Raw genomic sequence first — 230,686 nt, forward strand, 5'->3', positions numbered from 1 at the left:
CACAAGACTTGATGGGCCTCTACGGGCTCTTAAACCCAGCACTTCAATCCAGCTTACTGATTTACGCAGTTTGCCTCGATTGTATTTTGATGGTCAATTGTTGTATGAAACAATTGATTTTAAAGCGGTTTTCTTAATCGAGCGACGAAGGAGAGGGCAATGGGCAGCGATCCGATCTGTACGGAAGATGAAATCAAGGCATTGGTGCATGCTTTCTATGCCGACATCCGCCAGGACGAGCGCTTGGGACCGATATTCAACGGGCATATCAACGACTGGGATGCGCACCTGGCGAAGCTGGGGGATTTCTGGTGTGCGATTTTGCTGGGAAGCCGGCGTTTTTCCGGGACGCCCATGTCCAAGCATATTGCCTTGCCGGACTTGAGCGCTGAGCTGTTCGAGCATTGGCTGGCCTTGTTCCGCCAAACGCTTGCCGCTCAACCCAACCGGGCCATGCAGGCGCAGGCCGAGCTCATGGCAGGCAAGATCGCCAACAGTTTGTGGATGGGCTACCAGATGCACCGCCAACCGGGAGATTTGCCGGCCGGCCTGGCAACGGACTGACTCAAAGCCCGCTAAAAGTGTCGCGGGCGTACAGTGCGCCCATTTCCAGCGCTTCCTGAAACCGCAACCTTGCGCCTGCGATGCCGAACTGCACGATGACGACATCCCGCTCCCTGTGGCTGCGGTTGGGCGTGCCGCCGTGCAGTAGGCGCGGGTGTATGGCCAGCACATCGCCTGCCTCGACATCCGGGTGGGCAATAGCGTCTTTATCCAGTGTGTTCTTGTCCATGCTGTCGTCCAGATGGCTGCCAGGAACGACTGCCGTTCCGCCGTTTTCCTGCGACATGCCTTGCAAGGGAATCAGCAGGCGCAAAAAGTTGTCATCCTCCGGACAGAAAAAGGTGTTTTCATTGTCGCGGTGCCAACTGATGACCGGGCCTGTTCCTGCAGGTTTGCGCGTCAGGTTGGCGTAGTGGAATACGACCTTGTCGACTTTTGTGTTCAGCAGGTTCGCCGCGATCGACCAAAGCGGCTCTTCCGACAGCAATGAAACAAAACGCCTGTCCAGCGCGAGCATATCGCCGATGATGAAGGGCTCATTGATCAGCTTGTTGCCGTCAATGCCGGGATTGCGTTCGGGTTTCGCCAGGGCGAATTCTCCCAGGCTGACACCGTTCTGTTGCGCCAAAGGCTCATTGGCGCGGTATTGCCTGATGATGGATGAGGCGGCGTCGCGTGCGCGTTGCAGCCAGGATGGCGAAAGCGCATGCCTGAAAACTTGGAACCCATGCGCGGGGTAACGGGCAGTGTTGCCAGGGTGCATGATGAAGGGGGAAATGCAGCCGCGGGCTGGCCACGGCTGCGTAAGTCGTTACAGTGCGGCTAGTGCGGCGTCGTAATTGGGTTCGTTGGCAATTTCGGATACCAGCTCGCTGTGCAGCACCTTGTTGTTTTCATCGAGCACCACCACTGCGCGCGCAGTCAGGCCCGCCAGGCTGCTGTCGGCGATTTGCACGCCGTAATCCTTGGAGAACTTGGCGGTATCGCGGAAGGTGGAGAGCGTGACGACATTTTCCAGGCCTTCGGCGCCGCAGAAGCGGCTTTGGGCAAACGGCAGGTCTGCCGAAATGCATAGCACCACGGTATTCTCGAGCCCGCTTGCCTGCTTGTTGAAGGTGCGGACCGAGGTGGCGCAGGTGGGGGTGTCGATGCTTGGGAAGATGTTCAATACCTTGCGCTTGCCGGAAAATTCGGCGAGGCCGACCAGGTTGCGTTTCGCATCAGCCAATTGGAAATCAGGAGCGGTTTCGCCTTTTTGCGGCAGGTTGCCGCCGATCTGTACCGGGTTGCCTTTGAGGGTGACGGTTGCCATAAATCAAGTCCTTTTCTATCTGGTTGAGTGGTGTCGGTTATTGACCAGCCATCGGTGCTGCTATTGTTGAAGCTTCGTTATTTAGAGCTCGGCTATCATAACGCTTCGCTCAAGTAGCCTATGGTCATGGTCTGGTTGTGCAATACATTGTCCGTGGTGTTGGGCCGCGGACAGAATTCCCCGTAAGAGTAGAAGCCGGTCAGCACGGTCTGGCTGCCCAGCGTTTGCTGCACCGCCTGGATTTCATCCGCGATCTGGTCGGCCATGACCAGTTTGCGCCCGACGCAGCTGACGCACAAGGCCAGGCCGGGCTGGCTGGTATCCAGGTTGCCTGTCACCAGCCTCGCAGCGCCGCCTGCACCTTCCACCAGCCGGTCGTGCGTGGTTTGGCAAAGGCGCACCGTTTCGCCTTCTTCCACATTGCCTGCGAAGGTAAGGCTGTTTTTTGCGGGGTCGATGGCAAGCAGGGTACGGACTTTTTCCACTTCGCGCTTGCCTTCCTCGATCACTGCGAAGGGGAAGCGCATGCCTGAGCCGGGCAAGGTCTTGGCATTCTGCTCGCCGATGTACATGCGGTAGAGCGGCAGTGCGGGTTTGCCGTCCATTTCGTACACCACATTTTTTTCCGAGCGAGTGATCTTGCGTGGCGGGCCGTAAGGCTTCCAACCGCCGAGCGCCCCGCTGGCGGTGATCAGCTTGTCGCCGTAGAGGCCGATGGCGATGACCATGCCTTCTTCAACGCTGTCGTTGAGCAGTTGCAGCGTCTTGGAAAACTCGGCATTGTCGCCCGCCATGCCTCCTATGATCGGGACGTCGCCCAGCACGCCCTGAAAACCCTGCAGCAATTCCGAGCCGTTGATGTGCAGGCCGTCGGAGAAAACCAGGACGGTGCGCAGGCTGTCCGATTTGAGTTGCTTGGCGAGGTTGATGGCCGTCTCGGCCGATGTCTGCATGTTGTTGGCGCGCGCGTAGGTGACGCGCTGCATGGTCTTGTCCCAGGCGATGGCCGTGATCTGCAGGCTGTCGTCGCTGACGCCATGCGGGCCGATTTCACCTGATGTGGTGCAGCCGACGATCTGGGCGGCAGGGTAGCGCTCCTTGAGCTGGGCCGGCAGCTTGCCATCGCTGAAACGCCTGACCGAGCCGAATACCAATACCAGATTGGCATTGGGTAATGGTGAAGACGATGGCAAATCCTTGATGCTCATCTTCGTCGTGAGGGCTTCCTGTCTGACTAGCATGATCTCCGTTCCCTATACGGCCGCTTATGGTTGGCGCGGCGCTTCTGGTTATTGTTGTTTTGTGCGACTATGCAGATGACGTTCCAAGTCATCGTGCCTGATAGGCAGGTTATTTAACCTTTTTGTTCGCGGATTGACAACCTGCTTTTTATGGCACCGGTATTGCACGGCGTCGAAGTCTGTAGATAGAATGGTGCGAAAACCGGGCGCTTTCTCATGAGCGCCGATTAAGGGCGGCTAACAAAATTCAATGCAGCGATCCTGGCTAGGCGTCTTGCCGAAAGCGTTACAAGACAGGGCGGACCCAGGGGAGTTTTGCTAGCCGCTCTAAGCCTGCTGCTCAATGCAGCCTGTCAATACAGGGGATAAAGGGTGGGGGAAACTGATCTATCTGGTGTGAAGGTGATGGTCATTGATGACAGTCATACCATACGCAGGAGCGCCGAAATTTTCCTGCGGCAATCGGGGTGCGAAGTGTTTCTGGCCGAGGACGGCTTCGATGCTTTGTCCAAGATCGCCAACCACTTGCCGGACGTGATTTTCGTCGACATCATGATGCCGCGCCTCGACGGCTATCAGACCTGCTCCCTGATCAAGCGCAACGCGCGCTTCAAGTCCATTCCCGTTATCATGCTGTCCAGCAAGGACGGCCTGTTCGACCGCGCACGCGGCCGCATGGCCGGTTCCGATCAATACCTGACCAAGCCTTTTACCCAGAATGCCCTGCTGGATGCCGTGCGCCAATACAGGCACAGTCCGGGCGAGCTGACCATGGAACAAGAGTGAATGCGACGGGACAAAAATAAATGACGATCAAGAAAATCCTCGTAGTGGACGACTCGGCGACCGACCGCCTGTATTTGAGCGAGCTTCTGCAAAAAGCCGGCTTTGAGGTGAGTACGGCAGAAGACGGCCAGGATTGCCTGGACAAGGTGAGCGCGGCCATGCCCGACCTGGTGCTGATGGACGTGGTCATGCCGCGCCTCAACGGTTTCCAGGCGACGCGGTCTTTATCCAAGAATCCCGCCACCGCGCATATCCCCGTCATCGTCTGCACCGGCAAGGAGCAGGCCACCGACCGCATGTGGGCCTTGCGGCAGGGCGCCAAGGACTGTGTCATCAAGCCTGTGGACGCGGACGAGCTTCTATCGAAGATCATGGAGATCGATTGAGGTGGCTAAATCCAGGCTCAATCTGCAGGCTTATCAGCAAAGCATCTTGGAGCGCCTCCAACATGTGACCGCCGACACAGGAAAGGACAGTTCCAGGCTGGGCATCCATGCCGGAGGGCAGCGCTACCTTGTTGCCTTGCGGGATATCAGCGAGGTGTTGCCGGTGCCGGAAATCCAGCCCGTGCCACTGGTGCAGCCTTGGTTTCTCGGCATGTCCAATATTCGCGGCAACCTCTATGCCGTCACCGATCTGGCAAGGTTTCTCGGGGTCAGCCATCAGCCATCAGTCATCACGGCCGAGAGCAGATTGCTGCTGGTACATGATGATTTCGACATCAATGCCGGCTTTCTCATCGACAGCCTGGCCGGGCTGCGCAACCTGGAGGATTTCAAGCCGCTGAACATGGTGGCGGATGTGCCATTCCATGTGGCGGCCCGGTACGAAGACGATCAGCATCATCAATGGGAGGTGCTGGATATAGCCCTCATTCTCGAAAAAAAAGAATTTCTGCAGGTAGCCGCCTGACGGAAAAGGGGAGATATTTATGGCAGCGAGTTTTGCAATATTCAAGAACCTATTCGGCAGGAAGAGGGCCGAGGACCCAGCCCTGCCGCAGGTAGGCAAGACCAGCAAGGCAATGCTGGGCGCCTTGCTATTGGCGCTGGTGCTTGCCTTGCTCGGTTTGCTGTTCAACCAGTTGCAGGTGGCCCGCAACAACCACTTCGCCGACATCGCCACCAGCCTGAAGGTGGCGGCGCAGCAAGTGGCGCGGGATGCCGCCTTGAGCGCGGGAGGGGATGCTACCGCCGGCGACCGTCTGCGCACCACGCTGGACCAGGCTTTTGCCCGCTTGGCGGATTTGCGCGAATTGCAGGAGGCTGCCTTGTTGCAAATCAGTGACGTGGCCGAGAACTTCACGCGGCTGGAGCAGGTTTGGAACGACCTGCGCGAGCAGGCTTTGTCCCCAGGGGAATTGGCCCAGCTGGCCTCGCAGAGCGACCTGGCCGTGCAGGCCACACACCAAACCTGGCAAGCCTACCTTGATCAAGGCAAGGCAGGATGGTGGCTGGCCTTGTCAGTTGTCGCTGGCCTGCTGGCACTGGCCTTGCTCGTGCGCATCGGTTATCAGCAGGTTGTGGGCGCGCGCGGCCGGTTTGAGGAAATCGAACAGACCAACCTCAATAACCAGGAAGCGATCCTCAACTTGCTGGATGAGATGGGCGACCTGGCGGATGGCGACCTGACGGTGAAGGCCGAAGTGGCGGAAAACATCACAGGCGCGATTGCCGACTCCATCAACTACACCATAGACAGCCTGCGCGACCTAGTGACCGAGATCAACCGCGCGACCGAGCAAGTGAACCAGGCGACCGCCCAGGCGCAGGAAACCTCGGCCGCGCTCCTCAACGCGGCCGAGCTGCAGTCGCAGCAGATCACGGAAACAGGCGAGGCGGTCAACCACATGACCCAGTCCATCATGCAGGTTTCAAGCAATGCGGAGGAGGCTTCGGACGTGGCCCGGCGTTCGCTCGACGCGACCAACCAGGGGACGAGGGCCGTGCAGAACACGATCGCCGGCATGAACGAAATCCGTACCCAGATCCAGGAGACTTCCAAACGTATCAAGCGCCTGGGCGAGAGTTCGCAGGAAATTAGCGAAATCGTCGACCTCATTTCCGACATTACCGAGCAAACCAATATCCTGGCCCTGAATGCCGCCATACAGGCGGCCTCCGCTGGCGAGGCAGGCCGCGGTTTCACCGTGGTGGCGGAAGAAGTGCAGCGCCTTGCCGAGCGCTCTTCCGAGGCGACCAAGCAGATCAGCGCGATCGTGAAGACGATCCAGACCGATACCAACGGCGCAGTGGCGGCGATGGAGAAAAGCACGGAGGGCGTGGTGGAAGGCGCCCGTCTGTCCGATGCTGCGGGCAAGGCCCTGGGCGAGATCGAGAATGTGACCAATAATCTCGCGCGCCTGATTGAGGAAATCTCCAACGCAACCGAGGCGCAAACCAAGGCGGCTGCTACCGTGAGCTTGAATATGCAGCAGATTCAAAGCATTACGTCCCAAACTTCGGAAGGCACGAGGAAAACGGCCAATTCCATCGGCCAGCTCACCAGCCTGGCGGAGGAGTTACGGGCCTCGGTGGCTGGCTTCAAGCTCAACTAGGACATAATTGGTGGAAGATTTCGATATCGGCCCGCTGAGCTGGGTCAAGGGTGAAATAGACCAGGCCCTGGAACAGGTGTTGGCGCAACTGGCCGCGCTCGGGGCCAACCCCGCCGATCTGTCGCCATTGCGTTTTGCCAAGACGCATCTTTATCAGGTCAATGGCGCTTTCGACATGGTGGGCCTGGAAGGATGCAAGCGCTATTGCAACGAAATCGAAACCATCGTTTCCAAGCTGGACAAGTCGGAGCTCAGCCTGGAGCCTGAGTATCTGGACACGCTGCGCTACGCCATCCTGCATTTGCAGCAATACCTGCAGGAGCTCATGAATGGAGAGCCGGACCAGCCCTTGCGTTTGACGCCGCTCTTGCAAAAACTGGCGGCTCTGCATGGCGAAGCCCTTGAGGATTCGGAGCTGTTCTTCCCGGATACCAGCCTGCGCCTTCCCAAGGACATCCCCACCCAAGCGCTTGATCCGCAAGACTTGCTGGCTGCCCTCAAGGAACAACGCGCCCAATTCCAGAAATCCTTGCTTTCCTGGCTGAAAGGCGATGCAGAGGCGCTACAGGACATGACCGCCGCGCTGGAGCGCGTGCAGCTTGTGCAGTCCCAGACAGTACAGAAAACCTTGTGGTGGGTGGCGACTGCATTCACCGAGACCCTGGCCGAGGAAACCCATCGCCAGGATGCCGGCGTCAAGCGGCTGTGCCGCCGTCTTGACCAGGAGTTGCGCTCTGCCGGCGAGGGCGTGAACCGCCCGGCCAGCCTCTTGTTGCGGGACCTTTTATATTTCCTCGCCATCAGCAAGCTCGCTACCGAACGTATTGTCCAAGTGAAAGCGTTGTTCGAGCTGGACGGGTTGATCCCCGCCGAGGCGACTTTCGTGCCCGACCTCGAAGAGCAGCAATATATCAGGCAATGCCAGGTGGCCCTGGATGCGCTCAAGGAATTGTGGGCGCGCGCGCATGAAGGCGAAGCCGTCTTCAATGAGTTCATGACCCGCTTTGCGGGCATCCTCAATACCTATCCGGCGTTATCGAATGAACCGGTGAAGCAGTTGTTCGCTGCAGTACATGACCAGGTGTTGGCCTTGCAGCAAGGCCATCATCCCCAGCAGGATATTGCCCTGGTCGAAGTCGCCTCTGCCTTGACCTTGTTGTCGGATGCTCTGCAGCATTACGGCCGGCAAGGCGAGCAGGCTGAGCTTGAAATGAAAAAGCAACTGCAGCGCTTGCAAACCCTATTGCATGGCGAACTGCCTGCCTTGGCGCCTGCGCCTGTGGTGCAGCAGGCGGCGCAGCATGCATTGGCGCGCGAGACGGCGGCGGCATTGCAAGAGGTGGAGCAACTGCTGGATGCCTATTTCCGCCAGCCGGGCGATGCCGCCCCGTTGTCTCAGGCAAGCACGCCTTTGCAGCAAGTCTCCAACGCCCTGGACATACTGGAAATGCCCGAAGTGAAGGCTCTGGCACAGGTCGCCCAGGAGGTGATCGCCGGGTTGCAGCAGGGGAGAATAGCTACAGGGCAGGAGGTGTTTGAATCGCTGGCGGACAGCCTGAGCCTGGTCGGGATGACGGTCGAGCAATATCCTCATGCCGTGGGCGGGGCGTTTGCGCTCGAGGATGCGCTGGCAAGGTTGAAGGCAGTGCAGAATGCAGAACCGGGGACGCAGCCTGCCGAGGCGGCGGAAATCCCAGAGACTCATACCGCAACGCCTGAATTGCCTGGCGACGAGCTGCTGGATGTCTACCTGACCGAGGCCGAGGATGTGCTGGCGAATGTCGCGCAGCATTTGCAGGCATTGCGCGTCAATGCAACCAATCACCAAGCCTTGGTCGAGGTGCGCAGGGGCTTCCATACCCTGAAGGGCAGCGGCCGGACAGTCGGCTTGGCCGATCTCGGCAATGTGGCTGCCATCGTCGAGACCTTGCTCAACCGCGTGATCGAACGCAAGCTCACGCCAACCAGCGCAATGATTGCCTTTATTGAGGATGCGACGGCTGCTTTCGCCGGCTGGGTCGCGTCATTGCGCGACAAGGCGCATCAGGCGGTCGAGGCTGCGCTTTGGCAAGCGCGTGCGGACGAGCTGGAATCCAGTCTGTCTGGATTGGCGGCCAAGGAGCAAGCGGAGGAAGTGCTGATCGGCGGCACGCGCAAGATCAGCCGCGCCTTGTTCGAAGTGTTCCTGCAAGAGGCAGGACAGCACCTGGAACAATTGCAGGACTGGCTGCAGGTCGTGTTGCATCGCAGCGAGCCCGTGCTCACGCCGGACAAGGAAACCTGCAGGGCCGCCCATACCCTGGCCAGCAACGCCGGTTCCACCGGGTTCAACGCATTGTCAGACCTGGCGCGTGCGCTGGAGCATTGGCTGGACGCGCACCAGGGCAACTGGACGGAGCAAACCGCGGCTTTGTTGCAGAATGCGGTCTCTACCTTGGAGAAAATGCTGGGCAAGGCCCGCGAGCGCAAACAGTCGCGCGCTGCCACGGCCTTGTTGCGCGCACTCAAGAAAGCGGCGGCGGAGGCGGCGATACCGGTGATTGATGCCTCTACCGGCAGCAATGTCGTGCCATTGGCCCCGCGCCTGGCCAAGACCGAGGATGCCGTGGCCAGCCTGCTGGAAGCCGAGGCCAAGGTGAGCGGCCTGATGGAGCAGTCCCAGACGCAGGAGCCCTCTACGGAAACCGAAGAGGCCGCACCTGCTGAATCCGTTCGCGACCAAGATACCTCCGAAGCTCCGACTGCCGACCTTCCTGCCTCACAACAGGCGGTGGACCAAGAGCTGTTTGCCTTGTTCGTCGAGGAGGCCAGCGACCTCATGCCCATGATCGGCAGCGAACTGCGCGCCTGGCATGCGGCCCCGTATGAGGCTGAGCATCCGGACATGCTGCAACGTGCCTTGCATACCCTCAAGGGCAGCGCGCGCATGGCAGGGCAAGGCAGCCTGGGCGACGCGGTGCATGGCATGGAAGACCTTGTCATGCGCGCCTTGAAGCAGGTGCCGCAGGCCGAGGATTTCGCCGAGATGTTTGCAGGGCTGGACCATATCGGCGCCTTGCTGGAAGAGGTACTGGGCGGGCAGACCACGCTGGCCACGGGCCGCCAGTCGGCGATCCAGCGCGCTGGGCGGGAACGCCGCGTTCAATACCTGCGGCTGCGCGCCGAGGCGCTGGACCGGCTGATCAACGAGGCGGGAGAAGTCAGCATCGCGCGCTCGCGCCTGGAGCGCGAAATGCAGGCGTTCAAGCAGTCCTCGCTCGACCTGACCGAAAGCGTGCAGCGTCTTCGCAGCTACTTGCGCGAACTGGAAATCGAGGCGGAAAGCCAGTTGCAGTCGCGCATGACATTGCTGCAGGAGTCGAACGAAACATTCGATCCGCTGGAATTCGACCGCTTTACGCGCTTGCAGGAGCTGACGCGCATGATGGCGGAAAGCGTCAACGACGTTTCCACCATCCAGCAGGGCCTGTTGCGCAACCTCGATGAGACCGAGGCTGCGTTGCAGCAGCAGGGGCGCATGAGCCGCGACCTGCAATATGGCCTCATGAACGTGCGCCGGGTGCCGTTCTCGCTGGTGACGGAGCGGCTGCACCGCATCGTGCGCCAGACGGCGCGCGAGCTCGATAAGCGGGTCGAGCTCGCGCTCGACGGCGCTGACACCGAGATCGACCGCAGCGTGCTGGACCGCATGGGCGCGGCGGTGGAGCATATCCTGCGCAATGCGGTGGCGCACGGCATAGAGTCGCCCGACGTGCGGCGCAAGCATGGCAAGCCCGCGGCGGGCATTATCACGCTCAAGGTGCGCCAGGAAAACGATGAAATCATGCTCACGGTCAGCGATGACGGCGCAGGCGTCGACCTGGGGCGGGTGCGGGAACGGGCATTGGCGCAGCACCTGCTGCAACGCGACCAGGAGGTGAGCGACCAGGCTTTGCTGGCATTGATTTTCGAGCCGGGCTTCACCACGGCGCGCACCGTGTCGCAGATATCGGGCCGGGGAGTGGGGTTGGACGCCGTGCGCAGCGACATCACGGCGTTGGGCGGTCGTATCGACGTCAACAGCACCCAGGGCACGGGAACCATATTCAGCATCTTCCTGCCCGTGACCCTTTCCGTGTCGCAGGCGGTCTTGGTCAGGTACGGCAATCGCCAGTTCGCATTGCCGGCGGTGATGGTGGAGCAGGTGGTGAAGCTGAAGCCGGACGTACTGACGGCGACGTACGCGGATGGCAAGTTGAGCTGGGCCGGCCATGATTACCCGATCTACTTCCTCGGCAGGTTGTGCGGCGATGCCCAGGCAACGGCGGAAAGCCAGCGCTATACGCCGGTCATGCTGCTGCGTAGCGGCCAGTACCGTGTGGCACTGCATGTGGACGATATTGTCGGCAACCAGGAAGTGGTGATGAAGCAGATCGGCCCGCAACTTGCCCGCGTGCCCGGCTTGATTGGGGCCACCGTGCTGGGCGATGGCGGTATCGTGCTGATCGTCAACCCATTGCAGCTTGCCAACCGCGAGGCCTTGTCGGCAGGCAGCCTCAACATCGCCGTGACAGTGGACACCCCGTTGGCGTCAAGCAAGCCGGTGGCATTGCTGGTGGACGACTCCCTCACCATGCGCAAGGTGCTGGGGCGCTTCCTCGAGCGCGAGGGGTACGAGGTCGTCACGGCCAAGGACGGCATGGAAGCCATCCAGGCCATGCAGCAGTCCTTGCCGGCCGTGATCCTTACCGACATCGAGATGCCGCGCATGGATGGTTTCGAGCTTGCCCGCAATGTGCGCGACGACGAACGCACGCGCCATATCCCGCTGGTGATCGTGAGCTCGCGCATGGCGGAAAAGCACCGGGCCCTGGCAAAAAGCCTGGGCGTGGATGCTTTCTTCGGCAAGCCGGTACAGGAAGACGAGCTGGCTGCCGCGTTGCGCCAGTTGCTGGCCTGATATTGGTCCGGCCGGGAGGCCCAGATGCAATCTCCTGATAGCAAGGCCGCCTGAATCAGGTAAAATCAGGGCAGTATGTCGAATCCCTCATTCATCCATCTGCGTTGCCATAGCGAGTATTCCGTGGTCGATGGCACCGTGCGCATTGGCGATTACGTCAAGCAGGCGGTGGCTGACCAGATGCCCGCATTGGCCTTGACCGACCTCAGCAGCCTGTTCGGTGCGGTCAAATTCTATAAATCCGCCCGCGGCAAAGGCGTCAAGCCGCTGATCGGCGCCGATATCTGGCTGGAGAATGATTCCAAGCGCGATCAGCCCCACCGAGCGCTGTTGCTGTGCCAGACGCATGCAGGCTACCTGCGCCTGTGCGAACTGCTAAGCCGAGCCTTTCTGCAAAACCAGTATCGCGGCCGCGCCGAGGTCAAGCGCGAATGGCTGCACGAAAACGGCACCGAGGGCCTGATCCTGTTGTCCGGCGCCATGGGCGGCGACATAGGGCAGGCACTGCTGCAGGGCAACTACGCCCAGGCCCAGGCGCTTGCCGGGCAATGGGCGGCGCTGTTCCCGCAGCGGTTCTATATCGAGCTGCAGCGGGCAGGCCATGCCCAGCAGGAAACCTATATCGCCAGTGCGCTCGCGATCGCCAGCGAATTGGAGTTGCCGGTGGTGGCGACCCATCCCGTACAATTCATGACGCCGGACGACTTCAAGGCGCACGAAGCGCGCGTCTGCATTGCCGAAGGCTATGTGCTTGCGGATAACCGCCGCCCCAAGCTGTTTACCCCTGAGCAGTATTTCAAGTCCCAGGCGCAGATGGCGGAATTGTTCTCCGACATCCCCGAGGCGCTTGCCAACAGCGTCGAGATCGCCAAGCGTTGCAACCTGACCCTGACGCTGGGCAAGAATTACCTGCCTCAATTCCCGACACCCAATGGCGAGAGCCTGGATGAGTACCTGGTCGCCCAGGCCAAGGCCGGCCTGGAGGAGCGGCTCAAGGTGCTGTATCCCGATGAGGCTAGGCGTGAAGCAAAGCGCCCGGAATATGAGGCGCGCCTCGAATTCGAGACCAACATCATCATCCAGATGGGTTTCCCGGGTTATTTCCTCATCGTGGCGGACTTCATCAACTGGGCCAAGAACAACGGCGTTCCGGTCGGGCCGGGCCGGGGTTCCGGCGCCGGATCGCTGGTCGCCTATAGCCTGGGGATTACCGATCTCGACCCGATGCGCTACGCATTGCTGTTCGAGCGCTTCCTCAACCCCGAACGGGTTTCCATGCCCGACTTCGACATCGACTTCTGCCAGGAAGGCCGCGACCGCGTCATCGATTACGTCAAGCGCAAGTACGGCCTGGACTCGGTCTCCCAAATCGCCACCTTCGGGACCATGGCCGCCAAGGCCGTGATCCGGGACGTAGGCCGGGTGCTGGATCTGCCGTTCAACTTCGTCGATAGCGTGGCCAAGCTGATCCCGAACGAGCTGGGCATCAGCCTCAGCGACGCGTTAGAGAAGGAACCGCAGCTCAAGGAGCGCCGAGAGCAGGAGGAAGAGGTTGCCGAGCTGCTCGAACTTGCGCTGAGGCTGGAGGGCCTGACCCGCAATATCGGCATGCACGCGGGCGGCGTATTGATTTCCCCGGGCAAGATTTCCGATTTTTCTCCGATCTATTGCCAGGCAGGCGGCGAGAGCGTAGTCAGCCAGTACGACAAGGACGATGTCGAGGCCGTGGGCCTGGTCAAGTTCGACTTCCTGGGCCTGCGTACGCTCACCATTCTGGACATGGCGCTGGAAAGCGCCAACCAGCAGCGTGCGGAAAAGGGCCTGGAGCCGTTGCATTTCGAGACGCTGCCCATAGACGACAAGGCCAGCTACCAGCTGCTCAAGGCTGCCAATACCACGGCCGTGTTCCAGCTGGAATCGCGCGGCATGAAGGATATGCTGAAGCAGGCCAAGCCGGACGTATTCGAGGACATCATCGCGCTGGTGGCGCTGTACCGTCCCGGTCCGATGGACCTGATCCCTGATTTCTGCCGCCGCAAGCATGGCTTGCAGCGCGTGGAATACCCGCACCCGGCGACCGAATCTATCCTGAAAGAAACCTACGGCATCATGGTGTATCAGGAGCAGGTGATGCAGATCGCCCAGGTGGTGGCGGGCTACAGCCTGGGCGGCGCCGACCTGCTGCGCCGCGCCATGGGCAAGAAAAAGCCCGAGGAAATGGCGCAGCAGCGCAGCATCTTCATCGAAGGGGCGGTCAAGAACGGCACGCCCGAGAAGCAGGCCGGCGAACTGTTCGACCTGATGGAGAAGTTCGCGAGCTACGGCTTCAACAAGTCGCACGCCGCAGCCTATGCACTGGTGGCCTACCATACGGCCTATCTCAAGGCGCATTATCCCGCGGCTTTCCTGGCTGCGACCATGTCGGCGGACATGAACAATACGGACAACGTCCACCTCTTCTATGACGATTGCATCGTCAATGGGCTGGAGGTGCTGCCTCCGGACATCAATGCCAGCGAATACCGCTTCAAGCCGATCAATGCCAAGCAGATCATTTACGGCCTGGGTGCGATCAAGGGCACCGGCTGGGCCGCGATCGAGCTGATCCTCGCCGCCCGCAAGGAAGGTGGCGACTTCAAGGACCTGTTCGATTTCTGCAGTCGCCTGGACTTGCGCAAGGTCAACCGCCGCGTGATCGAGTCGCTGATCCGCGCCGGGGCGTTCGACAAGCTCGAACCCAACCGGGCGGCATTGCTGGCTGGCGTCAGCCTGGCGATCAGCGCCGCGGAGCAGAGCGGGGCGGCCAGCGGACAGGACAGCCTGTTCGGCTCGGTGATCGATAGCGCCGTGCATGTACTGCCCGAAACGCCGCCATGGTCGGAAAAGCAACGCCTGCAGGAAGAAAAGGCCGCGCTGGGTTTTTATTTCAGCGGCCACCCTTATGCGGATTACCAGAAGGAAGTCGCGACCTTCGTGCGCAACAACCTCGCCAGCCTCAAGCCCAGCGACCAGCCGCAGCTGCTGGCCGGCATCGTGATGGGCGTGCGCGTGCGCATGACAGGCCGCGGCAAGATGGCGATCGTCACGCTGGACGACATGGCGGGACGCGTGGACATTGTCGTGAGCGGGGAGCTGCTCAACGAGAATGCGGCCTTGCTCAAGGAAGACCAACTGCTGGTGGTGGAAGGGCGGGTCAGCCATGACGACTTCTCAGGCGGCTTGCGCGTCAATGCGCGCCGCCTGACAGATATTGCTGGCGCGCGCAATGCCTATGCCAACCTGCTCAAGCTGAGCTGCAATGGCCAGTCCGACGCAGACAAGCTCAAGACATTGCTCGCCCCTTATTGCAAGGCCGGCGCTCCTGAAGCCGGGCGTGGCTGCGCCGTGAAGGTGGCCTACCATAACAAGGATGCGCAAGTGGAGCTCATGCTTGGCGATAACTGGCGTGTGGAACTGCAGGATGAATTATTGTATGGGCTGAAGGGTTGGCTCAGCGATGAAAACGTGAAAATACTTTATAATTGACGCCCTATGAACGCCAAAACCAACAACGTGAAAACCAGCTTCCTCGAGTTCGAGCAGCCGATTGCCGAACTGGAAGCCAAGATCGAAGAGCTGCGCTATGTGCAGGATGATTCCGCATTGGATATCTCGGAAGAGATCGAGCGCCTGCAACAAAAGAACAAGACCCTGACAAAGGATATCTACGCCAAGCTCACCGCCTGGCAGATTTCCCAAGTGGCGCGCCATCCGCAGCGGCCTTACACCCTAGATTACATCCGCGGCATCTTTACCGATTTTGAAGAGCTGCATGGCGACCGCGCTTTTGCGGATGATCCCGCCATCGTGGGCGGCATCGCCCGTTTCGAGGGGCAGCCGGTGATGGTGATCGGCCACCAGAAGGGCCGCGACGTGAAGGAGCGCCAGTACCGCAATTTCGGCATGCCGCGTCCTGAAGGCTATCGCAAGGCTTTGCGCCTTTACCGCCTGGCCGAGAAGTTCAGGCTGCCGATTATCACCCTGATCGATACGCCAGGCGCTTATCCCGGCATCGGTGCCGAGGAGCGTGGCCAGTCCGAGGCGATCGCGCGCAACCTTTATGTGATGGCGGAGCTCACTGTGCCGATTATCGGGGTGATCATCGGCGAAGGCGGCTCGGGAGGCGCATTGGCGCTGGGCGTGGTCGACCACCTGATGATGCTGCAATACTCCACTTATTCCGTCATTTCGCCCGAAGGCTGCGCCTCCATTCTATGGAAAAGCGCCGACAAGGCATCGGAAGCCGCAGAGACGCTAGGCATTACCGCAGCGCGCCTCAAGACGCTGGGCCTGGTTGACCGTATCGTGCCCGAACCCATGGGTGGCGCGCACCGTGCGCCGGAAGACATGATGCAGAACCTGCGCCGCGCCCTGGCTGACGAACTGGCCCATTTGCAGGTCAAGTCGGTAGACAACTTGCTGGAGGCGCGCCATGAGCGCCTCATGAGCTATGGCAAGTTCAAGGAAGTCCCTGTCAAGTAAGCCCTTATCCGGGAATGAGGGAAAACCTCCCCGTTCCCGCGATCCTGCCACCTCATCCACTTGCGTATCCGAGCTGATGCGCCGGATGGGTAGTTTTATTTCATCCCATACCAGGCCAGGACAGCATTTGCTGCTCGCATTCAGCGGCGGGCTGGATTCGCGCGTGTTGCTGCAGTTGCTTGTGCAAGCCAGGGCAAATCATGATTTCGTACTGGAAGCCATGCACGTGCATCATGGCCTGAGCCCGAATGCGGACCAGTGGGCCGAGTTCTGTGCGGCAGAGTGCCTCAGGCTGGAAGTGCCATTCCATTGTGCGCATGTGCATGTCGAACAGCAGTCTGGCATGGGCATAGAGGCGAGCGCCAGGCGGGCACGGTATGCTGCCTTGCTGGCCCACCACGCTGATTATGTGTTGTTGGCGCACCATCAGGATGACCAGGCCGAGACCTTGCTGCTGCAGTTGCTGCGCGGGGCCGGCGCCAAGGGGCTGGCAGGCATGGCGATGCACGACCCGTCCCGCAGGCTGCTGCGCCCCTTGATCGATGTTTCCCGTACCGAGCTCGAAGCGTATGCCAGGCAAGCCGGCTTGCAATGGGTGGAAGACGAAAGCAACCTGGATATGCGTTATGACAGGAATTTCTTGCGCCATGCAGTTTTTCCAGTTTTAGAACAGCGTTATCCTGCTGCGAAAAGCACGTTAGCCCGCTCAGCCATGCATATGGCTGAGGCGATGGCTTTACTGGATGAGCTTGCAGCGCTGGATGCTGCGACCGTGATCGCGGATGGCAAGGTCAATGTCGAGAGTCTGGGCATGTTGTCCGGCCAGCGCGCGCGCAACCTGCTGCGTTGGTGGCTGGCCTCATATGGCTTGCCGATGCCGGGATTGCCACGGTTGCAGGAGATGTTGCAGCAGCTGCAACATGCCGGTGACGAGGCTATCATCAAAGTCCGGGTGCATGAAGCGAATTACCTGCGGCGTTACCGCGGCTGGGCCAGCCTGAGCGTGGAGCCGCCTATTCCAGATCGGGCCGGTTTGCAGTGGCAGGGTGAAAATAGCCTGCTTTTGCCCGCGAACGGTCAATTGCTGGCCCGGTATGATGTTGCGAACGGCTTGGCCATGTCACGATTGCAGGGACGCAAGCTCGGCATACGCTACCGCAATGGTGGAGAGCGTTTCAAGCCTGATGCCAAGCGCCCGACCCGTACGCTCAAGCAACTCTACCAGGAAGCCAATATCGCGCCATGGCTGCGCGAACGCCTGCCGTTGGTTTACCTTGATGACGAGTTGGTGTTGGTGCCGGGGATCGGGGTTACAGAAGGTTGGCAGGCAAGGCCTGGCGAGCAGGGCATGATGCTGGATTGGCAGCCCCTGCAGCCGGGTTCGCCATACTGACGCATAAGGAGAAGCAGCGCGGCTGTGCTAGGCCGGCTTGCCGGACTTGAGCAGCGGCTCCAGCTGCTTCCAGACGTTTTCCAGGATGGCTTCCTGGGCATTGGCTTTGGGGTGCAGCCCATCCTGCTGTGTGAACTCGACCTTGCCGGCGACGCCCTCCAGCAGGAACTCGACCAAGGGCAGCTTGAATTCTTTTGCCAGCGCTGCATAGCTGGCAGTGAACTCTCGCGTGTATTTAGGGCCATAGTTCGGTGGAATCATCATGCCTACCAGCAGCACTTGCGCCTTGGCTTCCTGGCCGGACTTGATCATGCCGGCAAGGTTGTTGCGCATCTGGGCGACAGGCAGGCCGCGCAGGCCGTCATTGGCGCCTAGCTCCAGGATAACGATACCTGGCTTGTGCTGAGCGAGTGTTGCCGCAATACGACTAACCCCGCCGCTGGTGGTTTCCCCGCTGATGCTGGCGTTGACGACCTTGTAGCCGGGGTATTGCTGCTTGAGGCGATTTTCCAGCAGGGCTACCCAGCCTTGCTCGCGCGGAATGCCGTAAGCTGCGGAAAGGCTGTCGCCATAGACCAGGATGGTGGCGGCATGCGCGGTGTTGGCCACCATGGCGCAGGCAAGACTGAATAACAATATGAAACGGAACATCATTGATGCAAACACCTTTGGCAGTTGAAGCGGTTAATCTCGACAAATATATAGAAAACGGGGCGGGCAGGCTCGATATTTTGCAGTCGCTCTCGTTCCAGGTGGCAGCCGGGGAGAAAGTCGCCATTATCGGCAGCTCGGGCTCGGGCAAGTCTACATTGCTGAGCCTGCTTGCAGGCTTGGACAGTCCCAGCGGCGGAAAAGTGCTGGTCAACGGCACCGAGATCAGCCACCTGGACGAAGACGGGCGGGCTGCCATACGCGGCAAGAGCATGGGGTTCGTATTCCAGTCGTTCCAGTTGCTGCCATCGCTCACGGCTTTGGAAAACGTCATGCTGCCCTTGCAGCTGGCCGGCCGCAAGGATGCCAGGGAAAAGTCCAGCGCCGCGCTCGAGCGAGTCGGGCTTGGACACCGTCTCTCGCACTACCCGCGCCAGATGTCCGGCGGCGAGCAACAGCGTGTTGCGATAGCACGGGCTTTTGCGCCGCAACCCGCCATCCTGTTTGCAGACGAGCCGACGGGTAACCTGGACGAGCATACCGGCGAGCGCATTATTGAATTGCTGTTCGGCCTGAATGCCGAATCCGGCACGACCTTGATCCTCGTGACGCATGATATGCAGCTGGCATCGCGCTGCCAGCGCAGGCTGCGCCTGCATGATGGCCAATTGCACGAAGAGAGTGACGCATGATGGCCTTCCTGATTGCCTGGCGCCAGTTGCGCAGCCAGTGGGCGGCTGGCGAGGTGCGCGTGCTGGTCTTCGCCCTCGTACTGGCCGTGGCTGCCACGACCTCGGTCGGCTTCTTTACCGACCGTATCGAGTCCGCCCTGGTGCGGCAGGGCGGCATGCTGCTGGGCGGCGACATATTGGTCGCCGCGGACCATGCCATCCCGGATCGCTATATCGATGAAGCCAGGCAGCGCGGCTTGCAATCGACGCATGCCACCGAATTTCCCAGCATGGTGCTGCATGGTGATGATAGTCAGCTAGCCGAGATCAAGGCGGTGGGGGAGGGCTTCCCCTTGCGCGGCGAATTGACGGTATTGCAGCGTCGGGTTGAGCCGGCCTTGATGCTGACGGGCGGACAAGCCGCAACTGGGATACCGGCGCCGGGTACGGTCTGGATAGAGCCGCGCCTGGCTTCCAGGCTGGGCGTGAACGTGGGCGACAGCCTGGAAGTGGGCGAGCGCAATATGCAGGTTTCCGCCATCCTGCAACGCGAGCCGTCGCGTGGCGGGGACATGTTCAGCATTGCTCCCCGCGTGATGCTCAATGCGGCAGACCTGGCCTCGACCGGGTTGATCCAGTTCGGCAGCCGGGTCAAGTACCAATTGTTGCTGGCCGGGGAGGCTGCCGAGATCGATGATTTCGCTGCCTGGCTCAAACCTGAACTGGAGCGCGGAGAGCAATTGCAGAAGGTCACCGATGCCCGGCCAGAGATGCGCAACGCCCTGGAAAAGGCACAGCAGTTCCTCGGTCTGTCTGCCATGGTGAGCGTGATCCTGGCCATGGTGGCGATGTTCCTTGCCAGCCAGCCCTATGTGCAGAAAAGCCTGGATAGCTACGCCCTCATGCGTTGCTTCGGCGCTTCGCGGCGTTTCATTTTCCGTATCCTCATGAGCCAGACCCTGCTGATCGCCGCTTTCGGCAGCGGCTTTGGGGTATTGCTCGGCTTTGCCGCGCAGGCCGGCCTGGCGGTGCTGGCGGACAGGTTGCTGCTGGAAACGCTGCCGGCGCCTGGCATCATGCCTGCCGTGTCTGGCCTGGCGGCGGGTTTTGCCGCCATGCTGGCCGTGGTCTGGCCGCATCTTGCGCGCTTGCGCGACGTGCCTGCCTTGCGCATCCTTCGGCGCGACCTGGGCGAGCAATATCAGGCGCATTGGCTGCATTTCGTCCCGGCCCTGCTGGTATTGGCTGGGTTGATCTTGTGGCAGGCGGGCGACGCAAAGCTGGGGGCCATCGTGCTGCTGGCATTGGCAGGCCTGTTATTGGCAGTCGCCTTGCTGGCCTGGCTCGGCGTGCGTCTGCTCGCACGCTTGCCGCAGAACGCGACCGGTTCCTGGCTGCTGGGCCTGGCAGCCTTGAAGCGCAGGCCGGGCCTGGCGGTAGCCCAGGTGCTGGGGTTCAGCCTTGGGCTGACGGCGCTGATTCTGCTGGCCATCGTCCGGAGCGACCTGCTGTCGAGCTGGCAGCAGACGTTGCCGGAGGATGCGCCGAACCGGTTCATCATCAATATCCAGCCAGAGCAGATTAGGCCGATCAAGCAGTTCTTCGACCGCAGCGGCCTTCATCATGTCGAGATATTCCCCATGGTGCGCGGACGCTTACTGGAGATCAACGGCAAGCCGCTGAACGTGGAGGATTACCAGGATGACAGGGCGCGGCGGCTGGCGGAACGCGAATTCAACCTTTCCTGGGCAGCTGACATGCAGCAGGATAACCAGCTGCTTGAGGGACATTGGTGGCAACCGTCGGAGCACGGCAAGCCCATGCTGTCGCTGGAGCAGGGGATCGCAAACGACCTGCACCTCAAGCTGGGCGATCGTTTGACCTATGATGTCGCCGGGACGCGGCTGGAACTGGAAATCACTAGCCTGCGCAAGGTGGAGTGGGATACCATGCGTGCCAATTTCTTTGCCGTGACGCCGCCAGGCGTGCTGGATAATTATCCTTCCAGCTATATCACCAGTTTCCACCTGCCAGGCGGCCAAGAACAGTTGCTCAATCAGCTGGTACGCGAGTTTCCCAATCTGACGGTGATTGATGTCGCAGCCTTGCTTGACCAGGTGCGCGAGATCATGAACAAGATGAGCCACGCGCTTGAATATGTGTTTGCCTTCAGTTTGTTGACCGGGCTGGCGGTGCTTTATGCTGCCCTGGTGGCCACTCGCGAAGAGCGCGTCAAGGAGGCAACGCTGTTACGCGTGCTGGGCGCTTCCAGGCGCCAGGTATTGCAGGCGCTCTGGACCGAGTTTGCCGTCATCGGCATCCTTGCGGCGCTGGTTGCCACGCTGGCGGCTGCCATCATGGCGTATTACCTCAGCAGCCAGGTGTTCAATATTCCTTACCAGTTCAACTTGCGGGGTGCCTTGGGCGTCATGGTGCTGGCTGCTTTGCTGGTGCCTGCCGCCGCATGGTTGGGCATGCGGCGCTTCCTCAACCAATCTCCGCGCGCTATATTGCAAAGTATATGAATGGGGTGGTTGTATACAGCCAATTTGGCTATATGCAACCACCATAATTGGTTGTTTATAACCGATTCAAACGAAGTTCTGATATTCTCTTTCACAGAAATCCATGAATACAATCACTTACCGCCTGCCTGAAATCCGGCATGAAACTTGATAGATGGAGATGCCGGATCATAAATATAAACCGGCGATCACAACAACTATGGAAGGATTGTATGTTAAAGAGAGAGAATCTGAGGTTGAGCACGGTTGCAGTGCTGGTTGCCAATGCCTGTATCAGCTTCCAGGCATATGCAGCAGATGCAACGCCTATCACTACGGATAAGGTCAACGTGGTGGGCACGACGCCGCTGCCTTCGCTCGGTCTGCCATTGGCGCAAGTGCCTGCAGGCATCCAGCTCATCACCGGCCCTCAAATGCAAAAGCAGCGCAGCGTCACGATTGCAGACTACCTGCAAAACAATGTGCCTGCGGTCAATGTCAACGATACGCAGAATAATCCTTTCCAGCCGGATATCAGTTTCCGCGGCTATTCCGCATCCCCATTGCTGGGTACGCCGCAGGGCTTGTCCGTATACGTGGACGGCGTGCGCGTCAACGAACCGTTTGGCGATGTCGTGAGCTGGGACCTGATCCCGGTCAATGCGCTTGCCAATATGTCCTTGATCCCTGGGTCCAATCCGCTGTTCGGCTTGAATACCCTGGGCGGGGCCTTGTCCTTGCAAACCAAGAGCGGCCGCGACAACCAGGGTGCTGCCCTGGAGGCCAGCGTTGGCTCATGGGGCCGCAAGACTGGATCTGTCGAGTATGGCGGTGTTTCCGAGGACGGCTCGGTTGATTTCTTCATCACGGCCAATTCATTCCGTGAGGACGGCTGGCGCGACCATTCCCCGACTGATGTGCGGCAATTGTTCGCCAAGGTGGGCTGGCAGAATGAAACCACCAAACTGGACCTAAGCTATACCGGCGCCGACAACGACATGATCGGCAACGGACTGGTGCCGTCGGAAATGATGCGCGCGCTGGGTCGCGACACCATCCTCACCCGTCCGGACCAGACACGCAACACCCTGTCTTTCCTCAATCTGACCGGTTCGCATTGGTTCAATGATGAAGTGATGCTGAGCGGCAACGTCTATTATCGCCAGTCCAGGACCCGTACCTTGAACGGGGATGGCAACGATGACGTGGATGATAATGATTATATGGCGGACTGTAGTAGTTTGACTAACCCCGAAGATGCCGAGGAGTCATGTGCAGGCGCCCTTAATCGTAGCCGTGCACGTAAGGACAGTTATGGCTTTACTACTCAGTTGAGTTTCAACCAGGATTGGTTGCAAAAGAAAAACCAATTCATCGTTGGGTTCGGTTTTGATCAGAGCAAGACACGGTTCAGCCAATCGACAGAGTTTGGAAACTTGACGTCAAGCCGCGGCGTAAACGGCATTGGTTTGTTTGGCGATGAAGGCGAGGTTGAACTGACAGGGCGCACGCGTACCTGGAGCCTGTTTGCAACTGATACCCTGTCGCTCAACGACTTCTGGCACTTGACGATGTCCGCTCGCTATAACCATACCAAGGTGGAGAATCGAGATCATCTTATTCCTGATACAAGTAACGATGAGTCATTGTCTGGCGATCACAGTTTCAACCGCATCAATCCGGCAATCGGCCTGAATTTCACGCCAACCAAGGATTGGACGTTCTATGGTTCCTACAACGAAGGCAGCCGCGCGCCGACCGCTATCGAATTAGGGTGCGCCAATCCTGAAGAGTCTTGCAAGCTGCCTAATGCGATGGCGGGTGATCCACCTCTGAAACAGGTGGTGGCGAAAACCTACGAAGCAGGAGTACGTGGCAATTTGACCGAGGACTTGCGCTGGACGGCCAGTGTGTATCGTGCGCAGAACTACGACGATATCCAGTTCATCTATGTACCTGGAACTAACGGCAGGGGCTACTTCGACAATGTGGGTAAAACCCGACGCATGGGCTTGGACACCAGCCTGATGGGCAATCACGGCGGTTTCAACTGGATGCTGGGCTATAGCTACATCAAGGCGACCTATGAGAGCGATCTTGAGTTGGTCAACGAGGTGAATACCACCGCCTCTGGTGGCAGCATCAACGTCAACAAGGGTGATCGCCTGGCTGCCATTCCTGCCCACCGCCTGAAGTTCCGTGGTGAATATGCCATTACGCCGAAGTGGAGCATAGGAACCAATGTCCTGATGTTCTCCGATCAATATGCCCATGGCAACGAAAACAACAAGGACCAGGGAGAAGGTGCGAAGCTGGGCGGCTACACCATCGTTAATCTGGATACCCGCTATAACTTCGGCAACGGCTGGCAATTGTTTGCCAAGGCCATCAATATTTTCGATCGCGAATACAGCAGTGGCGGCATGATCGGGGAATCCTATTTCCTGGCTGACGGCACTTATGATGGCGGCGAAGATCACCGGGCGAGCTTGCGGGCTCCTGGTGCTCCACGCGCAGGCTGGGTAGGCGTGCGCTGGGAGTTTGGTGGTCCCAAGAATTTAGTATCTTCCAACTAAGCTAAGTTGTATTAAGGAGTGACCTCGCGATGCAGGAACAGGTAGCTGGGCAGGATCAGAAGTTTCAGGTCGGACGATCTGGGCCCAAGGTACGTGTCCTGCTCGTCGAGGATGAAGTGATTTTTGCGCGTGCTGTGGCCAAGCGGCTACAGCAGGCGGGATATGACTGCGAGCATGCCGCCACGCTTGAAGAGGGGCGTGAGCTTGTGCGGCAGATGGCGCCTGATCTGGTATTGCTGGATATGCGCCTGCCCGACGGCAACGGCCTGGATTTATTGCCAGAGCTGGTCGCCAAAGGCATTTCCGTGATTTCCATGACGGCCTACGGCGAAGTGGCGGATGCAGTGTATGCAATGAAGCTGGGGGCAACCGATTACCTCAAGAAGCCGGTGGATCTTGATGAGCTGCTCCTGACGATAGAAAAGGCGCAAGCTGCCACCCAATTAAAACATCATCTCGATTATTCGCGGCAGCGCAACATGCATGCTACCGAAGGCGTCGAGCTTCTGGGCGACAGCCCCGCCATGAGCAGCGTGAAGGCGCAAATAGAGCGCTTTGCGCAGCTGGTGGCTTTTTCCGATGCCATTCCGCCAACCGTATTGATCCAGGGGGAAACCGGCACGGGCAAGGACGTGGCCGCACGGTTGCTGCACTTGTCATGTGCGAACAGCGACCGGCCTTTCGTGCATGTGGATTGCGCTTCCTTGCCTGCCGAGTTGATCGAGAGCGAGTTGTTTGGCCACGAAAAAGGCGCTTTCACGAGTGCGCAAGGCTCCCGTTGCGGCCTGATCGAGGCCGCCGAGGATGGCACCCTGTTCCTAGACGAGATCGGCGAGTTGCCGTTGGCCCTGCAGGCAAAACTGCTTAACGTGCTGGAAAGGCGCATGGTGCGCCGGCTTGGCTCGACCAAGGAACATCCCGTGCTGGCGCGGTTCGTGGCCGCAACCAACCGCGACCTGCACCAAATGGTGCTGGAGGGCCGTTTCCGCTCCGACTTGTTCTACCGCCTCAACGTATTGACCATGAACATGCCGCCGTTGCGCGAACGCGGGGATGACATCCTGCTGTTGGCCAAGCATTTTGCCGCTCAAACCGAACGTCGCTACGGGTTGCAGCCGCGGCCGTTCTCCGTGGACGCCAGCCAGATGATCCGCGATTACCACTGGCCCGGGAACGTGCGCGAGCTCAAGCACCAGGTGAGCCGTGCCGTGTTGCTCAGCCGCGAAAGCCAGATCATGCCGCATGACCTGGCCTTGCCGGGGAGCATACAGGCCGAGCAGGCCATGGCGATCCCGGAGCGTGGCGTCACCCTGGAATCCGCAGAAAAAGTGCTGATCGAGAACGCGCTGCGCCAATCCAACAACAATGTGTCGGAAGCCGCCCGCCAATTGGGCATCACCCGCATGGCGATGCGTTACCGCATGGAGCGTCACGGCATCAAGATTTGAGCGTGCAGGGTATCGTCTGGCGCTTGCCTGAACGGCGTCAATGCGCTGCTCGTGGTATCATTCCGGGCATTTCCATGCTATTCAATTCCGGAGTGTTCATGAAGATCGGTACCCCTCTCAGTCCTGTTGCCACGCGTGTCATGCTGCTTGGCAGCGGGGAATTGGGCAAGGAGGTGATCATCGCCTTGCAGAGGCTGGGGGTCGAGGTGGTTGCAGTTGATCGTTACCAGAACGCACCCGGCCACCAGGTCGCGCATCGCGCTTATGCCATCGACATGACGGACCCCGTTGCCTTGCGCGAGTTGATCGACAAGGAAAATCCCCACCTGATCGTGCCCGAGATCGAGGCGCTGAACACCCGGTTATTGGCCGAGGTCGAGTTGGCCGGGCAGACCCGCGTGGTTCCCACCGTCAAGGCCGTGCAGCTCACCATGAATCGTGAAGGCATACGCCGCCTTGCTGCGGAGGAGCTCAGGCTGCCGACTTCGCCTTATGCGTTTGCCGATAGCGAGCAGTCGTTGCGGGCAGCGATTGAAAGCGGCATCGGTTATCCCTGTTTCATCAAACCCACCATGTCGTCGTCCGGCAAGGGTCAATCCCGCATCACTTCCCCCGAGCAGATTGCCGCCGCCTGGGAATATGCCGCCACGGCCGGACGGGTGAACCAGGGTAAGGTGATTGTCGAAGGGCAGATCGATTTCGACTATGAAATCACCCTGCTGTCCGTACGCGCCTTGAATGCAGGGGGCGAAGTTGAGACGAGCTTCTGCGAACCTATCGGCCATTTGCAGGAAAAGGGCGACTATATCGAGAGCTGGCAGCCGCAGCCCATGACGGCATTGGCATTGAAGCGTGCGCAGGAGATTGCACGGGCGGTGACCGAAAGTCTGGGAGGGCTGGGCTTGTTTGGGGTCGAGCTGTTCATCAAGGGCGACCAGGTATGGTTCTCCGAAGTCAGTCCGCGCCCGCACGATACCGGCATGGTGACGATGGGCAGCCAGCGTTTCAGCGAGTTCGACCTGCATGCGCGCGCTATTCTGGGCTTGCCGGTCAATGTCAGCTTGAGCCGGCCCGGGGCCAGTGCCGTGATTTATGGCGGGCGGGACAGCGGGCAACTCGTGTTCGAGGGCGTCGAGCAGGCGTTGGCCGTTCCGGAGGCCGATGTAAGACTGTTCGGCAAGCCGGAGTCATTCGAGCGCCGCCGCATGGGCGTGGCGTTGGCGACGGCCGACAATGTGGAAGAAGCACGTGAACGCGCACGCAAGGCGGCAAGGCTGGTCAGAACGCACGATGGAATTTGAGATATGCTGGACAAGATAGGCGAGCCGGGGAGCAGCAAGGCTACCCTGTTCGAATCGCTGGGCGGGACGGAGCAGATTCGCGCCATCGTGGAGCGCTTTTACGACATCATGGATACCGACCCGCGCGCTGCGGGAATTCGCGCCATGCATACGCCAGACCTTGCCTCTGCGCGCGAGAAGCTGTTCATGTTCCTGACCGGGTGGACCGGCGGGCCACAGCTTTACATGGAGCGTTACGGGCATCCCCGGCTGCGCATGCGGCATATGCCATTCCCGATTGATGAGTCCGCCCGCGACCAATGGATGTATTGCATGGTCAAGGCCATGCACGATACCGGCGTGGACGAGGCCATCATCGAGAAAATGGGGGCTGCGCTTTATGGCGTGGCGGACTTCATGCGCAACCGCGAAGGTTAGCCCAGGATGATTTGCAGGATTGTCTGAAGGTAATAAAAAAGGCGCTGGATGCGCCTTATTTTATTACTTGCGATTCAACCCGCCGAGCAGGGCGGGAATCTCCTTCTTCGACTTTTCCCGGGAATGCATGGGCTTGGGCGTCGGTGCATCTGTGGAAGGCTCATATGGCTTGAAGAACCATTCATCTTCTTTATTGCGGGCTGTTTGGCGCTGGCGCGGCGCAACGCTGCCTGACTTCTGCCGCTGGGTTTCCTGGCCACGGCGTGAAGGCTGGAGAACAGTGGCCTGTTCCTTCGGCAATTCGCGCTTGATGAGCTTCTCGATTTCCTTGAGGAATTTCTCCTCCTCGCTGGCCACCAGGGAAATTGCGATGCCGGATGCGCCTGCGCGGCCGGTGCGGCCGATGCGGTGTACGTAATCCTCGGCGGCGCTGGGCAGTTCGTAGTTGATCACCATGGGGAGCTGGTCGATATCGAGGCCGCGTGCGGCCACGTCGGTCGCCACCAGTGCCGTGATCTTGCCTTGCTTGAAGGCGTCCAGCGCCTGGATACGCTCAAGCTGGCTCTTGTCGCCATGAATCGCACCCGCGGCAATGCCCTCACGCTCCAGATGGCGTGCCAGGCGGCTCGCGGAGAGCTTGGTCTTGGTGAAGACGATGACCTGCATCGCCTCCTTGCGCAGCAAGTCGGCCAGCACGTGCTGCTTGTGCTCGCTTTCCACCAGCAGGATTTTTTGCGTGACGTTTTCGGAGGTCGCGTTGCTGCGGGCGACTTCGATCAGCGTCGGCTTGGTCAGGAACTCTTCGGAAAGCTTCTTGATTTCAGGCGAGAATGTCGCTGAGAACATGAGGTTCTGCCGTTTTTTCGGCAGCAGCGCGAGGATGCGCTTGAGGTCGGGCATGAAGCCCATGTCCAGCATGCGGTCGGCTTCGTCCAGCACCAGCATCTGCACCTGGCCCAGTTGCACCGTGCGTTGTTCGACATGGTCAAGCAGGCGGCCCGGGGTGGCCACCAGGATTTCCACCCCTTTCATGAGATAGGGCGTCTGGGTCTTGATATCCACTCCGCCGAAGACAACCAGCGAACGCAGCGGCGTATGCTTGGCATACGTCTTGACACTTTCCTCGACCTGGATCGCAAGTTCCCGCGTAGGGGCAAGGATCAGCGCGCGTACCGGGTGCCGCGCAGGTGAGGCGCTGCTACTGGCGAGCGGCAGCAGTTTCTGCAACAAGGGCAGGGTAAAAGCCGCCGTTTTGCCAGTGCCGGTTTGCGCGCCGGCCATCAGGTCGCTGCCTTCCAGCACGACGGGAATAGCCTGAGCCTGAATCGGAGTCGGCGTGGTGTAACCCGACTCATCCAGTGCTTTCAGTAACTCGGGCGCCAGGTTGAGTGATGCAAAGCTGGTAGTGTCTGTATTCACGTTGTCTTCAGGTTGAGTGTTCACAAGTTAACTATACAAAGCGATTAGGCAAAGCTGCGCGGGCGGCGTGCCGGACGGTCGCCATCGTGACGCTTGGCTGGTCCGCGGTTGGCGTCAGGGCGGCCACTGGCTGCCCGGTCGCCGAAGGTGCGGCCTTCCGAACGGTTGCCGTCGCGGTTGCCAAAACCTTGGCCGCGCGACTTGTAGCCGCCGCCATTGCCGCCTGGACGCTGGCCGGGGCGGCCGCTGCGGGGCTTGTCGTTGCGGTCCATGCGCGGGGCAGGCCGCTTGGGCTCCAGGCCTTCGATCACGGAAATTTCCAGGCGTTGGCCGGTATATTGCTCGATTTTGCGCAATTGGTGCCTATCCATATGCGAGGCGAAGGAGAGCGCCACGCCGGTATTGCCTGCACGTCCGGTGCGGCCGATGCGGTGCACGTAGTCCTCGGCAAACTTGGGCAGGTCGTAATTGATGACGTGGGTGATGCCATGCACGTCGATGCCGCGGGCTGCGACGTCGGTAGCCACCAATACGCGCACGTCGCCGTGACGCAGCTTGGTCAGGGTGCGGTTGCGCGCGCCCTGGGTCATGTCGCCGTGCAGGGCTGCGGATTTGTGACCGGCGGCGTACAGGTCTTCTGCCAGCAGGTCGGCATGGCGCTTGGTGGAGGTGAAGACGATGGCCTGGTTCACTTCAGGCGCGATCAGCAAATGCTCGAGCAGCTTGTTCTTGTGCGCCATGTCGTCCACGAACAGCAACTTCTGCTCGATATTGGCATGTTTTTCCTTTTGTGCCGCGATCTGGATCACCTTGGGCTCCTTGAGCAGAGTCTTGGCGATATTGGCGATCTGGCCTTCGAAAGTGGCGGAGAACATCAATGTCTGGCGTTCGCCCGGCAAGGCGGAGGAAATGCGCTCGATATCCGGCATGAAGCCCATGTCCAGCATGCGGTCGGCTTCGTCCAGGATCAGCATCTGCAGGCGGGACATGTCGATGCGGCCGCGCTCCATATGGTCGAGCAGGCGGCCTGGCGTGGCTACCAGGATATCGATCGGCTGAGACAGCAACTTGTTCTGCAATGGATAAGGCATGCCGCCGACGATGCTGACGGTGCGGGCACGCAGGAACTTGCCGTACTTGCGGGCCGCCTCGTTTACCTGTGCAGCCAGTTCGCGTGTCGGGGTCAATACCAGGATGCGCGGGCCGCGGCTCTTGGCAGGATGCGGCGTGGCGAGCAGGTTGAGCGCCGGCAGGGTGAAGGCGGCGGTCTTGCCGGTGCCGGTCTGGGCGGAGGCCATGAGATCGTGGCCCTCCAGGACTTCAGGAATGGCCTGGGCCTGGATAGGTGTCGGGGTGTTGTAGCCAGCCTCGGTCAAGGCACGCAGGATGGCAGGATGTAGGTTCAAACTTTCAAAAGACACAAAATTCCCTTTCAAGGAAAACTGACGAGGCCTCGGAAAGGCCTCAAAAGGGCGCAAGCAGCCATAGTGAACTTGCCTTGTTGGCAGTATCAGTATCAGGCGCAATGACTAAATTTTTTTAGCATTCTTACCGGCGCACGGGCATAGCCACTAACCGGTAACAAAAGCAAGAGAGCCGTAAAATTGCACAGGCTTCGAGAGGCTAGGGCGATGAATCATCAACTCATAGAGAATTGAATCAGTCCGGCAGTATATAGCTTGTCCTCAATTTGTCAAAGGTTTTAACGCGGATTTAATCAAGTCTGTGTTAGAATCGCGCACTTTTTCGCAAATAGAGTAATCACACATGTCGCGCGCCCTCCGTAATATCGCCATCATCGCCCACGTTGACCATGGCAAGACCACCATGGTGGACAAGCTCCTGCAACAGGCGGGCACATTTGCCGCCCACCAGCAGGTTTCAGAACGTGTCATGGATTCCGGTGATATCGAAAAGGAACGTGGCATCACGATCCTTGCCAAGAACACTGCCGTCAATTACGAGGGCACCCACATCAATATCGTCGATACGCCGGGACACGCCGACTTCGGCGGCGAGGTGGAGCGCGTATTGGGCATGGTGGATGGCGTGGTATTGCTGGTGGATGCCGTTGAAGGCCCGATGCCGCAGACCCGCTTCGTGACCAAGAAGGCGCTTGCACTCGGCCTGCGCCCCATCGTGGTGATCAACAAGGTGGATCGCCCCGGCGCGCGCACCGACTGGGTGATCAACCAGACCTTCGACCTGTTCGCCAACCTGGGCGCTACCGACGAGCAGTTGGACTTCCCGGTCGTGTATGCTTCTGCGCTGAATGGATTTGCCACGCTGGACATAAGCAAGCCTTCCGACAATATGCGCCCCTTGTTCGAGACTATCCTGAGCCATGTGCAGCCTCCTGCGGGCGATAGCGACGCCGGGCTGCAGCTGCAAATTTCCGCGCTGGACTACTCTACCTATACTGGCCGCCTGGGCGTAGGCCGCATCCGCAATGGCCGCATCAAGCCCGGCCAGGTCGTTTCCGTCATGAAGGGCGATGAGCAAGTCGCCCAGGGCCGCATCAACCAGGTGCTGGGCTTCCGCGGCCTGGAGCGCGTACAGGTGGAAGAAGCCGAGGCCGGCGATATCGTCATCATTTCCGGTATCGAGGAAATCGGCATCGGCGTCACCGTGGCCGACCGCGACAATCCTGCCGGCCTGCCCATCCTTGCCGTGGACGAGCCTACCCTGACCATGGACTTCATGGTGAATACCTCGCCGCTGGCAGGCACCGAAGGCAAGTTCGTCACCAGCCGCCAGATCCGCGACCGCCTGAACAAGGAGCTGCTGACCAACGTGGCGTTGCGTGTTGAAGATACGGCCGATGCGGATGTATTCCGCGTTTCCGGCCGCGGCGAACTGCACTTGACCATCTTGCTGGAAAACATGCGCCGCGAGGGATATGAAATTGCCGTGGGCAAGCCTCGCGTGGTGTATAGGGAAATCGACGGCCAGAAGTGCGAGCCATATGAAATCCTCACGGTGGACCTGGAAGACGATTGCCAGGGCGCCGTGATGGAAGAGCTGGGCCGCCGCCGCGGCGAGCTGCAGAACATGGAGTCCGACGGCAACGGCCGCACCCGCCTGGAATACAAGATTCCGGCACGCGGCCTGATCGGCTTCCAGAGCGAATTCCTCACCATGACGCGCGGTACCGGCCTCATGGCGCATATTTTTGACGAATACGCCCCGGTGAAGGCGGATATGCCTGGCCGCCGCAATGGGGTGCTGATTTCTTCCGAACAGGGCGAAGCCGTGGCTTATGCCTTGTGGAAGCTGCAGGATCGCGGCCGCATGTTCTCTTCCCCTGGCGATAAGCTATACGAAGGCATGATCATTGGTATCCATAGCCGCGACAACGACCTGGTGGTCAACCCGATCAAGGGCAAGCAGCTGACCAACGTCCGCGCTTCCGGCACCGATGAAGCTGTGCGCCTGGTCCCGCCCGTGCAGCTCACCCTGGAATCCGCGGTCGAGTTTATCGATGACGACGAGCTGGTGGAAATCACCCCCAAGAACATTCGTATCCGCAAGCGCTACCTGCTGGAGCACGAGCGCAAGCGTGCCGCTAAGGACTAATCGTTCTTTATATCGGAATAAACCAAACCCCGGCTTGCCGGGGTTTTTTCTTTTCAAGGCCTGGCAATGGCGTCGTGTTTAAAATTGTTTCAAATTTGTAACAGAAACTATTGCCAGGGTGATGCCCCTTCATGCAGAATGCCTATAAATATACAAAATTGTATATATCCCGCACCGTGGGGAACGGTACGGTTTTGCATCAGCGGCCGATAGAGCCGCAATGCATATAATGAACTATGGAGATGTGGTATGAAGCAAGGTGTGCAGGCGGCCAGGCAGCCTGGCCAGGGCGAGGTTCATGCGCTTTTCAACCTATACAATACTGGCCAGTTGAATGCGGCGGAGGCGAGGGCGCGCGCATTGCTCAAGCAATATCCCGGGGCGCTGGTCGTCTACAACGTGCTCGGGGTCGCGCTTGAGGGGCAGGGCAAGCTCCAGGACGCGGTGCAGTGCTACCGCAAGGCGCTGGCCATCAACCCTTCGATTTCCGAGATGCACTTCAATCTTGGATCGGTGTTGTCCCAGCTCGGGCATGACGATGAAGCGGTCACCTCGTATCGGCGGGCTATCCAGATCAGCCCGGCTCTCGCGGTAGCGCATTTCAATCTCGGCGCCTTGTTGCAGAAAAAACACTCGCTTGACGAGGCGATCAAGCACTACCGCCAAGCCGTCGTGATCGAGCCGGGTTTTTTCGAGGCTTATGGCGCCATGGGCACCGCCTTGCAGCAGCAGGGCCATCTCGACGATGCGATTGCATGCTACCGCCAGTCGCTGGCGATTTCCGATCATGCGCAAGGACATTTCAACCTGGCGACCGCCTTGCGCGACCGCGGCGGATTGGAGCAGGCCATTTCGCATTACCGCCAGGCGATTGCCCTGCAGCCGAACTATGCCGATGCGCACAATAACCTCGGCGAGGTGTTCCGCGACCAGGGCAATATGGAAAACGCCGTGACCTGCTACCTACAGGCCTTGCGCATGAAGCCAGGCCACCGGGCGGCCTCCTTCAATATGGCGCAGTTCCTTTACGATGCCGGGCGCTTCATCGAAGCGATCCCCTATTTCGAGGATTCGCAGCAGGAAGACTGGCAAGAGAGAATCCTCTATTGCCTCTACAAGTCGGAGCAGTACGAGATATTCCGCCGCCGCTTGCTGCCCATGCTGGCAGCCAGGGAGCATGTCTCGCCTTTCCTCGCGACCTTGTCCACGCATTATGCGACCAACTTCCATACCGAGGATGCCTACCGCTTCTGCAAGCAACCCATGGATTTCATCTTTCACCGCAGCATCAAACCCTTGGCAGAGCCGGGCAGCGCTTTGCTGTCGCAATTGCTCGACGACATCCAGCTCACGGAAATCGCCGAGCGCAAGCAAGGCCGCCTGCATCATGGCATGCAGTCTGCCGGCAACCTGTTCAAGCGCAAGGAGGATTCATTCTGCGAGCTCGCAGACTTGATCCGCGCCGAAGTGTCGGCCTATGCGCAGGCATTCCAGGGCCGGGACTGCGACCTCATGCGGCACTTTCCCGAACAGGTCGAGTTCGCCAGCTCCTGGTACGTGCGCATGCGCCAGGGCGGGCACCTGACTTCCCATATCCACGAGATCGGCTGGCTGAGCGGCTGCGTCTACCTGGCGCTGCCGCGGCAGGTGGAGGGAGGCGACGACGGTTGTATCGAGTTCAGCACCCATGGCGACGACTATCCCAAGCTGCATGACGATTTCCCTGTGAAGACCATCAGGCCTTCGGTAGGCGATATCGTGCTGTTTCCATCCTCGCTCTTCCACCGCACCGTACCGTTTCACTCGGACGAGGAGCGCATCTGCATTGCGTTCGACATCAAGCCGTCGGCGCGGTTTTCCCAAGGCATGCTGAGCTTCAACAGCATGAAGGTCATGGCATTGGCAGCATTCAACCTGATTGTGGCCGAGATTGCGGAATTATCGGCCTGGTCATTGAGAGTATTCGTCTAGATCGTTTTCTGGCCGCCCCGGGCTTCTCCTTGCTTTCCCTGATCTGGTCCGGGAGGCCTTTTTTTGCTGGTTTTTTCTTCCTGCTGGGAAGCGCAATCCGGCCGCCAACTAAGAGCGGCTAACAAGACTCCGCGAAGCGATCCTGGCTAGGCGCTCTGCCGCAGACACTACAAGCAGTACGACAAGGCAGCGCAACAACGTCGGGAGAGTTTTGTTAGCTGCCTTAAAAGGTCAGCAGACGCCGGCGAGGGATGCGTTATAATTTCATCCCTATGATAGATATATTACCCCTCCTTGCCGCATTCGCCTCCCTGTTGCTCCTGCTCTGGCTCGCCTATCGCCAAACACGGGGCGGTGACGCCAACCGGCTGCTGCAGCAATTGGAGGAAAAGCATCGCGAGATGCTGCGCGATCTCAATGACGGTCTGAATAAACTGAGGGACCGCCTCAATCAATCTTCAAGTGAACAGGCAGAGCGCCTGCGTGCCGCGGTTGCACAAGAGCTGCAACAGACGCGCGATGCCATGAAGGCCTTGGAATTGAGCCAGATAGAAAACCTGGCGCAAACCCGCGAAACCATGCTGGAGCGCTTGCATGTCACGCTGGCCGAGCAGGGCAAGGCCGAGCAGGCATTGATCCAGGACACCATGCTCAAGGCCACGACGCAGCTCACAGGCAGTATCGAAGCCTTGACCAAGACGGTGGACGGCAGGTTGGAGCAGATTGGCGGCAAGGTGTCCGAACGCCTCGACGAGGGGTTCAAGAAGACCAACGATACCTTTGTGCGCGTCATGGAACGCCTGGCCACCATCGACGAAGCGCAGAAAAAGATCGACGGCTTGACCACCAACGTGGTGAGCCTGCAGGAACTGCTTGGCGACAAGCGCTCCCGCGGCGCTTTCGGCGAAGTGCAGCTTGAGGGCCTGGTGCGCAATGTATTGCCGGTGACCTCCTATGCCATGCAGCATGTGCTGAGCAACGGCACCCGCGTCGATTGCGCCTTGTTCCTGCCCGAGCCTACCGGCACCGTGGCGGTGGATTCCAAGTTCCCGCTGGAAAACTATCATCGCATGCTGGATCGCGACATTGCCGATGCGGAACGCATTACCGCGCAACGCCAGTTCAAAACCGATGTCAAAAAACATGTCGATGACATCGCCGGCAAGTACATCATCCCCAACGTCACTTCGGACGGCGCGGTGATGTTCGTCCCGGCAGAGGCGGTGTTTGCGGAGATCCACGCCTATCATCCCGACCTTGTCGATTACGCGATGAGCCGCAGGGTATGGGTCGTGTCTCCCACCACCTTGATGGCGGTGCTCAATACCGCGCGTGCCGTGCTCAAGGATGTGGAGACGCGCAAGCAGGTGCATATCATCAAGGACGAATTGGGCAAGCTTTCCAAGGAGTTCTCGCGCTTCGACGTGCGCATGAAGAAGCTTGCCGACCATATCCGCCAGGCGCACGAAGACGTGCAGGACGTGCACACCACCAGCCAGAAGATTTCGCGCCGCTTCGCGCAGATCGAGCGCGTGGAGCTGGAAGGCGAGCCGCAGGCCGGCCTGGCATTGCCCGACAACGATTTAGAGGAGTAAACAATATGAGCGATGAACAAGGCCTGATCATGCTGATCCAGCAATATGCCAGCAAGTTCGGCATCACCTTCAGTTCGAGCCTGATGGACAATGAAGAGCACAAGCAAAAATTATTGGTGCTGATGATGGATGCCATCAATGGCAAGCGCGGCCCGGTGACCGACCAGGACGTGACCGGCGCATGATCCAATTGCTGTATTTCGCCAGGTTGCGCGAAACGCTGGGTAGCGATGGCGAACGCCTGGACTGGCCCGAGCCTGATACTGTCTCCGCATTGAAGCACAAGCTGGCCGGGCGCGGCGGTGCCTGGCAGGAACAGTTTGCCGGCAACGCCAGCCTGCGTGCGGCCGTCAATCAGGAGCTGGTGCCGGATTCGGCGCTGGTGCAGCCGGGCGACGAGGTAGCATTCTTCCCGCCCGTCACGGGAGGCTGAATGACGGCACGCGTGCAGGAGCAGGATTTCGACGTAGGCGAGGAAATCACCCGCTTGCGTCTGCAGTACCCCCAGGCGGGCGCGGTAGTGTCGTTCACCGGTCAGGTGCGCGACCTGAATGACGGCAAATCGGTTGCCAGCCTGACGCTGGAGCATTATCCGGGCATGACCGAGAAATCGCTGGCCGCCATTATCGAGCAGGCAAGACAGCGCTGGCCGATTTTCGATGCGGTCGTGATCCATCGCATCGGGACGCTGCAGCCGCAGGCGCAGATCGTGCTGGTCGTCGTTGCAAGCGCACACCGGGGCGATGCCTTTGCCGCCTGCGAGTTCATCATGGACTATCTCAAGACCGAAGCGCCTTTCTGGAAAAAGGAAGCGACCCCGGAAGGTGAAAAATGGCTGGATTCCCGCGAAAGCGACCAGTCTGCGCGCGCGCGCTGGCAATAGCATTCCTGCAACCTCAACCCTGACAACATGCCCATCTGATGCTAAGCAAGCTGACACCGCAACAACTCAATATATCCATTCATCCGCACACCCTGGGATTCGATACCACCGCAGAATTGCTGCCGGATGACCGGCATGCGACACAATGGATAGGCCAGGAGCGTGCATTTGCAGCGGCTAGCTTAGGCTTGCGCATGCAGCATCCCGGCTACCATATGCTGGTGATCGGCGAGCCCGGTTCCGGCCGGATCTCGTTGATGAAGAGCCTGATGGAACGGGCGCTGGCGCAGCAGCCGGTGCCGCCGGACCTGGTATACCTGCTGAACTTCCAGCTGCCGGAAAAGCCAATCCTGTTGCGCCTGCAAGCAGGCAAGGGGAGCGAGCTGCGGCATTTGCTCGACCAATTTGCACGCAGGCAATTGCGGACCATTCCCGCCCTGCTGCAGTCAAGAATTCCGGGCGAGTCCCGGCATGGCAGCCCTGCAGCCGTTAGCCCCGAGGGCAATCTCAAGTCGTCTCTGGAGCAAGAGCTGGCGAAGATTCGCCAGCAAATAATGCCGGGCCTGCTCGAACCTGAACTGTTCGACCGCTGGTCAGCGCAGCTGGTGCAGGAAGTGCTCGATAATACCGAACTGTTCGCCTTGGCGGCCAATAACGAAACCGATGAAATGCAGGAAGCTTTTCTCGGGCGGTTTCGCGCCAATCTCCTGCTCAGCAACCACGGCCTTGCCGGAAGCCCAGTCATCTATGACGACGATCCCAGCCATACCTCGCTGTTTGGAGGCGTGGAGGCATCGGCTGACCATCATTTGGCGGATTTCATGCGCCTCAAGGCAGGCAATTTGTTGCGCGCCAACGGCGGCGTGCTGATCCTGCACCTGGAGGATATCCTTGGCGACCAGCAGGCAGGGGCGAACCCATTGCTGGAAAAGCTGGGGCGCGTATTGCGCAACCGCAAGCTGCAGATCGAGGATGCGGGCAGCGCCTCAGGCAATGCCGCATTGAATGCGCTGACGCCCGATGCCTTGCCGCTCGATTTCAAGCTGATCCTGGTGGCGAGCCGCGACGATTATTACCACTTGCACGAGCAGCATGTGCCTTTCCTGGAATATTTCCGCATCAAGGTCGAGTTCGCGGACAGCGCAAAAGCCACGCCCGATGTGTATCGCCAGGTAGCCGGCTATATCGCGCGTTGTTCGGCTGAAAACGGCTTGCCGCATTTCACTGCCGCCGCGGTAGCGCGTTTGCTCCAGGTATTGCACGAGTGGGAAGAGGACCAGTCCCGGGTCAGCCTGGCGCTTGGGCGCTTGCTGCCTTTGCTGCATGAGGCGGCGGCCTTGGCGTCACAGGGCGGCGCAGTCGATGCGGCAGAGGTCGAGCAGGCGTTGTCGGCAACGCGGCAGCGCCACGATTATGCCGAGGAGCAGATCAGGGATTCCATCCTCGACGGCGAGCTGAAGATAGCGGTGACGGGGCGCCAGGTAGGGCGCATCAACGGCCTGACCCATATCGACATGGGGGATGCCGCGTTCGGGTCGCCGGTGCAGATTTCCGCACGCTGCCATCCCGGCCGGCACGGCATCATCAATATCGACCGCGAGGTCAAGCTGACGGGGCCGCAACATGACAAGGGCATGTTCATCCTGCAGCACTGGCTGGCCGCCACGTTCGTGCAGCAGGCGCCTTTGTCGCTCAACGCTTCACTGGTGTTCGAGCAGGAGTATCACGGTGTGGAGGGCGATTCCGCTTCGTGCGCCGAGCTGTATGCCTTGCTTTCCAGCCTTTCTGGCCTGCCATTGGCGCAAGGCATCGCAGTGACGGGCGCATTGAACCAGCACGGCGACGTGCTGCCGATAGGCGGGATCAACGAAAAAATAGAAGGGCATTTCCGCCTGTGCGAAAAGCTGGGGCTAGACGGCCAGCAAGGCGTATTGCTGCCAGCAAGCAACCTGCGCCACGTGCTGCTGCATCAGGATGTCATCCGTGCAATGGCGGAGGACAGGTTCCATCTCTATGCCATGGAGCACGTGCTGGACGGGATAGAGTTGTTGACCGGGTTGGCTGCAGGCAGTGCGGATGCAGCCGGTGTTTATCCGGCCGATACTGTGCTTGGCCATGTGCAGCGCAGCTTGCAGGCATACCAGGACATCTACCAGCGTAATCACCACCCTACAGGCCGATAGCATGAGCGAACAGGACAACAAGTGCCGCCTGGACAAATGGCTCTGGGCCGCAAGATTTTTCAAGACCCGCAGCCTGGCGACGGATGCCATCGATACCGGCAAGATACATGTGGACGGAGACCGCGTTAAGCCGGCTAAAGAAGTCCGTCTGGGGCAAGTGATTCACATCCGCCGCAAGGAACTGGAAATGGAAGTCATCGTGCGCGGGCTCAGCACGCAGCGCCGCGGCGCACCGGAAGCGGCGCTATTGTATGAAGAGACGCCTGAGAGCATCGCGAAACGCGAGAACCTTGCCGTAACCCGCGAGCAAGAACATGCACAGCGCGAACGCGGCATGGGGCGCCCCACCAAGCGCCAGCGCCGCGATATCAAGAAGTTTACCGGTATTGATTGGTGACTAAGTACTGCAGGCTTGTTCGTTGCAATACCTGATGATATTAATTAAAAAGCCCTCTGAAGAGGGCTTTTTAAATTTAGATGAATGCTATTTGTCTAACTCAAGAACAGCTTCACAATAGCAATGGCAGCACCAAAAATACCGGCCACTGCAATGAATGGATACCATTTTGCCTCGGCATTGATCTTGCTGGTTTCAGCGATCAGTTTGGCAATCTCTGCGTCGATTTTCCTTAAATCGTGTTCTTGTGTGCTCATGTGCTAGACTCCTTTCGCTCGTATCTTACGCTTTTTATCTTGAGTGTCAAAATTCCACCTTTCATATTGGAGTATGATCTCGGCTTGTTGCTTCTTTTTGGAAGCGCGATATATTGCTTGTTCTAATCGAACAATCCAAATTGTTCAGGTTTTCCCGGTGGCCGGAACAGCCCGGTATTCATCTCCAGGTTGCGCTGGTTGAGTCCTAGTTTCCTGGTTGCCAGCTTGAAGCGCTGGCGGATCATGTCGGCGAATATGCCCTTGCCCCTCATGCGCTCATGGAACTCGGACTGGTTGTTTTGTCCGCCCCGGCTTTGGCGGATGATGCTCATCACATGGCCGGCCTTGAGCGGATAGTGGTGTTGCAGCCATTCCTCGAATAGCGGCGCAACCTCCAGGGGCAGCCGCAACAGCACATAACCCGCGCTGGCGGCCCCGGCATCGTGGGCGGCAGCCAGGATATCCTCGAGCTCCGGGTCAGTCAGCACCGGGATAATCGGCGCTGTCATCACGCCTACCGGGATCCCGGCCGCATGCAGGCGCCTGATCGTCTCCAGGCGGCGCTGTGGCGCTGCAGCACGTGGTTCCAGCGCGCGGCTGATCCGGTTGCTCAAGGTGGTGACTGAAATGAAGACCTGGGCCAGCCCTTCGTTTGCCATCTCGGACAGGATGTCGATATCGCGCTCCACCATCGCGGCTTTGGTGACAATGCTGACGGGATGCTTGAACTCCGCCAATACCTGCAGGATCTGCCGTGTGAGCTGTTGCTGCCTTTCCAGCGGCTGGTAGGGGTCGGTGTTGGTTCCCATCGCCATGGGCGCGCAGCGGTAATTCTTATTGCTCAACTCCTTGCGCAGCAGGCGTGCCGCATCCGGCTTGACCAGGATGCGGCTTTCGAAATCCAACCCGGCCGAAAGGCCCAGGTAGGTATGGGTAGGGCGCGCAAAGCAATAAATGCATCCATGCTCGCACCCGCGGTAGGGATTGATGGAGCGGTCGAAAGGGATGTCCGGTGATTTGACCCAGTTAATGATGCTGCGCGTACTGTCGATCAGCACTTCGGTGGCAAGCGGCGCCAGGTCTTGTTCCAGGTTGCTCCAGCCGTCATCGATATCCGCATGTTGCAGATGATCGAAGCGGCCGCTGTGGTTGCTGATCGCGCCGCGCCCCTTGAACACCAACGGGCGCAGCACGGCATGGGCGTGCAATGGATTACCAGGGAATTTCTTGTCCGTCATATGCATAAAACTTGCCTGCATCCGCGAGCGTGGCATGGTCTATCACCTGGCGCAGGCCGCTGATGCTCTGCTCGGTGTTGATCAACGCGTTAGGGCCGCCCATATCGGTCAGCACCCAGCCGGGATGCAGCACCAGGGTCGTAATGCCTTCTTTTGCCAGTTCGATCGCCAAGCTTTTGGTGATCATATTGAGCGCGGTCTTGCTGGAGCGGTATATGTAGCTGCCGCCGCTGGTGTTGTCCGCAATACTGCCCATCTTGCTGGTCATGTTGACTAGCTTCTTGACCTGCCCTTGTTTCAAGTGCGGCGTGAAGGCCTGGGCCATCTTGAACGGCGCCAGGCTGTTGATGCGGAATGCCTCGATCCATGCTTCATAATCCGCATCTGCAAAGAACTGGGTTGGGCTATCAGGGTAAATCCCGGCATTGTTGATCAATACGTCAATCGGCTGGCCTGACAACGAGGCGGCCAATTCGTCCACCTGGTGGAAATTGCCCACGTCCAGCTTATGCACGCTGACCAAGTCCTTGAAACGGGATGCAAGCTGCAACAGCTCCTCGGCCGATTCCGGCTGGCGACAGCAGGCCAATACATGCCAGCCGGCTTCGGCATATTGCCGTGTGAATTCAAGGCCCAGGCCCCGATTGGCGCCGGTAATGAGGACAGTTGCCATGCTTCAATGCTCCGTAGTGACTAGGGCTAACTAGGATAACATCCGGGGGTAAATTTTTCAGGGTTGTGAGGATTGAAAAGTTTTTGTAAACTGCGTTCATCATTTGAACGCAGTGTGATCCAATATATTCATGCTCACCGACGAATACCGGTACAAGATCCTCAAGCTGGTGCAGGAAAAGCCGGAGATCAGCCAGCGTGAGCTGGCGAAGGCTTTGGGTATCAGCCTGGGAAAGACGAATTTCTGCCTCAAGGCCTTGGCTGAAGTCGGCTTGCTCAAGGTTTCCAACTTCCGCAACAGCAAGAATAAGCTGGCCTATATGTATGTGCTGACGCCTAAAGGGATAGAGGAGAAAGCCGGTATCACCATGCGGTTCCTTAAATACAAAATGCAAGAATATGAAAACCTGCAGGCGGAAATCGAAGAGCTGCGCCGGGCAGCAGGTGAACTCGTAGATGAGGAGGCCAAATGAGCGAGCGCTATGCCGTGATGCTTTGCGGCGGTTCTGGGACACGGCTATGGCCGTTGTCACGCACATTGCGGCCCAAGCAACTGCTTGCCTTGAACGGCAAGGAAACCTTGCTTCAGCAAACTGCGCTGCGTCTTTCCCGTCATGTACAGTCCAGTAACCTGATTACCGTCACTCACGAGGATCACAAGTTCGAGGTCAAGGGCCAGCTTGCCGACATCCTGCCGGAGGCAATCAACGGCGTCATGGCAGAACCGTGCGCCCGCAATACACTGCCTGCCATTGCATGGGCTGTCAGCCGCATCCATCTTCAATCCCCGGACGCGATCGTCGGCGTCTTTCCTTCTGATCATTCGATTGATAATGAAGAAGCTTTCCATCAGGCTTGGACTGCTGCGGAAGAGGGAGCGGCCCAGGGATACCTCACCCTGCTTGGCATATCGCCGACCGAGCCGGCAACCGGTTACGGATATATCCAGCCTGCCGATACGACTGTCGGAGGCAATTCCGGGCATGCCATATACGAAGTCGCCCGTTTCGTGGAGAAGCCCGACCGGGCCAATGCTGAAGCGTTCCTGGCGCAAGGCTATTTGTGGAATAGCGGCATGTTCGTTTTCCGTGCCGATATCTTTATGCAATTGCTGGCCGAACATCAGCCTGAAATCAGTGCATTGATAAGCAAGCTCGATAGCGGAAACCTGGCCGAAGAATATGCAAAACTGCCCAATGTTTCCATTGACTACGGATTGGCTGAAAAAGTGAGCAGCGCCGCTGTCGTATCGGTCGATATGGCCTGGAGCGACCTAGGCAATTGGGATTCGATCTATCAGCGCAATGGCAAGAATGCCGATGACAATGTCTGCGAGGGCGACGTCATCGCTTTGGATACCAACAACAGCCTGTTATGGAACACGCATGGCTTATTGGCAACATTGGGTGTCAGCAACCTCGCCATCATCCAGACCGCTGATGCCACCTTGATCTGTGATCGCGGACGGACCGAGGACATCAAGCAGTTGGTGGCGTTGGTGCAGAAGCAAAAACCTGAGCTTACCGAGCTGCATCGGACAGTTCAGCGTCCCTGGGGAGCATATACCGTGTTGGAGGAAGGCATCAATTTCAAGATCAAGCGCATCTCGGTCAACCCCGGCGCCAGCCTTTCAATGCAAATGCATCACCACCGGTCTGAACACTGGGTGGTAGTGTCCGGCGTTGCCCGCATTACCAATGGCGATCGGGAAGTCACATTAACAGAAAACGAATCCACATATATTCCCAAAACCCACCGTCACCGATTATCGAATCCGGGAGATGTGCCGTTGCATATCATCGAAGTGCAATGCGGCGAATATGTTGGAGAGGACGATATTGTCCGCTTTGAAGATACTTATGGAAGGTGTGAGAAACAATGAGCAAGGTTGCTTTGATTACGGGTGTTACCGGGCAGGATGGCGCCTATCTATCTGAATTTCTATTGAATAAAGGCTATATAGTCCACGGCATCAAGCGCCGTGCATCGTTGTTCAATACCGATCGTATCGACCATCTGTACCAGGACCCGCATGTCGACAATCAGAACTTCATCCTGCATTACGGCGACCTGACCGACTCTACCAACCTCATCCGCATCATCCAGCAAGTCCAGCCGGACGAAATCTACAATCTGGCTGCCATGAGCCACGTGGCCGTCAGCTTCGAAACTCCCGAATACACCGCCAATGCCGACGGTATTGGCACCCTGCGCATTCTCGAAGCCATCCGCATCCTCGGTCTCGAGAAGAAGACCCGCTTCTACCAGGCCTCTACCTCAGAACTCTATGGCTTGGTGCAAGAAGTCCCGCAGAAGGAAACCACTCCATTCTACCCACGCAGCCCATATGCCGTGGCCAAGCTTTACGGCTATTGGATAACCGTCAACTACCGTGAAGCCTATGGCATCTATGCATGCAACGGCATCCTGTTCAACCACGAAAGTCCGCTGCGCGGCGAAACCTTCGTCACCCGCAAGATCACCCGCGCTCTGGCGCGTATCAAACTGGGGCTGCAAGACAGCCTCTACCTCGGCAACCTCGATGCCTTGCGCGACTGGGGCCACGCCAAGGATTACGTTGAAATGCAATGGCTCATGCTGCAGCAAGAGCACCCCGAGGACTTTGTGATTGCCACCGGCGTTCAATACAGCGTCCGCGACTTCGTCAACGCCGCCGCCAAGGAGCTCGGCATCGCCATTATTTGGCAAGGCCAGGGCGTCGACGAAAAAGGCTATGACAGCAACGGCAAAGCCATCGTCCAAGTCGATCCGCGCTATTTCCGTCCTACCGAAGTCGAAACCCTGTTGGGCGACCCGGCCAAGGCCAAGCAAAAACTCGGCTGGACTCCCAAGATCAGCTTCCAGGAGCTTGTCTCCGAAATGGTGCGAGAAGACCTCAAGAGCGCCGAGCGTGACGAACTCGTCAAGAAGCACGGTTTCGCTGCTTATGACTACAACGAATAGCAGGGTAGGGCGCATTAATGAATAAGCATGCACGCATCTATGTGGCGGGCCACCGAGGCCTGGTTGGTTCCGCTATCGTCAGGAACCTCGAAGCCAAGGGGTATACCAACATCCTCAAGCGCACCCACGCCGAACTCGACCTGACCGACGAAAAAGCCACGGACCAATTCTTTGCCGAATACAAGCCGGAATACGTTTTCCTGGCCGCAGCCAAGGTCGGCGGCATCGTCGCCAACAACACCTACCCGGCAGAATTCATCCGTGACAACCTTGCCATCCAGACCAATGTCATCCACAGCGCCTGGAAGCACGGCGTTACCCGGCTCCTGTTTCTGGGCTCTAGTTGCATCTACCCCAAGCATGCCCCGCAGCCCATGAAAGAAGAACACCTGCTCACCGGTCCATTGGAACCGACCAACCGCCCGTATGCGTTGGCCAAGATTGCCGGTATCGAAATGTGCTGGAGCTACAACCGCCAATACGGCACTCAATACCTCGCCGCCATGCCAACTAATCTTTACGGCCCTGGCGATAATTACCACCCTGAGAATAGCCATGTTATCCCAGCCCTGCTACGTAAATTCAACGAAGCCAAGCGGAACCACCAACCCACCGTCACCGTCTGGGGCACTGGTACTCCCAGAAGAGAGTTCCTCTACAGCGACGACATGGCTGATGCCTGCGTTTATCTCATGAATCTGCCGCAAGACCAATATCGAGCATTGCTGGGTAGCGACGAAAGCCAGAGCGGCAGATTCGAACCACCGCTTATCAACGTTGGCGTAGGCGAAGATATCACCATCAAAGCACTAGCGGAGCTCGTCAAACAAATCGTGGACTATCAAGGCAACATCGAATTCGACGCCACCAAGCCGGATGGAACACCGAGGAAGCTCATGGATGTGACAAGACTTACGAAGGCTGGATGGAGAGCTAATACAGCTTTAAAGCAAGGCCTAGTCATAGCCTATCAAGATTTTTTGGTTTATCAATAGCATATGAATCAATTGTGGATTAAGTATTTGCCAAGATTCATCCAGAGTCGATTGGATGGGCGTGTTAATTTGCAAGCTGCACTAGGAAATAGTGGGTGGTTGATTGCTGATAAAGTGTTGAGAATGGGTGTAGGCCTTGTAGTTGGAGTGTGGATTGCTCGTTACTTAGGGCCGGAACAATTTGGATTGTGGAATTACGCAATTGCATTTACTGCATTATTTTCAGCATTTGCGACATTAGGTCTGGATAGCATTATTGTTAGAGATATTGTGAAGTATCCAGATCAAACAAATAAGCTACTTGGCACTGCATTTATTCTAAAGCTGTTTTCTGGATTGATAGCATTGATTATTACAATGCTGGCAATTTATTTTGTTAAACATGGTGAGCCCGATGTGATGTGGTTGGTTGGCATCACTGCAGCAGGTTTCATTTTTCAGTCACTCAATGTCATAGATTTTTATTTTCAGGCAAAAGTAAAATCTAAATATAGTGTTATTCCTGCAGTTTTATCCTTTACGCTGCTTAGTCTTGTAAAAATTCTCTTATTGTTAAATTCCGCTCCTTTAGTAGCATTTGCTTGGGCTGGTCTGTGTGAAATTGTATTAACCGGATTATTTTTGCTGGCAGCATATTATTATAACCATCTAAATATTAGATGGTGGAAGTTTGATAAGTGCGTGGCTTTAGAGTTATTAAAAGATAGCTGGCCACTTATTCTCTCAGGTATGGCAATCATGATTTATATGCGTATTGATCAAATTATGATTGGCGAAATGATGGATAGTGAAGCTGTTGGATTGTTTTCTGCGGCAGTCAGATTAAGTGAACTATGGTATTTTATTCCTATTGCAATAGTAAATTCTGTATTTCCTGCAATGATAGAAAGTAAAAAAGAGAGTGAGGAGATTTATTATTTAAGGCTTGAGAAATTGTTCAGGTTGTTGTTTTATTTTGCAGTTGTAGTGGCGATTTTTGTTACTTTCTTAGGTGATTTTATTATTTTATTTTTATATGGTGAACCTTACTCTCTTTCAACTTCGGTATTGGTGATTCATGTTTGGGCTGGAATTTTTGTGGTTTTGGGAGTGGCGAGTGGTAGCTGGTTTACAATAGAAAATCTGCAAAAGTACCGTTTTTATAGAGCTGTTTCAGGGTGTTGTGTTAATGTCGGTTTGAATTTGATTTTTATTCCAAAGTTTGGAATTAATGGAGCGGCTTTATCTACTGTTGCTTCTCAATTTTTTGCAGCATTCTTTTTTGATTTGTTTAGTAGAAAATCTCGACCTATATTTTGGGTAAAATTGAAGGCACTTCTTCCTGAGTTTTAGAGTAAATTTTTTCGAGATGTCTAAATTTTTTAATTGTAAAGTTAGGGTGTTATTTTTTTATATATGGAATATGCTCCAATAGTCTTATTTGTATACAATAGGCCTAATCATGTTGCTAGAGTTATTGATGCACTTAAGCTGAATAAGCTGGCGTGTGAAAGTGACTTGATAATTTATTCTGATGCAGCAAAAAAAGATAGTGATCTTGATGCGGTTGCAGAGGTGAGAACTTATATTCATAAGGTTGATGGCTTTAAGTCTGTAACTGTAATTGAGCGAGGTGAAAATATGGGACTTGCTCGCTCGATTATAGATGGAGTTACTACGGTTTGTGAAAAGTATGGAAAAGTAATTGTCATGGAGGATGATATAGTGACAAGTCCTGACTTTCTTACTTTTATGAATCGGGCATTGCATCATTATGTCGATGAGAAGAGAGTGTGGCATATCAGTGGATGGAACTATCCTATAGATTCGACTGATATTGGCGATGCGTTTCTTTGGAGAGTCATGAATTGTTGGGGGTGGGCAACGTGGCATGACAGATGGAAATATTTTGAAAAAGATTCACAAAAATTAATTTTATCTTGGGATCAGAATAAAATTAATAGATTCAATCTTGATTGTGTAAAAGATTCTTGGAGTCAAGTGAGAAGTAATGCTACTGGGGATATAAGTACCTGGGCAGTTTTCTGGTATGCAACAATATTTGAGTATGGTGGCTTATGTCTTAATCCAACTAAAACATTTGTACACAACATTGGACATGATGGTACGGGAGAGCATTGCGGTAATACTTCGATTTATGAGGGTAAAGAGTTTTCTAGTTTATTTCATGAGTTCCCGTATATTTATGTGGAAAACTCTCTAGCAACTAGTAGAATAAAGCAATTTTATTCTAAGCATAATCCTTCGTTCTATAGAATTTTTTTGTCTAAAGTAAAAAGGCGTTTACTGAGTAAGTGGACATCCTAGTGGTGCTTGTCGAATAAATTAAAGATGTATTCTGGTCAATTTTTAATTATTTAAATATTAAAAGGATGAGCGCAATGAGTATAAGTTTTTGCATTTCTACAATATTGGATTCTGTAGATTAGCTATAATGATAATTACTACAATAAAAGTCTTGATCGTTTTTCTGATAATAAGAGCGTATAGATTCTTTGTTACTGTTTTTTTTATCCCTAATGTAGGAGTGCAAAAAAAAGCTCTTATAGTAAGGTTGGATAATATTGGAGATTTTGTTCTCTGGAAGAACTCAGCAGAAGTCTTACTTAGTGATTTACATAAAAAAGGTTATTGTGTTTCTTTAATAGCTAACTCATCTTGGGCATCATATGCGGATAAGATACTACCTTTTGATGAGGTGATTGCATATGATTTTGGATCGATAATAAAAACAAAATTTTTTGGTTTTGCTTTGGTAAAAAAACTTGTATTAGATGATTTTGATCTTGTAATTAATCCAGTTTTTTCTAGAAATATTTATATTAGTGATCCTGTAGTTTTGGCAACGAATGCGCGCGAAAAGATTGGGTGTTTGGGCGATTGTTCTAATTTGAGTAAAATTGAAAATTTTTTTTCTAAATTTATTTATACAAAATTAATAAATGTTGGTGATAATTTTCTACATGAGCTGCAAAATAATGAAAATTTTTTAAGAAATATTGGAGTTCTAGGTGATTTGGCTGTTAGGCCACAGCTTCCTAAAATTGCTATGAAAAATGTTACTTTTCCAGAAAATTTTTTTATATTGGCTATTGGTTCTAGTTGGGCTGGTAAATCATGGCCTTTAATAAGATTTAAAGCATTATCAAAATGGTTGATAAGTGAGTACAAGTTTACTCCAGTAATTATTGGAGGTGAATATGACAGGGAGAATGGAGATTTTATTGTTGATGGTGACGGGTTAAATCTTTGTGGTAAAACATCGTTGGAGGTTTTGGCGAATATATTTTCCAAGTCTAGGTTCGTGATTTCCAACGATAGTGCTGCCATACATTTTGCATATTCTGCTGGTACTCCTGCAATATGTATTCTTGGAGGTGGTCATTTTGGTAGATTTTTACCGTATCCTAAGATTAAAGATGGATTCCCAGTGCCTAGAGCTGTGCATGCAAATATGAACTGTTTTGGATGCAATTGGAAGTGCTGTTACAAGCGGAGGCCTGATGAGCCGGTTAAATGTATTGATAATGTCACATTGGATATGGTCAAAAAGGAAGTAGTTTTACTATTATGATGATAAATTCCAGAGTCTTAATAACCCTCTGGATCTGATATATGGTACCGCTAATTGATAGTAAAGTGAAAATTAGTATTATCACTGCAACATATAATGCTGCAGAGGTGTTGCCAATTTTGGTGGCTTCACTACATAAACAGACGGACCAGGATTTCGAATGGGTAGTGGCTGATGGTGGCTCAAACGATCATACCTTGCCTTATTTAAAAGGACTGTCTGGTATAAATTTAGTGCTATCTGAGCAACGTGATTTTGGTATTTATGATGCTTTGAATCGGGCAATTATGCTCAGCACTGGAGATTACTACGTTGTATTGGGGGCTGATGATAGGTTGTATCCAGATGCTATCTGCGAGTTCAAGCGTGCGGCGTGTCATGGTCCTGATATCGTGACTGCACGAGTTGATTCTGATCATGGAGTTAGACTTATTAGGAGTGGAAAACCTTTTTTGCGCGGGCAGCTGGCTTATATATCACAGCATTCTGTTGGGACTCTGATTAAGAAAAGCCTGCATCAGCGTTTTGGCTATTATTCACGCCGTTTTCCTATTGGTGCCGATCAGTATTTTATTAAGCGTGTTTGTGATGCTGAGGATACCTTGATTCATCAAGCTGATTTTGTTGCTGGCTATTATCCGACTACAGGTGTTTCTGGTGCCGATATTCCTGGGACGATGACTGAGTTTTTCCGCGTACAGCTGGAGACTGAGCGCTATCCAGTATTACAAATATTACTATTCATTGCGCGCTTGATTCGCCATATGCCCAAGCTTATCCGGTATGCAAAGAATAAACAGATGGACAAACTCTAGCCATCAGTATGGATAATAACAACGTATTGTTTATCACTGCTTTTCATCCGGGAGGGAGAGGCTTTATTGGTGCTGGTGAGGCCATTAGTGAGCAGCATCTTGAGTTGCTTTTTGCGCAAGGTAAACAGGTGCATGTCTTAGCACTGGCTCCTGCGTATCAAGAAGCTAATCCCGAGGTGGTGGCATTATGTGCCTCCTATAAATCTGTAGTGCATTCGCGGTGGATGACTTTTTCTGCTTTATTCAGTCAGCTCCGCAAGAGAAGTTGGATTGCCCCTTGGTTCTTCACCCGCATGTCGCCTAAAGCGTTACATATCATTCGCCAGTTACTAGATCAGTATTCGATTTCAAATATTTATTTAGACTTTCCTTCTTGCCTAGGTTTTTCTTCAGTATTCAATCATCTGCCACTTCATTACATTGTGCATGATATAGTGACCCAAAAAGTAGAGCGGCGACCTTTGTTGAGAGTGATATCCCAAGCTATTTCTTGGGTAGAGAGCTCACTGTTGGAGCAAGTTTCTCAGTGTTTTGTGTTGTCTAAAAAAGATGCATTGAAGTGTCAAAGTATGGGGTATTGCGGCAGGATTGATGTTGTCATGCCACGTAATCTGAAAATTGGCGTTGTTAGTGATGCAACACCTATCAGTGATATTGTAAAGCGCTTTGCGGAGCGGAAAAATCTGGTGTTTTTCGGTAATATGCAGCGCGCCGAAAACCACTATTCAATCCTTAGATTTCTCATCTTATGCTATCCCAAAATCTGGATTAAACATCGTGATGTGCAATTCTGGATATTGGGACTTTCTCCAAGGAAATCACTGCGTGCCTTGGGATTGTTACTACCTGGAGTTAAGATAGTTGGTGCTGTTGATGACCCGACGTTGGCATTCAAAGAGTCAACTTTTTGTATAGCCCCTGTTTATTATGGTGCAGGTGTGAAGATTAAAGTGTTGCAGATGTTAGATGCAGGTGCCACTGTAGTCTCTACACCGGTTGGCGCTGAAGGAATTACTCAAATTGAAGAACTGGTGACAGTGGATAATGATCTCCTGACATCAACCATTATTAACTTGCTGGGCAATGAGGCATGACACGGCCAAGTCGTTTCAAGGTTGCAGTGCTGGTGGCGAGTTTTAATGGTAGACAATGGATAGCTGAGCAGTTTGATAGCATTTTGAATCAATTAGATGTGGATGTTCAGGTGTTTGTTTCGGATGATTGTTCCATTGATGATACTTGGGCATGGTTGAGCCAGATGAGTCTGTCATATTCTAATATCAGCTTATTGTCTCGTAATGATCGTTTTGGATCTGCGGGTAGTAACTTTTATCGGCTGATTACTGAAGTGGATACCAGGGGCTTTGATTTTGTGGCTTTTTCCGATCAGGATGATCTTTGGGATATAGATAAACTGAGCCGACATATTAAATTATTACAAGTACATAATGCGGATAGTATTTCTTCAAATGTCATAGCATTTTGGCCTGATGGGGCGCAACAGTTGATCGTCAAATCGCAACCGCAACGTAAATTTGACTATTTATTTGAATCAGCAGGCCCTGGATGTACTTTTTTGATGACACCTAGGCTGGTTGCCAAGGTTAGGGATGTGTTGAGAGATGTTCCAGCCGCAAAGGCAGTGAGTCTGCATGACTGGCTGACCTATGCGGTAGCCCGGGCTTCTGGGTTGAAATGGATAATTGATTCCCGACCTTCCATTTTATATCGACAACATGCGCATAATGTGGTCGGAGCCAACACCAGCTTGCAGGCAAAATGGATTCGCATCAAGAAGATGCGAGAAGGTTGGTATCGACAACAAGTGGCCGCTGTTTCGCAAGTCGCTTATGCTATCAATCATAAGCCTGAGATCGGTACATTGTTGTCGATTTTGCCATCCACTTCGTGGGGCAGTCGTTTGAGATTGTTGCGATATGCTTGGCATGGGCGGCGTTCAGTTTTTGACCGTTGGGCATTGATGGTTTCGATATTGCTGGGATTTTTTTAATGTGCCAGGCAAAGAATATCTTAGTTACAGGCGCTACTGGTTTTGTCGGCAAAGCCCTGTGTGAGAGTTTGCGGAGGCAGGGTTGTGTCGTAACAACAGTCGGACGTGCTAATAATGTTCAGGGTAGAGCTCCTGATTATCAGGTAACTTCGATTGATCGCCAAACGGATTGGTCGGGTATCTTGGATGGTGTGAATGTTGTCATGCATCTTGCAGCCCGAGTGCATGTCATGCGTGAACCACTTGTCAATCCTTTGGATGCATATCGCGAAACGAATGTCGACGGAACATTGAACCTGGCTCGCCAAGCTGCCCAGGCTGGTGTGAAACGCTTTATCTTTATCAGTTCCATCAAGGTAAATGGTGATCAGACTCTGCCTGGAAAGCCTTTTACTGCGTACGATGTGCCAGCTCCCGAAGATGCGTACGGTATTTCAAAGTTCGAGGCGGAGCAGGGTTTATTGGCCTTGGCGAGGGAAACTGGGATGGAGGTTGTGATCATTCGTCCTCCGTTGGTGTATGGATCTGGGGTGAAAGGTAACTTTGCCAGTATGATGAAACTGGTTACAAGCGGTGTGCCTTTGCCTTTGGGGGCTATCCACAACCAGCGCTCTTTGGTGGCGATTGATAATTTGGTGAGCCTGATCATGACATGCATTGATCATCCAGCAGCTGCTAACCAGGTTTTTCTGGTAAGCGATGGCGAGGATTTGTCCACTTCTGATTTGTTGCGGCGTTTAGCCAAGGCTGCAGGAGTTTCTTCCCGGTTAATTCCGATTCCAGCCGGTGTGTTAAACACGGGTTTGACCATGCTGGGTAAAAGGATGGTTGCCCAGCGGCTTTTAGGTTCTTTGCAAGTCGATATTTCCAAAACTCAGGAAATGTTGGGATGGACGCCGCATGTGACTGTAGATGAAGGTCTGCGACGTTGCTTTGTTGCAGAAGGCTGATCGTGATTCGATTTTTTGATGTTGTGTTCTCACTATTAGGCTTGGTTCTCGGTTTGCCATTGCTGCTGATTATCTATTTATTAGGATTGTGGGATACAGGGTCGCCTTTATTTCGCCAGGTGCGTGTCGGACGCTACCAGCAACCTTTTACATTGGTGAAGTTTCGCACCATGCAGGTGGATACGGCTTCGGTCGCCAGTCATTTGGCTTCAGCTTCATCGATTACAAGGTTAGGAAGTTTTTTGCGCAAGACCAAGTTGGATGAGTTGCCGCAGTTATGGAATGTACTGAAAGGGGAGATGAGCCTTGTCGGACCGCGGCCTAATTTGTTCAATCAAGAGGAATTGATTGCCGAGCGGGCCGTGCGCGGTGTTTATGATGTTCGCCCTGGCATTACGGGGATTGCGCAGGTGAACGGTATCGATATGTCCGTTCCTCAGCTTTTGGCTGAAATGGATGCACGCATGTTGCGCGATATGCGGGTATCGCTTTATTTTAAATTGTTGTTCCAGACGCTGCTGGGTAAAGGGCGTGGTGATCGTGTTGTGCGTTGATTTAGCAAGGACAAGTGTTAATTGTTGTGAATGATGGGTTATTAGGAAACGGTTTTGAGTAAAATGTATTTATTTCATTTTGGGTTTGATGCGTGCTGAACATCCATCCAACATTCAAGTGGTCTAATTATATTAGTTTGAACAATCCACGGTCTTTAAGCGCCTGGCTTCATGATATTGCTGTGGCGGCGTTGGCATGGTGGGTGGCTTTTCTTTTCCGCTTTAATTTCGACATTCCGAGCAGTTTCACGCAAAGCATGCTGGAAAGTGCTGCTTGGGTGATCCCCTTGCAGGCGCTCGTATTCTTGTTTGCGGGTCTTTATCGCGGGGTTTGGCGTTTTGCCAGCCTTCCGGATTTGCAGCGGCTGATTCGCGCGATTGCCATTAGTGCTGCTGCTGTCGTTGCCATCTTGTTCATGTTCAAACCGGATGGCGTTGTCCCAAGATCGGTATTGCTCATGGATCCGATGTTGTTATTGCTATTCATGGGAGGCAGCCGTTTTGCCTACCGCGCCTGGAAAGAGCATCGTTTGTACGGTTCGGCGCAGCTGGCTGGAAAACCCGTACTGGTGCTCGGGGCAGGAGAGGCGGCCATTGCCTTGTTGAAAGACCTTTCCAAAAGCCGTGAATGGTATGTGGTCGGATTGCTGGATGACAAGAAAACCATGCTTGGGCGGGAGCTGCTGGGTGTTAATGTATTGGGCGAGATTGAGCAATTACCGCAGATTGCCGATGATTTGTCCGTCAGCCATGTGATTGTCGCCATGCCGTCCGCGCGCCATCAACGGCGCAGGCAGGTGGTTGAACTAGCAAATAAGAATGGTCTCACTGCGCTGACTGTGCCCTCTTTTGACGACCTGATGAGCGGACGCCTGAGCATGGCTCAGCTCAGGCCGGTGGAGGTGGAGGATTTGCTTGGGCGGGAGCCGGTCAGTCTTGACGGGGAAGGCCTGCAGCATTTGATTGAAGGGCAGGCGGTGCTGATCAGCGGCGCGGGCGGTTCCATCGGTTCTGAGTTATGCCGCCAGGTGCTGAAGTATCGCCCGGCATGCCTGGTTTGCCTGGATCAGTCGGAATATGCGCTGTATCGATTGGAGCAGGAGTTCAACAGGGTTGAGACCGCTACCAGCATCGAGTATGTGGTGGGCGATGTGAGAAATGCCCGTCGGGTAAGGCAAGTGCTTGGGCGCTACATGCCACAGGTGGTGTTTCATGCGGCAGCGTACAAGCATGTGCCCATGATGGAGAACCGAAATGTGGCCGAGTCATTGTCAAATAATGTCAACGGTACTTACACGCTGGCCCAGGCGTGTAAAACTGCAGGGGTTGCCAAGTTTGTGCTGGTCTCGACCGATAAGGCGGTGAACCCGACGAACGTCATGGGGGCCAGCAAGCGCTTGGCGGAGATGGTATGCCAAGGCTTGCAGGAGGAGTCGGGAACACGCTTCGTCGTGGTGCGTTTTGGCAATGTGCTGGGCAGCAGCGGCAGTGTCATCCCTAAGTTCCGGGAGCAGATTGCGGCAGGCGGGCCGATTACGGTCACGCATCCCGAGATTACCCGTTATTTCATGTCGATTCCCGAGGCGTGCCAGTTGGTCATGCAGGCCGGCATGATGGGAAGCGGAGGGGAGATATTCGTGTTGGACATGGGAGACCCTGTCAAGATTGTGGACTTGGCGCGTGATATGATACGGCTATCCGGTCTTAATGAAGATGACATTGAGATCGTATATTCTGGGTTGCGTCCCGGCGAAAAGCTTTATGAGGAACTTTTGGCTGACGACGAACTCACTTTACCGACGCCGCACGATAAGTTGCGTATTGCTGTGGCGCGGAACGTAGATGAGGCTTGGGTGCAAGCGCTGCTGAAGTGGATAGACAGGGCATCGCTCATAGATGAATCTGTCATCAAGCAAGAGCTGGGCATGTGGGTGGAGGAGTATGCGGGGGACATCCATGCTAACCCGGCGCTAGTGTTGCCATCCGAGTCTTCAACCATACATTAAATCAAGAAAGACATTGAAGAGATGACCAAAAAAATTACCAAGGCAGTATTCCCTGTAGCTGGTTTGGGTACACGTTTCTTGCCGGCAACCAAGGCAAGCCCTAAAGAGATGTTGCCCATCGTAGATAAGCCATTGATCCAGTATGCGGCAGAGGAAGCCGTGGCGGCCGGTGCGACAGAGCTGATTTTTATCATTGGGCGCAACAAGCGCTCGATTCCAGACCATTTCGATAAGTCTTTCGAGCTTGAGGCAACACTTGAGATTAGCAAGAAGCTGGATGTGCTGCACCAGATCCAGAACATTCTGCCGAAAAATGTTTCCTGCATCTATATTCGCCAGGCTGAGGCGCTTGGCCTGGGACATGCAGTACTGCTTGCCAAATCTGTCGTCGGCAATGAGCCTTTCTCGGTGATTCTGGCGGACGACTTGATCGATGCCGACAAGCCCGCAATGCAACAAATGACAGAGTTGTTTGAAAAGGAAGGTGTCAGCATCCTGGGCGTTGAAGATGTCGAGCTTAGTGAGACTGCCAGCTATGGCATCGTGGATGCGGCAGAGATGAGCGGACCCAATGTCCTGCAGTTGAATGGCATTGTGGAGAAGCCTCAGCCAGAAGAGGCGCCATCCAACCTAGCCGTTGTCGGCCGTTATATCCTTACGCCTGAGATTTTTGCATGTCTGGAGAACGTCAAGCCTGGCAAAGGCGGTGAAATCCAATTGACCGATGGCATAGCCGCCTTGATGGAGCAACAAAAAATACTGGCCTACCGCTTTGACGGAAAACGCTACGATTGCGGCAGCAAGCTGGGTTACGTCAAGGCCAATGTCGAATACTCCTTGAAGCATGAGGAATTCGGCACAGAGTTTGCACAGTATTTGCGTGACCTGACCAAGTAGTCGTTGTGTCTGTGTTACAGGGCAATCCCGGGCTCATCTTGCAGCAGTCCATTCTGATTCATGATGAGCAACATGTAGCGCAAGCAGTGGCGAGGGTTGCGCAGGAGGTGATTGCCCTGCTGAAGGAAGAAAAGCCCCTCGTCCTATGTGTCATGGGAGGAGGGGTCGTATTCACCGGGCAGCTATTGCCTCAGCTGACATTTCCCTTGGAATTCGGCTATGTCCAGGCGAGCCGTTATCACAACCGTACGCATGGTGATGCGCAACTGGTTTGGAAGGTAAAGCCTGGGGAGGAGGTTCGCGGCAGGACCGTTTTGGTGCTGGACGATATCCTGGATGAGGGCGTGACGCTGGCGGAAATCAAGGCGCAATGCCTGGCGCTTGGCGCCAAACGTGTTGTAGTGGCGGTGCTGGTCGAAAAGGCGCTGGGGCGGGATAAGCCGATCAAGGCGGATTTCGTCGGCCTGGAAGTTCCGGACCAGTATGTTTTTGGCTGCGGCATGGATGCATATGGTTGGTGGCGTAACCTGCCTGCCATCTATGCCCTGCAGGATTGACCTGACTTAGTAGTGTTTGGCCGCGGCATTGCTGTTTGCGAGTAGGGACTTGACGATTTCCGCCAGCCTGATCGGGCTGAAGGGTTTGACCAGGTAGTCGTCGCAACCTGAGCGATAGCCGTCTAGCATGTCTTGCTCTTGGGCGCGGGCAGTCAGGAACACAATTCTAGTGTTCTTGAAGTCTTTCTTTCCCTTCAATGTGTCGCATATCTGGTAGCCGTTCATGATGCCCGGCATCATGATGTCCATCAGGATCAGGTCCGGTTTCAATTGCTCTGCCAGGGCTAGGCCGCTATCCCCGTTGGTCGCTTCGTAAATGGCATACTGATCGTCTCCCAGGCTGATGTGGATGAGTTTGCGCACGTCTTCTTGATCTTCAATGATGAGTATCTTATGCAATTCGCGCTCCCCTTTTTTTGTTGGTTTTATTGGCATGACACCATAATGCTATTTATGAGTGGTGTTCTTATCATTTTTATCATATTGATTAAATATGTCAACGCACATGATAGGGGAGTGAATCTATCTGATTGATTTTTATTTATAACTCAGGATAATGTCTATATTACATTCCAATAATAGCGTCATGGTTAATCAAGATACCGGGAAGGAAGAGTTCATATCCACGAGGGATGCCTCCAGGGTGCTGGAGGTTTCCTTGCGCACAGTACAATTGTGGGTCGAATCCGGGGTGCTGAAGGCGTGGAAGACGGCAGGGGGGCATCGCCGGATCGCGCGCTCTTCGATTGACCATATCCTCAGCCAGCGCAAGCAAGCCATTGCACATGCGAGCGGTGCGGCGGTAGCGCCAAAAGCATTCCATATTCTTCTGGTCGAGGATGACAGCGCATTGCGCAATCTCTTTACTTATTTCTTTTCCAGTTGGAAGCACCCTGTACGCATCGATGTGGCCACAGACGGGTTCGAGGGGCTGATCAGCCTTGGGCGTGAAGTCCCGAACCTTTTGATCACCGACCTGAACATGCCCGGCATGAGCGGCTTCGAGATGTTGCGTCACCTGAAAAGCTCCAATCGGTTCAGCAAGCTGAATATCATTGCACTGACGGCATTGAACGATGACTATATCCAAGACAAGGGCGGGTTGCCTGAAGGCGTATTGTTGTTCCGCAAACCAGTCGCCCTGAGTCAACTCGAACCCATCATTGAGTCGATGATCGCCAATGCATCGGACAAGGCCAGATGAAAGCTCATGCGTCAATTTAGGCCAGCGCTACAATTACCCCGTTCAATACCAGATTTCCTGGCTGCTTTTCCCTTCCATATCATTGTCGATGAACAACTGGTTATCCAGGAGTCGGGCGATGGGCTGCAGGTTTTGGATTGCGGGCGGCTGAATGGCCGCAAGCTGCCTGACTGCTTCGAGAGCATTTCCCCGGTTGAGGAGTTTTGCCTGGCGTCGTTGCTGAACATGCGCGGGCAGGCCTGCCTTTTGCGGCATAAGGTAAGCGGATTGCTGTTAGGCGGCAAGGTGGCATTGCATCAAGAGGACTGTGTTGCCTTCCTGCTGGTGCCCTGGATCGAGGATACAGCGGATGTGAGCAAACTTCGCATCGGCCCTAGGATTTCGAGACGTGCGGGATCCCGCATCTCCAATTCATCTGTAGTCAATATGCGCAAGCTGACTGTGCAGAAAAAACAGTTGTTCCAGGCGCATGCCTTGCTGTCAATGCGGGAAACCGAATCCAGGACGCTCACCCATATCGTCTCCATGACCGACAACTCCGTGGTCATTGCCAATGCGCTGGGCTATGTGGAATGGGTGAACGATGCCTATGTGCGTCGTTCGGGATACTTGCCCGAAGAGGTGATCGGCCGGTATCTCGGGGACCTGATGGACGGAGATGAGGAAACGGTTGCGCAGATCAAGCGGCAGCTAGACGCCAAGCAAAGCTTCCAAGCCGAGCTGCTGCGGACTGCAAAAGATGGCTCAGGCTATTGGGTTGACCTTGATATCGAACCTTTGTTCGATTCCAATGGGCAGGTCTTCAACTATATTGCCGTTGCGCGCGACATTACCGAAAAGAAAGCAGCCCAGGAAACCTCCAGCCGCCTGCATGGCATCATGCAAAGCACGTTTGAACTTAGCCCGGATGGTTTCGTGACCTTCAACAAGAAAGGCATCCTGAGTTCCTTCAATCCTGCCTTCCTGAATATGACCGGCTTGAAGCCGGAGCAATTGCATGCGATTTCCCAGGATGAGTTCGTCCGGTTATTGAAATCGCTCTGCCAGGATGAGCAGAGGGCGGCATCCCAGCACTTGCCGGATGCCGTGGTGATGCGGATGACGAAACCCAAGTTGACGGTCATCAAGCATTCCGTCCGCGAAGCGCATGACCCCGATGGTTATTTTGTCGGCAGCATCCATTATTTTCGCGACATTACCCAAGAGTCGGAACTGCATCGCATGAAGGGGGAGTTCCTTTCCATGGCGGCGCATGAACTGAGAACGCCGATGTCGAGCATCCATGGCTTCACGGAACTGCTCCTGAAGCGCGAGTTCACCGCCGAGCAGCAAAAAGACATGTTGGCCACCGTGCACCGGCAATCCGTGAGGTTGACCAAGCTGATCAACGACCTGCTCGACCTTGCCAAGATCGAGGCAAGGAAGGGGATGAGTTTCGATATCAAGCCTTATCGGCTGACGGACATTGTCGATACTGCGCTCAAAGAGTTTCTCGTCAGCGGCGATGGGCGGGCGATCAGCTTCCACTTCAACAATCATGCGCTCAAAGTGTCTGCGGATTTTGACAAACTGATCCAAGCCCTGGTGAACGTGCTTTCCAATGCGCATAAATATTCCGATCCGGGCACCGAGATCCGCCTGCATATCCAGGAACAGCAGCGATATCAGCATACCTATGTCGGGATTGCGATCGAGGATCATGGGATCGGCATGAGCAAGGAGCACATGGATCATTTGTTCGAGCGTTTTTACCGCGCCGATACCTCAGGCAGCATTCCCGGCACAGGCCTGGGGCTCTGCTTGGTCAAGGAAATCATGGAGATTCATGGCGGATGGGTTGACGTTTCCTCTGTTTATGGAGAGGGCAGTGTGGTCACCTTATGGCTGAAGAAGCTCAAGGACTAAATTAGGAGCCATCAATTGTCTCTGAAGCCGATCGGCTGATTTTTCCTCTAGTTTCGATATACAAGCCATTTCCCGAGTGATTAGGGAAATGGCTTTTTTATTTCCATCACATGAATACAGGAAAATAATTGACACTTTTGATAAAAGTGATAAAAATGATAAATATGTGGCTTGGATATGAAATAAACAGCCACTCGATCGACAACAAGCTACCCAACAAGTCGCTTTACGTTATCTGGGCCGCTTGGCGTTATGTATGGAAACGGAACCAAGTACTAATTGGCTCCATCAATATTGAAGGGGAATGCAATGTCCACCAAATCAAAAGTGCCGCTGAACAATGCGATCAGCATGGCCGTCATCTGCTCTTCCATCGCGTTGGTCGGCTGCGATGGCGACGGCAAAAGCAACGTTAGACCAACATCATCCAGCAATACTCCAGTTGTAACGACCACCTCCAATACGCTCAATGACACGATTGACAGCGTCAACAGCCTGACCAATGACGTCATCGAACCAGTCACCACCGCTTTGCAGCCAGTGACCGATCCGCTAGGAACGGCGCTGGATCCTGTGCTGGCGCCAGTGGTTTCAGCCTTGCAGCCTGTGCTGACTCCAGTCATACATACTGTCAATCCGTTAACCAGCGCGCTTGCTCCCGTCACCGATAGTTTATTGCCCGTGACCGGCGCCTTGGGAGATATTGTCGCCCCCGTTGCTACGGCGCTCGGGCCTACGTCCGAATCACTTTCCGGTGTTGTCGCACCGTTGGCAACCGCCTTGGGCCCTGTGGCGGACGGGGTGAACGGAGCACTGCTGCCGCTGACGTCGGCAACCGGCAATGCGATCACCCCGGTGCTTGGCGGCCTTGGCGCAGTGATCGAGCCGATTGCCGGCCCGTTGGCGCCAGTGATCAATACGGCTGGCGGCGTCTTGCAGCCGGTGGTTGAGCCTGTGGCAGGCGTGCTTGCTCCGGTGGTGCAGACATTGTCGCCTGTCACGGACACGCTTGCTCCTGTGGTCAATACGGTAGCGGGGGTTGCCAATCCGTTGCTGGATACTGTCGCGGGCGTCACTGCCCCTGTAGCGTCAACACTGGCCCCTACCTTGCAAACCGTGGGTAATACAGTAGGCACGCTGGCTGGCGCAACTACCGCTGTCGGTGGCACTGTGGACGGCATCGTGACGCCCTTGACCACGACAGTCGGCGGCGTGGTGGGACAGCTTGGCTCCAGCCTCGGCAGCGCTATTCCTGGCGTTGAGGGCGGCTTGTCCCCAGTAACTGATCTGCTCGGCGGCGGCAATGGCTTGCCAGGCCTGGACGGTCTGGGCAACGGCCTGATCGCGCAAGTGGCGGATACCAGCAAATATGCGGTCGATGGCGTGGCCGGCCTGGCCAAGAGTGTCGTTGGTTCTGTCGCGGGCAATGGCGCCTTGGCTCCGGTCACTAATGTACTGGCTGGGGCGGGCGGTGTCCTTGATCCCCTGGTCGGCACCAATGGCGTCCTGCCTTTGACCACCGCAGGCGGCGACCAGACATTGCTCGACCCGTTGGTGGGCAAGAATGGCGTTTTGCCATTGACTAGCGGCCAAGCCGGAAATGGCCAGCCGACACTGCTTGATCCCCTGGTGGGCCAAGGCGGCGTGTTGCCGTTGGCGAGTGCGGAGGGTAATAAGACAGCGTTGGATCCATTGATCGGCCCATCTGGCGTCTTGCCGCTCACCAGCAGTGCCGCCGGGAATGGCAATGGCGGTGTGCTGGCGCCCGTTCTGAACCTCTCGTCGGGCAACCTGGGCGGATTAGGCAACGTGCTTGCCCCGGTCACCAATGTGCTGGCCGCTGGCACTGGCAATGTGAACGGTTTGAATGGGTTGCTGGCACCTCTAACCGGCCTGCTGGGAGGAGCATTACCCAACGGCAACTTGTTGGCCCCAGTGACAAACCTGGCGGGTAACGGCACATCTCTCAATGGCGGCTTATTGACGCCTCTCACCAACGTCTTGGCATTGGGCTCTGCAGAGGGGGGCGCTCCTGCAGGTAATCTTCTGACACCAGTCACGGCATTGTTGTCAGGCAATAATGGTGGTGGTCTGCTTGTACCTGTTACCAATATTCTGAGTGGCATCACCCAGAATGGGGGGGTGGCTGCTGCAAGCTCACCTGCGGCCAATGGCGGCAATTCTGCAGGGAATGGCTTGTCCGGCCTGTTGGGCGCTCTTTTGGGGCAGTAATGCCTTGAAAGCCATAAGGTCCCGGTAGTAGTTCCTACTGCCGGGATTTTTATTGAGTTGCATGGATGGACTGCATAGGGGAGAAGATGCAGAAGGGAAAAAAATGCCTGGCAAGGGCAGGAGTAGGCGTGCTGGTGGCCAGCATGCTGGCGGGCCCGCCTTATTCATACGCAGTGGAAAACCCGGTGGATACCTTGCCCAAGGCCGAGGCCCCAAGAACCAGGCCGCAAGCCGAAGTGCAGGTGGAGCAAAAAAGCGGGATATCCCCGGAGGTGCAGAAGATACTGGCGACGGAGGTGCAGCCTGCCAGTTTCGGGATTTATGGCGTGAAAGCGGTGCCGTTCGAGGAGGTCAGCGCTTTTTTCGCCCCTTATGCCAATAAAAAGATCACTATTGCCAAGATCATAGAATTATCCAACCAGGTCACCGAGTTTTACCAGAAGCGCGGCCTGCCGTTATCGTTCTGCTATATTCCCGCACAAAACTTCAATGAGCCGATCATCAAGGTCGTCGTCATCGAAGGGCATATCGGTTCCGTCAAGATCGAGGGCAATCCGGGAGCCACCGAAGGCAAGATCCGCGAGATCATCGCCCCGCTGCTGGCGGAAAAGCCATTGACCCGCCCCACCATGGAGCGTTATACGACCATGCTGGGCTTGTTGCCGGGCTTGAAGATACAAGCCTCCCTCCCATTGCCCCAACAGATGGATGGCGCGTCCGAGTTGTCCCTCAAGGTAGAGCGCAAGGCCATGGAGGCCTTGGGCCGGCTGGAGACTGTGCAGCCGTTCACGCGCGGCATCTTTACTGTCAAGGCAAGCGGCAATACCCGGCTGGCGGAGGAGATCACGGCATCCACCCTGATTTCCGCGGAGAACGAGCAATACTATGCGTTGAGCTATGCGCAGCCCATCGGCAAGGAAGGGCTGGTGGCGAGGGTGGAGGCCTCCGATTATGACGGCAAGCCAACTGCGGAGCTGGCATCAGGTTTAGGCCGCCAGGTGAAGTCGCAGCGGCTGAGCGTCGGCCTGAGCTATCCCTTGGTGCTGCGCCAGGATAGAAGCCTGCTGGCGAACGTGTCATTGACCGCCAATAATTTCGAGGATGAGATCCACAGCAAGCAAAACGGCGCCGCCATTACCACGACCTCCGACGTGCGCACGCTCTCGGTAGGAGGCAGCTATAGCGATAGCACCGCGCGGCGCGGGCGACGGTTGCAGTTGACGATGAGCCGCGGCTTGGACGCCATGGGCGCTTCGAAGGAGATTGCCACCAATTTCCCTGCACCGCCCATTAACAGCGACATCGACTTGAATTTTTCCAAGTACGTCGTGAGCTTCGTGCAGCGCAACTACCTTGATGGGGCCTGGGGCACGTCGGTATCAGGCACTGTGCAGTATTCGCCGGATAACTTGCCCATCACCGAGAAAGTGCAGTTCGGCGGCTACCAGCATGGCCGCGCTTACCGTCCCGGCCGCTTGGTAGGCGATTCGGGGTGGGGGATCACCCTAGAGCTGAACCGTACCGTGCCATTCAATTACAAATTGCCGTTTTACCAGATGGTCGGCTTGCAACCCTATGTGTTGCTTGAGTCGGCGCGCATCTACGAGCATACCAAGACGCAGGACTTCGACCATATGAGTTCGGTCTCTCTTGGCGTGCGCTTGATCAGCGACCAGCCTGACCGTACCAACCTGGATTTTTCCCTTTCCAAGGCGATTACGTCGGGCGGGCGCGGCAATGCATTGAAGGACCTCGCATTCGGCTTCAATTTCGGCATACCGTTTTAAAGCGGCATGAGTGAGCAGGCATAAAAAAAGAGCACCCCATGAGGTGCTCTTTTTGTGAAGGGGACAGGAGCCTAGATCACGCCTTGCGCCAGCATGGCGTCGGCCACCTTGACGAAGCCGGCAATGTTCGCGCCGTCGACATAGTTCACGCTGCCGTCTTCACGGGCGCCGTATTGCACGCAGGCATCGTGGATGCCCTTCATGATGTCGAACAAGCGCGCATCGACTTCCTCCCGCGTCCAAGACAGGCGCATGGCGTTCTGCGTCATCTCGAGGCCTGATGTCGCCACGCCGCCGGCATTGGTCGCCTTGCCCGGCGCGTACAGGACGCGGTGTTCGTCGAACAGCTTCATGGCTTCAGCGGTACATGGCATGTTGGCGCCTTCGGCTACGCACAGCACACCATTCGCAACCAGGGTGGCCGCGTCATCCTTGGTCAGTTCGTTCTGTGTAGCGCATGGCAATGCGACATCGGCTTTGACGCTCCATGGGGAGGCGCCGGGGACGAAACGTGCGCCGACACGCTCGGCATAGTCCTTGATGCGGCCATACTCGACATTCTTGACCTGCATGAGGACTTGCAGCTTTTCGGTGGTGAAACCGGCTTCGTCAATCACCGTGCCGCTGGAGTCGGAGGCTGTAATCACCTTGGCGCCCAGCGCCAGGGCCTTTTCAATCGCGTATTGGGCCACGTTGCCGGAGCCGGAAACGGCGACGCGCAGGCCCGCAATGGTGCGGCCGCTATGGCGCAGCATCTCTTCGGCGAAATAGACGGTGCCGTAGCCAGTGGCTTCGGGACGGATCAGCGATCCGCCGTAGCTCAGGCCCTTGCCGGTCAGCACGCAGTCGGCACGGTTGGTGAGTTTCTTGATCATGCCGGCCATGAAGCCGATCTCGCGCGCTCCCACGCCGATATCGCCGGCAGGGACGTCGGTGTCGGAACCTACATGCCGGAACAACTCGCTGGCAAACGCCTGGCAGAAGCGCATGATCTCGCCATTGCTCTTGCCTTTGGGATCGAAATCGGAGCCGCCCTTGCCGCCGCCCATGGGCAATGTGGTCAATGCATTCTTGAAGGTCTGCTCGAAAGCGAGGAATTTCAGGATGGACAAGTTCACGGAAGGGTGGAAACGCAAGCCGCCCTTGTATGGGCCGATGGCGCCATTGTGCTGGATGCGGTAACCGCGGTTGACCTGGACCTCGCCCTTGTCATCCACCCAGGAGACGCGGAACAGAATGGCACGCTCCGGCTCTACCAGCCGGTCCAGGACGCCGTGTTCAGCGTAACGCGGATTGGCGCTGATGAATGGCCACAGGCTTTCCACTACTTCAGTGACTGCCTGCAGGTATTCCGGCTGACCGGGATTTTTTTGTGCGACAACGGCTAGGAAATCATGTGCCGATTGATACTTCATTCCCTCTTATCTCCATGAGCATGATCAAAAGTAGTGCATTTTCTCTTATTGAAGGTAAAAATGCACCAAAATAATTCATATGCTGATGATTTATTGCCCCAAATTCGTGCATTCGCGTTGTAGGTAGGGTATGGCGGCAAGTGGATGCTTGATTCAGCGATAGCGTGATAAGCTATCCCGCGCGATAAACCAGGCGCTGAATATGCAATCACGCCGGTTTCTCGAATCTCACCTTAATCCTATAAAGCTTTTCCGATGACAATGACGCCGTTTTCCACGCTAACTCCAGACTTGATCCTCGATGCGATGAGCAGCGTCGATATCCTCGGGGACGGGCGTTTGCTGGCATTGAACAGCTATGAGAACCGCGTGTATCAGATCGGGGTGGAAGACCAGGCGCCCGTAGTGGCCAAGTTCTACCGCCCCGGACGCTGGAGCGAAGCGCAGATACTGGAGGAACATGCGTTTTCATTGGAGCTCGCAGAGGAAGAAATACCGGTAGTAGCGCCGCTTGCGTTGGCAGGCAGAACATTGCAGCATTACCAAGGCTTCCATTTCGCGGTCTTTCCCCGGCGCGGCGGGCGCATCCCAGAACTGGACCAGCCAGGGCGCCTGGAATGGATAGGGCGTTTCCTCGGCCGTATCCATGCGATAGGGGCGCAGACAACATTCCAGCACCGGCCCGCCATCGATATCAGGAGTTTTGGCGAAGAGCCTGCCGCTTGGTTGATGGCCAACAATTTCATTCCCGCGGACATACTTCCCGCATACCGCAGCGTGGTGGAACAGGCGCTGGAGGGAGCGAGGTCCTGTTATCAGCGGGCAGGAAACGTGGCATCGCTGCGCTTGCATGGCGATTGCCATTTGAGCAATATGTTGTGGACGGATGACGGGCCGCATTTCGTGGATTTTGACGACAGCAGGACAGGGCCGGCCGTTCAGGACTTATGGATGCTGCTTTCCGGATCGCATGCCGAAATGAGCCTGCAGCTTGGCGAACTGCTCGAGGGCTATGAATGCTTCTATGATTTCAACCCGGCAGAGTTGCACTTGGTCGAGGCGCTACGTACCTTACGCCTGATCCATTATTCCGCATGGCTGGCAAAGCGCTGGGACGATCCGGCATTCCCGATGACGTTTACCTGGTTCAATACCCAACAGTATTGGCAGGACCGTATCCTGGAACTGCGGGAGCAGGTGGCATTGATGCAGGAACCGCCGCTCTCGGTAGCAGGCGGCAATCGTTAGTGTGATTTTTAAGGAGGCAATGATGAGTAGTAGTGCGATCAAGGTAGAGCATAATCCTAGCGCTGAACGGCTGAACGAGCTTGGCGTCTCCCGCTGGCCGACCTGGTCCAAGGAGGTCTCGGTATTTCCTTGGAGTTTCGGCGAACAGGAAATCGCCTATATCCTGGAGGGCGAGGTCACAATCACCCCTGACGGCGGCGGCGAGCCGATCAATTTCGGCAAGGGCGATCTGGTCACTTTCCCTGCCGGCCTCTCCTGCACCTGGAACGTCAAGCAGGCTCTGCGTAAGCATTATCAGCTAGGGTAGTGCAAGCTAAAACTGCAACATTGTTGCAGTTTTGGCGGGAAGCGAGGATAATCCGGCAGGTTCTGAATGAGGAGCTTGTTATGAAAATCCTGTCGTCACTCAAATCCGCCAAGACGCGCCACCGCGACTGCAAGGTCGTGCGCCGCCATGGCAAGATATTCGTGATCTGCAAAAGCAATCCGCGCTTCAAGGCGCGTCAGCGCTGACGAGTCAAATTTGATGACTTAAAATTAAAGGGAAGCCATGCTTCCCTTTAATTTTTCCAGTTGTTACCGGTTTATTCCAGCACAAAACGGTTCGCGCCTGCCTTCCTGCCATGGTACAGGCCTGCGAGCGTGACGGCAGTGATGAGCCAACCCGCTTTATCCCAATTGCCGCTTGCCTCATGAATGATCCCCAGCAACAAGGGACCCAGAGAGGCCAGGATATAGCCCAGCCCTTGCGACATGGCGGAAAGCTGCGCAGCCTGTACCGGATTGCGGGTGCGCAACACAATCATGGTCAGTGCCATGGCAAAACCTCCGCCTTGGCCCAGCCCCAGCAATACCATCCACCACCACATATAGCCAACAGGCGCATATATCGCACCCATCAAGCCGATATAGATCAAGGCGAACATGATGCCGTTGACGAGTTTCTGGTCCCGCATGCGCGAAGATAACCACGGAACCAACAAGGCCGAGATGACCTGCACCATCACGGAACCGGAAAGAAACAAGCCGGACTGTACGGCAGGGACGCCGCGGGCCTGCAATATGGAAGGCAGCCAGCCGAACACGCAATAGGCCAACGCGCTTTGCGTAGCCATGAACAATGTTACTTGCCAGGCAAGGGGATCACGCAATAAATGCGGGTTGCGGCGCCGATCCGCGTCGACGGAAGGCCTGCCTGCCAAGCGACGGAGCGGCCACCACGACAAGGCGGCCAGCACAGCGGGCAGGGACCAGAAGGCGAGCGCCAATGGCAGGCTGCCCAAAGCTTCGAGTAAAGGCACGGAGAATCCCGCTGCCAGCGCCGTGCCCAGGCACAAGGCCATGGTATAGGCCCCGGTCATGAGGTCGGGGTGGCGCGGAAACTCACGCTTGATCACGCTGGGCAGCAATATGCCCAGCAAACCGATGCTCATGCCTGCGAGACCGGTGCCGAGGAAGAGGCTGGCGGTATTCCATACGCCGCGCAAGGCAAGGCCGGCCGCCAATGCCAGCAGCAGCGGTATGACCAGCCTTTCTGTCCCATAGCGTTTTGCCAGCCAGGCAGCGCAAGGGGCGAACAGCCCGAGAAAAGCCACAGGCAGCGTCGTCAGCATGCCGGCGGCACTGCCGCTCAGGCCCAGGCTCAAGCTGATGTGAGCCAGCAACGGGGAAACGCTGGAGAATGCCGGCCGCAGGTTGATGCCGACCAGGATGACGGCGACCACGAGCAATACGGTTTGCGGGCGATGATGCGGACTGTCAGGGCTAGTGTTGATCATAAGCAAGCGTCAGCCCTGTCTGACGGGCATTTCGGAATAGGCTGATAGGGTAGGGAGTCGTTCATCTTTATGCTAAGGGTATCCGGCATCAAGTAAAGCACACAATCCATGGAGAATACCATGCGCCAATTTACCGCAATAGCCCTGGGCAGCCTGTTTGCAATGCTGGCTTGCCATGCTTACAGCGTCGAGCTGGACTTGGATGACCCGCTTACCCCGGGCAAACGGGATTCTGAAGTCCAGCCCCCGCCGACCCATAATTCGGACCCTACCAGGGATAAGTTGCAGCGTCCTGTCCGCCCCGATGCCGAGCAAAAAACTCCTGCGCCAAAGTCGCTGCCTAATAAGCGTAAGCCAAGCGATGCGCCCGCGATCGACCCCGATGCCGAACAAATCAACCGCGGAGCCGTGAGCCCGCGTTAAAGGCTTTCATTATTTGCAATTCACCTAGAAAAGGAAGAACAATGGCGGATTATCTGGATAGCGTGACCGGCATTTACCCGACCGTGGATGATGCCCAGAAGGCAGCCCAAGCGTTAATCGACCAAGGCTTTAGCCAGGAGCAGGTGCAAATCGCAATCGGACGCACCGACCATATAGAGCAGGATGAGGACGACAAGGAAACGCTGAAGAATGTCGTCGTGGATAGCGCAATCGGTACCGCGGTGGGTGCCGGGGTAGGCGCCCTCGGGCAATTAGCCATCGTGGCAGCCAATGTCAGCCTGTTTGTAGCCAGTCCGCTGGTGGGCCCTCTATTCATGGTGGGATGGGGGGCTGCCGTTGGCGGCTTCATCGGGGCAGGTAAAGGGATTTCCAACCAGGATCGACGTTACGCTGAGTTGCTAGCGAATGCAGTAGAAAAGGGCCATGCCGTCCTGGTGGCATATGCCAAGACAGAAGCCGAGGCCGAGACTGCGCGCGTAGTGGTGGGGACCTCCATGGAGCAATATGCATAAACTGAGAAACAGGCAAATAAAAAGCCGTCGCATGCGACGGCTTTTTATTTGATCAAATAGACCTTGATCCCTGTCTAATCCTAATCCACCTTGACCTGATGCTCGGCAGCCGACGGCGTGCGGGCTGCGACCCAGACGCCATCCTTGCGCGGCTCCTTGAAGTCGATCGACATCATGACGCTCAAGGCCGTGATGGTCACGATCGAGAACATGAACAGTTTTTTTGCCCAGATCTGGTCGTTGTTCGTCTTGTAGCCGGCCAGCGCCAGGCCCAACCAATAAATGCTGATGACGCCGGCCACCACTAGGTACTGGTTCCCGGTATAGCCGCTGAAGGTCAGCATGATGGTTGCGATCACGAAGGCCACGATATAAATCACGATGTGCTTCTTGGTCGCGAGGATGCCTTTTTTCACGGGCAGGACCGGGATGGCGGCTGCCGTATAATCCTTGAGCCGGAAGATGGCGATAGCGTATGAGTGCGGCATCTGCCAGAGGCTGAAGATCACGAGCAGGATCACCGCGCCCATGTCGAACTCGTTGCTGACGGCACAGTAGCCGATCACCGGGGGCGCGGCACCGGACAGGCTGCCGATCAACGTGCCGTAGACCGAGTTGCGCTTCAGGTAGAGGCTATAGGCTCCGACATAGATTGCAAAGCCGAACAGGGACAGCCAGACGGTCAGCATATTGGTGGTGGCGTAGAGCAGGGTAATCCCCGCCACCCCAAGCAGGCAGCCGTAGACCACGGCATTCCTGGCGGGGATCAGGCCGCGCACCAGCACGCGGTTGCGCGTGCGTTCCATCTTGCTGTCGATGTCGCGGTCGATGTAATTGTTGAGGACGCAGCCAGAGGCAATCACCAAAGAGATACCGATGGCGGTTGCCAGGAACAGGGCGAAATCGATTTCGCCCCTGGACGCCAGGAAGAAGCCCCCGGCAACCGAGATCAGGTTGCCGAAGATAATGCCTGGCTTAGTGATGAGTAGGTATTGCTTCATCAATCTGGCTTTTAATGCCTCAACATGTTGTGGTTCAGGTGGAACATGACCCACAGCGAGCCTACCACGACGATCGCGAGAATGATCACGGTGAAGATGAAGGCCGTCACGTTCCAGCTCTGTTCCGACGAGGTGTTCATGTGCAGGAAGTACACGAGGTGCACCACGATCTGTACCACGGCGAACACCAGGATGGTGGCCAGCACGGTGGACGAGGACAACTCGTTAGGGAACATCAACAGCCCGAACGGAATGACCGTCAGGATTACGGAAAGAACAAAGCCAATCAGGTAAGACTTGACGCTGCCGTGGCCTGCGCCAGCGCGCTCAACGTGCCCGTGTGACATTTACAGCACTCCCATCAGATAAACAACAGTAAATACGCAGATCCAGACAATGTCCAGGAAGTGCCAGAACAGGCTCAGGCACATCAGGCGGGTATTGTTGGTGTCGGTCAGGCCCTTGCTCCAGACTTGCGCCATCAGCACTGCCATCCAGATCAGGCCGCAAGTCACGTGCAGGCCGTGGGTGCCGACCAGCGTGAAGAACGCGGACAGGAAGGCGCTGCGGTCGGGACCGAAACCTTCATGGATCAGGTGATGGAACTCGTTGACTTCCATCACGATGAAGCCCAGGCCGAACAGGAAAGTGACGGCGAGCCAGTTCAGCACGGCCTGCTTGTTGCCCTTGTGCTGGGCAATCATGGCAAAGCCGTAGGTGATGCTGCTGAACAGCAGAAGGAAGGTTTCGCCCAGCACGTAGTCGAGCTCGAAGATATCCTTGCCGGTGGGACCTCCGGCAAAGCTGTGGCTCAGGACCGCATAGGTCGCGAAAAGGGTCGCGAACAATATCAAGTCCGTCATCAGGTAAATCCAGAACCCGAATATCTTCGTGGCGCCGGCGTCGTGGTGGTGCGCATGCTCATCGGCATGCGCGTGTTGTGTATGCAAAGTTTGACTAGACATGGTTACGCCTGACTCGCTTGTTTAACTTGAAGGTGCTTGTTTTCAACTGCCGTGACTTCCTCGACCGGCACGTAGTAGTCGATATCCTCGTTGTAGCTACGCGCGATCACGGTCACCAGCATGGCGATGGTGCTGAGGATCACCAGCCACCAGATGTGCCAGATGAAGGCAAAGCCGAACACCAGGCTGAACGCGCTGATGATCACGCCTTCGGAAGCATTCTTGGGCATGTGGATCTTCTCGTACTTGGCAGGTGCCTTGTTGGCGCTGCCGTCCTGCTTCATATCCCACCACGCATCCAGGTCCTTGACCACAGGTACATGGGCGAAGTTATAGAAAGGAGGAGGAGAGGAAGTGGACCATTCCAGCGTGCGGCCGCCCCATGGATCGCCAGTCAGGTCGAGGTTCTGCTTGCGGTCGCGGATGCTGACATACAGCTGGAGCAGTTGCACCAGGATAGCCGCGCCGATAACGAACGCGCCTACCAGGGCAACGTACAGCAACGGCGTCCATGCCGGATTGTCATAGTTGTTGAGGCGGCGTGTCATGCCCATGAAGCCCAGCATGTACAGCGGGATGAAAGCCAGGAAGAAGCCACTGATCCACAGGTAGGCAGCGATACGGCCCAGCTTTTCATTCAGCTTGAAGCCGAATGCCTTGGGGAACCAGTAGACGAAACCAGCCAGGTAGCCGAACACCACGCCGCCGATAATGACGTTATGGAAGTGGGCGATCAGAAACAGGCTGTTGTGCAGCACGAAGTCGGCACCAGGCACTGCCAGCAATACGCCGGTCATGCCGCCGATGGTGAAGGTGATCAGGAAGCCGATGGTCCAGATGATCGGGGTGGAGAACTCGATACGGCCGCGGTACATCGTGAACAGCCAGTTGAAGATCTTCACGCCGGTCGGGATCGAGATGATCATCGTCGCAATGCCGAAGAACGCGTTGACGTTGGCGCCTGCGCCCATCGTGAAGAAGTGGTGCAGCCAGACGATAAACGACAGGATGGTGATCACCGCGGTCGCCCATACCAGGGAGGTGTAGCCGAACAGCTTCTTCTTGGTGAAGGTCGCAACGACTTCGGAGAAGATGCCGAAGGCTGGCAGGATCAGGATGTACACTTCAGGATGGCCCCAGATCCAGATGAGGTTGACGTACATCATCTGGTTGCCGCCGAGCTCGTTGGTGAAGAAGTGGGTGCCCAGGTAGCGGTCCAGGGTCAGCAATGCAATGGTCGCCGTCAGGACAGGGAAAGCCGCCAGGATCAGGATGTTAGTGCAGAGCGCTGTCCAGGTGAACACGGGCATCTTCATCAGCGTCATGCCGGGCGCGCGCATCTTTATAATGGTCACGAAGAAGTTGACCCCGGTAAGCAAGGTCCCCAGCCCGGAAATCTGCAAGCTCCAGATCCAGTAGTCGACGCCTACGCCTGGGCTGTATTCAATGCCGGAAAGCGGAGGATATGCCAGCCAGCCGGTCTGCGCGAACTCGCCGACGCCGAGCGAAATGTTGATCAGCGCGACACCGACCACGAACAGCCAGAAGCTCAGCGAGTTGAGGAAAGGGTAGGCGACGTCGCGCGCACCGATTTGCAACGGCACGACGATATTCATGAGGCCGACCATGAACGGCATGGCCATGAAGAAAATCATGATCACGCCGTGGGCGGTGAAAATCTGGTCGTAGTGGTGCGGAGGCAGGAAGCCTTCAGCGCCGGCCGAGGCGACTGCCAGCTGGCCGCGCATCATGATGGCGTCGGCAAAGCCGCGCAGCAGCATGATGAGGGCGACGGCGATGTACATGACGCCGATCTTCTTGTGGTCGACAGACGTCAGCCATTCGGACCAGAGCCATTTCCATTTCTTGAAGTGGGTGAGGGCGGCGGCAATGCCTATGCCCAGCACGCCGACGACTGCCAGCGTGATCATGATAATCGGTTCGTGGTAGGGAACCGCTTCCAGGGTTAATTTGCCAAACATTTTTACTCCTTGCCCTCCGAGAGTGAGTGCGCATTCGAACCAGAAGAATGTGTGTACTTCGCGACAATTCCGTCATAGAGATCAGGCGTTACGGTGGAGAAACGCTCAATCGGATTGTTGAAGGAAGCTTTTTCAAGAGCGGTGTACTTGTCAGCATCGAGCGCGGCGCTGGATTGCTTGACTTGCTGTACCCATTCATCGAATTTTTCCTGAGAGGTCACGTTGGCATTGAATTTCATGCCCGAGAAGCCGTGGCCGCTGTAGTTTGCGGATAAGCCGTGGTAGACGCCTTCTTCGTTGGCGATCAGGTGCAAGGTGTTCTTCATGCCGGCCATGGCGTAGATCTGGCTGCCCAGCTGCGGGATGAAGAAGGAGTTCATGACGGACCCGGAAGTCACTTCAAAGCGCACCGGCACATTGGCAGGGAAAGCCAGTTCGTTCACGGTGGCGATGCCTTGTTCCGGATAGATGAACAGCCATTTCCAGTCCAGCGATACGACTTGGACCGTCAGGTGGGGATGCTCGGAATCGATGGGCTGGCGCGGGTCCAGGGAGTGGGTGGTTTTCCAGGTGATGGTGCCGAGAACCAGGATGATGAGGACGGGGATAGTCCAGACAACCGCTTCGATCTTATTGGAGTGCGCCCAGTCTGGGGCGTAGGTGGCTTTGGTGTTGGAAGCGCGATAGCGCCAGGCAAATACGATCGTCATGATGATGACCGGGACCACGACAATCAGCATGAGCAATATCGCGGTAATGATAAGGGATTTTTCTTCAACTCCTATCTGGCCTTTGGGATCGAACAGCACAAAGTCGCAACCGCTTAGCAACAACGTGACACCTAGAGAAGACAATAGACTGAAAAGTCTGGGATATCGCTTTTTTATCATTTCAGCATCTCAACATGTAAAAGACGTATAAAACCACTGCCATACATCCATGGACGGTGTTGTTGCTTACCGCCTAAGGATACCTATCATCGGCTGGTAAGCCGCCGATATCTTGAAGTGTTGCTTGTAAGCGACACTCCAGGCTGGTCATTCAATTGCCACCATCAAACCGTGATTAAGTGAGCAATCCTGGAAGGGGAGGAGTTGCTGCCCCTGACGATCAGTCCCCGACTCCTGGGTTGATCCCCTTACCAACCTTATATTTTATACGATTAAACGAATTAGGCCCACATCAAATAAGGACAATTTCCACTTCGATGGGCAGGGTTTGGATGGCGGCTGAAATAATTTGTTACAACTGTCGCCTGGCGGTAACAGAATGTTACAGATCAGCCTGGCTTAGGCGTCGGGAGTAACTATGGAAAGTGGGTCATTCCGGTGCGACAGTCTTGAATTCCTGCGAGGGCTGCCAGGTGCGGTACCTCAATTCAAAACCTGCCGGGATATATACCACGACAGGCAGCTTGCTGTTGTAGCGCACGACAAAGCCGTTGCCGTTGGCTGCGACGAACTTCGAGATCTCCGTGCCGGGCGGGCAGGCCATCCGGGTGGAAACCGGGCCGTTGATGCTATCCACTTCGTAATAGGGGTAACCCCATCCCTGCACGGTATGCTCGACGAGAGTTGCGCCAAAGCTATGGCGGTTGCAGTCCACCTGCATGGTTTTGCCGACTTGCAGTTCCAATTTGACATCGTGCTCTTCGGCCAATGCCGGCAACTGGATGACATGGCGTTGATAGCCCGCTTCAGCCTTGGGATAGGGGACTTTCTCGTCGACCTTGCCTGCATGGACGCAGCCGTTGAGCATCAGCAGCGCCAGGGCGGCGAGGGCGGTTTGATGGGACTGTAACGGCATGGCCGGGCTCCTCGGGAATGAAGGTAGCGTTACTTTACCCCGGGAGCGCGGTTTTGGTAAGCCGCGTGGGCAGGTCAGGCATGCCCTGACAGCTCGACGATTTCCACGACCCAGTAGACCAAGATATAGATGAGAACGGCGGCAATCGCGAAAATGAGGACTTTATGCATGGCTGGTCGTTACTGAATGATGAGGTTGACAGTATGCAGGGCATAGCATGAAGCAGGGTTCCGTTGTTATCTGAAACGCCTGTCGGAAAAACTAACGCATCTCAAATGAAAATGGCGCCAGGAGTGGCGCCATTGTGATTAAGCAAACGCGTACGGTTACACGCGCTCGGGGCGGAACGGTTCGAGCACGCAGCGGATTTCCAGCACCTTGGATTCGTTTTCCACGCCTTCTTCCTTGGTGAAGCTCACCTTGGTGTTGCGCGGCGCGGTGTACACCACATTCCCGGCTTTCTTGATCTGTTCCGCGGTGTTTTGCAGGCGGGCGGAACAGGACTCGATATCGTCATGGACGGAAGTCTTCAACAGGTAGTGGTTCTCCAGGTGATCGAAAATCGCGATCACCGTGCTCCACTGCCCGGGTTGGGGATCAAGCTTGGACACGTCTTCAGCGGCATAGGCCTGTGCAGAAAAAGCACCGATCATGGTCAGCGCGGCAAGAGTACGTTTCATCATGTTAGCCTTCCTCATATGGTTATTCATTTATTGGGTGTTGCCAGTCCATCTAGACCGTCACCGGGCCAAAAAGTGCCCGAATCGTTCAATGGCGCTGTTTCATGCACATATTCTGTGGATAAAATTGTGGGTGCTATCAGGATTGCGGCGCTAAGTGCTTGTGGGGGCAGCGCAAGCCCAGGCTGATCATATTTTCAGCAAGGCTGGAAGCGGTTCCCGGAGGGGTTGGGAACTCCCGGGGAAAACTGTTGTAAAAGGCAGTGTCGAATACAACGATGGCAAATTGATGACATAATGCATCATGGTTTTTGTTCCTGATCTACTCTCTCAAGCCAGCGAGCAAGGGATGCTCGATGTCGAGTCCTGGCTCGCGTCGCTGGACAAGCAATTTATTCCCGAAGAAGTCGCGCTCATCCGCAAAAGCGCGGATTTTGCCGCGCCACGCTATGCCGGCCACCATGAACTCACGGCCGTGCCGGTCCTGCACCACGTGCTGGGGGTGGCTTCCATCCTGGCCGGCATGGGCATGGATGCCGAAACCATTGCCGCGACCATTCTCCATGCCTGCCCGGAGCACCTGCCCGAGTGGAAGGCGAAGCTGCAGGAAGCGTTCTCCCCGCAGATCGTGGCGCTGGTCGAGGGTATTGCGCGCATGGAGCAGATCCAGGGCTTCAGCCGGCCTGACATCGGCCATGCCAAGGACCGCAAGAAGGACGGTGAGGCGCAGCAGGCCCAGGTCGAAAGCCTGCGCAAGATGCTGCTCGCCATGGTCGAGGATATCCGCGTCGTCCTGATCAAGCTCGCCGACCGGGTGGAAACCCTGCGCAGCCTCGCAGGCGCGCCTGAAGAAGAGCAGCAGCGCATCGCCCACGAGGCGGAGACGGTTTTCGCGCCGTTAGCCAACCGCCTGGGCATCTGGCATATCAAATGGGAGCTGGAAGACCTGTCCCTGCGCTTCCTCGAGCCCAAGCTATATAAGGAAGTCGCCAAGCTGTTGGCGGAGAAGCGCGTCGGGCGCGAGCAATATATCAAGGAGGTATTGGATATATTGCAGCAGCAATTGCAGTCCGCGGGCATCCAGGCGGAAATGATGGGGCGTCCCAAGCATATCTACAGCATCGTCAACAAGATGCGGCGCAAGCAGCTTTCCTTCAACGAGCTTTATGACGTACGCGCGGTGCGCATCCTGGTCGACGACATCAAGGATTGCTACGCCGCGCTCGGCTTGATCCACAACCTCTGGCAGCCGATCCCCAAGGAGTTCGACGACTACATCGCACGCCCCAAGAGCAACAACTACCGCTCGCTGCACACCGTGGTGATCGGGCCACGCAACCTGCCGCTGGAAATCCAGATCCGCACCCATGAAATGCATCACCACTCCGAGCTGGGCGTGGCGGCGCACTGGCGCTACAAGGAAGGGGGAAAGGCCGACAGCAAGTTTGACGACAAGATCGTCTGGTTGCGGCAGATCCTCGAGTGGAAACAGGACGTGTCCGACGACGGCGGCGCCATCGGCCAGTTCAAGAACGAGCTGTTCCAGGACAAGGTCTACGTGCTGACCCCGCAGGGCAGGGTCGTCGACCTGCCGCGCGGCGCGACGCCGGTGGATTTCGCCTATATCCTGCATACCGACCTCGGGCACCGCACGCGCGGCGCCAAGGTGGACGGCAGCATCGTGCCGCTCAACTACAAGCTGCAGAACGGCCAGCGCGTCGAGATTCTCGCGGCAAAGCAGGGTGCGCCGAGCCGGGACTGGCTGAACCCTAATTTAGGCTACCTGCAAAGCTCGCGCGCCCGCGCCAAGGTGCGGCACTGGTTCCGCTACCAGAACTTCGAGGAGGATGCCGCCCAGGGCCGTCTACGGCTGGACAAGGAGCTGCACCGCCTGGGCGCGGTCGATATCAACCTGGAAAAAATTTCCCAGAAGCTGCATTTTCCCAAGCTGGAAGAGCTGCTGGCGGCGATCGGGCGCGGGGAAGTCGGCGAGCACCAGATCACCCAGGCCGTACAAAGCGAGCTACCGGCCAAGTCTGAGCAGGACGTGCCGTTCCTGCTCAAGTCGGAAAGCGATACCGATTCTTCAGGTGTTTTGGTAGAAGGCGTCGGCAACCTGATGACTTATATGGCAAAGTGCTGCAAACCCGCACCGCCGGATGCGATTATCGGCTATGTGACGCGGGGACGGGGCGTGACCATCCATCGCCAAGCCTGCCCGTTCATCAAGCGCTTGCCTGAGGAAAAACACGGCCGGCTGCTGGCAACGCAATGGGGCAACCGCCAGGAAAAGCTTGCCGGCGTGGATATCGATATCGAGGCCTATGACCGCCAGGGCCTGTTGCGCGACATCAGCGACCTGTTTGCGCGCGAGCGGGTGAATGTGACGCAGGTCAAGACGCAAAGCCGCAATAACCAGGCCAGGATGAGTTTTTCCATCGAGATTGCAGACCTAGACCAGTTGACGAGATTGCTGGCTTTGTTGCGCCAAGTGCCTAGCGTGAATTTAGCGAAGCGGCACTTATAGCCCTGCTGTAAAACTTATCCAGCTTATAGCGCAGGATAGTCCCTGGGCACGCGCCACAGATACCAGGCGGCGCTGCTGCGGTGCGGGCTCCACGCCATCCCGATGTCCCGCAGGCTGCGCGGGGTGGGAGCAGTGCCCAACCCCTTCATGCGGCGGAATCCCTCGCGTACGCCGAGGTCGTCGACAGGCAGGATGTCGGCGCGCCTCAAGGTGTGCATGAGCATCATTTCCACCGTCCAGCGCCCGATTCCCGGCAATGCGGTGAGTTGGGCGATCAACGCCTCGTCCTCCATTGCCAGCGCGGTTGCATGGTCCGGGATGCTTCCCGCGAGCGATGCCTCAGCCAAGCCGGTGATGTACGCGATCTTGCGCCCGGAAAACCCGCAGGCGCGCAATTGCGCGACATCGGTGGCCAGCAATGCGGCAGGCGAGGGGAATTGTCCGCCATGCAACTCCAGCAGCCTGCCGAGAATCGCGGCGGCAGCCTTGCCATGCAGTTGCTGGTAGGCTACCGCCCTGACCAGCGCCTCATAAGGCTCCTGCGTGTCGGGGGCCATGTCGGGCCTGGGGCCTATCGTTTCCACCAGCCTAGCCCAGTCGGGATCGATCGATGCCAGGAACAGGCTGGCTTCTGAAGGGGATTGCATGGATATCAAGCGCTCTCAAGTTGCCGGGGAGGATGGCAGCATAACGCGCTTCGCCAGACAGATGGCGATAAATTCAATCGCAAGAAACACCAAGCCCGCACCTGCCGAGTTTTGCTAGACTGGCTATATGACATGAAAAGACAAAGCTGCTCAGGATGGAGCCAATAACCCCAATGAATTCGGAAGACAAGCCAACGGGCGATAGGCATAAACGCTATGCACGGTGACCTGTTCAGCGAGGCATCGACCCCGGCAGCATTTTTCCCCGGCGCCTATATCCTGCGCGGTTTTGCCGGCAAGCAGGACCGTCAGCTTCTGCATGACCTGCAAACCGTATTAGCCCAAGCGCCCTGGCGGCATATGCAGACGCCGGGCGGCCTGGCCATGTCGGTTGCAATGAGCAACTGCGGCCCGCTGGGCTGGGTGTCCGACCGCGCCGGGTACCGTTATGCAGCCCATGATCCCTTGTCCGGCAAGCCATGGCCGGCGATGCCGCCATCCTTTACCGCGCTGGCCCAATCCGCCGCCGCTACTGTCGGGTTCGACCAGTTCGTGCCGGATGCCTGCCTGATCAACCGCTATGAGGCGGGCGCCAAGCTTAGCCTGCACCAGGACAAGGACGAGCAGGATTTCTCGCAGCCTATCGTATCGGTGTCTCTCGGGCTGGCGGCCACCTTCCTGTTCGGCGGCCTGCGGCGGAACGACCCGGTGTTGCGCACCGAGCTCCATCATGGCGATGTCGTGGTCTGGGGCGGCCCGGCCAGGTTGCGCTACCATGGCATCCTGCCGCTCAAGCCGGGCCAGCACCCGTTGACCGGCGATGTACGCATCAATCTGACTTTTCGCGCGGCAGGCTAGCGGCTGAGCTATCTTCTAAACCTATCGTCCAAGTTGCGTTTGTTGTTAAATGAAGCCTGTTTCATTCTTGACCACAATAACAAGGAATATGTCATGAAAACCGCTATCGCCCTGCGCCATATCGCGTTCGAGGACCTCGACGGAATTGCGCCTTTGCTCAGCCGCGCAGGTTACGAAGTGCATTACGTCGATACGCCCAATGCCACGGGCACGGAGCTCAAACAGGCGCGCGATGCCGATTTGCTGGTGATATTGGGCGGGCCCATCGGCGTCTACCAGACGACGGACTTTCCCTTCCTGCAAACGGTGACCGACGTGGCCGAGACTCGCTTGCAACACGGGCAGCCGACATTGGGCATATGCCTTGGCGCGCAGATTATGGCGCGGGCGTTGGGCGCCAAGGTATATGCCGGGGAAGCGGGCAAGGAGATCGGCTGGAGCCCGTTGAGCCTGACTGCGGAAGGCCGGCAATCGCCCTTGTCCGCATTGGGGGAGGAGCCGGTGCTGCATTGGCATGGCGATACCTTCGACCTGCCGCAAGGTGCGGTCCGGCTGGCGTCATCAGCGCTGTACGCCAACCAGGCGTTTGCCTATGGCAAGCATGGCTTGGCCTTGCAATTCCATATCGAGGTGACGGCGGCAGGGCTGGAGCGCTGGTATGTCGGGCACGTCGGCGAGCTGGGCGGGTCGTCGATACCGGAGTTGCGCAAGCAGGGACAGGTGTTGGCGCCGCAGCTTGTACCCAAGCTCGAGCAAGTGATCGCGCAATGGCTGGACCAGTTGTTCTGACGCCATGAACTATCACAACAACGAATACGGACAGCCGGTCGGGGAACCCGTGCCGGGCTGGACGCCGCGCCCGTTTCCCACCCGTGTTACCTTGCAAGGCCGCTATTGCCGGCTGGAGCCCATAGACGATCGCCACGCGGCAAGCCTGTTTGCCGCATATCAATTGGCAGCCGATAGCCGGGACTGGACTTATATCCCCTTGGAGCGGCCGGAGAACCTGGACGATTTTCGCGCATATGTCGCGTCATTGCAGGCGTCGGCAGACCCGCAGCATTATGCGATCGTCGATCCTGCCACCGGCCATGCGCTTGGTACGCTCGCCCTGATGCGGGTCGCTCCTGCGGCAGGCTCGGTCGAGGTCGGCTTTGTCGTGTATTCGCCAGCATTGCAGAAGACCACGGCGGCGACCGAGGCCCAGTTCCTGCTGATGCAGTATGTGTTCGACACCCTTGGCTACCGGCGCTATGAATGGAAGTGCGACAGCCTGAACGCGCCTTCCCGGACTGCCGCGTTGCGGCTGGGCTTCCAGTTCGAGGGCATCTTCCGCCAGGCGGTGGTGTACAAGGGGCGCAACCGGGATACGGCCTGGTTTTCGATCATCGACAGCGAGTGGGCTATGCTGTCGCGGGCATACCGGCAATGGTTGTCGCCGGATAATATCGATGCGGCAGGCAAGCAGCGTCAGCGCCTGCAGGCCTTCATGCCAGAGCGCAGTCTTGCAGCTGGTTGAGGCGCTGGCCGGGCTGCTGCGCCAGCAACTGCCTCTTGATGCGGGTGAGGGAGTCCAGGTCCTGGTCGGTCAGGCCCAATAGCGGGTTGCACTTGACCAGACGGTTGAAGCGTTCGGGAAATACGCCGTCGTCCAGCACCAGCCATTCTTGCTGGGTGCCGCAATACTGCAGCCAATCGAAAATCTCGCTCAGGCGCCAGTAGCGGTCATGCGCCTGGTCGCGCGGTCCCGGCGTGACGCCGAGCACCCTGTGCCGTACGTCCTCATTGAATAACTGGCGCAATTCCGCAATGTCCATGCTGTTGCGCCACTTGCTGCTGATCACGATGTTGACTTCGGGATGCTGCCTTAGCCATTGCTCGAGCATCGCGAGCCTGTCGAATTTCTGCCGGCGCTTTCCCGTGGCGTGCAATACGCCGTCGAAGCTGAGGAAAAGAATCATCAGGTTGAGCCTGTATTTGAGTGCACGGGAGTGTGCGCCTTCAATATGAAACCCATATGACAAGCGCAGGTATCGTCAGATTATTGTCAGCCAAGGCTAAGGTTGATGTATGGACCGCCTGCCTACAATCCGGCCATCATGCAGAAAAGATGGAGCCGTTTGCTGTGCATGGCCGTGCTGGCATCGTCGGGATGGGGTGTCACCCCGTTACAGGCGGAAGAAGCTGAGCCGTTGACCCTGCGCCAGCTGGCGCAGGAGCTGCGCGCGCGCAATCCGCAGTTTGTGCAGGCGGAGCAGGAGCGCGTGCAGATCGAGGCGCGCATCCCGCAGGCGCTGGCATGGGACAGGCCCATGATCGGCATGGAGCAGGCGCCGGTGCCGCGCAGCCCGCTCAATATCGACCGCTCCCAGGGCATGAGCTACCGCTTGACGCAAACCATGTCGTTCCCGGGCAAGAAGCGCCTGGCCGCCGATATCCTGGAAGCCGAGGCAGGCAGCGCTGGCGCGCAGATCGACGGCTTGTATGTGGGCCTGCTGGCAGAATTGAAGCGCCAGTATTACCAGTTGCTCGCCCTGCAGCAACAGGCCGACATCAACCGCAACACGATCGAACGCCTCAACCAGATCAAGCAGGTGGCCAAGGTGCGCTATGCCAACAATGCCGCGGCATTCGTGGAGTACATGAATGCCCAGGTGGCGCATGGCAGTGCGGAAAACGACATCTACCAGACCCAGCGCCAGATCGAGCAGACTCAGCAGGGGCTGAACACTTTGATCGGGCGCGACCCAGCTCAGCCTCTTGCTGTCAGAACCGAAACATGGTCGGAATTGGAACTGCCGCCGTTGGCTGAATTGACCAGCCGGGCACAGGGGCTGCACCCCAATTTGCGCGATTCGGCCTACCGATTGCAAGCGGCGCGCAAAAGCCTGGATCTGGCGAAAAAAGCCTACTATCCGGACCTGCAGCTCATCCTCACCAAGCACAGCAACAATCCTCCCTACGGTCTGGCCGGCAATGAATACGGCGTGGAGGTGGACTTGATCCTGCCGACCTGGTTCTTCGAACGCGAGAAAGCAGGCGTCAGCGAGGCCAATGCAGGCGTGATTTCCGCTCTGGCCGGGGCGGAGCTGGCTTGGCGCCAGGTGCAACTGGGGATCGCCAATGCCTACAGCCAGGTGCAGCAGGTCATCAAGGAAAAGGAGCTGTTGCAGCAGCGCCGCTTGCCGGAAGCGCAAGCCGCTTACCGCCTCGCCTTGAACGGCTATGCAAACAACGCCGGGGATTTCAACGGGCTATTGCTGGCGCAGCAGAACCTGCGCGACACCGAGCTGTCAGCCGCCTGGGTCGATAGCGCGCTGCAGCAAGCCAAGGCCGCGCTGGATGCGGCAATAGGGCAGGGGATGGAATCGCCATGAAGCGCCTCTTGTTGCCGCTGGCATTTATGTCGGGCGTAGGGCTGGGAGGCTGGCTGATTCCGTGGACATCAACCACGTCGCTCGAGCCGGAAGCCGTGAGCCAACCAGCGCAGAAAGAAGAAGCGCTGAGCGCGGACAAGGTCGCTGCGGATTTTTTTGCCAGCGCCTTGCCCGAGCAGCGCGAAATCGATGAGGTGGTGCCCGTGATGGGGCGGCTGGCGTTCAATGCCGAGAAGATACACCTGGTATCGGCGCGCATCGCCGGCAGGCTGGACCGCATCCTGGTGTTCGAGGGCGCGCAGGTCCGGCAGGGCCAGCCGTTGGCGGCGCTCTACAGCCCCGAATACGTTTCGGCGCAGAACGAACTGCTGCTGGCGCGCAATACCTGGCGCACCTTGCAAGCCAGCAAGGCGACGCAGGAACTGGCGCAGGATGCCGAGTCCACGCTGCAATCCGCGCGCGAGCGCATGCGGGTGATGGGCGCTTCCGAGCAGGATATTGCCGTCCTGGAGCAAAGCGGGCGGGTCAATGAGCACCTGTTGCTGCGCGCGCCGATCAGCGGCGTGGTCACGCAGCGCAACCTCGACCCGGGCGCTTTCATCAACCTGGGCGACAGCTTCATGTCGCTCGCCGACACTTCCACGCTTTGGTTTTTCGGCAACGTCTATGAACAGGATTACCAGCGCATCCGCCAGGGGCAGCCATTGCAGCTTGAGGTGCAGGCGCTGCCCGGCAAGCGCTATAGCGCGCGCGTCGATATCCTGTCTCCCACCTTGGACGTGGAAACCAATACGTTGCGCGTGCGTTGCCTGGTGGCGAATGACGGCGCATTGCGCCCGGACTTGTTCGCCACGGCCAGCCTCAATGTCGGCAAGCGTCCGGCATTGCTGGTGCCGGTCGATGCCGTGGTGCGCTCGCAGCAGGTGGATTACCTGATCGTGGAAACGCCTGACGGCAATTACCGCAGGCGGCAGGTAAGCGTCAGGCCGTACCGGGAAGGCCTGGTTGCGGTCACGGAAGGCTTGTCCGCCAACGAGAAGGTGGTGGTGCGCGGCGCAACCCTGCTCAACCAGAAGCTCTCGGGAGCCATGTAGTGCAGGCAACCGGCGCCTTCATCGCGGGCGTATTGCGCCGGCGCCTGCTCATTCTCGGGCTGTCGATCGGCTTGCTGGTGCTCGGCTACATCAGCTTCACCAAGCTGCCGATCGAGCCTTATCCGAATATCTCGCCGCTCAACGTGCAGGTGATCACCCAATGGCAGGGACGCGGCACCAACGAGGTGGAGCGGCAGATCACCGTGCCGGTGGAAACCGCGCTCGCCAACCTGCCCAGGCTCAAGACCTTCCGTTCGGTATCGCTGTTCGGCCTGTCGGTGGTGACGCTGCAATTCGAGGACGGCACGGATTCCTTCACCGCGCGGCAGAACGTGCAGCTGCACCTGGATAGCGCCTCATTGCCGGACGGCGTGCAGAGCGAGCTGAGCCCGGATGCGGACGCCCTGGGAGAGGTGTTGCGCTATCGCGTGGCCTCGGAGAGCGGCGACGATGTCATGGTGCTCAAGTCCTTCCAGGACTGGGAAATCTACCGCCAGCTCAAAACCGTGCCCGGCATTGCCGACATCAACGGCTTTGGCGGCCCGACCAAGCAATACCAGGTGCTGCCCGACATCCGCAAGCTGCAATCCTACAATATCTCGCTCAACGAGCTGGTCGAGGCGCTGAGCAACGCCAACGCCAATGCGGGCGGCGGCAACCTGCGGGCAGGGGAGCAGCAGTACGTGGTGCGCGGCATCGGCCTGATCAAGACCCTGCAGGATGTGCGCAATATCGTGATCGTCTCGCGTAACGGCCTGCCGGTCCGCGTGGGCGACGTGGCGCGCGTGGAGTTCGGTTTCGCGCCGCGGCTGGGCGTGGTGCAATACAACCAGGACCCTGACGCGGTGGAAGGTATTGTACTGATGCGGCGCGGCGGCAATGCCTCGGAAATGCTGGAGCGCGTCCACCACAAGGTCGACGAGATCAACCGCGGCGGCATCCTGCCGCAAGGCATCAAGCTGGAGCCTTTCTACGATAGGCAGGAGCTGCTGGATTTGACCATGGGCACGGTGCACCACACCTTGCTGTTCGGCATGGCGCTGGTATTGATCGTGCTGTTCGTCTTTCTCGGCAGCCTGCGCGCGGCATTGGCCGTGGCCTTGGTGATCCCGCTCGCGCTCAGCGTTTCTTTCGCCGGCATGGTATTGGCTATTCCCGCCAACCTGATCTCGCTGGGCGCGATCGATTTCGGCCTGATCGTCGATGCGGCGGTGATCGTGATCGAGAACATCATGCGCCGCATGGAAAACGGCACCAGCAACCTGCGCCAGACCATCGTCGCGGCAGCGGCGGAAGTGCAGCGCCCGATGATCTTCTCCACCATGATCATCATCATGGCCTATGCGCCGCTGTTCATCATGGGCGGCGTGGAAGGCAAGATCTTTCATCCCATGGCCTATACTATGGGGCTCGCCTTGCTCGCCTCCATGGTGCTGAGCCTGACCTTCATTCCCTCGGCGGCTTCCTTCCTGTTCAAGCCGGACAAGCTCGAGCATCGCCCGGGCATGATCAACGTCCTGGTCAAGCTCTACCGCCCCGTATTGGCAAGATTGCTGCGCAACCCCGGCCTGGTGGCGCTGGCAGCCTTGCTGGCTTTTTCCGTCGCCTTGTTCGGCGCCAGTCGGCTGGGCACCAGCTTCCTGCCGACATTGGAGGAAAACAACCTCTGGCTGCGCATCAGCCTGCCCAATACGGTGGACCTGCAATATTCCTCAGGCTTCGCCACCCAGGTGCGCGGCTACCTGCGCGAACAGCCGGAAGTGAAGACCGTCGTGGCCCAGATCGGCCGCCCGGACGACGGCACCGACGCCACCGGGGTGTTCAACGTCGAGTTCGGGGTGTACCTGAAAAAGCCCGAACTGTGGCCGCAGGGTGTCACGCGCAGCGACCTGGTACGCCGGGTGGAGGCCTACCTGCAACAGGTTCCCGGCATCGAGTACAACTTCTCGCAATACATCCAGGACAATGTGGCGGAAGCCTTGTCGGGCGTGAAAGGGGAGAACTCGGTCAAGATTTTTGGCGACGACCTGGAGGTGCTGCATGAAAAAGCGCTGGAAGTGCAGGCTATCCTGCAAGGCATCAAGGGCATGAGCGATGTCGGCATCTTCCGCGAACTGGGGCAGCCGACCATGAATATCCGCGTCGACCGCGCAGCCAGCGCGCGTTTCGGCCTCAATGTGGCCGATGTGCAGGCGCTGGTGGTGAACGCCATCGGCGGCAACCCGATTAGCAAAGTGCTGGAAGGCGAGCGTACCTTCGACCTTGCCTTGCGATTCCCCGAAGGCCAGCGCAACCGCCTGGACCTGATCCAGCGCCTGTTCGTCGGTACGCCGGACGGGCAGCGCATCCCGCTCTCCATGGTGGCCCAGGTGGAGCTCAGCGACGGCCCGTTCTTCATCTACCGCGAATCCGGGCGGCGCTTCATCGCCATCCGCTTCGGCGTGCGTGACCGCGACCTAGGCAGCGCCGCAGCCGAGGCGCAGAAGCTGGTGGCGGAGCAGGTCGAGTTGCCGCGCGGCTACCGCACGCAGTGGGACGGGCAGTTCAACCAGATGAAAGAGGCGCACAAGAAGCTGGCCGTCATCGTGCCGCTGACCCTGTTGGCGATCTCCATCATGCTGTATTCAGCGTTCGGTTCCGCCAAGGATGCCAGCCTGGTGCTGCTCAACGTGCCGTTCGCCACTATCGGCGGCATTGCCGCGCTCTATCTTGCAGGAGAGGAGCTTTCCATCTCCGCCGGCATCGGTTTCCTGTCGCTGTTCGGCATCGCCATCCAGGACGGCGTGATCCTGATCTCGTATATCAAGAGTTTGTATAATCAGGGGGAGCACGCGCTGGACGAGGCTATTCTCGAAGGCGCCGCCATGCGCCTGCGCCCGGTGTTGATGACGGCGATGCTGGCCGGCCTGGGCCTGCTGCCCGCCGCCTTGTCCCATGCGATCGGCTCGCAGGCGCAACGCCCGCTGGCGCTGGTGATCGTGGGCGGCATGGTCACGACTACCTTGTTGACCCTGCTGGTGCTGCCTGTGGCGTTCGGCTGGATTTACCGCCATTATCCCAGGAGCGCCAGCACCCAGAGTGCTTATTAAGCCTGTTAACCTAAGGAAAACCATGCGCATATTGGTTGTTGAAGACGATGCCATCCTCGCCGAGGGCACTTGCGAGTCGCTCTCCAAGGCGGGCTATGCCGTAGACCTGGCGGAAACCGGCACTAAGGCCAACGCCATGATAGAGGCCGGGCATTACGACATGCTGCTGCTCGACATCGGCCTGCCGGGCATGGACGGCTTCGAGGTGCTGCGCCGCTTGCGCAAGCACAACAGCAGCATTCCCGTCCTCATTATCTCTGCGCGCGACGATGTCGATTTCCGCATTTACGGCCTGGACCTCGGCGCCGACGACTTCATGCTCAAGCCCTTCGTGCTTGCCGAGCTGCATGCGCGCACCCGGGCCTTGCTGCGCCGTCATACGTTGAGCGAGCGCAACACCCTGGCCTGCGGCAAGCTGGTGGTGGACCTCGGCGCCCAGCGTGCCAGCGTCGCTGGCGAGCCGATCGAACTCTCGATCCGCGAGTGGGACGTGCTGGTCTACCTGTTGCGCAACCTCGGCAAAGTGGTGCGTAAGGAGGCCATCATCGAAACTTTGTGCGACTGGAAGACGGACATCAGCCTCAACGCGGTGGAAGTCTATATCTCGCGCCTGCGCAGCAAGCTGGACGCCCATGGCATCCAGATCCGCACCGTGCGCGGCTTCGGCTATCTGCTGGAAGAACCGGCGCCATGAAAGCGGCCAACAGCCTACGGCGCAAGCTGCTGCGCTGGCTGCTGGTGGCGCTGAGCGCGCTGGTGGCCGTCGGCATCCTCACCGACTACTTCATGGCGCTTGAGCCCGCGCGCGAAGTGTACGACCAGCACCTGCTCAAGCTGGCGTACAACCTGGAGCGTTCGCTGCCGAACGACCCTAGCAAGTGGCATGAGGCCTATCCGCAAATCGAGCGCAATCTCTTGCGTAGCGAGCAGGATAGCTACGATGCGGCCAAGGCCGCCATTTTCGACCTCCAAGGCCAGTTCATTGCAGGCGTGGCTGACCTGCCCATTCAGCTTCCTTCCGCCGACAACAAGCCGTACTTCTACGAAGTCGAATACCAGGGCGACCCAATCCGCGTCGTCGCCATCAAGAGCCCATCACTGGATGCCGTGCTCTACCTGGCGGAAACTACCTACAAGCGCAACCGTCTGGTGCAGAAGACGCTGATCCATATGATCGTGCCCGAACTCATTTTCGCGATTTTCTCTATCGTCGTGCTCTGGATCGGGGTAGGGCGGGGCCTGCAGCCGTTGGCGCAAATCCGCGCCCAGATCAACGCGCGCTCCGAAACCGACCTCAGTCCCATGGACGAAGGCAAGGCCCCGGTGGAAGTCCGCGAGATCATCGTCGCGCTCAACTCATTGCTGGCACGGCTCGACCATTCCCTCAAGCTGCAAAACCAGTTCCTGGCCAATGCCGCACACCAGTTGCGTACCCCGCTGGCAGGCTTGCAGATGCAGCTTGAACTGGCCTCCGAACAAAGCCCGGAAGAAAGAATGCAGTCTCATGAACGTATGGTGGTGAGCACCCGGCGCATCGTGCGTCTTGCCAACCAGCTATTGGCGTTGGCGCGTGCGGAAGGAGAGGGCGAAGTCAACAAGTTCGCCGAGCTGGACATCAGCAACGCGATCGAGGCGATGGCGACGGAATGGCTGGCGCGCGCCGATGCGAAAAGCATAGACTTGGGTTTTGACCTGCATCCTGCCAAGGTCAGCGGCAGCCTGTGGCAAATCCAGGAAATGCTCGCCAACCTGGTCGACAACGCCCTACGCTACACCCCCATGCAAGGCAATATCACCATCCGCTGCAGGCAGCAGGAGCAAGAGGTCGTGATCGAAGTGGAAGACAACGGCCCCGGCATCCCGCCGGATCAGCGCGAGCACGTATTCAACCGTTTCTATCGCCTGGACGAAGGCCCAGAGGGCTGCGGTCTTGGCCTATCCATCGTCCGCGAAATCGTGCGGCGTCATGACGGAAAAGTTGTTCTGAGTACACCGCTGAGTAAGCGAGGCACCTTGGTCCAGATCACTTTGCCGGCCGTAGAAACGTTTAAAAGCATTGTTTAAGCGCGGTTGAAGCGTAGCTGGCATCAGGTGGTGGGTAACAGCTTCTTACATGGAGTTTCTCCGCTTTCCTAATGTCGTTACCCGCGCCGGCTCGTAACATTGGACTTTCTCTTCTATTTTATGGAAAGGGGTTCATCATGGATACCACCTGGATTCTCGTTGCTGATAGCAGCCGCGCTCGCATTTTTGAGATGCAAGCTCATCATGCGCCTACCGAGATCATGGATTTAAGGAACGGGGCTGGCCAACTTCAAAATAGAGAGCTAAGAACGGATGGCAAGGGTCGCTTTTTTGGTAGCGCTGGCACGCAAGGCAATACGTATGAGCCTGTTGTGACGCCTAAAGTACATGAAGCATCCTTGTTCGCCGAAGAGGTCAATCAATATCTCACTGAACACTATAATCATCACCATTTTTCAAGATTACAGGTGATTGCCCAACCAAAATTCCTGGGGTTGTTACGCGATAAGCTGAATGACCAAGTGCGCAAACTGGTGGTGGAAGAAGTTTCCAAAGACTTGTCCAAAGCCAGCGTGGAAGATATCCAGCAGCAAGTCAGCAATCTGCATTGATACAAAACGGCGGTTTAGGTTGCCCGCTTAAGCCTTTTATAAGAGTAGACCGTCGGTCAGCCCTGCCTGAGCGATCTTTTTTTACCTGAACTGCCCCAAACTACTATTGCGGACAAGAGGTCGAATCGGCATTTCTTTTCCTGAAGGACCGTGTTTGCCAAGAAGGGAATCACTTCTGGAATAAGCGTGGGCTTGAGATTTATCATTTCGCGCTACTCAACCATGACCGTCAAGTGATAGAATACGCGCTGCTCCATTCGGGGCTTCTCAAGCATCTCCTGCCCGGGTGGTGAAATTGGTAGACACAAGAGACTTAAAATCTCTCGCCCTTTGGGCGTGCCGGTTCGATTCCGGCCCCGGGCACCAAATCAATTGCTTAGATTGTTTTCCCGCATCCTGAAGCTTTCCATTTTCTAACGGTGCCAACTTCGTATCAGCTTGAGCATCTTTAGTTTTTCATGGCAGGTTTGGTGCAGCATGTGTGATAACTGACATTGCGGCGGATTGATATTGATAACATCGTACCGCTAGCTATAACAACCATTTAAAGTTGATTTGGCATAGAAAGAAGCCTACCGCAAACCACCGATAGGCTTCTTTAATTTTATTAAAGCAGATTAAGCCTTTTTACGTCGCGCTGCAAATCCCAAAAGACCAACACCAGCGAGCAACATGGCATAGGTGCTTGGTTCCGGCACTGGTGCGGTGACGAATTTCACTTCGCTCAAACCTACCCAAGGCCATTGGGAGTCAAAGTTTGTCAGAATATCGAATTGCACATAGCGGGCTGTTGCGGTGAAGTCCACTACTTGCGCAGGAATATCGCCGCCTGTGGAAACGGCCAGTGTGCGCAGATCGCCAACGGTTTCGAAGGTGATGCCATCGTTGGATACTTTGATGTAGAAGTCCTTAACGCCGCGGTTGTAATCGATATCGGAATTGTATTGCCAGATCAAGGCGCTTCCGAGGTTGAAAGTCTGGCCGAGGTCAAAGGTCAACTGGGCCGTGGTGTCGAACGGATAAGTGCCTTGATCCACATATCCGACCAATTGCCGCCATGCAATTCACCGTTCAGGCCGGAGTTGTCGATCAAGCTGTTAGCAGAGACCGTGAAATGGGTGCTTGAGGCTATAGCGCTTACCGGAGTGACTACATTGTCAGGCCATGCGGCATGAGCTTGCATCGAAATAAAGACTGTTGTTGCGATTAACGCTTGATGGATGATGTTCATTTTTTCCTCTAATGCTTAGGTTGAATAGATCCTGGCCGCAAAGAGGCCGGAAGGGTCTCCAGGCGCTTCTGTGCCTGGACGCCACTAAGTTACTTGGCGGAGATGTAAATTTGACTCAGGCTTCTAGTCTGTTTAGCTCATGAGATGAGCCTAGCGTGCGAAGAATGCTTTGCAGATATCAACGATGGGAAATTTAAAGGCCAAGTCTACATATATAGTAACCTGATTCGATAGGATTAATCGATGAGCATATGCATGACGGGTGGATTTTTAATCTCATGCCACTTGCAGGTTGAAGGTAAAATCTCCCTGACTAACACTCATATCCGACAATGAAAATATGACAATGCGGTTTTATCAGAAAGCATCTTCGTTTAAGTGGTTGCTTGTACTTAGCGCAATTGCCGCGGGGGGTGGTTATTTGATGATCAACGATTTACTTAATGGCTCTGAAAATAGGGCGCTGGACGATAGGATCAAGCAAGTTTCTCATAAGGTGCTGGAGGTGCGCGAGGCTCCCGAGCGTTTGGAAGTGGTCTACCTGAATGACAGGACTCAATCCAGCTCGGCTTGGATTGAGGGATTTTTTGAAGATGCCTTGAATATAGCTGTGCTTGCAAAGGACAAGGCATATCCTGAGTTGGTGTTTCTGGTGCAAATTCCGGCTGAAGATGCTGGCGACGGGTCAAGAGCAACGTTAGGCATGAGCGTGGTTTATGACGGCTCCGCTCTGGATTCGCTAGCGCTTAGGGATGCCACCGTGCATCAGTTTGCTGATATGCCCAAGCAGGTTCACTATCAGCGGCTTGGAAGAATCAAAGCCCAGGAATACTGCAATGATGCCGGCGGCTATAAATATACCCCTCGTCTATGTGGTTTCCTAGTCGAGGGGTATATCAAAGGTAGAAGGCTCAATTGAACCTTGCCCTGGATTACTTCTTTCTGGGATCATCCTTGGGGTTGGTATAGGTAATATCCCAAGGGCCGGTGGCAATCAATTCCACGATGGTTTCATCACCCTCCGTCCATACGTAATGCGCATGGCCTGCAGGCAATACAAAGCTTTCTCCCACTTTCAGCATTTCACCTTTTTTCTTGTCCAGAACGTCGCCCATCCCATTGCCTAACTTGCCCTTCAGCACGGTGATGACTTCGGTGAATGGATGGGTATGGGCGGGAATCGGGTAATTGGCAGGAAACTTGAGCCAGGCAATGAAGACGCCCGGTTTGGAAGGGTCGCCGAGGATAAGTGCGCTTTTGGCGCCCTTGGGCAGAATCGGCTCATCCTTCCAGTCGATTTGAGCCGGCCTGAATGACTGCATTTTTTCTGCCGTCATTCTTTCAATCTGATCTGCGGCTTGTGCGCCCGTTGCGGCGAATGCGAGGCAGAGGGCGGATATGATAGTTCTCATCTTTTCTTCTCCAATAGGTTTGCTTGATTATTTTTTGCTTAAATGCCTGAGCTGCTTAACATGCTTTTACAATGAAGCGGCACACATCATCGCTGATTGCGGGGCAAAGCCTATGCGACAGATGACTTAGTTTGAGGTACTGATCGTCATGATTTTGGGCTAGAGAAAATGATGAGAAGCATCCGGGCTTGGCTTGAGCTCCAATCCTAAAATCGCTTGTTCACTGAACCTAACCCCGGATTGGCAGTCTTTTGGAAATACCCATCTGTCAGGTCATCATGAGAAAAATAATATTGTCGGCGCTTTTACTTTCATTGAGCGCATGTGCCGGGGTTGCGCTACAGAATGCATCAAGTACGCCGGTGCCGCCTGACCGGGTATATGCGTCCTATCCCAAATTCTTTACCGGCGCGTATGTCACGGTGCGCCGCGACCCTGCGCCGAAGGAAATCGGGATCGGTTGCGAGAACGAGCTTTATATCGACAACATCCGTTCCTACACCATCATGCCGGGGGAATATGTGACGTTCTTCCTCACCGACGGCAAGCACGTGCTCAAGGTGGATACCGGACGCGGTTCTTGCCAGGGCAGGCCAAGTTCCGAGGAGATCAATGTTTCAAACGGCATTTCCCAGGAATACAAGATTTTCAGCCCGCCTGGCGATACGCTGCGGTTGTTCCGTATCATGTGATGCCGAGGCATGCGGTTTTTCCTTGGCGGAATGCCCTTGAAATGAAAAAAATGATAATCTTGCGTTTCGCGACTGGGACTGTCGTGGTTGACCATATTGATTAAGACAGGAGATTCAAATGTTAAAGAAAACGCTCGCCATCTGTATGCTGGCCATGCTGGGCAGCGCGCATGCCGCCACGCCTTCCGATGAGCTGATTTTCAAGTTCATGGAGGTGTCTAACGTCAAGGGCGCCCTGGAGACCATGCGCGCCAATGCCGATACGGCGTTGCGGAACAACCTCCTGCAATCGCTGCAATACCAGCAGTTGAATGACAAGCAGAAGAGGATCGCGGAGGAGGCCGGCGACAAGGCGGTGAAGGTGCAGCAGGAGAATTTGTCTTACGACGCCATCGTCAAGCTGGTGTTGCCGTTATACCGCCGTACGTTCACGCAGGAAGAGCTGCAGGCCGCGATCAATTTCTATAGTTCGCCCGCCGGCAAGTCCATCAACCAGAAAATGCCGCAACTGGCGGCGGAGTCGATGAAGCTGACCAGCGAGCTCAACCAGAAGGTGATTCCGCAATATCAGAAGATCGCCCAGGAAGCGGTGGAGCGTATCAAGCAGGCAAAGTAAGGCGGGGGCGGATGATTAATCCGCTTTTTTCTTTTCTGGCGGGCTGTTTTCTGCCGGAGGCGTGGGGATGATCTGCTCGACGCTTTGCGGCTCCGTCCGCAGCATCATGATGGAGTCCAGCGCCTTCTGCTCGTCAAGGGGAGGCTCGTCGTGTTGCAGCAGCGAGTGCCAGTGTGATTGCACGATGTTCTTGACCTGGTGGGCCTCCTGCTCAAGGTCCAGCAATACCGGCAGGCGTACGACGCCGGTATTGGAAATCGCGAATAGCCCGATCGCCATCGTCAGCAAGACGATCACCCATTGAATGCGCGCGCTGTCGCGATGCCTGCGGTTTTCCTCCTGGAAGTCGCTCAGGCTTTTCCATGCCAGGCCGGTGACCTTGTAATGGCCCTTGGCCGTCATTTCCAAGTCATGCGTTTCCACCAGCGAGGCCAGTTGGTACTTCATTTTCTGCATGTACCAGATGCGGTCTTCCTGCGTGAAGCAAAGGTAGCCGACCATTTCCCCCATGAGTTCGTTGAGCGTGAACGGTGTTTCGGAGACGGCCTTGTGCGCGACGATGTATTTGAGCAGGTCGTAGCGTTCGCGGGTTTCCGTCGGCCTGCGGTTGAGGAACACGCTGCCGAGGAAGTGCTTGATGTTGGCAGTCCAGCGGTAGATGGGGGTGAGGATGAGCGGAAGCGCGAGCATCAGGCTGCCTAGCGAGGTGTAGCGGCGGAAGCGGTTGTTGCCTGCTACCGAGTAGCGGTATTCGACCACGATGTTCTGGTAGGGAAAGCGCTCGACCGGGCTGGCGATCACGTTGCGCGAAAGCGCGCCCTCGGGATTGAGGGATTGCCCGTATACGTTGCTGCCGTCCACGGCCAGGATTTTCTGCACGCCGTATTGCGAGGTGGTGGCGACGATGTTGAAGGTGCGTTCGCGCTTGCCAAGCAACATGATCATGAGCAGCCAGAGGTTGAGCTTCATTGATGGACGGCAATATTGTTGGTTTGAATTGGGGTCATTTTACCGCGTAATCGCCGCAACCAGCCTAAGTCTTTGTAAAGCTGTGCAGTTTCCCGAGCTTGATCGCGATTTTCATCAAGTGCCCTATGTCTTCCTTTGTCAGCTGCACGGAGTTCGCCGGGCTCGGTGAATTGTCCTGCACCATGGCGATCACGGCATTGTAGCAATCCGCGGCATAACTGATCTGCGCTTGCTCCGGAGCGGAGCTGAAATCCGAACCGTAGAAGTGCTTGCAGGCTTCAATGCAGCCATGCAGCAGAGATTTGTTGATGCAGGGGTTGCAGGCCGTTGCCTGTTGCGGTGCGGTATTGGGTGGCGAAAGGGAAGGGGGATGGTCGCTGTCGGAAACCCACCATTCCTTGGCAATGCCGGTTGCGTTGATCAATAGCTGGAAATTGGCTCCCCGCGGCATGCGGTCATGCTTAAGCCATTCATGAACAGTTTGCACTGGAAGGCCGTTTTGTTCGGCCCAGGATTTTGCAGATTGCCCGCCAATGACCTTGAGTAACTTCTTTGATATTCCACTCATCCGAATTCTTCTAAAAATCGGAAATTATTCCGGATGGGGTAAATGGCCCATAAACGCTTTTATATTCATGGTTCATCGTTATTATTTCTCCGTTATTACAAATAATTTTCCGACTATTTACTATTGACATCCGAATTAGGATGTCTTTTAATAACTCATCTTCATTGATCATCAATCTGGATGTTTGGCAACAAGTCGCTATGAATGATGAAAAAAAATTGATAACTGGAGATTGGCATCGGGCAGACATCATTGCCGCCGTGCGCAAGACCAAAACCAACTTGCAGGCGCTATCCAGGCGGTACGGCTTGTCACGCACAACGTTGAGCAATGCTCTTTACAGCCCATGTCCTCGCTATGAGCGTCTGATCGCCGAGCATATAGGCGTCACTCCACAAACAATCTGGCCCAGCCGATATCACCTCGACGGCACGCCCAAGAGCGGAAAGGGCGAGCGCAAGTCGGATGGACGCCAGCAGCATATGGTGAATGGTAGCATTGCCAGTGATTCGCGCAATCAATATCCGGTGCAAGCAGATCAATTATTTGCTGCTGTGACTTCGAGGCTGGAGGGTGCGCACAATCCCTTGCAGGACCATGCCTACGATGCCGTGACCGGCCTGCCTGGCAAATCGCTGTTCCTGGAACATCTCGAGCAGTTTGTCGACCATGCGCGGCGGCATCCTTTACGCAAGGTGGCCGTGCTGGTGGTGAGGGTGGCGCGGTTCGAGCAGGTGACGGAGGTGCTGGGGGAACAGGCCGCTGCCATCCTGCTCAATGGCATTGCGCAGCGCTTGAACGACCGGATGCCGGTCGCGCACCTCAAGCGGGAGGAGTTCGCCGTCCTGCATACTAGCCATGATTCTGCCGATGCGGGCATCTTCAAGGCGGTGGAAGAGGTCAAGTCCCTATTCTCCAAGCCTTTCCAGACCGATGGCGGCGAAGTCATCCTCTCTTGCAATATCGGGGTTGCGGTATATCCATGGCATGCGGAACAAAGCCCAGAACTGTTGTCGCACGCCTCTTCCGCATTGCTGCCGTGCCGCGAGTCCGATGCGCGGGACGTCTATATCTATTCCGAACAGGTGATCGGCTGCGAAAGGGAGCGCTTTTTCCTCGAGGCCGCCTTGCACCGCGCCTTGGAGCGCAATGAACTGAGCCTGTATTTCCAGCCGCAGATCGACGTGCAGGCCGGCAGGATCATTGGGGCGGAAACATTGCTGCGCTGGCACCAGCCGGAGAGGGGCGTGGTGCTGCCCGATCGCTTTATCCCGATCGCGGAGGAGAGCGGCCTCATCCTGCCGATTGGAAAGTGGACCTTGCGGCAAGTGTGCAAGCGGCTGAAGGTGTGGGGCGCGCAGGGGCTGAAGCTGGAGCGGATCGCGGTCAATATTTCCGCCAAGCAATTCAGGGAGGCGTCTTTTCCTGACGTGGTGGAAAGCATATTGCGCGAGTTCGAGGTCGACCCGGGTTGCCTGGAGCTGGAGATCACGGAAAGCCTGCTGCTGGAAGACCTGGAGGTGGTGGTGCCCGTCATGACGAAGCTGCGCAAGCTGGGCGTGCATATTTCCCTGGACGACTTCGGGGTTGGCTATTCCAACCTCTGCTACATCAACCGCCTGCCGGTCGACAGCATCAAGATCGACAAGTCCTTCGTCAAGAACATCGCCTCGGATTCCAACAGCATGGCGATTGCCGACGGCATTCTCTCGATTGCCAACCGCCTGGGCTTGCGCGTCATCGCGGAGGGCGTCGAGACCCGGGAGCAGCTCGACATACTCAGCAACAGCGGCTGCTATCTGATGCAGGGCTATTACTTTCACAAGCCCATGCCTGACTATGCTTTCGCCCAAATCATCGGCACTCCGTCGATCACTCATCTTCATATCACTGCGAATGCAGGCTAGGGCAGGCTGATCAACCAAGGTTGATCGACCGCGCCATTCTATTTTTTCAATCCAAGGGGAGGGCAGGGATGAACCGAGCTTATAAAACGATATGGAGCGCTGCGCGCCGGATGCACCTGGTGGTGCCTGAAACGGCCAAGAGCAAAGGCTGCGGCGGGGCCGGCGTCAGTGCAGTCTTGGCCGTGCTGGCATGTTGCGCAGCATATTCGCCAATGGCGTCGGCAGAGCCCGCGGTCTATACGCCCTATGCGGTCGACATGGACCCATCGGCCTGGAAAAAGGACAGGGGCGGCTCCCCTTCGCTGGAACGTGTGGAGTGGCAAGGGCGGGATGCCTTGAAGCTGGCAGTCAACCCGCCTGCGGCAAGCGACTCCTTCAATAACTGGCAAGGCTATTCGCAACAGACCACAGTGCCTGCGGGCGCTTCCTTCCTCCGGGGCGATATGTGGGTCGACGGGGATTGGCAGAGCGGAACGGCGACCGACTATGTCAATACCGGCATGTGGGGCAGCGCCATGCCTGAATCGGTGGTGGCGGAGGGGGCGTATGTCGATAGCGAGGCCGCATTTCCCATCATCCATTTCAACAACCAGGATGGCGTTGGTCGCTTGCAGGTATGGGACAGTGGCGATTGGGTGACGCTCGCCGAGACGGCGAGCCTGATCAAGTACGACGGTTGGAATACGCTGGATTTGCGCCTGCTGCCCGAGCAGAACCTGGTCGAATATTATTTCAACGGCGAATTGATCTACGCCTGGAACCCTCCCGCAACCGCCAGCGGCGAACCGTCCCAGTTCTGGGCCATGTACCTCAAGGCCAGGAACAACGGCGAAACCGTATTTGACACTTACTGGTCTAGGTTGCTGGCCGGGAAAGTCTATGCCGACGGGGAAGTGATCGGCAATACGGATGGCGATATCGTCGTCGACGCGGGCGCGCATGCGCAAGTGGCACCCAACGCCACCATCGCGGGGAGCCTGCTTGCCGAGGGCAACGGGGAGGAACAGGCCTCGGCGGATTTCGCTGGCAGCGCCGTCATTAGCGGCAGCCTGATCGGCAGCCAGGCCGGCTTCACTTTCAGCGGCGGTAGCGCAGATGTCGTCAGCATAGGCGGCAATGTCGAACTGGAAAACGGCGCATCGGCCACTGGAGCTAGCAACGGGCCATCTATCCAGGTCGGGGGCAACATCAGGCTGGACGATGCGACGCTGGGCGGGCGCTGGAACGTGGCGGACGGCTACCTCAGTGCGGTGAACAATGCCTCGGCCTTGTTGGCCGACAGCCATTTCAACGGCACCGTGAATGGCGCCGCCAACGCCGTGGTGAAATCCGATGCCAGCGGAATTGCGATGACCGGCGGCGCTGTGGGCAATGCCGGCAGTGGCAGTGCCGTGCTGGCCGTTGCGGGGGGAACGTACGAAGGGTCCGGTGTGACAGTGACGGCTTCGGGCAGCGGTCATGGCGCAGTGGCCAATACGGGCGGGCAGGTCAGCCTACAAGGCAGTAGCATATCGACCCTGGGACAGGGCGCGCATGGCCTGGTCGCCGACGGGAACGGCAGTGTGGCGGAGGCCAGCGATACCATCATCAACGTATCAGGCAGCCGCGCTTACGGCGCCTCTGCGACCAACGGCGGCCAGGTGCGGCTGGATGGCGTGACGGTCAGCCAGACGAACAGCGGCGCCTACGGGCGCGGGGTCAGCGCGACAGGGGCGGGCTCCAGCATTGTCGCGAACAATACCGAGCTGATCGTCGGCGGCTCAGGCACCAACGGCAGCGATGCTCCCGTCGGTGCTGCCGCATCGCAGGGCGCCAGCGTTGTCCTTAAAGGCGGCGCTGTGCGCATGACCGGCAGCGACCGCAGCTATGCTGTCCGCGCGGATACCGGCGGAAGCGCAGGGCTTGACGGAGTGGCGCTTTCCACCAAAGGAGAAAACTCCCATGCCGTGCTGGCGTGGGCGGCAACGAGCGGCGCGTTTGCCGGGCAGGAAACCGTGGTGAACATCGATAGCAGCAGCATCTCTACCGAAGGGCACAATTCCTATGGCCTGTTTGCGCAGAATGAAGGGGGCAGGATAGCGGCCGGCAATGTGGCGATCACGACGACGGGGTCCGTCGGCCGGGGGTTGTACGCATACAACGGCGGGCGTATCGACGTGGAAGCAGGCTCGATTAGTACGTCCGGAGACGATGCCGTGGGAATCCAGGCCAGCGGCGCGCAATCCCTGATCAACGCCAACGGCGTCACGATAGAAACCAGCGGCGCAAGGGCCATGGGCGTATCGGCTGGGTGGTTTGATGGCACCGGCGGCACGGTGGTCTTCGAGTCGGGCAGCATTACCACCGGCGGGGAGGATGCGTATGGCGTGTCGGCGATATTGGACGGCTTGGTGCGGTTGCAGGATACATCCGTGCTGACCAGCGGCAGCAACGTGGCGGCAGCATTCGCCACGGCGGGCGGCAGGCTCGAGCTCAGCGGCTCCAGCCTGGTTTCCCAGCAGGGTGCCGGCATTCATCTTGTGAACAATGCCAGTGCAAGCCTGGGCAATACCAGCATCAATGCCGCGGGCGCTTCCATACTATCCGAGCTGAACGAGGCCGGACAGATGCAGGATATCTTGGTCGGGGCGGGTTCCAACCTCACCCGGAACAATGGCGTTCTGCTGCAGGTTAACCGCAACGAGCAGGGCATGGATGGCATCATCAATCTCACCCTCGCCAACGGGTCCGTTTCCAGCGGCGATATCGTGGATATCGACGGCCTGGAAGAGGGCCGCAGCGGGCTGACTAACCTCATCGTCGGTTCCGGCGCGCAATGGGTGGGCATCGTCAGGGGTATCCATGACGTGACGGCCGGGGATGGCGCTACCGTCGTCAATACCGATGGCAGCCCGATCGACGGCAATGTCAGCGGCGGCGAGGGCACGACCATCGCCTTTACCAACGGCGCTGACATCGGGGGAGGCGTAGTGGCGGGCACGGGCTCCAGCGTGAGTTTCGACGGCCTTACCAATATCGCGCAGACGGTGGCTAGCAATGGCGCCAGCTTCACGTTCAACGGCGATACCAACATCGGCAGCAACGTCAGCGGAATCGACCATGCCCAGCTGCAATTCAACGGCGACGCGACGACCGTGGCGGGCGGCGTTGGCGGCAGCGGCAATACGACGTTGGTGTTCAACAGCCGCAATACCGCGATCAATGGCGAGCTCAATCTCGGCGGCGGCTCCACTGCCGTGTTCAACGGCGATGCGACCATCGACGGCACCGTGCATGCGAGCCAGGGCGTGGTGTCCTTTGCCGGTGCGACGACCTTGAACAGCGGCCTCAATGCCGAGGATGCCGTCATCCTGTTCAGCCGCACCGCCGCCACCAACATCGTGGGCGACGTGAACCTGGGACAGGGAGCGGCCACCCATGGCGGAACCGCGGCATCGCCTATCCTGGTGGTCGGCAATGCGGTCGTGGATAGCAGCGCCACCTTGGGCGGCAACTTCATTTTCAGCGGCGCCTTGAGCGGCAGCGGCACCATCGGCCCGGGCAATTCCATCGGTACGCAGACCTACGGCTCTGTCGCCGGCTTCAGCGGTACCTATGTCGCCGAAATCAATGCGGCAGGCCAGGCGGACCTCGTGCATATCACCGATACCGGCGTGTCCGACCTGGCGGGCATCAGCCTGGAGGTCACCCAGGAAAACGGCAACGGCGGCTACCTGCTCAACCACCGCTATACGGTGTTGACCACCGACGGCTCCCTAGGTACGCCGTTTTCTTCCAGCACCTGGACCGGTGGCGGGCTGGTCAGCCTCAATACCTTCTACAATACTGACAGCGTGGAAGTCAGCTTGGCTATCGACCAGGGCGCTGTCGACAACGTGCAGTCCAGCCTGAGCCGTAACCAGCGGTCCGTCCTGGGCGGCGTATTGCTTGCCGCCGGGAGCAACCAGTTTATCGATGCGGCATTGCAGCAGCAGGACACCGCGGCGGCAATGGACCAATTGTCGGGCGAAATCCATGCCTCGGCGCGCAATACCCTGATCGAGGACAGCCGCTTCGTACGCAACGCGGCGATTGACCGCACCCGCCAGGCATTTGGCGCTGTGGCGGCGGCCCGCAATGGCGATGCCGTGGAAAGGGAAGGCTATACCGCCTGGACGCAGGCGCTGGGCAGCTGGGGGCATGACAGCGGCACCCAGGATGCCGCCAGGTTGAGCCGGCGCATAGGCGGCATCCTCTTCGGCGCCGATACCCAGCTGGGCGAACGCTGGCGCGCCGGTGCGCTGGCAGGTTACTCCGACAGCAGCCAGGATGCCAGCGGCAGGCATTCTTCCGCCAACGTGCGCAGTTATCACCTGGGGCTCTATGGTGGTGCAGAGTGGGACGGCCTCGGCCTCAGGCTGGGGGCCAGCCACAGCTGGCATGACGTCAATACGCGCCGCAGCGTGGATTTCCCCGGGCTTGCGGCGGAAAGCAAGGCGGATTACAAGGGCCGCACCTTGCAGGGTTTCGCCGACCTGGGCTACCGCCTGGAGGCTGGGCGGCTCGCCCTCGAGCCTTTCGTGACGTTGGCGCATGTCAACCTGCATACCGATGGTTTCGATGAGAAGCAAGGCGCCGCCCTGAGAGGCCGCAGCCAAGGTACGGACACCACCTTCGCCACCCTGGGCCTGCGCGCGGCACGCCAGCTCGAAAGCGGGGAGCGCACCCATGCGGTATTGCGCGGCTCGCTGGGATGGCGGCATGCGAGCGGTGATACCAGCGAGCGGTCGCAACTGGCTTTCAGCGGGGGAGAAGCCTTCGGCATCGCCGGGACGCCGGTGCGTCGTGAAGCGCTGGTGGTGGATGCCGGGCTCGACATAGCGGCGGGCGATGCCTTGAGTCTGAGCCTATCCTATTTCGGGCAGTTTGCGCGGCAAGCCGAGGACCACGGCTTGCGCGCCAGTCTGAACTGGCGGTTCTGATCGCGGATGCCAATAAAAAAGCCTGCTTCGTGCAGGCTTTTTTATTGCTCAAGTGAGCGTGTCGGCTAGGCCAATGCGCGCTCGATACGCTCCAGCGCGTTCTTGAGGTTGTTCATGGAAGTGGCGAACGAGATGCGGAAGTAGCCCTCGGCTCCGAAAGCGGAGCCGGGCACCACGGCGACGCCTTCCTGCTCGAGCAGGTATTCCGACAGTGCCATGTCGGTGGCCTGCTTGATCTTGCCTGCGGCAAACAGGTTGTTGATGGCTTCGCGCGCATCGGGGAACGCATAGAATGCGCCGCCCGCCTTGATACACTTCAGGCCCTTGATTTCGTTGAAGCGCTTGACGACGAACTCGTGGCGTTCGCGGAAAGCGTCCAGCATCGGCGTGATGCACTCCTGCGGACCTTCCAATGCAGCCTGGGCCGCCACCTGCGAAATCGAGGTCGGGTTGGAGGTGGATTGCGACTGCAGGATTTCCATCGCCTTGATGATCTTGGCCGGGCCCGCGGCGTAGCCGATGCGCCAGCCGGTCATGGAATAGGCCTTGGAAACGCCGTTGAGCACGATGCAGCGCTCCTTGAGCTCGGGCGCGGCGTTGAGGATGTTGTAGAACTTGTCCCCGGTGAGGTTGACGTGCTCGTACATGTCGTCGGTGGCGACCAGCACATGGGGATGTTTCTTCAACACCTCGCCCAGCGCCTTGAGTTCTTCAAGACTGTATACCGCGCCGGTCGGGTTCGATGGCGAGTTGATCATGAACAGCTTGGTTTGCGGCGTGATGGCGGCCTCGAGCTGCGCGGCGGTGAGCTTGAAGCCCTGTTCGATGCCGCATTCGATGATGATGGGCTTGGCGCCCGCAACCAGGGCGATATCGGCGTAGGAGACCCAGTAAGGCGCGGGCACGATGACTTCGTCGCCCGGGTTCAGTACGGCGAGCGCGAGGTTGAAGATACATTGCTTGCCGCCCACGCCGACGATGACTTCCTTCTCGGTGTAGTCGAAGCCGTTTTCGTTCTTGAACTTGGCGACGATGGCTTTCTTCAGGCCGGGAATGCCAGCAACAGGGGTGTATTTGGTGAAACCTTGGTCAATCGCTTTTTTAGCGGCGTCCTTGATGTGTTGTGGAGTGTCGAAATCCGGTTCGCCTGCGCCCAGGCCGATGATGTCGCGGCCTTCTGCCTTAAGCTTGGCGGCACGTGCGGTGACAGCCAGGGTGGGTGATTCTTTGATGGATTGAACGCGCTGCGAGAGTTCCAAGATCTGAAATCCTATAGAGAAATAATGAAGACGACGGCAAAACGTTAATTTTACTCATATTATTCCCAATGCGGAATATGGCGGCATGCGATATTTGGCTGGTGTTGCGCGATAGTTGAGGCAATAGGCGTAATTTACTGGGTAGAAGAAGCCGGCTTGGCGGCCATGTCGTTGCAGTCGTCGGGGCATGCGGCCGCCTTGCGGAATTCCATTGCCAGCTTCTCGCTGATCTTGCCCAGCGATTGCTCTATGGCATAGGCCTCGTCCTTCTTGCCTTGATGCGCCGCCATCAGGCCAAGGCGGAACATGGCGTCCGTGTTCGCCGGATCGAGGCTGAGCGCCTGTTTGTAGCTGGCTTCCGCGGCCTGTGGCTGCTGCAGGTGTTCCTGCGCGTAGCCGAGCTCGTACCACGCCTCGCTGTTGTCGGGCTCCGCCATGGTCCATTGCGTGGCGATCCTGCCCAGGGCTTGCCAGTCCTTTTGTATTTCCGGGATGGCAATCATCAGGAAATAGAGGCGCGATTGCTCTGTCGCCTCCCACAAGGCTTGGCCGATCAAGGGAAAGCGGGTTTGCGGCTGGCGTTCCTCCAGCTGTTTCAGCCATTCCACCGGCAGGGCATAGTAGTAAGCCTGGCGGCCCAGCGTCTTGAAGGTGTTGATGCCCACAAGCTCGCCGGCCTCGTTGTACAAGCCGCTGCCGCTGGCCCCGAGCGCGAACCTTGCGGTGCTGCGGATGATGCTGCCGTGGTCCAGGGAGTAGAGCGACTTGATATTGCCTGCCGAGATCAGCGGGGAGGCAACGCCGTTGGAGTGGCCGATGGCGATGACTTGCTCGCCTTTCTTCAGCGCGGCGCTTTCCCCTAGCGTCACGGGCTTGAACGGCAGAGGGTCCGTGTGCAGCAGGCAGAGGTCGTGCCAGAGGTCGGCCTGCACCGATTCGACCTGGTAGACATCCTCGCCGCGTGAAATCCAAGGCTTGCCGGATTCGCGCAGCACATGGCAGTTGGTCAATACCCTGTCGCTGGCGACGACGATGCCGGAGCCGTAACCCAAGCCGCCATCCGCCCGGTAGGCCCTCACCATGACGGTGGAGAAGAAGGGCTCGATCATTTTCTCGCGGTCGATGGCATGGGCGGGTAGCGCTGGCGTCAGCAGCCATGATGCGGCAATCCACAGCAGATAACGCATAACTACCTCCAGGCTCGGGCAGGAAAAGAGGCAACCGGGTTTGAAAGAAGGTTTGTCAACAGGCGCGCAGACTCCGCTGGCCTGTTAGAATCTCAGTTCCTTCTCATTGGTGATTGATGTGATTGTCACTTTCCCAAACAGCAAATACAAGCTTTTTCAGCCGTTCCCGCCCGCAGGCGACCAGCCGGCGGCAATCGAGGCACTCACGGCCGGCGTGAACGAGGGGCTGAAGTTCCAGACCTTGCTCGGCGTGACGGGTTCCGGCAAGACGTACACCATGGCGAACGTCATTGCCCGTACCGGCCGCCCTGCGATCGTGATGGCGCCGAACAAGACATTGGCCGCCCAGCTGTATTCCGAATTCAAGGAGTTCTTTCCGCAGAACGCCGTGGAGTACTTCGTCTCATATTACGACTATTACCAGCCAGAGGCCTACGTGCCGTCGCGCGACTTGTTCATCGAGAAGGATTCCAGCATCAACGACCATATCGAGCAGATGCGGCTGTCCGCTACCAAGGCGTTGCTCGAACGGGAAGACAGCATTATCGTCGCCACGGTGTCGGCGATTTACGGCATCGGCGATCCGGGCGAATATCACGGCATGGTGCTGCATATCCACCTGGGGATGAAAATCAGCCAGCGCGATATCGTCAACAAGCTAATCGCGATGCAGTATGAGCGCAACGACTTCGATTTCTCGCGCGGCGCTTTTCGCGTGCGTGGCGACGTGCTCGACGTGTTTCCTTCGGAAAACAGCGAAACCGCGGTGCGCATCAGCCTGTTCGACGACGAGATCGAGAGCATCACCGTGTTCGACCCGTTGACAGGGCAGATTTTCAACAAGATCCACAATTTCCGCATCTTTCCCTCCAGTCATTACGTAACGGCGCGCGAGGCGACGATACGCGCGATGGAGACCATCAAGCAGGAGTTGCGCGACCGGGTGGATTTCTACATCAAGACCGGCAAGCTGGTTGAAGCGCAACGCATCGAGCAACGCACTCGCTTCGACCTAGAGATGCTCAACGAGATCGGTTTCTGCAAGGGCATCGAGAACTACAGCCGCCACCTGACCGGCCGGCAGCCCGGCGATGCGCCGCCGACATTGATCGATTACCTGCCGAAGAATGCGCTCATGATCATCGACGAGAGCCATGTCACCGTGCCGCAGATCGGCGGCATGTACAAAGGCGACCGCGCACGCAAGGAAAACCTGGTCGATTACGGCTTCCGCCTGCCGTCGGCCATGGACAACCGGCCGCTCAGGTTCGAGGAGTTCGAGCGCATCATTCCACAATGCATTTTCGTGAGCGCGACGCCGGCGGAATACGAAGCCACGCATCAGCAGCGCATCGCGGAGCAAGTGGTGCGGCCCACTGGTCTGGTCGACCCCGAGATCATCGTCAAGCCGGCCGATACGCAGGTGGATGACTTATTGTCGGAAATCAAGCTCAGGGTAGAGGTGGGCGAGCGGGTGCTGGCCACCACATTGACCAAGCGCATGGCGGAAGACCTCACTGATTACCTTTCCGAGCATGGCGTGCGGGTTCGCTATTTGCACTCCGACATCGATACGGTGGAGCGCGTGGAAATCATCCGCGACTTGCGCCTGGGCGAGTTTGATGTGCTGGTGGGGATCAACCTGCTGCGCGAGGGCCTGGATATTCCCGAGGTTTCACTGGTCGCCGTGCTGGATGCGGACAAGGAGGGCTTCCTGCGCTCGGAACGGTCGCTGATCCAGACCGCGGGGCGCGCGGCGCGCAACCTCAACGGCAAGGTGATCTTCTATGCCAACAAGGTAACGCGCTCCATGAAGCTGGCGATGGATGAAACCCAGCGCCGCCGCGCCAAGCAGATGACGTTCAACGCCGAGCATGGCATCACGCCGAAGGGCGTCAGCAAGCGCATCAAGGACATCATCGAGGGCGTCTACAGCAAGGAGGATCACCAGCGTGACCGCAAGGCGGCTGAAGAGCAGGCCAGCTACGGGAAGATGACCGAGAAGCAGCTGGTCAAGGAAATGAAGCGCCTGGAGAAAGCCATGCACGAGAGCGCAAAGAACCTGGAATTCGAGAAGGCCGCCGACTATCGCGACCAATTGAAAAAACTCAAGAACAGTTTTTATGGCGCGGACGTGCCGGACGAACTGCTGGATTGAATTATCGATCATTCGATTGGATCAATCCGGCTTTTGAAGCGTGCCGGAAGCGGTGGGATTCGAACTCGCAAATAAAAAAAGCCCTGACACAAGCCAGGGCTTTTTTGTTGCTGCTTGATATTACTTCTGGGTTTCCACCATCACCAGCTCGTCGTTGTCGGCTTCGTCCTTGGCCGCCTTTTGCTGCCAGGCCGCAGGCTTGCGCGGCGTGCGTTTTGCAGGTGCTTCCTCCACAGGGGCGGTTGCTTTAACTGCATCGGCCTTGGTTTCTACCAGTTGCAAGCCGGAATCCGCCAAGTCGGCCGGCTTTTCTGCCTCGGCCTTGCGGCGGCGGGGCGCGCGCGGCTTCTTCTCAGGCTTGGCAGCTTCAATCGGGGCTTCTTCAGCCACGGTTTCGGCAGCTTTCGCCGGCTCGGCGGCAGCAGGTGCGCTGTCCCCGGCAGATTCGCTCTCAGGCGCTTTTGCCGCTTTGGTTGGTGCTGCCTTGGCTGTCGTTTCCACAATGGCCGGCTGGGTTTCCTCAACCGCGGCGGCTTCTGTCTTGGCGACTGGCAGAGGTGCTTCTTCGCGAGGCGCTGCTTTTGTTTCAGCCTGGGCTGCCTCAGCCTTTTCCTTCACTTGGGGAGCAGGAGCTGCTTGCGGAGCGGCTGCTGCCTTGGTTTCCACCGGTAGTTCGGCTGCTACTGTCGCAGCAACAGGAACTTCTGCAACTGAACGCACGTCTTCTGCCGCTTGCTGGCGGTTTTCGCGGTTTGCATTTTCGTTGCGGGGCTGGCGCTCGCGGCGGCCATTGCGCCCACGGCGGTTGCCGCGTTGCTCGCTGCCAGCTTCTGCAGGCGTTTCTGCCTGCAGGGCAGGCGTAGCCTGCTGCTGAGCCTTGGGCGGGCGCTCGCTGCGCTCTGGACGCTCGGCCTTTTCCTGGCGTCCTTGGGCGGCGCGTTGTTCAGCCTGTTGCGGACGGCGGTCCTGGCCCCGTGGCTCCTTGCGCTGTTCCTGACGCTGCTCGTTTTGCGCCTGGCGGTCATTGCCGGTACGTTCAGTACGTTCATTGCCGTTGCGCTCGTTGCGCCGGGTGTTATTGCGGCGCTGGTTGCGGCCATTGTCGCGGCGTTGGCTTTCTTCCTGCGGTTTGGCTTCGGGCTTGGGCGCGGTGACGCTGGCGAGCCAGGACTTGAAGCGGTTGAGCAGGGAGGTGCTGTTGGGATTTTCCTTGGCCGTTGGAGCAGGCGCAGGCGATGCGGGCGTAATGCCCTTCACGGCAGCTTCGGGTTTTGCGGGTCTAGGCTCCTGGGCAATCGCGGTCTCGATAGTCTCGGACGGCAACTCGACCATTTCATAGCTGGCGCGGCCTGTTTCTTCCACGTCGTCATGGCGGATGCGCAGGATGTTGTAGTTGGGGGTTTCCATGTGGATATTGGGGATCAACACCACTTGCACGCCCATGCGCTGCTCGATCTTGTGGATTTCCGAACGCTTCTCGTTGAGCAGGAAGGTGGCTGCCTCGACAGGGAGCTGTACCTGGATGATGGCGCTGTTTTCCTTCATGGCTTCTTCCTGCGTGATGCGCAGGATGTGCAATGCGGTCGATTCTATGCCGCGGATGTGGCCGGTGCCGTGGCAGCGCGGACAGGGAATATGGTTGCTTTCACCCAGGCTCGGGCGCAGGCGCTGGCGCGAAAGCTCCAGCAGGCCGAAGCGCGAGATCTTGCCGGTCTGCACGCGGGCGCGGTCGTGGTGCAGCGCATCGCGCAGGCGGTTTTCCACTTCGCGCTGGTTGCGCTGGCTTTCCATGTCGATGAAGTCGATGACGACCAGGCCGCCGAGGTCGCGCAGGCGCAGCTGGCGGGCGACTTCGTCCGCAGCCTCCAGGTTGGTATTGAACGCGGTCTGCTCGATGTCGCTGCCCTTGGTGGAGCGGCCGGAGTTGACGTCCACGGACACTAGGGCCTCGGTGTGGTCGATGACGATCGCGCCGCCGGAAGGCAGGCGCACTTCGCGCGCAAAGGCGGACTCGATCTGGTGCTCGATCTGGAACCTGGAGAACAGCGGGATCTCGTCGCGGTACAGTTTGACGCGCGATACGTTGTTCGGCATCACGTGGTTCATGAACTGCACGGCTTGTTCATGAATGTCGGGCGTATCGATGAGGATCTCGCCGATATCCGGCTGGAAATAATCGCGAATGGCGCGAATGACCAGGCTGCCTTCCTGGTAGATCAGGAACGGGCCGCTCTGGATGGTGGAGGCGCTTTCGACGGCAGTCCACAATTGCAGCAGGTAATTCAGGTCCCACTGCAATTCTTCCACGCTGCGGCCGATGCCGGCAGTGCGCGCGATGATGCTCATGCCGTTAGGCACTTGCAGTTGCGCCATGGTGTCGCGCAGTTCGTTGCGGTCTTCGCCCTCGATACGGCGGGAAACGCCGCCCCCGCGAGGATTGTTGGGCATCAGCACCAAGTAACGGCCTGCAAGCGAGACGAAGGTGGTGAGGGCGGCGCCCTTGTTGCCGCGTTCGTCCTTGTCCACCTGGACGATCAGTTCCTGGCCTTCTTTAAGAACGTCTTGGATGCGTGGACTGCGGCCTGCATCGCCTTCGTTCAGGAAATAGCTGCGGGCGACTTCCTTGAAAGGAAGAAAGCCGTGACGGTCGGTGCCGTAGTTGACAAAAGCGGCTTCGAGGGAAGGTTCTATGCGGGTGATGACACCTTTGTAGATGTTGCTCTTGCGTTGTTCCTTGCCGGCGGACTCGATATCGAGATCGATGAGTTTTTGTCCGTCGACAATCGCGACGCGTAATTCTTCTGATTGCGTCGCATTAAATAGCATGCGTTTCATTACGGGCTCCCGCGCTCTTCAAGCGGGCAGCAGGCCTTGCATGGCCTTGGGGCAGCAGCGGTATGACTGAAACTTCAATGTATGCGCCTGCTCAATGTAGGCAAGCGATAACAACACGATACGAGCAGATCAAAGTCCGCAGGAGGTAACGCGAAGCAATAGTTTCTCAATTTTTCAGCTAGGCAGTTGTTTGCCTTCAGGCCGCTTTTTCCTAATGTGCGTTTTAGTGCAGTTTAAAGGTGCCGTCTTGGGCCACCCGGAAAAAGATTTTCTAATACCGTTGTGCCACAGTATCAGCTTGAATTTGTTAACGAAAGCTTTCGTAAACTATTGGGTCTAAACCCCGGTACGTCTATTTCTGTCTCGGATTAGCCGTCATTATCGGCTAATATGCTATTTTTTCAGTATATCCTGGGCTGTTGCGCCACATGAGCCATATCGGTCTGCGGCGGCTAGAGCGCATTTTTGTTACAAATCGCTACTTGATGTTCATTGGCGAGCGAGTTAACCAAGGTGTTTTTTCATTCCAGTTGTCATTCTTGAAGAAGCGCTTAGCGCATTTACCTCAAGATGGTCGTAGTATAGGTGAGATGAATAATTTAAGCAAAACAAGAAATCAATTTAATCCCGCCGCTGTCAACCTGCTCACTATAGATGAAGCCAGTGAAGGCCAAAGAATTGATAATTTCCTGGCCAAAATACTCAAGGGGGTCCCCAAGAGCCATATTTACCGCATCCTGCGCAGCGGAGAGGTTCGCGTCAACAGCAAACGCGTGGATTCAAGCTGCAAGCTCAGTCTGGGGGACCAGGTGCGTGTGCCGCCGGTGCGCATGGCGGAGCCGCAGGCCGAGTCGATGGCTAAGCCGCAGGCCTCCAAGTTCGACGATGCCATCATCTTCGAGGACGAGGCGCTGCTGGTGATCGACAAGCCGGCGGGGTTCGCTGTGCACGGGGGGAGTGGCATCAGCCGCGGCGTGATCGAGCAATTGCGCCTGGAGCGCCCGCATGCCAAGTTCCTCGAACTGGTGCACCGTCTCGACCGCGAAACCTCCGGCGTGCTGTTGCTCGCCAAGAAACGCGTGGCGCTGGTCAACCTGCATGACGCCATCCGCAACAACCAGACGGATAAGCGCTACCTGGTGCTGGTGCATGGCAAATGGACCGACCAGAAGCGCCGAGTCAAGTTGTCCTTGCACAAATTCGTGCTGCCGAGCGGCGAGCGCAGGGTGGCCGTGCAGGATGACGGCCAGGACTCCGAAACCATCTTTTATCTGCGCAAGCCCTTGGGCGAGTTCACCTTATTGGAAGCCCAGCTCGTAACCGGCCGTACCCATCAATTACGCGTGCAATTGTCGCACCTGGGTTTCCCGATCGCCGGCGACGACAAATACGGCGACTTTGCTTTGAACAAATCCCTGCAGAAGCGCGGCTTGAAACGCATGTTCCTGCACTCCGCCGAAACCAATTTAAGACACCCTATCAATGGAGAAAAGTTGAAATTAATCGCACCTTTACCTAAGGAACTTGAGAAGTTTGTTGAGATATTGAATGCGGAGTCCAAGCATGGCCAAGCGCTTTGACCTGATCGTGTTCGATTGGGACGGCACGCTGGCCAATTCCACGCAGATCATCGTGGACAGCATCCGCAAGGGCGCTGTCGAGACCGGACTGGATGATCCGGGGCAGGAGGCCGCCAGCAGCATTATCGGCCTGGGCTTGCGCGAAGCGATCGAACAATTGTTTGGCGTGATTACGCAGGAGCAGATCCAGCAGATGGCGGCACGCTACAATGTGCACTACAACGCGCACCAGGATGACGTCGTGCTGTTTGATCAGGCTTACGACACGGTGAGCAGGCTCAACCAACAAGGGTACATGCTGGGCGTGGCCACCGGCAAGGGCCGCCGCGGCCTGAACCATGCCTTGACCCATAGTGGCCTGGGCGAGTTCATCCACGGTACGCGCTGCGTCGACGAATGCCTCTCCAAGCCCAACCCGCAAATGTTGCTTGAGCTCATGGACGAGTTCGGCGTCGAGCCGGAACGCACATTGATGGTAGGGGATACCAGCTTCGACTTGCAGATGGCGCAGAACGCCAAGGTCTCCAGCCTGGGGGTGACCTATGGCGCGCATCCGCTGGAACGTTTGCTGCCGCATTCTCCGCTGGCGCATTTCGATGATTTTGCTACACTCAGCCAATGGCTGGACGCGAACGCCTGATTTGCCTGAGCGGTGAGCTGGAAGACGGCGGCAAGGGCGTGCGCTTTGAGCTTCCCGAAGTCGGCGGCCATGTCACCGGGTTCGCGGTGAGGTTCGGTGGCAAGGTCTATGCCTACGTAAACCAGTGCGCGCATATTCCGCTGGAGCTGGACTGGAACCGTGGCGAGTTTTTTGACGTCAGCAGGCAATACCTGATCTGTGCGACCCACGGCGCGCATTTTGAGCCGGAAACCGGGTATTGTGTAGCAGGGCCTTGCCACGGACGGAGCTTGCAGCCTGTGCGGGTCGAAGAGCAACAGCAGCAAATATTGATCAACCTGGAAAGCTTAATGAATGTCTGACAATTATCCTAACGGCTCCAACTGGGAGCGCGAAACACTGCATCAGCTTGCCTTGGCCACGGTCAAGGAACAACGGCGTTCTCGCCAATGGGGCATTTTCTTCAAGTCGCTCGGTTTCCTCTACCTGTTCATCATCCTGTTTTATGTCACCGGCTGGAACGAGAGTTCGTCCGCATCGGTGGAACATACGGCATTGATCGACATCAACGGCGTGATTGGCAGCGATGACGTGGTGAACGCGGACAGCGTGATCGCCAGCCTGAAGTCGGCCTATGACAGCAAGGGCACCAAGGGCATCATCCTCCGCATCAACAGCCCTGGCGGCAGCCCGGTGCAGGCGGGCATCATCAACGACGAGATCAAGCGCCAGCGCAAGCTGCACCCTAATATCCCGGTTTATGCCGTGGTGCAGGATATCTGCGCTTCGGGCGGCTATTACATCGCGGTGGCAGCGGACAAGATCTATGTCGACAAGGCCAGCATCGTCGGTTCGATTGGCGTATTGATGGACGGGTTCGGCTTCACGGGCGTCATGGACAAGATCGGCGTGGAGCGGCGCTTGATGACGGCCGGCACGAACAAGGCCATGCTGGATCCGTTTTCTCCCGTCAATCCCAAGCACAAGGAATTCGCCCAGCAGATGCTGGACCAGATCCATGCGCAATTCATCGCCGTGGTGCGCGAAGGACGTGGCAAGCGCCTCAAGGAAACCTCCGAAACGTTCAGCGGATTGTTCTGGAGCGGCGAGAGCAGCGTGGAAATGGGGCTGGCCGATGCCTTCGGCAGCTCTGACTATGTGGCGCGCGAGGTGATCAAGCAGGAAAACCTGGTCGACTTCACCGCCAAGGAAGGGCTGGCCGACCGGTTTGCCAAGCGCCTGGGCGCCAGCGTGAGCGCGAGTTTTCTCGGCAAGAAGCTGGGCCTGGAGTAAGCATTAAGCATCAACGACTCAAGTAAAGTCGGTCGATGAAATAAAAAAGCCACGAATATCGTGGCTTTTTTATTGATAAGATCTGAGTACTATAAAGCTGGCAGCCTATTTTCTCGACTTGAAGTAATTCATCAGGCCGTTGGTCGAGCTGTCATACTCGTTCGACTCCTTGCCGTCGTTCAATTGAGGCAGGATTTTCTTGGCAATCTGCTTGCCGTATTCCACGCCCCATTGATCGAAGGAGTTGATGTTCCAGATGATGCCTTGCACGAATATCTTGTGTTCGTAGATGGCGATCAGCTTGCCTAGGGTCTTGGGGGTGAGCTTGTCGAACAGGATGGTGGTGCTCGGGCGATTGCCCTCGAACACCTTGTGCGGCAGCAGGATTTCAAGCTCATCGCCGCTCAGTCCTTGTGCGACGAGCTCGGCCTTGGCTTCATCTAGCGTCTTGCCTTGCATGAGGGCGCTGGTCTGCGCGAAGCAGTTGGCAAGCAGGATCAAGTGGTGCTCGTTGCCGTTCTTGCCCACGTTGTACTGGCTATGCAGCGGCATCATGAAATCGCAGGGGATCAGGCGGTTGCCCTGGTGTATCAACTGGTAGAACGCATGCTGGCCGTTGGTGCCGGCTTCGCCCCAGATGATGGGGCCGGTGGTGCATTGCACGATGCGGCCGTCGCGGGCGACGAACTTGCCGTTGCTTTCCATATCGGCTTGCTGCAGATAGGCGGGGAAGCGAGCCAGGCCCTGGTCGTAAGGCAGTATCGCGAGGCTGTCGGCGCCGAAGAAGTTGTTGTACCAGACGCCCAGGAGCGCCATGATCACGGGTATGTTCCGTTCCAGCGGCGTATTCTTGAAATGCAGGTCGATTTCATGGCCGCCTTGCAGCAGTTCCTCGAAGTTGTCCATGCCGATGTAGATGGCGATGGACAGGCCGATCGCGGACCAGAGGGAATAGCGTCCGCCCACCCAGTCCCAGAACTCGAACATGTTGGCGGCGTCGATGCCGAACTTGCCGACTTCGTCCGCATTGGTGGAAATCGCGACGAAGTGTTTTGCAACGTGCGCTTCATCCTTGGCCGCCTGCAGGAACCAGGTGCGCGCGGAGTGCGCATTGGTCATGGTTTCCTGGGTGGTGAAGGTCTTGGACGCGACGATGAACAGCGTGGTTTCTGGGTCGCATTGCTCCAGGGTCTGGGCGAGGTGCGTGCCGTCGATGTTGGAGACGAAATGCGCGTTCAGGCCGGCCTGGGCATAGGGCTTGAGCGCGCCGCACACCATGACGGGCCCGAGGTCGGAGCCGCCGATGCCGATATTGACGACGTCGGTAATGCGCTTGCCTGAGTAGCCCTTCCATTCGCCGGAGCGGATGCCGTCGCTGAACTTGCGCATCTGCGCCAGCACGCGGTTGACCTCCGGCATGACGTCCTTGCCGTCGACATATATAGGTGTATCGCTGCGGTTGCGCAGGGCGGTGTGCAGCACGGCACGGTTTTCGGTGAAATTGATTTTCTCGCCCGAGAACATGCGGTCGCGCCATTCCTCGACCTTGGAGTCGCGCGCCAGCTTGAACAGCAGCGGCAGCGTTTCATCGGTGATGCGGTGCTTGGAATAATCCAGCAACAGGCCTTCGGCGTTCAGGGAGAATTTTTCGAATCGGCGCCCATCCTTGGTAAACATGTCCCGCATCTGCAGGGGGAGGATTTCGTGATAATGGGCGCTAAGGTCATGCCAGACCGGACAGTTTGTTGGGTTTGTCATTGCGGATTATATGTTTATTGGTAATCTTTTAAAGTGGTTTGGTCATCTGTCTGTTTGCGAGGTTTGGCGTAAGCTGGCATGTCAATCCGAACAGCTTGCTGCATATAATGACCAGGTTCAATCCTGATGATTCTATTCAATTCTGAGTAAATAGACAATTTTAGTATGCGGCCGCTTTTCGCCGGATTGGCGGGGTAGTGCAGGTTGTGATTGATTAATTGATATTTTTTGGCTATAGTTTCGGGTTTTCCACCTTGCCTCACCGTTGCGCATGCGGGAGGCTGTCAATCCAAAAGGAGATTCTATGCGACATTATGAAATCGTTTTCATCGTCCATCCGGACCAGAGCGAGCAAGTGCCAGCGATGATCGAGCGCTATCGCACGCTCGTGACTTCCAATGGCGGTACCATCCATCGCCTGGAAGACTGGGGCCGCCGCCAGCTGGCTTACCCAATCCAGAAAATCCACAAGGCGCATTACGTGCTGATGAACATCGAGGCTAGCCAGGCAGTGCTGGAAGAGCTCGAGCACGCATTCAAGTTCAACGATGCAGTATTGCGTCACCTGACCCTGAATACCGACGAAGCCGTGACTGCGCCATCCCCAATGATGAAGGAAGAAAAGTCCAAGTCATTGCTGGCCAAGGACGAAGCTGCTGCACCCGCTGCAGAGCAAGCCACAGCTTAATAAGTAGTGAGTTTAAATAGGCTGGAGTTGGATGGCGAGTTCACGCAGGTTGCGGAACTGCGCTACACCCCGGCAGGAATACCAGTATCGAGTTTCGTCCTGAAGCATATGTCTGAACAGGTCGAGGCGGGAATGAAGCGCAAGGTTGAATGTGAGGTGTCAAGCATGGCCATGGGGCCGCTGGCGCTGGAAGCACAGAAAATCAGCGAAGGGACGCAGGTGAAGGTGGCCGGGTTTCTCGCAAGGCGCAGCCTCAAGAGCTCGCAGCTGGTATTGCATATACAAACATTGGAAAGAATTATCTGAAAGGTTTTCATCATGGCACGTGACATGTTCAAACGCCGCCGCTACTGCCGTTTCTCGGCAGAGGGCATCAAGCAAGTGGATTACAAGGATGTTGATCTGCTGAAGGACTTCATCAACGAAAACGGCAAGATCATCCCAGCCCGTATTACTGGCACCAAGGCCAAGTATCAGCGCCAGCTGACTACTGCAGTGAAGCGCGCCCGCTTCCTTGCCCTCCTGCCATACACTGACAAGCACTAAGAGGTGAGACCATGCAAGTTATTCTGTTGGAAAAAGTAGTTAACCTGGGCAACCTCGGTGACATCGTCAAGGTGAAGGACGGCTATGGCCGTAATTTCCTGATCCCTCAAGGCAAGGCAAAGCGTGCGACCGAAGCCAACAAGGCCGAGTTCGAGGCGCGTCGTGCGGAGCTGGAAAAGCAACAGGCCGAGCAATTGGCTGCTGCGCAGAAGCGTGGCGAGAAGCTGGCTGGCTTCTTGTTGCAAGTTACTCAGAAGGCTGGCGTCGACGGCCGCTTGTTCGGGTCTGTGACCAATGGCGATATCGCTGAAGCGCTGACTGCTCAGGGCTTCGAAGTTTCTAAATCCGAAGTGCGCTTGCCAGAAGGTCCGCTCAAGGCGATTGGCGACCACCAGATCAGCATCGCGCTGCACCACGATGTTGTTGTCGAGATCACTGTTTCCGTGCTCGGCGAGTAATACTACATCCGGCTTTCAAGCCATCGAAAGGGCTGCCATCGGCAGCCCTTTTGTTTTGAAGATTCCAGCGCATATTGCCGAGAACGGGCAACCAACCCGCAAGCCTAATTGTTATAATGCGCCATGGCTGACGACACACTAGAATCCCTGAAACTTCCCCCGCATTCCGTAGAGGCAGAGCAATCAGTATTGGGCGGCCTGCTGCTTGAAAATGAGGCGATGGACCGCATTGCCGATATCCTCGGCGCCGACGATTTCTACCGGCATGACCACAAACTGATCTTCCAGCACATCAGCCGCTTGTTCGAGCGCAGCAGGCCGGCCGATATCGTGACCGTGGCCGAATCGCTGGAGAATTCGGCCGAGCTTTCCAGCGTAGGCGGGCTGGCATACCTCGCGGCATTGGCGCAGAACACGCCGACCGCGGCCAATATCCGCCGCTATGCCGAAATCGTGCGTGAAAGGTCAGTAATGCGCAAACTGGTCGAAGTCGGTTCCAATATTGCCGAGAGCGCCTACAACCCCTTGGGACGCGACGCCCAGCAGCTGCTGGATGAGGCCGAAGCCAAGATTTTCCAGATTGCCGAAGGCGGCAAGCGCTCGACCCAGGGCTTCCTGGATATGAAGACCCTGTTGCCGCAAGTGGCGGACCGTATCGATTACCTTTACCAGCGCGACAACCACAGCGACGTCACAGGCATCCCCACTGGTTTTACCGACCTAGACGGCATGACCTCGGGCATGCAGCCCGGCGACTTGATCATTGTCGCCGGGCGCCCATCCATGGGCAAGACCTCGTTCTCGCTCAATATTGCCGAGAATGTCGCTCTGGACACTGGCCTGCCTGTCGCCGTCTTCTCCATGGAAATGGGCGCAACGCAGCTGGTGACCCGTATGATCGGCTCCATCGGTAAGCTGGACCAGCACCGCATGCGCAACGGCAACCTGGAGGACGAAGACTGGGTGCGCCTGACGACCGCGCTCGGCAAGCTGAACGAGGCGCCCATCTATATCGACGAAGGCGCCGGCCTGAGCTCATTCGAAGTGCGCGCACGCGCGCGCCGCCTGCACCGGCAAGTGGGCAAGCTGGGCCTGATCGTGATCGACTATTTGCAGTTGATGACAGGCACCTCCTCCGGCGGCGGCAGGAGCGAGAACCGCGCCACGGAAATTTCCGAAATCTCGCGCTCGCTCAAGGCCCTGGCAAAGGAACTGGATGTGCCCCTGATCGCCTTGTCCCAGCTCAACCGCAGCGTTGAGCAGCGCCCTGACAAGCGCCCGGTCATGTCGGACTTGCGCGAGTCCGGCGCGATCGAGCAGGATGCCGACTTGATCCTGTTCATTTACCGGGACCAAGTATACAACCCGGACAGCCCGGACAAGGGCACCGCCGAGATCATCATCGCCAAGCAGCGTAACGGCCCGATTGGCCGCGTGCGCCTGACCTTCCTGGGAGAAAACACCCGTTTCGAGAATTTCGTGGGGCAATACCACGACAACTATGACGAATAAGCATGCGTGCGACCAAAGCGACGATTGACCTGGGCGCGCTGCGCCACAACCTGAATCTTGTGCGCGAGCGTGCGCCGGGCTCCAGGGTGCTGGCGGTGGTCAAGGCGGATGCTTACGGCCACGGCCTGTTGCGAGCAGCGCCAGGCCTGGAGGACGCTGACGGCTTCGGCGTGCTGCGCCTGGGCGAAGCCCTGGCTTTGCGTGAAGCGGGCTATAGCCAACGCCTGCTATTGCTGGAAGGGGTGTTCGGCACGGATGAGCTCGATGCCGTCGCCCAGCACGACATCAGCATTGTCGTGCACAACGAGCAGCAGCTCGCCATGCTAGAGGAGAGGGCGGGCGCGCCAGCCAAGCCTATCTCGGTATTCCTCAAGATGAACAGCGGCATGAACCGGCTGGGATTCAAGCCACAGGCTTACAAACAAGCCTTGCAGCGGCTGGAGGCTTGTCCTGCGGTAGCAGACGTTTGCTTGATGACGCATTTTGCGACAGCGGATGACGAGCAGGGCATCGCCGGGCAGCTCAATGTATTTGATGCTGAGACAGCCGGGCTGAGCCATCCCGTCAGCCTAGCCAATTCCGCTGCCATTTTGCGCTTCCCGGAGGCGCATCGCGACTGGGTCAGGCCGGGCATCATATTGTACGGCGCATCGCCGGTATCGGGCGTCGGCGCGGCTAGTTTCGGGCTGCGGCCTGTGATGCGCTTTACTAGCGAAGTGATCGCTGTGCAAACGCTGGAGGCCGGGGATATCCTCGGATACGGCGCGCGTTTCACCGCGACGCAGACAACCAGGGTTGCCATCGTCGCCTGCGGCTATGCGGACGGATATCCGCGCCATGCGCCCAACGGCACGCCTATCGCGGTTGGCGGACAACTCACCCACACCCTGGGACGCGTCTCCATGGACATGCTGTTTGCGGATATCACGCAGTTGCCCGATGCCGGAGTCGGCAGCGAGGTGGAGCTCTGGGGCGAAACGGTGCCGGTGGATGCGGTTGCCGAGGCTGCAGGCACGGTAGGGTACGAGTTGTTGTGCGCGGTGGCGCCGCGCGTGGTGTTCAAGGTGACAGGCTGATGGCGAAGGCAAAAACGGTTTATAGCTGTACAGAGTGCGGCGGGCAAACCCCGAAGTGGCAAGGGCAATGCCCCTCGTGCATGGCATGGAATACCTTGGTCGAAAGCGTGGTTGAAGCCACCCCTAGCCAGAACCGCTATGCAGCGCTTGCACAGTCCAGCGGCTTGCAGAAATTGGCCGATGTCGAGGCTGCGGACGTGCCGCGCCACCCGACCGGCATTCACGAATTCGATCGCGTCCTGGGCGGAGGTCTGGTGCCGGGCGGCGTGGTGCTGATTGGGGGAGATCCCGGCATCGGCAAGTCCACCTTGCTATTGCAGACCCTGTGCCATATCGGCAGCATGCGCAAGGCTCTTTACGTTTCGGGCGAAGAGTCCGCGCAGCAGATCGCCATGCGCGCCAAGCGCCTGGGGCTTGACGCCGGCCCGGTCGAACTGTTGGCGGAAATCAGCCTGGAAAAAATACTGGCCATCTTGCAGCAACACAAGCCCGAAGTAGCCGTCATCGACTCGATACAAACCATGTATTCCGAGGCCTTGCAGTCTGCGCCCGGTTCCGTGGCGCAAGTCCGGGAATGTTCCGCGCAGCTGACGCGTTTTGCCAAGCAGGCGGGCGTGACCATGATCCTGGTCGGCCATGTCACCAAGGAAGGCTCGCTCGCAGGGCCGCGCGTGCTGGAGCATATAGTCGACACCGTACTGTATTTCGAAGGGGACCAGAACTCCAGCTTCCGGCTGGTGCGCGCCTTCAAGAACCGTTTTGGCGCCGTGAACGAACTGGGCGTGTTCGCCATGACGGAGAAAGGCTTGCGCGAGGTCAGCAATCCCTCGGCGTTATTCCTGTCGCACCATGCAGAACAGGTGGCAGGTTCCTGCATCACCGTGACGCAGGAAGGCAGCAGGCCGCTCCTGGTGGAAGTGCAGGCACTGGTGGACGAGGCGCATGCGCCCAATCCCAAGCGCCTATGCGTCGGCCTGGAGCAGAACCGGCTTGCCATGCTGCTGGCCGTCCTGCACCGCCATGCCGGCGTAGCCTGCTTTGACCAGGACGTGTTCATCAATGCCGTCGGGGGCGTCAGGATCAGCGAGCCCGCCGTGGACCTCGCGGTGCTGCTTGCGATTGTCTCCTCGCTGAAAAACAAACCCCTGAACAATAAATTGATCGTGTTCGGCGAAGTCGGCCTGGCAGGCGAGGTCCGCCCGGTACAGCGCGGCCAGGAGCGTCTGCGGGAGGCCGCCAAGCTCGGCTTCACCCATGCGATAGTCCCCAAGTCCAACTTGCCCAAGCAGGCAATTGAAGGCTTGGACGTCAAAGGCGTGGAGCGCCTTGATCAAGCCTTGCAGCTATTGCGTAACGGATGACTGTGGCTGCGGCCTGTTATAACCTGATGATTTGGTATGGGTAAATGGAGTATTGCCCAAAAATTGTAACCGTCTGCAATTGACTGGATCGTAAAAAATACGCGTTTTCTTGGGCAAAACGCTTGGTCAGCACCGGAGATTTAATATATAATCCGGCCTCGTTTTGCGGAGAGGTGGATGAGTGGTTTAAGTCACCACCCTGGAAAGGTGGCACAGGGGCAACTCTGTCGAGGGTTCGAATCCCTCCCTCTCCGCCAGATTACTTAAGACCCCGATATATCGGGGTTTTTGCATTTATAGGCTATCAATTCAAGCCTGGGCGGCAATCTTCCAAGGTGCTCAATGTCATGCAGTCCTTTTACTAAGTCAGTAAAGATGGTCACCGTACGCCTGAATGAAATTCCTACAGTTGTTTCAGTTATCCCTGGCTTATTTTATCTCCTGGTTTCAAGCACCATTCCTACAAGCATGAAACTTAAGCGAGTATCGCTTCAGCATGTTGGTGGCGCATTATTTCCAATCTCTTAACGGAAAAATTCTTTCTATTTCTATTCCTTGCCAAGGAGGACTGAACGATGAAAGCTAACCCTTTAGTGTTATTGGCTTTAACGGTTGCATATCCGGTAGCAGCTGATATGGCGCAAGATAATATTGTCATTGCAGGCGCAGCAGGAACAGGTGCAGCAGGAACAGGTGCAGCAGGAACAGGTGCAGCAGGAACAGGTGCAGCAGGAACAGGTGCAGCAGGAACAGGTGCGGCAGGAACAGGTGCGGCAGGAACAGGTGCGGCAGGAACAGGTGCGGCAGGAACAGGTGCGGCAGGAACCTCGCCTAGTACTTCTCCAAGCACTTCACCCGGCGGTACAACAGGTACAACAGGTACAACAGGTACAACAGGTACAACAGGTACAACAGGTACAACAGGTACAACAGGTACAACAGGTACAACAGGTACAACAGGTACAACAGGTACAACAGGTACAACAGGTACAGGCGTTCAAGGATCGCCAGGGGATCCGACCAATACGGGGTCGCCAGGCAGGCCGGCAACGGCGCCAGGCACTCCTCCCGGCGCACCAATAGGGGCTCCCTCCAGTCCTGGCTCTACTTTCGATAATGGGGCAGACCCGTATGGGCAAGGAAATGGTGGAAGGGTAGGACCCTAAGAGCGGTTGAATGTTGTTGATTGAATTAAATCACCCGTCTTGATAAAGATCGAGACGGGTTTTTCATGTTTGTTATTTTGTTATTTATTCAAGCGCCGGGGATGAGCTGTTGTCTGTCTCAGGCATATAGGCAAATATCCAGTCTATATAGGCTTTTTTCTTTTCAAATTCCTGGTAGGGCGGCGGGAAGTTCCGGGTTTTGAAAGGGCGTTCGCCCGAGAGGCTATATATGCCCATGATGCCGCCGCTAGGCGCATAAAGCAGGCCCCAGCCTTCCCTTTGCGTGACGGGGTCGATATAGAGTTTGCGCAAATGGCGTTGCGGAGTGGGGAAGCGGTTGTCTTTTAATAGCGAGTCCAATGTAGGCGGAAACTGTTTTACCATGCCGGGAGACTGGTTGTAATAGGACCCGATGGCTTTGCGTATGGTGTCGCCTACCTTCATCAGCTCCTGCTCGCGCTCGCGCCGCTGCATGTCGCTCCAGCGGTTTCCCGCTTCAGCCAGGGCCAAGCCCATGAGGATGATCACAAGCAGCGCGCCCATCAGCGCCATGCCTTGCTGTCGCCTACCATTCGGCATAGTAGCTCCCGTCTGCGGCCATGGCTTCCGAGCCGCTGCGGATGTCGTATATTTCGCCCGGGATATTGGCATCCTCAGGCGGCACCAGCATCCAGGTCTCGGCGCTTTCGGTAATGGGGTCTTCCGGGATCGCGCGCAGGTACTTGCGTTCCACCAGGTCGTACAGGGTATCGGGATAACGCCCGGTATCGCTGTAGAACTTGTCGATGGCATCGCGCATGACGATGAGGTCATGCTTGAGAGAGTTTTCGCGGGCGCGGTCTATGCTGGAGAAATAGCGCGGAGTGACCAGGCTCAGCAGCGTGGCGATGATGGCAAGCACCACTAGCACTTCGATCAGGGTGAATCCCAGTATCCTTGCTGGTTTTTGTCCTGGACTTGGCCGCATGCTCACCATTCCCGGTACGGCTGCTGGTTGAGCCCGGTATCGCCCGAGAGGGAGTAGACGTCGTAGACATCCTCGCCCTCGGCAGGCTCCTCGAACGAGCTGGCATAGCTGCGCTTGCCCCAGGTGGCTTCATTCGGCAGCTCGGGGTCGGAGGCGAACGGGTCGCGCGGAATGCTGCGCAGGAAGTGGATTTTCCGCTTCTTGGGATCGCGCGGGTTTTCCACGCCCTGCACCAGGATTTGCAGGCTGGGAGGGTAGCCGGATTGGCCGGGAGTTTTCTTGATCAGGCCGTCATCCACGGCTTTCTTGTAGGCGTCGATCGCATCGCGCAATTGCCAGAGGTGGCGCTTGAGTTCCTGTTCCTTGGCACGCTTGGCCGTCACCTGCATCACGGGCGCGGCCGAGCTGAGGATCAGCGCCAGCAGCACCAGCGCCACCATGAGCTCGATCAATGTAAAGCCGTAAGAGGGTTTTAAGGACTGCTTCATTGTCGCTCGTCCGGGCTCGCAATGTCTTCCACCGGACGCATGACCGATCCGGCAAAGGAGCGATCCGACTCGGCGCGTTCGGCCTGGATTTCCTGCGGGGTCTTGACCGGCGCAGCAGGTGCGGCTTGTGCGGTGACGGCGCCTGGTTCCGCGGCCCGGCCCGGCCTAGATGCGCTGCGGTCTATCCCGGCCGGGAAGGTCGTGTAGATGGCATTTTCCGGGGTGAGGTTGCTGATGATGCGAGGCGTGATGAAGAGGGCGATCTCTTTCTTGCTCAGGTCGTTGTTATTGTTGTTGAACAGTTTGCCGACCAGCGGCAGCTTGGAAAGTCCTGGCACGCCATTTGTGATCTTCTGTTCGTCGTTGCGCATCAGGCCGGCAAGGATTTGTGTTTCCCCATCCTTCAGTCGCAGGATGGTGCTGGCGTTGCGGGTGCCTATGGTATAGGTGACGGTGCCTGAGCTCGTCTCCATGCGGTCGGTCTGGTTGCTGACCTCCAGGCCGATCTTGATCGACACTTCATCGCGCAGCAGGATGGTGGGTTCGACGTCGAGTTTGACCCCTACCTCGATGTAGTTCACCGTCTGCGATACGAAGCCGGTGGAGTTGGCGACGCTGGTAAGCACCGGGATGCGGTCGCCGACGTGTATCTTGGCTTTTTCGCGGTTCTTGACGCGGATATGCGGGTTGGCGAGCAGGTTGGTATCGGTGTCCTGCTGCAGCAGGTTCAATGCCAGCACCGGGTCGCTGATGCTGAAGACGCCGAGGTTGGAATTGAAGTTCTTGAGCTCGTTGATGGTGAGCTTGCCTGGCGTGAGCGTGGTGGTGCCGTTGACGGTATCGCGACCCTGCACGCCGAGGCTGGCATTGGTGGGATAGCGGATGCCGATATTCTCCAAGCTGCGGCGGTTGATTTCCAGCACCTCGACCTCGAGCATGACTTCCGGCTCGGCCATGTCTTGCGACATGATGAGTTTTTCCGCGGTGCGGATCGCTTCCGGCGTATCCCGCATCACCAGAGTGTTGAGCTTTTCGTCGATATAGATGTCCTTGGTCTTCACCACGGTCTTGATCATGGCCATGAGCTTCTTGGCATCGGTGTTGCTCAGGTAGAAGCTGCGCACGAAGGTTTCCTGGTATTCCTGGCTGCGGCTCAAGGGATAGATCAGCAAGGTGTTGTCATTGAGCACTTTCTTGCCGAGCTGGTTGCTCGCGAGGATGACATCGATGGCTTCCTCGATCGGCGTATTGCGCAGGAATACGCTGGTGCGCTGGTCGCTGCGCAGTTCCTGGTCGTAGGTGAAGTTGATCGCGGCGGCCTGCGAGATGAACTCGAATACCGACTTGATGGTGACATCCTTGAACTCCAACGAAATCGGACGCTTGAAGGATGAGCGGATGTGAGGCGGGTTCACCACCTTGTCCATGCGTTTCTGCTCGATCTGCTCGAACAGGGCGCGCGCACTGCGGTTGCTGGAGTCTTCCGCCAGCACGGTGCGGGCCAGGTTCTGCGCGCCTTCCCAGTCCTGCTTGGCGAGCAGTTCGTCGGCGCGCTGCATCATGGCGTCGTGCGTGGTGGCGATGCGCATCTGCTGGATGCCGTTCTGCGCGCGCTGGTTCTGGCTGTCGAGTTCGAGCACGCGCCGGTAGGCGATATCGGCTTCGCCCCAGCGCTTTTGCTGCTTGAGCTGGTCTGCCTCTTTTAACAGAATAGCAAGCTGGATATCCTGCTGCTGCTTGAGGTAGTTGCGGTATTCCGGATTGTCGGGGAAGGTGCGCACCAGGCTCTTGAGCCGCTCTATCCCGGCTTCGACCTGGCCGGCGTTGATCATGTCCCTGGCTTGCTGAAACTCCAGGTTGGTCTGGTTCTGCCGCATTTCCGTGCCGGAGCAGGCGGCGAGCATGATTACGATAAATACCGCGCTTAATTTCAGGCTTGCGTGCGATGTGGTGTTCAATGGCTTTCTCCAATCATCAATGGCACATCAGCACGCAATGGCTGATAGCTCAGGATCATGCGGGAAGGGGTGATTTCCTTGATCTTCCAGTCGCCGACGATATCGCCGGTCTTGACGCTGACATTTTTTTCTCCGACAGAGAGAAAGACGGTGAATTGACCGTGATCCTCCAGCTTGCCTGCATAGGTGAAGGGGAGCGGGGGAATTTCCATCGCCTGCTGCACGATGGGTTGTTGTGCGGTTTCGGCCTGGGCGATGAGTTGCCCGCCGCCGAATAAATTGTGCTCGCTGTCTTGCCAGGGCGCGCGTTGCAGTCGGGCCACGTCCAGTGAGTTCGCACCTGCTGGCCGGGCCTCCGCAGACATCCTGGATTTCGGCAGGCCCTTCATATCGGTACGCGAACCCTGCGGGCGCGCCGCCGCGACTTGCACCTCGTCGGCCTGCTTGTCATTCAAGGCGGTCCACACCGTGGCAGCCAGCGTCATGGTCAACGCTGCCCACACCAGCCGCTGTCTCGGCGTCTGCTTCATTGCCCGTCCTTGCGCAGGTAGAGCGTGAGTTTTAACCTGGCTTCGACATGGTCGCTCAGCATGTCTTCGCGCTTGAGCGAGATATCGTTCAGCGCGGCCGATGGCAGGGTGTTCATGACGTCGGCGATGAAGCGGCGGATGTCGAGGTATTGTCCCTGTAGCGGCAGGCTGAGCTGGTACTTGGAGAACGCTGCCGATGATTGCCGACTCAGGCTGTAGTCGACCTTTTCCGGCACCAGGCCGTGCTGCTCTGCAATATCCAGCACCTGGTTCAGCAGGATGGTGGCTTCGCTCTCGCGCGGCAGGAACTGGTAGAAGGAATTGAGCGAGGCCTGCGGCGAACGGTCTATCCACTGGCCCCGGTGCTGTGGCATGGCGCGGTGCATGGCGGCGACATCAAGTTTGAGCTGCTGCAATGCCCTGGCATGCGGCCAGGCATAGGCGAGGGCAACGAGCAGACAGGCTGCCATCAGGCCCAGCCCCAACTTGCTGAGCCCGTCGAGCTGGCCGAGGCGGTAGCGCAGTTTATGCAGTTTGCCTACACTCATGGCTGCTGTACCCATACGGCCTCCACTACGAAACGCACCGGCATGGGCTGGTCGTGATGAAACTCATGCGACATCAGCAGCACGTCGTTGAATACGGACTGCTCGGAGAGGCCGCGCACGTATTTGAACATATTGACCACTTCATTGGTATTAGCCGTAATCCTCAGCTTGTGCAGCCTGGCGTTGGGCTCGATGCTGGCGAGCTTGATATCCGCGACCTTGATGTTTTCCAGCGCCAGGAACAGTTTCTGCCACGGCAAGGCGAGCTCGTGCATGGCGGCTTGCACTGCCGCGATCTCTTGCTGCTTGGCTTGGTCTTCCTTGGGGTTGAGCCTGGGAGCGCTGACCGGGGCCTGCATCTGCTGCAGGTCTGCGTTCAGCTGTTCGCGCTCCGAATTCAATTGCTGCATCCAGCCCAACAGCGCGATGCCGCAGGCCGCCGCTAGCAACAGCATCACGACTCCCTTGATAGGCCGGTCTTGCAGCAGGGGGGCGTGGTTGATGGAGATGACGGGTAGCATTACTGCCATGCCTCCATACCGTGTTGGTCTTGCGAGGAGGGCAGGATGTTGTGCACCTTGCGCCCGGGAAGCTGGAGCGCTGGCCGGCCGTCCGTGGCGTAGAACACGATAGGCCATTCGCTGTTGTCCACGCCTGCGATGATGGATTCGCGGTCCAGCAATGCCTGCAACTGGTTTTCGATGTCGCTTTCCGCGGCATAGCTCTGCAGGCTCAGCCACTGCCCGTGCTGCACCAAGGCGATGGTGATGCGGTCGTTTTCTAACATGACCAGGTTCAAGGCGTCGGGTAAAGGGGTGCGCGCCAGCTTGCGCCGGATGACGTCGGTGGCGATCATCAGGTGGGGATGGATGTGCTGCACCGGCATTCGCGCTTGATTGAACTCATCGCGCAGGGCTTGCAGCAGCTTCTCGTCAATGGCGCTGGCAAAGGTCGGGTGGCCGTAGGCCACCGGCGTGGTGCGGATGTCCCAGGCGCGTGAAAACTCGCCGTAGACCTGCGTGAAGTAATGCCTGACGAATGCGCTTTGCTCCTTGCGGGTATGCAGGCTGGCGTTCCATGGCACGATGGCATAGTGCGCGAAATAGTTGGAGACCACCACCCTGGGCTGGCAGCCTCGCCATTGGCGGCTTTGCAACTGCTGGTGCAGGCTGGAAACCGCCGGATGCCAGAATTCCCGGTTCTGGAACGACTCGCTGGTTGAGCGCAATGCAATATCTTCTTTTGCCACGACCCTGGCCTTCATGCCGCGCTTGATCCTGAGCATGGTGAGCGTGCGCGGCTGGATCAGGACGCGCAGCTCGTCCCGCCATGGAAAGGCCCACGAGGCGGAAGGCCAGCTAAACGAGCGAGGTAACACGGTTGATCTCCTGTAGGGTGGTTTCGCCGCGCTTGACCATGTCGAGCGCGGCTTCTCGCATGGTGCGGGTACCGTTTGCGCGCGCGGCTTCCTTGACCTTGCGCACCGGCTCCCGCGTGATGATGAGCTCGCGGATGACGTCGTTGAACACCAGCAGCTCCGCCACGGCCTTGCGCCCCTTGTAGCCGGTGCCATGGCATTGCCCGCAGCCCTGGCCGGCGCGGAAGCGGTATTCGTCGATCGACTCCGGCGCAATACCGGACTTGGCGATCAAGGCGGGGTCGGGCGTGTCGTCGATGGCGCAATGTGGGCATATCGTGCGCACCAGCCGTTGCGCCATGATGCCGTTGATCGCAGAGACGAAGCTGTACGGATCCACGTTCATGTTGGTGAAGCGGCCGATGACGTCGAATACGTTGTTGGCGTGCACCGTGGTCAAGACCAGGTGGCCTGTCAGCGCGGATTGCACCGCGATCTGCGCGGTTTCCGCATCGCGGATTTCGCCCACCATGATCTTGTCCGGGTCGTGGCGCAGGATGGAGCGCAGGCCCCGCGCGAAGGTCAAGCCCTTCTTCTCGTTCACCGGGATCTGCAGCACGCCGGGCAACTGGTATTCCACCGGATCCTCGATGGTGATGATCTTGTCCTGGCCGTGGTTGATCTCGGAGATCGCGCCATACAGCGTAGTGGTCTTGCCACTACCAGTTGGCCCGGTGACCAGCAGCATGCCGTAGGGCTCCTCGGCCAGCAGGCGGAAGCGCGCCATGATGTCCGGTTCGAAGCCCAGCACGTCGAGGCTCAACCCCTGCGCCTGATCTGAAAGCGCCTTGCGGTCGAGGATGCGCAGCACCGCGTCCTCACCGAACACGCTGGGCATGATGGAAACGCGCAGGTCGACTTCGCGCCCGAGCGCCATGACCTTGAAGCGGCCATCCTGCGGAATGCGCCGCTCGGCGATGTCGAGCTCGGACATCACCTTGATGCGCGAAATGGCTTGTTCCGCCTGCATCACGCCGTGGATGCTGCCCACGCTGCTCAGCACGCCGTCGATGCGGTACTTTATGGTCAGGCCGTGCGCGTCGGTCTCCATATGGATGTCGCTGGCGCCTGCCTTGAGCGCGTCATACAGGGTGGAGCGCACCAGCTTCACCACCGGCGAGGTGTCTTCTGCGATCGAGCGTAAGGAAATGTCCTCGATGGCGCTGCTGCCGCTCTCGCTTTCTACCTGTTCCGGCACCAGGCCATCCATGGCGCGCATGCTTTCCTCGAAACGGGAAAGGAAGGCGGCAATATCCTTGCGGTGGGCGATGCTCCATTGCGCAGGCTCGGGCAGCAGTTGATTCATGCGGCTGTATAGCTGCGCATCGAAAGGGTTGGCATGCACCATGTGCAGCTTGCCGGCCTCGTCGCGCAAGGCGAGGCATTCCTGCCTGCCGGCCTCGGCAAAAGGCAGCAGCTGGAAATCCGGCTGCCACTCGTACATTTGCAGGATGCCGAGCACGGGGTAACGCATGAGCCTGCCAAGCGCATGCATAAAGGTGTCGGCATCGAGGCCGGAAATCTCTTCCAGCACGTCCAGCAGCGGCTGTTTGCCTTGCTGCGCCAACGCGCGCGCCTGCTGCACTTTCTCCAGCTCAATCCGGGCGAGGCCGGAACTGGCCTGGAGCAGGGAAGGGTGATCCAGCGGCTGGTTCATTGTATGCTCCCGGCCAGGTCGAAAATCGGCATATACATGAGCACCACCACGACACCGATGATCAGCCCGATCACCACCATCAGCAGCGGCTCCAGCAAGCGCGTGAACCAGTCCACGGCGCGGGCGATTTCCTCGTCGTAAAAGCTGCCGATGCGCTCCATCATCTCGCCCATCCGCCCCGTGCGCTCGCCCACGCGCAGTATGCGTAGCGCGATCGAGGTGGTCATGCCGTGCTCCTCCATCGCGCTCGACAGCGGCTTGCCTTCGCGGATGTCATGTTCTGCCAGTTGCAGCTGGTGCTTCAGGCTGGGCTGCAGCAGGGAAGCGACCATCTGCATGCCGGTCACGAGCGGGATGCCGCCTTGCAATAGCATGCCCAGCGTGCGGTAGAAACGCGCCAGCTGGTAGATGCGCATGGTTTCGCCCAGCGCGGGGATTTTCCATAGTTGCTGCAGCAAGGTGTTGCGCACCACAGGGCGGCTCAAGGCCACACCCAGCAGACTAAAGACAATGACGGAGGCCAGCAGGGCGACTTTTCCATGCTCGTGCAGCATACGGCCCCAGGAGAGCAATAATTTCGACATCCAGGGCAGATTGTCCCCGGCGCTTTCATAAATGGCGCTGAAGCGCGGCACAACGTAGCCGAGCAGGAACAACATGACCAAGCCGCCGACGACGATCAGCAATACCGGGTAGATGGAGGCCGTGGTGATCTTCTTCTTGACCGCATCCAGCTGGCCCTGGTAGGTCACATGGCGGTTCAGCGCCTGCACCATGTCGCCGGTGCGTTCGCTGCTGCGGATCAGCGCCACATAGAGCGGGGGGAATGTATTGGGAAACTTTTCCAGCGCGCCCGACAGCGGCAAGCCTTCATAGAGCAAAGCCAGCAATTGCTTGAGCAATGTGCGCGATTCGGCATGGCCTTCTTTCTCCGCCAGGGCCTCGATGGCCTCGACCAGGCTCAGGCCTGAGTCCAGCAGGGACAGCAGCTCCTGGCTGAACAGCATGAGGTTGAACCTGGGCTTGCGCAATCGGGCGCCTATGCCTGCGCTTTCAAGATGCTTCAAGCCCAATACGCTGTAGCCCTGCGCTTCCGCCTGCAGCTGCGCTTGCAAACCATCGCTGGCCTCAAGGGTCAGCGACTGCACTTCTGCGCCGCGTGCGACTTTAAGCTCGAATTTCATGCGCGATGGTATCCGTCAGCGCTACTGCCAGCTCACGATGTCGGCAGATTCCTCGCTGCCGCCCAGTTGGCCATCCTTGCCGAACGACCATAAATCGTAATCCCCATGCTCGCCGGGAGAGCGGTATTGGTAAGGTTTGCCCCATGGGTCCTGCGGCAGGGCTTTCTGCAGGTAAGGGCCATGCCAGCGGGACTCATCCGACGGCTGCGCATTGAGCGCCGCCAGGCCTTGCTCAGTGCTGGGGTAGCCCCCGGTGTCGAGCCGGTATTGGTCCAGCGCCTTGCCCAGGGCCTCGATTTGCGCCTTGGCGGTCTTGGCTTCCGACTTGCCGATCTGGGCGAAATACTTGGGGCCGACGTAGCCTGCCAGCAGGCCGATGATCACCATCACGACCAGCAGCTCCAGCAGCGTGAAGCCGAGGTTCTGCTGTTTCGAAGGCAAGGGCTGCATGGCAGGGCTGTCGGTCATATCAGTTTTCAATGAGCGGGTGCGGGAAAACGGCATGGCGGTGTCCTCAAGGTTGCGGTGTTGTGCTGTTGATTGTGTGACCGGGTACGAAGCCAGGCACACTGAGTTCGATAAAGGGGGCGATGGCCTGGCGCAGGCGGATCACCTGCGGCTGTTCGGCCGGCGTTTCGTTGCTGCAGGGCGCTTTCACGTACAGCATGGGCGAGGCCGGGCGCTTGGGCAGGCCGACCAACGTCGTGAAATTGACCCAGTCGTCGTTCAGGGAAGCGGTTTGCTGGCTGAAGGAAGGGACGGCGCGCCCGGTGGTTTCCACGCCGTTGATGGCGTCGCTGAAGGCAGGCTCGGTAAGCGGCTGGCGCTCGTAGCCGGGGCGCTTAAAATACTGCACGGCAGTAAAAGTGCGGCCGATACGGTACACAGATTCTGCCCCCGTGGCATACGTTGCATAGGCGGCTTCGATGTTCTGGCCGGCAAAGCCGCCTCTCGCGATGTCCGTGACGCGGAAGAACTGCCTGCCGGGCAATTGCGCGTTGTAATCGGCATCCGCGCTGGACAATGCCAATACCCTGGTGCCGTAGATGCATTCGCCTACGGCCAGGTTGCGCCAGACTACATCCATCACATTGGCGATCTTCTTGTCCGTTTGCCCTGTCAGCGCATTGTTCATCACCACTTGGCGATTGGCGTGCTTGAGCAGCTTGAAGCCGGGCAGCGGGGCGGAGATTTCGTTGTCGGGAAATATCGCGCAGGTATTGCTATGGCCGACCGTGGGTTTGCGCGGCGCCATATGGCGGCTTTCGGGGTCGAACTTGCCTGTCGTGTTGCAGAGAATATAAGCGCTGCTGCCGTGATCCAGCAGCACACCGCTGATCGGCAGCGGCTCGAAGCCTGTGGCGTGCCCAGTGGACAAGAACATGAGCAGGCCGGTTGCCCAGCAGCACTTGGAACATGTGCCTGGCTTGCTGGATATTGAGTGGGTGGGCATGGCGGGCATCATGGTCAATTCGCCGCAAAATACTGGTTCAATGCATGCAGCTGGGCCTCGTTGAGCATCCCGGCAGCTTGCTTGAGATTGATGATGTCGTTGACCAGCACGTACTGCACGCGGCTGAGTTCCAGCCGGCTGCGAAACAGCTTTTGCTGTGCGTTCAGCACCTCGATATTGGTGCGTGTGCCCGCGGCAAAGCCTTTCTGCGTGCCTTCGAGGGCGACCTCGCTCGATTTCACCGCTTGGCGGTAGGCGGAGAGCGCCAGCAGCCCGCTGCGTATGCTGTTGAGGTATTTTTTCGTATTGGCCTCGATGTCGCGGGTGCGCAGGTTGAGCAGCTCCTCGGCTGCATCCACCCTGTTGAACGCCTGGCGCACGCTGGCGCTGGTGAAGCCGCCCGCGAACAGCGGCATGTTGAGCTGCAACGCAATGGTAGTGGTGTCGAAGCGCGAGCCCAGGGTATTGTTGCTGTCGTTCTCGCTAAAGGAACGGACGCCGACCAAGTCCAGGGTGGGGAAATGCCCGGCGCGCTTTTTCTCCACATCCTGCCTCGCGACTTCCACCGAGAGCCGGGCGGCGGTGATCTCCGGGTTGTTGCCTAGCGCCTGCTGCATCCAGAATTCGAGATCGTCGGAATCCGGCACCCCGGCCGGCAGCTGGGCGATGTTGAGAGGGGCGATGTCGGTGACGGCGATGCCGCTCATATTGCTCAAGGTCTGCTTGAACACCGCCAGCGAATTCTCGGTGGTGATGAGCTCGGCCTGGGCCAGCTCCAGGTTGGCTTGCGCCTCGTTGATCTCGGTTACGGTGCCTTCGCCGTTGTCGTAACGCCGCTGGGCCTGGTCAAGCTGTTGGCTGGTGGCGGCGATATTGGTGCGCAATACCTCCACTTTCTCCTGCGCATACAGGGTTTCGAAATAGGTGGCGGCAAGGCGGCTGATCAACGTGGCGTTTTCCTTGAGCAGCAGGGCTTCCTTGCTTCGCACGTTCGCCTCCGCGCCGCGGTAGGTGGCGATGTTTTCCTTGTTGAACAAGGGCTGTCTCAGGCTCAGCGCATAGTTCTGGATATCATAGTTGAGCCGAGTGTCGATGGCACCCAGGGTGGTTTGCGTGGTGCGGTCCGTAGCGCCGCGGCCGACGCTGGCGCCGAATTGCACCCTGGGCATGAACAAGGCGCGGCTCTTGTTGATCTCCTCGCGTTCCGCCGCCATATTGGCCTCGGCCGCCTTGTACTGCGCATCGTACTGCAAGGCTTTTTCATAGAGGCTGAGCAGATTTTCCGCGGCATGCAGCGGGGTGCTGGCGCAGATTGCCAGTGCGCAGAGCGCGCGCGCCAGCGCCAATCGGTTCAATCTCATGCGGTAACAGCGGGTCATCATCCTGCGGGCTCCTCACTCTTCCTTCATCGAGGCCGCAATCCGCTTCACCAGCGGGTGCATCAGGTAGGTAAGCAGGGTGCGCTCGCCGGTGCGGATCACCACCTGTACCGGCATGCCGGGTTGCAGGCGGCGGTCGCCAAGGGTTTTCATGCCGTCCTCAGTGATGTTGATGCGCGCGAGGTAATAATTGGAAGGCGCCTGGCCGCCCGTGCCGGGGTCTACCAGCAAATCGCTGGAAACCGTCTTGACCTGGCCTTCCAGCAGCAATTGCGGCGTGTTGGAAAAGCTGGAGAAGCGCACGTCCGCATCCTGCCCGGTATGGATCTTGTCGATGAGGTGGGGGGGGATTCGAGCATCGAGGATCAGGGGCTCGTCGAACGGCACGATATCCATGATTTTCTGCCCGGGCTGGATGACTGCGCCGACGGTATGCACCTGCAAGCCGACAACCTGGCCGCTGACCGGCGCAGTGACGGTGATGCGCTGCAACTCATCCCAGAGCGGCTTGTACTTCTCGGCATCGGCCTGCACCGCGAGCTTCACCTGCGCCATCTCGGTGTCGATTTCCTTCTTCTCGGTTTGCTCGCGTGCGGTGATGCGTTGCTGCAGCTCGAGGATGGCCTTGCGGCTGCGCAGGATGTTCGAATCATTTGTCGCGATCATGCCGTAGGTCTGGGCCAGCTTTTGCTCAAGCTCGTTCTGCTGGTTGCGCGGCGCGAAGCCTTCGCTCACCAATTGCCTGATGCCGGCCAGTTGCTGGGTTAGCAGTTCCAACTGCGATTGATAGCTGCCGGCCACCCCCTGGTAGCCTTCGATCAGGGCCTGCTGGCCCTGGATGGATTCGCGCATCGCCTCGACATCGGCGCGCAAGGCCTGCTGGCGTGCACGCAGCAGTTGGGACTGGTTCAGCATGAGCTGCTGCACATAAGGGTCGCCTTGCTGCTTGATCAGCTCTTCATGGAACACAATGCTGCCCGCGCCCAGCTTTTCCGCGAGCAGGCGGCTTTCCTGCGCCAGCAGCCCCAGGTAGCGCTGGCGCACCTCGTCGAAGCGCGCTTTGCTGGCGGTGGCATCCAGCGTGAACAGCACGTCGCCGGCCTGCACCGCCTGGCCTTCGTGCACCATCAACTGGTTGATGATGCCGCCGTTCAGGTGCTGTACGGTTTTATGCCGTCCTTCCACCGTCACCACGCCTTCGGTCGGCACGCCTTCGTCCAGCGGCGCCAAGGCGGCCCAGGCGAGAAAACCGCCAAAACCGAGCAGCAGGATGATAAAGCCCAGCCGGGTAGTGCGCTGTTCATGGTCGTGCCCGCTTGCCTGTTCGTGCAAGGGGATCACCTTGGATTCGTGTGCAGGCGCATCGGGCGCAGTGTGTTGTAAAGGCAGGTTCATGTTTATGCCACCTTGCTTGCCGGGATTTGCCTTGCCCGGTTGAGTTCTGCGATCACCTGGTCGCGCGGGCCATGGCAGACCATGCCGCCCTGGTCGAGCACCAGTAGCTTGTCCGTAATGTTCAGGATGTGCGTACGGTGCGAGACGATGACGATGGCCTTGCCCTGGTTTTTCAGGAGCAGCAGCGCGGTGATCAGGCTGGCTTCGCCTTGATCGTCGAGGTGCGAGTTCGGTTCGTCCAGGATGATGAAGGCAGGCTGCTGGTAGACGGCCCTCGCCAGGCCAAGCAATTGGCGCTGGCCGCCGGAGAGCACAGGCGCCTCGGCGTCGATGCGGGTGTCGTAGCCTCGCGGCAGCCGCAGGATGGCGTCATGAATGCCCGCGGTTTGTGCAGCCTGGATCACCTTCTCCGGGTCCGGCTGCGTGAAGCGGGCAATATTCTCGGCAATGCTGCCTTCCAGCAAGGCGACCTCCTGCGGCAGGTAGCCAATGGCTGCCGCATATACATTGGCAGGCAGACGCGATAGCGCAATGCCGTCGACGAGGATTTCGCCTTCGCGGTTATCGCAGATGCCCGCGATGCAGCGCACCAGCGTGGTCTTGCCCGAGCCCGAGGGGCCGAGAATACCGAGAATCTCGCCCGGCTCGATGTCCAGGTTCAAGGGGCGGAGTAGGGGCTTGCCGCCGGATGCCTTTACGGCCACCTGCACCAGCGCCAGCCTGCCCTTGATCGGTTCGTCCGGCGTCGTCAGGTACGCAGGGTCTTCTTCTCCATGGGCGCTGGCTAGCAGTTGGTCGATGTTGGCGGCAGACGCCTTGGCCTGGATGAATTGCTTCCAGGTGCCCACGATGACGTCGAAAGGCTGCAATGCGCGCGCGATCAGCACGTTGGAGGCGATCATCGCGCCGATCGAGATATCGCCTTTCACCGCCAGCAGGGCGGCCACGCCCAGCATGCCCGATTGCATGGTGTAGCGCGCAAACTTGTTGACCTGCTGATTGCGGCTCTGCACCTGATTTGCCTGGGCGTCCAGCGTATGCCAGCGTGACTGGATGCTGCGCCAGCGCTGCCACAGGGACGGCAGCATGCCGAGAACGTGCAGCGTCTCGATATTGCGCAGCTTGCTGTTGAGGAATTGCAGCCCTTGCTGGCGGGCCTCGGCAGTTTTTTCTAAAGGCCGTGCCGTACTGCGCTGGTTCCAGAGCGCGAGTCCGAACTGGACCAGGCACAAGGCTATTGCCAATGTCCCCAATATCGGACTGAGGACGAACAGTACCGCCACATACAGCAATGTCCAGGGCAGGTCGAAGAAGGCGAACAAGCCGTTGCTGGTGACGAAGTGGCGGATGAAGGTCAGCTCCTGCATGGCCTGGTGCGTACCGTTCAATGCAGGCGCCTGCGTTGCCAGGCCGAGCGAGAACAGCCTGGAGGTCAGCAACTGGTCAAAGCGCACGCCTGCCTTGATCGCGACCATGGAGCGCACCCAGTCTGAAAACGCCATTACCATGAACAGGAACACGGTGATGAGGGTGACGGCGAGCAGCGTCATCTCGCTGCGGCTCAGCAATACCCGGTCATAGAGCTGCAGCAGGTAGAGCGTGGGCGCGAGCATTAATATATTAGTCACCATGCTGAATGCGGCAATGGCCCAGGCTTCACGCCTGAACAGCGCCAGGTAGCCGCGCAGGGAGGCGGGCGGCCTGTTCATGCCTGCATCCTCGGCGTGTTGCCGGCTTGTTGCAACGAGGCCAGCACTTCATCCGGCTTGCCGTAGCGCAGCATCTGGCCCTTCATCATCACCATCATGGTGTCGGCAACGTGCCGGATGCCTTGTAAGTGGCTGATGATGACGAAGGTCGTGCCTTGCGCCTTGAGCGTGCGCACCGCGTGCTGCAGGCATTGCTCGCTGGCTTCGTCCAGGTTGGCATTCGGCTCATCCAGGACCACGACCGCAGGCTTGCCGTACATGGCGCGCGCCAGGCCGACCAGCTGCCTGCGGCCGCCAGAGAGCAAGTGGCCCTCATGGCCGATGCGCGTATCGAGGCCGTCGGGCAAAGCGTCTATCCAGGCTTGCAATTGCAGCAGTTCAACCACGCTTGCCAGCTTCTCCTGGTCTGGCGTGCCGAAGCGGGCGATATTTTCCGCGACCGAGCCGTCTAACAGGGCGATTTCTTGCGGCAGGTAGCCCAGGTGCTGCCCGAGCTCCGCCTTGTCCCACTGGAAGGCATCCACGCCATCCAGCCTTACCTTGCCGGTGCTGGGTTGCAGCAGGCCGACAAGCAATTTCGAGAGAGTCGTCTTGCCGGAGGCGGAAGGGCCGGTAATGAGCAGCACCTCGCCCGGATGCATGCGGAACTGGATATTGCGGAGCAAGGGTTCGCGCGCGTTGTCCGGCAGGGCGTAACTGAGGTTTTCCACCGAGATCTGCCCGGTCGGCGCAGGCAGCGCCATGCCGGGCCGCTTGGCCGGGTGTTGTTCAAGCAATTCGTCTAACCTGCCGTATGCCTGCCATGCATTGGCAAGGCTGCGCCATTGGGCGATGAGCTGGCTGAACGGCGCCAGCACCCGTGCGGCCAGGATAGAGGCGACGATCATCATCGCGGCCCCGTTGATCAATGCCTGGCTGACCACCAGGTAGCAGCCCAGCCCCAGTACCAGTGATGTCAGGGTGATTTGCAGGAATTTCGAATATGCCGCGTGCCGGCCTGCAATTTCGGAGGCCATGGCCTGCTTGCTGAGAAAGGCTTGCTGCTTGTCCTGCCAGCGCGCTTCGAGCGGCGCCTGCATGCCCATGGCCCTTACCACGTCCGCATGCTGTTGGATATTGCTGAAATAACTCTGTGCCGCCAGGGCGTATTGATTGGCTTCCTGCAGTACCGGTTGCACGCGCACCTGGTTGAGCAGTGCGACCACGGTCTGGATTGCCAGGCCGAGCAGGGTCAGGTATCCCAGGCTGCTATGGATGAAGAAGATCGCGACAACGAAGATCACGATGAAAGGAATATCGATCAGGCCGAGCAGGGCGGGGGAGTAGAGTATTTCCCGCAGGCTGCGATAGTCGGCAAACACGCGCTGTGCGGGGAAGCCGGCATTGGCGAGCTTGGCGGCGAATGCGGCATTGAAAATATGATGGTTCAATGATTGGTCGAGCTGGCCGGCTGCTTGCAGCATCATGCCGCGGCGCACCCATTCCAGGCTTTCCATGATCAGGTAAATAAAGACCACCATCATGGTGAGCATGAGCAAAGTGCCAAGATTGCGACTGAAAATCACGCGATCATAGACTTCGAGCATGTACCACGATGGCGCCAACACAAGAAGGTTGGTAAAAAAACCGAAGAAAATCACTCGACGAAAGAGAGAGATGAGATCCATCAAAGACTTCTTCAGTAAGGCGGAGTTGTTGCTTTTAGTCACGTAAACAGTATTCCTGGAAGTAAAAACGTAGAAAGCCGATTGGGCCGGTACGGGACCGGCCCTGTTTCTAGTTAAACAACCACGATATCTGCCGCAGTGATCGAGGTAACGCCTGTCAGGACCGCGATATCCACCGCTGTGCTTCCACCATTGCCGTCTGCGTAATACTGCAGGGTATTGGTGGAGGTATTGAACACAAGGTAGTCATCTGCATCGAGCGGGCCCGAACCGACCACCAGGTTGCCGGCATTGAAGCCGACCAACGAGGCGAACTGGTCCGTATTGAGCTCGATCTTGTCGACGCCGCTGGCGAAATCGGTAATGGTATCGGTGTCAGCGTTAGTGAGATCAACCCCGACGTTTTCATACCATTGCACTTCGTCGTCATCGCCGGTCACGGTTTGCGTCCAAATCTTGCCAAAGACAAAGGTATCGGAACCAGAGCCGCCGGTCAGGGTATCGTGCCCGCCGTTGCTGATGAAGCGGTCATCCTGCGTTGTGCCTATGAAGGTCTGGGTGTTGCCGTTGCCTTCAAAGGTCAAGCCGTTGGCTGTCACGCCGGAAGCATCCACTACGACATTGTTGATGGTGCCGCCATTATTGCCCCTGGAATTGGAGAGATCGGTGACAGTACCACCAGCGTCGTGGAAGTAGTGGTCATTCAGCAATTGCAGGGCTGTGTTTTCCACATTCAAGCGACCTACGGTGCCACCTACCTGCACCACTTCCATTTCCTGGAAGTTGGCATCGTTGAGCACGATGGTGCCTGCAGCTTGGGTGTTGGCGCCGATGCCAGTGGTGATACGCAGGGTATCGGTACCTTCACCGCCGACGATCACGTCATGCTTCGCGCCAGTGGCGATCCACTCAGGGTTGCCATCATCAGCCTTGGATGTAGTGCCTTGCACGCCGCTGCCGAAACCACCGATCAGGAAGATGTCGTCGCCTTCACCGCCGTCGAGATAATCCGCACCACCGTGACCAACCAGCAAGTCGTTACCGCCATTGCCGTAGACCACATCATCGCCCAGGCGAGCTGTTACATAATCCACGCCATCGCTACCCAGCACGATTTCGCGGGCACCGTCGGTTTCATTGGCGCCGTCGATACGGACATAGCTGCCTGCCTCACCCTCGGTGGCATCGTAGATGATGTCCACGTTGTGGAAGAGCTCGGCGACGGAGTAGTCGTCTACTTCAAACACGGCAGCTTCGTATTCGACCTCGTCAGCTCCTTCAACATCAGGTTCGAATTCTTCCTCCTCGAATTCCAGCTTGATGGTGACAGATTCGGTAGGGCCGCCAGCGACTCCGTAGATGTGGGTGCCGGGATTGAGTTCGCCAAGGCTTAAAGATTCGCCGTTTTCCTCTAGTTGTTCAGCGGAAAGAACAATATTGACACCACTGGCAAGTTCGATACGTTCGATACCAGAAAAAACCAATGACTCTGAGAAATCCCCTGATTGTGTGAACTCAATGGTATCAACAGCGTTATAACCTGCAATACTGCTTGCATATGTACTGATTGAGCTTGAACCAGGACGTGTGACTAGATTGAGGCGAACGTCGGTTTCTGCTTGTAGAGATTGAGCTACTGTTGTAATTGGCACACTTAATCCAGTAACTGAATCAATAGCATACATCTCCTCGGTTTCTTCATCCGCTTCTAAACCGACATATCTTGCGGGATTGCCAGAGTTATCAAGGTTAGAAACACCTCCAACAATGACAACATTTTCAGCTTCGTGGCCAATTCTGAAGGTATCGTTACCACCTTCTCCAACCAAAATATCATTATCGGTGACTAAATATAGGTTGCCGACAACTGTTTCATTACCTTGTGTACTTGCACCGCCATAAATAATGTCAAAACCTTCACCACCGCTTAGAACATCATCACCATCTTCTCCAAAGATGATGTCATCACCACTTCCGCCAAATATAGTGTCATTTCCCGTACCTCCGAATATATTGTCTGAGCCACTTCCGCCAAACGCTATATCGTCTCCAGCATCTAAAACGATAAGGTCATCACCTCCACCGCCAAATACAATATCATTGCCGTTGCCTGCAAAAATATTGTCATTTCCACTGCCTCCAATGACAATATCATTGCCATCTGCACTATCTATAAAATTACCTAAATTATTTCCAATGATTAAATCAGCATTTGCTGTACCAGTGTATTCAGTTTCTGTTGCATTGAAAATCTTGATAGCCATTTTATTCTCCTAAAATGATTTCCATTCGCAGCAAGGCTAATTACCTTGCTGCGATATTGGGTCTCAATAACGCATTGCTAATGGTTAAAATATTGCAATACTTAAGGTGTTACGGCCGGTTGACTAGGTAATACATAGCCGCTTGTTCCCACCGATATAAATGGTGATTTTTCCTGCGCTGTTTGACGTAGGCGAATAGCATTATTCCTTGTCCATCCAGCGGGATTACTCGAATAAGCTGTATTGATGATGGCAGCAGAATCATTATTGCAAGCGATTTTCACATATGTCATAGCGGACAATGGATTGGTACTACCATCATCGTCTACCGCATTTGCATCGAATGTAAAGCCGACCCATCCATCATCTACATAAGCCTCTTGCTGCGCAGTGCTGGGGTTTGCTAACGGCAATGTATTCGCCGTAGTTCCTGTAAAGCGATTAACTCCATTAATGTCGGGTGTTGGTGAACCTGCTAAACCAGGTAAGTCAAGATATCCTGTTCCAGGTAATGCACCTCCTTCATCACCATAGGTTGGAGCAACTGCCAAAGCTCTATGCTGAACTGATGTATAAGCGCGACCTATTCGATAAACAGGAGAAGCTGTGGAGTTTGTGATTGCATAAGCTGCATCAACAGTCAAACCATTTAAGCCACCACGTGCTAGATCATTGATCTCAAACCGTGAACCTGTTAAGTCAGGTAGTGAGCTATAAGCAACATTGGTCAACGATACCCTCGCTCCTATAATGCACATGGGTGTTGCTGTTACTGGGGCTGAGGCTGCTGGTTTACGCCAAACAACTTCGAGAAGGCTGCCTACCGTAACATTCCCAGATGTGTAAATGTTATTGACCACAATTGGCCGGTTTGCTGAGGTTACAAAAGCATAATTTGTTTCCGGCGAAGCAATATCATTTGCTGGAGCGGGGACAATGGCACAAGTATTATTCGCACTAGTGGTTGGTGTTGGGGCCAGATTGCCATTTGCAGTGCTACCTGAGCCAAAATTACCTGGGGTGGTAGAGCTTCCTCCAATGGTGATCGGTTGTGCCATACAACGCGTGTAGGCACTAGTCGAAAATCCTGTAGTTGGAATATTTACAAAACCTGCCGACATGGACTGGGCAGATGCCACACTGAAAACTCCAAGTACAGCCAATTGTAATTTAGCGTTTTTCATTGGGACTTCCTTTCGGTACAATTGGCGGGCATTATGGTTGCCCGCACTACCAGTTCTCCTAATCAGTTCAAGTCTTTGCGAGTGCTTTAGTTGATCAGGTGGAACGCTGAAGGGCAATCATAATGCCCCTTAATTTCTATTAGTCCTCAGCTTTCTATTTCCTTCTAGTTACCTATCTCTTGGATGGTGAGAATTCGTATCGCAAGCTAAACCATGCTGCCCTGGGAGCACCTGGCGCTAGAAAATTAGCACTTAACCAGTCATCTGAATTATGGTTATAACCACCAGGTCCAATGGCACCATTGATACTTGGTGAAAATGGATTACGTCCCAAACGGCCTGCCGTGAAATATTCCTTATCGAAAATATTGTTAACCAGCAAAGTGGCTGTCCATTCAGGATTGATTTGATAACTTGTTTGGAAGTTGAAGATTGCGTAACCGTCGACCTTTCCAGGGTTATTGAAAGGTTGGCGTGCTATAAGGTCACCGGTATTATTGGCATAGTATTCAGTCACGCCAGGTTGATGCTTGTTATTTTCATTTCCGCGTATAAAGCTTTCAGAATGTAATACGGCACTTAAACCTACTCGCCATTTATCTGTTACTTCATAACTCATACTTGCATTCAGATTGTGTAGTGGAATTCCTGGCATGCGGTCACCTGGTTTAACGGTGATAGATCTGAATGCTTCTCCATTTACTCCCGCTAATCCATTAGCAAGGTTTACAACAGCGCTACTGTTGTGGTCTGAAATCATATCGAAGGTATCTTGGAATGTGGCATCTGTTAGTGCATAGTTCACGCCAAAGCTTAGCTTGTTCCATTTTCCGGAAATCCCGGCTTCTATGCCTCGACGCCGGGTCTTGCCAATTGTGTCAAAGTAACTATTAGCAGCTCCGATAGTTACTAAGTAAATATCGTCTTTTAAATCTGTCTGGTAAGCGCCGATGTTCCACCGCAGGTTTTCACCGATAGTGCCACGAAAGCCTATGTCATAAGTCGTCGCCTTGATCTGCGGTAAATAAGGGTCACCTGATAGGGTTGTGGGTAAAGTACATGAGCGGTTTTGCATAATGCTAATAGGAATGTCTACCATTTCTTCTGGATCAGGAATACCATTTCCATTGGTATCTCCTCCCCAAGTTTTATTGCCACTTGGCCGGCCATCAAATGCACATCCAAGTTCTACAACACTAGGGGTACGTGTCCCTTGGGCCCAATTGATATAAAAGTTGAGATCTTTCTTGGCATCCCAGGTGAGTCCGAGAGAGGGATTTAATGAGTAGAAGCTAAATTTTTCGGTTTCTGCTGGTTTTAATAAATTGCTACCATCACTACGTTTATATCCGGTACTCGGGCAGTTATCTATGCTACCTTGGCAAAGATTGAAATAGTCCGGCACTGATACATAACTAGCCAAGTCATAAAATGTAAAGGCTGTTCTTGTAGCTACAGTATTTTTTACATGCGTATCGTTATAACGTGCTGAACTGGAAATATGTAAGGTATCAATTGGGCTCCATGTTTCACTGGCATAAATACTTTTCGTTGTAGATGTGCCGCTGAAATTATTGTTGGAAATTGGCGAGTCAGCAGCTACATATTGATCACGTATTCCTTCTGGAGACAAATAAGCCTTGCGATCTTCATCAAATAAACCAAAGCGTTGGCTATTGGAGTAGCTGGCTTTAGCCACATCAATAGAAGCTCCCACCATAAATTTGTGTTTCTCAAAATTCCAGTTAAATTGTAATGATGCGCCATCTATTTGTTGTTTGATTTTATTATCTGTTAATACAGCGACTGGCGTGCCCTCAATTACCCCTGGATTGCCACTAATATGACCGTCGGGGTTGAGACCGGCGTATTTAGGATCTACTAAATCGATTTGTGCGCCTTGACAAACATCTTTATTGAGAGGAGATCGAGTGAGCACCACATGTTTGACTCCATCAGTTGTATAAAAATAATTTTGGGTAGCTTCGAAGCCTGTATTGTCAATATCCAGTATATTGCTTCTAAATACGTCGTATAACGGACCCAATGTCATATAAGTAAAATCCCAATTGGCATAGTCTGCTGGATCTCCCCACTGTGCTGGTACAGGAATATTATTTTCTTGGAATAATGCTTGGTCTAATGTATTTTTCCAGTAGTTAAAACCTTCTCTCGCTGCCTTGGCATATTCCGCAGATAACGCTCCATTGAAAGCATCAGGAGCATACTGAGCAAGGGCAGCCTCTAGGTCATAACCCGGATTACCACTGTTGGCATAGAAATCCTGAAGAAATGGATGAGAGTTTGGATCATAAGGATCGGATAATGCAAAAACATAATAATCAGGTATACCGTAGGAATTTGTGCTCAGAAATTGACAACTCGCTTCTTCTCCAGGTGCTAAATTACGCAATATTTGTTGAGTTTGTGGGAACCCATCTGTATAAGCATCGGCACCTAGTGCTTTTCTATTGCTATTCCTCCTATATATTTGACCCGTTATTGTGAAGTTTTCATTGACGAAGTAACTGCTGGAAAGTTGGAACTGGGTGAGTCTGTTTTCAGTGGTATCTTCCGAGGTGAAAGATGCATTACGGTCTTGCTGGTACATTTGATTGGGAATCAAGCCATTGCCTACCAAGTCTGTTCCCACCCATAATGTGCTCAGATTGAGGTCAAGTTGGTCTCCACGGTAGCTGGCCTTACCAAAAAACTGGTTTACTCGACTTGGCGAATTTTCCCGCCAGCCATCTTCCATGAAAAAATTACCAGCGCCGAATAAGGCGACTGTGCCATTATTCCATCCGGCTTCAGCTTGAAGATATTTTCTACCAAATGATCCAGTCAGTACTTCTGCACTGACTCCAGTATGATTGAAACCGTCCTTAGTTTTCATGGTGAGCGCGCCACCTAATGTATTCAATCCAAAAATCGGATTTGACCCTGGGAATACGTCGAAACTCTCCAAGGCATTCATGGGAATCATGTCCCAGTTAACTACGTCACCGAATGGTTCATTCACCCGAATGCCATCGAAAAATACGGATAAACCTTGTGGAGTACCGATTTGAGGGCCTGCAGTAAAACCTCGATACTGCACGTCCATCTGAAAAGGATTTCCTTGATAATCATTCACAGTGACTGATTGAAGTTTTCTATTCATTAAATCAGTGATACTTAATGAATGAGACTCTTTAATTTCTTTGGCTGTAATACTTTGTACGTTGCCAGGGATTTCTTCTTTTGTGAGTCCTAATCCTGGCAAGGGACCGATTTCATAAAACCGCTTGGCACGTACTTCCACGGCGTCTACTTGCTGGAAGTCAATCGCGGATTTTTCTGCTGCCGGTTTGATGACGACATTATCTTTATCGATCGTGGATTCTAGGCCACTGCCTGCGAGCAGCAATCTAAGAGCTTCGTCCGCTTTCATGCGGCCTTTGACGGCTGGAGCCGTCTTGCCTGTGGCGAGATTGCTGTCGAAGGCGACGCTGATGCCTGTGGTGCGTGCGAGTTGCTTGAGTGCTGCATCCAGCGGCTGGCTGGGGATGTCGATGTTGCTTGGTGCAAACGAGCCTGTGCTTTCATTGCTTTTTGGCAATGTTGTGTCGAGCTCGGCTGCATGTGGCTGAAACGGCATGATTCCGACCATTGCCGTCAGCAGTACAGCGCTTTTATGGCTATAAACGCGGTGCAATGCATGTGATAGCTTCTTGAATTGTGGTTGTTCATGAAAAGTTCTCCCTCTCTTACTCATCCCTTGCTCCATATGTGTATGTCTAATAATTTTTTATTCTTATTTTTTATGATCGAACTTCTCAACATTGAAGGTATCGCCTGACATCAATAACAGGTCCTTCCATGTCGGATGAAGGCTGCAAAATTTGCCTTACATGCTTGTTTAACCGTTCAGGTCGAGAAACCCTGACGGTATTTTTTTGAGAAAAACTAGCGATCGATTGGTATGGGAAATTATTTATTTAAATCAATGAGTTATTGATGAGGGATAATTTCCCGACTTTTTTGGGATTTTTGGAAGGAAGCTTGGGAATGTAAAAACTGGTTTCATGCAGTAGCCGGCAGTGCGGCAAGAGGGATGTCGATTGAGGCGGCAGAGTTAGTATGAAAACCTTGCTATGTCGGGTTATAACTAGACATGAATAGGAATTCGCTTGGTTTTTTTAGCTTTCCAGCTAAACCTTGGTTGGAATATTGCCGTTTGCCTATAAGGAAAACGAGAGGGTGCCGAGCAATATGATGAAGAGCAGTGCGGTCAATGCGATCACCATACGGTACATGAGCTTGAAGATATCCAATTTAATTCTCCTGAAAAATCGGTCTTACTACCGATATAACCGCCAGGAAAACAAAACCCTGATGTCGTTGATGAAAATTCGGAAATATTTTTTATGGTGGAGGGGCGCATGGTTGCAGGCTTGGGATTTTTTATATTGTTGAATTTATAAAAATATTCTAATCATAAAAAAATACTTCATATATTTATCCCATTGTTATATATTAATAATAATTATATTATTCTTATCATAATTCATTAAATAATGAGGCCCCGTAATGAAATAGCACGTGTGCAGCTGGATAGGCTGCTCAAAACTCAAGGCCCGATTTCCGCAGCGGAGTTGGCTCGGCGAGCTGGCGTGAGCGTACCTACTGTTTTGCGTGTTATCCAATCCTGGGAGGGTGACGTTCTGCGCTTCGGCGTGACAAAACACGCCCGCTATGCAATGCGCCGGCCATTGCGAGGCAGTCACGCGCCGATTCCAGTGTATCGTGTCAACGCACAAGGGCAGGGGGTCGCTGGCGCCCTGCTGCACTTGTTGTCGCCAACAGGCACGTTCTTTTCGATGGAGGGTTTGCACTTTCCCATCGCTCGTGAGTTTGCTTCCGGGATATGGGAGGGTTTGCCGTATCCTCTTTATGACATGCGGCCGCAAGGGTACCTTGGGCGCATGTTCGCTCATAGGGCTGCACAGGACCTCAATGTGCCGAATGATCCGGAATATTGGTCTGACGACCATATTACTTATGTATTGAGCCGGCGTGGAGCGGACACTTCCGGCCATTTGATTATTGGGGATGAGGCTTATTCTTTGTGGCTTCAATCAGTCTCCATGCCTGAAATGCCGATTCCTGAACCTCAACAGGAAGCGCATTATGCACAGTTGGCGGAAGAGGCGGTCGCGTTCGTGGGCATGGGCTCAAGCGCTGGCGGGGAATTCCCGAAATTTACAGCACAACGGCAACTGGCTGGCAGCGCGACATCGCACGTGATCGTAAAGTTTTCGGGGGCGGATGATTCATCATCGGTGCGGAGATGGTCTGATCTATTGGTATGTGAACATCTAGCATTGGAGGTCATCCGTTCCTTGCTTCCGGTGCGTGCAGCCCAGGGCCGTATTTTGCAATCAGGCAGCCGGACTTTTCTGGAGGTCGAGCGTTTTGACCGGCAGGGCGAATGGGGGCGGTTGCCGTTGGTTTCATTGTCCAGTCTGGATGCTGCATTGATTGGCCGGGGAAGCGGAGCGTGGCCGGAGTTGGTTGAGCAACTGGTCAAGGCGGGGATGGTGGAGACGGGCGCGGTGTATGGATCGCAAGTGCTATGGTGGTTTGGCAGGCTCATCGCAAATAGCGATATGCATTTGGGTAATCTTTCATTTCAATATGATCCCGATGGAAATGACAGTGCCATTTTTTACTTGGCGCCAGCATACGATATGCTGCCCATGCTGTACGCGCCATTATCGGGCGGCGAAGTGCCGCCCCGCCAGTTCGTGCCTGAGTTGCCTTTGCCAAGGGAGGCCGAAGCCTGGAAGCAGGCTTATGCGGCAGCGCTGGCATTCTGGGATGCCGTCAGTCACGACTCCAGGGTGAGCATGCCTTTCAGGCAGATCGGCCAGCAAAACCTCACGCAACTGCAGAGGGTGCGTCCAGCAGTGCTTTAGCATCGCGAGCGATATTATTGCTTGTGGGAAGCCTGGGCTTTCTTTGGCATCAGGAGAGTGATGTCGCCCTCCGTGCTGACCTTGACCGGAGCGATGACAGGCAACTCCTTGATGAAGCGCTCTACATATTTAGACTGGATGACGGCAGTGATGCTGACGTCCTGTTGGGCGGCGAACTCGGCGCTGACCGGCAAAGTACGGTAGCGGGAAAGGGTTTCCGCGATTTCCTCCAGGCCGGCCTGGTCGAAGGTGATGGTGCCGTACTCAAAGCTGAAGGCATCCTCCGCTGAGCGTTGCAGGCGCTTGGCCTCGCCGTTGAGGTTGATTTCCGCCACTTCATTGTCTCGCAGCGTCAAGACGTGCTCGGCATAGCGGTTGGGGGCGGTTTTTTCCGTGGTCAGATATTGCTGAGGCTCGATCCGCACCACGCCATGGTCGACGCTGATCCGCACTTTGCTGCTGAATCTGTTGACGGCAAACCGGGTGCCCAGCACGGTGATTCTGGCAAGGCCGCTATCGACGACGAAGGGCCGGTCGGGATTTTTTGCGATATCGAAACTGGCTTCGCCGCGTTTCAGGATGACGCGGCGCTCTTTGCGGGTGTAGGTGACTTCAATATCGCTATTGGCATTGACCATGAGCTTGGTTCCGTCTTCCAGTACCTGGGAGCGGATCTGGCCGATTTCGGTACTGGCCGCCATGTGCATGGTAGGTTCGTTCTGCCATGACTCGTAACCGTAATAGCTGGTGATGCCGAGTGCGGCAAAGAACATGACGCTGAGGGTGCGGGTGATGACGGTGCGTATTTTTTTGCTGCGATCGGTCTTCTCGATGAAGATCTTTTGCTGCATGGCGCTTTCAAGATGCAGCAAGCGGTCGGAGGAATCCAGGTCCTCCCATAGGGCGCATACTTCCTGATAGGCACGTTGGTGCGCAGGGTGGGAAAGCAGCCATTCCTCAAAACGGCTGCGCTCGGGATGCTCGGTATCGGCATCCTGCATGATGACAAACCACTTGATGGCGGCTTGGCGTGCGCTCCGTTGTGCAGGGCTATGGCTCATTTTCTTGGTTGGCGGCAGCGCCTGCAAAGGCGCTACCCGGACATGGCTAATTGATCAGGTCTTTTGCTTCGAGCAAGTCTAGCATGGCGCGCATGATATGTTTCTGCACCATGTTGACGGAGATGCCCAGTTTCTCGGCAATTTCCTGTTGGGCCAATCCCTCGATGCGGAACAGCACGAACACTTCCTTGCAGCGTGCGGGCATGTGGTCGATGATGTTGAGCAGGATGGAGAGCCTCTGCTGCATATCGAGCAGGTGTTCGGTGGAGGGCGCCACCGGCTGCTCCAGCTCATGGCTTGCGCCGATCTCTTCGTCCACCAGGGGCAGGAAGCGGGATTGGTCCTTGTAGCCATCGACCAGCAGGTTACGAACGATGGTGCGCAGGTAGGCATGAGGTTGTTCCATGCGCCCGGCATTGCTGGAGATGGCAAACCGGATCAGCGCATCATGCAGCACGTCGCAGGCGGTGCGACGGTAGCCGGTGTGACGGTAGATAGTAGGCAGCAAATCTGAGTAAGCCCAGTGTAAGTCGATACCATGCCATGTTGGAGTGAGTCTCATGCTGATCTACCCTACAAAAGATGACCTTGTGGGAATAGGTAGCAATAAACAGGCCTAGCGCGTCAGTTATTTGTAAGGATGTGATTTGTATAGCATTGCAGCAATATCTTGTTTTGCTTAAAGCGGATTTTGGTTGCAAATGTGGTGGCTGTTTGCAGCCAATTGGTTGTAAACAGCCAACTAGCTTTAGCCAGGGATGGCTTTTATCAACGGCGGCAACATTGCGCAAACGGGGCGTAAGCGGTGATAATCAGGCATGAGCCATCACTTCGAGTCCATTTCTTTCTGCGGGACGCAGCCAGGAAAGCGCCTGATCGTGCTGGGCGGCGTGCACGGCAACGAGCCGTGCGGCACGCTGGCAATCCGCCGGGTGGTCGGTGAGTTGGAGCGCGGAACACTCGGCATCGTCGCTGGCAGCGTGACATTCGTGCCGGTCTGCAACCCGCTGGCGCGTGCGCAATACAGCCGTGCAGGCGAGCGCAACCTCAACCGCAAGCTATTCCCGACAGACGATCCGCAGCAGTTTGAAGACCACGTGGCGAATTGGCTCTGCCCGTTGCTGGCGAGCCATGACGTATTGCTGGACCTGCATTCTTTCCATACCCCCGGCGAACCGTTTGCCATGCTGGGGCCCAAGAATAACCAGGGAAGCCTGGAGCCTTTCGAGCATGATGCCGAGGAAGAGTCGCTGGCCCGGCGGCTGGGCGTCAAGCTGTTCGTGGACGGCTGGCTGGATACTTATGCGAGCGGCGTTGCCCACCGGCAAGCCCAGGCTGGGCAAGAAGACGCCGATGTGCGCTACGGCGTGGGCACCACGGAATATATGCGCTCACAGGGCGGCTATGGCCTGACCCTGGAGTGCGGGCAGCATGAGGATGCTGCAGCGCCCGAAGTCGCGTACCGGGCGATCCTGAATACGTTGGCGTGGCTGGGATTGAGCGGCCAGCACAAGCCGCAGGAAACCCCGGACAGGAAAACCCTGCGCTTGTTCAAGGTCGTGGACAAGCATCATCCCGAAGACCGCTTGGCGAAGGAATGGCGCAGCTTCGAGCGCCTTGATGCGGGGACGTTGATCGGTATCCGCCATGACGGGGAGGAAATCAGTGCGGCAGAAACGGTGCACATCGTGTTTCCCAATCCCGGGGCCGAGCCGGGAAGCGAGTGGTTCTACCTCGCCAAGGCGATCGACCGGGTTTGATATTGAACAACAATAGTATATGGATGGAGGTTAGGATGAATAAGTTTTCTATAGTTGCTGCGGCCCTACTGGGCTCTGGCTTGATGTTTTCGCAAGGCGCCGTGGCGGACTGGGCGTTGAACAACGAGGCGTCTGTCCTCAATTTTGTATCGGTCAAGAAAAACACTATCGGCGAGACGCACCGCTTCAACCAACTGGCAGGCACGATCAGCCAGGACGGCGCCTTCAAGGCGACAATCAAGCTTGCCAGCGTGAACACCAATATCCCGATCCGGGACGAGCGCATGAAAACCATGCTGTTCGACCTCGCGAATTTCCCCCAGGCCGATATCACGGGGAATACCGTCAATGCATTCAAGGCGCCCGCTGCGGGCGAGGCCAAAATCGAGGCCGTGAAGCTGCAGCTTGCCATCAACGGCAAGAACATTCCGCTGGAAGCCCGCTTGCGCGTGGTCGGCCTTGGCAAGCAGGGCTTGCTGGTCAGCACCATAGAGCCGCTATTGCTCGATGCCGCGGCGCTCGGTTATACCGAGGGCGTGGATAAGCTGCGCGAAGTGGCGCAACTGCCCTCGATCAGCACGGTGGTGCCGGTGACGTTCAGCCTGGTGTTCGATCATAAGCACTAGCGCGGGTAATCAATTCTCCTGGCGTTGCGGCTCTGTCTTGTTATACCTTTATATTGCCTTTGGCACAGCGCCTAGCCAGGATATTTTCATTGGGATTCGTCAGCCTTTTCAATTCGGCATGACGGCCTGACATTAATCAAAGAGTGCGCTAACAGCAATAAGCCAGCAGACTGGCGAGGAGGTTTCCGATGGCAGATAGAAACATACTGGTGCAGAAAACCTGGCGGGCGTTGACCAGCCTGCCTTTTCTCATGGTGCTCGGGTTCTGGATATCTTATCTGCTGTTCGGCTACTTCGCCGTCAACCCGATTGCCCAGCGCTTGTTGCCGTGGATTGCCGAAAACAAGCTGGCGAGCCATTTGCAAGTAGGACGGGTCGATTACGATCCCCTGCGTATTGCATTGACGGTAGACCAACTGCAATTGACGACGAAGGAAGGCGTTTCGCTGGCAGGGTTCGAGCGCCTGCATGCCGACCTCGAACTGAGCGGGCTGTTCCGCTTCGCTTGGCGGCTCAAGGATATCCAGCTCAGCGCGCCGCATGTCAGCTTCGAGGTATTGCCCGGCGGCGAAAGCAACTGGGCGGCATTGATCGCCAAGCTCAACGAAAACCCGGAGGAAGAGAAGAGCGAAGGCATGGCGCGCTTGCTGGTGGATCATATCCTGATCGAGCGCGGGGATATCGAATACATGGACCGCAACCGTCCCGAGGCCTTCCGGGCGGTGCTCGAGCCGTTGGGGCTGGAGCTGGACGGGTTTTCCACCTTGCCGGAAGACCTAGGCGATTACGCCATCCTGGCGAAATTGCCCGAACAGGGCGGCACGCTGAAATGGAAGGGTGAGCTCGGCGTCAATCCGGTCGTTTCCAGCGGCAAGGTCGAGCTGGAAGGGTTGAAGCTGGCGAAGCTGCTCGATGTATTGCCTCCCGATGCGTTGCCGGTCAAGCTGGAGGCAGGCCAGCTCAAAACGCGGCTGGATTACCAGTTCGCGCTGGTGCAGGACAAGCCTGAAGCCACCATCAACAACTTCAGCCTGGCGCTGGAGGATGCGGCCGCCGTCTTGCTGCAATCGCAAGCGCAGCAAGGCCGGCTTGAGCTGAAACAGCTGTCGATCGAATTGCCGACCCTGCAGTTCAAGATGCAAGACCAGGCGCAGGTGCAGTTCGATGCGCTCAAGCTCGTGCTCGAAGGCATCCAGCTGGCTCAGCAGGGCAAGCCTTTGCTGGAGTTGCCTTCGGTGACTGTTGCGGATGTCGCCCTCGACCTGCAGGCGCACAAGCTGGATATCGGCAGCTTCAATATAGAGCAAGGCGAATTGAAGGCAGTGCGGCAGCGGGATGGCGACGTGAATTGGCAGCAATTGCATACCGCTTCGGAGCAATCCGAGGAACAGCCTGCCGAAGTCGAGCCTGATGCCGCAGAAAATCCATGGAATATCCACTTGAACCAGGCCAGCATCGATGGACTCAAGCTGGACTACCTGGACGAAACCTTCAAGCAGCCCCTGCAAGTCGCCGTTGACAGCCTATCGCTCAACCTCAAGTTCGCCAGCGAACAAGGGCAAAGCAGGGTGGACGAATTGCAGAGCAATATCGGCCCGTTCTCCGTGCGATCGGGCGCCAACGGCAAACCTGTCGCGCGCCTGGAAAGCCTTTCCGTACAGGGTGGGCAGGTGGACCTCTCAGCGCGCAAGGCCGGGCTGGAGTCGGTGGTGTTGAAGGGGCTGGGCGCGGACGTCCTGCGCGACGCCAAGCAGGTCAATTGGCAGGCGATCCTGGAGCCTGCCCAGCCATCCACGCCGCAGAAAAGCCAGCCTAAAACGGCACAGGCCAAGCCTGTCGCGGACGATGCTGCCTGGGCGTTCGACCTCAAGCGTTTCGCCGTCGAGGGCGCCGGCCTGCACTTTACCGACAAAAGCACGAAGAGCCCTGTAGCGCTGGATATTGAAAACGCCAGCCTGGAAGTCAAGGACGTGAGCCTCGACACCAAGCGGGCAGTGCCTGTCAGCCTGGCGTTCAAGGTGAAGCAGGGCGGCAGCTTCAACGCCAGCGGCAAGCTGGCGCCGGAACCCATGCAGGGTGACATCAAGCTCAAGCTCGCGGATTTCTCGCTCAAGCCTTTTGCACCATACGTCAACCAGTTCGCCATGCTCAAGCTGAATAGCGGGGCGCTGAGCACGCAAGGCGACCTGAGCCTCAAGCAGGGCCAGAAGCTCGCGGTGCAGTACAAGGGCGGCTTCAGCGCCGACAGGCTGGACATCGTGGAAGAGGATACCGGGCAGGCGTTCCTGGGATGGCGCAGCCTGTCCACGAATAATCTTAGGCTGGCATTGGCGCCCGACAGCCTGCGTATCGGCGAATTGAAGATCAACGAGCCGCGCGGCAAGTTCATCATTTACGAGGATCGCACGCTCAACGTCCAGCGCATCCTGCGCGAGCAGCCGGCGGATTCTTCAGCCCAGGCTGCGCCGCCGTCCAATCAATCTACGGGCCAGCCTGCAGAACAGGCCGCCGACCCGTTCCCGGTCGCGGTTGAGCGTATCCGCATCGACAATGCCAACCTCGAATTCGCCGACCTCTCGCTCACGCCGCAATTCGGCACCCATATCAACACCTTGTCCGGCGTGATCAACGGCATGTCCACCAATCCAAGCACGACGGCCCAGGTGGAGCTGGACGGCAAGGTGGACGATTACGGCTCGGCGCGTATCCGCGGTTCCGTGCAGCCGTTCCAGGCAACGGAATTCACCGACCTCAAGCTGATATTCCGCAACCTGGAGATGAACCGCCTGACGCCGTATTCCGGCAAGTTCGCCGGGCGGCGGATAGATTCTGGCAAGCTGTCGGTGGATCTCGAATACAAGATCAAGAACCGCCAGCTCGCGGGGGAAAACAAGTTCATCGTCAACAAGCTCAAGCTGGGCGAGAAGGTGGATAGTGAGGATGCGGTGAACCTGCCGCTGGACCTGGCGATCGCATTGCTGGAGGATAGCAGCGGCATTATCGACCTGGACTTGCCGGTGTCAGGTAGCCTAGACGACCCCGAATTCAGCTACGGCAAGGTAGTGTGGAAGGCGATCGTGAACGTGCTCGGCAAACTGGTGACTTCGCCGTTCCGGGCATTGGGCAATCTGCTCGGCATCAGTTCCGACAAGCTGGAAGCGTTGGTGTTCGACCCGGGCAGCGCCGAGCTTGCGCCTCCGGAGCAGGAAAAGCTCAAGGTGATCAGCGAAGCGTTGGCAAAGCGGCCAGCTCTGGTATTGCAGGTGGCTCCAGTGGTTGACGAGAAGGCGGACGGCCGCGCCTTGCAGGAGCAGTTCGTGCGCAACCAGGTCGCCGCCAAGATGGGTATCAAGCTGCAGCCGGGTGAAAAGCCGGGCCCGGTGGATACTTCAAACAAGAAGGTCAGGTCCGCGCTGGACAAGCTTGCCAAGGAGCAGCTCGCTCCGGAGGCACTGGACGCCGTCAAGTCGGAAAAGGACGAGGGCGTTTACTATGGCAAATTGCTTGATGCGTTGAACAAGCAGGCCAAGCTCGAACCTTCATGGCTAGAAGCCTTGGGCAACGCGCGCCAGGAAGTTGTCCAGCGCTACTTGCTCGAGACGGTGGCGCTCGATGCCGGCAAGCTGCAGGTGAAACCCTTGAATAAGCAATCCAACAATGACGGCGAGGTGAAGATGCCGCTGGAGCTGGGCGCAGCGCGCAAGGATTAGGCGATCGCACTTCTGCAGCGCATTGTGGTCATAAGAAGATAAAAGGTTTTGGTATCTTTTGAATACTTTTTAATATCAACCAGATGGAGATCATCATGAAAGTGGATATCTATAAAAGTGCGACCAGTAACAACAAGTACATCTCGGTCAAGGCAGGGGATGACATTTCCAAGGTGGACGTGCCCGACCCCGATTATGCCAAGCTGATCCACCAGACCGCGGATGTGGAGGTGGACAAGGAACAGCGTCACTTGCACTATGATGCCGGCCTGATCATCAAGGATATCGAGCAGCACGGCTATCACCTGCATCACGTGAAGCGAAACTTCAACTGATCAAACAAAAAGAGCGGTTAACCCGCTCTTTTTTTATGTTTTTCTGGAATAAGAGCCTATCAAAGTCTTACAAGCTCAAAGCTCGCCGAAGTCGGGATTTTGCATTTCTGTCTGCGCGAAGAAATGGCCTAGCTTGTCGCGCTTGGTCAGCAGGTATTGCAGGTTGTCCTGGTTGGGCTGGATCACCAGCGGAATGCGCTCATTGATGGCCAGGCCGGCCTGCTGCAGGCTGGAGACTTTCTCCGGGTTGTTGGTCATCAGGCGCAGGGAGTGCACGCCCAGGTCTTTGAGGATATCCACTGCGGCAGTATAGCTGCGCTGGTCGATCGGCAGGCCGAGGTGCAGGTTGGCGTCGACGGTATCCAGCCCCTGGTCTTGCAACGCATAGGCATGGATCTTGTTGGCAAGGCCGATGCCGCGCCCTTCGTGTCCCTTGAGGTAGAGCAGCACGCCCTGGCCGGCTTCCGCGATCATGCTCTGCGCCAGTACCAGCTGTTCGCCGCAATCGCAACGGTTGGAGGAGAAGATGTCGCCCGTCAGGCATTCGGAGTGCACGCGTACCAGCACGTTTTCATTGTTGAGCACATGGCCTGCCACCAGGGCGACATGCTCCTGGCCGGTTTGTACGTCGTGATAGACATGGATGATGAATTGACCGTACTTGGTGGGCAGGGTGGATGAAGAAATTTTACTGATCGTGCTCATATGGGTAATGCAATGGTTGAGTGCTGCTGCGAAACGCAGACAGGCAGATTAAAGTAAATCTGCCCATGACGCCAGGGTTTGTTGCCGTTTTGTTGGGCGGTCGAGTGTTGTGCCGGCTGGTTCCGGCATGCTGCGAATATCCTTGGGGCTTCGTCATTTCAATGCGGAAATCGCGCCCATCTTGATCAGCCTTGCCCGCACGATATTGCGGCTTACGCCCAGCAGGCGCGCCGTCTGCACTTGGTTGTTGTGGCAATAGTGGTAGGCCGTGCGCACCACCGTGTCCTCGATATGCTCGTAGAGGCTTTCATGGCCGGCCTCGAACAGCTGGTGCAATGCGTGCTGTAGAGGGTCGCCTGCGCCATGGCCGTCATGCTCCTGGCGGGCGCGGTGGAATAGTTGCATGGACGAGAGTTGCAGGTCTTCGCTCCGCAAGCGGTGGCTCTTGCAGATCAGCAACGCATGGTGGATGGCGTTCTCGAGCTCGCGGATATTGCCGGGCCAGGGATGGGCAAGCAGCTTGCGCTTGGCGTCCTCGTCAATCTCCACCTCGCCGTAACCCAGGCGGCGGCGGTATTCGCTGACAAAATACTCGGCCAAGGGCAGGATGTCGCCGGGACGGTCGCGCAATGTCGGAATTTCCAGGAGGGCCACGCGCAGGCGGTAGAACAGGTCTTCTCGGAAATGCCCAGCCAGTACGGCTTCTTCCAGGCGCACATTGGTGGCGGCCACCAGGCGCACGTCGATCGGCGTGGGTTTGCGCGCTCCCAGGCGCACCACTTCGCGCTCCTGCAGAACCCGCAGCAGCTTGACCTGGATGCTCAGTGGCAGGTCGCCGATTTCATCAAGGAAGATGGTGCCGCCGTGGGCGGCCTCGAACCAACCGGTCTTGGCGGAGAACGCGCCGGTGAAGGCGCCTTTCTCATGGCCGAACAGCTCGCTTTCCACCAGGGTCTCGGAAAAGGCGCCGCAATTGACCGCCACGAAAGGTTTTCCCCGGCGGCGGCTCAAGTCATGCACGTGGCGGGCAATCAGCTCCTTGCCGGTGCCGGTCTCCCCGATGATCAGCACATTGGCGTCGCTGGGGGCGATTTTCTGGATGCGTGCGAGGAGCGCCAGGGATTTCGGGTCCTCGAACACCTGTGCCGTCGCTCGTATCGAGGTGCTGAGCGATTGCGAGTTGGGTAGTGTCAACAAATTCATTTCATCCTCTTTCGAGTAAATGCCGTCAAATTCTTGGTAGGTAAGTCCCATGTAATCGTTGTCCAATATGTTCATGAGTAGAATGTCGGCGTCGGGTACTGCTGCTTCAGCGCCCATTCGCCCAGCTCCTTGATCTTGTAGTCAACGGGGTCATGCAATGTGTGGGTGCGCAGGTTGCGCCAATGCCGGTCTAGCCTGAGCCCCGCATGGGTGGCCCTCGACCCGGCGACCTCGAACATGCGGCTGGTGATATCGAGGCCGGTGCGGGTGGCGATAATTTTGGCGGACGTAATGTCGATCGCGGCTTCGCCGCGCTCTTCTTCCGTCAATTGCCTTTCCTTGCTCCATGCCTGGTCGAATTTTGCCGCCGCAAGGTCGGTCAGCGCCCTGGCGCTTTGCAGGCTGGCCCAGAACTCGCCGTAATGCGAGAGGATGTAAGGGTCTTCCGTTTGATGCTCCAACCCGGAGCGGTGCCAGGGCCTGGCCTCGTTCAGCGTGTAGTGCCGCGCGTCCTCGAAGGCGCCTTCCGCAATGCCCAGGTAGATGTTGGTCAGGATCAATTGGGCGAGCAGGGGGCGCAGGCAGGAGAACGGCGTACTCAGCGGCCCAGGGTCGGCAAGGATGTCGTTGGCCTCGACGCGTACCTTCTCGAAGTTGACGCTGCCGCTGTCCGTCTGCCGCTGGCCTATGTTGTGCCAATCCTGCAATACGCTGATGCCGGTTCTTCCGGTGGGTAGCGCCGCCACGACGAGATCGTGACTGTCCTGGGTATAGGCGGAAACGATCAGCATCTCGGAATCCAGCGCGCCCGAGCAAAAACTCTTCTTGCCGGAGAACTCATACCAGTTGCCGACCTGACGGCTGGTGGTGCGGTCATCCAGTGGGTTGAGCGCGTTGCCCCAGAACCAGTTCAGCCTGGCGGTATGCTCGAACCAGGGCCGCCACTGGTCGGGGCGTGCGAACAGCCTGACGGTGGCGAGCATGAGGTGGTGGAAGGCGAACACATGGGCAATCGAGCTATCCGCCCTGGCGAACTCGCGCACGACCTGCATGGTGTCCTGCCAGTTGGCACCCAGCCCGCCCTCGGTTTCCGGGATCGACAATGCAAGCAGGCCGCTGTTGCGGATCAGGTCGCGCTCCGCCTTCGGCGTGCCGCCTGCTTCGTCGCGTTCTACCGCCGTCAGGCGGAATTCCGCTGCCAGCGTTTTCGCGGTTTCTTGGATGGATGGCGGTTCGTGTACCTCGACATCGTCCTGGAGTATGGTCGTTGAAATAGCCAAAAGTTATATTCCTTAATGAATTAATAAGGATATAGCAGCTATCGTGCCATGCCGTCCTGCCAAGGCTTGGTCGGTATTCTGCTGCCAGGGAAGCAATGCGCAAGGCCAAGCTGGGCTTGATCTCCCGTAAAGGCTGATGAAATCGGGGCTGCGGGCTGTTGCTTGTGAATCAGCACATTCTGCAGAAATTAGACTGAGCGATGTGCTTTTCTACCAGCAATCGAGCAGTTTTGTGCTGATTAATCAGCACCTATACGATTATGGTTTTTATAACCTCTTAGAAAACATTGACTTGGATCGTGGCATGGAGCTTGCTGAATAGGACAAGTGATGTTTATCAGTTCAAGGACAACGTTAGATGGATATATTCTGGTTTCTTCCCACGCATGGCGATAGCCGCTACCTTGGCACCAGCCATGGCGGCCGTGCCGTCAGCCACCACTATCTAAAGCAGATCGCCCAGGCTGCTGACGAGCTGGGGTTCAAGGGCGTCTTGATCCCGACGGGCCGCTCGTGCGAAGACTCCTGGGTAGTGGCGTCCTCTCTCGTCAACTTCACCGAGCGCTTGAAGTTCCTCGTCGCGATCCGTCCCGGCATCATTTCCCCTACGGTGTCCGCACGTATGGCGGCCACGCTCGACCGTATCTCCGACGGGCGCTTGCTAATCAATGTCGTGAGCGGCGGCGATCCGGACGAGCAGCATGGGGACGGCAATTTCCTCAGCCACGCCGAGCGCTATGCCGAGGCGGATGAGTTCCTCAAGGTGTGGCGTGGGGTTGCGGCGGGCGAGTCGGTGGATTTCGAGGGGCAATATATCAAGGTCAAGAATGCCAAGACCATGTATCCGCCAGTGCAAAAGCCTTATCCGCCGCTGTTTTTCGGCGGGTCCTCGCCAGAGGCGGTTGAGCTTGCCGCGCAGCAGATCGATGTCTACCTGACATGGGGCGAGCCGCCGGAAGCCGTGAAGGAAAAGATCGAGGCGGTGAAGGCTAGGGCCGCCGCGCATGGGCGCACGCTCAAGTTCGGCATCCGCATGCATGTGATCGTGCGCGAAACCAGCGAACAGGCATGGCAGGCGGCGGATGACCTGATTTCCCATGTCACGGACGAGACGATAGCCGCGGCACAGAAAGCGTTCTCGCGATTCGATTCCGAGGGACAGCGCAGGATGTCGGCCTTGCATGGCGGGCGCCGGGACAAACTGACGGTGGCGCCCAACCTCTGGGCCGGTGTGGGGCTGGTGCGGGGAGGGGCCGGCACTGCGCTGGTAGGCAATCCGCAGGAGGTCGCGGAACGCATCCGCGAATATGCGGCGTTGGGCATCGATTACTTCATCTTTTCCGGCTACCCGCACCTGGAAGAGGCCTACCGCGTTGCCGAGCTGCTGTTCCCGCTGCTGCCGATCGAGCAACAGAATGCGCTCGGCAATATCAACCTGACAGGCCCGTTCGGCGAAATGGTGGCGAACGATATCGTGCCGCCGCCTGCCTCGGGCAAATTGTCCGTTGTCAAATAAGGGGATGCCTGTGAATCCAGTCGAAGTTATTGCCAAGCCCAAGCTTGAGCAGTTCCAGACTACTCCCCTGGAGGTTGCCCGCTCGCTCGCAACGCAGTTTGCCAAGACGGCCGTCGCCAGGGACCAGCAGGGCGGTACGCCCAAGCAGGAGCGTGACGAGATAAGAAGGAGCGGCCTGCTCGGGCTGATCATTCCCCGAGAATTGGGCGGGACAGGAGCGAGCTGGGCGGACACCCTGGAGGTGGTGCGCGAGTTCGCACGCGTGGACAGTTCGGTCGCGCAGGTCTTCGCCTTCCAGCACCTCATGCTGGCCACGGTGCGTCTGTTCGGCACGGAAACGCAATGGAAGCCGTGGTTTCGCGAAACAGCCAGGAACAATTGGTTTTGGGGCAATGCCTTGAATCCGCTGGATACGCGTACGATTAGCCAGGTTGCGGGCGGACGGCGCGAATTCCATGGCAAGAAGAGCTTTTGTTCTGGCGCGACGGATTCCGACATGCTGATTGCATCGGCGATCGATGCGGTAACGCAGAAACTACTCATCGCCGCGATCCCGACAGCGCGTGAAGGCATCATCCTGTACCAGGACTGGGACAATATCGGCCAACGGCAGACCGACAGCGGCAGCGCGGATTTCGAGCACGTGCGCGTGGAAGAGTCCGAGCTGCTGACGCAGCCCGGCCCACTCAGCACGCCGTTTGCCTGCCTGCGTCCGCTTATTGCCCAACTGATTTTTTCCAACATCTACCAGGGCATTGCTGAAGGGGCGCTGGCTGAGGCGCGGCAATATACTCTCAAGCAGTCGCGCGTCTGGTCTGCTTCACTGGCAAGCGACATTGCGTCCGAGCCCTATACCTTGCTGCATTACGGTGAGTTCTGGGTACAGCTGGAAGGCGCAAGGCTGCTGACCAACCGTGCCGCCGAGCTGCTGGACTTGGCCTGGGGCCGGGCAGAAGCGCTCACGGCAGCAGAGCGGGGCGAGCTTGCGGTGGCCGTGACCGCGGCCAAGGTGGCCACCACCAAGGCCGGGCTGGATATCACCCAGCGCATGTTCGAGGTGACGGGCGCGCGCGCCACCACGGCTGCTTTGCGGCTGGACCGTTTCTGGCGCAACCTGCGGGTGTATACCTTGCATGACCCGGTGGATTTTAAGCTGCGTGAATTGGGTGATTGGGCCTTGAACCAGCAATATCCCAATCCTTCATTTTATTCTTGAAGATTAAGTTTTAGTGATTTGATTCTATAAGTAAAAAATCCCGGAAATCCGGGATTTTTTTATTGCTGCAGCAGCAGGCTAGGCACACCATGCTGGGGCAAGCCCGGCATGGTGATGGTGGCCTGGATGCTATACCTGGGCCAGGGCTTGTTCCAAGTCGGCAATCAGGTCGTCGATATGCTCGATACCCACCGACAGGCGCACCATGTCCACGCTCACACCGGCATTGGCCAGTTCTGCCTCGCTGAGCTGACGATGGGTGGTGGTGGCAGGGTGGCAAGCCAGGCTCTTGGCATCGCCGATATTCACCAGTCGCGTGAATAGCTGCAAGGCATCGATGAAGCGCGTACCGCCTTCGCGGCCATCCTGTACGCCAAAGGAAAGGATGCCGGATGCCTGCCCCTTGAGGTAGCGTTGCACCAGCGCATGCTCGGGGTGGTCTGGCAGCCCGGCATACTTGACCCATTTCACCTTGGGATGCTGCTTCAGGTATTGCGCTACCTTGAGCGCATTCTCGCTATGGCGCTCTATGCGCAGCGGCAGCGTTTCCAGCCCCTGCAGGAATAGGAAGGTGTTGAACGGGCTGATGGCGGCACCGGTGTTGCGCAACGGCACGACGCGGGCACGGGCGATAAAGGCGGCGGCACCCAGGGCCTCAACATAATTGACACCGTGATAGCTGGGATCTGGCGTATTGAGGCTGGTGAAGCGTTCCTTGTGTTCGCCCCAGGGGAAGCGGCCGCTATCGATAATGGCACCGCCGATGGAATTGCCATGGCCGCCGATGTACTTGGTGAGCGAGTGCACGACGATGTCCACGCCATGATCGAACGGGCGGCATAACAAGGGTGTTGCCACGGTGTTGTCGACGATGACAGGCACGCCATGCGCATGGGCGATGCTGCTGATGGCTTCCAGGTCGACGATATTGCCCAGCGGGTTGCCTATGGTCTCGGCAAATACCAGCTTGGTGCGGCTGTCGATCAGCTTGGCCAGGCTGGCCGGGTCGCGGTAGTCGAAGAAGCGCACCTCTATGCCCTGTTTGGGCAGGGTGTGGGCGAAGAGGTTATATGTGCCACCGTAAAGCGTAGAGACGGATACAATATTATCGCCTGCCTCGGCAATGGTCTGGATGGCATAGGTGATCGCAGCCATGCCAGAAGCCAGGGCCAATGCACCGATGCCGCCTTCAAGCTGGGCCAGGCGCTCTTCCAGCACTGCATTGGTGGGGTTCATGATGCGGGTGTAGATGTTGCCCTGAACCTTGAGATCGAATAGGTCAGCCCCATGCTGGGTGTTATCAAAAGCGTATGAGGAGGTTTGGTAAATCGGAACGGCAACAGCCTTGGTCGTCGGGTCTGGTTTGTATCCGGCATGAATGGCCAGAGTTTCTGCTTTCATGATGTCTCCTAGTTGATTGATTTTTATTGTGCTGGATATGATAAACGCTGGGCAGGCCAGCGTTTATATTGATTGCTTGTTTGCTTATAGCCAGGGATGTCTGGGTGGATTCACCTCGTTCAGGTAGTAATTGCCAATCGCATGGTATTTCCAACGCACAGGGTCATGTAGCGTGTGGGTGCGGGCATTACGCCAATGGCGATCAAGGTTGTATTCTTCCAGCGTGGAGCGCGTGCCAGACAACTCGAACAGCTTGTTGCTGGCCAACAAGGCAATCTCGGTGGTGAGTACCTTGGCTTCAGCCACAGCAATCGAGGCAGCCGCTACAGTTGCTTCTGTTGCCTGTGCATTCGCAAGCTGGATTTTATCGGCGGCACGATCAAGCAGGGCCTCAGCCGCATGCAGGCGTAATTTCAGATCGCCTACTTGCTGCAGTGTGTATGGGTCATCGCTGGCACGCTGGCTTTGCTTATCATCAATCCAGGGGCGGGCGTGCTGGCGTACATATTCAATGGTCGCTTCAATAGATGCCTGGGCAATGCCAGCATCCACCGCAGCCTGAATGAATTGCGAAGTAGGGCCTCCAACTGTCGGGCGTGCAAACGCCTGGTAAATCGGGACGACATGTTCCTTCGGCACTTTGACCTGATTGATGACGACAGTGCCGCTGGCCGTTGTACGTTGTCCAAAGCTGGACCAATCATTGATCACTTCCAGGCCTGGGGTGCCATGCTCTGCCAATGCCAGATGAGGCAAGCCAGCCACGTCAACGGTGACAATAGGGATCCAATGGGCAAGCAGGGCGCCTGTCGAGAAGAATTTGGTGCCATTCACCACATAGCCATTGTCCTCCGGGGTGATCAGGGTGGCAAACTCGGCGACGGTTCGGCTGCCTTTTTCTGAAAAAGCATTACCAAAGCGTGCGCCCTTGAGTACCAGATCAAAGAAAAAACGCTTTTGCTCTTCTGTCGCATCCAGCTTCAGATGCTCTACCACGACCAGATGGTTCTGTGGCAATTGCCCCAGTGATGGATCTGCGGCGGAGATGATGCGAATGACTTCACCCAGCGTGCGATAGGAAACATCTGCACCTCCATATTCTTGGGGGACGGTAATTGCCCATAAACCGCTTTGGGAGAATGTATCAAGTTCAGTGATGGGCAGTTTTCTGTGCTTGTCGCGTTCAGAAGCACCCTGGCGGAACTGATCTGCCAGGCGATGCGCGACTTCTATCGCCTCTTTATCACTGCGGATAACGTGGGCGACTGTGGTCAGGCGCGGTTGTTTAATCGTGAGTTGAGTCATGGTGATTGCTCCTCATTAAAATCGATAGCCAACATTGAGGGTGTATACGGTCGGGTTTACTTGAACATCACCCACATCGGCCCCGTTGATCTTGACCGGCGCAATGATGCGGGCATAGCGAATGTCTGCGCCTATAGTCCAATGCTCATCCAGCGCAAAATCCAGCCCTGCCTGCAATGCAGGCCCCCAGGAATCGCCGACTTTAAGCTTTGCGCCGTTATCCAGCTTCTCATCGAGAAACGTGGTGTAGTTGAGGCCAACGCCTACATAAGGACGGAGCGTTGCCTCTGGCCTGAAATGGTATTGAAGGCTCAGTATGGGTGGTAGGTGCTTGGTTTCACCAGCATGGCTACCATTGACATTGATCTGGTGTTTGAAGGCCAGCCCGCCGAGTAGTTCAATTGCCCAGTTCGGTGTAATGAAGTAAGCAATATTGAAGGTGGGGCCTGCACGATTATCGATCGACAGGTTGGCAGTGTGATCAATGATCGCCCCATTGTCAGATTTGGGTGCAATCAGGGAAACACCGGCACGTAGTTGCCAGGGAGATAAGGCGCCTGTATCAGCGCTAGCGGTGATGGGCAGTAAGCTGCCAACAAAGAGGGCCAGGGGTAAAGATTGCTTGAGCATGTATTGTCCTTTTGTAATTATCGAAATAATTGCAAAAGTGCCAGCCATTGGTAGAGGTATTGCACTTAGCAATACGTGTTTACGCATTTTGCATGCCATTTTTAATTTATTGATTTTATTGTGATTAATTATTTTTGTGCCGTTTATATTTCAGCAGATTGCTGATTTTCTGCTGAAAATAATGATGTTGTTATAAGGACGTAAAAAAACAGCACCTGGCATGGGTGCTGTTTTAATTGGTATTACCACGCAGGGTGAACTTAAATCCAGGGATGGCGAGGTGGCTTGGCTTTGTTCAAGGCGTAATTGCCTACCGCATAGTACTTCCAGCGCACCGGGTCATGCAGGGTGTGGGTGCGTGCATTGCGCCAATGGCGATCGAGATTGAACTGGCCCAGGGTGGAGCGTGTGCCAGCCAGCTCGAACAGCTTGCTGCCAGCAAGCAGGGCGGTTTCGGTGCTCAGCACCTTGGCTTCTGCCACGGCGATGGAGGCCGCGGCCACCGTGTCTTCATTCGGTTCGCGCTGGGCAATATCAAGGAACTCGCCAGCACGGCGCAACAGGGCATCGGTGGCGTGTACGCGGATCTGGAGATCGCCAATATCGCGGATGCTTAACGGGTCTTCGTAACCATGTTCCTGTTGTGTGCTGTCTATCCATGGGCGGGTGTGGTTGCGTACGAAATGGATGGTGTCGCGCAGCGCGGCGCGGGCAATGCCGGTATCCACTGCGGCCTGGATGATCTGTGCCACCGGGCCCATGCTGGTAGGGCGATCGAAAGCGAGGTGGTGCAGCAGGATGTAATCCGCAGGCACAAAAATGTTTTCCAGGATGGTGGTGCCGCTGGCCGTAGTACGCTGGCCGAAGCTGGACCAATCATCAATGATGGTCAGGCCAGGTGTGCCTTTTTTGACGAAAGCAACAATGGTGTTGTCATGCTCGTTCTTGGCAATCACCGGCACCCAATCGGCGAGCAACGCGCCGGAGGAGTAAAACTTCTTGCCCGAAAGCAGGTAGCCGCCTTCAGTTGGGGTGATGCGCGTCAGCACGTCATTGACGCTCTTGGTGCCGACCTCGGAAAAGGCATTGCCGAAGCGTACGCCCTTGAGCACCAGGTCAAAAAAGAATTTTTTCTGCCATTCGGTGCCATCCAGGCGTATGCCTTCCACCATATAGAGGTGGTTCTGTGGAATCTGGCCGATGCTGGGGTCGGCTTCGGAGACGATGGCGATAACTTCCGCCAGCGTGGTGTTGGAGACGGCAGCACCGCCGTATTCCTTGGGCACGGTGATGCCCCACAGGCCGCTTTGCGAGAACAGGTCAAGCTCGGGCTTGGGCAGGCGGCGCTCCGCATCGCGGATGGCGGCTTCCTTGGCAATCTCTGCCGCCACCTGGTGCGCCACTGCTATCGCCTCGGCATCGTTCTTGATGATGTGCGCAGGCGGTCTTGGCAATGCCTGCTCCTGGGATTCTTCTATTGCTAATGATGTCGTTGTCATGGCTAGCCTTTCAATGATGAACTCAATAGTCGGTATACGACGATGTTGCATCAGGCTTGCATATAGCGTGCCATGGAATAAAGTCATTAAAAATCAAAAGATAAGAAAATAACGTGTTGTATTCCCTCATGCGCAAGCAGCAGTTTGCTGCCTGGCTGCTGATTATCCAGCAGTCCTCGACAGAGATTAACGGTGCCTCTTCAGCAGTAGCTAGTCTGGGTTGCTGGTATAGCAGCACATTTTCAGCATTCAGTCTGCTTAGCAACAGGGTGAATTGCTTGAATATTTTAATAAGATATTGAATTAAAAGTAATTGTATCGCTGGCACACTTGCTGCTATCAACTTATTGTTATTTGCGGATCAGAAAAACACCGCATTTTGGAATAAGTGGACAGGAGCAGGCATGAGTAAAAAATTGAAACTGGTGGCCGTATCGGGAGGCTTGAGCAGCCCATCGCGCACCACCGTGCTACTAAATGCCATTGTGGCTGAGTTGCAGCGCAAGCTGCCCCTGGAGGTGCATCTCATCGAGTTGCAGAAGCTGGGGCCATTGCTAGGCGGCAGCCTGAGCCGCCTGGAGCTGCCGCAAGCTGCGATCAAGGACATCCTCAAGATAGAAGAGGCTGACCTGCTGGTCGTTGCCACCCCGGTCTACCGCGCCTCCTTTACCGGCCTGTTCAAGCACTTGTTTGATTTTGTTGGCCACGAAAGCCTGACCAACATCCCTGTGCTGCTTGCCGCTACTGGCGGCAGCGAGCGCCATGCCTTGGTGATTGATCACCAGTTGCGCCCCTTGTTCAGCTTCTTCCAAGCCTTGACCCTGCCATTGGGTGTCTATGGCAGCGAGGCGGATTTCGAGACGCTCGACCTAGGTGGTTATGCGATTGCCAGCGAAGCCCTGCATGAGCGTATTGCGCTCGCGGTAGAGCGAGCATTGCCTTATCTCGCCGTGTCATCTCAGACCATCGCTTCTGCGGCAAAGGCCAGGGCATGAGCAAGACCATACGCTTCAGCGCTTTTGAAAGAGGTGGCGTTGAGTTTTTGTCCCAGAGCCTGCCATCTCTATCACAGGTTAGCGTCACTATGGTTTTGCCTAATGCCGATCAGGAGACCTGAGATGAGTGCACGAACCCGGGCGTTTCCAGAGGCGGCAGGGTCGCTGCATGCTGAACAGCAATCGGAAGCGCTGTTGCGCGTGAATGACATCGAAGTCATTTATGACGGAGCCATCCTGGCTGTGAGCGGTGTTTCGCTGGCTGTACCGAAGGGTAGCATCATTGCCCTGCTGGGCGCCAACGGCGCGGGCAAGAGTACTACGCTGAAGGCGATTTCAGGGCTGGTGCGCGCCGACCGCGCTGACATCAGCCGCGGCAGCATTCACTTCAAGGGCCAGCTCAGCACAGATACGTCGGCCAATCTGCTGGTGCAGCAGGGCATCGTGCATGTGCTGGAAGGCCGCCATGTGTTCCCTCACCTCACGGTAGAGGAAAACCTTATCAGCGGTGGCTTTGTGCGACGACCCGGCCGGCCGGCACTGCAAGCCGGGCTGGAGCGTATTTATGCCTGGTTTCCGCGCCTGAAGGAAAAACGCAAGGTGCAGGCAGGCTACACCTCGGGTGGCGAGCAGCAGATGGTGGCCATCGGCCGTGCCCTGATGACCAAGCCTTCGCTGGTATTGCTGGACGAGCCCTCCATGGGGCTGGCACCGCTGATCGTGGAGGAAATCTTTGACATCGTCAGCCAACTCAACGCCCAGGAAAACGTCAGCTTCCTGGTGGCTGAGCAAAACATCCCTGTAGCGCTTAAACATGCCCATTACGGCTATGTGCTCGAAACCGGCAAGGTGGTGCTTGCAGGTAGTGCAGCAGCCCTGCTGCAAGACAGTGCTTTGCAAGATGCCTATCTAGGCAAGAAGCAATGAATATTTAAGTGAGTCAACGACATTAATTGAAAGGATACATCATGAGCAGCAATCGCAAGGAAGACATCAAGTTTGCCTATTGGGTGCCCAATGTGAGTGGCGGCCTGGTGGTGAGCAAGATCGAGCAGCGCACCAGTTGGGATATTGATTACAACATCAAGCTGGCGCAATTGGCAGAGCAGAATGGTTTTGAATATGCCTTGAGCCAGATTCGCTTTACCGCAGGTTATGGAGCGGAGTTCCAGCATGAGCCAGTCGCATTTTCCCATGCCTTGTTGGCAGCCACGACCAAGCTTAAGGTGATTGCTGCCATTCTTCCTGGCCCATGGAACCTGGCGGTGGCAGCCAAACAGTTGGCAACGATAGATCAACTAACCAAGGGCCGTATTGCCATCAATGTGGTTTCTGGCTGGTTCAAGGGGGAGTTTCAGGCGATTGGCGAGCCATGGCTTGAGCATGATGAGCGCTATCGCCGCTCAGAAGAGTTTATCCGCGCCCTGAAGGGAATCTGGACAACGGATAACTTCACCTTCAAGGGTGATTTCTATCGCTTCCATGATTACACGCTGAAACCCAAGCCCTACAACACCAATCCGCACCCGGAGATTTTTCAGGGGGGTAGTTCTCGTGCCGCGCGCGACATGGCATCCAGGGTATCTGACTGGTATTTCACCAATGGCAACACGGTAGAAGGCATCAAGGCCCAAGTGGATGACATCCGAGCTAAGGCTGCTGCCAATGGTCATCAGGTCAAGGTGGGGGTCAATGCCTTCATCATTGCGCGCGATACAGAAGAAGAGGCACGTGCAGTGCTGAAGGAAATTATCGATAAGGCTGACCAGGAAGCCGTCAATGCCTTTGGTGATGCTGCGAAGCAGGCAGGTAAGGCCAGCCCTGAAGGCGAAGGCAATTGGGCAAAATCAACTTTTGAAGACCTGGTGCAGTACAACGATGGGTTTAAGACCAACTTGATTGGCACGCCACAGCAAATTGCAGAACGTATTGTTGCCTTGAAAGCCGTGGGTGTTGACCTAGTGCTATCTGCCTTCCTGCATTTCCATGAGGAAGTCGCTTATTTCGGTGAAAAAGTCTTGCCGCTGGTGCGTGAACTGGAACAAAAACAGGTTGCATTGGCTGCTTGAAGCAAGGAAATGCATATGGCAAGCAATACCTTACCGCACTGGCTGATTCAGCATGCGCACACGCAGCCACATCGTGTGGCATTGCGTTACAAGCAATTGGGCATCTGGCATGAACAACACTGGAAATCGCTGCATGAAGAGGTGGCGCAATTAGTCGCAGTGCTAGGCCAGATCGGATTTGAGCGTGGCAACACGCTGGTATTGCTGACGCATCCACGGCGAGAGGCATTGCTGCTGTCGATCGCGGCGCAATGGCTGGGCGGGATTGCCGCGCCGCTGGACCCTTCGCTCGAAGACGACACGCTGGCCTTGCTGCTTAAGCATCTCTCCCCTGCGTTCGTATTCGCCGAAGGGCAGCAACAAGTTGAGCAGGCACTGGCCAACAGCGGACACCGCGTCGAGGTGATCTATGCGGAGGCGCGCGGCTTGGACGCTCATCCGCAGGCTGCGCTGCGGCAATACCATACCTTGCTGTCGGGATGCGCCGCCGTTTCAAGAGTCCCCGTGGCGGAGGCGGAACAGTCCGCGTTCGCGCTGTACCGCGTGAACGGGGAGCGCCAGGTGCAGGTGGAGCGATTCCGCCACGACGAATTGCTGGAAGAGGGGCGGCAACTGGTGTTTGCCGAACGGCTCGGCCGCCACGAAGAAGCGTTCGCAGCGCGCGTTTTCGCTACCAGCGGCCATTTGCGCTATTTGCTGTCGCCATGGCTGACGGCAGGCTTCACGCTCAATTTCCCCGAAAACATCCTGACGCGGGACGCCGACAGGCGCGAGCTGGGGCCGACGCTGGTGGTCGGCACCCGCGACACCTACCAAAGGCTGGAATCCATGGTCAGGGCCAGGCTGCCGCTGCCTGACAGCCTGCTGGGCAGGTTCGTCACCTATGCCTTGCGGCCCGACGGCTCCATCTTGCAGCGTTTCCTCGGCTATTGGCTGGTGAAGCGCCCCTTGCGCGACGTCATCGGTTTCTCGCGCATCCGCGTGCCGCTGCTGATCGGCCCCGCCTTGGCGCAGGAGTCGCTGCAGTTCTTCAAGAGCCTGGACATCCATATCCACACCTGGGACAAGGTTGCGAACTGGCGTACCTTGCCGACCACCACGACGCGACAAGTGCCGTCGCCCGAGTCCGGGGCCGACGGCATCAAGAGGGCATCGTGATGGCATTAGCTCCATTGCTCGAGTTGCAGGGTATTTCGCTTTCGTTCAAGGGCGTCAAGGCGATCACCGACATCAGCTTTGCCGTGGCCCGGGGCGAAATCTGCGCATTGATCGGCCCCAACGGCGCGGGCAAGAGCTCATTGCTCAACGTCATCAATGGCGTGTACCAGGCGGACGAAGGCCTGATCGGCTTCAACGGCGCAAGCTACCGCAGGATGCGTTCGCACCAGGCGGCGCTGCAGGGCATTGCGCGCACGTTCCAGAACATTGCCCTGTTCAAGGGCATGAGTGTGCTCGACAACGTCCTGACCGGCCGCAACCTCAAGGTCAAAAGCAGCTGGGTGGAGCAAGTGCTCGGCATCGGCCGGGCATCCGCCGATGAGGCCGCGCAACGCAGGAGGGCGGAGGAAGTCATTGATTTCCTGCATATCAACCAGTGGCGCAACAGCATCGTCGGCACTTTGCCTTATGGATTGCAGAAAAGGGTGGAGCTGGCGCGGGCGCTGGCAGCGGAGCCCAGCCTGCTGTTGCTCGACGAGCCCATGGCGGGCATGAACAGCGAGGAAAAGGCCGAGATGAGCCGCTTCATCCTCGATACCCAGCGCGAGTTCGGCACCACCATCGTACTCATCGAGCATGACATCGGCGTGGTGATGAACCTGTCGGACCACGTCGTCGTGCTCGATTACGGGCGCAAGGTGGGGGACGGCACGCCGGACGAAGTACGCAACAACCCGAAAGTGATCGCCGCATATCTTGGCATAAAGCATTAAGAATGAATAATAAGGAAATGAAATAATGGAATTTTTCCTTGAGGTCCTGGCAGGGGGGGTGCTGGCAGGGCTAATGTATTCCCTGGTAGCGATCGGCTTCGTGCTCATCTACAAGGCATCGGGCGTATTCAATTTTGCCCAAGGCGCCATGGTGCTGTTCGCCGCGCTGACCTTCGTCAGCCTGCTGGAGCGCGGCGTGCCGTTCTGGGCATGCTTTGCCGCAACCTTGCTCATCATGATCCTGCTGGCCTGGGGCATTGAGCGCGCCGTGTTGCGCCCATTGGTGAACCGGCCGCCGATCACGCTGTTCATGGCGACGCTGGGCCTGAGCTACATCATCGAAGGGCTGGCGCAGTTCCTCTGGGGTGCACAGGTGCATGGCCTGGAGCTGGGCATCAGCGACGAACCGCTCGAGGTCGGCGGGCTGCTGCTGTCGCAGTTCGACCTGTTCGCCGCGGCGACGGCCGGCGTATTGGTGCTGGTGTTGTCCCTGCTGTTCAACAAGACCAGGATAGGCATTTCGCTGCGCGCAGTGGCCGATGACCAGGTGGCGGCGCTTTCGGTGGGCGTCAGGCTGCAGCGCATCTGGATGATCGTCTGGGCGGTGGCGGGGTTCGTCGGCCTGGTGGCCGGATTGCTCTGGGGCGCGCGCCTGGGCGTGCAGTTCTCCCTGTCGCTGGTGGTGCTCAAGGCATTGCCGGTGCTGATCATCGGCGGCTTCACTTCGATCGGCGGGGCGATTATCGGCGGCCTCATCATCGGCGCGTCGGAAAAGCTCGCCGAGGTGTACCTGGGGCCGGTGATCGGCGGCGGTATAGAAAACTGGTTCCCCTATGTGCTGGCGTTGCTGTTCTTGCTGGTCAGGCCGTCGGGGATTTTTGGCGAGCGCGAGATTGCGCGGGTTTAAGAATCGATTCTAAGGGCAGCTGACAAAACCCAGCGAAGCGATCCGGCTAGGCGCTCTGCCGCAGACAGTACAAGTCGTACGGCAAGGCAGAGCAACAACGCTAGGAGGGTTTTGTCAGGCGTTCCAAGTAAGGTAGTTTCGGAGAAGATCATGATATACAGGGAATCGGGGCAGTTCGTCACCTCTTACCAGGCGGACAACCGTATCTTCCGGCTATGGCAGCAGCGCTGGGCTTTCTATGCCTTGCTCGGCTTCGCCTTTGCCGTCGTGCCGTTGATCGGCAACGATTACTGGTTCAGCGCCATCCTGATCCCTTTCCTGGTGCTGTCACTGGCCGGGCTGGGCCTCAACCTGCTCACCGGCTATGCCGGGCAGATATCCCTGGGATCGGCTGCCTTCATGGCCGTAGGGGCATTCGCGGCCTATAACTTCCAGCTGCGCATCGAGGGCCTGCCGCTGTTGCTGGGTTTTTTCTTCGGCGGCTTGGCCGCGGCGGCAGTGGGCATTGTCTTCGGGCTGCCCAGCCTGCGCATCAAGGGCTTCTACCTGCTGGTGTCCACCCTGGCGGCGCAATTCGTCGTCACCTGGGCGTTGACCCAGTTCGGCTGGTTCTCCAACTACAACTCCTCGGGCGTGATCACCACGCCGCCCTTGCTGATCGGCGGCCATGACTTCAGTTCCCCGTCCGGGCGCTACCTGCTGACCCTGGCCGTCGTCACCGTGCTCGCATTCTTTGCCCGCAGGGTGGTGCGCAGCGAGTTGGGGCGGCACTGGATGGCGGTGCGCGACATGGATACCGCGGCTGCCGTGATCGGGATTTCCATTCCCAGGGCCAAACTGCTGGCATTTGCCATCAGCTCATTCGTGCTCGGCATCGCCGGGGCGCTCTGGGCGTTCACCTATCTCGGCACGGTGGAGCCGCACGGCTTCGATCTCAGCCGCTCGTTCCAGATATTGTTCATCCTCATTATCGGCGGTATGGGCAGCATATTGGGCAGTTTCCTCGGCGCGGCCTTCATCGTGCTCCTGCCCATCCTGCTTTCCAACCTCTCGGCGAGTTTCCTGGCGGGCGTGGTTGATCCGGGACAACTGGAAAACCTGCAGAAGATCATCTTCGGCGTATTCATCATCTTTTTCCTGATCAAGGAGCCCGCCGGCCTAGCGCGCATGTGGCAGACGTTCCGCGAGCGCATCCGCATCTGGCCGCTGCGGTTGTAGAGGCCAGGTTCTCCGGCCTTAACTGAATCCCATCTGAGCGATTTTAGTTTCCCGCGTTTCGCACGGGTAGGGTTTTCTACGTCCAGATTAACTATAAATTACTTTATAAAAATATTTTAGTTGATTGAATATTAATGATTTATAAATTGTTATTTTTTTATACCTAAATAAAGGAGCTTGATATGTTCTATCTCATGAAACAAACCTCGGCCATGAGGAAGCCGGCCGCCCTGGCTGCGATGGCAGCGCTTGGCCTGGGTCTGCTCAGCGCGGCGGCGCAGGCGGCCAACGAGCAGTATTTCCCCTTGCAGAGCTACCGCGTCGGGCCTTATGCTGCGGGCGGCACCGGCTTCTTCGGCGGCTTCATCGACTACCTGCAATATGTGAACCTCAAGGAGGGCGGTGTCAGCGGCGTGAAGTTCACCTGGAGCGAGTGCGAAACCGAATATGTGGTGGAAAAGGGCGTGGAGTGCTACGAGCGCCTGAAGAAAGGCCTCAACGGCGCGCCTGCCGCGGCGACCAATCCATTATCCGTGGGTATCGCCTATGCGACGCTGGAACGCTCCACGGCCGACAAACTGCCGCTGATCACCATCAATCACGGCCGCACCGATTCCACCGACGGCAGCGTGTTCCCTTATGTGTTCCCGCTGCAACTCAACCCCTACAGCGAAGTGTCGGCCATCATCAACTACATCGGCGACAAATCCGGCGGTCTGGACAAGCTCAAGGGTAAGAAGATCGTGACCCTGTTCCACGGCTCGCCCTACGGCAAGGAGACCAACCCCATCCTCGAACTGCTCGCGAAGAAATACGGCTTCGAGCTGACCTTGCTTGAAGTGCCGCACCCAGGCAACGAACAGCAATCGCAATGGCTCAACATCCGCCGCATCAAGCCAGATTGGGTGATTCTACGCGGCTGGGGCGTAATGAACCCGGTAGCGCTCAAGACCGCGCAGAAAACCGGATTCCCGGCCGACCACATCATCGGCAACATCTGGAGCAACTCCGAAGAGGATGCCGCACCGGCTGGCGCAGCCGCCAAGGGCTTCATCTCCATCACCACCCATCCGTCCGGCACTAACTTCCCTGTGCTGCAGGATATCGACAAAGCCGTGATCAAGGCGGGCAAAGGCAACCTGCAAGACTCCAAGCGCTTCGGCACCGTGTACTACAACCTGGGCGTAGTGAACGGCATCCTCAATGTCGAAGCGGTGCGCGTCGCGCAGGCCAAGTTCGGCAAGCGCCCATTGACCGGCGAAGAAGTGCGCTGGGGCTTCGAGAACATCAGGCTGGATGATGCGCGCCTCAACCAGCTTGGCGCATACGGCCTGGTGCAGCCCCTGAAGCTGTCTTGCGCCGACCATGAAGGCGGCGGCGCAGTGCGTTTCCAGCAATGGGACGGCAAGCAATGGAAAGTGATTTCGGATTGGGTACAGGCTGATCGCAAACTGCTGCGGCCAATTATTGAGGAATCGTCGCATAAGTATGCCAAAGAGAAAGGTATCACGCCTCGCGATTGCTCAAAGGAATCTTGACTTTAAAATGACAGAGTTCTCCCGTTGCTTGAGGGAGAACTCTGTTATCTGTAGATCAAAACAGTATCGTCGTTTTCCTTTTATAAATGCCATCGCGCATGTCATCCGCAAAATTTTAGTCGCTCTAAATCATGATGTCTTGATTGATGATATTGAGATCATGGGCAACTGCGTTGACTTAGCTCTACCTCATCTAATACGATGCGGCTATCTAACATATAGTTAAGTTTTATGGGAGAGTTTTATGGCAGATGAAAAGAAGAAACGGCTGAAGCGCGAGTACAAGAAGTACCACCCTAATCAAGACTTTCTTGACTTCACCTTTTCCTATAACGACAAAGAGACAGCGGAACTGCACGCGAAGCTAAACGGCTCAACGTCAATATCTGAAGAGGACCTCCGGCGAGTATCACTTTGGAAATCAGATCGTGTGCTTTCTGTTTCTGAAAAAACATTGGAAAAACTCAATGAGCTGTCAGCAAAGAGCGATGTAAAGCTGAAAGATGAACTGGTCAAAGAAGTCATTGAAAGTCTTGTTATATCGCAAGGGATTGGGTTTCCGATGGCCAGTGCAATCCTTAAATTCATTAGGCCAACTTTATTTCCGATCATAGATGTGCGGGCATATCGAGCGCTAACGGGAAAGAAACCGTATTACACCACGTACAGCTATGAGAAATACATTGACTATGCAGAGAAGGTTTCTGAAATATCTAGGAAGTTAAATCGCCCGCTAAGCGAAATCGACGAACAGCTGTATTGCTACGACCAAAAATATAACGGTGAAATATGAAACCTAATTCTGCGCTCAATCGCATGCTACGTGCCGAGCAGCATCCGTTAGCCGTCGGAGGAAGTTGAGTGCCAGTTTCATTTGCCAAGATCACAAAAGGTGGCGAGTATTCCCGCAACACTCTTAATATGCGAGGCTGTGCGAGCTATCACGCCATAGCTCGTGGTGTTATGACTTCGCGATCATTCTCTTTGTAACAGAGGCAAAGTAGGTTCTTGAGGAGTACGCAGGTTGCTTAGAGGTCAACGTACTTCACTGGGAGGGCTCCAGTGACCAATTTAGTGAGGGCGTATGGTCAATGCATTTAGTTTTGGCGACGAGATTCATCTTTATCTATCGGACACACTACCACACTGACTTCACCGACATGGGGCAGGTGACTCTCGCTGACCATACGGCGCAAACCATGCGACCAAGCCAATTTACTCTAAAACTTACTGGCTAATGACTGCTAACAATGCATTCAAGTGATGCCGTTTCGCGGCGTGGCTTAATTCAGGTGTTATAGAGGACATGGATGGAAACCATAAGTAGTTTCCATCCATTATTTTTTTGTTTCTAGAAAAAGTGCGCGATATGGAAGCGCACGGCAATGCCGTTGAAATCAGGCTGGCCCTGGTTGCGGGTTTCCCTGTAATAGTAGGTGTCGATACGTACATTGCTGCCGTTGATGAGGTAGCTGAAGCCCAGGTCGTAGCGTTTGCGTTCTAGCCCGGCCAAGGCCACGGCGTTGGTGTCGTCGTTTTCGAAGCGTTCATAGACGAACTTGGGCTGGATTTTCCCGATGCCGATTTCCTGGGGGAACATATAGCTGCCCGTGAAGAAGAAGCCCTTGCCCTTGGCAATCTCGGGGTCCAGGGTATTGTCGTTGTCATAACGGTAGTACGAACCTTCAGCGCCGATCACGGCGCCGCCGGAAATGGCTTTTTCCAGGCGGCCGTCGATGTTCCAGTAGCGGTAATCTCCAGGGTTGGCCTGCGTGCCCGCGCCATCTTTCTGATAGCGGTAGGAAGCGCCAATCGCGAGTATGTCCTTGGCGCCGTCGTACATGGCGATATTGTAGAAGCCAGGCTCAGGGTCCCAGAAGTTGTAGGAAAGCCTGCCAGCAAACGATAAATTATCCGATTGGTTGGAGGTGTTGGAGCCGCTGCGACCTTCGAAGGCGCCGACATGGTACTTGAGCTTCTGGTTCAGCAGCACGCCCCAGACGGAGGCGCCGTTGTCGCGGCCTGCAAACTTGCTTGGCGCCTGCTCCGAGAATGGGTAATCGAACGTGGGAGGATAGTAGGGCGCAGATGCGGAAGCGCGGCTGGCCGGCGGCAGGAAACGGCCGACAAAGATATTGAAGTGCTCGTTCAGTTCCAGCCCGATGCGTCCGTCCAGCAGCTTGATATCGTCATTGGCGTCCTTTTCGGTATTGAGTTCGAAGGAAACGTATTTATGCAGCTTGCCGTTGGTATAGAGACGTGCGCTTTCGATATCGAAGTCGTTCGACCTGTCCTTGCCGTTGGGGGCGGCGTCCTGCTCGGAGCGGTAGCTGGCGCGGGCCGCGACGCCGATATTGATGAACTGGTCGTCGTTGCGGGCAAAAGTCGGGTCTGCATAGGCCGGCGTGGAGAGCACGCCCAGGCTGAGCAGTGCGGGCAATACCTTCGGTCGGTATTGAAAACTGGCTGTTGTCATGTTGTATACACCCTGAAAGATGAATGGAAGATTCGGCAGGGGCGGCAACTGCGGTTGCAAGCCTGACCTGCGCTACAGGGTGTATAGGCATTTAGTGTGCCTGGGTTTAATTATGTTTTATTTCAACAAATTAAAATATAAACTTAAAGTGATATATTGCTGATGAAAAAGCAGGATGAGGAATGCATGCTGGCCTGCCAGCAGGCGTCTATCGCAGAAATGCCAGCCATGTTTTGTTGGCAGGGGCGGTTTCTCAGGAAGGATGCCATTCGCCGCCCAGCACCTTGAACAGGTTGATGCTGTTCGTCAGGGCCAATTGCTTGAGCTGGACTAGCTGTTGCTCCGAGTCGAACAGGCTGCGTTGCGCATCGAGCAATTCCAGGTAATTGGCAATTCCCTTGTCGTAACGGCGTATCGCCAGGCGCAAGCGTTCGCGGTCTGCATTGGCCACCCGCGTTTGCGAGGCGATCTGCGCCTCGATCTGCTCACGGCTTAGCAGCACATCCGAGACTTCGCTGAATGCGGTCTGGATCGCTTTTTCGTATTCCACGATGGTGATTTCCTTGCGCACGCGGGCAAGGTCAAGGTTGGATTGGTTGCGGCCATAGTTAAATATGGGCAGGGTCAGTTGCGGAGTGAAGGCCCAGGCCTTGTCGCTGCTGCCGGAGAATAGGTTGGTCAGGTGTTCATTGACTAGGCCGATATTGGTGGTGAGCTGGATGCGCGGGAAGAAAGCCGCCCTGGCCGCACCGATGTTGGCATTGGCCGCCTTCAGCTTGTGTTCCGCCGCGCGGATGTCGGGACGCCTTTCCAACAGGCTGGAAGGCAGGCCTGCCGGCAAGGGGCTGAACTCCTGCTGGTCCAGCGACCCGTGCGCCGCCGCAAGGGCGAGTCCCGGCTGTCCGGCCAACAATTGCAGCGAGTTCACTGCCTGGGCATATTCGCGCTGCAAGGCGGCAATGCTGGCCTGGGCGGTTTCCAGCTGCATTTCCGCGGTCTTGAGGTCCAGAGCGTTGTCCAGGCCTGCCTGCTGGCGGCGCAGGATGCGCGAGTACGCCAGGTTGCGCGCGTTCTCGGTCTCCTTCGCCAGGGCCAGGCGCTCGGCCAGGGCGCGGACATTGATATAGGACGCGGCAACCTCGGCGATCAGGCTGGTGCGCGCGGTCTGCTGGGCTTCCTGCGTGGCGAAGTAGTCTTCCAGCGCGGCGGCGGCCAGGCTCTTGACCCTGCCGAAAAAGTCCAGCTCGAAGCCGCTGATGCCGACTCCCACGCGATACATATCGACATCGAAAGACTGGCCGCGGGCAAAGATCATCTTGCTGCGCTCGTAGCTCGCGGTGGCGTCGATGGAGGGCAGGCGGTCTGCGCGCTGGATGCCGTACTGGGCCCGGGCTTCCTCGATGCGCAGTGCGGTGATGCGCAAGTCGCGGTTGTTGGCCAGCGCAATATTGATCAAGCGCTGCAGCTCGGGGTCGGTGAAATATTCCTGCCAGCTTGCGGGCTGTGATGCGGCCTCGCTCCCGGCTGCGGGATATTGCGCCGGGATCGGGGCTTCCGGCCTGCTGTATGGCGGATTGAGCGAGCAGGCGCCCAATAGCAGGCTGATGGCGACGGTGGCGGGTTTCAACGGAGTGTTCATGCAGGCTCCTGCACATGATGCTGCGAGCGCTTGATGTAGCGGCCGATCACGGCAAAAAACAAGGGGACGAGGAATATGGCGAGCAGGGTGGCGGTGATGATGCCGCCCAGCACGCTGGTGCCGATCGCAGACTGCGCGCCTGAGGCTGCGCCCGTTGCAATCGCCAGCGGCAACACCCCTACGCCGAAGGCCAGCGACGTCATCACGATAGGGCGCAAACGCAGGCGGGCAGCCTCCAGCGTCGCCTCGAGCAGGCCCATGCCGTCGGCATAGAGGTCCTTGGCGACTTCCACGATCAGGATCGCATTCTTGGCGGAAAGGCCGATGGTCGCGATCAGGCCGACCTTGAAGTAGATATCGTTGGGCATTTCGCGCAAGGTCACGCCCAGCAGCGCGCCGAGCACGCCCAATGGCACCACCAGGATTACGGCCAATGGGATCAGCCAGCTTTCATACAATGCCGCCAATGCAAGGAAGACGATCAGCACCGACAGGCCGAACAGCAAGGGCGCCTGTGCTCCCGAGCTTCGTTCCTCCAGCGATTGGCCGGACCAGTCGTAGCCGATGGTGCGGGGCAGGCTGCGCGCGATGTTTTCAATCGCCTGCATGGCGTCGCCGCTGCTGTAGCCGGGGGCGGCGCTGCCGTTGATGGTGAAGGATGGGTAGCCGTTGTAGCGCGTGAGCTGCGGCGGGCCGGATATCCATTCCAGATTCACGAGCGAGGACAAGGGCACCAGGTTGCCGTTGCTGCTGCGCACCCTGAGCTTGCGGATGTCCTCGAGCTCCAGCCTGTCCTTGCCGTCGGCCTGCATGACGACACGGCGCACCTGGTTGCCGTGCATGAAGTCGCCGATATAGTCGGAGCCGAACATGGAGGCGAGCGTGACGTTGATTTCATCCATGCTCACGCCCAGCGTCTCGGCCTTGCGCCGGTCTATATCCAGGCTCACCAGGGCTGCCTCGGGCAGGCCGGCGAACATGAGGTTGGTCAGCACCGGGCTCTGCATGCCTTGGGCCATCAGCTGGTCCTTGGCCGCCAGGAATGCCTGGTAGCCTGCCGAACCGCGGTCTTGCAGCCGCAGGTCAAAGCCATTGGAGGAGCCCAGCTCGGGCAGGGGCGGAGTGTTGATCGCGAAGACCATGGTGTTCTTCATGCCCATGAACTGCATGTTGACGCGGTCTACGATCGCCTTGACGTGATGCTCGGCATACTTGCGCTCTTTCCAGTCCTTGAGGGTGGCGAAGATCATGCCGCTGTTGGAGCCGGTGCCGTAGAAGCTGAAGCCGCCGACTTCGTAGACGTATTTCACCGGCTCGTTCTCGTTCAAGTAATGTGCGATTTGCGCCAATGTGCCCATGGTTTCATGCATGGTGGCGCCTGCAGGCAGCAATACCGTGATCATGAAATCGCCCTGGTCCTCGTCGGGCAGGAACGCCGTCGGCAGGCGCACGAACATGAAGGCCACGACCGCGATGATGGTTCCGTACACGAGCAACCAGCGCAGCGGGCGCTTGATGATGCCGGCGACGCGTTTCTGATAACGGCCGGTGAGGGCGGCGAAGGCCCGGTTGAACCAGCCGAAGAAGCCGCGTTTTTCATGGTGATTCTGCGCAATCGGTTTCAGCAACGTAGCGCACAGGGCCGGGGTCAGCGAGAGCGCCAAAAATGCCGAGAATGCGATGGATACCGCCAGCGACATCGAGAACTGGCGGTAGATGTTGCCTACCGCGCCGCTGAAGAACGCCATAGGAACGAATACGGAAACCAGTACTACCGTAATGCCGATAATCGCGCCGCTGATCTGGCGCATGGCCTTGATCGTGGCATGGAAGGGGGAAAGGCCTTCCTCCGCCATGATGCGTTCGACGTTTTCCACCACCACAATGGCGTCGTCCACCACGATGCCGATCGCCAGCACCATGCCGAACATGGTCAGTACGTTGATGGAAAAGCCCGCCGCATACATCACGGCAAAGGTGCCCAGCAGCGCGATCGGCACCACGATGGTGGGGATCAAGGTGGCGCGCAGGTTCTGCATGAACAGGAACATGACCAGGAACACCAGCACGATGGCCTCGAACAAGGTGCTGACCACTTTCTCGATCGAGATTTCGACGAAGGCCGAGGTGTCGTAGGGAATCTGGTATTTCACGCCTGCCGGCAGGTAGCGCACCAGTTCGTCCATGGTGGCGCGGATGCGCTTGACCGTGGCGACGGCATTGGAGCCGGGCGCCATCTTGACGGCCATGCCGGCTGCATTTTTGCCATTGACCCGGGAGACGAAGGAGTAGTCGCTGCCGCCATATTCGACCCGCGCGACATCCTTGAGCAGGATGGCCGAGCCGTCGGCCTTGGTGCGCAGCGGGATGCGCTCGAAGTCTTCCGGCGTCGTTAGGGCGCTGTCGGAAATGACATTAGCGCTGATGGGCGCATGGTCGGGTACCGCCCGGTTCCCCAGGTCGCCCACCGTGACGCGGGCATTGTGGCTGCGGATCGCGGAAGAGACATCGGAAGCCGTGAGGTTCATCGCCGTCAATTTGGCAGGGTCGGGCCAGATGCGCATCGCATATTCCGGGCTCCACAACTGCACCTTGCCGACGCCTTCCACCCGGCGCAGGGCCTGCAGCACATTGGCCGAGGCAAGCTCGCCCAGCTCGATCTCGGTCAGGCGGTTGCCTTCGGAAGTGAGGGAAACGATCAGTTGGATGCTGTCGGCGGATTTCTCGATGAAAATGCCGTTGCGGCGCACCACTTCCGGCAGGCGTGCCTCCACCGTCTTCAGGCGGTTCTGCACTTCCACCGCCGCCAGGTCCGCGTTGGTGCCCTGGCGGAAAGTCAGGCTGAGGGAGGCGGTGCCCGGGCTGCTGGTTGCTGAAATGTACATCAGGCCGGGGGCGCCATTCATCTCGCGTTCGATGATGGCGGTGACCGATTCCTCGATGACTTTCGCCGAAGCGCCGGGATAGCTGGCGGCAATATTCACCACGGGCGGTGCAATGTCGGGGTATTGCGCGATAGGCAATCCGCGGATGGCCAGCAGGCCAGCCAGGATGATCAGCAGGGAAATCACCCAGGCGAAGACCGGGCGTTCAATAAAAAATCGAGCCATGAACTCTCAATCCATCAGTAATTAAGGCCGGTCGGCGGTTTTTTCGCCGTCACGCACCTTGACCTTGGCGCCGGGCGCCATCATGGCCGGGTTGGTGACGATCACGCGCTCGCCGCCCTTGAGGCCGCTGGTGATGACCCAAAGTCCGTCCAGCATCGCAGGCGCTTGGACGGGGATGGCTTGCACTTGCTCCTGCTCGTCCACGACCATGACGGTGCTCGACTCCGCCGTGCGGATCAGGGCGTCGCGCGGCACGAGGACGGATGAAGGGTTTTCTGCCTGTTTCAGTTTGACCTGCACATAGGCGCCCGGCAGCAATTCGCGCTCCGGGTTGATGAACAAGGCGCGCATGGCCACGGTATCGGTATTGCTGTCCACGGCCAGGTCGGAGAAGAACAGCTTGCCGGGGTGCGAATATTCAGACCCGTCCGGGAATACCAGTTTCACCTCGATGCTGTTTTGCGCCATGCCTTTCATCTTGCCGCTCTTGATGGCGCGCTGCAGCGCCATGACTTCTGTCGCTGGCTGTGAGAAATTGACGTAGATCGGGTCGATCTGCTCAACCGTGGTGAGGGGAGTGGGGGAGTCAAGCCCCACTAGGGCTCCTTCGGTGACCATGGCCCGGCGCGCGCGCCCGTCGATCGGGGAGGCGACCCTGGCGTACCCAAGATCCAACTTGGCCTTGTCCAGTTGCGCCTTGGCTGTCAGCACTTGCGCCTTGGCCTGCAATTCCTCTGCCGCTGCCGCCTGGTAGTCGCGCTCGCTCACGGAGTGGTCGCTGGCAAGGTCGCGGTAGCGTTCGAGTTTGTCCAGCGCATTGCGGTGGTTGGCTTCCGCGCTTGCCAGAGTGCCGGCCGCCTGGTCGCGTGCGGCAGTCAATAGCTCGGGGTTGATCAGGAACAAGGGCGTGCCTTTCTTCACCTCCTGGCCTTCCTGGTATAAGCGCTCGGTGACGATGCCCGCAACGCGCGCGCGTACTTCCGCCTGGCGATAGGCCTCCAAACGGCCGGGTACGGAGGCTTCGATCGGTGTCGCAGCGACGCGGGTGACGTACACTTCGACTTCCGGAATATCAGCATTTTCTGCTTGTTGTTCCTGGCTGCAGGCGGTGAGGCCAAGCATGAATGACGCGAGCAGCCATGGCGTGCTGCGTCCAAATAATCCTGATGACATAGGCGTGCTCAATGAAGAGTAAGATGGAATGGTAGCTGGAATTGATTCAGCGTTTAAATTTTCATGCACTATATCATAATCAATCATGACTGATTAATTAAATTTTGGTTATAATGCCGGAATGCATAGCTAGTGTTAAATGGAGTGCCTGTGGCTAGAAAAACGAAAGAAGACTCCCTGCGGACGCGCTCCAGCATTCTGGATGCTGCCGAGCGGGTCATTCTCGAGCGCGGCATCAGTTATGCCACCATGGCTGATATCGCTGATGCGGCGGGGGTGTCGCGCGGAGCGGTTTACGGGCATTTCGAAAACAAGATCGAGTTGGCGATCGCCATGTGCGAGCGGGCATTGGCCCTGGCTGCCACGCCAGAGCGCAAACCGGCAATGTCCGCGTTGGAAACGCTTTACGAGGAAGGTATGTATTTTCTCAAGCTCTGCGGCGAGCCAGGCTCGGTACAGCGCGTATTGCAGATACTCTACGTGCAGTGCGATACCAACGAAGACAACTTGCCTTTGCTGGAAATCCGCGACCGCTGGGAAATGCAGTGCCGGGCGGATGCGGAGAATTTGATCCGCGAAGCGGTTGCCAGCGGCGAATTGCCTGAGGACATCGACGTCACGCTTGCCAACCTCTACCTGTTCTCTTTGTTCGACGGCATCTACAGCACCCTGTTCTGGGCAAACCGCGTCAAGCAGGATCGCTGGCAAGTGGCCGCGACGCTGTACCGGGCTGGCTTTACAGCATTCAAGACGGCGCCCGAACTGCGGAAGAAGGCAGTGGGCTAGCCTGCGCCGTACAAGTGCTTGTAAAGAATCAGGCTGCCGATCCCGAGCAGGATCAACCCGCCGATGATTTCCACCGTATGCTTCGAGGCCGAGCCGAGCACGCGGCCCAGCATGACCCCTGCGCTCACCATGATGCAGGTCACGATGCCAATCGCAAACGCCACCGGCACGATATCGACATCCAGGAAGGCCAGGCTGACGCCGACGCTCATCGCATCGATGCTGGTGCCCAGCGCCGTCATCGCCAGCAGCATGAAGGAATGGCTGCGGGGCTTCTCGACCACTTCGCCTTCGGGTGTCAGGCCCGACCAGATCATGCGTATACCCAGGATGGAAAGGATGCTGAAGGCGATCCAGTGATCCCAGGCCGTGATGTAATCGGCGGCTACGCGCCCCAAACTCCAGCCGACCAACGGAGTAATCGCCTCGATGACGCCAAAAATCAGGCCTGTGCGCAAAGCCTCCAGCAGGCGCGGCCGATGCAGCATCGCACCCTTGCCGATTGCAGCGGCAAACGCATCGGCCGACATGGCAAATGCCAGAAAAAGGATAGAAACGATATTCATGGATTCATTGCGTGGGGTTGGGCGCGATCAAATGGCCGCCAGACCGCCCAACCGGAACGTACTGGCATCCATTAGTCTCGCCAACCAGAATGGCTACCCGCACCACGACAGAAGCCGATTATGTTGATGCGGGCGCTTCGGAAAGAAGCAGGCTACTCCCTAAAGATAAGTGCATTTTACTATAAATCATCCAGGCTGACGAAGCTTGGCAGGCTTTTGTCCCGGGCTTCAGATGCCGAGAATGAGTCTGCCCGCGCGATTCCGGCCTAGATTGCATATGTGGCCGAAACCGTTCCGAGGCTGATGTGGATTGCGCTCTGAAACGCCAATAGCTTAGCTTTTCTTTTTGCGCTCGGAACGCGCCTGGATCTGCCTGGCGATCCATTTCATCGGCGTATTGAGCTTATCGACGCCATAGTATTGCTTGAGAAAATACAAGCGGGTCGTGCGGCTCAGGTGCATGAGGTCGCGATTGAGCGTGGCGAGGTCCTGCAAGGTGCGTAGCACCGGTAGCAGCTTGATGCGCGCCTTCTCCAAATCGATCAGCATGCTCTCGAAATTGCCGCTGGGTGTTTCCTTGACGAAAATATGCTTGGGGTAGAGGGCGCGGTGCTGGAAGCGTGCCGTGTGCAGTTTCGTCACCGTATGCGCTACGGATGCTACGAGTTTTCGTTGCTTTGCAATGCTGGCGTTAACATTGAAAATCCCGGCAGCGAACCGGTCCAACGGAGAAAAGCCGACTAGTTCGGCCGTGAGCAGCACGGCATTGACGTCGTTCCCTTCCTTTTTTTCGGAGAAGAAAAGCGGCGCCGGCACCGGGACGCCTCGCCGGGAAAGGTGGAGTAGGTTCTGGTATTCGCAGTAAAAGGTGGATACTCCGTGCCACGGGTGGCGCCATGTCCTGCGCATGAAGTTGTGCTGGCGCTTGAGGAAGGCGTAAAACGGACCTTTCCCGTCCGCATCCCTGCACAGGATGCGGTTGACGCCGCTCCATCCCTGGCGGTGTCGGTTGGGCGCTTCAAACCATTCTCCAGCATAATTCCAGAGGGAATCGAAATCCAATTCAGGAGTAGCGGCAGGCTTGCGGTATGGCATAAGTGGCTAATTGGTGTTGTCATCAATATTTCATCAATGGTACTTATAAATGTAGTAAATCAGTGCTAGGAAGGGGAGCGGGAAGTGAAGTTTTTTGTGAAAAATGCAACTATGCTGACATAAATACAACAGTTATAGACGGCGCGTATTGAACATGTTTCATTTTTCGTTGGAATTGATGCTGAGCTTGATTGTGTTTGCGACGGTGTCCTCGATTACGCCAGGCCCGAATAACCTGATGATCATGTCATCGGGCTTGAACTACGGCTTCAGGCGGTCGTTACCGCATCTGCTGGGCATCAGCATCGGGTTCGGCCTGATGGTCTTGCTCATCGGTTTGGGCGCGCAAAGCCTGTTCGAGCGTTATCCTTTCCTGCATGCATTGATGAAGTATGTGGGCGCTACTTACCTCTGCTGGCTTGCGCTCAAGATTGCGACGGCTCCAACGGCTGAGGTGAACGGCACGACAAAAACACTGGGAAAACCATTCAGTTTTCTGCAGGCCGCTGCGTTTCAGTGGGTCAATCCTAAAGCATGGGTCATGGCCGTCGCTGCATTGACTGCGTATTTGCCGCATCCATCGAGCATGGCTGATGTCGCGGCTTTGAGCGTGGTGTTCATGCTAGTGAACTTCCCTTGCGTTGGCGCATGGGCTGGATTCGGCGTGGGGCTGCGCCGCGTCCTTTCCCAGCCAGGCAGGATGCGGACGTTCAACTGGGCCACTGCGCTGCTCTTACTTGCGTCGATTTATCCTATCCTGGCCAGCTAAAGGCCATGGAGATGCGATACGTAGTAGAAGAGGACGGGGCTGAGCAAAAGGTTCATGATGCTCAGGAAGTCCGTCGCCTGGTGCAAGCGCAACAGGTGATGGTGGCGTTTGAGGAAACGTAGCCTAAATTGGCTTTTGTATTCCTTTTTTAACGATTTGATATCAAAGATGTAGCGGTCGGTGATGAAATTCATGCCCATGGAAACCGCCGTGCACAAGATCATGAAACCTAAACCCGTGAAAAACACATACGGATCGTCGGCGATATCCGTCATGAATAAAGCGAGCATCGGAAAAACATAGCCAACAAGCAACACGAAGAAGCTTGAATAAACATATCGCCTGGCCAGGGCACTGTATTCACTCATCTGGGGGGGGGGAGAAGGTCAATGGCAATGCGTGAATATATCATTTCAAGCACGTTCACGGACGTGCTCGAGAGAGATATTTAAGCTCGGCATTAAGAGCGCGGTTGACAAAACTGTTGCTCTACTTTGCCGTGTCATTTGCGCCGCCTGCGGCAGACCGCCTGGCCAGCATCGCTTCACAGCGTTTTGTCAGTTGCTCTATGCAGGTTAGCCTGGCTGAATAATGACGCCCCCCAAGGGCGGAATGGTGACGACGAGGGATTGCGGGTGACCCATCCATGGCTGTGCTTCGGTCTGCAGGCCGTTGCCGTTGCCCTGGTTGCTTCCACCGTAATATTCGGCATCGCTATTGAAGATTTCCCGGTAATGCCCGGCCTGGGGTACGCCGACACGGTAGCCGCTGCGCAGAACAGGGGTGAAGTTGAGCAGCACCAGCACAAAACTGCCGTCCCGCGCCCGGCGCAAGTAGTTGATGATGGATTGGTCGCTATCGCTGCAGTCCACCCATTCGAACCCGTGGGAATCGAAATCGAGATCATGCAGGGCAGGCAGTTGGCGGTATAGGTTGGATAAGTCCCGGTTCAGGCGCTGCACACCCTGGTGCCAGTGCGAATCAAGCAGTTGCCAATCCAGGCTGCTGTTGACGTTCCATTCGCGTCCCTGGGCCAGTTCGTTGCCCATGAAGTTGAGCTTCTTGCCGGAAAGCGTCATTTGGTAAGTGACGAGCAGGCGCAGGTTGGCGAACTTCTGCCAGGCATCCCCTGGCATCTTGTCCAGCAGGGACCGCTTGCCATGAACGACCTCATCGTGCGAGAAGGGCAGGACGAAGTTCTCACTATAGGCATAGAGCTGGCCGAACGTCAGTTTGTCGTGGTGGAAGCGCCGGTGGATGGGGTCGTGCTCCATATAGGAGAGCGTGTCATTCATCCATCCCATGTTCCATTTCATGGAAAAGCCCAACCCGCCAAGGTAAACGGGGCGTGAAATCATGGGCCAGGAAGTCGACTCTTCCGCCACCGTCAATGCGCCCGGGAAATCCTCATGCACCATGATGTTGAGCTGTTTGAGGAAATCGATGGCTTCCAGGTTCTCTCGCCCGCCATGCCGGTTAGGCAGCCATTCGCCTGCCTTGCGGGAGTAGTCGAGGTAGAGCATGGACGCCACGGCGTCCACCCGCAGCCCGTCAATGTGGAACTCCGCCAGCCAGTAATGCGCGCTGGCCAGCAGGAAGTTGCGCACCTCGTTGCGGCCATAGTTGAAGATGTATGTGCCCCAGTCCTGGTGTTCGCCCAGCCGCGGATCCTCGTGCTCGAACAGTGCCGAGCCGTCGAAACGCGCCAATGCCCAATCGTCCTTGGGGAAGTGGCCCGGAACCCAGTCCAGGATGACCCCGATGCCGGCCTGGTGGCAATGGTCGATGAGGTAGCGCAGGTCATCCGGGCTGCCGAACCGGTTGGTGACGGCGAAATATCCCGTTGTCTGGTAGCCCCATGATTCATTGAGCGGGTGCTCGGAAATGGGCAGCAGCTCGATATGGGTGTAGCCCATTTCCTGCACGTAGGGCACGAGTTGGTGTGCGAGCTCGCGATAGGTCAGGAATTCGCCATCAGCATTGCGGCGCCATGAGCCAAGGTGGACCTCGTAGCAATTGAAGGGCGCATGCAGCCAGTCGGCCTGGGCGCGTTTCTCCAGCCACTGCGCATCCTGCCAGGCGTAATGACCGTTTGCCGTGACTTTGGCTGCCGTGCCGGGCCGTTGTTCAAAGCTGAAGCCATAGGGGTCGGTTTTGGTCAGGATCTGGCCGCTGTGGCGGTTGCGGATCTCGAACTTGTACAGGTCGCTGCTGGTCAGCCCGGGGATGAAGATTTCCCATACGCCGCTGCTGCCGTGCACGCGCATCTGGTGTATGCGGCCATCCCAGTGGTTGAAGCTGCCGACAACGCTGACGCGTTCCGCGTTGGGCGCCCATACCACGAAGCGCACCCCGTGCACGCCTTGTTGTTCGCAAAGATGGGCCCCGAAAGTGCGATAAGCCTGTTTCAGCCTGCCTTCGCCGAACAGGTACAGCTCATCCGGCGACAGGGCGGTCCAGAATGAGTAGGCGTCATAGGTTTCCCGGCTGCGTCCTTCTTCCTCCAGCCTGATGCGGCATGGCACAGGAGGCGGCGTGCCGCCTTGCCATTCGAACAGGCCGGCCTCGTGGCTGCGCTGCAGCGGTTCCCAGCCGGTTGCGGTCTGCAGCCAGGCTTTTTCTGCGAACGGCTGGAATATGCGCTGGACGTACTGCTTGCCGTCCTGGTGCAGGCCAAGATACGCGAAAGGATCATGATGGCGCGCATTGAGGATGTGAGTGAATTGAGGGTCTTGCTTTGGTTTCGTCAAAATAAGTTCCCAGTGTTCTGTAGATGGTAAGTTCCCGAACAACTAGGCGGGAAGCGCTTTTCCAGTCAATTGCCTATAGCTTAGTAGGAAACTTCGTGCCTATAATGGTTCTACAGAGTAAGACTATTGCGAATAGGCCCGGTTCGCACTCTGTTGTTACAAGATATATGACCAAACTATAAATCAGGAGGGGCAAAAATGCAGCAGCATGAATTGAGTTCTTCTCGTTTTGTCAGCACCTTGACCAAGAATACGGTAGCCCTCATCCTCGCCGGAGGCAAAGGCAGCCGCCTCAGGGACTTGACCAACTGGACGGCCAAGCCGGCAGTGCCGTTCGGCGGCAAATTCCGCATCATTGATTTCCCGTTATCCAACTGCATCAATTCAGGCGTACGCCGCATCGGGGTGGTCACCCAGTACAAGGCGCACACGCTGATCCAGCATATCCAGCGCGGCTGGGGGTTCCTGCGCGGCGAGTTCAACGAGTTCGTCGAGCTGCTGCCGGCGCAGCAGCGCATACAGGAGGAATGGTACAAGGGAACCGCCGACGCCGTATTCCAGAATTTGGATATTCTGCGCCAGACCAGCGCCGAATTCGTCCTGATTCTCGCCGGCGACCATGTGTACAAGATGGATTACGGCCAGATGCTGGCCGCCCATGTGCGCAACAAGGCGGACATGACGGTTGCCTGCATCAATGTCCCGCTCAAGGAGGCCAGCGCTTTCGGCGTCATGGGGGTGGATGAGAACGACAGGGTGGTGGACTTCGAGGAAAAGCCCGCCAACCCGACCAGCCTGCCGGAAGATCCCGACCATGCGCTGGCGAGTATGGGGATCTATGTATTCAACGCGGCTTTTCTTTACGAGCAGTTGATCCGCGATGCGGACGACCCGAAGTCCTCGCACGATTTTGGGCATGACATCATTCCCTACCTGATCAAGAAGTACCGCGTGTACGCCCATCGCTTCACCGACAGCTGCGTAGGCGCGGCCGACGGCAACTATTACTGGCGTGACGTTGGTACGGTAGATGCTTATTGGGAAGCGAACATGGAGTTGACCAAGGTCGTCCCCGAGCTGAACCTCTATGACAGGCAATGGCCGATCTGGACTTACCAGGAGCAACTGCCGCCCGCCAAGTTCGTATTCGACAATGAGGAGCGCCGCGGGCAGGCGACAGATTCGCTCATTTCGGGCGGTTGCATCGTCAGCGGGGCCAGCGTCAGAAACTCCGTGCTGTTTTCAGATGTCAGGGTGAATAGCTACAGCAGCATCGAGCAGTCCGTGATCCTGCCCAAGGTCGATATCGGACGGCATGTGACATTGCGGCGCGTCGTGGTGGATAACGGTGCACGCATACCGGACGGCATGGAGATAGGCGTCAACCTGGAGCTGGACCGCAAGCGCTTTCATGTCTCGGAGCAAGGCGTGGTGCTAGTGACGCCCGATATGCTGGGGCAGAACCTGCACTATATACGCTGACATTTGAACCCGGCGCAGATCGGGCAGCATTATCCATGCTTTATTTCAAGTAAAGGTAGATATGACTGCATCGCTTCCGAAGCTGTACCTCAATTTGTATTGGCACATGCACCAGCCGGATTACCGCGACATCCTCAGCGGCGAATACGTGTTGCCATGGACTTACCTGCACGCCGTCAAGGATTACACCGACATGGCTTACCACCTGGAAAACAATCCGGATGCGCGGGTGAGCTTCAATTTCGTGCCGGTGCTGCTGGATCAGTTGGAGGATTATGTCGAACAGTTCGACAGCGGCGACATCCGTGACCCGTTGCTGGCGCTGCTCGCCAAGCGGGACATGAAGGCACTGACGCAGGATGAGCGCTGCCTGATCCTGCACAGCTGCTTCAAGGGCCACCATGAAAAAATGCTCGCGCCATTCCAGCATTACCAGTGTCTTTACAACATGTACGTCAAGCTCGAGCCGTACGGCAAGAGCATGTTCAATTACCTGTCGGGCCAATACATGGCCGACCTGATCGTGTGGTATCACCTGGCCTGGACCGGGGAGAGCGTGAGGCGCAGCCACCCGGAAGTGCAGGCGCTCATGAGCAAGGGCAGCCAGTTCACCCTGGAGGACAGGCAAACCCTGTTCAATGTGATTGCCGACCTGATCCGCAACCTGATCCCGCGTTATCGCGCGCTTGAGTCGGCAGGGCAGGTCGAGATTTCCACCACGCCGCATTACCATCCCATCCTACCGTTGCTGCTGGACTTCCGTTCCACGCGCGACGCCATGCCATACGCGCCATTGCCGCATAGTCAGCACTATCCGAACGGCAAGCAGCGTGCCAAGGTTCATATCGAGGAGGCGCAGGCTTCGCACCGGCGCCGGTTCGGCAAACCGCCCATCGGCATGTGGCCTGCGGAAGGCGCAGTGTCGCACGAGGCGCTGACCTTGCTGGCCGAGCATGGCGTGCAGTGGGCCGCGACAGGCGAAGGGGTGCTGGCCAACAGCTTGTACAAGTCATTCGACGCCAGCGAACTGCCGCCGCGCCATGAATACCTGTACAAGCCTTACCGCGTCAGCAATGGCAAGGACCACATCATCTGCTTTTTCCGCGACGACCACCTGTCGGACAAGATCGGCTTCGAATATGCCAACCAGCATGCGGATAACGCCGTGGCGGATTTTATCGGCAGCCTTGAACATATCCATGCCCAGAACACTAGCGATCAGTCGCCCGTGGTCAGCATCATTCTCGACGGCGAAAATGCCTGGGAATACTATCCCTACAATGGCTACTACTTCCTGAGCCAGCTCTATGCGGCGTTAAGCCGGCACGAAAACATCATCATGGTCACGCCGAGCGAGCTGGCTGCCCAATCTCTCAAACCCGGTTCCCGCCTGCCGATGGGCGAATTGCCGGCAATAGCGGCGGGCAGCTGGGTCTACGGCAGCTTCAGCACCTGGATAGGCAGCACCGACAAGAACCGGGGCTGGGACCTGCTGTGCGAAGCCAAGGAGGCATTCGACGCCGTGATGCAGGAAGGGAAGCTGAGCGAGGCCGAGGCCGAGGCCGCAAGCAGGCAATTGGCGATCTGCGAGGGATCGGACTGGTTCTGGTGGTTCGGCGACTACAACTCGGCATTGAGCGTGAGCAGCTTCGACCAATTGTTCCGCCGCAACCTTGCCAACCTCTACAGCCTGCTCAAGCTGGAGGTGCCGGAAAGCGTGGGGCAGGCCATCAGCAGCGGCTCGGCAGACGCCACGGCAGCCAATGCCGGCACCATGCGCCGCGGCCAGGCCGTGGAATCGTCGATTTAACACTCAATTTAACCCATAGAACGGGAGCAGGAATTGGCTAGAACTGTTGCGTTGTTGCTTGGCGTACATGCCCACCAGCCGGTAGGCAATTTCGAGAGCGTGCTGGACGACGCCCATGCGAGGTGCTATGGGCCGTTCCTGAGGGTGATGCACGAATATCCGGCATTCCATTTCTCCATCCATCTCAGCGGGTGGCTGCTGGAATACATGCTCAAGCAATTTCCCGAGGACATGTCGTTGTTGCGCGAGATGGTGGAGCGAGGGCAGGCGGAATTGTTCGGCGCCGGATTTACCGAGCCCGTGCTGGCTTCCATCCCGGTGCAGGACCGGATCGGCCAGATCAACACCTTGTCGCATTTCCTCCAGCGCGAGCTGGGCGAGGCGCCGCAAGGCGCATGGTTGACGGAACGGGTCTGGGAGTCCGGCGTCGTGCCGGCGCTTGCGGATGCTGGCATCAAATACGTTACCGTGGATGACTACCATTTCATGTGCACAGGCAAGGAAGCCGCCGCATTGAACGGGTTTTACACGACGGAGGAGGATGGTCGCCATGTCGACCTGTTCCCCATTTCCGAAGCGTTGCGCTACCGCGTGCCGTTCTCGCCTGCCGACGAGGTGGTGCGCTATCTTGAAAGCCTGGCAGGCCAAGAGGAAGAAGGGCAGCCTGCCGCGGTGTATTTCGATGACATCGAGAAATTCGGTATCTGGCCTGAAACCTATCAATGGGTATACGAACGCGGATGGCTGCGCCAATTTGTCGAAGGCGTGCTCAATTCCGAAGTGATCAAGCCCATGCGCTATAACGACTATCATCAGCAGGCGCGGACGAAGGGCGTGGTCTACCTGCCCACCACTTCCTACATCGAGATGAACGAATGGTCCTTGCCCGTGCCTGCGGCGCACCATTACGCCGACCTAGTGGCGCAGGAGCGGCAGCACCAGCGCTACGACATCACCAAGCCGTTCGTCCGGGGCGGCATCTGGCGCAACTTCCTTATGCGCTATCCCGAGTCCAACTGGATGCACAAGCGCATGCTGGGCCTTTCCCGGCGCTACCACAGCCTGGAACCGGCCTTACAGACGGCCGAGATGCTGAAGGTCCTGTATGAGGCGCAGGCGAACGATGCCTATTGGCATGGCCTGTTCGGCGGCTTGTATCTGCCGCACTTGCGGCGCGCGGTCTACCATGCGCTGATCAGGCTGGAAGCGTTGCTGGACCAGGTCGAGAAACGCCAGGCTGCGCAGGTGCTGGATATCGACCTCGACGGCCGTGACGAGCTTTTCGTACAGAATGGCACGCTGCAAGCGGTGGTCAAACTGGATGAAACGGCGGCGATCGTCGAGCTGGACAGCTATGCGCTCAATCATAATTTCGGCGATACGCTGACCCGGCAGGCGGAACACTACCACCGCAAAATCCATTCAGCCCCCGAGCAGCATCAGCAAGGCGACGGGATTGCCAACCCGCACGAGCAAATGGGCGCCAAGCATGAAATCCTGCCTGGCGACCTCGAGACCGATGCCTATCGCAAGGCATTGTTCCATGACAGCTGGCTGGACAGCGGGGCCAACATCCCGATTCGTTACCGGCAGGACAGCGCTGCCAAGGCCGGGTTTTCCGGCTGGTTGCCAGGCGGCAATGCGGCTTTCCTGAGCAAGCAGTACAAGCTAGAGCGCAATACGCTGCGCGTAGCGTACCAGGCCTTGGATGCGGCTGAGGTGTCGGGCAGGCTGCGGGTCGAAATCAACCTGGCCATGCCAAGCTGCGACGGACCGGCAGGACGTTTCCGCCAGGGGCATATCCTGGGCGGCTTCGGACAGCCGCTCAGTTTGGACGACTGGCAGGAACTGTTCCTGGACGATGACGTGCTCGGCGGCACCGTGCGCCTGCACAGTAGCGCTCCGGCCAGCTACTTCAGCTATCCGCATTTTTCCGTCTCCCAGTCGGAAGCCGGGTTTGAAAAGATTATGCAGGCGGTGACGATCATACTGGAGTGGCAGCTGGACCAGCTTGCTTCCGGAATCGAATTGAGTGTTGAAATAATTAAAAACAAATAGTTATTGGATTTTATTAATTTTAATTATCGGAATGAGTTCAGGCGGTCATGGCTAAATTGAGCTTGGGTGTGGACATCGGCGGCACCAACCTCAGGGCGGGGGTGGTGCAAGACAGGAAAGTCATTCACGAACAAAGGTTTCCTGCGGACTTCTCATCCATTTGCAAACAGCATGCGCCTGCTATTGCCTTGCAGGAAATCCTCCGGATCAGCCTTTCCGCATTGCAGCAGGCGATCAAACTGTACCCCGGTGTTGGCGCTATCGGTATGGGTTTTCCCGGCTTCATCGATCCGCAGTCGGGCTACGTCATGCAGTCGCCCAACCTGCCTGGCTTGCGCAACGTGGATATCGCCGGCGAGCTGTCCCGGCTGGTCGGCCTGCCGGTCAAGATGGAAAACGATGCGCTGGTGGCAGCATTGGGCGAGTTCATGTTGCTCGAAGCCGCACCCCGCAGCATGGTCTATATCGGCCTCGGCACAGGGGTAGGCGGCGGGTTGATCCATGCCGCCAGGCCTTATCCAGGCGAGCATGGCATCGCCATGGAGGTCGGGCACATCATCACGGAACCTGGCGGGCGCAAATGCGGCTGCGGCAACCATGGCTGCCTGGAGCAATATGCCGCCGCGCCAGGGGTCATTACGAGTTATGCGCTTGCGACGGGAGAGACACTCTCCGCCCGCGACATTGCAGACAGGGCGGCCCAGGGCGATGCCGCTGCCCTGGAGGCTTACGTCCTGGCCGGACAGCACCTGGGACGGGCCATCGCCCATATAGCCAAGATCCTGGACCCGCAACTGGTATTGATCGGAGGCGGCATGAGCCAGGCTTGGCCGTATTTTGCTCCTGCGATGCATGCCCAGCTCGACCAGGATTCGATTCCCGTGCTCAAGGGCAAGATCGACATCAAGGCATCCGGCAGCAGCGACCAGGCAGGGATTATCGGTGCAGCCCATCTCGTGCACGGCTGATATTGCATTGCCTGATTTTGCGGGCACTCCGATGTTCGTGCAGATGAAGCCGTCCAAATAAAAAAACGGCTATGGATTCCATAGCCGTTTTTGTTTGCCGAGATTTTGCTTTCCGGAATTTACGCTTTAGGTTTGCTGTCAGGCAGTTGCGCAATGATCTGGCAGGCCAGCGTGCTCCAGTAGGGCAGGGATTGCAAGGTCAGCATGGTGACCCACAGCTGCGCATCGAGGTTGCTGAAGCCGCGGGCGTAGAGCATCGCGCCGGCGGAAACGATCAATGCCAGCAATAGCAGGACTTCCTCGCGGATAGGCGTGAGCAGCCCGAAGATGCTGCCCTTGACGGCCTTACCCTTGTTGGTGGTCTTGAATACGCCGCGTTTCTGGATCAGGCCCATCATGATGCCGCGCGCGATCGTATGGGAAAGGCCGAGGCCGGCCAGCGACGCGCCGAAGATGTCGGACCATTTGCAGTCCATGGTCTTGCGGTAGAGGATGGGGCCCAACGCGCCCTTGACCACCAGGAAGCACAGCACCGGCGTCAGCATGATGGAGACCGGCAGGCTGAACGACTTGGGGAAGGCCAGCATGGCCAGGGTCCAGCCGATCGAGCTCATGGTGAAGATCAACTGCAGGCCGTCGCCCAGCCAGCCCAGCCAGCCGGTCAGGAAGTGGTAGCGCTGGCCGAAGCTGAGCGTGGACCTGCCCAGCAGCTTGGGCAGGTGGTGCTTGAGGATCTGCATCGCGCCGAAGGCCCAGCGGAAACGCTGCGACTTCAAGGCCTCGAAGTTGGCAGGCGTGAGGCCGCGGCCGAACACGCGGTCGATATAGCGCAGCTCGTAGCCGCCTTCCAGCAGGCGCAGGCCAAGTTCCGTATCCTCGCAGATGCACCACTCGGACCAGCCGCCGAGATCGACCAGGGCCTTGCGGCGCACCAGCGTCATGGTGCCGTGCTGGATGAGGGCATTGCGCTCATGGCGATGGTGCATGCCGATACGGAAGAAACCCTCGAACTCCCAGTTGCTCATGCGGCGGAAGAAGTTGTTCTCGAATTCGCGGTGTGCCTGAGGCGCCTGCACCACGGCCACGCCCTGATCCGAGAAGTGCGGGATGAGCACCGCCAGCCAGTCGCGGGTGACGACGTAATCTGCATCGACCACGCCCACCACCTCAGCACGCGGGTCGGTCTCCTGCAGCGCGAAGTTGAGCGCGCCGGCCTTGAAGCCGGGCCATTGCGGCAAGTGGTAGAATTTGAAGTTGTCCGGCAGCCTGGACATGTACTCCTCGACCGGCTTCCACTTGCTCTCGTCCTTGGTGTTGTTGTCGATCACGAGGACTTCGTAATTGGTGTAATCGAGCTGCGCCAGGCTTTCAATGGTGGCGATTACCATCTCGGGCGGTTCGTTGTAGCAAGCGAGGTGGATGGAAACAAAGGCTTCCTGCTCCGCAGGCACCGGAACGGCGGGCTTGTAGCCCCTGATCCAGTAGCCCTTGAACATGACTTCGCTGAACTCCACGGCATAGGTCATCAGCACCGCTGTGGTCATGAGCAGTGCAAGAATCAAGGCGACCAGGATGATCATGTCGCGCAGCGAATAGTAGTAGTCTCCCGGCAGGTTCCAGGTGACCACGAGCACGGTGATGCAAGCCTGAAGCAGGATTGCCAGGGAAATCTGCGCCCCTGTGCCCCAAGTACGGAACCGCACTGCAATGATGAGGATGGGAATGAAGGCAAGCAGCGAGCCCCATAACGCCTTGGACACCCAGCGCAAGTCCTTGGGCACGGCGCCGTGCAGGGAGTACTTCTCCTGGCGCTCCGCATCGAACATGCCCCAGTAAGCCCCGGCCCAGCCCTCGATCTTCACCTTCCATGGCTGGTCTATGGCCTCCATGAGATAGTAGTCGTAAGGTTCGAAAGCGGTCTTGGCGAGGAACTCGCGCACGAAACGGGCCTGGTTGACGTTGGAAGCGACGGAGGCATCGATGGTGGGGCCCTTGCTCGGCCAGCCGATTTCACCGATGACGATCTTCTTGCGCGGGTATTTGTCGATCAGCTCCTGATACCGTTCCAACGCGTAATCCACGGCTTTCTCGGCAGGCAGGCCCTCATGGTAGGGCAGCAGGTGCACCGTGATGAAGTCGACGTGCTTGACCAGCTGGGGGTAGCGCAGCCAGACGTGCCACGGCTCCGCGGTGGAGACCGGCACGCGCGAGGTGCGGCGCGCTTCTTCCAGGTAGGCGATCATTTCGTCTACCGTGAGGTCGGCGCGCAGGATGGCCTCGTTGCCAACGATGATGCGTTCGATATTGGGATATACCGCCGTCCTTGCCAGCAAGGCTTCCAGTTCGCGCTGATTGTCCTCATGCTCGGGGCCCAGCCATGCTCCCGCTGTCACCTTGAGCCCCACTCTGGCGGCAAGTGCGGTGGTTTCCGGGTTTTCCAGCGCGCCGTAGATACGGATGCGGTTGGTGTACTTCTTCATGAGCTCCAGGTCTTTCAATATCTCCGTGGTGCTGGGATATTTACGTTCCTGGGGGCTTTGCCCGATTTGGTAGCCGCTGTAGGCGAAGCCGTTGACGATGGGCGGCGCGTCGATCAGCGGCAACGCCCGGTTGATGATCTCCCAAATGCCGAAATGCAGCAGGGTGACTGCCAATGCAATGATCAGGGCTTTGCTGTATTTATTGATGAATTTCATATCGTTGTCTTTGGTTTTTTACTATTGACGCCAGACGCCCCCTCAAACCCTGGCTCCCTTACGCGGCCAGCTCGCATATGCGAGCAAGGCGACCACGCCTAGCCATAAGAGTGCGTGCGTGTTCAACGGTTCCAAGATCAGGCAAATCAATGCTGTCGCCAGCGCGATGATGTTGAGCTTGCGATAGCGGCCGAACGTGGTGCGATGTAGCAATCCCAGCAAGGCCAGGCCGATGGCGTATTGCAATGCCGGCAGGGCGTAAAGCGCCAGCGGGAAATTGCGGTAGCGGCCGTCTATCGTATAGATGACGTAGCCGATCATCGGGTGCAGTTCGATATCGCGCGGGATGAAGCTCATTTTCGGGATCAGCAGGAAGCTGGTGACCATGCCGGCGAGCACGAGCACGAACAACAGGCTATGCGCCAGCTTGTTTTGCCCGCGCGCGATCAAGGCGGGTAAGTTGAGCAGGGCAACGATGCCGGCCAAGCTGATGCCGGCCAGCACGATCCACTCCATCGTGTCCCGGCTGGCGGCAACCAGGTAGCCCCACTGTACGTACGCGGTGGCCCCGGTCAGGATGCCAAGCGAGCCCATCGCCAGCAGGGCGGGCAGCCTGCGCTCCTTGCGCGCCAGGGTGAGGATGACGAATACCGCTAAGCCGGTCAGGGCCCAGATCAATGGCTGGATGCCGTCGCGGCGCTCCGCTACCGGCCCCTTGAATTCGAACTTGCTCTCCAGGCCGGTATCGTAAAGGCCCCAGTAACCGCCGACAGTGCCTTCAAGGTCGCGTTTCCATGGCTGGTCGATGGCCTCGATCAGGTTGTAGTTCCAGTTCTTGTTGTGCGCAGTCTGCACGAATTGGCGCAGGTAGGATGCCTGGTTGACCAGGCTGGGCACCGAGGCGTTGCGGTGCTTGCCGACCGACGGCCATCCGGTCTCGCCGATGAACAAAGGCTTGGAGAAGGTCTTGCCCATGGTCTCCATGACGAACTCTGCATGAGGGATCGCATTGTCTATGCTCTGCGGGTCGTCCTCCCAGTAGGGCAGGACGTGTACGGTGATGTAGTCCACGGCTTGCTCCAGGCGGGGATGCTTGAGCCAGAATTCCCAGACGTCGGCATAGGTGACAGGGACTTCGGTGCTGGCCTGGGCCTGCTGCAGGTAGGCGAGCATGACATCCTCGGTCTGTTCCTTGCGTAGCAGCACCTCGTTGCCGATGATCAGGCCCTTGACCGTGTCGGGATAACGGTTTGCCAGCTCGATCGCCAGCTCGACCTCCTTGTCGTTCTCGAGCTTGACGTAACCTATCCATGCGCCCAGCAATACCTTCATGCCGAGTTTGGACGCGGCTTCGGGAACATAGTCCAGGCCCTGCTTGACGGAATAGGTGCGTACGCAGTCGAAACGTTCCGAGAGCAGGCGCAAATCGCGTTCTATCCTGGACTTATCTGCTACCGTAGTGGCGATGAAAGGGGTTTCTCCCTTGCCGTAATAAGGCGCGTAGGAAACGCAGTTGAGCTTGCCGTTGGCTGGCAGTTCAGGGTCAGGCAATGCAACCGGCTGGTTTTGCTGCCAGAACCAGTGCGCCAACAATGCAATTAACAGGAGGTTGAAGATACTGTATCGCCACAAGGCAGCAGTTTTTAGCATGTTTTGTATGAATTTATGTTGGTATTGTTGGAGAGTCGCGAAAGCCGCGTTCGGTCAGCGATTTTGCGACGGACTATATTAAAGCACCTCGCCAGCAAATACAAAAAGGCCGCCTGTTTGAGACCTGTCCAGCATGGGATTGGTTGCACCGGCCTGGCAGGAAATATTTGCCCGGGCTTGCAGAGATGACATATATACGCGTTACAATAGCCCGCTATTGCCACAAGAATCAGAGTCCTTCGGATGAAAAAAGTAATAATCGTTTCGGCCATGCTGGCTTTTTCCGGCCTGGCTCAAGCAAAACCAGCGTTTACCGGCGTCAACTACACCGGCCTTTACGAATGCAAGGGGGAAAACTCCTCCATTGGCGCTTACGACCTCGTTGTTGCATTGCGCCTCAACCGCGTCAGCAGCCATGGCAAGTTCGGCGCCTATTACTATGAAACCGAAACCGTGAACTCCACGGTCTACCATGGCCAGGCGGTGGTCATCGGCAACCGCATGGCGATCAGTTTCAATATCCGCGACAAGAAGAACAACGTGGATCACAGCACCGGCCTCGCCACGATCAAGAAGGTAGGCAAGGACAGGTGGAGTTTCCGCAAGGAATACTTCGAGCCCGACGACAGCGGCGGCAGCTATGGCACTGAAGAGTGCGTCATGAAGGTGCTGACCCCCGAGGAAAAGGAAGCCCTGGAGAAGAAGAGCCAGGAAAAAACGCCTCCCAAACCCGCAGCGACAGCGCCGCGCAGCAGCAAGGCGCAATAATGAAACAGGCCCGAAAGGGCCTGTTTCATTATCAGCATGCGGTATCAGCGAGCGAACAATTGGCTGGCTTTTGCCGGCCGGACGTCCAGCTCCTGCAGCATTCCGGCAAAGCCGGGGCCGGAAAACACCTCGTATTCAACAGGGCGGGCCTGCCGGATCGGGTCCGTGCCGTCCGTGCCAGCCAGTCCGGGATGGCACATCAGGGCGCACAGGCGTCCCGCTCCGATTTCCTTGCCTGCCATGGCAAGCCATCTCCTCAGCTGCTTTTGGTAAGTGGCCGCGCTGCTATCAAACGCATAGATGCCCAACAAGGTGTCGGTAACGGCAAACCCGCGGCTCAATGCCTGCCTGCGCATCGCCCGGCTTCCCAAAGCCGAGATCACCCAGCCTTTCACGCCGTCATGCGCGGGATGCGAAACCCTGATCCACGGCAGTTTCCCGGCATAGCGGGATTGCAGCTCGTCCAGTAATGCGTCGGGCACCTGCGGTAGCTGGTGCACATGTTGGTGGCCATCGACATAATCCGGGGCGCTGTTCATTTCCCGCTCGAAAGCGTCCAGTTGCTGCGCGATCGTGGCCTTTAGCTGCTGACGGTCCAGTCTTCCCAGCAAGCTGCGCATGACCAATTGCGGATGCGGGTGCCGCACGGGCCGGGAATAAGTGGTGAAATCCAGGTGCAGGCCGATGTCGGCCTGTTGCCTGATCTCAGGGGTGATGGCTGCGGCTGCTTCACGCCAGCGCGGGCTGAGGCTCAGACATGAGGTGGCGGTGAGGCGTCCCATGCGGATAAGCTCCAGGATGCCGTGGTCGATGGCCGGCCCCTGGGCATAATCGTCCGCGCTGATGATCAAAGGGATGGCCATTTCAAGCTCCTTTCTTGAACGCCCAGAAACGGCTCAGCAGGTACGTCGATGCGGCCACGACCACCATCACGGCCGCCAAGGCCAGCCAGAAGGGAAGCTGGCTGAAGCGCAGCAGGCTCAGCAGCAGGAGCTGGTTGCCGGCAAACCCGGCGCAGGCCACCAGCAGGAAGCGGGGCAGGGCGTATCCGTGCGTATTGCCGCTGCCGGCAAACGACAAGGCATGATGGCCGATATAACTCACCGGGAAAGCCAGCAGGAAGGCGAGGAAGTTTGCCAGGCCGGGGCTGAACGCCAGCCAGCCTTCGAGGACAATCGCGCTGAGGTAGTGCACCAGCGCGGCGGCGGCGCCGACAATGGTGAACCACGAGACCGACCTGGCGTCCGCGCGGGCGCTCATGGCTGCGGCGGCTCGCTCTGGTAAGCGGCGGAGACTTCGGCGACGATGTAGGGAGGGCGTCCCTTCACCTCGTCGTAAATGCGCGCGATGTATTCGCCGAGGATGCCGATGAACAGCAGTTGCACCCCTGAGAAGAACATCAGGCTTGCCACCACGGTGGGCCAGCCCGGGATGGATTCGTGGAAGAACATTTTTTCCAGGATCACCCAGATGCCGTAAATGAAGGCCAGCAATGCCAGCAATCCGCCGACCGCGCTCGCCAGGCGCAACGGGATGACCGAGAAGCTGGTGATGCCGGTCCAGGCCAATTGCATGAGCTTGAGGCGGGAAAAGGTGCTGACGCCGTGGCTGCGCGGAAGCGGGGTGTAGGGAATGCCGATGGATTTGTAGCCGACCCAGGCGTACATCCCCTTCATGAAGCGGTTGCGCTCTGGCAGGTTGCGCAGCGCGTCCACCACATTGCGGTTCATGAGGCGGAAATCCCCGGCATCGCGCGGAATGGTGATGCGCTCGCCCAGGGTCATGATTTCATAGAACACCTTGGAGCCCCAGCGCTTGAAGCCCGATTCGACATGCCGGTCCTGGCGTACGGCATAGACCATGTCGTACCCTTCGCGCCATTTTTCCAGCATCTCGCCGATCAGGGCGGAGGAATGCTGGCCGTCGGCATCCATGCAGATCACGATATCGCCGCCGGCATACTCCAGCCCGGCGGTAATTGCGTACTCCTTGCCGAAATTGCGCGAGAAGCGTACCAGCGTGGTGCGCAAATACGCAGGCAGGCCGCGCACGATGTCGGCGGTCTTGTCGCGGCTGCCGTCGTCGATGACGACGATGTCCCAATGCGGGGACAGGGTGGCGAGCTGGTTGGCAATGTTCTCGACGGTAGATGTGATCGCCGCCGCTTCGTTGAAGGCGGGCACGATCACGCTGATGTGGGGATTGGATTGGCTACGATCTGTTGTCATCAATACGCCCTCGCGTTTCAACGGCAGTTGGGTTCAATGTGCGCTGCCCGGAATGCGGGGCTTGCGCTGGTGTGCCAGGAGCTGGCGCCTGTCCTTGACCACGGCGAGGACGACGCCCATGCGCTCAACCTCGCCGATGATGATGCCTTTCATGACATCGTCGCATTCCATGTTGGTCGTGGAAAGGTAGAAATCCGCGGCTTCCCAGTTTTTGGTGACGCTGAAGCGTTGGTCCAGGTAGGCGGTTCCCTGGATGTTCTCGGCGCAGACTGCGAACAGGTAGGGCACGATATTGCCGTCGGCGTCGCGCTTGGGCTTGGACGATATTTTCTCTTCCAATATGTCGGCCGCCTCGCGCAGGCTGCTGGACCAGTAATCGCCTTCCCATTCCTCTTCCGCCTCGGCCATGGTGCCGGCCAGGTTGTTATAGTAAATATATTCATAGGGGTGCAGGCGCCATAGCGTAGTTACCGTCAACAGGCATAGCGCGGCGCAGGCAATGCCTAGCCCCCGGCGTATGCGCGGCCATCTGTGCAGCGCATCCCAGCTCAAGGAGAGCCCCAGGCCTGCCAATACCGCGATCGGCGGCACGACAAAGGTGAAATGCCGGATGCCGTTGTAGAGCGCAGGCTTGTCGATGACATTGAACGCGATCGGGAACAGCGCCGCGATGAGCACCGCCAGCCAAGGGAGGAGCTTGCCGCGATGGGCGGACAGCTTGTCCAGGTGCAGTGCCGCGACCGCCACCAGGCCAACCAGCCCGAGCAGAAAGACTTCAGGCAGGCGTACCAGCAGGTAGGCGGGCAGGTAATAGCGCGGCACGTCACCTATCGGCATAACCCTGCCGTCCATGATAGTGAGCATATTGAATGCAAAATGCGAGAACGACTTGGCTGCCAGCAGTGGGTGGTCTGGCGACATCACGCCCCAGGGCCAGAAAACCGCCATGAGGATAAAGGCGGTCATGCCTGCAGGCACCAGGCGGAGCACGCTATCCAGCCAGTAGCGCAGACGGGTTTTCCAGCCCGTCGCATTGACCAGCCCGGCCAGGCCCAGCAGCAAAAGCAGATAGATCACGGCAAATGCGCCGCCGATGCGTAACCCCAGTGCGCAACCGACCGCAATGCCGAGTTTGACCGACAGCTTGAGCGGCGGGCGCGGCAGCTTTTCCATGACCAGCATGGTGTAATACAGGGCCCAGGCCATGCAGGCGGCGAAAGGCACGTCCTTGGTATGGGTGAACATCGCGCCGGACCAGGCGCCCGTAATGGCGAGCAGCAATACCGTGAAAAAGCCGGCGCGCTCGCCGCCCAGCCGCCGCGCGATCTTATAGGCCGCGACAATCCCGGCTAGGCCGAACAGGGCGGACAGCAGGTGCCGCATATCCCATACCCAGATCGGCAGGATACGCTCGAGCAAGGCGGCGATCAGGTCGAACAGGCCGCCGTAAAGAAAGAGGTTGCGGTATTCGAATGCGGACCTGTCGGTGAAGCCGGAACTATAGAAGTCAAGCAGCAGGCGGCCATAGATATGCTGGACCTCTTCGTCGTTGCTGATGCCGTACTGGAAGAAAGTAAAGGCAATAAAAAGGCCCAGGGCTGCAAACAGCGCTAGGCTCAAGCGGCGAAACACGAGAGGCGTGAACATGTGCCGGTCTTTATCGGATTTTGGAGCGGCGATTATACAATTGAGCCGGATTTTTTGATGTCGGTCTGATAAATAAATTTCAGTCGTGGTTTTATCGCTGGTTTCCATGCCGGTTCAACGCCCAGGCCACGTGTTCACGGACCAGTTCAGAGGGGTCGTTACGCCGTTGCTCCAGGGCCTCAACCACCTCGGGCGTCGTAGAGGCATTACCCAGCCCCACCGCGATATTGCGCAGCCATTGGACATGGCCGATGCGGTAGATGGCACTGCCGGCCATCTTCTCCTTGAAAGTGGCTTCGTCCCATTTAAACAGTTCCACCAGGCTGATGTTGTCCAGGCCGTGGCGAACCTGGAAATCAGCTTGCTGCGTCACCTGGGCAAAACGATTCCAGGGGCAAGTCAGTTGACAATCGTCGCAGCCGTACACGCGATTGCCGATCAGCGGCCGCAAATTTTCGGGAATGCTGTCCTTGAGCTCGATGGTGAGGTAGGAGATGCAGCGCCTCGCGTCCACCTGGTAAGGCGCGACGATCGCCTGCGTCGGGCAGACGTCGATGCAGGCGGTGCACTTGCCGCAATGGCCCGATATGGGCTCGTCTATCGGCAAGGGCAGGTCGGTGTAGATTTCGCCGAGGAAAAACCACGAGCCGGCATTCCTCGACAGCAACAGGGTGTGCTTGCCGCGCCAGCCCAAACCCGCTTTTTGCGCCAGCTCGACCTCCAGCACCGGAGCGCTGTCGGTGAACACGCGGTAGCCGAACTCGCCCACCTGTTGCGCGATCATGTCGCTGAGCTTCTGCAGGCGGTTGCGCAGCACTTTATGATAGTCGCGCCCCAGCGTGTAGCGTGAAATAAAGGCGAGGTTGGAGTCGCGCATGACTTCTTCGCTGTCGCGCGCTTTTGGCAGCATGTAATCCATGCGGGCGGAAATGATGCGGATGGTGCCGGGGACCAATTCCGCAGGCCGGGTACGTTTCTCCCCATGTTTTGCCATATAATCCATGGCACCATGGAAACCTTGGGCGATCCATTCCCTGTGGCGCGGCTCGGCGGCCGACAGATCGGTATCGGTAATGCCGACCTGTCCGAACCCCAGCTCCAGCCCCCAGCGCTTGATATCCGCCGCGAGGGATTCCCAGTTGTTTAAAGTTTGAGACATATGAGTGAGAATTTTACACTGGCCTTGGCCGATGAGGCAGCGACGATGGCATTGGGCGCCAAGCTTGCCCAGGTGCTGACGCCCGGGATCAATATCTACCTGCATGGCGACCTGGGCGCAGGCAAGACCACGCTGGTGCGCGGCATATTGCGCGCGCTCGGTCACGAAGGCAAGGTCAAGAGCCCCACCTATACATTGGTTGAACCTTATACGGTTTCTAGATTAAACTTATATCACTTTGATTTGTACAGGTTTGTTGATCCGGAAGAGTGGGACGCTGCCGGATTCAGAGATTATTTCAACCCGGAGTCCCTATGCCTGGTCGAATGGCCGGAGAAGGCCCAGGAGCTGTTGCCTGCGCCTGACATCGATATCCGCCTCCAGCCCGAAGGGCAGGGCCGGCGGGTCATAGCAAGCGCCAATACTGATTCAGGAAAGCAATGCCTCACAAAACTCGACCTTATTTCCTAGCTTGCCTGCTGGGGTGGATGTTCGCCCTGGGCCTGTTGCCTGTCTACGCTGCCGACGTCATCCAGGTTTCTGCGGCACGGGTTTGGCCTGCCGAGGACTACACGCGTATCACGCTGGAAACCAGCAAACCGGTCAGCCATAGCATGGTCATGCTGAAAGACCCCGAACGCCTGGTGCTGGACCTGGACAATGTCGAGCTTGGCGCCGTGCTCAAGGGCCTGGGCGAGAAAATCAACCCGAACGATCCCTATATCCGCCAGGTGCGCGTGGGCAACTTCAAGCCCGGCACCGTCCGCATCGTGGTCGACCTCAAGGCGGAAATCAAGCCGCAGGTCTTCACCTTGCCTCCCGCCGGCGAATACAAGGACAGGCTGGTGCTGGACATTTACCCGGCCCAGGACCCCTTGATGGCTATGCTGGAGCAGCGCGGCAAGCCAGAGAATGCGCAGGCGCCCTTGCCCGAACTGCAGGTGGCCCCGGAATCCCCCCCGGCTATCGCCGATGTCACTCCCGACGTCGCGCCCGGCTCGCCTTCCGCCGACAAGCCAGCCGCGGTGGTCGCGCCTCCGAGCAATAAAAAGCCCGATGCGCGCATACTCACCATTGCCATCGATGCCGGCCATGGCGGCGAAGACCCAGGCGCCAAGGGCGCCAAGGGTTCTTACGAGAAAAACGTGACGCTGGCGATTGCGAAGAAGCTGAAAACCGCGATCGACGCCGAGCCCAATATGCGCGGCGTGCTGACGCGCGACGGCGATTACTTTATTCCCTTGCACGGCCGCGTCGTCAAGGCGAGGAAAATGCAGGCGGACTTGTTCGTCTCCATCCACGCCGATGCGGCATTGAGCGCGCAAGCGCGCGGCTCCTCGGTATTCGCATTGTCGGAGACAGGCGCGACCAGCGCCATGGCGCGGCTGCTGGCGCAGCGCGAGAACGAATCCGACCTGATCGGCGGGGTGAGCCTGGGCGTCAAGGACCCCAACCTGGCCCGCACCTTGCTCGATCTCTCTCAGACCGCCACCATCAACGACAGCCTCAAGCTGGGCAAGCTGGTGCTGGACCATATGGGCACCATCAACACCCTGCACAAGCGCCATGTCGAGCAGGCCGGGTTCGCGGTGCTGAAGTCCCCGGATATTCCCTCCATCCTGGTCGAAACCGCCTTCATCACCAACCCCGAGGAGGAGCGCAAGCTCAACGACAGCGCGCACCAGGACAAGCTGGTGAGCTCCATCCTCTCGGGAATCAAGAAGTATTTCGCGGCGAATCCGCCCTTGGCCAAAACCAGAATGGTAGAAAAATAAACATGCAAATCAGTTTTCTTGGCGCCGCCGGGACAGTGACAGGCTCCAAGCACCTCGTGACCAGCGGTAACCGCCGCATTCTGGTCGATTGCGGATTGTTCCAGGGCCTGAAGGTGCTGCGCCTGAAGAACTGGGCCAGGCTGCCGGTCGACCCGGCGACGATAGACGCGGTGGTGCTGACCCATGCGCACATCGACCATACGGGATACCTGCCGTTGCTGGTCAAGCAAGGCTTCCGCGGCAAGGTCTATTGCAGCGAAGTCACTTTGTCGCTGTGCCAGCTGTTGCTGCGCGACTCAGCCCACCTGCAGGAGGAAGAGGCGCGCTACGCCAACAAGCGCGGCTATTCCAAGCACAAGCCGGCCTTGCCGCTCTACACCAAGGAAGACGCCGAGGCGGCATTGGAGCACTTGGTTGCCATACCCCTGGGACAAGATACCGAAATCCTGGACGGCATTACCGTCAAGCTACAGCTTGCGGGACATATCCTCGGCGCGTGCACGGTGCTGCTGAAGGACGAGCAGACCTCCGTCCTGTTCTCGGGCGACCTCGGGCGCATGGAAGACCCGTTGCTTTATGCGCCCACACCGCCCGAGGCGGCGGACTACCTCGTGGTGGAATCCACCTATGGCAACCGGCTGCACGAGAAAGCCGCGCCCGAAACCCAGTTGGCAGAGGTCATCAACCGTACCGCCAAGCGCGGCGGCATTGTGCTGGTGCCCGTGTTTGCCGTCGGGCGGGCGCAGGAAGTGCTGTACTACATACACAAGATCAAGCAGGAAGGGCTGATCCCCGACCTCCCGGTTTACCTGAACAGCCCGATGGCGGTGGATGCGACGCTGATCTTCCTTACCCACCATGCCCAGCACAAGCTCAATGCGGCGCAGTGCCGGGAGCTGGCGAAGGTCGCCAAGGTGGTGAGCACCATCGAGGAGTCGATGTCCTTGAACGAATTGCGCGAGCCTGCCATCATTCTGGCCGCCAGCGGCATGGCGTCCGGCGGGCGCGTGGTGCACCACCTCAAGGCGCTTGGTCCCGACCGGCGCAACACCGTCCTCTTCGCCGGGTTCCAGGCGGCCGGGACCCGGGGCGCGGCGCTGCTCGACGGGGCGGAAAGCGTCAAGATCCATGGCGAGTACGTGCCGATGCGCGCCGAGGTCGCCTCGATAGACAACCTGTCCGCGCACGCCGACTATCAGGAGATCATGCAATGGCTGTCGCAATGCCCGTACCCGCCGAAGCAGACCTTTATCGTGCACGGTGAACCTGTTGCCGCGGATGCACTCAGACACAGGATAGAAGAGGAAAAGCAATGGAATGTCATGGTTCCCGAGTATTTGCAAACCGTGGAACTCAATGGCAAATAGGGGCTTTGCTGCCGGGTCCACCGACCAACGGCACGACAGGCCCTAGCCGGCAAACCCAGGCTGGCACAAAAGGTGCGTACCAAAAGTACGTGAATGCGGTAACCGAGGAACGATGCAATGAGTAAATATGCGCTGTACATCAAGTTGGAAGCACGCCCGGAAAAGCGGCAAGAGCTTGAAATTTTTCTGAAAAAAACCCTGCCCGTGGTCAAGGAAGAGGATGAAACCAAGACCTGGTATGCCTTCAAGGCGGCGGAAAACATTTATGTGATTTTCGACACCTTCAGCAGCCAGTACGGCCGCGATGCCCATTTGCAGGGCAAGGCGGTGGAGGCGCTGCGCCAGGTGTCGGATGACCTGCTGGTGCGTCCTCCCGAGTTCGTGCCGGTCGATCTGCTAGCGCAGAAGGTCGGCCTGGAGACGGAAGTGGTGGGCGATACCGACGTCAAGAAATACGGATTACGCTTCATCGACGGCCTTTGAGCGGTTGAGACATTAGCCTGGCATGGGCGTGCCGGGGTAGAATAGGCAGCTTGATTGTCCTTGAAGCCTGCCTCATCCCAGTATGCCATCCATCAAGCTATTACCAGACCAGTTAATCAGCCAGATCGCCGCGGGCGAAGTGGTCGAGCGGCCAGCGTCCGCGCTCAAGGAAATCCTGGAAAACAGCCTGGATGCAGGCAGCAGCGATATTGCCGTGGCATTGCAGTCGGGCGGCATCAAGCAGATCAAGGTCACAGACAACGGCGGGGGCATCGCGCACGACGAGCTGCGCCTGGCATTGACCCGCCACGCCACCAGCAAGATTGCCAGCCTGGAAGACCTTGAATGCGTCGCCAGCCTGGGCTTCCGCGGCGAGGCCCTGGCGAGCATCGCCGCGATTTCCCGTACCCAGATCACCAGTTGCTACCCAGATGAAAAGCATGCCTGGCGCATTGCTTCCGAAGGCTCCTTTCTGACAGATATCGAGCCTGCGGCACTGGACGCCGGCACCATAGTCGATATCCAGGACCTGTATTTCAATACGCCCGCGCGGCGCAAATTCCTCAAGACTGAAAACACCGAGTTCGGCCATTGCGAGGAGGCGTTCCGCCGCGTGGCGCTGTCGCGTCCGGATGTGAATATGCTCCTGCAGCATAACGGCCGCGCCGTCGCCCGGCTTGCCGCAGGCAGCGCGGAAAAGCGGTTCGAGGACATCCTGGGCCGGGATTTTGCCTCCGAGGCGTTTTACCTCGACGAGTCGGCCGCCGGACTCAGGCTTTGGGGCATGGCCGCCAAGCCGACTTTCTCCCGCCATGCGCGTGATACGCAGTACGTCTACGTCAACGGGCGTTTCGTGCGCGACAAACTGATCAGCCATGCCATACGCCAGGCCTACCAGGATGTGCTGCATCACGACCGCCACCCGGCATTCGTCCTGTTCCTCGAGCTCGACCCAGCCCTGGTGGACGTCAACGTCCACCCGAGCAAGACCGAGGTGCGCTTCCGCGACGGGCAATCGGTGCACCGCTTCATTTTTCACGCCCTCAACAAGTCACTGGCAGCGCCGGTGGGGCTTCCCGGCTCCCTGGTCCCTGGCATTGCGCCTGCCGTTGCCGCGGATGGGCAAATGACTGAGCCGGTTTCCGCCTCCAGCTATCCGCGCTTCCAGAGCAATATCGACCTTCGTGCCAACGAGGCTTCCAGCCATTTTTACCAAACCCTGTTCGGCAATTTGCAGCAGCAGGCAACACCCGTTGCAGAGCTGGCCGTTGATGGCGACGGCGCGTCGCAGCCGTCTCTTTTGGCCGCTACGGTCCAAGCCGGGGCCGAGGCGGAGGATTTCCCGCTGGGATTCGCCGTGGCGCAGATCCATGGCGTTTATATCCTGGCCCAGAACAAGCTGGGGCTGATCGTCGTGGACATGCATGCCGCGCACGAGCGCATCATGTACGAAAAACTCAAGAATGCGCTGGATGCCAGCCGTGTCGCCATGCAGCCCTTGTTGCTGCCAGTGAGTTTTCATGCCGACCGGCTGGAGGTTGCGACCGTACAGGAGCAGCAGTCGCTTGCTGACAATGGCCTGGCCCAGCTTGGATTCGACATTGCCGTGCTGTCGCCGGCGACGCTGGCAGTGCGTGCCATCCCGGTCATGCTCAAGGATGCCGATGCAGTCGCTCTTGCGAGAGACGTGCTGGCCGACTTGCGGCAATACGGCGCCAGCCGCGCGTTCACCGAGCGCCGCAACGAGTTGCTCGGCACCATGGCCTGCCATGCCGCGGTAAGGGCCAACCGTATCCTCACCATTCCCGAAATGAACGCGCTGTTGCGCGACATGGAGGCCACCGAACGTTCCGGGCAGTGCAACCATGGCCGGCCGACCTGGTTCCAGATGACCATGGGTGAGCTGGACAAGATGTTCATGCGCGGCAAATAGCTTGCTGCGTTTATTAAGTTCATAAGTACCGCATTGAGCATGCCCGTTTCCCATCCTCCCGCCATCTTCCTCATGGGGCCGACTGCCAGCGGCAAAACCGGCCTCGCGGTGGAGCTGGTGCAATCCATGCCGCTGGAAATCATCAGCGTCGATTCGGCCCTGGTTTACCATGATATGGACATAGGTACGGCTAAGCCGGAGGTGGACATACTGCAGCAGGCGCCTCATCACTTGATCGATGTGATCGACCCCATGCAGGCGTATTCTGCCGCGCAGTTCCGCGCGGATGCCTTGCGCCTGATGGCGGAGATCGCAGACAGGGGCAGGGTGCCGTTACTGGTCGGCGGCACCATGCTGTACTTCCGCGCATTGGAGCAAGGCTTGAGCGGTTTGCCGGAAGCCGATGCCGGGGTCCGTGCAGAACTGGATCGGGAGGCGGCCGGGATAGGCTGGCCGGGCATGCATGCCGCACTTGCCGCGATAGACCCGGAAACCGCTGCGCGATTGCAGCCGACGGATTCGCAACGCATACAGCGTGCGCTGGAAGTGTACCGGTTGACGGGGCAGACCATGACGGCCCTGCACCGGCAGCAGGCTGCCGAAGCCCTGCCTTACCGCCTGCTCAAGATCGCCCTGCAGCCCTCGGATCGCTCCGTGCTGCATGCGCGGATTGCCGAGCGCTTCACTGCCATGATGCAGGGCGGCTTGCTGGAGGAAGTGCAGGGGCTGTTGAAAAAATACCCGGGCCTGCGCCCGGACATGACCTCCATGCGCTGCGTGGGCTACCGGCAGACGCTGGAATATATCGCGGGCAATATTGGCTACGAGGAATGGAAAGCGCAGGGCATTGCCGCCACGCGCCAGCTTGCCAAGCGCCAGCTCACCTGGCTGCGCGGCATGGACGACACCCTGGTTCTGGACTGCCTGGCGCCGGACTTGTACGGCCAGGCGCAGCGCGCGATCAGCGAGTTCCTGTCGGCAGTCTAGGAGGACTTCGCCAGCTGGCGGATGCGCTCGGCGGCCTCCATGCATTCAGCCAGTGACGCGACCAGCGCAATGCGGATGAAGCCATGCCCGGGGTTGACGCCGTGCGCCTCGCGCGCGAGGAAACTGCCCGGCAGAACCGTGACGTTATAGTCGCGGTATAGCCGTAACGCGAAGTCCGTATCCGATTGGCCGGTATAGGCCCAGAGGTAGAAGGCGGCGTCCGGCAGTTCCACATCCAATACCTCCTGCAATACCGGCGTGACGGCGGCGAATTTCTCCGCATACAGGCGGCGGTTTTCCACCACGTGCACTTCGTCCTGCCAGGCTGCGACGCTGGCGGCCTGCACGGCAGGGTTCATGGCGCAGCCGTGGTAGGTGCGGTAGAGCAGGAATTTCTCGAGGATTTTCGCATCGCCCGCGACGAAGCCCGAGCGCATGCCCGGCACGTTCGAGCGCTTGGACAGCGAGCTGAACACCACTAGGCGGCTGTAGTCGCGTCCGAGCAGGCGCGCGGCCTGCAAGGCCCCCAAGGGCGGCTCGGTTTCGTCGAAATAGATTTCCGAATAGCATTCGTCAGCGGCGATCACGAAGCCGTAGCGGTCGGAGAGGGCGAATATCTCTTTCCATTGCTCCAGGCTCAATACCTTGCCGGATGGGTTGCCGGGCGAGCAGACGTACACGAGCTGCGTGCGTTGCAGGACGCTTTCCGGCACGGTTTCGAACGCCATGCCGAAATCGTTGCCGGGCAGGGTGTTGAGGAAATAGGGCTCCGCTCCCGCCAGCAATGCCGCGCCTTCGTATATCTGGTAGAAGGGATTGGGGCTGATCACTACGGGCTGCGGCAGGCTGCTGTCGATCACGGTTTGCGCGAATGCGAACAGGGCTTCGCGGCTGCCGTTGACCGGGATGATCTCGGTATCCGGGTTCAGTGCCGGGATATCGTAGCGTTTCGCGATCCAGCTGGAAATCGCCTCGCGCAGCTTGGCAATGCCGAGCGTGGTGGGGTAGGTGGCAAGGCCGGCCAGGTTGTCGGCCAGCGCCGAGGAAACCAAGGCCGGCGTGGCATGCTTGGGTTCGCCAATGGATAAATTGATCGGCTGGTATTCCGAGTTGGGCACCGTGCCTGCAAACAGGTCGCGCAGGCGCTGGAAAGGATAGGGCTGCAGTTTGTAGAGGTCGGGATTCATGGGGAGCATTATAAACCCTGACGCTCTTTGGCAATAGTTGTGCGCGGGCAATAGCCGTACGCACCGGCGCTAGGCGCCGAATTCCCCCTTCGCACTTTCGTTCGTGAACCTGATCTTGAGCGACAAGTCATTGCGCGAATCGGCGCTTGCCAGCGCATTGCCTTCCGAGATGTCGCCTTGGCTGAAGAGCTCGAACAGGGACTGGTCGAAGGTGCGCATGCCGATGTCCTGGTTGTTGGCCATGACTTCCTTCACCTCTTCCAGCTTGGACTTGAGGATAAGCTCGGCAATGTAGGGCGTATTGATGAGCACTTCCGTGGCGACGACGCGCTTGGCCTTGATCCCGGGAACCAGGCGCTGGGAAATGATCGCCGCCAGGTTGAGCGAGAGGCTGAGCTGTATGCCTTGCTTGCCGTCCGGCGGGAAGAACGACAGGATGCGTTCGAGCGCCTGGTTGGCGTTGTTGGCATGCAATGTAGCCAGGCAGAGGTGACCGGTCTCGGAATACGAAATCGCGTGCTTCATGGTTTCCATGTCGCGGATCTCGCCAATGAGGATGACGTCAGGCGCTTGCCGCATGGCGTTCTTCAGGCCATTCTCGAAGCTCAGGGTATCGATGCCGATTTCGCGTTGGTCCACGACGGATTTCTTATGGTCGTGGATAAACTCGATCGGGTCTTCCAGTGTCAGGATGTGGCCATCGCGGCTGGCGTTGCGATGGTCGATCATGGAGGCAAGCGTCGTGGATTTTCCCGAGCCGGTCGCACCCACCACCAGGATCAGTCCGCGCTGGCGCATGATGAGCTCGTTCAATACGGGAGGCAGCCCCAGGCTTTGCAGGCTGGGGATGATGTGCTTGATATAGCGGACCACCATCGCCACCTCGCCGCGCTGGCGGAAGACATTGATGCGGAAGCGCCCAAGGCCATGCAGGCTGAGGGCAAAATTCATCTCCAGCGTCTGTTCGAATTCCTTTTGCTGGGCTGGCGACATCAGGGCATAGGCAATTTCCTTCACCATGCCCGGCGCCATGACCTGGGCATTGATCGGGATGGTCTGGCCTTCGATGTCGATATGGATGGCGGTGCCGGTACTGAAGAATAGGTCGGAGCCGTTTTTCTCGACCATGAACTTGAGTATGGGGGTGATGTCGATTGCCGCCATGTTGCCTTCCTGATTTTTGTTTGTGCCTACTGTATCACAAGGCGCAGGCTCCATGCTGGTGCGCCCATTGCACCGCAGCCCGGCGCGCGCACCAATTCAAGGCGCCATTCCTGGCATGCCTCCTGCATTGAGCGGGGTGCCGGCAGGGCGAAACAGGATTGCAGGCCAGATTTCCATGAATGACAGGGCGGTTCTGCAAAAAATGGACAAAAGCATCATCACGTCATGTCGTTGGCATAAGGATTGCATTGCCTCATGCAGAATTTCCCCACTTTTGCGTATGAACAGGCCATGCAGCTCTATATAAAACTCTTGAACAGCCCCTTGCAATCAGCCTCCGAAGCGCATGCCTCCCAGGGAGCGTCGCCTGTGGTGCTGGCGTTCCCTTGCGACCACGACCAGGAACTCCTGCATATCCTCGACAAGGTCTCGCTCGAATATACGGAGCAAGTGCTCGAGGAGGCTTACATTTGGTATGGGCCGGACGGCAGCCAGGGTATCGAAGAGCTGATGACCGGCGTCATGCCGTTCAATACCTTTTATGCCCGCATGCGGCACCCGTGGCTGCTGGAAGACTTGAGCCGGCACGTGGAAATGCACTTTCAGCCCATCGTGGATTTCACCCAGAACGGCAAGATTTTCGGTTACGAGGCCTTGTGCCGCTTGCGTGACCCCGATGGCAGGATGTTGAGCGGCGAGGATGCGTTCCGCCTGGCCAGGCAAGTGAACCGCGCCGTCGAGCTCGACATGGTGTGTCAGGACCTTGCCCTGGCGGGCAAGGCCAAGGCTATTCCCCACGGCACTCCCTTGTTCATCAACGTCTTGCCGCAAACCATCATGCGCGGGGACTGGCTGTCGGTGATGCTGGATGCGCTTGACCGCCACGGCATGGAGCACCGCGACGTGGTGATCGAAATCGTGGAAAGCGAGGAAGTGTCGCCCGAGGTGCTAGCCAAGCACTGCGACGTGATCCGCACCCAGGGGTTGCGCATCGCGCTTGACGATATGGGCTCGGGTTTCAACGGCCTGAGTACCCTGGCGGTCGTCAAGGCGGATTTCATCAAGATCGACAGGGCCATCGTGCACGAGGCGCAAGGCAGCCGCGTGCGCACCGTGCTGCTGGAGGCGATCATCTCCATGGCGCAGCGCCTGGGATGCACAATCGTGGCCGAGGGGCTGGAGCGCGTGGAGGATATTACCTATTGCCAGGATCTCGGCCTGGTGTATGCGCAAGGATTCTATTTTGCCAAGCCCGAAGCAGTGCCGGCCCAAATGGTGACGGCGCTGCCGGCGCGGGATGAGTCTCATCGCTCCTCGATCCCGGATGAATTCCGCATCAACGAATTCGTCAGCCGCGGCATCACCATCGAGGTCAACACTCCCATAGACCAAGCCCGGAAGATGTTCATTGAAAACCCGGACGTGGCCTGCGCCGTGGTGCTGGACAATTTGCGGCCTATCGGATTGCTGAAGCGCGGCAAGGTGTTCACCTACCGCAACGATGCCTTGGGCAATTACTGCGACCCATTGCCGCGTATGATCACTTCGCGCATGCCTTCGGCCACGCTGGCGCGCGGCCTGTACCTGGAACGCGGCGAGATCGAGCCCTGGATCATGGTCAGCGACGATGGCGTCTATATCGGCATTGTGCATCCGCTGGAAATCATGTCGCAGATCATCAGCCGCAAGACCAGCTCGGGCAACCTGCACCCCTTGAGTCACCTCACCACAGGGCCGACATTGCGCCAGTCCCTGGATGTGAGCTTGCGCAACAATCCCACTACGCAGCTGGTCTATATCGATCTCGACCATTTCAAGGCCTACAACGACCGTTACGGCTTCATCCGCGGCGATGCCATGATCCGCCTGTTGTCCGAGATCGTGCGCCAGGAGTTCAACAACCGTGCAGGCGTGCTGGTCGGCCATATCGGCGGGGATGATTTCGTCTTGATCCTGGATCATGAGGACCCGGGGCTGGTCAACTTGCTATTGAAGGTGGTGAGCCACTTCCAGGCACTGGCGGTGCACCTGTACGACAGCAGCGACCTGGAGCGCGGCTTCTTTACTACCGAAGACGGCAAGGACCACCCGGTCGCGAGCGTCTCCATCGCGGTGGTCAACGGCAACCAGGGGCGCATTTCCAATAGCGTGGCAGCAGCCGAGCGCGCCGCCTCGCTCAAGAAAATCGGCAAATCCAATATCGGCAGCATCATTGTCGTGGAGTCGGACCCGCCACGCCTGGTCATTCCCCGCAGCGATGAATACATTAACTGGCAATCGCGCGCGCTCAATGCGCTCAAGCTGCTGCAGACCATGCCGCGCAATGCGGATGCGCATTGCCTGGATAGCTGCTTCTCCGACTATCCGTTCTTCGAAGTGGTGTTCGAGCTCAACCCGGACGGCAGCCAGCGTTTCGCAAACTGGATCAATCCCAATATGTACGGCAAGATCAAGGCGGGCGGGGCAGGGGCCGACCGCAGCCTGCAGGCTTATTACACAGCGGTGCGCGACTCGCTCAACCCCTATATCTCGAGCATCTACCTATCCACCGCGACCGAGGATTTCTGCCTCACGGTATCCTTACCCTTATTCGATGCGGATGGCGGCTTGAGCAGCATCCTGGTGGCCGACATCAATATCGCCGCCATGGCAATGCTGAGCAGCCTGCCTGCCGAGCCTGAGGGAGCTAGCCTTGCTTCAACTGCAATAGCCTGAGGTAAAGCGCTTCAATGTCGCGGGTAAAGCGCCCGGTATCGAAAAGCGCCGAATGCTCGCGCGTGCTCAGCAACTGGTCCCGGTACTGCTTTAACAGCGCCGGCTCATGGGCAAGTTTCAGCGCCAGCGCTTCATAGGCTGCCAGGCCCGTTGTCACGAGCTCGCCCAGGCCAACAGCCTGCAGCAGGCTGGCAGCCACGCGGCTGGCGAAGGTGCCGCCGCGGCATGTGATCAGCGGGACGCCCATCCACAAGGCGTCGCTTGCCGTGGTATGGGCATTGTAGGGGATAGTATCGAGAAACAGGTCTGCATGGGCATGCCGGGCAAGATGCTGATCCATCGGCACCCTCGGGGCGAAGACTAGGCGCGAAGCCGCAATGCCATGGCTTTCCGCCGCCTGCCGCAGATTCCGGCTGGCCTCGGGGTGGCCTTGCAATAGCCAGAGCACGCTGCCAGGAGTCGCTTGCAGCAGCCGCATCCAGCAGGAAAACATTCCGGGCGTAATCTTGAAGCCTTGGTTGAAGCAGCAATACACAAACGCATTTTCAGGAAGGGCGCAGGACTCCCGGCTGGGCGCCGGGGCCACCGGGCGTTTGCGGTCGTTGGGCTGGTAAGCATGAGGCAGCAATGCCAGCCGCTCCGAATAATGATCTTGCTCGGTTTCAGGCGTAATGACCGCGTCGCTGATCAGGTAGTCGACGAAGGGCGCCCCCATGGTACCGGGAAACCCTAGCCAGGAGGCTTGTACCGGCGCAGGGCGAAGCGCCAGTATGCCGCTGCGGCTGGACTGGGTATAGCCGGTGAGGTCGATCAGGATGTCCACCTCGTCGGCATGTATCCTCTCTGCGGCGGCTTGCAACGACAGCGGGCGGATATCGACGAAGTGGTCGACGGCTTGTTGCAGGCGCAATCTTGCAGGGGTGCGGTCATCCACTCCATAGGAATAAGCGCTGACCTTGAAATGTTCCCTGTCGTGCAGTTCCAGCATCTCGGTGACGAGCGAGGCGAGCGGATGCAGCCGGAAATCGCAGGACAGGTAGCCGATATGCAGCTTTCCGCCGGTTCGGGACTTTGTTTGCAGTAAACTTGCTTGTGTTAATGGCGTTGCAGATAACAGCTGTCCGTGCCGGTTGTTCGTCCAGTTCTGCGCGCATTTGAGCTGCTCCGCAGGTGTGGTGCCAGGCATGGAGAGAAAGGCGAACGGCGACACCTGGGCCTCGGGAATGTCGTTGACCCAGCGCCTGATCTCGGCAATATCGGCATCGAGGTGTTGCCAATCGCAGAGGTGCTGCCGCTGGTGCACCAAATGCACGCGGGCATGGTATAGCCTGGGATTGATCGCCAGCGCCCGCTCGTAGCAGGCGACGGCTTCAGGCAGTTGCTGCAGCTCGCGCAATACGTTGCCCAGGTTGTTGTGCGCATCCGCATCGTCCGGGGCGATTGCCAGCGCGCGGCGGTAGCTTTCCGCCGCCAGGGCTGCCTGTCCCTGTTCGCGCAAGGCGTTGCCGAGGTTGTAGTGCCACGCGGCGTTGCCCGGCTGCAACGCAACGAGGTCGCGGAAATGCCGTTCGGCCTCGGCGAAATGGCCCGCCTGCTGTGCCTGGTTGCCCAGGGCCTGCAACACATTGCCCAGCCCGGCATGGATGTCTGCATCCTGCGGCGAGCGCTGCCTTGCTTCAATGTACGCAGCCCTTGCAGCGGCAAGGTCGCCTGCCGCATATTGCGCCGCTCCGAGGTTCTGCCAGAGGTCGCCGTCGCCAGGCGCCAATGCCAGGCCCTGGCGGAATTGGTGGATGGCGGCATCAAGCTGGCCGCCGGCGCGCAGCGCCAGCCCGAGGTTGTTGCGCTGGTCGGCATCGCCTGGGTTGATGCGGATGGCGTTGGCTATCAATTCGATAGCCTGCTGGTGCCTGCCGGACTGGTGGCAGAGTACGCCGTAATAATGCAATCCATGGGCATGCCGGGGAGCGGCGGCCAGCAACTGCCGGTAGAACTGTTCCGCCTGTTTCAGTTGACCCTGGCGGTGCGCATCAAGGGCCGCATGGAATAGCTGGTCTGGATTCATGCCCTGCATTAAACCATATTAAAGACAATCAACGCAGCGGGTGGCATGCCAGGCCGCGCACCAGGCGCTTCAATCCCAGTTTGCGCAACGCGAAGCGATTGGGGTCCAGGGCGGCAAGCAGCTCGCTATCGACCGGGGCGGGTTCGTGATGGATGGCGCAGGCCAGCATTTCCGCCGCGATCGGGGCGGTGGTGAGCCCTTTGGAGCCATGGCCGGTATTGACGTACAGCCCTGGCAGCCAAGGCAGGCTGGAGGCCGGATCGGCAGTGTAACGCGGCGGCTTGGCCTCCAGCAGGGCGGCATCCAGTACCGGACCCACTAACGGCAGGTAGTCCGGGCTGGTACAGCGGATGGCGGCCCGGCCTTGAGGCGATTGCGGCGTCAGGGCGGCGTATAGCGACGGCGCCATGCGCTTGAGCATGTCCAGGTTCTGCTCGTGCTCTTCATCGCGCACCGAGGTCGCGGTGTCTCCCGGGACAAAAGTCGCTCCCAGGCAATAGCCGTCATCGATCAACGGGCTGATGTAGCCGTCCGTGCACAGCAGGGTATGCAGCACCGGTGCACCAGCGACATGTTTGAGCTGGCTGATCTGCCCGCGTACCTGCTCCAGCGGCAAATGGCGGGTCTGGGCAAAGCCGGCAGCTTGCGCGGCATTGGCGACGACGACGATGTCTGCCTCGTCCAATAGCTGTTCACCCGTCCATACCTGCCAGCCGTTGCCGTGCTGCCTTAACTCGGTGGCGCGCGCGGCAAATGTCCGCGTGATGTTGGCGTGCGCGGCCAGCGCTTCGCAATAAGCCCTCGGCCTGACCCAGCCGGCCTCGGGGAAATGCAGGGCGCCATATTGCAAGGCAATGCCCGCAATCCTGCCGGCCTGTTCCCGGTCGACCCAGTGCAGCAGTTCGGGTGAAAGCCCCTGCTCGGCGATGGTCCGGCAGCGCTCCAGCTCGCGTTGGTCGAAAGCCAGTTGCAGCATGCCGCAGCGCGCATGGAAGGCTGCATCCAGCCCAAGCTGCCGGAGCAGGCGCAGGCTATGCAGATACCCTGCAAGCGAAAGGCGGCCCAGCGGCACGTCCTTGCGCGCGAGCTTGGGGTAGAGCACGCCCACCGGGTTGCCTGAGGCATGCTGGGCCAGCGCCGGCTCCTGCTCGACCAGATTGACCTGCCAGCCGCGCTCGGCAAGCGCGTGGCTGCTGGCGGTGCCGGCAATGCCGCCGCCGATGACGATGGCGCGCCCGGCTTGCCTGGCGGGGCGTTCGCCCCGCGTGAACCGGCCGCAGAGCATTTCGCGCTTGCGCCCGTGTCCGGCGACCTTGCGCACCTCGAAGCCGGCGGCCTGGAGGCCGCGTTTGACGATGCCTGCGCTGGTGAACGTGGCAAAGGTGGTCTGCTTGTGCGAGAAGGCAGCCATGTTGGCGAACAGCGCCTCCTGCCACATTTCCGGGTTGCGCGAAGGTGCGAAGCCGTCCAGGAACCAGGCGTCGGCGCGGCTGCTCAATTGCGGCAGCAATGCGAGCACATCGCCAATCAATATTGTCAGCTGCACCCGTCCCTGGCAAAACACCAGCCTTTGCCAGCCGGGGACGATCTGGCGGTATTCGGAAAGCAAAGCCGTGCTGTAATGCCCTAGCTCAGGCCATAACTCCAATGCGCGGGCGAGGTCGGCGTGGCCAAGCGGGAATTTCTCGATGCTGACGAAATGCAGCCTTGCATTGGGAGGCGCGGTTTGCTCCCATAATTGCCAGGCGCAGAGGAAGTTGAGCCCGGTGCCGAAACCGGTCTCGACGATGGTGAATGCGTCCTGCTGCATGGTTTGCCAGCGTTCCGCAAGCTGGTTGTGGCCGAGGAATACGTGGCGCGTTTCCTCCAGCCCGCTTGCACGCGAGAAATACACGTCGCCGAAATGCGCAGAATAGGGCTGGCCATCGTGCCATTCCAGCAATGCCTGGTGAGGAGCTTGTATAGACATGTTCTTTTTTGACCGGCTTTATTATAATATTTCGTTATATTCCAAAGAAAATAATGCAGTCATTCATCAACCCGCCATTTTTCAAAGAAAGCATATCACCATGAAATCAATCGCCTTGCGCCTGGCCTTGTTCCTGGGCCTGGTATTCAGCCTGGCCGCGCACGCGGATCCGGCGCGCGTCGCGGCGGCAGCCGACCTCAAGTTCGTCCTCGAGGAGCTTACCCAGGCATTCGAGAAACAAGGCGGGGAAAAGCCTGCCGTCACCTACGGCTCCTCCGGTTCCATCACGACGCAGATCAGCAATGGCGCGCCCTTCGAACTTTTCCTTTCCGCGGATGAGGAGTATGTGGCCAAGCTCAATAGCGGCGGCTTCACCCGGGACGAGGGCGTATTGTACGCTACCGGCCACCTGGTCATCGTGACTCTCAAGCAGGCCGCATTGGAAGTCGACCCCGAACTCAAGGGTTTACAGGCGGCCTTGAAGGCTGGCAAACTGCAACGCTTTGCCATTGCCAACCCCGAGCATGCGCCTTACGGCCGCCGCGCGGTCGAAGTGCTGAAGCATGCGGGCATCTGGGAGCAGATCCAGCCCAAGCTGGTGCTGGGGGAAAATGTCGCCCAGGCAGCCCAGTTTGCCACCAGCGGCTCTACGGACGGCGGCATTGTGGCGCTATCGCTGGTGAAATCACCTCAACTGGTCAATACCGTGAAATATGCAGAAATCCCTGAAAGCTGGCACAGCCCGCAACGCCAGCGCATGGTATTGCTCAAGAACTCCGGCAGCAATGCCAAGGCATTCTATGGCTTCCTGCAACAACCTGCGGCACGGCAAGTATTCAGCCGCTACGGCTTCGTCCTGCCCGGCGAATAAACGCTGATGGATTGGATCGCTCTCGGGCTGTCGCTCAAGCTGGGCGTCATGACCATTATCGTGCTGGTGCCGCTGGCGTTGCTGGCCGCACGCTGGCTGGCCTACCGCCAGTTCACGGGAAAGCCGGTGGTAGAGGCCTTGCTGGCCGTGCCCTTGGTCCTGCCGCCCACGGTGGTGGGCTATTACCTGCTGGTCGGCCTCGGCAGCCAGTCATGGCTCGGGCAGTGGCTGATGCAATGGACCGGCCACCTGCTGGTGTTCCATTTTTCCGGCTTGTTGATCGCCTCTATCATCGTCAATATCCCGTTTGCCGTGCAGCCGATCCAGCGCGGGTTTGAATCCATTCCGCAGGAAGTGCGCGATGCCGCGGCGTGCTGCGGCATGTCCCCGCTGCGCACCTTGCTGACCGTGGAGCTGCCCTTGGCCTGGCCCGGCATCGTCACTGCCATGGTGCTGACGTTTGCGCACACGCTGGGCGAATTCGGCGTCGTCCTCATGGTGGGCGGCAGCTTGCCTGGCGAAACCAAGACCATCGCGATCAGCATCTACGACCGGGTGCAGGCGCTGGATTTCGATGCGGCAGGCAGCATGTCCTTGATGCTGCTGCTGTTCTCCATCATCGTGCTCGCGCTGGCCAATAGCCTTTCCAAGCGCTTTGGCCGCCGAGGGAACTACCATGAAATCTGAACTGCGGCTGGACATCCGGCAACAGCGGCCTTTCGCCCTCGATGCCGCACTGCATTGCAGGGCCGGCGAGCTGCTGGCCTTGCTCGGGCCGTCGGGCTGCGGCAAGTCCACCTTGCTACGCATGATCGCAGGCCTGCAGCATGCCGAATCCGGCATCATCAGCCTCAACGGCGACACCTGGTTCAGCGATCAAGTCAGGCTGAAACCCCAGCAACGCCGCATCGGGTATGTCCCGCAGCACTATGGCCTGTTCCCCCACATGACGGCGCTGCAGAATGTCGCGGCAGCCTTGCACGGCTTGCCCAAGCAGGAGCAGTCGGCACGCGCCAGGGAATGGCTGGAAAAAGTGCAGCTGGCTGCATTCTCACAGCGTAAGCCAGCCGAGCTTTCCGGCGGCCAGCAGCAGCGCGTTGCGCTGGCGCGCGCCTTGACAGCCCAGCCCCGCATCTTGTTGCTGGACGAGCCTTTCTCGGCTTTAGACAGCATCACCCGGGATGGCCTGTACCGCGTCCTGGCGATGCTCAAGCCGCAACTCAACATTCCCATGATTCTGGTCACGCACAACCTCAACGAGGCCCAGCTGCTCGCGGACAAGATTGCCGTGATGGGGCAAGGCTGCATCCTGCAAGAGGGAACTCCAGACGTTGTAGTGAAGCAGCCCTTGAACCGTGCCGTGGCCGGATTGATCGGGGTGCGCAACATCTTCTCCGGCACGATAGTACGCACTTCCGGGGCGCGCAGCGTGCTGGCGGTGGGCGACCAGGAGCTAGAGTTGCAACGCATTCTTCCAGCTGGTACAACCCTGCATTGGTGCCTGCCGCAAGAAGCAATACGACTGGCAGCATCGACAGGCGAGCCAAGCAGCCTTGCCGGCAATATCAGCCACCTGGTCCGCCTGGGTGAGCATTGGCTGGTCAGCGTCAGTTTGCCCGGGACAAGCGATATACTGGAATTGCAATGTCCGGCCACCATTCCGCTGGCCATCCAGCAACCGGTCCGGCTAGCAGTGCGCACTGAGCAAATCCACATTCTCGAGGCCTAGCTGCATGAACCTTTCAACCATGCAAGCGCCATGTCCTTCGGCATGGCTTGTTGAGCATAGTCACTATATCAAGCCCGGAGGGCGGGTGTTGGACGTGGCCTCCGGCGCTGGACGCAACGCCGTCTGGCTTGCACGGCAGGGCTTCAGGGTAACCGCAGTGGATTGTGATGCCGAGGCCTTGGCTATATTGAAAAGCCAGGCTCCCGACATTGAGGTGCAGGTACACGACCTCGAGCAAGGCGCTTGGCCTTATGTTGGCGAATATTTCGATGCCATCGTGGTATGCCGCTACCTGCACCGGCCGTTGCTGCCTGTATTGGCGGGCAGCCTGGCGCCTCAAGGGGTGTTGGTCTACGAAACCTTCATGCAGGGACATGAGCAATACGGCCGGCCGAGCAATCCCGATTTTCTTTTGAAAAGCAACGAGCTGGCCGATACATTCAAGCCGCTGCTGAGGATAGCGGCTTACGAGGAAGGGTTATTGCAACCGCTGCCCAACCCTGCGGTATTACAGCGCCTGGTGGCACTCGCACTATAGTTTGCGGCGCTACAGCTTGAAGCGGCCGAACTTGAACGGGATCACCTTGCCGATGACCTTGAAGCGCTTGGCTTCTTCCGCGGTATAGACCTCTGGCGGCAGGTCGCCGTCGTTATCGTTCCTGACCACCACCGTGCCATCCAGGCGCAGCTGTACCCGCTTGATGCGGATGAAATCGTTCTGGCCGATCACGAACACGGCATTGTCGTCGAAAGAGCGGCAGCGTATATCCACCAGCACCTCGTCCCCGTCATGCATGGAAGGCTCCAGGCTGGTGCCCCTGACCGTGAATATCTTCAGGTGCTGGTAGGGCGTATCCAGCTGGCTGCTGGCCGGATTGAAATCGATGCTTTCCACCAGGTACTCTTCAAGCGATTCGTAACGGTAGTTGGGTTTGTCATATCTCGCCACCCTGCTGGAGGAGACGACGTAATCATTCGCCACATGCGCCTTGGCTCCGGAGCCGGTACTGTAGCGGTGGGGTGCCGGGCGGCCATTGGGATATTGCTTATTGATTAATTGCAGCAGTTCCGCCGGGGGATGGTATTTCTTCGTGCGGCCTTTCCTGCCTCTGCTCGCCACTTCGATATAGGGCCATTTTTCCGCATTGACGATGACATCCCAACCTTGGCGGGTTCCTGGCTTGCCGGGCAAGCGCAGCTCAGCCAGCTCTTTACATGAAAAATACAGTGATTCGTTCTCGACTTCAGGGGGAGTAGGGGTTTTCATAAATAAATATTGATTTAATTGTTGACAATTGATAATTTCTTATTTACTATAAAATCGTTGTCAAAATTGAATTGAAAGCATCTTCATTTTCGTGATAGCCCAAGCAACTGCGCTGTCGTGCCGAGCCAGCAGCAAGGCGGACAGTGTCAATTGATTATCATACTCTTGATGAACCTATATGTAACCCATATATAGGGGCGCATGGGTTTGTTTTATTAATTGAGCGATTGCAATTAATCAATACGCCGCCCGCATTTAAAAGCTACCGGCTTCTTCACAGCATCCAGCATATCTTCTCGGCTTCGGCTATTTTTACGCACGTCATCGATAAGGGCTATGTATTCCTCCGCGCGCGCTTGGGCATATCGCTGGAAGAGTCCTTGCAATATGCGGCGCTTTCCTATTCCGTTTCCGTGCATGAAGCATTGAAGCAAGGATGCGATATCCATAGACGCAATTACCTCGCTGCACCTGTCAGGAACGCTGACGGTCATATCGTCGCCGTCACTACCATGCTGCGGGAAGGGGGGTGCAACTGGCGCCCTGAGGAAATTGCCTTCTTCCAGCCTGCATTGGGCTATATCGAGCACCATGTAGCCGAGCATGACGCGGCACCAATTCACGCCTGAACTGTCCAACTTGAGCCATCCATGTTTAATATATGGCTATCTGTATTAATCCACGGTCAGGACGAACATGCCTTTTTTTCAATATCATCGCGCCATCATCATGGCGCCCGTCATGTTGTTGCTATCATCCCAGGCATGGGCTGAAGAGCAATGGCTGGTTGTCGCACAGGGCGAAACAATCAGCATTGGCCAACCTGTGTCATTCCAGGTGGTCAAGCCGCAGAACATCCCTGCATGGCCTGCCAGTATGCGCTTGAAGCTTTCAGGCGCCGGCGTCAGCGATGAAATCGAGCTGACGGCGCAGGACGGCAATAGCAACCAAGTCAGCAAGGTGTATAGCGGCACTCCGCGGCAGGATTTCGTCGGCGTGGTGCGAGCGGCCTTGATCGAGCAATCCTCCAATACCGTGCTGCTGGTCGCCAGCAATGAAAATGTGGCGGCAGCGGTTGAGCCGCAGGTGGCGGCGGAGCCCGTGGCAAGCAGCAATGCGGCGCCGCAGGTCGTCATCGCCGCGCCTGACGACGAACCGGCATTGAGCCCCGAGGAGCCCATCTACTTCTTGTTCGGCAACGGCGATGATCATGGCGCAGATGCGCGCTTCCAGATCAGCTTCAAATACCGGCCGTTCGAGCCCAAGGGCTCCGTGGCGCAATATGCGCCGTTCCTGAGCAACCTCTACTTCAGCTACACGCAGACCACCTTGTGGGACATCGGCGGCGATTCCAGCCCGTTCCGCGATACCAGCTACCGGCCCGGGCTGTTCTACCGTTGGGCGGGCAGCTCTAAGGGGCTGTTCCCCGACAGTTGGCGCATTGGCATAGAGCACGAGTCGAACGGGCAGGGCGGGGTGGATTCGCGCTCGCTCAATACCGCCTATGTGCGCCCGAGCTGGCACCTCGATTTTGCCAACGGCCGCCGGTTGACGTTCTCCCCCAAAATCTACGCCTATATCGACAAGGATGAGAATTCCGATATCCAGCATTACCGCGGCTATGCGGACTGGCAATTGCGCTACGGCCGCGAAGACGGCCTGATGGTCACCGGGCTTTACCGGCAGGGCACGAAAGGCTATGCGACGGGCCAGCTGGATATTTCCTATCCCTTGAGCGACCGCATCCTGTCGCGCACCGGTACCTTCGCCCATCTGCAGATTTTCTCCGGGTACGGCGAGACCCTGCTTGATTACGACAAGGACAGGGAAACCCAGATCAGGTTGGGGATTTCCGTGACGCGGTAGGGTGTAAGGCAATAAAAAACCCAGCGGATGCTGGGTTTTTTATGCTGGCGTCCCCACGGGGATTCGAACCCCGGTTACCGCCGTGAAAGGGCGATGTCCTAGGCCTCTAGACGATGGGGACTTCATCGTCAGATGCCCGGATGGTTCCGGGCATCTATTTTTGGTGGAGATAAGCGGGATCGAACCGCTGACCTCTTGCATGCCATGCAAGCGCTCTCCCAGCTGAGCTATACCCCCGAAAAAGAGCCGCTATATTAATGATCCAGGCCATGCCTGTCAACGCTTCTAGCCCAATTAATTCAAATAAAGCGCTATTTATTTTTGAACAGGCGCTTGATGGCTTTGCGGCCCACGCGTTTTTTCATGCCCACCTTGAAATCGTACAGGTGAAAGGGCAGGCGCTGGCGCCAGCCGAACTCCTGCTTCATGGCTTTGAGGTACATGCCGACCAGTTGCTCGCGGCTATGCCAGGGCAGCTTGACGCATACGCGCGTGAGGTCTGAAAGCCGCTTGGACAAAGGGATGCCATGATTGAAGAAATGGGCGCGGTTGGTATCGATGAGCGAGAACGCGAGCTGGCCGTCTTCAAGCTTGGTGACCAGGATGTTGCCGCCGGACAGGTCGCGGAAGAATACACCCCTATCGTGCATGTTGAGCAGGTAACGTGTCAGCTGCGGGTAGATTTGCTCGGCGGTGACGCCTTCGTATGAAGTCTCGCCGTTATGGAACGCCGCAAAAATGTCGCGGATGGAAAAGTCGGTGCGGACGAATTCGCAGATATAGTAATTCTGCAGCAGGGAGCGGTCGCCGTGCTTCTCGAAATAGGCGATCGGCGCTGCCGCCTCAACGCCGCGGCGCAGTAGTTCGTTGGTGCCGTTCCAACTGCGCTTGGCTTTCGAGAGCTTGAACTGGTCGAGCACTTTCTTGTGTACATGCATCTTGACCGGTTGCTTTACCACGAGCTTGCGCGCAGGGTCGCGCGGGTCCTCTATGGTCCAGATCGCGTTGCGTGCCTTGCGTAGGATGGCGTCCTTGGGCGGCTTGCCCAGCCGAGATGGGTGGAGCGCCTGGCTGAGCAGGGCTGCCTCTTCGTCGCTGCCGGCGACCAGGATGCCGCGCCATTCATCATCCTGGTAGGCGTGGTGGTGCTTGTCTTCACCCTGTTCCCCGTGCCGTTGGATCGACAGGTTGGCAAACAGGCCTTTTTCCGTTTTCAAGATGATGTTCCTTCCTGCTGGCCATGTGATATAGATCGGCGACTCGCTGGCGAGGCCGGGGCTTGTCGCCAACTGCGCTCCTTCGCGGCTGATGTAGCTGGCATGCTGCAAGTCATCCAGCTGGTAATGGTCGGCCAGCACGGCGCCCTTGCCATTGGTGGTCCAGACCGCGTGCACCAGGGTCTGGCTGTCCTTGAAGGCGTGAACCTCCATGCCGTGGCTGCTGCGTAGCGCCCCCAGGTAATGCCGTCCGGGAATCAAGCGTACAAAGGCCTGCATTGTGTAGAAGCTCGGCCGTGGCCGGAACAGCTTGATATCGCCCGTGACGCTGGCATAGTGGGTGATGCGTTCCAGTGCCGGGTAGCTATCACTGCCGTCATCTATCAAGCCCTCGCGGTGGCAGATCAATGGCCCCCAAAACGCCTGGCGCAATGCCCCGGATGCCGCGCACAGGATCATGTAGCGGGCAAGATAGTCCGCCTGTTTCTGTTCACCGTCCGGCAGCAGACGCAGGATGCGCGGCAAGGTCCAGAAAGCGGAGGGCGACATGACTTCACGCACGCCGTAATCGGCCGTGATCTTGTGCAGCAGGCGCGCCTTTTTCACCAGGTTAAACTTGAGCGCGGTGGCTTGCCGGTATTTCAGAATGCGGTGGTCGAAGCGCTCCGGCTCGGTCGAGCGTTCGCTGAACAGGTTGTTCGTATGGATGTCCGGCAATTGGCCTCGCTGCCGGAAGATTTCCAACAGGCCGATGTTGTACAGCGGTTCAAAATCGCTGATATTCGGCCCGGCAAGCGTGATGTTGCGTTGCTTGACTTCGCGGTAGGCAATTTCCCAGGCCTTGAGGAACCCTTGCGGCGTATAGCCGGCCCAGCGCTTGCGATTGACTGTCGAGCCGATTTCGACCATGGATATGCGGCTGCCGTAGCGATCCAGCACTTGTTGCAGGAATGCTTGCCAGGCTTGCTGCGCTGGCGCTTGCTCCATGGCGATGGCCGCCTCGAACGGCTGCACCAGGTGCAGCATGACGCTGAACCCCTTGTCGAGCAATGTCTCTAGCAGGCGAGCGGCGTCATGGTCAAGATCGCCATAGCCGAAATCCAGCCTGACTTGGCGCAGACCTAGTTCGTCAAGGCGGGCAATCACGTAGTCATCCACCTCGGTATTGCCTGAGGTGGCGACCCCGACTCCAGCAAAATCCACCGGCACGTCATGGGCGGCAGGGGGGAGGTGGCTGTCGGGCACCATCATCTTGCCCTTGAGGATATACGCCAGCCCTTTGCGTATGATCTCCCAGGTCAGCATGGATGGTTGGTGCAATTGCGTTTTGGGCCCGGGCGGCGGGATGTATCCCTGGATAGGCGTTTTCTCGATCGTGTCCATAATGCTTTATTGAGTCGCGCTTTCTTGTGGCAGGACGTGATACAAGCGTTCGCGGTACAGCAAAGACGGCAGCAGGGAATTCGCCAATGCACGCGTCTCGAACTCCGTCCGGTCCGCGGCAGGCTGCGCCTGGCTGAACTTCTTCTGCTTGACGTCCCAGGTGCCATGCGCAGGCTCCTTGCCGGGGCGCAGCACTACCACCTGGTTGCCTTCCATCCAGGCGAAGTTGTTCTCGAACTGCATCATGGCCCGGCCGGGCTGGTCGCCATTGCCATAGCTCAAGTCCCGTCCCGTCATTGGGTGCTGCGCCTTGATGCCCATGAGGGAGAGCGCGGTCACCGGCAAGTCGATCTGGCTTGCCACGGTCTGTATGCGGCGCGGCTCGATATCCGCACCCAGGATCAGCGCCGGGATATGGAAGTGGTTGATGGGCACCATGTCGTGCCCATGGACGCGGATGTCGTGGTCGGCAACCACGATGAACAAGGTATCTTTCCAGTAAGCGCTCTTCTGCGCCTTGGCAAAGAATTGTCCGAGCGCGTAGTCGGCATATTTTACCGCGTTATTGTCGGTCGCCTTGACCGGGTCGTAGAGGTCTATGCGGCCGTCGGGAAACTCAAACGGCGCATGGTTGGACGAGGTGAAGACCAAGGTGAAAAAGGGCTTGCCGCTGGCATGGCTGGCCATGATCTCGTCATGCGCCTTGTTGAACAGGTCCTCATCAGAGACGCCCCAGCTGCCGACGAACACGGGCTTTTCATAGCTGTCGAAATCCTGCTCGCGCTGGAAGCCGTTGCCCATGAAGAATCCCACCATATTGTCGAAGTGGGATTCGCCGCCGTAGATGAACTCGGTGCTGTAGCCTTGCTGCTCCAGTAAGGATGCGATGGTGAAAAAGTTGCGCTGCGACAGGGACAGCTTGACGACGCTTTGCGCCGGCGTCGGCTGGAAACCTGTGACCACGGCTTCGATGCCGCGTACGGAGCGCGTGCCCGTCGCATACATCTGCTCGAACCACCAGCCTTGCTCTTTGAGCCTCTCTAGGTTGGGGGTCACAGGCGTTCCGCCCAGCGATTCGACGAAGGTCGCGCCCAGGCTTTCCTCAAGGATGATGACCAGGTTGAGCGGGCGCTCACGCGTGCGTGACGGCGTCAGCTGCGACAGGGTGGGCAAGCCGGGATGGTCCACGGGCGCAAAGCTCTCATCGAACCTGGCGCGGGTTTCCCTCACGATACGGTAGATTTCTTCATCCGGGAGGATGCCGTAAATCTCGCTCGACTTGTTTTCATGCTTGAGGCTGTATACCGCGTGGATGAGCGACCAGGAGGAGTTCAGGATCACACTGTTGACCATGGAGTCCGTCGTGCGCGAAAACATGGCGGGATTGGCCGGGCGGTGGCTGATCGTACCGCGCACCACCAATGCCGCAACGATGAAAACGAGGGGCCAGCTCAGCCATACGGTCCAGTTCTTCCAGCGTTGTTGCTGCCTGAGCCATGGATGCATGAGCCAGCCCATGGCCAGGGCTGCCACGAATGTGCCGAGAACGCCGGCGAACAGATGCACCCTGAAGCCATTCCACAGCATGGCCCACACTTCGTTCGGGTATTTGAGATATTCCACGAAAAGCCGGTTGGGGCGCGCATCGTATTCCCCAAGGAAGCCGGGCGTTGCGAGTTCCAGCAATATCACCAGGCTGACGCAGAGCACCACCCAGGAATAGGTGAAGCCGCGCCACAGGCGCCAAAACCTGCTGATAGCGAGCAAAGGTGCCAGCAA

The 230,686-nt window shown here is 57.5% G+C and carries 192 protein-coding genes, 4 tRNA genes and 1 riboswitch (1 of these 197 cut by a window edge); of the genes, 114 read left to right on the forward strand and 82 right to left on the reverse strand.

Annotated features, from left to right (window positions below; genetic code table 11):
• The first annotated feature begins 159 nt into the window (after window positions 1–159).
• A complete protein-coding gene (locus tag ACKF11_RS06680; protein WP_407996436.1) occupies window positions 160–564 on the forward strand; it encodes a group III truncated hemoglobin in 405 nt (134 codons plus the stop codon).
• A gap of 1 nt (window position 565) precedes the next feature.
• On the opposite strand, the gene ACKF11_RS06685 is transcribed toward ACKF11_RS06680, so the two are convergent.
• The 3 genes from ACKF11_RS06685 to ACKF11_RS06695 form a co-directional block, all read right to left on the reverse strand.
• Window positions 566–1,327 (reverse strand): phytanoyl-CoA dioxygenase family protein, encoded by a 762-nt coding sequence (locus ACKF11_RS06685; protein WP_407996437.1) that lies wholly within the window; start codon window positions 1,325–1,327, stop codon window positions 566–568.
• Window positions 1,328–1,375: 48 nt separating this feature from the next.
• Window positions 1,376–1,876, reverse strand: coding sequence for a thiol peroxidase (gene tpx / locus ACKF11_RS06690; protein ID WP_407996438.1), 501 nt, complete (start codon window positions 1,874–1,876; stop codon window positions 1,376–1,378).
• Between the two features lie 95 nt (window positions 1,877–1,971).
• Window positions 1,972–3,117 carry an FIST signal transduction protein gene (locus tag ACKF11_RS06695; RefSeq protein ID WP_407996439.1) on the reverse strand — a complete coding sequence of 382 codons (1,146 nt, stop codon included), beginning with the start codon at window positions 3,115–3,117 and terminating at the stop codon, window positions 1,972–1,974.
• Window positions 3,118–3,522: 405 nt separating this feature from the next.
• Here ACKF11_RS06695 and ACKF11_RS06700 point away from each other — a divergent pair, with 405 nt between their 5' ends.
• The 8 genes from ACKF11_RS06700 (at window position 3,523) to tilS (ending at window position 17,313) form a co-directional block, all read left to right on the forward strand.
• The gene (locus ACKF11_RS06700; protein ID WP_309565027.1) at window positions 3,523–3,903 is read left to right on the forward strand and encodes a response regulator; all 381 of its coding nucleotides are present in this window, start codon (window positions 3,523–3,525) and stop codon (window positions 3,901–3,903) included.
• A 20-nt stretch (window positions 3,904–3,923) separates the two neighbouring features.
• On the forward strand, window positions 3,924–4,289 hold the full coding sequence (locus ACKF11_RS06705; protein WP_407996440.1) for a response regulator: 366 nt from the start codon (window positions 3,924–3,926) through the stop codon (window positions 4,287–4,289).
• A 1-nt stretch (window position 4,290) separates the two neighbouring features.
• Entirely contained in the window at window positions 4,291–4,815 is a 525-nt protein-coding gene (locus ACKF11_RS06710; RefSeq protein WP_407996441.1) for a chemotaxis protein CheW, read from the forward strand.
• Window positions 4,816–4,834: 19 nt separating this feature from the next.
• Window positions 4,835–6,460: a methyl-accepting chemotaxis protein gene (locus tag ACKF11_RS06715; protein WP_407996442.1), complete on the forward strand. Its 1,626-nt coding sequence runs from the start codon at window positions 4,835–4,837 to the stop codon at window positions 6,458–6,460.
• A gap of 10 nt (window positions 6,461–6,470) precedes the next feature.
• The gene (locus tag ACKF11_RS06720) at window positions 6,471–11,399 is read left to right on the forward strand and encodes a FimL-related protein (protein WP_407996443.1); all 4,929 of its coding nucleotides are present in this window, start codon (window positions 6,471–6,473) and stop codon (window positions 11,397–11,399) included.
• 75 nt (window positions 11,400–11,474) lie between these two features.
• Complete coding sequence (gene dnaE / locus ACKF11_RS06725) at window positions 11,475–14,924, forward strand: DNA polymerase III subunit alpha (RefSeq protein WP_407996444.1); 3,450 nt, start codon at window positions 11,475–11,477, stop codon at window positions 14,922–14,924.
• Between the two features lie 6 nt (window positions 14,925–14,930).
• Window positions 14,931–15,920 (forward strand): acetyl-CoA carboxylase carboxyltransferase subunit alpha, encoded by a 990-nt coding sequence (locus ACKF11_RS06730; RefSeq protein ID WP_405029488.1) that lies wholly within the window; start codon window positions 14,931–14,933, stop codon window positions 15,918–15,920.
• Between the two features lie 85 nt (window positions 15,921–16,005).
• Window positions 16,006–17,313, forward strand: coding sequence for a tRNA lysidine(34) synthetase TilS (gene tilS, locus ACKF11_RS06735; protein WP_510338914.1), 1,308 nt, complete (start codon window positions 16,006–16,008; stop codon window positions 17,311–17,313).
• A 27-nt stretch (window positions 17,314–17,340) separates the two neighbouring features.
• Here the strand turns inward: tilS and ACKF11_RS06740 are convergent, their stop codons facing one another.
• Window positions 17,341–17,967: an arylesterase gene (locus ACKF11_RS06740; RefSeq protein WP_407996446.1), complete on the reverse strand. Its 627-nt coding sequence runs from the start codon at window positions 17,965–17,967 to the stop codon at window positions 17,341–17,343.
• Between the two features lie 2 nt (window positions 17,968–17,969).
• On the opposite strand from ACKF11_RS06740, the gene ACKF11_RS06745 reads away from it, so the two are divergent.
• The 6 genes from ACKF11_RS06745 to ACKF11_RS06770 all read left to right on the forward strand — a co-directional run bounded on the left by ACKF11_RS06745 (window position 17,970) and on the right by ACKF11_RS06770 (window position 26,881).
• Entirely contained in the window at window positions 17,970–18,656 is a 687-nt protein-coding gene (locus tag ACKF11_RS06745) for an ABC transporter ATP-binding protein (RefSeq protein WP_407996447.1), read from the forward strand.
• Window positions 18,653–21,160: an ABC transporter permease gene (locus tag ACKF11_RS06750; protein WP_407996448.1), complete on the forward strand. Its 2,508-nt coding sequence runs from the start codon at window positions 18,653–18,655 to the stop codon at window positions 21,158–21,160. The genes ACKF11_RS06745 and ACKF11_RS06750 overlap by 4 nt, the downstream gene beginning before the upstream one ends.
• Window positions 21,161–21,372: 212 nt before the next feature.
• Window positions 21,373–23,715, forward strand: coding sequence for a TonB-dependent receptor (locus ACKF11_RS06755; protein ID WP_407996449.1), 2,343 nt, complete (start codon window positions 21,373–21,375; stop codon window positions 23,713–23,715).
• Between the two features lie 29 nt (window positions 23,716–23,744).
• Complete coding sequence (locus ACKF11_RS06760) at window positions 23,745–25,163, forward strand: sigma-54-dependent transcriptional regulator (protein ID WP_407996450.1); 1,419 nt, start codon at window positions 23,745–23,747, stop codon at window positions 25,161–25,163.
• A 98-nt stretch (window positions 25,164–25,261) separates the two neighbouring features.
• Window positions 25,262–26,464: a formate-dependent phosphoribosylglycinamide formyltransferase gene (gene purT / locus ACKF11_RS06765; RefSeq protein WP_407996451.1), complete on the forward strand. Its 1,203-nt coding sequence runs from the start codon at window positions 25,262–25,264 to the stop codon at window positions 26,462–26,464.
• Window positions 26,465–26,467: 3 nt separating this feature from the next.
• Window positions 26,468–26,881 (forward strand): group II truncated hemoglobin, encoded by a 414-nt coding sequence (locus tag ACKF11_RS06770; protein WP_407996452.1) that lies wholly within the window; start codon window positions 26,468–26,470, stop codon window positions 26,879–26,881.
• A gap of 63 nt (window positions 26,882–26,944) precedes the next feature.
• Here the strand turns inward: ACKF11_RS06770 and ACKF11_RS06775 are convergent, their stop codons facing one another.
• A complete protein-coding gene (locus tag ACKF11_RS06775; RefSeq protein ID WP_407996453.1) occupies window positions 26,945–28,300 on the reverse strand; it encodes a DEAD/DEAH box helicase in 1,356 nt (451 codons plus the stop codon).
• Window positions 28,301–28,344: 44 nt separating this feature from the next.
• Window positions 28,345–29,721: a DEAD/DEAH box helicase gene (locus ACKF11_RS06780; protein WP_407996454.1), complete on the reverse strand. Its 1,377-nt coding sequence runs from the start codon at window positions 29,719–29,721 to the stop codon at window positions 28,345–28,347.
• Window positions 29,722–30,067: 346 nt separating this feature from the next.
• Here ACKF11_RS06780 and typA point away from each other — a divergent pair, with 346 nt between their 5' ends.
• The 8 genes from typA to ACKF11_RS06820 all read left to right on the forward strand — a co-directional run bounded on the left by typA (window position 30,068) and on the right by ACKF11_RS06820 (window position 38,905).
• A complete protein-coding gene (gene typA, locus ACKF11_RS06785) occupies window positions 30,068–31,876 on the forward strand; it encodes a translational GTPase TypA (RefSeq protein WP_407994061.1) in 1,809 nt (602 codons plus the stop codon).
• 249 nt (window positions 31,877–32,125) lie between these two features.
• The gene (locus tag ACKF11_RS06790; RefSeq protein ID WP_407996455.1) at window positions 32,126–33,847 is read left to right on the forward strand and encodes a tetratricopeptide repeat protein; all 1,722 of its coding nucleotides are present in this window, start codon (window positions 32,126–32,128) and stop codon (window positions 33,845–33,847) included.
• A gap of 272 nt (window positions 33,848–34,119) precedes the next feature.
• Complete coding sequence (locus tag ACKF11_RS06795; protein WP_407996456.1) at window positions 34,120–35,442, forward strand: DNA recombination protein RmuC; 1,323 nt, start codon at window positions 34,120–34,122, stop codon at window positions 35,440–35,442.
• Between the two features lie 5 nt (window positions 35,443–35,447).
• On the forward strand, window positions 35,448–35,627 hold the full coding sequence (locus tag ACKF11_RS06800; protein ID WP_287110344.1) for a hypothetical protein: 180 nt from the start codon (window positions 35,448–35,450) through the stop codon (window positions 35,625–35,627).
• A complete protein-coding gene (gene moaD, locus ACKF11_RS06805) occupies window positions 35,624–35,875 on the forward strand; it encodes a molybdopterin converting factor subunit 1 (RefSeq protein WP_407996457.1) in 252 nt (83 codons plus the stop codon). The genes ACKF11_RS06800 and moaD overlap by 4 nt, the downstream gene beginning before the upstream one ends.
• A complete protein-coding gene (gene moaE, locus ACKF11_RS06810; RefSeq protein WP_407996458.1) occupies window positions 35,876–36,325 on the forward strand; it encodes a molybdopterin synthase catalytic subunit MoaE in 450 nt (149 codons plus the stop codon).
• A gap of 38 nt (window positions 36,326–36,363) precedes the next feature.
• Window positions 36,364–38,508, forward strand: coding sequence for a Lon protease family protein (locus ACKF11_RS06815; protein WP_407996459.1), 2,145 nt, complete (start codon window positions 36,364–36,366; stop codon window positions 38,506–38,508).
• Between the two features lies 1 nt (window position 38,509).
• The gene (locus ACKF11_RS06820) at window positions 38,510–38,905 is read left to right on the forward strand and encodes an Hsp15 family ribosome-associated heat shock protein (protein ID WP_407996460.1); all 396 of its coding nucleotides are present in this window, start codon (window positions 38,510–38,512) and stop codon (window positions 38,903–38,905) included.
• Window positions 38,906–39,000: 95 nt separating this feature from the next.
• Here ACKF11_RS06820 and ACKF11_RS06825 read toward each other — a convergent pair whose 3' ends face one another.
• The 3 genes from ACKF11_RS06825 to ACKF11_RS06835 all read right to left on the reverse strand — a co-directional run bounded on the left by ACKF11_RS06825 (window position 39,001) and on the right by ACKF11_RS06835 (window position 41,073).
• Complete coding sequence (locus ACKF11_RS06825; RefSeq protein ID WP_407996461.1) at window positions 39,001–39,162, reverse strand: hypothetical protein; 162 nt, start codon at window positions 39,160–39,162, stop codon at window positions 39,001–39,003.
• A gap of 122 nt (window positions 39,163–39,284) precedes the next feature.
• Window positions 39,285–40,400 (reverse strand): PA0069 family radical SAM protein, encoded by a 1,116-nt coding sequence (locus ACKF11_RS06830; RefSeq protein ID WP_407996462.1) that lies wholly within the window; start codon window positions 40,398–40,400, stop codon window positions 39,285–39,287.
• Entirely contained in the window at window positions 40,375–41,073 is a 699-nt protein-coding gene (locus ACKF11_RS06835) for an SDR family oxidoreductase (RefSeq protein WP_407996463.1), read from the reverse strand. Before ACKF11_RS06835 ends, ACKF11_RS06830 begins: the two co-directional genes overlap by 26 nt.
• A gap of 130 nt (window positions 41,074–41,203) precedes the next feature.
• Between ACKF11_RS06835 and ACKF11_RS06840 the strand changes: the two genes are divergently transcribed.
• The 15 genes from ACKF11_RS06840 to ACKF11_RS06910 all read left to right on the forward strand — a co-directional run bounded on the left by ACKF11_RS06840 (window position 41,204) and on the right by ACKF11_RS06910 (window position 56,395).
• Window positions 41,204–41,545 (forward strand): MarR family EPS-associated transcriptional regulator, encoded by a 342-nt coding sequence (locus tag ACKF11_RS06840; RefSeq protein ID WP_407994382.1) that lies wholly within the window; start codon window positions 41,204–41,206, stop codon window positions 41,543–41,545.
• Window positions 41,542–42,954, forward strand: coding sequence for a mannose-1-phosphate guanylyltransferase/mannose-6-phosphate isomerase (locus ACKF11_RS06845; protein WP_407996464.1), 1,413 nt, complete (start codon window positions 41,542–41,544; stop codon window positions 42,952–42,954). The genes ACKF11_RS06840 and ACKF11_RS06845 overlap by 4 nt, the downstream gene beginning before the upstream one ends.
• Window positions 42,951–44,036, forward strand: a complete 1,086-nt coding sequence (gene gmd, locus ACKF11_RS06850) for a GDP-mannose 4,6-dehydratase (RefSeq protein WP_407996465.1) — start codon at window positions 42,951–42,953, stop codon at window positions 44,034–44,036. Before ACKF11_RS06845 ends, gmd begins: the two co-directional genes overlap by 4 nt.
• Window positions 44,037–44,053: 17 nt before the next feature.
• Window positions 44,054–45,031, forward strand: coding sequence for a GDP-L-fucose synthase family protein (locus ACKF11_RS06855; RefSeq protein ID WP_407996466.1), 978 nt, complete (start codon window positions 44,054–44,056; stop codon window positions 45,029–45,031).
• Window positions 45,032–45,034: 3 nt separating this feature from the next.
• Window positions 45,035–46,363, forward strand: a complete 1,329-nt coding sequence (locus ACKF11_RS06860) for a flippase (protein ID WP_407996467.1) — start codon at window positions 45,035–45,037, stop codon at window positions 46,361–46,363.
• A gap of 63 nt (window positions 46,364–46,426) precedes the next feature.
• A complete protein-coding gene (locus ACKF11_RS06865) occupies window positions 46,427–47,338 on the forward strand; it encodes a glycosyltransferase family protein (protein ID WP_407996468.1) in 912 nt (303 codons plus the stop codon).
• A 127-nt stretch (window positions 47,339–47,465) separates the two neighbouring features.
• A complete protein-coding gene (locus ACKF11_RS06870; RefSeq protein ID WP_407996469.1) occupies window positions 47,466–48,605 on the forward strand; it encodes a glycosyltransferase family 9 protein in 1,140 nt (379 codons plus the stop codon).
• 41 nt (window positions 48,606–48,646) lie between these two features.
• The gene (locus tag ACKF11_RS06875) at window positions 48,647–49,420 is read left to right on the forward strand and encodes a glycosyltransferase (protein WP_407996470.1); all 774 of its coding nucleotides are present in this window, start codon (window positions 48,647–48,649) and stop codon (window positions 49,418–49,420) included.
• A gap of 8 nt (window positions 49,421–49,428) precedes the next feature.
• Complete coding sequence (locus tag ACKF11_RS06880; RefSeq protein WP_407996471.1) at window positions 49,429–50,514, forward strand: glycosyltransferase; 1,086 nt, start codon at window positions 49,429–49,431, stop codon at window positions 50,512–50,514.
• A complete protein-coding gene (locus ACKF11_RS06885) occupies window positions 50,511–51,431 on the forward strand; it encodes a glycosyltransferase (protein WP_407996472.1) in 921 nt (306 codons plus the stop codon). Before ACKF11_RS06880 ends, ACKF11_RS06885 begins: the two co-directional genes overlap by 4 nt.
• The gene (locus ACKF11_RS06890) at window positions 51,392–52,381 is read left to right on the forward strand and encodes a UDP-glucose 4-epimerase family protein (RefSeq protein WP_407996473.1); all 990 of its coding nucleotides are present in this window, start codon (window positions 51,392–51,394) and stop codon (window positions 52,379–52,381) included. Before ACKF11_RS06885 ends, ACKF11_RS06890 begins: the two co-directional genes overlap by 40 nt.
• Before the next feature lie 2 nt (window positions 52,382–52,383).
• Window positions 52,384–52,935 carry a sugar transferase gene (locus ACKF11_RS06895; protein ID WP_407996474.1) on the forward strand — a complete coding sequence of 184 codons (552 nt, stop codon included), beginning with the start codon at window positions 52,384–52,386 and terminating at the stop codon, window positions 52,933–52,935.
• Between the two features lie 176 nt (window positions 52,936–53,111).
• The gene (locus tag ACKF11_RS06900; RefSeq protein ID WP_407996790.1) at window positions 53,112–54,941 is read left to right on the forward strand and encodes a polysaccharide biosynthesis protein; all 1,830 of its coding nucleotides are present in this window, start codon (window positions 53,112–53,114) and stop codon (window positions 54,939–54,941) included.
• A 21-nt stretch (window positions 54,942–54,962) separates the two neighbouring features.
• Window positions 54,963–55,838, forward strand: coding sequence for a UTP--glucose-1-phosphate uridylyltransferase GalU (galU, locus tag ACKF11_RS06905; protein WP_407996475.1), 876 nt, complete (start codon window positions 54,963–54,965; stop codon window positions 55,836–55,838).
• A gap of 5 nt (window positions 55,839–55,843) precedes the next feature.
• On the forward strand, window positions 55,844–56,395 hold the full coding sequence (locus ACKF11_RS06910) for a hypoxanthine-guanine phosphoribosyltransferase (protein ID WP_407996476.1): 552 nt from the start codon (window positions 55,844–55,846) through the stop codon (window positions 56,393–56,395).
• Between the two features lie 6 nt (window positions 56,396–56,401).
• Here ACKF11_RS06910 and ACKF11_RS06915 read toward each other — a convergent pair whose 3' ends face one another.
• On the reverse strand, window positions 56,402–56,794 hold the full coding sequence (locus tag ACKF11_RS06915) for a response regulator transcription factor (protein WP_407996477.1): 393 nt from the start codon (window positions 56,792–56,794) through the stop codon (window positions 56,402–56,404).
• 187 nt (window positions 56,795–56,981) lie between these two features.
• Here ACKF11_RS06915 and ACKF11_RS06920 point away from each other — a divergent pair, with 187 nt between their 5' ends.
• The 4 genes from ACKF11_RS06920 to ACKF11_RS06935 all read left to right on the forward strand — a co-directional run bounded on the left by ACKF11_RS06920 (window position 56,982) and on the right by ACKF11_RS06935 (window position 63,523).
• The gene (locus ACKF11_RS06920) at window positions 56,982–57,599 is read left to right on the forward strand and encodes a response regulator (protein ID WP_407996478.1); all 618 of its coding nucleotides are present in this window, start codon (window positions 56,982–56,984) and stop codon (window positions 57,597–57,599) included.
• A 6-nt stretch (window positions 57,600–57,605) separates the two neighbouring features.
• On the forward strand, window positions 57,606–59,504 hold the full coding sequence (locus ACKF11_RS06925; protein WP_407996479.1) for an ATP-binding protein: 1,899 nt from the start codon (window positions 57,606–57,608) through the stop codon (window positions 59,502–59,504).
• 309 nt (window positions 59,505–59,813) lie between these two features.
• Window positions 59,814–61,736, forward strand: a complete 1,923-nt coding sequence (locus ACKF11_RS06930) for a beta strand repeat-containing protein (RefSeq protein ID WP_407994035.1) — start codon at window positions 59,814–59,816, stop codon at window positions 61,734–61,736.
• Between the two features lie 86 nt (window positions 61,737–61,822).
• Complete coding sequence (locus ACKF11_RS06935; protein ID WP_309565074.1) at window positions 61,823–63,523, forward strand: ShlB/FhaC/HecB family hemolysin secretion/activation protein; 1,701 nt, start codon at window positions 61,823–61,825, stop codon at window positions 63,521–63,523.
• 71 nt (window positions 63,524–63,594) lie between these two features.
• Here the strand turns inward: ACKF11_RS06935 and gdhA are convergent, their stop codons facing one another.
• Window positions 63,595–64,938 (reverse strand): NADP-specific glutamate dehydrogenase, encoded by a 1,344-nt coding sequence (gene gdhA / locus ACKF11_RS06940; RefSeq protein WP_407996480.1) that lies wholly within the window; start codon window positions 64,936–64,938, stop codon window positions 63,595–63,597.
• A gap of 255 nt (window positions 64,939–65,193) precedes the next feature.
• On the opposite strand from gdhA, the gene ACKF11_RS06945 reads away from it, so the two are divergent.
• The 3 genes from ACKF11_RS06945 to ykgO all read left to right on the forward strand — a co-directional run bounded on the left by ACKF11_RS06945 (window position 65,194) and on the right by ykgO (window position 66,699).
• Window positions 65,194–66,186 (forward strand): SrkA family protein kinase, encoded by a 993-nt coding sequence (locus ACKF11_RS06945; RefSeq protein ID WP_407996481.1) that lies wholly within the window; start codon window positions 65,194–65,196, stop codon window positions 66,184–66,186.
• Between the two features lie 19 nt (window positions 66,187–66,205).
• Window positions 66,206–66,493: a cupin domain-containing protein gene (locus ACKF11_RS06950; protein WP_407996482.1), complete on the forward strand. Its 288-nt coding sequence runs from the start codon at window positions 66,206–66,208 to the stop codon at window positions 66,491–66,493.
• 80 nt (window positions 66,494–66,573) lie between these two features.
• Window positions 66,574–66,699 (forward strand): type B 50S ribosomal protein L36, encoded by a 126-nt coding sequence (gene ykgO, locus ACKF11_RS06955; protein ID WP_011479510.1) that lies wholly within the window; start codon window positions 66,574–66,576, stop codon window positions 66,697–66,699.
• A 71-nt stretch (window positions 66,700–66,770) separates the two neighbouring features.
• On the opposite strand, the gene ACKF11_RS06960 is transcribed toward ykgO, so the two are convergent.
• Window positions 66,771–67,964 carry a CynX/NimT family MFS transporter gene (locus ACKF11_RS06960; protein ID WP_407996483.1) on the reverse strand — a complete coding sequence of 398 codons (1,194 nt, stop codon included), beginning with the start codon at window positions 67,962–67,964 and terminating at the stop codon, window positions 66,771–66,773.
• Between the two features lie 120 nt (window positions 67,965–68,084).
• Here ACKF11_RS06960 and ACKF11_RS06965 point away from each other — a divergent pair, with 120 nt between their 5' ends.
• Window positions 68,085–68,387, forward strand: coding sequence for a hypothetical protein (locus ACKF11_RS06965; RefSeq protein WP_407994030.1), 303 nt, complete (start codon window positions 68,085–68,087; stop codon window positions 68,385–68,387).
• Between the two features lie 41 nt (window positions 68,388–68,428).
• Complete coding sequence (locus tag ACKF11_RS06970; protein WP_309565080.1) at window positions 68,429–68,920, forward strand: hypothetical protein; 492 nt, start codon at window positions 68,429–68,431, stop codon at window positions 68,918–68,920.
• Window positions 68,921–69,000: 80 nt separating this feature from the next.
• Here ACKF11_RS06970 and cyoE read toward each other — a convergent pair whose 3' ends face one another.
• The 7 genes from cyoE to ACKF11_RS07005 all read right to left on the reverse strand — a co-directional run bounded on the left by cyoE (window position 69,001) and on the right by ACKF11_RS07005 (window position 75,357).
• A complete protein-coding gene (gene cyoE / locus ACKF11_RS06975; RefSeq protein WP_407994029.1) occupies window positions 69,001–69,921 on the reverse strand; it encodes a heme o synthase in 921 nt (306 codons plus the stop codon).
• A gap of 11 nt (window positions 69,922–69,932) precedes the next feature.
• Entirely contained in the window at window positions 69,933–70,268 is a 336-nt protein-coding gene (locus ACKF11_RS06980) for a cytochrome o ubiquinol oxidase subunit IV (protein WP_407994028.1), read from the reverse strand.
• Entirely contained in the window at window positions 70,269–70,886 is a 618-nt protein-coding gene (locus tag ACKF11_RS06985; protein WP_309565083.1) for a cytochrome o ubiquinol oxidase subunit III, read from the reverse strand.
• Window positions 70,887–70,888: 2 nt separating this feature from the next.
• A complete protein-coding gene (gene cyoB, locus ACKF11_RS06990; RefSeq protein WP_407996484.1) occupies window positions 70,889–72,868 on the reverse strand; it encodes a cytochrome o ubiquinol oxidase subunit I in 1,980 nt (659 codons plus the stop codon).
• Window positions 72,869–72,870: 2 nt separating this feature from the next.
• Window positions 72,871–73,758: a ubiquinol oxidase subunit II gene (gene cyoA, locus ACKF11_RS06995; protein WP_309565085.1), complete on the reverse strand. Its 888-nt coding sequence runs from the start codon at window positions 73,756–73,758 to the stop codon at window positions 72,871–72,873.
• Window positions 73,759–74,188: 430 nt separating this feature from the next.
• Entirely contained in the window at window positions 74,189–74,674 is a 486-nt protein-coding gene (gene eco, locus ACKF11_RS07000) for a serine protease inhibitor ecotin (protein ID WP_407996485.1), read from the reverse strand.
• A gap of 326 nt (window positions 74,675–75,000) precedes the next feature.
• A complete protein-coding gene (locus tag ACKF11_RS07005) occupies window positions 75,001–75,357 on the reverse strand; it encodes a hypothetical protein (RefSeq protein ID WP_309565087.1) in 357 nt (118 codons plus the stop codon).
• A gap of 301 nt (window positions 75,358–75,658) precedes the next feature.
• On the opposite strand from ACKF11_RS07005, the gene ACKF11_RS07010 reads away from it, so the two are divergent.
• Window positions 75,659–77,881 (forward strand): RelA/SpoT family protein, encoded by a 2,223-nt coding sequence (locus ACKF11_RS07010; RefSeq protein WP_407996486.1) that lies wholly within the window; start codon window positions 75,659–75,661, stop codon window positions 77,879–77,881.
• 23 nt (window positions 77,882–77,904) lie between these two features.
• Here ACKF11_RS07010 and ACKF11_RS07015 read toward each other — a convergent pair whose 3' ends face one another.
• On the reverse strand, window positions 77,905–78,528 hold the full coding sequence (locus ACKF11_RS07015; protein WP_407996487.1) for a DNA-3-methyladenine glycosylase family protein: 624 nt from the start codon (window positions 78,526–78,528) through the stop codon (window positions 77,905–77,907).
• A gap of 216 nt (window positions 78,529–78,744) precedes the next feature.
• On the opposite strand from ACKF11_RS07015, the gene alkB reads away from it, so the two are divergent.
• The 3 genes from alkB (at window position 78,745) to ACKF11_RS07030 (ending at window position 80,905) form a co-directional block, all read left to right on the forward strand.
• A complete protein-coding gene (gene alkB, locus ACKF11_RS07020; protein ID WP_407996488.1) occupies window positions 78,745–79,386 on the forward strand; it encodes a DNA oxidative demethylase AlkB in 642 nt (213 codons plus the stop codon).
• A 93-nt stretch (window positions 79,387–79,479) separates the two neighbouring features.
• Complete coding sequence (locus ACKF11_RS07025; RefSeq protein ID WP_407996489.1) at window positions 79,480–80,175, forward strand: glutamine amidotransferase; 696 nt, start codon at window positions 79,480–79,482, stop codon at window positions 80,173–80,175.
• A gap of 4 nt (window positions 80,176–80,179) precedes the next feature.
• Entirely contained in the window at window positions 80,180–80,905 is a 726-nt protein-coding gene (locus ACKF11_RS07030; RefSeq protein WP_407996490.1) for a GNAT family N-acetyltransferase, read from the forward strand.
• Here the strand turns inward: ACKF11_RS07030 and ACKF11_RS07035 are convergent.
• Window positions 80,874–81,347 carry an HAD domain-containing protein gene (locus tag ACKF11_RS07035; RefSeq protein ID WP_309565093.1) on the reverse strand — a complete coding sequence of 158 codons (474 nt, stop codon included), beginning with the start codon at window positions 81,345–81,347 and terminating at the stop codon, window positions 80,874–80,876. The two genes, ACKF11_RS07030 and ACKF11_RS07035, sit on opposite strands and share 32 nt — an antisense overlap.
• A gap of 138 nt (window positions 81,348–81,485) precedes the next feature.
• On the opposite strand from ACKF11_RS07035, the gene ACKF11_RS07040 reads away from it, so the two are divergent.
• The 7 genes from ACKF11_RS07040 to ACKF11_RS07070 all read left to right on the forward strand — a co-directional run bounded on the left by ACKF11_RS07040 (window position 81,486) and on the right by ACKF11_RS07070 (window position 89,948).
• Complete coding sequence (locus ACKF11_RS07040; protein ID WP_407996491.1) at window positions 81,486–82,763, forward strand: TolC family protein; 1,278 nt, start codon at window positions 81,486–81,488, stop codon at window positions 82,761–82,763.
• Window positions 82,760–83,857, forward strand: coding sequence for an efflux RND transporter periplasmic adaptor subunit (locus tag ACKF11_RS07045; protein WP_407996492.1), 1,098 nt, complete (start codon window positions 82,760–82,762; stop codon window positions 83,855–83,857). Before ACKF11_RS07040 ends, ACKF11_RS07045 begins: the two co-directional genes overlap by 4 nt.
• The gene (locus ACKF11_RS07050; protein ID WP_407996493.1) at window positions 83,857–86,946 is read left to right on the forward strand and encodes an efflux RND transporter permease subunit; all 3,090 of its coding nucleotides are present in this window, start codon (window positions 83,857–83,859) and stop codon (window positions 86,944–86,946) included. The genes ACKF11_RS07045 and ACKF11_RS07050 overlap by 1 nt, the downstream gene beginning before the upstream one ends.
• A 22-nt stretch (window positions 86,947–86,968) precedes the next feature.
• Entirely contained in the window at window positions 86,969–87,640 is a 672-nt protein-coding gene (locus tag ACKF11_RS07055; RefSeq protein ID WP_309565097.1) for a response regulator, read from the forward strand.
• A complete protein-coding gene (locus tag ACKF11_RS07060) occupies window positions 87,637–89,010 on the forward strand; it encodes a sensor histidine kinase (RefSeq protein WP_407996494.1) in 1,374 nt (457 codons plus the stop codon). Before ACKF11_RS07055 ends, ACKF11_RS07060 begins: the two co-directional genes overlap by 4 nt.
• Window positions 89,011–89,147: 137 nt before the next feature.
• A complete protein-coding gene (locus tag ACKF11_RS07065) occupies window positions 89,148–89,582 on the forward strand; it encodes a host attachment protein (RefSeq protein WP_407996495.1) in 435 nt (144 codons plus the stop codon).
• Window positions 89,583–89,862: 280 nt separating this feature from the next.
• Window positions 89,863–89,948, forward strand: a tRNA-Leu gene (locus ACKF11_RS07070).
• A gap of 251 nt (window positions 89,949–90,199) precedes the next feature.
• On the opposite strand, the gene ACKF11_RS07075 is transcribed toward ACKF11_RS07070, so the two are convergent.
• Window positions 90,200–90,619, reverse strand: a complete 420-nt coding sequence (locus ACKF11_RS07075) for a discoidin domain-containing protein (RefSeq protein ID WP_407996496.1) — start codon at window positions 90,617–90,619, stop codon at window positions 90,200–90,202.
• On the reverse strand, window positions 90,577–90,813 hold the full coding sequence (locus ACKF11_RS07080) for a hypothetical protein (RefSeq protein WP_407996497.1): 237 nt from the start codon (window positions 90,811–90,813) through the stop codon (window positions 90,577–90,579). Before ACKF11_RS07080 ends, ACKF11_RS07075 begins: the two co-directional genes overlap by 43 nt.
• Before the next feature lie 424 nt (window positions 90,814–91,237).
• Here ACKF11_RS07080 and ACKF11_RS07085 point away from each other — a divergent pair, with 424 nt between their 5' ends.
• The gene (locus ACKF11_RS07085) at window positions 91,238–91,732 is read left to right on the forward strand and encodes a hypothetical protein (RefSeq protein ID WP_407996498.1); all 495 of its coding nucleotides are present in this window, start codon (window positions 91,238–91,240) and stop codon (window positions 91,730–91,732) included.
• 13 nt (window positions 91,733–91,745) lie between these two features.
• Here the strand turns inward: ACKF11_RS07085 and ACKF11_RS07090 are convergent, their stop codons facing one another.
• A complete protein-coding gene (locus ACKF11_RS07090) occupies window positions 91,746–92,135 on the reverse strand; it encodes a cupin domain-containing protein (protein WP_407996499.1) in 390 nt (129 codons plus the stop codon).
• Between the two features lie 368 nt (window positions 92,136–92,503).
• Here ACKF11_RS07090 and ACKF11_RS07095 point away from each other — a divergent pair, with 368 nt between their 5' ends.
• Both ACKF11_RS07095 and ACKF11_RS07100 read left to right on the forward strand, forming a co-directional pair.
• A complete protein-coding gene (locus ACKF11_RS07095) occupies window positions 92,504–92,917 on the forward strand; it encodes a hypothetical protein (protein ID WP_407995231.1) in 414 nt (137 codons plus the stop codon).
• A 118-nt stretch (window positions 92,918–93,035) separates the two neighbouring features.
• Window positions 93,036–93,533, forward strand: a complete 498-nt coding sequence (locus ACKF11_RS07100) for a DUF2059 domain-containing protein (protein ID WP_407995232.1) — start codon at window positions 93,036–93,038, stop codon at window positions 93,531–93,533.
• A 15-nt stretch (window positions 93,534–93,548) separates the two neighbouring features.
• Here ACKF11_RS07100 and ACKF11_RS07105 read toward each other — a convergent pair whose 3' ends face one another.
• Complete coding sequence (locus tag ACKF11_RS07105; protein ID WP_407996500.1) at window positions 93,549–94,502, reverse strand: hypothetical protein; 954 nt, start codon at window positions 94,500–94,502, stop codon at window positions 93,549–93,551.
• A gap of 64 nt (window positions 94,503–94,566) precedes the next feature.
• On the reverse strand, window positions 94,567–95,070 hold the full coding sequence (locus tag ACKF11_RS07110; RefSeq protein WP_407996501.1) for a hypothetical protein: 504 nt from the start codon (window positions 95,068–95,070) through the stop codon (window positions 94,567–94,569).
• Between the two features lie 200 nt (window positions 95,071–95,270).
• Here ACKF11_RS07110 and ACKF11_RS07115 point away from each other — a divergent pair, with 200 nt between their 5' ends.
• Complete coding sequence (locus tag ACKF11_RS07115) at window positions 95,271–96,977, forward strand: EAL domain-containing protein (RefSeq protein WP_407996502.1); 1,707 nt, start codon at window positions 95,271–95,273, stop codon at window positions 96,975–96,977.
• A gap of 68 nt (window positions 96,978–97,045) precedes the next feature.
• Entirely contained in the window at window positions 97,046–101,938 is a 4,893-nt protein-coding gene (locus ACKF11_RS07120) for an autotransporter domain-containing protein (RefSeq protein WP_407996503.1), read from the forward strand.
• Between the two features lie 65 nt (window positions 101,939–102,003).
• On the opposite strand, the gene ACKF11_RS07125 is transcribed toward ACKF11_RS07120, so the two are convergent.
• Window positions 102,004–103,197 carry a pyridoxal phosphate-dependent aminotransferase gene (locus ACKF11_RS07125; RefSeq protein WP_407996504.1) on the reverse strand — a complete coding sequence of 398 codons (1,194 nt, stop codon included), beginning with the start codon at window positions 103,195–103,197 and terminating at the stop codon, window positions 102,004–102,006.
• A gap of 134 nt (window positions 103,198–103,331) precedes the next feature.
• Complete coding sequence (locus ACKF11_RS07130) at window positions 103,332–104,384, reverse strand: trypsin-like peptidase domain-containing protein (protein WP_407996505.1); 1,053 nt, start codon at window positions 104,382–104,384, stop codon at window positions 103,332–103,334.
• A 118-nt stretch (window positions 104,385–104,502) separates the two neighbouring features.
• Between ACKF11_RS07130 and uvrB the strand changes: the two genes are divergently transcribed.
• Complete coding sequence (gene uvrB / locus ACKF11_RS07135; RefSeq protein ID WP_407996506.1) at window positions 104,503–106,542, forward strand: excinuclease ABC subunit UvrB; 2,040 nt, start codon at window positions 104,503–104,505, stop codon at window positions 106,540–106,542.
• A gap of 120 nt (window positions 106,543–106,662) precedes the next feature.
• Here the strand turns inward: uvrB and ACKF11_RS07140 are convergent, their stop codons facing one another.
• Entirely contained in the window at window positions 106,663–109,377 is a 2,715-nt protein-coding gene (locus ACKF11_RS07140) for an Rne/Rng family ribonuclease (protein ID WP_407996507.1), read from the reverse strand.
• 590 nt (window positions 109,378–109,967) lie between these two features.
• Here ACKF11_RS07140 and ACKF11_RS07145 point away from each other — a divergent pair.
• Genes ACKF11_RS07145 through ACKF11_RS07160 form a run of 4 tightly spaced genes read left to right on the forward strand, consistent with a single transcriptional unit; the run spans window position 109,968 to window position 112,869 of the window.
• The gene (locus ACKF11_RS07145) at window positions 109,968–110,957 is read left to right on the forward strand and encodes an RluA family pseudouridine synthase (protein ID WP_407996508.1); all 990 of its coding nucleotides are present in this window, start codon (window positions 109,968–109,970) and stop codon (window positions 110,955–110,957) included.
• On the forward strand, window positions 110,941–111,597 hold the full coding sequence (locus tag ACKF11_RS07150) for an HAD family hydrolase (protein ID WP_407996509.1): 657 nt from the start codon (window positions 110,941–110,943) through the stop codon (window positions 111,595–111,597). Before ACKF11_RS07145 ends, ACKF11_RS07150 begins: the two co-directional genes overlap by 17 nt.
• Window positions 111,576–111,938: a Rieske (2Fe-2S) protein gene (locus ACKF11_RS07155; protein ID WP_407996510.1), complete on the forward strand. Its 363-nt coding sequence runs from the start codon at window positions 111,576–111,578 to the stop codon at window positions 111,936–111,938. The genes ACKF11_RS07150 and ACKF11_RS07155 overlap by 22 nt, the downstream gene beginning before the upstream one ends.
• Window positions 111,931–112,869: a S49 family peptidase gene (locus ACKF11_RS07160; protein ID WP_309565153.1), complete on the forward strand. Its 939-nt coding sequence runs from the start codon at window positions 111,931–111,933 to the stop codon at window positions 112,867–112,869. Before ACKF11_RS07155 ends, ACKF11_RS07160 begins: the two co-directional genes overlap by 8 nt.
• A gap of 105 nt (window positions 112,870–112,974) precedes the next feature.
• Here the strand turns inward: ACKF11_RS07160 and pgi are convergent, their stop codons facing one another.
• Window positions 112,975–114,627 carry a glucose-6-phosphate isomerase gene (gene pgi / locus ACKF11_RS07165; RefSeq protein ID WP_309565154.1) on the reverse strand — a complete coding sequence of 551 codons (1,653 nt, stop codon included), beginning with the start codon at window positions 114,625–114,627 and terminating at the stop codon, window positions 112,975–112,977.
• Window positions 114,628–114,931: 304 nt separating this feature from the next.
• On the opposite strand from pgi, the gene rpsF reads away from it, so the two are divergent.
• The 9 genes from rpsF (at window position 114,932) to ACKF11_RS07210 (ending at window position 121,351) form a co-directional block, all read left to right on the forward strand.
• Complete coding sequence (gene rpsF, locus ACKF11_RS07170) at window positions 114,932–115,315, forward strand: 30S ribosomal protein S6 (protein WP_309565155.1); 384 nt, start codon at window positions 114,932–114,934, stop codon at window positions 115,313–115,315.
• A 6-nt stretch (window positions 115,316–115,321) separates the two neighbouring features.
• The gene (priB, locus tag ACKF11_RS07175; RefSeq protein WP_407995246.1) at window positions 115,322–115,621 is read left to right on the forward strand and encodes a primosomal replication protein N; all 300 of its coding nucleotides are present in this window, start codon (window positions 115,322–115,324) and stop codon (window positions 115,619–115,621) included.
• 12 nt (window positions 115,622–115,633) lie between these two features.
• Complete coding sequence (rpsR, locus tag ACKF11_RS07180; protein WP_011479550.1) at window positions 115,634–115,861, forward strand: 30S ribosomal protein S18; 228 nt, start codon at window positions 115,634–115,636, stop codon at window positions 115,859–115,861.
• An 11-nt stretch (window positions 115,862–115,872) separates the two neighbouring features.
• Window positions 115,873–116,319 (forward strand): 50S ribosomal protein L9, encoded by a 447-nt coding sequence (rplI, locus tag ACKF11_RS07185; protein WP_309565157.1) that lies wholly within the window; start codon window positions 115,873–115,875, stop codon window positions 116,317–116,319.
• A gap of 123 nt (window positions 116,320–116,442) precedes the next feature.
• Complete coding sequence (gene dnaB / locus ACKF11_RS07190; RefSeq protein WP_309565158.1) at window positions 116,443–117,831, forward strand: replicative DNA helicase; 1,389 nt, start codon at window positions 116,443–116,445, stop codon at window positions 117,829–117,831.
• A gap of 2 nt (window positions 117,832–117,833) precedes the next feature.
• The gene (gene alr, locus ACKF11_RS07195) at window positions 117,834–118,907 is read left to right on the forward strand and encodes an alanine racemase (RefSeq protein WP_407996511.1); all 1,074 of its coding nucleotides are present in this window, start codon (window positions 117,834–117,836) and stop codon (window positions 118,905–118,907) included.
• Window positions 118,907–120,268 (forward strand): DNA repair protein RadA, encoded by a 1,362-nt coding sequence (gene radA / locus ACKF11_RS07200; RefSeq protein WP_407996512.1) that lies wholly within the window; start codon window positions 118,907–118,909, stop codon window positions 120,266–120,268. Before alr ends, radA begins: the two co-directional genes overlap by 1 nt.
• Before the next feature lie 167 nt (window positions 120,269–120,435).
• Window positions 120,436–120,525: transfer RNA gene (locus ACKF11_RS07205), tRNA-Ser, on the forward strand.
• 394 nt (window positions 120,526–120,919) lie between these two features.
• A complete protein-coding gene (locus ACKF11_RS07210; protein ID WP_407996513.1) occupies window positions 120,920–121,351 on the forward strand; it encodes a hypothetical protein in 432 nt (143 codons plus the stop codon).
• A 167-nt stretch (window positions 121,352–121,518) separates the two neighbouring features.
• On the opposite strand, the gene ACKF11_RS07215 is transcribed toward ACKF11_RS07210, so the two are convergent.
• The 19 genes from ACKF11_RS07215 to ACKF11_RS07305 form a co-directional block, all read right to left on the reverse strand.
• Window positions 121,519–122,013, reverse strand: a complete 495-nt coding sequence (locus tag ACKF11_RS07215; protein ID WP_407996514.1) for a type II secretion system protein — start codon at window positions 122,011–122,013, stop codon at window positions 121,519–121,521.
• Window positions 122,000–122,401: a type II secretion system protein gene (locus ACKF11_RS07220; protein ID WP_407996515.1), complete on the reverse strand. Its 402-nt coding sequence runs from the start codon at window positions 122,399–122,401 to the stop codon at window positions 122,000–122,002. Before ACKF11_RS07220 ends, ACKF11_RS07215 begins: the two co-directional genes overlap by 14 nt.
• 2 nt (window positions 122,402–122,403) lie before the next feature.
• A complete protein-coding gene (locus tag ACKF11_RS07225; protein WP_407996516.1) occupies window positions 122,404–122,889 on the reverse strand; it encodes a type II secretion system protein in 486 nt (161 codons plus the stop codon).
• On the reverse strand, window positions 122,886–124,793 hold the full coding sequence (locus ACKF11_RS07230) for a secretin GspD/PilQ domain-containing protein (protein ID WP_407996791.1): 1,908 nt from the start codon (window positions 124,791–124,793) through the stop codon (window positions 122,886–122,888). Before ACKF11_RS07230 ends, ACKF11_RS07225 begins: the two co-directional genes overlap by 4 nt.
• 50 nt (window positions 124,794–124,843) lie before the next feature.
• On the reverse strand, window positions 124,844–125,377 hold the full coding sequence (locus ACKF11_RS07235; protein WP_407996517.1) for a hypothetical protein: 534 nt from the start codon (window positions 125,375–125,377) through the stop codon (window positions 124,844–124,846).
• Window positions 125,374–125,925: a type 4a pilus biogenesis protein PilO gene (locus ACKF11_RS07240; RefSeq protein WP_407996518.1), complete on the reverse strand. Its 552-nt coding sequence runs from the start codon at window positions 125,923–125,925 to the stop codon at window positions 125,374–125,376. The genes ACKF11_RS07235 and ACKF11_RS07240 overlap by 4 nt, the downstream gene beginning before the upstream one ends.
• Window positions 125,922–126,446, reverse strand: a complete 525-nt coding sequence (locus ACKF11_RS07245; RefSeq protein ID WP_407996519.1) for a hypothetical protein — start codon at window positions 126,444–126,446, stop codon at window positions 125,922–125,924. Before ACKF11_RS07245 ends, ACKF11_RS07240 begins: the two co-directional genes overlap by 4 nt.
• Complete coding sequence (locus tag ACKF11_RS07250) at window positions 126,446–127,303, reverse strand: hypothetical protein (protein ID WP_407996520.1); 858 nt, start codon at window positions 127,301–127,303, stop codon at window positions 126,446–126,448. Before ACKF11_RS07250 ends, ACKF11_RS07245 begins: the two co-directional genes overlap by 1 nt.
• Complete coding sequence (locus ACKF11_RS07255; protein WP_407996521.1) at window positions 127,284–128,999, reverse strand: GspE/PulE family protein; 1,716 nt, start codon at window positions 128,997–128,999, stop codon at window positions 127,284–127,286. Before ACKF11_RS07255 ends, ACKF11_RS07250 begins: the two co-directional genes overlap by 20 nt.
• The gene (locus ACKF11_RS07260; protein ID WP_407996522.1) at window positions 128,996–130,183 is read right to left on the reverse strand and encodes a type II secretion system F family protein; all 1,188 of its coding nucleotides are present in this window, start codon (window positions 130,181–130,183) and stop codon (window positions 128,996–128,998) included. Before ACKF11_RS07260 ends, ACKF11_RS07255 begins: the two co-directional genes overlap by 4 nt.
• Window positions 130,184–130,204: 21 nt before the next feature.
• Entirely contained in the window at window positions 130,205–130,651 is a 447-nt protein-coding gene (gene gspG / locus ACKF11_RS07265; protein WP_407996523.1) for a type II secretion system major pseudopilin GspG, read from the reverse strand.
• Window positions 130,652–130,697: 46 nt separating this feature from the next.
• Complete coding sequence (locus ACKF11_RS07270) at window positions 130,698–131,567, reverse strand: hypothetical protein (protein ID WP_407996524.1); 870 nt, start codon at window positions 131,565–131,567, stop codon at window positions 130,698–130,700.
• Between the two features lie 83 nt (window positions 131,568–131,650).
• Window positions 131,651–133,018, reverse strand: coding sequence for a TolC family outer membrane protein (locus ACKF11_RS07275; protein WP_407996525.1), 1,368 nt, complete (start codon window positions 133,016–133,018; stop codon window positions 131,651–131,653).
• Window positions 133,019–133,030: 12 nt separating this feature from the next.
• Window positions 133,031–134,410, reverse strand: coding sequence for an HlyD family type I secretion periplasmic adaptor subunit (locus ACKF11_RS07280; protein ID WP_407996526.1), 1,380 nt, complete (start codon window positions 134,408–134,410; stop codon window positions 133,031–133,033).
• 2 nt (window positions 134,411–134,412) lie between these two features.
• Window positions 134,413–136,119 carry a type I secretion system permease/ATPase gene (locus tag ACKF11_RS07285; RefSeq protein WP_407996527.1) on the reverse strand — a complete coding sequence of 569 codons (1,707 nt, stop codon included), beginning with the start codon at window positions 136,117–136,119 and terminating at the stop codon, window positions 134,413–134,415.
• Entirely contained in the window at window positions 136,116–137,786 is a 1,671-nt protein-coding gene (locus tag ACKF11_RS07290; RefSeq protein WP_407996528.1) for a type I secretion system permease/ATPase, read from the reverse strand. Before ACKF11_RS07290 ends, ACKF11_RS07285 begins: the two co-directional genes overlap by 4 nt.
• Window positions 137,787–137,899: 113 nt before the next feature.
• Window positions 137,900–140,050, reverse strand: coding sequence for a calcium-binding protein (locus ACKF11_RS07295; RefSeq protein ID WP_407996529.1), 2,151 nt, complete (start codon window positions 140,048–140,050; stop codon window positions 137,900–137,902).
• Window positions 140,051–140,151: 101 nt separating this feature from the next.
• Entirely contained in the window at window positions 140,152–141,234 is a 1,083-nt protein-coding gene (locus tag ACKF11_RS07300; RefSeq protein WP_407996530.1) for a hypothetical protein, read from the reverse strand.
• Window positions 141,235–141,406: 172 nt separating this feature from the next.
• A complete protein-coding gene (locus tag ACKF11_RS07305; protein ID WP_407996531.1) occupies window positions 141,407–144,991 on the reverse strand; it encodes a TonB-dependent receptor in 3,585 nt (1,194 codons plus the stop codon).
• An 802-nt stretch (window positions 144,992–145,793) separates the two neighbouring features.
• Here ACKF11_RS07305 and yjjJ point away from each other — a divergent pair.
• Window positions 145,794–147,194 (forward strand): type II toxin-antitoxin system HipA family toxin YjjJ, encoded by a 1,401-nt coding sequence (gene yjjJ, locus ACKF11_RS07310; RefSeq protein WP_407996532.1) that lies wholly within the window; start codon window positions 145,794–145,796, stop codon window positions 147,192–147,194.
• 14 nt (window positions 147,195–147,208) lie between these two features.
• On the opposite strand, the gene ACKF11_RS07315 is transcribed toward yjjJ, so the two are convergent.
• Entirely contained in the window at window positions 147,209–148,255 is a 1,047-nt protein-coding gene (locus ACKF11_RS07315; protein WP_407996533.1) for a FecR family protein, read from the reverse strand.
• 46 nt (window positions 148,256–148,301) lie between these two features.
• On the reverse strand, window positions 148,302–148,817 hold the full coding sequence (locus ACKF11_RS07320; RefSeq protein WP_407994775.1) for an RNA polymerase sigma factor: 516 nt from the start codon (window positions 148,815–148,817) through the stop codon (window positions 148,302–148,304).
• 256 nt (window positions 148,818–149,073) lie between these two features.
• On the opposite strand from ACKF11_RS07320, the gene ACKF11_RS07325 reads away from it, so the two are divergent.
• From ACKF11_RS07325 to ACKF11_RS07340, 4 genes are all read left to right on the forward strand, one after another.
• A complete protein-coding gene (locus ACKF11_RS07325) occupies window positions 149,074–150,015 on the forward strand; it encodes a M14 family metallopeptidase (protein WP_407996534.1) in 942 nt (313 codons plus the stop codon).
• A 35-nt stretch (window positions 150,016–150,050) separates the two neighbouring features.
• Window positions 150,051–150,641 (forward strand): YceI family protein, encoded by a 591-nt coding sequence (locus tag ACKF11_RS07330; protein WP_407996535.1) that lies wholly within the window; start codon window positions 150,051–150,053, stop codon window positions 150,639–150,641.
• Between the two features lie 188 nt (window positions 150,642–150,829).
• The gene (locus tag ACKF11_RS07335; protein WP_407996536.1) at window positions 150,830–154,351 is read left to right on the forward strand and encodes a DUF748 domain-containing protein; all 3,522 of its coding nucleotides are present in this window, start codon (window positions 150,830–150,832) and stop codon (window positions 154,349–154,351) included.
• A gap of 95 nt (window positions 154,352–154,446) precedes the next feature.
• Window positions 154,447–154,686, forward strand: a complete 240-nt coding sequence (locus ACKF11_RS07340) for a hypothetical protein (protein ID WP_407996537.1) — start codon at window positions 154,447–154,449, stop codon at window positions 154,684–154,686.
• A gap of 75 nt (window positions 154,687–154,761) precedes the next feature.
• Here ACKF11_RS07340 and ribA read toward each other — a convergent pair whose 3' ends face one another.
• The 3 genes from ribA to ACKF11_RS07355 form a co-directional block, all read right to left on the reverse strand.
• Complete coding sequence (ribA, locus tag ACKF11_RS07345) at window positions 154,762–155,391, reverse strand: GTP cyclohydrolase II (RefSeq protein ID WP_407996538.1); 630 nt, start codon at window positions 155,389–155,391, stop codon at window positions 154,762–154,764.
• A 153-nt stretch (window positions 155,392–155,544) separates the two neighbouring features.
• Window positions 155,545–156,594 (reverse strand): sigma-54 interaction domain-containing protein, encoded by a 1,050-nt coding sequence (locus ACKF11_RS07350; RefSeq protein WP_407996792.1) that lies wholly within the window; start codon window positions 156,592–156,594, stop codon window positions 155,545–155,547.
• A 71-nt stretch (window positions 156,595–156,665) separates the two neighbouring features.
• Entirely contained in the window at window positions 156,666–157,874 is a 1,209-nt protein-coding gene (locus tag ACKF11_RS07355) for an acyl-CoA dehydrogenase family protein (RefSeq protein ID WP_407996539.1), read from the reverse strand.
• 136 nt (window positions 157,875–158,010) lie between these two features.
• Here ACKF11_RS07355 and ACKF11_RS07360 point away from each other — a divergent pair, with 136 nt between their 5' ends.
• The 3 genes from ACKF11_RS07360 to ACKF11_RS07370 are packed head-to-tail and all read left to right on the forward strand — an operon-like array spanning window position 158,011 to window position 160,606.
• The gene (locus tag ACKF11_RS07360) at window positions 158,011–158,196 is read left to right on the forward strand and encodes a hypothetical protein (protein WP_407996540.1); all 186 of its coding nucleotides are present in this window, start codon (window positions 158,011–158,013) and stop codon (window positions 158,194–158,196) included.
• Window positions 158,197–158,232: 36 nt separating this feature from the next.
• Window positions 158,233–159,390 carry an FMNH2-dependent alkanesulfonate monooxygenase gene (ssuD, locus tag ACKF11_RS07365; RefSeq protein ID WP_407996541.1) on the forward strand — a complete coding sequence of 386 codons (1,158 nt, stop codon included), beginning with the start codon at window positions 158,233–158,235 and terminating at the stop codon, window positions 159,388–159,390.
• A gap of 4 nt (window positions 159,391–159,394) precedes the next feature.
• A complete protein-coding gene (locus ACKF11_RS07370) occupies window positions 159,395–160,606 on the forward strand; it encodes an acyl-CoA dehydrogenase family protein (RefSeq protein WP_407996542.1) in 1,212 nt (403 codons plus the stop codon).
• A gap of 129 nt (window positions 160,607–160,735) precedes the next feature.
• On the opposite strand, the gene ACKF11_RS07375 is transcribed toward ACKF11_RS07370, so the two are convergent.
• The 4 genes from ACKF11_RS07375 to ACKF11_RS07390 form a co-directional block, all read right to left on the reverse strand.
• Complete coding sequence (locus ACKF11_RS07375) at window positions 160,736–162,007, reverse strand: O-acetylhomoserine aminocarboxypropyltransferase/cysteine synthase family protein (RefSeq protein WP_407996543.1); 1,272 nt, start codon at window positions 162,005–162,007, stop codon at window positions 160,736–160,738.
• A gap of 84 nt (window positions 162,008–162,091) precedes the next feature.
• Entirely contained in the window at window positions 162,092–163,312 is a 1,221-nt protein-coding gene (locus ACKF11_RS07380; RefSeq protein WP_407996544.1) for an SfnB family sulfur acquisition oxidoreductase, read from the reverse strand.
• A 15-nt stretch (window positions 163,313–163,327) separates the two neighbouring features.
• Complete coding sequence (locus ACKF11_RS07385) at window positions 163,328–164,029, reverse strand: OmpW/AlkL family protein (protein ID WP_407996545.1); 702 nt, start codon at window positions 164,027–164,029, stop codon at window positions 163,328–163,330.
• Between the two features lie 173 nt (window positions 164,030–164,202).
• Window positions 164,203–165,441 (reverse strand): SfnB family sulfur acquisition oxidoreductase, encoded by a 1,239-nt coding sequence (locus tag ACKF11_RS07390; protein WP_407996546.1) that lies wholly within the window; start codon window positions 165,439–165,441, stop codon window positions 164,203–164,205.
• Between the two features lie 404 nt (window positions 165,442–165,845).
• Here ACKF11_RS07390 and msuE point away from each other — a divergent pair, with 404 nt between their 5' ends.
• From msuE to ACKF11_RS07435, 9 genes are all read left to right on the forward strand, one after another.
• Complete coding sequence (gene msuE / locus ACKF11_RS07395) at window positions 165,846–166,436, forward strand: FMN reductase (protein ID WP_407996547.1); 591 nt, start codon at window positions 165,846–165,848, stop codon at window positions 166,434–166,436.
• A gap of 123 nt (window positions 166,437–166,559) precedes the next feature.
• Window positions 166,560–167,363, forward strand: coding sequence for an ABC transporter ATP-binding protein (locus ACKF11_RS07400; protein ID WP_230347143.1), 804 nt, complete (start codon window positions 166,560–166,562; stop codon window positions 167,361–167,363).
• 41 nt (window positions 167,364–167,404) lie between these two features.
• The gene (gene sfnG / locus ACKF11_RS07405) at window positions 167,405–168,505 is read left to right on the forward strand and encodes a dimethylsulfone monooxygenase SfnG (RefSeq protein WP_407996548.1); all 1,101 of its coding nucleotides are present in this window, start codon (window positions 167,405–167,407) and stop codon (window positions 168,503–168,505) included.
• A 15-nt stretch (window positions 168,506–168,520) separates the two neighbouring features.
• Window positions 168,521–169,663 (forward strand): AMP-binding protein, encoded by a 1,143-nt coding sequence (locus ACKF11_RS07410; protein WP_407996549.1) that lies wholly within the window; start codon window positions 168,521–168,523, stop codon window positions 169,661–169,663.
• Window positions 169,663–170,436, forward strand: a complete 774-nt coding sequence (locus tag ACKF11_RS07415) for an ABC transporter ATP-binding protein (protein WP_407996550.1) — start codon at window positions 169,663–169,665, stop codon at window positions 170,434–170,436. The genes ACKF11_RS07410 and ACKF11_RS07415 overlap by 1 nt, the downstream gene beginning before the upstream one ends.
• Window positions 170,437–170,461: 25 nt before the next feature.
• Window positions 170,462–171,343 carry a branched-chain amino acid ABC transporter permease gene (locus tag ACKF11_RS07420; RefSeq protein WP_407996551.1) on the forward strand — a complete coding sequence of 294 codons (882 nt, stop codon included), beginning with the start codon at window positions 170,462–170,464 and terminating at the stop codon, window positions 171,341–171,343.
• Between the two features lie 150 nt (window positions 171,344–171,493).
• Window positions 171,494–172,561, forward strand: coding sequence for a branched-chain amino acid ABC transporter permease (locus tag ACKF11_RS07425; protein ID WP_407996552.1), 1,068 nt, complete (start codon window positions 171,494–171,496; stop codon window positions 172,559–172,561).
• Between the two features lie 239 nt (window positions 172,562–172,800).
• Window positions 172,801–174,099, forward strand: coding sequence for an ABC transporter substrate-binding protein (locus tag ACKF11_RS07430; protein WP_407996793.1), 1,299 nt, complete (start codon window positions 172,801–172,803; stop codon window positions 174,097–174,099).
• 244 nt (window positions 174,100–174,343) lie between these two features.
• Window positions 174,344–174,892, forward strand: a complete 549-nt coding sequence (locus tag ACKF11_RS07435; protein WP_407996553.1) for a hypothetical protein — start codon at window positions 174,344–174,346, stop codon at window positions 174,890–174,892.
• Window positions 174,893–175,450: 558 nt separating this feature from the next.
• Here ACKF11_RS07435 and ACKF11_RS07440 read toward each other — a convergent pair.
• The 4 genes from ACKF11_RS07440 to ACKF11_RS07455 all read right to left on the reverse strand — a co-directional run bounded on the left by ACKF11_RS07440 (window position 175,451) and on the right by ACKF11_RS07455 (window position 182,497).
• The gene (locus ACKF11_RS07440) at window positions 175,451–176,575 is read right to left on the reverse strand and encodes a porin (RefSeq protein WP_407996554.1); all 1,125 of its coding nucleotides are present in this window, start codon (window positions 176,573–176,575) and stop codon (window positions 175,451–175,453) included.
• 253 nt (window positions 176,576–176,828) lie between these two features.
• The gene (locus ACKF11_RS07445) at window positions 176,829–178,214 is read right to left on the reverse strand and encodes an efflux transporter outer membrane subunit (RefSeq protein ID WP_407996555.1); all 1,386 of its coding nucleotides are present in this window, start codon (window positions 178,212–178,214) and stop codon (window positions 176,829–176,831) included.
• Entirely contained in the window at window positions 178,211–181,324 is a 3,114-nt protein-coding gene (locus tag ACKF11_RS07450; protein ID WP_407996556.1) for a multidrug efflux RND transporter permease subunit, read from the reverse strand. The genes ACKF11_RS07445 and ACKF11_RS07450 overlap by 4 nt, the downstream gene beginning before the upstream one ends.
• Before the next feature lie 21 nt (window positions 181,325–181,345).
• Window positions 181,346–182,497, reverse strand: a complete 1,152-nt coding sequence (locus ACKF11_RS07455; RefSeq protein WP_407996557.1) for a MexX/AxyX family multidrug efflux RND transporter periplasmic adaptor subunit — start codon at window positions 182,495–182,497, stop codon at window positions 181,346–181,348.
• A gap of 150 nt (window positions 182,498–182,647) precedes the next feature.
• Here ACKF11_RS07455 and ACKF11_RS07460 point away from each other — a divergent pair, with 150 nt between their 5' ends.
• Complete coding sequence (locus tag ACKF11_RS07460) at window positions 182,648–183,283, forward strand: TetR family transcriptional regulator (protein ID WP_407996558.1); 636 nt, start codon at window positions 182,648–182,650, stop codon at window positions 183,281–183,283.
• Here ACKF11_RS07460 and ACKF11_RS07465 read toward each other — a convergent pair.
• Entirely contained in the window at window positions 183,280–183,849 is a 570-nt protein-coding gene (locus ACKF11_RS07465; RefSeq protein WP_407996559.1) for a manganese efflux pump MntP, read from the reverse strand. The two genes, ACKF11_RS07460 and ACKF11_RS07465, sit on opposite strands and share 4 nt — an antisense overlap.
• Before the next feature lie 66 nt (window positions 183,850–183,915).
• A riboswitch (yybP-ykoY riboswitch) is annotated at window positions 183,916–184,022 on the reverse strand.
• A 160-nt stretch (window positions 184,023–184,182) separates the two neighbouring features.
• Window positions 184,183–184,944 (reverse strand): lipopolysaccharide kinase InaA family protein, encoded by a 762-nt coding sequence (locus ACKF11_RS07470; protein ID WP_407996560.1) that lies wholly within the window; start codon window positions 184,942–184,944, stop codon window positions 184,183–184,185.
• A 178-nt stretch (window positions 184,945–185,122) separates the two neighbouring features.
• On the opposite strand from ACKF11_RS07470, the gene ACKF11_RS07475 reads away from it, so the two are divergent.
• Window positions 185,123–185,713, forward strand: a complete 591-nt coding sequence (locus ACKF11_RS07475; RefSeq protein WP_407996561.1) for a LysE family translocator — start codon at window positions 185,123–185,125, stop codon at window positions 185,711–185,713.
• On the opposite strand, the gene ACKF11_RS07480 is transcribed toward ACKF11_RS07475, so the two are convergent.
• Window positions 185,710–185,988, reverse strand: coding sequence for a hypothetical protein (locus ACKF11_RS07480; protein ID WP_407996562.1), 279 nt, complete (start codon window positions 185,986–185,988; stop codon window positions 185,710–185,712). The two genes, ACKF11_RS07475 and ACKF11_RS07480, sit on opposite strands and share 4 nt — an antisense overlap.
• Window positions 185,989–186,288: 300 nt before the next feature.
• Entirely contained in the window at window positions 186,289–188,466 is a 2,178-nt protein-coding gene (gene glgB / locus ACKF11_RS07485) for a 1,4-alpha-glucan branching protein GlgB (RefSeq protein ID WP_407996794.1), read from the reverse strand.
• Between the two features lie 195 nt (window positions 188,467–188,661).
• On the opposite strand from glgB, the gene glgC reads away from it, so the two are divergent.
• The 4 genes from glgC to ACKF11_RS07505 all read left to right on the forward strand — a co-directional run bounded on the left by glgC (window position 188,662) and on the right by ACKF11_RS07505 (window position 194,781).
• The gene (gene glgC / locus ACKF11_RS07490; protein ID WP_309565197.1) at window positions 188,662–189,945 is read left to right on the forward strand and encodes a glucose-1-phosphate adenylyltransferase; all 1,284 of its coding nucleotides are present in this window, start codon (window positions 188,662–188,664) and stop codon (window positions 189,943–189,945) included.
• Between the two features lie 61 nt (window positions 189,946–190,006).
• Complete coding sequence (locus ACKF11_RS07495; protein WP_407996563.1) at window positions 190,007–191,755, forward strand: glycoside hydrolase family 57 protein; 1,749 nt, start codon at window positions 190,007–190,009, stop codon at window positions 191,753–191,755.
• 33 nt (window positions 191,756–191,788) lie between these two features.
• Window positions 191,789–193,813 carry an alpha-amylase/4-alpha-glucanotransferase domain-containing protein gene (locus ACKF11_RS07500; protein WP_407996564.1) on the forward strand — a complete coding sequence of 675 codons (2,025 nt, stop codon included), beginning with the start codon at window positions 191,789–191,791 and terminating at the stop codon, window positions 193,811–193,813.
• A 47-nt stretch (window positions 193,814–193,860) separates the two neighbouring features.
• Window positions 193,861–194,781, forward strand: a complete 921-nt coding sequence (locus tag ACKF11_RS07505) for an ROK family protein (protein ID WP_407996565.1) — start codon at window positions 193,861–193,863, stop codon at window positions 194,779–194,781.
• A gap of 119 nt (window positions 194,782–194,900) precedes the next feature.
• Here ACKF11_RS07505 and ACKF11_RS07510 read toward each other — a convergent pair whose 3' ends face one another.
• Window positions 194,901–197,477, reverse strand: coding sequence for a glycosyltransferase (locus tag ACKF11_RS07510; RefSeq protein WP_407996566.1), 2,577 nt, complete (start codon window positions 197,475–197,477; stop codon window positions 194,901–194,903).
• A gap of 42 nt (window positions 197,478–197,519) precedes the next feature.
• A complete protein-coding gene (locus ACKF11_RS07515) occupies window positions 197,520–199,127 on the reverse strand; it encodes a glycoside hydrolase family 17 protein (RefSeq protein ID WP_407996567.1) in 1,608 nt (535 codons plus the stop codon).
• Window positions 199,128–199,370: 243 nt separating this feature from the next.
• On the opposite strand from ACKF11_RS07515, the gene ACKF11_RS07520 reads away from it, so the two are divergent.
• Window positions 199,371–199,895 carry a hypothetical protein gene (locus tag ACKF11_RS07520; RefSeq protein WP_407996568.1) on the forward strand — a complete coding sequence of 175 codons (525 nt, stop codon included), beginning with the start codon at window positions 199,371–199,373 and terminating at the stop codon, window positions 199,893–199,895.
• A gap of 44 nt (window positions 199,896–199,939) precedes the next feature.
• On the opposite strand, the gene ACKF11_RS07525 is transcribed toward ACKF11_RS07520, so the two are convergent.
• From ACKF11_RS07525 to queG, 5 genes are all read right to left on the reverse strand, one after another.
• Window positions 199,940–200,758: a ChbG/HpnK family deacetylase gene (locus ACKF11_RS07525; RefSeq protein WP_407996569.1), complete on the reverse strand. Its 819-nt coding sequence runs from the start codon at window positions 200,756–200,758 to the stop codon at window positions 199,940–199,942.
• A 1-nt stretch (window position 200,759) separates the two neighbouring features.
• Window positions 200,760–201,155: a GtrA family protein gene (locus ACKF11_RS07530; RefSeq protein WP_407996570.1), complete on the reverse strand. Its 396-nt coding sequence runs from the start codon at window positions 201,153–201,155 to the stop codon at window positions 200,760–200,762.
• Complete coding sequence (locus ACKF11_RS07535) at window positions 201,152–202,123, reverse strand: glycosyltransferase family 2 protein (protein ID WP_407996571.1); 972 nt, start codon at window positions 202,121–202,123, stop codon at window positions 201,152–201,154. Before ACKF11_RS07535 ends, ACKF11_RS07530 begins: the two co-directional genes overlap by 4 nt.
• A 33-nt stretch (window positions 202,124–202,156) precedes the next feature.
• Window positions 202,157–203,770 (reverse strand): ArnT family glycosyltransferase, encoded by a 1,614-nt coding sequence (locus tag ACKF11_RS07540; RefSeq protein WP_407996572.1) that lies wholly within the window; start codon window positions 203,768–203,770, stop codon window positions 202,157–202,159.
• A 91-nt stretch (window positions 203,771–203,861) separates the two neighbouring features.
• A complete protein-coding gene (gene queG / locus ACKF11_RS07545; protein ID WP_407996573.1) occupies window positions 203,862–204,929 on the reverse strand; it encodes a tRNA epoxyqueuosine(34) reductase QueG in 1,068 nt (355 codons plus the stop codon).
• On the opposite strand from queG, the gene tsaE reads away from it, so the two are divergent.
• The 6 genes from tsaE (at window position 204,930) to miaA (ending at window position 211,474) form a co-directional block, all read left to right on the forward strand.
• On the forward strand, window positions 204,930–205,400 hold the full coding sequence (tsaE, locus tag ACKF11_RS07550; protein ID WP_407996574.1) for a tRNA (adenosine(37)-N6)-threonylcarbamoyltransferase complex ATPase subunit type 1 TsaE: 471 nt from the start codon (window positions 204,930–204,932) through the stop codon (window positions 205,398–205,400).
• A gap of 17 nt (window positions 205,401–205,417) precedes the next feature.
• Entirely contained in the window at window positions 205,418–206,704 is a 1,287-nt protein-coding gene (locus ACKF11_RS07555) for an N-acetylmuramoyl-L-alanine amidase (protein ID WP_510338916.1), read from the forward strand.
• Window positions 206,705–206,706: 2 nt separating this feature from the next.
• Complete coding sequence (locus ACKF11_RS07560) at window positions 206,707–208,071, forward strand: MBL fold metallo-hydrolase RNA specificity domain-containing protein (protein ID WP_407996576.1); 1,365 nt, start codon at window positions 206,707–206,709, stop codon at window positions 208,069–208,071.
• Window positions 208,072–208,188: 117 nt separating this feature from the next.
• A complete protein-coding gene (locus tag ACKF11_RS07565; protein WP_309565214.1) occupies window positions 208,189–208,554 on the forward strand; it encodes a putative quinol monooxygenase in 366 nt (121 codons plus the stop codon).
• Window positions 208,555–208,636: 82 nt separating this feature from the next.
• Entirely contained in the window at window positions 208,637–210,487 is a 1,851-nt protein-coding gene (gene mutL / locus ACKF11_RS07570) for a DNA mismatch repair endonuclease MutL (protein ID WP_407996577.1), read from the forward strand.
• A gap of 39 nt (window positions 210,488–210,526) precedes the next feature.
• On the forward strand, window positions 210,527–211,474 hold the full coding sequence (gene miaA / locus ACKF11_RS07575; RefSeq protein ID WP_407996578.1) for a tRNA (adenosine(37)-N6)-dimethylallyltransferase MiaA: 948 nt from the start codon (window positions 210,527–210,529) through the stop codon (window positions 211,472–211,474).
• Here miaA and dapC read toward each other — a convergent pair.
• Together dapC and ACKF11_RS07585 are read right to left on the reverse strand one after the other, a co-directional pair.
• Window positions 211,471–212,661: a succinyldiaminopimelate transaminase gene (gene dapC / locus ACKF11_RS07580; RefSeq protein ID WP_407996579.1), complete on the reverse strand. Its 1,191-nt coding sequence runs from the start codon at window positions 212,659–212,661 to the stop codon at window positions 211,471–211,473. The two genes, miaA and dapC, sit on opposite strands and share 4 nt — an antisense overlap.
• 69 nt (window positions 212,662–212,730) lie before the next feature.
• The gene (locus tag ACKF11_RS07585; RefSeq protein ID WP_407996580.1) at window positions 212,731–213,825 is read right to left on the reverse strand and encodes a PilT/PilU family type 4a pilus ATPase; all 1,095 of its coding nucleotides are present in this window, start codon (window positions 213,823–213,825) and stop codon (window positions 212,731–212,733) included.
• Window positions 213,826–214,116: 291 nt separating this feature from the next.
• Between ACKF11_RS07585 and ACKF11_RS07590 the strand changes: the two genes are divergently transcribed.
• On the forward strand, window positions 214,117–216,540 hold the full coding sequence (locus tag ACKF11_RS07590; RefSeq protein ID WP_407996795.1) for an EAL domain-containing protein: 2,424 nt from the start codon (window positions 214,117–214,119) through the stop codon (window positions 216,538–216,540).
• Here ACKF11_RS07590 and ACKF11_RS07595 read toward each other — a convergent pair.
• On the reverse strand, window positions 216,512–218,605 hold the full coding sequence (locus tag ACKF11_RS07595) for an O-linked N-acetylglucosamine transferase, SPINDLY family protein (RefSeq protein WP_407996581.1): 2,094 nt from the start codon (window positions 218,603–218,605) through the stop codon (window positions 216,512–216,514). The genes ACKF11_RS07590 and ACKF11_RS07595 overlap by 29 nt on opposite strands.
• 28 nt (window positions 218,606–218,633) lie before the next feature.
• Window positions 218,634–220,574, reverse strand: a complete 1,941-nt coding sequence (gene mnmC / locus ACKF11_RS07600) for a bifunctional tRNA (5-methylaminomethyl-2-thiouridine)(34)-methyltransferase MnmC2/FAD-dependent 5-carboxymethylaminomethyl-2-thiouridine(34) oxidoreductase MnmC1 (RefSeq protein WP_407996582.1) — start codon at window positions 220,572–220,574, stop codon at window positions 218,634–218,636.
• A 100-nt stretch (window positions 220,575–220,674) separates the two neighbouring features.
• Between mnmC and modA the strand changes: the two genes are divergently transcribed.
• From modA to ACKF11_RS07620, 4 genes are read left to right on the forward strand one after another with little or no spacing between them, the layout of a single operon-like run.
• Entirely contained in the window at window positions 220,675–221,445 is a 771-nt protein-coding gene (gene modA, locus ACKF11_RS07605) for a molybdate ABC transporter substrate-binding protein (protein ID WP_407996583.1), read from the forward strand.
• Between the two features lie 6 nt (window positions 221,446–221,451).
• On the forward strand, window positions 221,452–222,132 hold the full coding sequence (gene modB, locus ACKF11_RS07610) for a molybdate ABC transporter permease subunit (RefSeq protein ID WP_407996584.1): 681 nt from the start codon (window positions 221,452–221,454) through the stop codon (window positions 222,130–222,132).
• Complete coding sequence (locus ACKF11_RS07615) at window positions 222,122–223,174, forward strand: ABC transporter ATP-binding protein (protein WP_407996585.1); 1,053 nt, start codon at window positions 222,122–222,124, stop codon at window positions 223,172–223,174. Before modB ends, ACKF11_RS07615 begins: the two co-directional genes overlap by 11 nt.
• A 4-nt stretch (window positions 223,175–223,178) precedes the next feature.
• Window positions 223,179–223,712, forward strand: a complete 534-nt coding sequence (locus tag ACKF11_RS07620; RefSeq protein ID WP_407996586.1) for a class I SAM-dependent methyltransferase — start codon at window positions 223,179–223,181, stop codon at window positions 223,710–223,712.
• A 9-nt stretch (window positions 223,713–223,721) separates the two neighbouring features.
• Here ACKF11_RS07620 and ACKF11_RS07625 read toward each other — a convergent pair whose 3' ends face one another.
• Window positions 223,722–224,441, reverse strand: a complete 720-nt coding sequence (locus ACKF11_RS07625) for a S24 family peptidase (protein ID WP_407994811.1) — start codon at window positions 224,439–224,441, stop codon at window positions 223,722–223,724.
• 227 nt (window positions 224,442–224,668) lie between these two features.
• Here ACKF11_RS07625 and ACKF11_RS07630 point away from each other — a divergent pair, with 227 nt between their 5' ends.
• Window positions 224,669–225,070 carry a hypothetical protein gene (locus tag ACKF11_RS07630; protein WP_407996587.1) on the forward strand — a complete coding sequence of 134 codons (402 nt, stop codon included), beginning with the start codon at window positions 224,669–224,671 and terminating at the stop codon, window positions 225,068–225,070.
• Between the two features lie 67 nt (window positions 225,071–225,137).
• Window positions 225,138–226,307, forward strand: a complete 1,170-nt coding sequence (locus tag ACKF11_RS07635) for a phospholipase A (protein ID WP_407994813.1) — start codon at window positions 225,138–225,140, stop codon at window positions 226,305–226,307.
• Between the two features lie 45 nt (window positions 226,308–226,352).
• Here the strand turns inward: ACKF11_RS07635 and ACKF11_RS07640 are convergent.
• The 4 genes from ACKF11_RS07640 to ACKF11_RS07655 form a co-directional block, all read right to left on the reverse strand.
• A tRNA-Glu gene (locus ACKF11_RS07640) sits at window positions 226,353–226,428 on the reverse strand.
• A 40-nt stretch (window positions 226,429–226,468) separates the two neighbouring features.
• A tRNA-Ala gene (locus tag ACKF11_RS07645) sits at window positions 226,469–226,544 on the reverse strand.
• Between the two features lie 74 nt (window positions 226,545–226,618).
• Complete coding sequence (locus tag ACKF11_RS07650) at window positions 226,619–228,907, reverse strand: lipopolysaccharide kinase InaA family protein (protein WP_407996588.1); 2,289 nt, start codon at window positions 228,905–228,907, stop codon at window positions 226,619–226,621.
• 6 nt (window positions 228,908–228,913) lie between these two features.
• Window positions 228,914–230,686, reverse strand: the 3' portion of a protein-coding gene (locus ACKF11_RS07655; protein WP_407996589.1) for an LTA synthase family protein. 240 nt of this gene lie beyond the right edge of the window; 1,773 of the gene's 2,013 nt are visible here — the last part of the coding sequence; its start codon lies off the right edge, out of view; its stop codon occupies window positions 228,914–228,916.

Origin of the sequence: Methylobacillus draconifructus, assembly GCF_045984385.1 — a bacterium.
GTDB classification, from domain to species: domain Bacteria; phylum Pseudomonadota; class Gammaproteobacteria; order Burkholderiales; family Methylophilaceae; genus Methylobacillus; species Methylobacillus flagellatus_A.

Bases quoted from the DNA above. Each gene is read 5' to 3' on its own strand.
- ACKF11_RS07040 (WP_407996491.1), top strand. From the start codon at position 81,486: ATGCAGAAAAGATGGAGCCGTTTGCTGTGCATGGCCGTGCTGGCATCG.
- mnmC (WP_407996582.1), bottom strand. From the start codon at position 220,574: ATGTCTATACAAGCTCCTCACCAGGCATTGCTGGAATGGCACGATGGC.
- ACKF11_RS07120 (WP_407996503.1), top strand. From the start codon at position 97,046: ATGAACCGAGCTTATAAAACGATATGGAGCGCTGCGCGCCGGATGCAC.
- ACKF11_RS07340 (WP_407996537.1), top strand. From the start codon at position 154,447: ATGAAAGTGGATATCTATAAAAGTGCGACCAGTAACAACAAGTACATC.
- ACKF11_RS07400 (WP_230347143.1), top strand. From the start codon at position 166,560: ATGAGTGCACGAACCCGGGCGTTTCCAGAGGCGGCAGGGTCGCTGCAT.
- ACKF11_RS06755 (WP_407996449.1), top strand. From the start codon at position 21,373: ATGTTAAAGAGAGAGAATCTGAGGTTGAGCACGGTTGCAGTGCTGGTT.
- ACKF11_RS07495 (WP_407996563.1), top strand. From the start codon at position 190,007: ATGACTGCATCGCTTCCGAAGCTGTACCTCAATTTGTATTGGCACATG.
- ACKF11_RS06825 (WP_407996461.1), bottom strand. From the start codon at position 39,162: ATGAGCACACAAGAACACGATTTAAGGAAAATCGACGCAGAGATTGCC.
- ACKF11_RS07450 (WP_407996556.1), bottom strand. From the start codon at position 181,324: ATGGCTCGATTTTTTATTGAACGCCCGGTCTTCGCCTGGGTGATTTCC.
- ACKF11_RS06860 (WP_407996467.1), top strand. From the start codon at position 45,035: ATGAATCAATTGTGGATTAAGTATTTGCCAAGATTCATCCAGAGTCGA.
- ACKF11_RS07275 (WP_407996525.1), bottom strand. From the start codon at position 133,018: ATGATGACCCGCTGTTACCGCATGAGATTGAACCGATTGGCGCTGGCG.
- ACKF11_RS06930 (WP_407994035.1), top strand. From the start codon at position 59,814: ATGTCCACCAAATCAAAAGTGCCGCTGAACAATGCGATCAGCATGGCC.
- modA (WP_407996583.1), top strand. From the start codon at position 220,675: ATGAAATCAATCGCCTTGCGCCTGGCCTTGTTCCTGGGCCTGGTATTC.
- ACKF11_RS06730 (WP_405029488.1), top strand. From the start codon at position 14,931: ATGAACGCCAAAACCAACAACGTGAAAACCAGCTTCCTCGAGTTCGAG.
- ACKF11_RS07080 (WP_407996497.1), bottom strand. From the start codon at position 90,813: ATGAACATCATCCATCAAGCGTTAATCGCAACAACAGTCTTTATTTCG.
- alr (WP_407996511.1), top strand. From the start codon at position 117,834: ATGCGTGCGACCAAAGCGACGATTGACCTGGGCGCGCTGCGCCACAAC.
- ACKF11_RS07220 (WP_407996515.1), bottom strand. From the start codon at position 122,401: ATGCGGCCAAGTCCAGGACAAAAACCAGCAAGGATACTGGGATTCACC.
- ACKF11_RS07045 (WP_407996492.1), top strand. From the start codon at position 82,760: ATGAAGCGCCTCTTGTTGCCGCTGGCATTTATGTCGGGCGTAGGGCTG.
- ACKF11_RS07105 (WP_407996500.1), bottom strand. From the start codon at position 94,502: ATGAAGCTCAACCTCTGGCTGCTCATGATCATGTTGCTTGGCAAGCGC.
- ACKF11_RS06950 (WP_407996482.1), top strand. From the start codon at position 66,206: ATGATGAGTAGTAGTGCGATCAAGGTAGAGCATAATCCTAGCGCTGAA.
- ACKF11_RS07100 (WP_407995232.1), top strand. From the start codon at position 93,036: ATGTTAAAGAAAACGCTCGCCATCTGTATGCTGGCCATGCTGGGCAGC.
- ACKF11_RS07300 (WP_407996530.1), bottom strand. From the start codon at position 141,234: ATGAAAAACGCTAAATTACAATTGGCTGTACTTGGAGTTTTCAGTGTG.
- ACKF11_RS06935 (WP_309565074.1), top strand. From the start codon at position 61,823: ATGCAGAAGGGAAAAAAATGCCTGGCAAGGGCAGGAGTAGGCGTGCTG.
- ACKF11_RS07555 (WP_510338916.1), top strand. From the start codon at position 205,418: ATGTTCGCCCTGGGCCTGTTGCCTGTCTACGCTGCCGACGTCATCCAG.
- ACKF11_RS07430 (WP_407996793.1), top strand. From the start codon at position 172,801: ATGGCAGCGCTTGGCCTGGGTCTGCTCAGCGCGGCGGCGCAGGCGGCC.
- ACKF11_RS06840 (WP_407994382.1), top strand. From the start codon at position 41,204: ATGCTCACCGACGAATACCGGTACAAGATCCTCAAGCTGGTGCAGGAA.
- rplI (WP_309565157.1), top strand. From the start codon at position 115,873: ATGCAAGTTATTCTGTTGGAAAAAGTAGTTAACCTGGGCAACCTCGGT.
- ACKF11_RS07530 (WP_407996570.1), bottom strand. From the start codon at position 201,155: ATGAGCGCCCGCGCGGACGCCAGGTCGGTCTCGTGGTTCACCATTGTC.
- cyoE (WP_407994029.1), bottom strand. From the start codon at position 69,921: ATGAAGCAATACCTACTCATCACTAAGCCAGGCATTATCTTCGGCAAC.
- ACKF11_RS07370 (WP_407996542.1), top strand. From the start codon at position 159,395: ATGCCTGTGAATCCAGTCGAAGTTATTGCCAAGCCCAAGCTTGAGCAG.
- ACKF11_RS07015 (WP_407996487.1), bottom strand. From the start codon at position 78,528: ATGCAATCCCCTTCAGAAGCCAGCCTGTTCCTGGCATCGATCGATCCC.
- eco (WP_407996485.1), bottom strand. From the start codon at position 74,674: ATGCCGTTACAGTCCCATCAAACCGCCCTCGCCGCCCTGGCGCTGCTG.
- ACKF11_RS06870 (WP_407996469.1), top strand. From the start codon at position 47,466: ATGATAATTACTACAATAAAAGTCTTGATCGTTTTTCTGATAATAAGA.
- ACKF11_RS07505 (WP_407996565.1), top strand. From the start codon at position 193,861: ATGGCTAAATTGAGCTTGGGTGTGGACATCGGCGGCACCAACCTCAGG.
- ACKF11_RS07160 (WP_309565153.1), top strand. From the start codon at position 111,931: ATGTCTGACAATTATCCTAACGGCTCCAACTGGGAGCGCGAAACACTG.
- ACKF11_RS06790 (WP_407996455.1), top strand. From the start codon at position 32,126: ATGAAGCAAGGTGTGCAGGCGGCCAGGCAGCCTGGCCAGGGCGAGGTT.
- ACKF11_RS06865 (WP_407996468.1), top strand. From the start codon at position 46,427: ATGGAATATGCTCCAATAGTCTTATTTGTATACAATAGGCCTAATCAT.
- ACKF11_RS06985 (WP_309565083.1), bottom strand. From the start codon at position 70,886: ATGTCTAGTCAAACTTTGCATACACAACACGCGCATGCCGATGAGCAT.
- ACKF11_RS07380 (WP_407996544.1), bottom strand. From the start codon at position 163,312: ATGACTCAACTCACGATTAAACAACCGCGCCTGACCACAGTCGCCCAC.
- ACKF11_RS07650 (WP_407996588.1), bottom strand. From the start codon at position 228,907: ATGGACACGATCGAGAAAACGCCTATCCAGGGATACATCCCGCCGCCC.
- ACKF11_RS07155 (WP_407996510.1), top strand. From the start codon at position 111,576: ATGGCTGGACGCGAACGCCTGATTTGCCTGAGCGGTGAGCTGGAAGAC.
- ACKF11_RS06705 (WP_407996440.1), top strand. From the start codon at position 3,924: ATGACGATCAAGAAAATCCTCGTAGTGGACGACTCGGCGACCGACCGC.
- moaE (WP_407996458.1), top strand. From the start codon at position 35,876: ATGACGGCACGCGTGCAGGAGCAGGATTTCGACGTAGGCGAGGAAATC.
- ACKF11_RS07515 (WP_407996567.1), bottom strand. From the start codon at position 199,127: ATGCTAAAAACTGCTGCCTTGTGGCGATACAGTATCTTCAACCTCCTG.
- ACKF11_RS07410 (WP_407996549.1), top strand. From the start codon at position 168,521: ATGGCAAGCAATACCTTACCGCACTGGCTGATTCAGCATGCGCACACG.
- ACKF11_RS07320 (WP_407994775.1), bottom strand. From the start codon at position 148,817: ATGAGACTCACTCCAACATGGCATGGTATCGACTTACACTGGGCTTAC.
- purT (WP_407996451.1), top strand. From the start codon at position 25,262: ATGAAGATCGGTACCCCTCTCAGTCCTGTTGCCACGCGTGTCATGCTG.
- mutL (WP_407996577.1), top strand. From the start codon at position 208,637: ATGCCATCCATCAAGCTATTACCAGACCAGTTAATCAGCCAGATCGCC.
- ACKF11_RS07090 (WP_407996499.1), bottom strand. From the start codon at position 92,135: ATGCAGTCATTCAGGCCGGCTCAAATCGACTGGAAGGATGAGCCGATT.
- ACKF11_RS07470 (WP_407996560.1), bottom strand. From the start codon at position 184,944: ATGCCATACCGCAAGCCTGCCGCTACTCCTGAATTGGATTTCGATTCC.
- ACKF11_RS06695 (WP_407996439.1), bottom strand. From the start codon at position 3,117: ATGCTAGTCAGACAGGAAGCCCTCACGACGAAGATGAGCATCAAGGAT.
- modB (WP_407996584.1), top strand. From the start codon at position 221,452: ATGGATTGGATCGCTCTCGGGCTGTCGCTCAAGCTGGGCGTCATGACC.
- ACKF11_RS06885 (WP_407996472.1), top strand. From the start codon at position 50,511: ATGACACGGCCAAGTCGTTTCAAGGTTGCAGTGCTGGTGGCGAGTTTT.
- ACKF11_RS07535 (WP_407996571.1), bottom strand. From the start codon at position 202,123: ATGACAACAGATCGTAGCCAATCCAATCCCCACATCAGCGTGATCGTG.
- alkB (WP_407996488.1), top strand. From the start codon at position 78,745: ATGCACGGTGACCTGTTCAGCGAGGCATCGACCCCGGCAGCATTTTTC.
- ACKF11_RS07510 (WP_407996566.1), bottom strand. From the start codon at position 197,477: ATGAAATTCATCAATAAATACAGCAAAGCCCTGATCATTGCATTGGCA.
- ACKF11_RS07520 (WP_407996568.1), top strand. From the start codon at position 199,371: ATGAAAAAAGTAATAATCGTTTCGGCCATGCTGGCTTTTTCCGGCCTG.
- ACKF11_RS07240 (WP_407996518.1), bottom strand. From the start codon at position 125,925: ATGAGTGTAGGCAAACTGCATAAACTGCGCTACCGCCTCGGCCAGCTC.
- ACKF11_RS07525 (WP_407996569.1), bottom strand. From the start codon at position 200,758: ATGGCCATCCCTTTGATCATCAGCGCGGACGATTATGCCCAGGGGCCG.
- ACKF11_RS07435 (WP_407996553.1), top strand. From the start codon at position 174,344: ATGGCAGATGAAAAGAAGAAACGGCTGAAGCGCGAGTACAAGAAGTAC.
- ACKF11_RS07005 (WP_309565087.1), bottom strand. From the start codon at position 75,357: ATGATGAAACGTACTCTTGCCGCGCTGACCATGATCGGTGCTTTTTCT.
- ACKF11_RS07225 (WP_407996516.1), bottom strand. From the start codon at position 122,889: ATGAAGCAGTCCTTAAAACCCTCTTACGGCTTTACATTGATCGAGCTC.
- ACKF11_RS07055 (WP_309565097.1), top strand. From the start codon at position 86,969: ATGCGCATATTGGTTGTTGAAGACGATGCCATCCTCGCCGAGGGCACT.
- ACKF11_RS06970 (WP_309565080.1), top strand. From the start codon at position 68,429: ATGGCGGATTATCTGGATAGCGTGACCGGCATTTACCCGACCGTGGAT.
- ACKF11_RS07590 (WP_407996795.1), top strand. From the start codon at position 214,117: ATGCAGCTCTATATAAAACTCTTGAACAGCCCCTTGCAATCAGCCTCC.
- ACKF11_RS06835 (WP_407996463.1), bottom strand. From the start codon at position 41,073: ATGGCAACTGTCCTCATTACCGGCGCCAATCGGGGCCTGGGCCTTGAA.
- ACKF11_RS07565 (WP_309565214.1), top strand. From the start codon at position 208,189: ATGAGTAAATATGCGCTGTACATCAAGTTGGAAGCACGCCCGGAAAAG.
- ACKF11_RS07130 (WP_407996505.1), bottom strand. From the start codon at position 104,384: ATGCGTTATCTGCTGTGGATTGCCGCATCATGGCTGCTGACGCCAGCG.
- ACKF11_RS06760 (WP_407996450.1), top strand. From the start codon at position 23,745: ATGCAGGAACAGGTAGCTGGGCAGGATCAGAAGTTTCAGGTCGGACGA.
- ACKF11_RS07335 (WP_407996536.1), top strand. From the start codon at position 150,830: ATGGCAGATAGAAACATACTGGTGCAGAAAACCTGGCGGGCGTTGACC.
- msuE (WP_407996547.1), top strand. From the start codon at position 165,846: ATGAGTAAAAAATTGAAACTGGTGGCCGTATCGGGAGGCTTGAGCAGC.
- galU (WP_407996475.1), top strand. From the start codon at position 54,963: ATGACCAAAAAAATTACCAAGGCAGTATTCCCTGTAGCTGGTTTGGGT.
- ACKF11_RS06845 (WP_407996464.1), top strand. From the start codon at position 41,542: ATGAGCGAGCGCTATGCCGTGATGCTTTGCGGCGGTTCTGGGACACGG.
- ACKF11_RS07540 (WP_407996572.1), bottom strand. From the start codon at position 203,770: ATGTTCACGCCTCTCGTGTTTCGCCGCTTGAGCCTAGCGCTGTTTGCA.
- ACKF11_RS07375 (WP_407996543.1), bottom strand. From the start codon at position 162,007: ATGAAAGCAGAAACTCTGGCCATTCATGCCGGATACAAACCAGACCCG.
- ACKF11_RS07635 (WP_407994813.1), top strand. From the start codon at position 225,138: ATGCCTTTTTTTCAATATCATCGCGCCATCATCATGGCGCCCGTCATG.
- ssuD (WP_407996541.1), top strand. From the start codon at position 158,233: ATGGATATATTCTGGTTTCTTCCCACGCATGGCGATAGCCGCTACCTT.
- ACKF11_RS06980 (WP_407994028.1), bottom strand. From the start codon at position 70,268: ATGTCACACGGGCACGTTGAGCGCGCTGGCGCAGGCCACGGCAGCGTC.
- dapC (WP_407996579.1), bottom strand. From the start codon at position 212,661: ATGAATCCCGACCTCTACAAACTGCAGCCCTATCCTTTCCAGCGCCTG.
- ACKF11_RS07140 (WP_407996507.1), bottom strand. From the start codon at position 109,377: ATGAAACGCATGCTATTTAATGCGACGCAATCAGAAGAATTACGCGTC.
- ACKF11_RS07235 (WP_407996517.1), bottom strand. From the start codon at position 125,377: ATGAAGCAGACGCCGAGACAGCGGCTGGTGTGGGCAGCGTTGACCATG.
- ACKF11_RS06830 (WP_407996462.1), bottom strand. From the start codon at position 40,400: ATGACGGACAAGAAATTCCCTGGTAATCCATTGCACGCCCATGCCGTG.
- ACKF11_RS07330 (WP_407996535.1), top strand. From the start codon at position 150,051: ATGAATAAGTTTTCTATAGTTGCTGCGGCCCTACTGGGCTCTGGCTTG.
- ACKF11_RS06700 (WP_309565027.1), top strand. From the start codon at position 3,523: ATGGTCATTGATGACAGTCATACCATACGCAGGAGCGCCGAAATTTTC.
- dnaE (WP_407996444.1), top strand. From the start codon at position 11,475: ATGTCGAATCCCTCATTCATCCATCTGCGTTGCCATAGCGAGTATTCC.
- ACKF11_RS07030 (WP_407996490.1), top strand. From the start codon at position 80,180: ATGAACTATCACAACAACGAATACGGACAGCCGGTCGGGGAACCCGTG.
- ACKF11_RS07150 (WP_407996509.1), top strand. From the start codon at position 110,941: ATGGCCAAGCGCTTTGACCTGATCGTGTTCGATTGGGACGGCACGCTG.
- ACKF11_RS06680 (WP_407996436.1), top strand. From the start codon at position 160: ATGGGCAGCGATCCGATCTGTACGGAAGATGAAATCAAGGCATTGGTG.
- ACKF11_RS06880 (WP_407996471.1), top strand. From the start codon at position 49,429: ATGGATAATAACAACGTATTGTTTATCACTGCTTTTCATCCGGGAGGG.
- ACKF11_RS07455 (WP_407996557.1), bottom strand. From the start codon at position 182,497: ATGTCATCAGGATTATTTGGACGCAGCACGCCATGGCTGCTCGCGTCA.
- ACKF11_RS06800 (WP_287110344.1), top strand. From the start codon at position 35,448: ATGAGCGATGAACAAGGCCTGATCATGCTGATCCAGCAATATGCCAGC.
- ACKF11_RS07390 (WP_407996546.1), bottom strand. From the start codon at position 165,441: ATGACAACGACATCATTAGCAATAGAAGAATCCCAGGAGCAGGCATTG.
- ACKF11_RS07625 (WP_407994811.1), bottom strand. From the start codon at position 224,441: ATGAAAACCCCTACTCCCCCTGAAGTCGAGAACGAATCACTGTATTTT.
- ACKF11_RS07615 (WP_407996585.1), top strand. From the start codon at position 222,122: ATGAAATCTGAACTGCGGCTGGACATCCGGCAACAGCGGCCTTTCGCC.
- ACKF11_RS06945 (WP_407996481.1), top strand. From the start codon at position 65,194: ATGACAATGACGCCGTTTTCCACGCTAACTCCAGACTTGATCCTCGAT.
- glgC (WP_309565197.1), top strand. From the start codon at position 188,662: ATGCAGCAGCATGAATTGAGTTCTTCTCGTTTTGTCAGCACCTTGACC.
- ACKF11_RS07145 (WP_407996508.1), top strand. From the start codon at position 109,968: ATGAATAATTTAAGCAAAACAAGAAATCAATTTAATCCCGCCGCTGTC.
- dnaB (WP_309565158.1), top strand. From the start codon at position 116,443: ATGGCTGACGACACACTAGAATCCCTGAAACTTCCCCCGCATTCCGTA.
- pgi (WP_309565154.1), bottom strand. From the start codon at position 114,627: ATGACAAACCCAACAAACTGTCCGGTCTGGCATGACCTTAGCGCCCAT.
- miaA (WP_407996578.1), top strand. From the start codon at position 210,527: ATGCCCGTTTCCCATCCTCCCGCCATCTTCCTCATGGGGCCGACTGCC.
- ACKF11_RS07110 (WP_407996501.1), bottom strand. From the start codon at position 95,070: ATGAGTGGAATATCAAAGAAGTTACTCAAGGTCATTGGCGGGCAATCT.
- tpx (WP_407996438.1), bottom strand. From the start codon at position 1,876: ATGGCAACCGTCACCCTCAAAGGCAACCCGGTACAGATCGGCGGCAAC.
- ACKF11_RS06925 (WP_407996479.1), top strand. From the start codon at position 57,606: ATGCGTCAATTTAGGCCAGCGCTACAATTACCCCGTTCAATACCAGAT.
- cyoB (WP_407996484.1), bottom strand. From the start codon at position 72,868: ATGTTTGGCAAATTAACCCTGGAAGCGGTTCCCTACCACGAACCGATT.
- ACKF11_RS07445 (WP_407996555.1), bottom strand. From the start codon at position 178,214: ATGAACACTCCGTTGAAACCCGCCACCGTCGCCATCAGCCTGCTATTG.
- moaD (WP_407996457.1), top strand. From the start codon at position 35,624: ATGATCCAATTGCTGTATTTCGCCAGGTTGCGCGAAACGCTGGGTAGC.
- ACKF11_RS07360 (WP_407996540.1), top strand. From the start codon at position 158,011: ATGAAATCGGGGCTGCGGGCTGTTGCTTGTGAATCAGCACATTCTGCA.
- ACKF11_RS06795 (WP_407996456.1), top strand. From the start codon at position 34,120: ATGATAGATATATTACCCCTCCTTGCCGCATTCGCCTCCCTGTTGCTC.
- ACKF11_RS07620 (WP_407996586.1), top strand. From the start codon at position 223,179: ATGAACCTTTCAACCATGCAAGCGCCATGTCCTTCGGCATGGCTTGTT.
- ACKF11_RS07595 (WP_407996581.1), bottom strand. From the start codon at position 218,605: ATGAATCCAGACCAGCTATTCCATGCGGCCCTTGATGCGCACCGCCAG.
- ACKF11_RS07260 (WP_407996522.1), bottom strand. From the start codon at position 130,183: ATGAAATTCGAGCTTAAAGTCGCACGCGGCGCAGAAGTGCAGTCGCTG.
- ACKF11_RS07025 (WP_407996489.1), top strand. From the start codon at position 79,480: ATGAAAACCGCTATCGCCCTGCGCCATATCGCGTTCGAGGACCTCGAC.
- cyoA (WP_309565085.1), bottom strand. From the start codon at position 73,758: ATGATAAAAAAGCGATATCCCAGACTTTTCAGTCTATTGTCTTCTCTA.
- ACKF11_RS07305 (WP_407996531.1), bottom strand. From the start codon at position 144,991: ATGAGTAAGAGAGGGAGAACTTTTCATGAACAACCACAATTCAAGAAG.
- typA (WP_407994061.1), top strand. From the start codon at position 30,068: ATGTCGCGCGCCCTCCGTAATATCGCCATCATCGCCCACGTTGACCAT.
- ykgO (WP_011479510.1), top strand. From the start codon at position 66,574: ATGAAAATCCTGTCGTCACTCAAATCCGCCAAGACGCGCCACCGCGAC.
- ACKF11_RS07060 (WP_407996494.1), top strand. From the start codon at position 87,637: ATGAAAGCGGCCAACAGCCTACGGCGCAAGCTGCTGCGCTGGCTGCTG.
- ACKF11_RS07255 (WP_407996521.1), bottom strand. From the start codon at position 128,999: ATGAACCAGCCGCTGGATCACCCTTCCCTGCTCCAGGCCAGTTCCGGC.
- yjjJ (WP_407996532.1), top strand. From the start codon at position 145,794: ATGAGGCCCCGTAATGAAATAGCACGTGTGCAGCTGGATAGGCTGCTC.
- gspG (WP_407996523.1), bottom strand. From the start codon at position 130,651: ATGACCGACAGCCCTGCCATGCAGCCCTTGCCTTCGAAACAGCAGAAC.
- ACKF11_RS07385 (WP_407996545.1), bottom strand. From the start codon at position 164,029: ATGCGTAAACACGTATTGCTAAGTGCAATACCTCTACCAATGGCTGGC.
- ACKF11_RS07350 (WP_407996792.1), bottom strand. From the start codon at position 156,594: ATGAATTTGTTGACACTACCCAACTCGCAATCGCTCAGCACCTCGATA.
- ACKF11_RS07065 (WP_407996495.1), top strand. From the start codon at position 89,148: ATGGATACCACCTGGATTCTCGTTGCTGATAGCAGCCGCGCTCGCATT.
- ACKF11_RS07095 (WP_407995231.1), top strand. From the start codon at position 92,504: ATGAGAAAAATAATATTGTCGGCGCTTTTACTTTCATTGAGCGCATGT.
- ACKF11_RS07325 (WP_407996534.1), top strand. From the start codon at position 149,074: ATGAGCCATCACTTCGAGTCCATTTCTTTCTGCGGGACGCAGCCAGGA.
- tilS (WP_510338914.1), top strand. From the start codon at position 16,006: ATGGGTAGTTTTATTTCATCCCATACCAGGCCAGGACAGCATTTGCTG.
- ACKF11_RS06920 (WP_407996478.1), top strand. From the start codon at position 56,982: ATGGTTAATCAAGATACCGGGAAGGAAGAGTTCATATCCACGAGGGAT.
- sfnG (WP_407996548.1), top strand. From the start codon at position 167,405: ATGAGCAGCAATCGCAAGGAAGACATCAAGTTTGCCTATTGGGTGCCC.
- ACKF11_RS06855 (WP_407996466.1), top strand. From the start codon at position 44,054: ATGAATAAGCATGCACGCATCTATGTGGCGGGCCACCGAGGCCTGGTT.
- ACKF11_RS07270 (WP_407996524.1), bottom strand. From the start codon at position 131,567: ATGTTCTTGTCCACTGGGCACGCCACAGGCTTCGAGCCGCTGCCGATC.
- ACKF11_RS07420 (WP_407996551.1), top strand. From the start codon at position 170,462: ATGGAATTTTTCCTTGAGGTCCTGGCAGGGGGGGTGCTGGCAGGGCTA.
- ACKF11_RS07560 (WP_407996576.1), top strand. From the start codon at position 206,707: ATGCAAATCAGTTTTCTTGGCGCCGCCGGGACAGTGACAGGCTCCAAG.
- radA (WP_407996512.1), top strand. From the start codon at position 118,907: ATGGCGAAGGCAAAAACGGTTTATAGCTGTACAGAGTGCGGCGGGCAA.
- ACKF11_RS06685 (WP_407996437.1), bottom strand. From the start codon at position 1,327: ATGCACCCTGGCAACACTGCCCGTTACCCCGCGCATGGGTTCCAAGTT.
- ACKF11_RS07480 (WP_407996562.1), bottom strand. From the start codon at position 185,988: ATGACGGATATCGCCGACGATCCGTATGTGTTTTTCACGGGTTTAGGT.
- ACKF11_RS07295 (WP_407996529.1), bottom strand. From the start codon at position 140,050: ATGGCTATCAAGATTTTCAATGCAACAGAAACTGAATACACTGGTACA.
- ACKF11_RS07280 (WP_407996526.1), bottom strand. From the start codon at position 134,410: ATGAACCTGCCTTTACAACACACTGCGCCCGATGCGCCTGCACACGAA.
- ACKF11_RS06815 (WP_407996459.1), top strand. From the start codon at position 36,364: ATGCTAAGCAAGCTGACACCGCAACAACTCAATATATCCATTCATCCG.
- ACKF11_RS07585 (WP_407996580.1), bottom strand. From the start codon at position 213,825: ATGGCGGCAATCGACATCACCCCCATACTCAAGTTCATGGTCGAGAAA.
- ACKF11_RS07215 (WP_407996514.1), bottom strand. From the start codon at position 122,013: ATGCCGAATGGTAGGCGACAGCAAGGCATGGCGCTGATGGGCGCGCTG.
- ACKF11_RS06715 (WP_407996442.1), top strand. From the start codon at position 4,835: ATGGCAGCGAGTTTTGCAATATTCAAGAACCTATTCGGCAGGAAGAGG.
- gdhA (WP_407996480.1), bottom strand. From the start codon at position 64,938: ATGAAGTATCAATCGGCACATGATTTCCTAGCCGTTGTCGCACAAAAA.
- ACKF11_RS07465 (WP_407996559.1), bottom strand. From the start codon at position 183,849: ATGAATATCGTTTCTATCCTTTTTCTGGCATTTGCCATGTCGGCCGAT.
- rpsR (WP_011479550.1), top strand. From the start codon at position 115,634: ATGGCACGTGACATGTTCAAACGCCGCCGCTACTGCCGTTTCTCGGCA.
- ACKF11_RS06965 (WP_407994030.1), top strand. From the start codon at position 68,085: ATGCGCCAATTTACCGCAATAGCCCTGGGCAGCCTGTTTGCAATGCTG.
- ACKF11_RS06740 (WP_407996446.1), bottom strand. From the start codon at position 17,967: ATGATGTTCCGTTTCATATTGTTATTCAGTCTTGCCTGCGCCATGGTG.
- ACKF11_RS07425 (WP_407996552.1), top strand. From the start codon at position 171,494: ATGATATACAGGGAATCGGGGCAGTTCGTCACCTCTTACCAGGCGGAC.
- ACKF11_RS07440 (WP_407996554.1), bottom strand. From the start codon at position 176,575: ATGACAACAGCCAGTTTTCAATACCGACCGAAGGTATTGCCCGCACTG.
- ACKF11_RS07315 (WP_407996533.1), bottom strand. From the start codon at position 148,255: ATGAGCCATAGCCCTGCACAACGGAGCGCACGCCAAGCCGCCATCAAG.
- ribA (WP_407996538.1), bottom strand. From the start codon at position 155,391: ATGAGCACGATCAGTAAAATTTCTTCATCCACCCTGCCCACCAAGTAC.
- ACKF11_RS07010 (WP_407996486.1), top strand. From the start codon at position 75,659: ATGGTTTTTGTTCCTGATCTACTCTCTCAAGCCAGCGAGCAAGGGATG.
- ACKF11_RS06750 (WP_407996448.1), top strand. From the start codon at position 18,653: ATGATGGCCTTCCTGATTGCCTGGCGCCAGTTGCGCAGCCAGTGGGCG.
- ACKF11_RS07290 (WP_407996528.1), bottom strand. From the start codon at position 137,786: ATGGATCTCATCTCTCTCTTTCGTCGAGTGATTTTCTTCGGTTTTTTT.
- ACKF11_RS07230 (WP_407996791.1), bottom strand. From the start codon at position 124,793: ATGCTCGCCGCCTGCTCCGGCACGGAAATGCGGCAGAACCAGACCAAC.
- ACKF11_RS06875 (WP_407996470.1), top strand. From the start codon at position 48,647: ATGGTACCGCTAATTGATAGTAAAGTGAAAATTAGTATTATCACTGCA.
- queG (WP_407996573.1), bottom strand. From the start codon at position 204,929: ATGTCTCAAACTTTAAACAACTGGGAATCCCTCGCGGCGGATATCAAG.
- ACKF11_RS07415 (WP_407996550.1), top strand. From the start codon at position 169,663: ATGGCATTAGCTCCATTGCTCGAGTTGCAGGGTATTTCGCTTTCGTTC.
- tsaE (WP_407996574.1), top strand. From the start codon at position 204,930: ATGAGTGAGAATTTTACACTGGCCTTGGCCGATGAGGCAGCGACGATG.
- ACKF11_RS07035 (WP_309565093.1), bottom strand. From the start codon at position 81,347: ATGATTCTTTTCCTCAGCTTCGACGGCGTATTGCACGCCACGGGAAAG.
- gmd (WP_407996465.1), top strand. From the start codon at position 42,951: ATGAGCAAGGTTGCTTTGATTACGGGTGTTACCGGGCAGGATGGCGCC.
- rpsF (WP_309565155.1), top strand. From the start codon at position 114,932: ATGCGACATTATGAAATCGTTTTCATCGTCCATCCGGACCAGAGCGAG.
- ACKF11_RS06960 (WP_407996483.1), bottom strand. From the start codon at position 67,964: ATGATCAACACTAGCCCTGACAGTCCGCATCATCGCCCGCAAACCGTA.
- ACKF11_RS06745 (WP_407996447.1), top strand. From the start codon at position 17,970: ATGCAAACACCTTTGGCAGTTGAAGCGGTTAATCTCGACAAATATATA.
- ACKF11_RS07475 (WP_407996561.1), top strand. From the start codon at position 185,123: ATGCTGAGCTTGATTGTGTTTGCGACGGTGTCCTCGATTACGCCAGGC.
- ACKF11_RS07285 (WP_407996527.1), bottom strand. From the start codon at position 136,119: ATGAACAGGCCGCCCGCCTCCCTGCGCGGCTACCTGGCGCTGTTCAGG.
- ACKF11_RS07245 (WP_407996519.1), bottom strand. From the start codon at position 126,446: ATGCTACCCGTCATCTCCATCAACCACGCCCCCCTGCTGCAAGACCGG.
- ACKF11_RS07085 (WP_407996498.1), top strand. From the start codon at position 91,238: ATGATCAACGATTTACTTAATGGCTCTGAAAATAGGGCGCTGGACGAT.
- ACKF11_RS07115 (WP_407996502.1), top strand. From the start codon at position 95,271: ATGAATGATGAAAAAAAATTGATAACTGGAGATTGGCATCGGGCAGAC.
- ACKF11_RS06820 (WP_407996460.1), top strand. From the start codon at position 38,510: ATGAGCGAACAGGACAACAAGTGCCGCCTGGACAAATGGCTCTGGGCC.
- ACKF11_RS06770 (WP_407996452.1), top strand. From the start codon at position 26,468: ATGCTGGACAAGATAGGCGAGCCGGGGAGCAGCAAGGCTACCCTGTTC.